General features: G+C 63.7%; 212 protein-coding genes (2 of these 212 only partly in view). 83 read left to right on the top strand and 129 right to left on the bottom strand.

Features of this window, described 5'->3' with window-relative positions; translation table 11 throughout:
• From glgX (F3H95_RS05965) to F3H95_RS27090, 3 genes are all read left to right on the top strand, one after another.
• On the top strand, window positions 1-14 hold the end of the coding sequence (gene glgX, locus F3H95_RS05965) for a glycogen debranching protein GlgX (RefSeq protein ID WP_149745266.1). It extends 1993 nt beyond the left edge of the window; only the last 14 of its 2007 coding nucleotides appear in the window; the start codon falls outside the window, past its left edge; it ends in the stop codon at window positions 12-14.
• Window positions 15-49: 35 nt separating this feature from the next.
• Window positions 50-538, top strand: coding sequence for a MaoC family dehydratase (locus F3H95_RS05960; RefSeq protein ID WP_143124708.1), 489 nt, complete (start codon window positions 50-52; stop codon window positions 536-538).
• Between the two features lie 307 nt (window positions 539-845).
• Window positions 846-3263 (top strand): methyl-accepting chemotaxis protein, encoded by a 2418-nt coding sequence (locus tag F3H95_RS27090; protein WP_188134303.1) that lies wholly within the window; start codon window positions 846-848, stop codon window positions 3261-3263.
• A 69-nt stretch (window positions 3264-3332) separates the two neighbouring features.
• Here F3H95_RS27090 and F3H95_RS05950 read toward each other — a convergent pair whose 3' ends face one another.
• The 5 genes from F3H95_RS05950 to F3H95_RS05930 form a co-directional block, all read right to left on the bottom strand.
• A complete protein-coding gene (locus F3H95_RS05950; protein WP_149745265.1) occupies window positions 3333-3881 on the bottom strand; it encodes a sarcosine oxidase subunit gamma in 549 nt (182 codons plus the stop codon).
• Window positions 3874-6831 (bottom strand): sarcosine oxidase subunit alpha, encoded by a 2958-nt coding sequence (locus F3H95_RS05945; protein ID WP_149745264.1) that lies wholly within the window; start codon window positions 6829-6831, stop codon window positions 3874-3876. Before F3H95_RS05945 ends, F3H95_RS05950 begins: the two co-directional genes overlap by 8 nt.
• Entirely contained in the window at window positions 6828-7154 is a 327-nt protein-coding gene (locus tag F3H95_RS05940) for a sarcosine oxidase subunit delta (protein ID WP_149745263.1), read from the bottom strand. The genes F3H95_RS05945 and F3H95_RS05940 overlap by 4 nt, the downstream gene beginning before the upstream one ends.
• A gap of 13 nt (window positions 7155-7167) precedes the next feature.
• Window positions 7168-8421, bottom strand: coding sequence for a sarcosine oxidase subunit beta family protein (locus F3H95_RS05935; protein WP_143124713.1), 1254 nt, complete (start codon window positions 8419-8421; stop codon window positions 7168-7170).
• Window positions 8422-8569: 148 nt separating this feature from the next.
• Window positions 8570-9550 (bottom strand): zinc-binding dehydrogenase, encoded by a 981-nt coding sequence (locus tag F3H95_RS05930; protein WP_149745262.1) that lies wholly within the window; start codon window positions 9548-9550, stop codon window positions 8570-8572.
• 308 nt (window positions 9551-9858) lie between these two features.
• Here F3H95_RS05930 and rpsU point away from each other — a divergent pair, with 308 nt between their 5' ends.
• From rpsU to F3H95_RS05915, 3 genes are all read left to right on the top strand, one after another.
• Window positions 9859-10086, top strand: coding sequence for a 30S ribosomal protein S21 (gene rpsU / locus F3H95_RS05925; RefSeq protein WP_003508541.1), 228 nt, complete (start codon window positions 9859-9861; stop codon window positions 10084-10086).
• A 192-nt stretch (window positions 10087-10278) separates the two neighbouring features.
• A complete protein-coding gene (locus F3H95_RS05920; RefSeq protein WP_244617930.1) occupies window positions 10279-11106 on the top strand; it encodes a tetratricopeptide repeat protein in 828 nt (275 codons plus the stop codon).
• A gap of 83 nt (window positions 11107-11189) precedes the next feature.
• Window positions 11190-11693: a DUF992 domain-containing protein gene (locus F3H95_RS05915; protein ID WP_188134302.1), complete on the top strand. Its 504-nt coding sequence runs from the start codon at window positions 11190-11192 to the stop codon at window positions 11691-11693.
• A 92-nt stretch (window positions 11694-11785) separates the two neighbouring features.
• On the opposite strand, the gene F3H95_RS05910 is transcribed toward F3H95_RS05915, so the two are convergent.
• Window positions 11786-12010, bottom strand: a complete 225-nt coding sequence (locus F3H95_RS05910; protein ID WP_143124717.1) for an aa3-type cytochrome c oxidase subunit IV — start codon at window positions 12008-12010, stop codon at window positions 11786-11788.
• 312 nt (window positions 12011-12322) lie between these two features.
• On the opposite strand from F3H95_RS05910, the gene F3H95_RS05905 reads away from it, so the two are divergent.
• Window positions 12323-12862, top strand: a complete 540-nt coding sequence (locus F3H95_RS05905) for a TRAP transporter small permease subunit (RefSeq protein ID WP_149745603.1) — start codon at window positions 12323-12325, stop codon at window positions 12860-12862.
• 21 nt (window positions 12863-12883) lie between these two features.
• A complete protein-coding gene (locus tag F3H95_RS05900; protein WP_143124718.1) occupies window positions 12884-14341 on the top strand; it encodes a TRAP transporter large permease subunit in 1458 nt (485 codons plus the stop codon).
• Between the two features lie 189 nt (window positions 14342-14530).
• On the opposite strand, the gene F3H95_RS05895 is transcribed toward F3H95_RS05900, so the two are convergent.
• Window positions 14531-15637, bottom strand: coding sequence for a TRAP transporter substrate-binding protein (locus tag F3H95_RS05895; protein ID WP_143124719.1), 1107 nt, complete (start codon window positions 15635-15637; stop codon window positions 14531-14533).
• A 305-nt stretch (window positions 15638-15942) separates the two neighbouring features.
• On the opposite strand from F3H95_RS05895, the gene F3H95_RS05890 reads away from it, so the two are divergent.
• On the top strand, window positions 15943-16695 hold the full coding sequence (locus tag F3H95_RS05890; RefSeq protein ID WP_149745260.1) for a gamma-glutamyl-gamma-aminobutyrate hydrolase family protein: 753 nt from the start codon (window positions 15943-15945) through the stop codon (window positions 16693-16695).
• A 3-nt stretch (window positions 16696-16698) separates the two neighbouring features.
• Here F3H95_RS05890 and F3H95_RS05885 read toward each other — a convergent pair whose 3' ends face one another.
• The 3 genes from F3H95_RS05885 to F3H95_RS05875 all read right to left on the bottom strand — a co-directional run bounded on the left by F3H95_RS05885 (window position 16699) and on the right by F3H95_RS05875 (window position 19328).
• Window positions 16699-17661: a 2-hydroxyacid dehydrogenase gene (locus F3H95_RS05885; protein WP_149745259.1), complete on the bottom strand. Its 963-nt coding sequence runs from the start codon at window positions 17659-17661 to the stop codon at window positions 16699-16701.
• 17 nt (window positions 17662-17678) lie between these two features.
• A complete protein-coding gene (locus F3H95_RS05880) occupies window positions 17679-18701 on the bottom strand; it encodes a LacI family DNA-binding transcriptional regulator (protein ID WP_143124722.1) in 1023 nt (340 codons plus the stop codon).
• A 114-nt stretch (window positions 18702-18815) separates the two neighbouring features.
• Window positions 18816-19328 carry a MarR family transcriptional regulator gene (locus F3H95_RS05875; RefSeq protein ID WP_149745258.1) on the bottom strand — a complete coding sequence of 171 codons (513 nt, stop codon included), beginning with the start codon at window positions 19326-19328 and terminating at the stop codon, window positions 18816-18818.
• 88 nt (window positions 19329-19416) lie between these two features.
• Here F3H95_RS05875 and F3H95_RS05870 point away from each other — a divergent pair, with 88 nt between their 5' ends.
• The 5 genes from F3H95_RS05870 to F3H95_RS05850 all read left to right on the top strand — a co-directional run bounded on the left by F3H95_RS05870 (window position 19417) and on the right by F3H95_RS05850 (window position 23150).
• Complete coding sequence (locus F3H95_RS05870) at window positions 19417-20208, top strand: creatininase family protein (RefSeq protein WP_149745257.1); 792 nt, start codon at window positions 19417-19419, stop codon at window positions 20206-20208.
• Window positions 20209-20341: 133 nt separating this feature from the next.
• Window positions 20342-20536, top strand: a complete 195-nt coding sequence (locus F3H95_RS05865; RefSeq protein WP_244617901.1) for a hypothetical protein — start codon at window positions 20342-20344, stop codon at window positions 20534-20536.
• Window positions 20533-20931 carry a type II toxin-antitoxin system VapC family toxin gene (locus F3H95_RS05860; protein WP_149745256.1) on the top strand — a complete coding sequence of 133 codons (399 nt, stop codon included), beginning with the start codon at window positions 20533-20535 and terminating at the stop codon, window positions 20929-20931. Before F3H95_RS05865 ends, F3H95_RS05860 begins: the two co-directional genes overlap by 4 nt.
• Before the next feature lie 105 nt (window positions 20932-21036).
• Complete coding sequence (locus F3H95_RS05855) at window positions 21037-22164, top strand: GTP-binding protein (protein WP_149745255.1); 1128 nt, start codon at window positions 21037-21039, stop codon at window positions 22162-22164.
• Window positions 22164-23150 carry a WD40 repeat domain-containing protein gene (locus tag F3H95_RS05850; protein WP_149745254.1) on the top strand — a complete coding sequence of 329 codons (987 nt, stop codon included), beginning with the start codon at window positions 22164-22166 and terminating at the stop codon, window positions 23148-23150. The genes F3H95_RS05855 and F3H95_RS05850 overlap by 1 nt, the downstream gene beginning before the upstream one ends.
• A gap of 327 nt (window positions 23151-23477) precedes the next feature.
• Here F3H95_RS05850 and F3H95_RS05845 read toward each other — a convergent pair whose 3' ends face one another.
• The 7 genes from F3H95_RS05845 to odc2 form a co-directional block, all read right to left on the bottom strand.
• Complete coding sequence (locus F3H95_RS05845) at window positions 23478-24170, bottom strand: SDR family oxidoreductase (RefSeq protein ID WP_149745253.1); 693 nt, start codon at window positions 24168-24170, stop codon at window positions 23478-23480.
• 168 nt (window positions 24171-24338) lie between these two features.
• Window positions 24339-24524 (bottom strand): type II toxin-antitoxin system RelE/ParE family toxin, encoded by a 186-nt coding sequence (locus tag F3H95_RS27695; protein ID WP_348530045.1) that lies wholly within the window; start codon window positions 24522-24524, stop codon window positions 24339-24341.
• 14 nt (window positions 24525-24538) lie between these two features.
• The gene (locus tag F3H95_RS05835; RefSeq protein ID WP_143125217.1) at window positions 24539-24775 is read right to left on the bottom strand and encodes a ribbon-helix-helix protein, CopG family; all 237 of its coding nucleotides are present in this window, start codon (window positions 24773-24775) and stop codon (window positions 24539-24541) included.
• Window positions 24776-24832: 57 nt separating this feature from the next.
• Window positions 24833-25864, bottom strand: coding sequence for a serine hydrolase (locus F3H95_RS05830; RefSeq protein ID WP_149745602.1), 1032 nt, complete (start codon window positions 25862-25864; stop codon window positions 24833-24835).
• Window positions 25865-26067: 203 nt separating this feature from the next.
• Window positions 26068-26757, bottom strand: a complete 690-nt coding sequence (locus F3H95_RS05825; RefSeq protein WP_149745252.1) for an OmpW family protein — start codon at window positions 26755-26757, stop codon at window positions 26068-26070.
• Between the two features lie 235 nt (window positions 26758-26992).
• Window positions 26993-27583 carry an N-acetyltransferase gene (locus F3H95_RS05820; protein WP_143125215.1) on the bottom strand — a complete coding sequence of 197 codons (591 nt, stop codon included), beginning with the start codon at window positions 27581-27583 and terminating at the stop codon, window positions 26993-26995.
• A gap of 89 nt (window positions 27584-27672) precedes the next feature.
• A complete protein-coding gene (odc2, locus tag F3H95_RS05815; RefSeq protein WP_143125214.1) occupies window positions 27673-28806 on the bottom strand; it encodes an ornithine/lysine decarboxylase in 1134 nt (377 codons plus the stop codon).
• Window positions 28807-29333: 527 nt separating this feature from the next.
• On the opposite strand from odc2, the gene F3H95_RS05810 reads away from it, so the two are divergent.
• The 3 genes from F3H95_RS05810 to F3H95_RS05800 all read left to right on the top strand — a co-directional run bounded on the left by F3H95_RS05810 (window position 29334) and on the right by F3H95_RS05800 (window position 31988).
• Complete coding sequence (locus tag F3H95_RS05810) at window positions 29334-30239, top strand: LysR family transcriptional regulator (RefSeq protein WP_143125213.1); 906 nt, start codon at window positions 29334-29336, stop codon at window positions 30237-30239.
• 64 nt (window positions 30240-30303) lie between these two features.
• Entirely contained in the window at window positions 30304-30945 is a 642-nt protein-coding gene (locus F3H95_RS05805) for a DUF1007 family protein (RefSeq protein WP_143125212.1), read from the top strand.
• On the top strand, window positions 30939-31988 hold the full coding sequence (locus F3H95_RS05800; RefSeq protein WP_143125211.1) for a nickel/cobalt transporter: 1050 nt from the start codon (window positions 30939-30941) through the stop codon (window positions 31986-31988). The genes F3H95_RS05805 and F3H95_RS05800 overlap by 7 nt, the downstream gene beginning before the upstream one ends.
• Before the next feature lie 6 nt (window positions 31989-31994).
• Here the strand turns inward: F3H95_RS05800 and F3H95_RS05795 are convergent, their stop codons facing one another.
• The 4 genes from F3H95_RS05795 to F3H95_RS05780 form a co-directional block, all read right to left on the bottom strand.
• Window positions 31995-32201, bottom strand: coding sequence for an intracellular growth attenuator family protein (locus F3H95_RS05795; RefSeq protein WP_143125210.1), 207 nt, complete (start codon window positions 32199-32201; stop codon window positions 31995-31997).
• Window positions 32198-32893 (bottom strand): GNAT family protein, encoded by a 696-nt coding sequence (locus tag F3H95_RS05790; RefSeq protein WP_149745251.1) that lies wholly within the window; start codon window positions 32891-32893, stop codon window positions 32198-32200. Before F3H95_RS05790 ends, F3H95_RS05795 begins: the two co-directional genes overlap by 4 nt.
• 82 nt (window positions 32894-32975) lie before the next feature.
• Window positions 32976-33677: a tellurite resistance TerB family protein gene (locus F3H95_RS05785; protein ID WP_143125208.1), complete on the bottom strand. Its 702-nt coding sequence runs from the start codon at window positions 33675-33677 to the stop codon at window positions 32976-32978.
• 63 nt (window positions 33678-33740) lie between these two features.
• Window positions 33741-34379 carry a 2-dehydro-3-deoxy-phosphogluconate aldolase gene (locus F3H95_RS05780; RefSeq protein ID WP_149745250.1) on the bottom strand — a complete coding sequence of 213 codons (639 nt, stop codon included), beginning with the start codon at window positions 34377-34379 and terminating at the stop codon, window positions 33741-33743.
• A gap of 169 nt (window positions 34380-34548) precedes the next feature.
• Here F3H95_RS05780 and F3H95_RS05775 point away from each other — a divergent pair, with 169 nt between their 5' ends.
• The 5 genes from F3H95_RS05775 (at window position 34549) to F3H95_RS05755 (ending at window position 39825) form a co-directional block, all read left to right on the top strand.
• The gene (locus tag F3H95_RS05775) at window positions 34549-35055 is read left to right on the top strand and encodes a CYTH domain-containing protein (RefSeq protein ID WP_149745249.1); all 507 of its coding nucleotides are present in this window, start codon (window positions 34549-34551) and stop codon (window positions 35053-35055) included.
• Window positions 35030-35950: a CHAD domain-containing protein gene (locus F3H95_RS05770; protein WP_149745248.1), complete on the top strand. Its 921-nt coding sequence runs from the start codon at window positions 35030-35032 to the stop codon at window positions 35948-35950. The genes F3H95_RS05775 and F3H95_RS05770 overlap by 26 nt, the downstream gene beginning before the upstream one ends.
• Before the next feature lie 91 nt (window positions 35951-36041).
• Window positions 36042-36911: a hypothetical protein gene (locus F3H95_RS05765; protein WP_149745247.1), complete on the top strand. Its 870-nt coding sequence runs from the start codon at window positions 36042-36044 to the stop codon at window positions 36909-36911.
• Between the two features lie 58 nt (window positions 36912-36969).
• Window positions 36970-38709, top strand: a complete 1740-nt coding sequence (locus F3H95_RS05760; protein ID WP_149745246.1) for a HAMP domain-containing methyl-accepting chemotaxis protein — start codon at window positions 36970-36972, stop codon at window positions 38707-38709.
• A gap of 171 nt (window positions 38710-38880) precedes the next feature.
• Entirely contained in the window at window positions 38881-39825 is a 945-nt protein-coding gene (locus tag F3H95_RS05755; protein WP_149745245.1) for a rhodanese-related sulfurtransferase, read from the top strand.
• A 40-nt stretch (window positions 39826-39865) separates the two neighbouring features.
• On the opposite strand, the gene F3H95_RS05750 is transcribed toward F3H95_RS05755, so the two are convergent.
• From F3H95_RS05750 to F3H95_RS05705, 10 genes are all read right to left on the bottom strand, one after another.
• Complete coding sequence (locus F3H95_RS05750) at window positions 39866-41998, bottom strand: EAL domain-containing protein (protein ID WP_244617900.1); 2133 nt, start codon at window positions 41996-41998, stop codon at window positions 39866-39868.
• 191 nt (window positions 41999-42189) lie between these two features.
• Entirely contained in the window at window positions 42190-42438 is a 249-nt protein-coding gene (locus F3H95_RS05745; RefSeq protein WP_244617899.1) for a MetQ/NlpA family ABC transporter substrate-binding protein, read from the bottom strand.
• Between the two features lie 50 nt (window positions 42439-42488).
• The gene (locus F3H95_RS05740) at window positions 42489-43121 is read right to left on the bottom strand and encodes an NAD(P)H-dependent oxidoreductase (protein ID WP_149745243.1); all 633 of its coding nucleotides are present in this window, start codon (window positions 43119-43121) and stop codon (window positions 42489-42491) included.
• A gap of 157 nt (window positions 43122-43278) precedes the next feature.
• Window positions 43279-43971, bottom strand: coding sequence for an EAL domain-containing protein (locus F3H95_RS05735; protein WP_244617898.1), 693 nt, complete (start codon window positions 43969-43971; stop codon window positions 43279-43281).
• 124 nt (window positions 43972-44095) lie between these two features.
• Window positions 44096-45469 carry a GH1 family beta-glucosidase gene (locus tag F3H95_RS05730; RefSeq protein WP_149745241.1) on the bottom strand — a complete coding sequence of 458 codons (1374 nt, stop codon included), beginning with the start codon at window positions 45467-45469 and terminating at the stop codon, window positions 44096-44098.
• Between the two features lie 281 nt (window positions 45470-45750).
• Window positions 45751-46923: a Gfo/Idh/MocA family oxidoreductase gene (locus tag F3H95_RS05725; RefSeq protein WP_149745240.1), complete on the bottom strand. Its 1173-nt coding sequence runs from the start codon at window positions 46921-46923 to the stop codon at window positions 45751-45753.
• A 171-nt stretch (window positions 46924-47094) separates the two neighbouring features.
• Window positions 47095-48147: a sugar phosphate isomerase/epimerase gene (locus F3H95_RS05720; RefSeq protein WP_149745239.1), complete on the bottom strand. Its 1053-nt coding sequence runs from the start codon at window positions 48145-48147 to the stop codon at window positions 47095-47097.
• A gap of 185 nt (window positions 48148-48332) precedes the next feature.
• Window positions 48333-49277 carry a substrate-binding domain-containing protein gene (locus F3H95_RS05715; protein WP_143125195.1) on the bottom strand — a complete coding sequence of 315 codons (945 nt, stop codon included), beginning with the start codon at window positions 49275-49277 and terminating at the stop codon, window positions 48333-48335.
• 72 nt (window positions 49278-49349) lie between these two features.
• Complete coding sequence (locus tag F3H95_RS05710) at window positions 49350-50360, bottom strand: ABC transporter permease (RefSeq protein WP_143125194.1); 1011 nt, start codon at window positions 50358-50360, stop codon at window positions 49350-49352.
• 24 nt (window positions 50361-50384) lie between these two features.
• A complete protein-coding gene (locus tag F3H95_RS05705; protein WP_149745238.1) occupies window positions 50385-51911 on the bottom strand; it encodes a sugar ABC transporter ATP-binding protein in 1527 nt (508 codons plus the stop codon).
• 182 nt (window positions 51912-52093) lie between these two features.
• Here F3H95_RS05705 and F3H95_RS05700 point away from each other — a divergent pair, with 182 nt between their 5' ends.
• Window positions 52094-53116 (top strand): LacI family DNA-binding transcriptional regulator, encoded by a 1023-nt coding sequence (locus F3H95_RS05700; protein WP_149745237.1) that lies wholly within the window; start codon window positions 52094-52096, stop codon window positions 53114-53116.
• A gap of 28 nt (window positions 53117-53144) precedes the next feature.
• Here F3H95_RS05700 and xylA read toward each other — a convergent pair whose 3' ends face one another.
• From xylA to F3H95_RS05675, 5 genes are all read right to left on the bottom strand, one after another.
• Window positions 53145-54455: a xylose isomerase gene (xylA, locus tag F3H95_RS05695; RefSeq protein WP_149745236.1), complete on the bottom strand. Its 1311-nt coding sequence runs from the start codon at window positions 54453-54455 to the stop codon at window positions 53145-53147.
• A gap of 159 nt (window positions 54456-54614) precedes the next feature.
• Window positions 54615-56063, bottom strand: coding sequence for a xylulokinase (xylB, locus tag F3H95_RS05690; protein WP_149745235.1), 1449 nt, complete (start codon window positions 56061-56063; stop codon window positions 54615-54617).
• Window positions 56064-56091: 28 nt separating this feature from the next.
• Window positions 56092-57117 (bottom strand): LacI family DNA-binding transcriptional regulator, encoded by a 1026-nt coding sequence (locus tag F3H95_RS05685; protein ID WP_149745234.1) that lies wholly within the window; start codon window positions 57115-57117, stop codon window positions 56092-56094.
• Window positions 57118-57261: 144 nt separating this feature from the next.
• Window positions 57262-58839, bottom strand: coding sequence for a DHA2 family efflux MFS transporter permease subunit (locus F3H95_RS05680; RefSeq protein WP_149745233.1), 1578 nt, complete (start codon window positions 58837-58839; stop codon window positions 57262-57264).
• Window positions 58840-58899: 60 nt separating this feature from the next.
• Window positions 58900-60117: an HlyD family secretion protein gene (locus tag F3H95_RS05675; protein WP_149745232.1), complete on the bottom strand. Its 1218-nt coding sequence runs from the start codon at window positions 60115-60117 to the stop codon at window positions 58900-58902.
• A gap of 140 nt (window positions 60118-60257) precedes the next feature.
• Between F3H95_RS05675 and F3H95_RS05670 the strand changes: the two genes are divergently transcribed.
• The 7 genes from F3H95_RS05670 to F3H95_RS05640 all read left to right on the top strand — a co-directional run bounded on the left by F3H95_RS05670 (window position 60258) and on the right by F3H95_RS05640 (window position 68286).
• Window positions 60258-60926, top strand: a complete 669-nt coding sequence (locus tag F3H95_RS05670; protein WP_143125186.1) for a TetR/AcrR family transcriptional regulator — start codon at window positions 60258-60260, stop codon at window positions 60924-60926.
• Window positions 60927-61070: 144 nt separating this feature from the next.
• Complete coding sequence (locus F3H95_RS05665; RefSeq protein WP_149745231.1) at window positions 61071-61838, top strand: TerC family protein; 768 nt, start codon at window positions 61071-61073, stop codon at window positions 61836-61838.
• Window positions 61839-61953: 115 nt separating this feature from the next.
• On the top strand, window positions 61954-63726 hold the full coding sequence (locus F3H95_RS05660) for an SLC13 family permease (protein ID WP_149745230.1): 1773 nt from the start codon (window positions 61954-61956) through the stop codon (window positions 63724-63726).
• A 129-nt stretch (window positions 63727-63855) separates the two neighbouring features.
• Entirely contained in the window at window positions 63856-65313 is a 1458-nt protein-coding gene (gltX, locus tag F3H95_RS05655; RefSeq protein WP_149745229.1) for a glutamate--tRNA ligase, read from the top strand.
• Between the two features lie 69 nt (window positions 65314-65382).
• The gene (gene lysS, locus F3H95_RS05650) at window positions 65383-66879 is read left to right on the top strand and encodes a lysine--tRNA ligase (protein WP_149745228.1); all 1497 of its coding nucleotides are present in this window, start codon (window positions 65383-65385) and stop codon (window positions 66877-66879) included.
• A 159-nt stretch (window positions 66880-67038) separates the two neighbouring features.
• Window positions 67039-67923, top strand: coding sequence for a bifunctional helix-turn-helix domain-containing protein/methylated-DNA--[protein]-cysteine S-methyltransferase (locus F3H95_RS05645; RefSeq protein ID WP_149745227.1), 885 nt, complete (start codon window positions 67039-67041; stop codon window positions 67921-67923).
• A gap of 72 nt (window positions 67924-67995) precedes the next feature.
• Window positions 67996-68286: a type II toxin-antitoxin system ParD family antitoxin gene (locus F3H95_RS05640; protein ID WP_143127835.1), complete on the top strand. Its 291-nt coding sequence runs from the start codon at window positions 67996-67998 to the stop codon at window positions 68284-68286.
• 374 nt (window positions 68287-68660) lie between these two features.
• Here F3H95_RS05640 and F3H95_RS05630 read toward each other — a convergent pair whose 3' ends face one another.
• Window positions 68661-69647 (bottom strand): sugar-binding transcriptional regulator, encoded by a 987-nt coding sequence (locus F3H95_RS05630; RefSeq protein WP_149745226.1) that lies wholly within the window; start codon window positions 69645-69647, stop codon window positions 68661-68663.
• Between the two features lie 168 nt (window positions 69648-69815).
• On the opposite strand from F3H95_RS05630, the gene tal reads away from it, so the two are divergent.
• Window positions 69816-70775, top strand: a complete 960-nt coding sequence (gene tal / locus F3H95_RS05625) for a transaldolase (protein ID WP_143127837.1) — start codon at window positions 69816-69818, stop codon at window positions 70773-70775.
• A gap of 59 nt (window positions 70776-70834) precedes the next feature.
• On the opposite strand, the gene F3H95_RS05620 is transcribed toward tal, so the two are convergent.
• The 4 genes from F3H95_RS05620 to F3H95_RS05605 are packed head-to-tail and all read right to left on the bottom strand — an operon-like array spanning window position 70835 to window position 74304.
• A complete protein-coding gene (locus tag F3H95_RS05620; protein ID WP_149745225.1) occupies window positions 70835-71677 on the bottom strand; it encodes a metal ABC transporter permease in 843 nt (280 codons plus the stop codon).
• On the bottom strand, window positions 71674-72534 hold the full coding sequence (locus tag F3H95_RS05615) for a metal ABC transporter permease (protein ID WP_149745224.1): 861 nt from the start codon (window positions 72532-72534) through the stop codon (window positions 71674-71676). The genes F3H95_RS05620 and F3H95_RS05615 overlap by 4 nt, the downstream gene beginning before the upstream one ends.
• Window positions 72515-73423: a manganese/iron ABC transporter ATP-binding protein gene (locus F3H95_RS05610; RefSeq protein WP_149745223.1), complete on the bottom strand. Its 909-nt coding sequence runs from the start codon at window positions 73421-73423 to the stop codon at window positions 72515-72517. Before F3H95_RS05610 ends, F3H95_RS05615 begins: the two co-directional genes overlap by 20 nt.
• Window positions 73420-74304 carry a metal ABC transporter substrate-binding protein gene (locus tag F3H95_RS05605; protein WP_149745601.1) on the bottom strand — a complete coding sequence of 295 codons (885 nt, stop codon included), beginning with the start codon at window positions 74302-74304 and terminating at the stop codon, window positions 73420-73422. The genes F3H95_RS05610 and F3H95_RS05605 overlap by 4 nt, the downstream gene beginning before the upstream one ends.
• A 259-nt stretch (window positions 74305-74563) precedes the next feature.
• Here F3H95_RS05605 and F3H95_RS05600 point away from each other — a divergent pair, with 259 nt between their 5' ends.
• Complete coding sequence (locus F3H95_RS05600; protein ID WP_188134301.1) at window positions 74564-75805, top strand: hypothetical protein; 1242 nt, start codon at window positions 74564-74566, stop codon at window positions 75803-75805.
• A gap of 38 nt (window positions 75806-75843) precedes the next feature.
• Here the strand turns inward: F3H95_RS05600 and F3H95_RS05595 are convergent, their stop codons facing one another.
• Window positions 75844-76338 (bottom strand): DUF2244 domain-containing protein, encoded by a 495-nt coding sequence (locus F3H95_RS05595; RefSeq protein ID WP_143127246.1) that lies wholly within the window; start codon window positions 76336-76338, stop codon window positions 75844-75846.
• A gap of 25 nt (window positions 76339-76363) precedes the next feature.
• On the opposite strand from F3H95_RS05595, the gene nth reads away from it, so the two are divergent.
• Window positions 76364-77155: an endonuclease III gene (nth, locus tag F3H95_RS05590; protein ID WP_149745222.1), complete on the top strand. Its 792-nt coding sequence runs from the start codon at window positions 76364-76366 to the stop codon at window positions 77153-77155.
• On the opposite strand, the gene F3H95_RS05585 is transcribed toward nth, so the two are convergent.
• The 12 genes from F3H95_RS05585 to F3H95_RS05530 all read right to left on the bottom strand — a co-directional run bounded on the left by F3H95_RS05585 (window position 77108) and on the right by F3H95_RS05530 (window position 91282).
• A complete protein-coding gene (locus F3H95_RS05585; RefSeq protein WP_149745221.1) occupies window positions 77108-77854 on the bottom strand; it encodes a sulfate transporter family protein in 747 nt (248 codons plus the stop codon). The genes nth and F3H95_RS05585 overlap by 48 nt on opposite strands.
• A 172-nt stretch (window positions 77855-78026) precedes the next feature.
• Complete coding sequence (locus F3H95_RS05580; protein WP_149745220.1) at window positions 78027-79607, bottom strand: FGGY-family carbohydrate kinase; 1581 nt, start codon at window positions 79605-79607, stop codon at window positions 78027-78029.
• Window positions 79608-79661: 54 nt separating this feature from the next.
• Window positions 79662-80372 carry an HAD family hydrolase gene (locus tag F3H95_RS05575; RefSeq protein ID WP_149745219.1) on the bottom strand — a complete coding sequence of 237 codons (711 nt, stop codon included), beginning with the start codon at window positions 80370-80372 and terminating at the stop codon, window positions 79662-79664.
• Between the two features lie 9 nt (window positions 80373-80381).
• Window positions 80382-81863, bottom strand: coding sequence for a mannitol dehydrogenase family protein (locus tag F3H95_RS05570; protein ID WP_149745218.1), 1482 nt, complete (start codon window positions 81861-81863; stop codon window positions 80382-80384).
• A 50-nt stretch (window positions 81864-81913) separates the two neighbouring features.
• Window positions 81914-82690, bottom strand: coding sequence for an L-iditol 2-dehydrogenase (locus tag F3H95_RS05565; protein ID WP_149745217.1), 777 nt, complete (start codon window positions 82688-82690; stop codon window positions 81914-81916).
• Window positions 82687-83685 carry an ABC transporter ATP-binding protein gene (locus F3H95_RS05560; protein WP_143127239.1) on the bottom strand — a complete coding sequence of 333 codons (999 nt, stop codon included), beginning with the start codon at window positions 83683-83685 and terminating at the stop codon, window positions 82687-82689. Before F3H95_RS05560 ends, F3H95_RS05565 begins: the two co-directional genes overlap by 4 nt.
• 26 nt (window positions 83686-83711) lie before the next feature.
• Window positions 83712-84542, bottom strand: a complete 831-nt coding sequence (locus F3H95_RS05555; RefSeq protein WP_149745216.1) for a carbohydrate ABC transporter permease — start codon at window positions 84540-84542, stop codon at window positions 83712-83714.
• 4 nt (window positions 84543-84546) lie between these two features.
• Window positions 84547-85419: a sugar ABC transporter permease gene (locus tag F3H95_RS05550; protein ID WP_143127237.1), complete on the bottom strand. Its 873-nt coding sequence runs from the start codon at window positions 85417-85419 to the stop codon at window positions 84547-84549.
• A gap of 265 nt (window positions 85420-85684) precedes the next feature.
• Window positions 85685-87004 carry a sugar ABC transporter substrate-binding protein gene (locus F3H95_RS05545; protein ID WP_149745215.1) on the bottom strand — a complete coding sequence of 440 codons (1320 nt, stop codon included), beginning with the start codon at window positions 87002-87004 and terminating at the stop codon, window positions 85685-85687.
• 146 nt (window positions 87005-87150) lie between these two features.
• A complete protein-coding gene (locus F3H95_RS05540) occupies window positions 87151-88104 on the bottom strand; it encodes a sugar-binding transcriptional regulator (protein ID WP_149745214.1) in 954 nt (317 codons plus the stop codon).
• Between the two features lie 135 nt (window positions 88105-88239).
• Window positions 88240-90090, bottom strand: a complete 1851-nt coding sequence (locus F3H95_RS05535; RefSeq protein WP_143127234.1) for an ABC transporter ATP-binding protein — start codon at window positions 90088-90090, stop codon at window positions 88240-88242.
• 28 nt (window positions 90091-90118) lie between these two features.
• A complete protein-coding gene (locus F3H95_RS05530; protein WP_143127233.1) occupies window positions 90119-91282 on the bottom strand; it encodes a M20 aminoacylase family protein in 1164 nt (387 codons plus the stop codon).
• 309 nt (window positions 91283-91591) lie between these two features.
• On the opposite strand from F3H95_RS05530, the gene F3H95_RS05525 reads away from it, so the two are divergent.
• From F3H95_RS05525 to F3H95_RS05510, 4 genes are all read left to right on the top strand, one after another.
• Window positions 91592-93298, top strand: coding sequence for a peptide ABC transporter substrate-binding protein (locus F3H95_RS05525; protein ID WP_149745213.1), 1707 nt, complete (start codon window positions 91592-91594; stop codon window positions 93296-93298).
• A gap of 341 nt (window positions 93299-93639) precedes the next feature.
• Window positions 93640-95343 carry a peptide ABC transporter substrate-binding protein gene (locus F3H95_RS05520; protein WP_149745212.1) on the top strand — a complete coding sequence of 568 codons (1704 nt, stop codon included), beginning with the start codon at window positions 93640-93642 and terminating at the stop codon, window positions 95341-95343.
• 76 nt (window positions 95344-95419) lie between these two features.
• On the top strand, window positions 95420-96430 hold the full coding sequence (locus tag F3H95_RS05515; RefSeq protein WP_143127230.1) for an ABC transporter permease: 1011 nt from the start codon (window positions 95420-95422) through the stop codon (window positions 96428-96430).
• Window positions 96423-97346, top strand: coding sequence for an ABC transporter permease (locus F3H95_RS05510; protein WP_149745211.1), 924 nt, complete (start codon window positions 96423-96425; stop codon window positions 97344-97346). Before F3H95_RS05515 ends, F3H95_RS05510 begins: the two co-directional genes overlap by 8 nt.
• A gap of 330 nt (window positions 97347-97676) precedes the next feature.
• Here F3H95_RS05510 and F3H95_RS05505 read toward each other — a convergent pair whose 3' ends face one another.
• Both F3H95_RS05505 and F3H95_RS05500 read right to left on the bottom strand, forming a co-directional pair.
• Entirely contained in the window at window positions 97677-98687 is a 1011-nt protein-coding gene (locus F3H95_RS05505; protein WP_244617897.1) for a sensor histidine kinase, read from the bottom strand.
• Window positions 98688-99019: 332 nt separating this feature from the next.
• On the bottom strand, window positions 99020-99814 hold the full coding sequence (locus F3H95_RS05500; RefSeq protein ID WP_149745210.1) for a response regulator: 795 nt from the start codon (window positions 99812-99814) through the stop codon (window positions 99020-99022).
• 167 nt (window positions 99815-99981) lie between these two features.
• Here F3H95_RS05500 and F3H95_RS05495 point away from each other — a divergent pair, with 167 nt between their 5' ends.
• Together F3H95_RS05495 and F3H95_RS05490 are read left to right on the top strand one after the other, a co-directional pair.
• Entirely contained in the window at window positions 99982-100164 is a 183-nt protein-coding gene (locus F3H95_RS05495) for a NepR family anti-sigma factor (protein ID WP_143127247.1), read from the top strand.
• The gene (locus F3H95_RS05490; protein WP_143127226.1) at window positions 100161-100727 is read left to right on the top strand and encodes an RNA polymerase sigma factor; all 567 of its coding nucleotides are present in this window, start codon (window positions 100161-100163) and stop codon (window positions 100725-100727) included. The genes F3H95_RS05495 and F3H95_RS05490 overlap by 4 nt, the downstream gene beginning before the upstream one ends.
• A gap of 15 nt (window positions 100728-100742) precedes the next feature.
• Here F3H95_RS05490 and F3H95_RS05485 read toward each other — a convergent pair whose 3' ends face one another.
• Complete coding sequence (locus F3H95_RS05485) at window positions 100743-101090, bottom strand: hypothetical protein (RefSeq protein WP_188134300.1); 348 nt, start codon at window positions 101088-101090, stop codon at window positions 100743-100745.
• A 133-nt stretch (window positions 101091-101223) separates the two neighbouring features.
• Between F3H95_RS05485 and F3H95_RS05480 the strand changes: the two genes are divergently transcribed.
• Window positions 101224-101982: a Crp/Fnr family transcriptional regulator gene (locus tag F3H95_RS05480; protein WP_143127224.1), complete on the top strand. Its 759-nt coding sequence runs from the start codon at window positions 101224-101226 to the stop codon at window positions 101980-101982.
• Between the two features lie 151 nt (window positions 101983-102133).
• Here F3H95_RS05480 and F3H95_RS05475 read toward each other — a convergent pair whose 3' ends face one another.
• The 16 genes from F3H95_RS05475 to F3H95_RS05400 all read right to left on the bottom strand — a co-directional run bounded on the left by F3H95_RS05475 (window position 102134) and on the right by F3H95_RS05400 (window position 117759).
• Window positions 102134-102646, bottom strand: coding sequence for a DNA starvation/stationary phase protection protein (locus F3H95_RS05475; RefSeq protein ID WP_149745208.1), 513 nt, complete (start codon window positions 102644-102646; stop codon window positions 102134-102136).
• Window positions 102647-102680: 34 nt separating this feature from the next.
• Window positions 102681-103127, bottom strand: a complete 447-nt coding sequence (locus tag F3H95_RS05470; RefSeq protein ID WP_149745207.1) for a hypothetical protein — start codon at window positions 103125-103127, stop codon at window positions 102681-102683.
• A gap of 1 nt (window position 103128) precedes the next feature.
• Entirely contained in the window at window positions 103129-103455 is a 327-nt protein-coding gene (locus F3H95_RS05465; protein ID WP_143127221.1) for a DUF883 family protein, read from the bottom strand.
• Window positions 103456-103602: 147 nt separating this feature from the next.
• A complete protein-coding gene (locus F3H95_RS05460; RefSeq protein WP_149745206.1) occupies window positions 103603-104997 on the bottom strand; it encodes an amidase in 1395 nt (464 codons plus the stop codon).
• A 27-nt stretch (window positions 104998-105024) separates the two neighbouring features.
• Complete coding sequence (locus tag F3H95_RS05455; protein WP_143127219.1) at window positions 105025-105843, bottom strand: ABC transporter permease; 819 nt, start codon at window positions 105841-105843, stop codon at window positions 105025-105027.
• Window positions 105843-106793, bottom strand: a complete 951-nt coding sequence (locus F3H95_RS05450) for an ABC transporter permease (protein ID WP_149745205.1) — start codon at window positions 106791-106793, stop codon at window positions 105843-105845. Before F3H95_RS05450 ends, F3H95_RS05455 begins: the two co-directional genes overlap by 1 nt.
• Window positions 106794-107024: 231 nt before the next feature.
• On the bottom strand, window positions 107025-108557 hold the full coding sequence (locus F3H95_RS05445) for an ABC transporter substrate-binding protein (protein ID WP_149745204.1): 1533 nt from the start codon (window positions 108555-108557) through the stop codon (window positions 107025-107027).
• A gap of 135 nt (window positions 108558-108692) precedes the next feature.
• A complete protein-coding gene (locus F3H95_RS05440) occupies window positions 108693-109622 on the bottom strand; it encodes a LysR family transcriptional regulator (protein WP_143127216.1) in 930 nt (309 codons plus the stop codon).
• A gap of 36 nt (window positions 109623-109658) precedes the next feature.
• Window positions 109659-110411 (bottom strand): ABC transporter ATP-binding protein, encoded by a 753-nt coding sequence (locus F3H95_RS05435; RefSeq protein WP_149745203.1) that lies wholly within the window; start codon window positions 110409-110411, stop codon window positions 109659-109661.
• Window positions 110408-111241, bottom strand: a complete 834-nt coding sequence (locus F3H95_RS05430; protein ID WP_143127214.1) for an ABC transporter ATP-binding protein — start codon at window positions 111239-111241, stop codon at window positions 110408-110410. The genes F3H95_RS05435 and F3H95_RS05430 overlap by 4 nt, the downstream gene beginning before the upstream one ends.
• The gene (locus F3H95_RS05425; protein WP_143127213.1) at window positions 111238-112167 is read right to left on the bottom strand and encodes an ABC transporter permease; all 930 of its coding nucleotides are present in this window, start codon (window positions 112165-112167) and stop codon (window positions 111238-111240) included. The genes F3H95_RS05430 and F3H95_RS05425 overlap by 4 nt, the downstream gene beginning before the upstream one ends.
• Window positions 112164-113231 carry an ABC transporter permease gene (locus F3H95_RS05420; protein WP_149745202.1) on the bottom strand — a complete coding sequence of 356 codons (1068 nt, stop codon included), beginning with the start codon at window positions 113229-113231 and terminating at the stop codon, window positions 112164-112166. The genes F3H95_RS05425 and F3H95_RS05420 overlap by 4 nt, the downstream gene beginning before the upstream one ends.
• A gap of 17 nt (window positions 113232-113248) precedes the next feature.
• A complete protein-coding gene (locus F3H95_RS05415) occupies window positions 113249-114889 on the bottom strand; it encodes an ABC transporter substrate-binding protein (RefSeq protein ID WP_149745201.1) in 1641 nt (546 codons plus the stop codon).
• 52 nt (window positions 114890-114941) lie between these two features.
• A complete protein-coding gene (locus F3H95_RS05410) occupies window positions 114942-115997 on the bottom strand; it encodes a dipeptidase (RefSeq protein WP_149745200.1) in 1056 nt (351 codons plus the stop codon).
• A 115-nt stretch (window positions 115998-116112) separates the two neighbouring features.
• Window positions 116113-116826 carry a phosphoribosyltransferase gene (locus F3H95_RS05405; RefSeq protein WP_149745199.1) on the bottom strand — a complete coding sequence of 238 codons (714 nt, stop codon included), beginning with the start codon at window positions 116824-116826 and terminating at the stop codon, window positions 116113-116115.
• 15 nt (window positions 116827-116841) lie between these two features.
• A complete protein-coding gene (locus F3H95_RS05400) occupies window positions 116842-117759 on the bottom strand; it encodes a LysR family transcriptional regulator (protein ID WP_143125314.1) in 918 nt (305 codons plus the stop codon).
• A gap of 101 nt (window positions 117760-117860) precedes the next feature.
• Between F3H95_RS05400 and F3H95_RS05395 the strand changes: the two genes are divergently transcribed.
• Together F3H95_RS05395 and F3H95_RS05390 are read left to right on the top strand one after the other, a co-directional pair.
• Window positions 117861-119048 carry an acyl-CoA dehydrogenase gene (locus F3H95_RS05395; RefSeq protein WP_143125315.1) on the top strand — a complete coding sequence of 396 codons (1188 nt, stop codon included), beginning with the start codon at window positions 117861-117863 and terminating at the stop codon, window positions 119046-119048.
• Between the two features lie 193 nt (window positions 119049-119241).
• Window positions 119242-120678 (top strand): NAD-dependent succinate-semialdehyde dehydrogenase, encoded by a 1437-nt coding sequence (locus F3H95_RS05390; protein ID WP_149745198.1) that lies wholly within the window; start codon window positions 119242-119244, stop codon window positions 120676-120678.
• A 281-nt stretch (window positions 120679-120959) separates the two neighbouring features.
• On the opposite strand, the gene F3H95_RS05385 is transcribed toward F3H95_RS05390, so the two are convergent.
• From F3H95_RS05385 to F3H95_RS05355, 7 genes are all read right to left on the bottom strand, one after another.
• Window positions 120960-121982, bottom strand: a complete 1023-nt coding sequence (locus tag F3H95_RS05385) for a sulfate/molybdate ABC transporter ATP-binding protein (RefSeq protein ID WP_149745197.1) — start codon at window positions 121980-121982, stop codon at window positions 120960-120962.
• Window positions 121979-122866, bottom strand: a complete 888-nt coding sequence (gene cysW / locus F3H95_RS05380) for a sulfate ABC transporter permease subunit CysW (protein WP_149745196.1) — start codon at window positions 122864-122866, stop codon at window positions 121979-121981. Before cysW ends, F3H95_RS05385 begins: the two co-directional genes overlap by 4 nt.
• A 3-nt stretch (window positions 122867-122869) precedes the next feature.
• On the bottom strand, window positions 122870-123691 hold the full coding sequence (cysT, locus tag F3H95_RS05375; protein WP_244617896.1) for a sulfate ABC transporter permease subunit CysT: 822 nt from the start codon (window positions 123689-123691) through the stop codon (window positions 122870-122872).
• Between the two features lie 79 nt (window positions 123692-123770).
• Entirely contained in the window at window positions 123771-124757 is a 987-nt protein-coding gene (cysP, locus tag F3H95_RS05370) for a thiosulfate ABC transporter substrate-binding protein CysP (RefSeq protein ID WP_149745195.1), read from the bottom strand.
• A gap of 200 nt (window positions 124758-124957) precedes the next feature.
• Complete coding sequence (locus tag F3H95_RS05365) at window positions 124958-128110, bottom strand: efflux RND transporter permease subunit (protein WP_149745194.1); 3153 nt, start codon at window positions 128108-128110, stop codon at window positions 124958-124960.
• 30 nt (window positions 128111-128140) lie between these two features.
• Complete coding sequence (locus F3H95_RS05360; protein ID WP_149745193.1) at window positions 128141-129277, bottom strand: efflux RND transporter periplasmic adaptor subunit; 1137 nt, start codon at window positions 129275-129277, stop codon at window positions 128141-128143.
• A gap of 147 nt (window positions 129278-129424) precedes the next feature.
• Window positions 129425-130030, bottom strand: a complete 606-nt coding sequence (locus tag F3H95_RS05355) for a TetR family transcriptional regulator (RefSeq protein WP_149745192.1) — start codon at window positions 130028-130030, stop codon at window positions 129425-129427.
• A 164-nt stretch (window positions 130031-130194) separates the two neighbouring features.
• Here F3H95_RS05355 and F3H95_RS05350 point away from each other — a divergent pair, with 164 nt between their 5' ends.
• Both F3H95_RS05350 and F3H95_RS05345 read left to right on the top strand, forming a co-directional pair.
• Complete coding sequence (locus F3H95_RS05350) at window positions 130195-131751, top strand: PAS domain-containing sensor histidine kinase (RefSeq protein WP_149745191.1); 1557 nt, start codon at window positions 130195-130197, stop codon at window positions 131749-131751.
• 65 nt (window positions 131752-131816) lie between these two features.
• Window positions 131817-132092 (top strand): BON domain-containing protein, encoded by a 276-nt coding sequence (locus tag F3H95_RS05345; protein ID WP_149745190.1) that lies wholly within the window; start codon window positions 131817-131819, stop codon window positions 132090-132092.
• Window positions 132093-132230: 138 nt separating this feature from the next.
• Here the strand turns inward: F3H95_RS05345 and F3H95_RS05340 are convergent, their stop codons facing one another.
• Window positions 132231-134576, bottom strand: coding sequence for a glucose/quinate/shikimate family membrane-bound PQQ-dependent dehydrogenase (locus tag F3H95_RS05340; protein ID WP_149745189.1), 2346 nt, complete (start codon window positions 134574-134576; stop codon window positions 132231-132233).
• Window positions 134577-134755: 179 nt separating this feature from the next.
• Window positions 134756-135241, bottom strand: a complete 486-nt coding sequence (locus F3H95_RS05335; RefSeq protein WP_244617895.1) for a sigma-70 family RNA polymerase sigma factor — start codon at window positions 135239-135241, stop codon at window positions 134756-134758.
• A gap of 208 nt (window positions 135242-135449) precedes the next feature.
• On the opposite strand from F3H95_RS05335, the gene F3H95_RS05330 reads away from it, so the two are divergent.
• The 4 genes from F3H95_RS05330 to F3H95_RS05320 all read left to right on the top strand — a co-directional run bounded on the left by F3H95_RS05330 (window position 135450) and on the right by F3H95_RS05320 (window position 137443).
• Complete coding sequence (locus F3H95_RS05330; RefSeq protein ID WP_143125328.1) at window positions 135450-135827, top strand: hypothetical protein; 378 nt, start codon at window positions 135450-135452, stop codon at window positions 135825-135827.
• A gap of 186 nt (window positions 135828-136013) precedes the next feature.
• A complete protein-coding gene (locus F3H95_RS05325) occupies window positions 136014-136202 on the top strand; it encodes a hypothetical protein (protein WP_149745187.1) in 189 nt (62 codons plus the stop codon).
• A 468-nt stretch (window positions 136203-136670) separates the two neighbouring features.
• Entirely contained in the window at window positions 136671-136841 is a 171-nt protein-coding gene (locus F3H95_RS27085) for a hypothetical protein (RefSeq protein WP_188134299.1), read from the top strand.
• A 104-nt stretch (window positions 136842-136945) separates the two neighbouring features.
• The gene (locus F3H95_RS05320) at window positions 136946-137443 is read left to right on the top strand and encodes a ferritin-like domain-containing protein (protein ID WP_149745186.1); all 498 of its coding nucleotides are present in this window, start codon (window positions 136946-136948) and stop codon (window positions 137441-137443) included.
• A gap of 136 nt (window positions 137444-137579) precedes the next feature.
• Here the strand turns inward: F3H95_RS05320 and F3H95_RS05315 are convergent, their stop codons facing one another.
• The gene (locus F3H95_RS05315; RefSeq protein WP_143125331.1) at window positions 137580-137801 is read right to left on the bottom strand and encodes a hypothetical protein; all 222 of its coding nucleotides are present in this window, start codon (window positions 137799-137801) and stop codon (window positions 137580-137582) included.
• Between the two features lie 176 nt (window positions 137802-137977).
• Between F3H95_RS05315 and F3H95_RS05310 the strand changes: the two genes are divergently transcribed.
• Both F3H95_RS05310 and glgA read left to right on the top strand, forming a co-directional pair.
• Window positions 137978-138337 (top strand): DUF2934 domain-containing protein, encoded by a 360-nt coding sequence (locus F3H95_RS05310; RefSeq protein WP_149745185.1) that lies wholly within the window; start codon window positions 137978-137980, stop codon window positions 138335-138337.
• 345 nt (window positions 138338-138682) lie between these two features.
• On the top strand, window positions 138683-140134 hold the full coding sequence (glgA, locus tag F3H95_RS05305) for a glycogen synthase GlgA (protein WP_188134335.1): 1452 nt from the start codon (window positions 138683-138685) through the stop codon (window positions 140132-140134).
• Between the two features lie 211 nt (window positions 140135-140345).
• On the opposite strand, the gene glgX (F3H95_RS05300) is transcribed toward glgA, so the two are convergent.
• Window positions 140346-142427 carry a glycogen debranching protein GlgX gene (gene glgX / locus F3H95_RS05300; protein WP_149745183.1) on the bottom strand — a complete coding sequence of 694 codons (2082 nt, stop codon included), beginning with the start codon at window positions 142425-142427 and terminating at the stop codon, window positions 140346-140348.
• Window positions 142428-142627: 200 nt separating this feature from the next.
• On the opposite strand from glgX (F3H95_RS05300), the gene F3H95_RS05295 reads away from it, so the two are divergent.
• The 3 genes from F3H95_RS05295 (at window position 142628) to F3H95_RS05285 (ending at window position 144423) form a co-directional block, all read left to right on the top strand.
• The gene (locus F3H95_RS05295; protein ID WP_149745182.1) at window positions 142628-142909 is read left to right on the top strand and encodes a hypothetical protein; all 282 of its coding nucleotides are present in this window, start codon (window positions 142628-142630) and stop codon (window positions 142907-142909) included.
• 695 nt (window positions 142910-143604) lie between these two features.
• Complete coding sequence (locus F3H95_RS05290) at window positions 143605-143802, top strand: hypothetical protein (protein WP_143125336.1); 198 nt, start codon at window positions 143605-143607, stop codon at window positions 143800-143802.
• Window positions 143803-143862: 60 nt separating this feature from the next.
• A complete protein-coding gene (locus F3H95_RS05285) occupies window positions 143863-144423 on the top strand; it encodes a type 1 glutamine amidotransferase domain-containing protein (RefSeq protein ID WP_143125337.1) in 561 nt (186 codons plus the stop codon).
• Between the two features lie 76 nt (window positions 144424-144499).
• Here the strand turns inward: F3H95_RS05285 and F3H95_RS05280 are convergent, their stop codons facing one another.
• The 3 genes from F3H95_RS05280 to F3H95_RS05270 all read right to left on the bottom strand — a co-directional run bounded on the left by F3H95_RS05280 (window position 144500) and on the right by F3H95_RS05270 (window position 147763).
• Entirely contained in the window at window positions 144500-145555 is a 1056-nt protein-coding gene (locus F3H95_RS05280; RefSeq protein ID WP_149745181.1) for a DNA topoisomerase IB, read from the bottom strand.
• 117 nt (window positions 145556-145672) lie between these two features.
• Window positions 145673-147361 (bottom strand): sensor histidine kinase, encoded by a 1689-nt coding sequence (locus tag F3H95_RS05275; protein WP_149745180.1) that lies wholly within the window; start codon window positions 147359-147361, stop codon window positions 145673-145675.
• Between the two features lie 168 nt (window positions 147362-147529).
• Window positions 147530-147763 carry a hypothetical protein gene (locus F3H95_RS05270; protein ID WP_244617894.1) on the bottom strand — a complete coding sequence of 78 codons (234 nt, stop codon included), beginning with the start codon at window positions 147761-147763 and terminating at the stop codon, window positions 147530-147532.
• 359 nt (window positions 147764-148122) lie between these two features.
• Between F3H95_RS05270 and F3H95_RS05265 the strand changes: the two genes are divergently transcribed.
• The gene (locus F3H95_RS05265; protein WP_149745179.1) at window positions 148123-149181 is read left to right on the top strand and encodes a LacI family transcriptional regulator; all 1059 of its coding nucleotides are present in this window, start codon (window positions 148123-148125) and stop codon (window positions 149179-149181) included.
• Window positions 149182-149210: 29 nt separating this feature from the next.
• Here F3H95_RS05265 and F3H95_RS05260 read toward each other — a convergent pair whose 3' ends face one another.
• The 5 genes from F3H95_RS05260 to F3H95_RS05240 form a co-directional block, all read right to left on the bottom strand.
• Entirely contained in the window at window positions 149211-150716 is a 1506-nt protein-coding gene (locus tag F3H95_RS05260; protein ID WP_143125341.1) for a tripartite tricarboxylate transporter permease, read from the bottom strand.
• 10 nt (window positions 150717-150726) lie between these two features.
• On the bottom strand, window positions 150727-151188 hold the full coding sequence (locus F3H95_RS05255) for a tripartite tricarboxylate transporter TctB family protein (RefSeq protein ID WP_143125342.1): 462 nt from the start codon (window positions 151186-151188) through the stop codon (window positions 150727-150729).
• A 157-nt stretch (window positions 151189-151345) separates the two neighbouring features.
• On the bottom strand, window positions 151346-152329 hold the full coding sequence (locus F3H95_RS05250) for a tripartite tricarboxylate transporter substrate-binding protein (protein WP_143125343.1): 984 nt from the start codon (window positions 152327-152329) through the stop codon (window positions 151346-151348).
• Window positions 152330-152538: 209 nt separating this feature from the next.
• On the bottom strand, window positions 152539-153900 hold the full coding sequence (locus F3H95_RS05245) for a sigma-54 dependent transcriptional regulator (protein ID WP_143125344.1): 1362 nt from the start codon (window positions 153898-153900) through the stop codon (window positions 152539-152541).
• Between the two features lie 2 nt (window positions 153901-153902).
• Window positions 153903-155729, bottom strand: a complete 1827-nt coding sequence (locus F3H95_RS05240; protein WP_348530043.1) for a sensor histidine kinase — start codon at window positions 155727-155729, stop codon at window positions 153903-153905.
• A 199-nt stretch (window positions 155730-155928) separates the two neighbouring features.
• On the opposite strand from F3H95_RS05240, the gene F3H95_RS05235 reads away from it, so the two are divergent.
• The gene (locus F3H95_RS05235) at window positions 155929-157515 is read left to right on the top strand and encodes a GumC family protein (RefSeq protein WP_244617893.1); all 1587 of its coding nucleotides are present in this window, start codon (window positions 155929-155931) and stop codon (window positions 157513-157515) included.
• 49 nt (window positions 157516-157564) lie between these two features.
• Here the strand turns inward: F3H95_RS05235 and F3H95_RS05230 are convergent, their stop codons facing one another.
• Entirely contained in the window at window positions 157565-158071 is a 507-nt protein-coding gene (locus F3H95_RS05230; protein ID WP_149745178.1) for a demethoxyubiquinone hydroxylase family protein, read from the bottom strand.
• Between the two features lie 215 nt (window positions 158072-158286).
• On the opposite strand from F3H95_RS05230, the gene F3H95_RS27080 reads away from it, so the two are divergent.
• Window positions 158287-158454, top strand: coding sequence for a hypothetical protein (locus F3H95_RS27080; RefSeq protein ID WP_185969814.1), 168 nt, complete (start codon window positions 158287-158289; stop codon window positions 158452-158454).
• 120 nt (window positions 158455-158574) lie between these two features.
• Window positions 158575-160056, top strand: coding sequence for a phospholipase D-like domain-containing protein (locus F3H95_RS05225; protein WP_149745177.1), 1482 nt, complete (start codon window positions 158575-158577; stop codon window positions 160054-160056).
• Here the strand turns inward: F3H95_RS05225 and F3H95_RS05220 are convergent.
• The gene (locus F3H95_RS05220; protein WP_143125347.1) at window positions 160030-160977 is read right to left on the bottom strand and encodes a lysylphosphatidylglycerol synthase domain-containing protein; all 948 of its coding nucleotides are present in this window, start codon (window positions 160975-160977) and stop codon (window positions 160030-160032) included. The genes F3H95_RS05225 and F3H95_RS05220 overlap by 27 nt on opposite strands.
• A 93-nt stretch (window positions 160978-161070) precedes the next feature.
• Here F3H95_RS05220 and F3H95_RS05215 point away from each other — a divergent pair, with 93 nt between their 5' ends.
• The 3 genes from F3H95_RS05215 (at window position 161071) to cydB (ending at window position 164546) form a co-directional block, all read left to right on the top strand.
• Window positions 161071-161826: an endonuclease/exonuclease/phosphatase family protein gene (locus F3H95_RS05215; protein ID WP_149745176.1), complete on the top strand. Its 756-nt coding sequence runs from the start codon at window positions 161071-161073 to the stop codon at window positions 161824-161826.
• A 277-nt stretch (window positions 161827-162103) separates the two neighbouring features.
• Entirely contained in the window at window positions 162104-163552 is a 1449-nt protein-coding gene (locus tag F3H95_RS05210; protein WP_149745175.1) for a cytochrome ubiquinol oxidase subunit I, read from the top strand.
• On the top strand, window positions 163542-164546 hold the full coding sequence (cydB, locus tag F3H95_RS05205; protein ID WP_149745174.1) for a cytochrome d ubiquinol oxidase subunit II: 1005 nt from the start codon (window positions 163542-163544) through the stop codon (window positions 164544-164546). The genes F3H95_RS05210 and cydB overlap by 11 nt, the downstream gene beginning before the upstream one ends.
• A 121-nt stretch (window positions 164547-164667) precedes the next feature.
• On the opposite strand, the gene F3H95_RS05200 is transcribed toward cydB, so the two are convergent.
• Complete coding sequence (locus F3H95_RS05200; protein ID WP_149745173.1) at window positions 164668-165222, bottom strand: XRE family transcriptional regulator; 555 nt, start codon at window positions 165220-165222, stop codon at window positions 164668-164670.
• A gap of 100 nt (window positions 165223-165322) precedes the next feature.
• On the opposite strand from F3H95_RS05200, the gene F3H95_RS05195 reads away from it, so the two are divergent.
• Both F3H95_RS05195 and F3H95_RS05190 read left to right on the top strand, forming a co-directional pair.
• The gene (locus tag F3H95_RS05195) at window positions 165323-166687 is read left to right on the top strand and encodes an LLM class flavin-dependent oxidoreductase (RefSeq protein WP_149745172.1); all 1365 of its coding nucleotides are present in this window, start codon (window positions 165323-165325) and stop codon (window positions 166685-166687) included.
• A gap of 1 nt (window position 166688) precedes the next feature.
• Entirely contained in the window at window positions 166689-167888 is a 1200-nt protein-coding gene (locus tag F3H95_RS05190; RefSeq protein WP_188134298.1) for an MFS transporter, read from the top strand.
• Window positions 167889-167912: 24 nt separating this feature from the next.
• On the opposite strand, the gene F3H95_RS05185 is transcribed toward F3H95_RS05190, so the two are convergent.
• The 4 genes from F3H95_RS05185 to F3H95_RS05170 form a co-directional block, all read right to left on the bottom strand.
• Complete coding sequence (locus tag F3H95_RS05185; RefSeq protein ID WP_143125353.1) at window positions 167913-168725, bottom strand: ABC transporter permease subunit; 813 nt, start codon at window positions 168723-168725, stop codon at window positions 167913-167915.
• The gene (locus F3H95_RS05180) at window positions 168722-169444 is read right to left on the bottom strand and encodes an ABC transporter permease subunit (RefSeq protein ID WP_149745171.1); all 723 of its coding nucleotides are present in this window, start codon (window positions 169442-169444) and stop codon (window positions 168722-168724) included. Before F3H95_RS05180 ends, F3H95_RS05185 begins: the two co-directional genes overlap by 4 nt.
• 86 nt (window positions 169445-169530) lie before the next feature.
• A complete protein-coding gene (locus F3H95_RS05175; RefSeq protein ID WP_149745170.1) occupies window positions 169531-170313 on the bottom strand; it encodes a transporter substrate-binding domain-containing protein in 783 nt (260 codons plus the stop codon).
• Between the two features lie 47 nt (window positions 170314-170360).
• Window positions 170361-171134, bottom strand: a complete 774-nt coding sequence (locus tag F3H95_RS05170; RefSeq protein WP_143125356.1) for an ATP-binding cassette domain-containing protein — start codon at window positions 171132-171134, stop codon at window positions 170361-170363.
• Between the two features lie 213 nt (window positions 171135-171347).
• Between F3H95_RS05170 and F3H95_RS05165 the strand changes: the two genes are divergently transcribed.
• Genes F3H95_RS05165 through F3H95_RS05155 form a run of 3 tightly spaced genes read left to right on the top strand, consistent with a single transcriptional unit; the run spans window position 171348 to window position 174073 of the window.
• A complete protein-coding gene (locus F3H95_RS05165) occupies window positions 171348-172202 on the top strand; it encodes an arginine deiminase family protein (protein ID WP_244617892.1) in 855 nt (284 codons plus the stop codon).
• A complete protein-coding gene (locus F3H95_RS05160; protein WP_143125358.1) occupies window positions 172199-172843 on the top strand; it encodes a TetR family transcriptional regulator C-terminal domain-containing protein in 645 nt (214 codons plus the stop codon). Before F3H95_RS05165 ends, F3H95_RS05160 begins: the two co-directional genes overlap by 4 nt.
• Before the next feature lie 15 nt (window positions 172844-172858).
• Window positions 172859-174073 carry a pyridoxal phosphate-dependent aminotransferase gene (locus tag F3H95_RS05155; RefSeq protein WP_149745169.1) on the top strand — a complete coding sequence of 405 codons (1215 nt, stop codon included), beginning with the start codon at window positions 172859-172861 and terminating at the stop codon, window positions 174071-174073.
• A gap of 68 nt (window positions 174074-174141) precedes the next feature.
• On the opposite strand, the gene F3H95_RS05150 is transcribed toward F3H95_RS05155, so the two are convergent.
• The 7 genes from F3H95_RS05150 to F3H95_RS05120 form a co-directional block, all read right to left on the bottom strand.
• The gene (locus F3H95_RS05150; RefSeq protein ID WP_149745168.1) at window positions 174142-175626 is read right to left on the bottom strand and encodes a PbsX family transcriptional regulator; all 1485 of its coding nucleotides are present in this window, start codon (window positions 175624-175626) and stop codon (window positions 174142-174144) included.
• Between the two features lie 165 nt (window positions 175627-175791).
• Window positions 175792-176478 carry an ABC transporter ATP-binding protein gene (locus tag F3H95_RS05145; protein WP_210248540.1) on the bottom strand — a complete coding sequence of 229 codons (687 nt, stop codon included), beginning with the start codon at window positions 176476-176478 and terminating at the stop codon, window positions 175792-175794.
• Window positions 176475-177224: an ABC transporter ATP-binding protein gene (locus F3H95_RS05140; protein WP_149745166.1), complete on the bottom strand. Its 750-nt coding sequence runs from the start codon at window positions 177222-177224 to the stop codon at window positions 176475-176477. The genes F3H95_RS05145 and F3H95_RS05140 overlap by 4 nt, the downstream gene beginning before the upstream one ends.
• A complete protein-coding gene (locus F3H95_RS05135; protein ID WP_149745165.1) occupies window positions 177217-178188 on the bottom strand; it encodes a branched-chain amino acid ABC transporter permease in 972 nt (323 codons plus the stop codon). Before F3H95_RS05135 ends, F3H95_RS05140 begins: the two co-directional genes overlap by 8 nt.
• Before the next feature lie 11 nt (window positions 178189-178199).
• Window positions 178200-179120, bottom strand: coding sequence for a branched-chain amino acid ABC transporter permease (locus F3H95_RS05130; RefSeq protein ID WP_149745164.1), 921 nt, complete (start codon window positions 179118-179120; stop codon window positions 178200-178202).
• Between the two features lie 9 nt (window positions 179121-179129).
• On the bottom strand, window positions 179130-180266 hold the full coding sequence (locus F3H95_RS05125) for an ABC transporter substrate-binding protein (RefSeq protein WP_149745163.1): 1137 nt from the start codon (window positions 180264-180266) through the stop codon (window positions 179130-179132).
• A gap of 150 nt (window positions 180267-180416) precedes the next feature.
• Window positions 180417-182045, bottom strand: coding sequence for an AMP-binding protein (locus F3H95_RS05120; protein ID WP_143125366.1), 1629 nt, complete (start codon window positions 182043-182045; stop codon window positions 180417-180419).
• A 309-nt stretch (window positions 182046-182354) separates the two neighbouring features.
• On the opposite strand from F3H95_RS05120, the gene F3H95_RS05115 reads away from it, so the two are divergent.
• Together F3H95_RS05115 and F3H95_RS05110 are read left to right on the top strand one after the other, a co-directional pair.
• Window positions 182355-184124 (top strand): ABC transporter ATP-binding protein/permease, encoded by a 1770-nt coding sequence (locus F3H95_RS05115; protein ID WP_149745162.1) that lies wholly within the window; start codon window positions 182355-182357, stop codon window positions 184122-184124.
• Window positions 184125-184226: 102 nt separating this feature from the next.
• Window positions 184227-185588, top strand: a complete 1362-nt coding sequence (locus tag F3H95_RS05110) for an EAL domain-containing protein (RefSeq protein WP_149745161.1) — start codon at window positions 184227-184229, stop codon at window positions 185586-185588.
• A gap of 88 nt (window positions 185589-185676) precedes the next feature.
• On the opposite strand, the gene F3H95_RS05105 is transcribed toward F3H95_RS05110, so the two are convergent.
• Window positions 185677-187584, bottom strand: a complete 1908-nt coding sequence (locus F3H95_RS05105) for a PAS domain-containing sensor histidine kinase (RefSeq protein ID WP_244617891.1) — start codon at window positions 187582-187584, stop codon at window positions 185677-185679.
• Window positions 187585-187617: 33 nt separating this feature from the next.
• Complete coding sequence (locus F3H95_RS05100; protein ID WP_143125368.1) at window positions 187618-188370, bottom strand: helix-turn-helix domain-containing protein; 753 nt, start codon at window positions 188368-188370, stop codon at window positions 187618-187620.
• 151 nt (window positions 188371-188521) lie between these two features.
• Here F3H95_RS05100 and F3H95_RS05095 point away from each other — a divergent pair, with 151 nt between their 5' ends.
• Window positions 188522-189268 (top strand): response regulator, encoded by a 747-nt coding sequence (locus F3H95_RS05095; RefSeq protein ID WP_143125369.1) that lies wholly within the window; start codon window positions 188522-188524, stop codon window positions 189266-189268.
• A 5-nt stretch (window positions 189269-189273) separates the two neighbouring features.
• Here the strand turns inward: F3H95_RS05095 and F3H95_RS05090 are convergent, their stop codons facing one another.
• From F3H95_RS05090 to F3H95_RS05070, 5 genes are all read right to left on the bottom strand, one after another.
• Complete coding sequence (locus tag F3H95_RS05090; protein WP_149745160.1) at window positions 189274-189639, bottom strand: hypothetical protein; 366 nt, start codon at window positions 189637-189639, stop codon at window positions 189274-189276.
• Between the two features lie 156 nt (window positions 189640-189795).
• The gene (locus F3H95_RS05085) at window positions 189796-191577 is read right to left on the bottom strand and encodes an adenine deaminase C-terminal domain-containing protein (protein ID WP_149745159.1); all 1782 of its coding nucleotides are present in this window, start codon (window positions 191575-191577) and stop codon (window positions 189796-189798) included.
• Entirely contained in the window at window positions 191574-192500 is a 927-nt protein-coding gene (locus tag F3H95_RS05080) for a nucleoside hydrolase (RefSeq protein WP_149745158.1), read from the bottom strand. Before F3H95_RS05080 ends, F3H95_RS05085 begins: the two co-directional genes overlap by 4 nt.
• Entirely contained in the window at window positions 192500-192823 is a 324-nt protein-coding gene (locus F3H95_RS05075) for a hypothetical protein (protein WP_143125373.1), read from the bottom strand. The genes F3H95_RS05080 and F3H95_RS05075 overlap by 1 nt, the downstream gene beginning before the upstream one ends.
• On the bottom strand, window positions 192820-193866 hold the full coding sequence (locus tag F3H95_RS05070) for a LacI family DNA-binding transcriptional regulator (protein ID WP_143125400.1): 1047 nt from the start codon (window positions 193864-193866) through the stop codon (window positions 192820-192822). The genes F3H95_RS05075 and F3H95_RS05070 overlap by 4 nt, the downstream gene beginning before the upstream one ends.
• 380 nt (window positions 193867-194246) lie before the next feature.
• On the opposite strand from F3H95_RS05070, the gene cysG reads away from it, so the two are divergent.
• A complete protein-coding gene (gene cysG / locus F3H95_RS05065; protein ID WP_149745595.1) occupies window positions 194247-195731 on the top strand; it encodes a siroheme synthase CysG in 1485 nt (494 codons plus the stop codon).
• 67 nt (window positions 195732-195798) lie between these two features.
• Here the strand turns inward: cysG and malQ are convergent, their stop codons facing one another.
• On the bottom strand, window positions 195799-197652 hold the full coding sequence (malQ, locus tag F3H95_RS05060) for a 4-alpha-glucanotransferase (RefSeq protein ID WP_149745157.1): 1854 nt from the start codon (window positions 197650-197652) through the stop codon (window positions 195799-195801).
• Window positions 197645-199417, bottom strand: a complete 1773-nt coding sequence (gene treZ / locus F3H95_RS05055) for a malto-oligosyltrehalose trehalohydrolase (RefSeq protein ID WP_244617890.1) — start codon at window positions 199415-199417, stop codon at window positions 197645-197647. Before treZ ends, malQ begins: the two co-directional genes overlap by 8 nt.
• 354 nt (window positions 199418-199771) lie before the next feature.
• On the opposite strand from treZ, the gene F3H95_RS05050 reads away from it, so the two are divergent.
• A complete protein-coding gene (locus F3H95_RS05050) occupies window positions 199772-200530 on the top strand; it encodes a ParA family protein (RefSeq protein ID WP_149745155.1) in 759 nt (252 codons plus the stop codon).
• Between the two features lie 56 nt (window positions 200531-200586).
• Here the strand turns inward: F3H95_RS05050 and F3H95_RS05045 are convergent, their stop codons facing one another.
• Window positions 200587-201339, bottom strand: coding sequence for a hypothetical protein (locus F3H95_RS05045; protein ID WP_149745154.1), 753 nt, complete (start codon window positions 201337-201339; stop codon window positions 200587-200589).
• Between the two features lie 205 nt (window positions 201340-201544).
• Entirely contained in the window at window positions 201545-202894 is a 1350-nt protein-coding gene (locus F3H95_RS05040; protein WP_143125378.1) for an MFS transporter, read from the bottom strand.
• Window positions 202895-203228: 334 nt separating this feature from the next.
• Between F3H95_RS05040 and cyoA the strand changes: the two genes are divergently transcribed.
• The 6 genes from cyoA (at window position 203229) to F3H95_RS27075 (ending at window position 208471) form a co-directional block, all read left to right on the top strand.
• Window positions 203229-204359 (top strand): ubiquinol oxidase subunit II, encoded by a 1131-nt coding sequence (gene cyoA / locus F3H95_RS05035; protein WP_143125379.1) that lies wholly within the window; start codon window positions 203229-203231, stop codon window positions 204357-204359.
• 27 nt (window positions 204360-204386) lie between these two features.
• Window positions 204387-206393 (top strand): cytochrome o ubiquinol oxidase subunit I, encoded by a 2007-nt coding sequence (cyoB, locus tag F3H95_RS05030; RefSeq protein WP_149745153.1) that lies wholly within the window; start codon window positions 204387-204389, stop codon window positions 206391-206393.
• Window positions 206394-206398: 5 nt separating this feature from the next.
• A complete protein-coding gene (cyoC, locus tag F3H95_RS05025) occupies window positions 206399-207019 on the top strand; it encodes a cytochrome o ubiquinol oxidase subunit III (RefSeq protein ID WP_143125381.1) in 621 nt (206 codons plus the stop codon).
• On the top strand, window positions 207016-207423 hold the full coding sequence (gene cyoD, locus F3H95_RS05020; RefSeq protein WP_143125382.1) for a cytochrome o ubiquinol oxidase subunit IV: 408 nt from the start codon (window positions 207016-207018) through the stop codon (window positions 207421-207423). The genes cyoC and cyoD overlap by 4 nt, the downstream gene beginning before the upstream one ends.
• A gap of 105 nt (window positions 207424-207528) precedes the next feature.
• The gene (locus F3H95_RS05015; protein WP_280177831.1) at window positions 207529-208203 is read left to right on the top strand and encodes an SURF1 family protein; all 675 of its coding nucleotides are present in this window, start codon (window positions 207529-207531) and stop codon (window positions 208201-208203) included.
• A 91-nt stretch (window positions 208204-208294) separates the two neighbouring features.
• Entirely contained in the window at window positions 208295-208471 is a 177-nt protein-coding gene (locus F3H95_RS27075; RefSeq protein ID WP_188134297.1) for a hypothetical protein, read from the top strand.
• A gap of 51 nt (window positions 208472-208522) precedes the next feature.
• On the opposite strand, the gene F3H95_RS05010 is transcribed toward F3H95_RS27075, so the two are convergent.
• From F3H95_RS05010 to F3H95_RS04985, 7 genes are read right to left on the bottom strand one after another with little or no spacing between them, the layout of a single operon-like run.
• Window positions 208523-210880 (bottom strand): Wzz/FepE/Etk N-terminal domain-containing protein, encoded by a 2358-nt coding sequence (locus F3H95_RS05010; RefSeq protein ID WP_348530041.1) that lies wholly within the window; start codon window positions 210878-210880, stop codon window positions 208523-208525.
• 36 nt (window positions 210881-210916) lie between these two features.
• On the bottom strand, window positions 210917-211885 hold the full coding sequence (locus tag F3H95_RS05005) for a glycosyltransferase family 2 protein (RefSeq protein WP_149745151.1): 969 nt from the start codon (window positions 211883-211885) through the stop codon (window positions 210917-210919).
• The gene (locus F3H95_RS05000) at window positions 211882-212814 is read right to left on the bottom strand and encodes a glycosyltransferase family 2 protein (RefSeq protein WP_149745593.1); all 933 of its coding nucleotides are present in this window, start codon (window positions 212812-212814) and stop codon (window positions 211882-211884) included. The genes F3H95_RS05005 and F3H95_RS05000 overlap by 4 nt, the downstream gene beginning before the upstream one ends.
• Window positions 212814-213812, bottom strand: coding sequence for a glycosyltransferase family 2 protein (locus F3H95_RS27070; RefSeq protein ID WP_188134296.1), 999 nt, complete (start codon window positions 213810-213812; stop codon window positions 212814-212816). Before F3H95_RS27070 ends, F3H95_RS05000 begins: the two co-directional genes overlap by 1 nt.
• Before the next feature lie 4 nt (window positions 213813-213816).
• Window positions 213817-215052, bottom strand: a complete 1236-nt coding sequence (locus tag F3H95_RS27065) for a glycosyltransferase (RefSeq protein WP_188134295.1) — start codon at window positions 215050-215052, stop codon at window positions 213817-213819.
• 36 nt (window positions 215053-215088) lie between these two features.
• Window positions 215089-215871 (bottom strand): glycoside hydrolase family 16 protein, encoded by a 783-nt coding sequence (locus F3H95_RS04990; protein WP_149745150.1) that lies wholly within the window; start codon window positions 215869-215871, stop codon window positions 215089-215091.
• 3 nt (window positions 215872-215874) lie between these two features.
• A complete protein-coding gene (locus tag F3H95_RS04985) occupies window positions 215875-217017 on the bottom strand; it encodes an acyltransferase (RefSeq protein WP_149745149.1) in 1143 nt (380 codons plus the stop codon).
• A 687-nt stretch (window positions 217018-217704) separates the two neighbouring features.
• Between F3H95_RS04985 and F3H95_RS04980 the strand changes: the two genes are divergently transcribed.
• Both F3H95_RS04980 and F3H95_RS04975 read left to right on the top strand, forming a co-directional pair.
• Window positions 217705-218670 (top strand): glycosyltransferase family A protein, encoded by a 966-nt coding sequence (locus tag F3H95_RS04980; RefSeq protein ID WP_143125387.1) that lies wholly within the window; start codon window positions 217705-217707, stop codon window positions 218668-218670.
• A 53-nt stretch (window positions 218671-218723) separates the two neighbouring features.
• Window positions 218724-219668 carry a polysaccharide pyruvyl transferase family protein gene (locus F3H95_RS04975; protein ID WP_149745148.1) on the top strand — a complete coding sequence of 315 codons (945 nt, stop codon included), beginning with the start codon at window positions 218724-218726 and terminating at the stop codon, window positions 219666-219668.
• A 24-nt stretch (window positions 219669-219692) separates the two neighbouring features.
• On the opposite strand, the gene F3H95_RS04970 is transcribed toward F3H95_RS04975, so the two are convergent.
• Both F3H95_RS04970 and F3H95_RS04965 read right to left on the bottom strand, forming a co-directional pair.
• Complete coding sequence (locus F3H95_RS04970; protein WP_149745147.1) at window positions 219693-220706, bottom strand: glycosyltransferase family 2 protein; 1014 nt, start codon at window positions 220704-220706, stop codon at window positions 219693-219695.
• A 101-nt stretch (window positions 220707-220807) separates the two neighbouring features.
• Entirely contained in the window at window positions 220808-221110 is a 303-nt protein-coding gene (locus F3H95_RS04965; RefSeq protein ID WP_143125390.1) for an exopolysaccharide production repressor protein, read from the bottom strand.
• A 687-nt stretch (window positions 221111-221797) separates the two neighbouring features.
• Between F3H95_RS04965 and F3H95_RS04960 the strand changes: the two genes are divergently transcribed.
• The 4 genes from F3H95_RS04960 (at window position 221798) to F3H95_RS04945 (ending at window position 226291) form a co-directional block, all read left to right on the top strand.
• A complete protein-coding gene (locus tag F3H95_RS04960) occupies window positions 221798-222478 on the top strand; it encodes a sugar transferase (RefSeq protein ID WP_149745146.1) in 681 nt (226 codons plus the stop codon).
• Between the two features lie 235 nt (window positions 222479-222713).
• Window positions 222714-223922 (top strand): polysaccharide biosynthesis/export family protein, encoded by a 1209-nt coding sequence (locus F3H95_RS04955; RefSeq protein WP_244617929.1) that lies wholly within the window; start codon window positions 222714-222716, stop codon window positions 223920-223922.
• 25 nt (window positions 223923-223947) lie between these two features.
• Window positions 223948-225219: an O-antigen ligase gene (locus tag F3H95_RS04950; protein ID WP_149745145.1), complete on the top strand. Its 1272-nt coding sequence runs from the start codon at window positions 223948-223950 to the stop codon at window positions 225217-225219.
• Between the two features lie 61 nt (window positions 225220-225280).
• Entirely contained in the window at window positions 225281-226291 is a 1011-nt protein-coding gene (locus F3H95_RS04945) for an acyltransferase (RefSeq protein ID WP_149745144.1), read from the top strand.
• A gap of 15 nt (window positions 226292-226306) precedes the next feature.
• Here the strand turns inward: F3H95_RS04945 and F3H95_RS04940 are convergent, their stop codons facing one another.
• The 3 genes from F3H95_RS04940 to F3H95_RS04930 all read right to left on the bottom strand — a co-directional run bounded on the left by F3H95_RS04940 (window position 226307) and on the right by F3H95_RS04930 (window position 229093).
• Window positions 226307-226657 carry a DUF4112 domain-containing protein gene (locus tag F3H95_RS04940; protein WP_244617928.1) on the bottom strand — a complete coding sequence of 117 codons (351 nt, stop codon included), beginning with the start codon at window positions 226655-226657 and terminating at the stop codon, window positions 226307-226309.
• A gap of 157 nt (window positions 226658-226814) precedes the next feature.
• Entirely contained in the window at window positions 226815-228347 is a 1533-nt protein-coding gene (locus F3H95_RS04935; protein WP_149745143.1) for an altronate dehydratase family protein, read from the bottom strand.
• A 50-nt stretch (window positions 228348-228397) separates the two neighbouring features.
• On the bottom strand, window positions 228398-229093 hold the full coding sequence (locus F3H95_RS04930; protein ID WP_143127067.1) for a FadR/GntR family transcriptional regulator: 696 nt from the start codon (window positions 229091-229093) through the stop codon (window positions 228398-228400).
• Window positions 229094-229293: 200 nt separating this feature from the next.
• Here F3H95_RS04930 and F3H95_RS04925 point away from each other — a divergent pair, with 200 nt between their 5' ends.
• Window positions 229294-230686: the 5' portion of a sugar ABC transporter ATP-binding protein gene (locus F3H95_RS04925; RefSeq protein WP_244617889.1), read on the top strand. It continues 215 nt past the right edge of the window; the window shows 1393 of its 1608 coding nt (coding positions 1-1393); the start codon lies at window positions 229294-229296; its stop codon lies off the right edge, out of view.

Genomic DNA, 230686 nt, shown 5'->3' with positions numbered 1-230686 from the left:
CGGGCGAGAGCTGACGAACCGGAAGCTCCGATCCAAGTCAGGGGTATTCATGCCGCACGAGATCTCTCTGAGGGACGTGAAGGATCTGGTCGGACAGGAAATCGGAGTATCGGACTGGATCACGGTGGATCAGACGATGATCAACCAGTTCGGGGATGCCACGCTCGATCATCAGTTCATCCATACCGACCCGGTGCGCGCTGCCGCGGAAAGCCCCTTCGGCGGCACCATTGCGCATGGTTTTCTCACGCTGTCGCTGCTGTCAGTGATGAACTTTGGCTCGCTGCCGCGCATTCGCGAACAGACCATGGGCCTGAACTACGGCTTCGACAAGCTGCGCTTCGGCTCGCCGGTGCGCACTGGCCGCCGCATTCGCGGGCGTTTCACGCTGACCGAAGCCCGCCTGCGCGGCGCCGGCATGCTGATGACCACCTATGACGTGACCGTCGACATCGAAAACGAGCGCAAGCCCGCCCTCACCGCCCAGTGGACGACCATCGTGCAGTTCGACCCGAAGGACCGGCCGGACGACTGGTGAGCTAAGGTTTTCCGCGATTCGCCGCGATGGACTGAGCGCTGCCGGATCAGTCGCAAACTGGTTCTTGTTGGCAAAACACCACCCTCGAGCTGTACTCCCGAGACCGCTGCACGCCGTTCTGAATTTTCTTTCTAGGACTTAAGTCTAAGGACGGACGTCGGGAATGCCGCACTGCAAAAATGTAAAACCGATCAAAAACAAGGGCTTTTATGATTCTCTCCGTGGAATTCCTGTTTTTTGTCAATTAACAATCACTAAAACATAGAGCCCTCAAATCCGCGTGCAAACAAGACGTGGGGCTAAGACAATGCAATTTCGTTCCATCAAGATGAAGATCGCCGTGCTGTCAGGGCTCAGCGTTCTTTCGGCTGTCGGCGGGCTTCTGGGCTATGGCATTCTGGCGACCTCAAACAGCCAGCGGTTCGTCAGCCAGAACATGTCCGAGCTGACACGGTCCATGACGACAAAGAGCCTGAAGAGCATCGCGTCCACACAGGCCGGCTCCATTCAGGGCACGCTCAACGAGGCATTCGATGCCGCCCGCAACATCGGCCGCAGCTTCGAGGCCATGGCCGGCAGCGGCGCCATTCCGGCCACGGAACGCCGCAAGCAGTTCAATGCCGTTCTGCTGAAGGTTCTTCAGGACAATCCGCAGTTCAACGGCACCTACAGCGCCTGGGAACCGAATGCGCTGGATGGCGATGACGAGGCCTACCGCAACAACAAGAAGACCGGCTCCGATGCCACGGGCCGCTTCCTGCCCTACTGGACGCGCGGCGCCAATGGCGGGATCGAGATCCAGCCGCTCGTGGAATACGACAGCCGTGAACTGCATCCGAATGGCGTGATGAAGGGCGGTTGGTATATCGGACCGCAAACGGGTCAGGGCGAAAGCATCCTCGACCCCCTTCCCTATATCGTACAGGGCAAAAGCGTCTATCTCGCCACCATGTCCGTGCCACTGACGATCAACGGCAAATTCGCCGGCGTCGCGGGTGCCGACTTCGATCTTTCCTTCGTGCAGAAACTGGCGGAAACGGTGAAGGGGGGCCTGTTCGGCGGCAAGGCGTCCGTCAGCATCATCAGCCACAAGGGACTGGTGGTCGCCTCCAGCGAAAAGCCGGATCTGGTCGGCGCCTCCATGGAGAAGCTCAATCCCGCCCTTGGCGAGCTTCTGCCGAAGATCCAGTCTGGCAATGAGGAAGCCATAGAGGATGGCAAGACCTTCCGCGTCCTCTCGCCGATCAAGCTCGGCCGCACCAAGACGCCATGGGCGGTGCTGATCGAGGTTCCGGCCGAGATCGCCCTTGCCCAGGCCACTGCGCTCGATCAGGCTCTGATCGCCCGCAACACGTCCGATGCCTGGACGCAGACCGGCGTCGGCCTCGGCGTGCTGATTGCCGGCGTTCTGGCCATGTGGCTTGTCTCGCGCTCGATCTCCCAGCCGATCGCCACCATGACCGGCACCATGCAGAAGCTGGCTGAAGGGGATCTTGGCGTGGACGTGCCGGGCACGGAGCGAGTGGATGAAATCGGCCAGATGGCAACGGCCGTGCAGATCTTCAAGGAAAATGGCCTTCGCGCACGTACCCTCGAGGAAGAAACGGAACGCAATCGCCATCTCGGCGAAGAAGAGCGCAACCGCGTAGCCGCCCTCGACCGCAAGCGGGCGGATGACATGCAGCACGCGACAACCAGCCTTGCCCATGGCCTGAAATGCATCTCCTCCGGTGACCTGACCTTCAGTTTCCATGAACCCTTTGCCGCAGATTTCGAAGGACTGCGCAGCGATTTCAACGCGGCCGTTCTTCAGCTTCGCAACGCCATGAACTCCGTCGCGACTACGACGTCGGCGATCGACAGCGGGTCGCGGGAGCTGAGCCAGGGCGCCAACGACCTCTCCAAGCGTACCGAGCAGCAGGCCGCCGCGCTGGAGGAGACAGCGGCCGCGCTGGACGAGATCACTGCCAACGTGTCGAACTCCACCCGGCGCACCGAGGAGGCCCGCAGCGTGGCACAGCGCGCCACCCGTGCCGCAACAGAATCGGCCGAGGTCGTCTCGCAGGCAGAGCTCGCCATGTCCAAGATCGAGGATTCCTCGCAGCAGATTTCCAACATCATCGGGGTGATCGACGAGATCGCCTTCCAGACCAATCTGCTGGCCCTGAATGCAGGCGTGGAAGCGGCACGTGCCGGAGATGCCGGCAAGGGCTTTGCCGTCGTCGCCCAGGAAGTGCGCGAGCTTGCCCAGCGTGCAGCGACCGCCGCGCGGGAGATCAAGGGCCTCATCCAGAATTCGTCCACGGAAGTGGAAAATGGCGTGGATCTGGTGCGCAATGCCGGCAGCGCGCTGAAGACCATCGGCGATTTCATTCTGGAGATCAACGGGCATATGGAAGCGATCGCCACCTCCTCGCGCGAGCAATCCACCGGCCTGATGGAGGTCAACCAGGCCGTCAATGCGATGGACCAGACGACGCAGCAGAATGCGGCCATGGTGGAAGAATCGACCGCCGCCTCCACGGCGCTTGCCGCCGAAGCCGCCCGGCTGCGCGGACTGGTGGAGCAATTCCGTATCGCCGAGACACGCCACGATGCGCAGGCCCTCAGAGAGGTCGCACGCGACATGGCGACCGCCCCGGGTGCTGCGCAGGGCCGCAGTCCACGCCGGCTGGCTGCCACAGGCACCGGAGGGGCGCGGACACAGGAATGGGGTGAGTTCTGATCAGAACAAGGGGCGCCGGCCGTTCCCGGCGGGCGCCCCTGATGGCATTGCGCAGACGAGGACCGCGCCTCAGATCTCCGCGTCCGTCGCCGCTTCGGCCAGAAGGCCGAAGGCATAGTCTGAAAACGAGCGCCAGCATTCCAGCCGGAAGGCATCCGGGCCTGTGCGCAGCAGAACCACCTCGATCTTGCCGAACAGGGTGCGGGCGCAGGCGCCGACCGGAAAGGCCTTCAGCGAGAGGTCAAGCGGGCAGCCGGCATTCAGCGCCTGGGAAGCCCCGGGACCCGACACCAGGATCGCCGTGTTGCGGTGGGAGACGTCGGTGGCCGAGTGCACGGCCCCGGAGGCGGCTGTCGCCTGCATCAGGCCGCCATCGCCGTCATCGATCACCAGCCATTCATCCGGGCCGAGCCAGAGAGCCGTGCGGCCGCCGCCCGTGGCCGAGGTTTTGGGCGCGGTCGGCAGAGACAACCCGAGCGCAGCGGACAAAGCCTCGACAGCATCGGGGCGGGCGCGCAGAGAAATGCGGGCCGCCGGACGAGCCGGCTGCAGCTGCACCGCAGGCGATCCGCCATAAGCGCCGGCAAGCGGCAAGGTGCGGGTGGCAAGCTCAGCCATGGATGCGGCCTCCTTCCTTGTCGAAGAACACCATGTCGGTCACTTCGACGGCAATCGTCTTGTCCTTCATCGGCACGTAGAGCGTCTCGCCCATCCGCGCCCGGCCATTGGCAACAAGGCCGATGGCAATCGAACGGCCGAGATTTTCCGACCAGTAGGCGGAGGTCACGTGACCGAGCATGGTCATCGGCTTCACCTGGTTGGGGTTCTCCACGATCTGGCCGCCCTCTTCCAGCACCTCGGCCGGATCCCTGGTGAGAAGGCCGACCAGTTGCTTGCGGCCCTCGCGCATCAGGTCCGGGCGTTTGAGGCCGCGAATGCCGACGAAATCCGGCTTCTTCTTCGAGACGGCCCAGCCATAGCCCGCATCATCAGGCGTCACCGTGCCGTCCGTATCCTGGCCGACGATGATGTAGCCCTTTTCCGCGCGCAGCACGTGCATGGTTTCCGTGCCATAGAGGCAGCCTCCCATGGCCTCGGTCCTGCTCCAGATCGCCTTCCAGACGACAGCACCGTAGTCGGCGGGCACGTTGACTTCGAAGCCGAGTTCGCCGGTAAAGGAGACGCGGAACAGACGGGCCGGAACGCCCATCACGGTGCATTCCGCCACGCTCATGTGCGGGAAGGCCTCGTTGGAAAGATCGAGCCCTTCCACCAGCGGTGCAATGATCTCACGCGCCTTGGGACCCTGTACGGCAATCACCGACCACTGTTCGGTGGTGGAGGTGAGCCAGACCTTGAGATCGGGGAATTCCGTCTGGAGATAATCCTCCATGTGGTGCAGCACGCGCGGTGCACCGCCCGTCGTCGTCGTCACATGGAAGCGGTCTTCCGAGAGCCGCCCGACGACGCCATCGTCATAGACGAAACCGTCCTCGCGGGTCATGATGCCGTAGCGGCATTTGCCGGGTTTCAGATTGTCCCAGGCATTGGTGTACATCAGGTTCAGGAATTTTGCCGCATCCGGACCGACCACCTCGATCTTGCCGAGCGTGGAGGCATCGAACACGCCGGCCACCGTGCGCGCCGTGCGGCACTCGCGATTGACGGCCTGATGCATGTCCTCGCCGCGCTTCGGAAAATACCAGGCACGCTTCCAGTTGCCGACATCCTCGAATTCGGCGCCGGCTTTGACCAGCTCGGCATGCAGCGGCGTCTTGCGGGCGGGGTCGAAAAGCGCCCCCCGCGAATGGGCGATCAGCGTGCCGTAGGTGACGGGCGTGTAGGGCGCGCGGAAGGTGGTGAGGCCGACCTTGGGGATCTCCTTGCCAAGCATTTCGGCGGCAATCGCCAGACCGTGCATGTTGGAGAGCTTGCCCTGGTCAGACGCCATGCCATTCGTCGTGAAGCGCTTGATGTGCTCGATCGAATGCATGCCTTCGCGCACGGCAAGGCGGATGTCCTTGGCCGTCACGTCGTGCTGGAAATCGACGAAGGCCTTGACGACCTTGTCCTTTCCGGCCCCTTCGGCGGCACCGATCATGCCGCCCGTCCAGGCAAAGGGAACCTCGCCCGAAAGGCTGAGCGCACCCCCGCCCGCTGCCGCGGCGTCGGAGAGCAGCGTGTTCAAATCATCCGTGCCGTTGCAGGCGCCGACAGAGACGCAATCCTGCACATGCACATCCGGCAGGAAGCGTTCGGTCGCCGCGTCGAACTTCAGCTTGCCGCGCGACTGCGAGAAGAGATGCACCGAGGGCGTCCAGCCGCCGGACATCAGCAGCGCATCCACCGGGATCTTGCGGTTGTTGCTGGAACCGTTGCGCGCCACCGTCATCGAGGAGATGCGCAAATGCCCCGCCGTATCGATGACCGAATAGCCGGTCAGCACCTCGATGCCGAGGCTGCGGGCGGCAGAGACCACCGCTTCGCCCGGCTTGGCGCGGCAATCGACGATGGTCACCACATCCACGCCGGCCCGCTTCAGGTCGATCGCTGCCTCGTAGGCGGAATCATGGGCGGTGTAGACACCGACCTTAGAGCCGACGGCAACGCCATAGTGATTGAGATAGAGCCGCGCGGCGGAGGCGAGCAGGATGCCGGGGCGATCATTGTTGGCAAATACCATGTGGCGCTCGATGGCGCCGGTGGCAAGCACCACCTTCCTGGCGCGCACCTGCCACAGCCGCTCGCGCGGCAGCGCCGCATCCGGGCTGGCGAGGTGATCCGTGACCCGCTCCACAAGACCGAGGAAATTATGGTTGTAATAGCCGAACACGGTGGTGCGGGTCAGCACCCGCACATTCGGCATGGCCGTCAACTGCCGGAGCACATCCTGCGCCCAGTCATAGCCCGGCTTGCCGTCGATCGTGACGGCGGTATCGAACAGCAGCGCGCCGCCGACCTCCGCCCGCTCGTCGACGAGGATGACGTCGGCGCCGGTTTGGGCAGCAGACAACGCGGCCGTGAGGCCGGCCGCCCCGCCACCCGCCACCAGCACGTCGCAATGGGCAAACCGGTTGGCGTAGTGATCGGGATCCGCTTCCTTCGGCGCAACACCGAGACCGGCGGCCCGACGAATGATCGGCTCGTAGAGTTTTGCCCAGGCCTCGCGCGGCCACATGAAGGTCTTGTAGTAGAAGCCGGCCGGGAAGAAGGCGGACAACAGGTTGTTGAAGCCGCCGATATCGAAGGACAGGAAGGGCCAGCGGTTCTGCGAGCGAATGATCGCACCGTCGAACACCTCCTGCACGCTGGCGCGCACGTTCGGCTGCCGGCGGGCGGCATCGCGGGAAACGTCGAGCAGCGCATTCGGCTCCTCCGGGCCAGCGGTCAGAATGCCACGGGGACGGTGATACTTGAACGAGCGGCCCATCAGGTGCACGCCATTGGCAAGCAGCGCGGAGGCAACCGTATCGCCTTCCAGCGCAGTGTAGATCTTGCCGTCGAAGGTGAAGCGGGCGGTGCGGGCCGGCGTCAGGCGTCCGGCACCCTTGATACGATGGGTGGTCATGCGACACCTCCTTCAACGGCCGGCGCGGCCGCAGGCTCGGAGCCGGGCACAGGTTGACGCGGCAGCCCGGCCTTGTAGCTCAGCAGGAACTTGTCGCTGACGGTATCGCGGATCGCGTTGAAGAAGCGGCCGCAGCCATGGATGTGACGCCAGCGCTCCCAGGCAATGCCCTTGGTGTTGTCACGCATGAAGAAATACTCGGCGAATTCCTCGTCGGAGATCGCCGAAATGGTGTCCGGGCGCGCAATATGCGCCTCGCCGGCCCAGCGGAACTCCAGTTCGGAGCGGTCCTCGCCACAATAGGGGCAGTGGATCAGAAGCATCGTGGTCCCCTCGTCAGTGCGCGACGGCGGCGGCGGCCGCTTCGTCGATCAGGCGGCCGGTGCGGAAGCGGTCGAGCGTCAGGCCGGCAGCCAGCGGATGCGGCTCGCCGCGGGCGATCAGGTGGGCGAACAGATTGGCCGAGCCGGGTGTCGCCTTGAAACCGCCGGTGCCCCAGCCGCAATTGACGAAGAGGTTCGGCACGGGTGTCACGCTCTGGATGGCGGAGCGATCCGGCGTGTTGTCGGTGATGCCGCCCCACTGGCGCATCATCTTGACGCGGCGGAAGATCGGGAACAGCTCGCAGATCGCATCCAGCGTGTGGGTGATGATCTGCAGGCCCCCGGTCTGGGAATAGGAGTGATACTGGTCGGTGCCGGCGCCGATGACAAGTTCGCCCTTGTCCGACTGCGAGATATAGGCATGCACCGTGTTGGACATCACCACGCAGGGAAAAATCGGCTTCAGCGGCTCGGAGACGAGCGCCTGCAGCGGATTGCTGGTCAGCGGCACGCGCACGCCGGCCATCTGCATGACGACGGAGGAGTGGCCTGCAGCGGAGACGCCGATCTTCTTCGCGCCAATGAAACCGCGACTGGTTTCGACGCCCGTGACTTCGCCACTCGGCCCGCGGCGGATGCCGGTCACCTCGCAATTCTGGATGATGTGCACACCGCGATCGGAGGCCGCGCGGGCATAGCCCCAGGCCACCGCATCGTGACGGGCCGTGCCGCCACGCTTCTGCAGCGCAGCACCGTTGATCGGGTAGCGGGCGGTCTTGGAAATGTCGAGCGGCGGACAGAAGGCCTTTGCCTGCTCCGGCGTCAACCATTCATTGTCGATGCCATAGAGCCGGTTGGCATTGATGTGCCGCTTGAAGCTCTGCATGTCATGGGTATTGTGCGACAGCATCATCACGCCGCGCGGCGAATACATGACGTTGTAGTTGAGATCCTGGCTGAGGCCTTCCCACAGCTTGAGGGAATGCTCGTAGATGTCCATGCTCTCTTCATAGAGATAGTTGGACCGGATGATCGTGGTGTTGCGGCCGGTATTGCCGCCGCCAAGCCAGCCGCGCTCGATCACCGCGATATTGGTGATGCCGTGCTCCTTGGCGAGATAATAGGCGGCGCCGAGACCATGTCCGCCCCCGCCGATGATGATCACATCGTAGGAGGAACGCGGTTCGGGGGAGACCCAGTGCGGCTCCCATCCCTTGTGGCTGCGCATGGCCTCTTTGACCAGCGCGAAGACCGAATATTTGCGCATATGTGCCTATAGCTCCGTCGAACCCAAGCCCGTGGGTAGAGCCATACTGATCGCAAATCAACCGGCGTCGCAATGGCTGCTTTGCGACGCATTCAAACCCTTGTTTCGACACGCGGCACCTTTCCACCGCGCGTCACGCAATCCTCCCTCAGCCGGCGAGGCGAACGAGGACCTTGCCCTTGCGGCCGCTCTCGGCGGCAGCCCGCATGGCCTGCGCCGCATCGGCGATCCCAAACACGGCATCGGTCTGCAGCCTCATCTGGCCGCTTGCCGCGCGGGCCACCAGTTCGCCCACCAGCCGGCGCATCTCCTCCGGCGGCATGGTCTCCATCATCTTGCCGAGCCAGAAACCCTTGACCACCGCCTGCTTGAAGATCATCTCGCCGGCGGAGATCTGCATCGGCTGACCGGACATGGCGCCGAACGCGACCAGTTGCCCATGCTCACCCAGCACGGAAAGCAGATCGCCGGACGCCGTGCCGCCGACGCCATCGACCGCCACCGCAATCGGTGCGCCGCCGGTCAGCGCCGAGACCTCCTTCTTCCAATCCCCCGCTGTGACCACGACATTGCCGATGCCAAGCGCCTCCAGTTCGGCCACCGCCTCCGCCCGCCGCACGAGATTGACGACATGCACGCCGCGCACCTTTGCAAGCTGTGCCAGCACCTTGGCTACCGCACCGGTTGCCGCGTTCTGGACCAGCCAGCTGCCCGGCTGGATTCCGGTGAATTCGAGAAGCGTCAATGCGCTCAGCGGCATGGCGATCAGTTGCGCCGCCGTTTCGTCATCGACCGTATCCGGCAGCGGCACCAGCGAGGCGGCACGCGCCACGACCTCTTGCGCCCAGGCGCCCTTCAGGCCGCTCACCGCCACGCGCTGGCCGGGCGCAATGCCGGAGACGCCCTCACCCAACTGGTCGATGACTCCGTATCCCTCGCTGCCGCCGACGGCGGGCAGCGGCGGCTTGTATCCGTAATTGCCGGCAATGGTGATGAGATCGTGATTGTGGATCGGCGACAGATGCATGCGCAGCCTGACCTCGCCGGGTCCGGGCTCCGGGCGCTGAGACTCGGCAAGTGTCAGCACCTCCTCCGGCTTGCCGAAACGGGAATAGGACAGGACACGCATGACAGGCTCCTTGAGACTCGGGGTTTCCGTGTGCCTGAAACATGGGGAAGACTGCGCAAAAAGCCAATGGAAAAGCGGCACTACCGGGGGTCGGCGACAACGCAGAAAGCCCGGTTTGCAAGGCTTCCGGCGGTTTTCGAAGAATTTCGACAGCCCCGCTTTCAGCCCGCTGGACTTCACCAAAACCTTCTGTTATGTGCCTTCTCCAATTGCACGGCTGTTGGCCGCGCTTAACCCCCTATTGTTTCGTTCTGGACTGGACAGTTCCGGGGCGGTCAACTCGAAAAAACCAAAGGATCGGGATTCACGTGCAGGTACTTGTCCGCGACAATAACGTCGATCAGGCTCTCCGCGCTCTCAAGAAGAAGATGCAGCGCGAAGGCATTTTCCGTGAAATGAAGATGCGCGACTACTACGAGAAGCCGTCTCAGAAGCGCGCCCGCGAAAAGGCTGAAGCCGTTCGTCGCGTTCGCAAGCTGGCCCGCAAGCGCGCACAGCGCGAAGGCCTGGTTGCAGGTCCCCGCGCCGGTCGCTAATTGGCCGTCTTTTCGACGTTTTTTCGTGCTTTCAAGGCGGGGGCGAAACATTTCGCCACCGCTTTTTTGATTTCCCGGATCTGACATTCCGCTGATTGACACGAGGATCTGCGCCTGATGGCCGTCAAGACCACAGCCCTTTCGCCTGCCGCCCGCTTTTCGTCCATGCCCGTCGGCCGCACCAGGCAGATCATGTCCCTGCGATCGGGTGTCGCACTCCTGCTGGCCGGCCTGGCACTGACCGGCTGCCAGACGCAGAGCACCGACGTCATCCGGCTTGATCGCGCGCAGGGCTCCGAGCAGAATATCGCCTCGCTGTCGTCGGTCATCAATTCCAATCCGCAGGATCCGGAAGGTTACAACGTGCGCGGCACCGCCTATGGCCGTGCCGGCGAATTCCGCAAGGCCGTGGACGATTTCAACCGGGCCCTCCAGCTGAACCCGCGTCTCTATCAGGCCTATGCCAACCGCGCTCTGGTCTATCGCAACATGGGCAAGCCGGCGGATGCGGTGAACGACTACAATGCGGCGCTGCAGATCAACCCGAACTATGACGTGGCGCTGATCGGGCGCGGCAACATCTATCGCCAGGCCGGTCGCATCAACGAGGCCTTCAGCGACTTCAACCGGGCGATCCAGCTGGAAACCACCGATGGTCGCGCCTGGCATAATCGCGGCCTGATCTACCAGATCCGCGGACAGCACAATCAGGCGATCGAGGACTTCTCCAAGGCGATCTCGCTGTCCCCCTCCTCGCCGGAACCGTATAACGGCCGCGGCGTTTCCTACCTCGCGCTGAACGACGACGAGAATGCGTTCGCGGACTTCAACCACGCCATCGACCTCGACGAAAAGCGGGCGGAATCCTGGGCCAACCAGGCGCTCGTCTATGAACGTCGCGGTGATATGGTGAAGGCCTTCAAGTCCTATAACCACGCCGCCCGCCTCGATCCCAACTACAAGCCCGCACAGGATGGCGTGGCCCGCACCCGTTCTGCATCCGGCAACAGCGGCGCCTGACCCGGCAAAACAGGCTCGATCGGAACTCGCAGGCCTCTGCTGCGTTCGCTCTCCAACCAAGGGAGAGATCGATGCCGGGTTGCATGACGCCGAGACTTCTCACTGTTGCCGCCCTCTGCGGCGGCCTGTCGGCTCTCGTCGCGCAGGCTCAGACCGAGGCACAGACGGAGGACGAGAGCCGCATCGCGGTCGGAACGCTTGTCTGCACCTCGCCGGATCCGGAGGCGCAGGCCTTCGACGCGAAGACACCGCTGATGTGCAATTACAGCCCGACCGGCAGCAATGACCGACAGAGCTATACCGCAAGGCTGAGCCGCAGCAGCATGAAGGGCACGGCGCCGGATCATTCCGTGATGAGCTGGTCGGTTCTGGCAAGAAGCGGCACCGGCGTTGCCGGCCTGTCGCTGGCCGGCACCTATCGCAAGCCAAGCGCGGAGATGCTGCCACAAATGCCTGATGCCAGGGGAACCGGCCTGATCGGCGGCGCACAGGGCGCTTTCATCCTGCAGCCGCTCAATGCACAGGGAACAGCCGGCACCGATCTCGAACCCGCCGTCGATCAATTGATTCTCGAACCGGCCCTCTGATGGCTACAGGCTGTGCGACAGACAACGCCTCGGCAGGGCAGAAGCCCTCGCCATCATCGGCGCGTGGACGCGGAACGCCGGAGTCCGCGCAATCAGCGCAGCAGATAGAAGCCGGCGGCGTTCAGGATGATGAAGAGAAGCAGGCCGCCCAGCAGGCCACCGCCCGCAAAGAAGCCGGCGGCCATGGCTACCATCAGCACGACGACCATCATGGTGCCCCACTTGGCCCCGGCCAGAAACAGGGAATAGGTCTTTTCGTGCTCCCGGTAATCCATGGGTGCACCCGTTTCGACCGGTCCGCTGTGATGATGGTCCATCAATAACTCTCCCCTGAGGGTCGCTGGCCGGCGTGGCGCCGCCTGTGACCGTATTCCTGCCTCTCTACTAGATCTACACAAACTGGCCGAAAAGCGCAATGCAGCCGGCTGTTGCAGGGCCGCGGAGAAGAGCGCGGCATCCTGCCGCTCGTCGTTCCAAAAACGGTAAGCCGGGTTCCATTGCTGCGCGCGAGCCGGCAAGGCGCGCAACGAATGACAAAAGCTTCGGGCCACGACGTTCGTAGCGTTGCGTGAGAGGGCATTTTCGCCTTAGAGAAGATACAAGAACAAGAAAGCGTGGGGGAGTGCATGTTGAGCAGTCTGCTTGCGGTCAGCCGTGGGATCGACCGTGTCAGTGAAGCCGTCGGCAAATTTTCGGGATATCTGGTTCTGGCCTGCTGCCTTGTCAGCGCCGGCAATGCCATGATCCGCTATGCGTTCAACTACAGTTCGAACGCATGGCTTGAAATCCAGTGGTACATGTTCGGTTTCGTGGTGCTGATGGGTGCCTCGCATACCCTGCGCTGCAACGAGCATGTGCGCGTGGACCTTGTCTACGGCGCCTTGTCGGAGCGCAAGCGGCTGTGGGTGGATGTCATCGGCATCCTCGTCTTCCTTCTGCCGGCCTGCCTCTATCTCGCCTGGCTGTCCTGGCCCGTCTTCGTGCTTTCCGTGAGGGAAATGGAAATCTCCTCGAATGCGGGCGGCCTGATCCGCTGGCCGATCAAGCTGGTGATCTTTGCGGGTTTCGCGCTGCTCGCCCTGCAGGGCATCTCCGAACTCATCAAGCGCATTGCCGGCCTGATGGGCATCATCGATATCGACACGAAATACGAAAAGCCGCTGCAGTAAAGCGATCCGGGGGGATACGGCATGTTTGATTTTGGCATCATCCCGCCGGCGATGTTCGTCGGCATGATTATTTTCATGCTCTACGGCTTTCCGGTGGCGTTTTCGCTGGCGGCCGTTGGCCTGTTCTTCGGTCTGATCGGCGTGGTCACCGGTCATTTCGAGCAGGCCTTCCTGCAGGCGCTGCCGCTGCGCATCTTCGGCATCGTCTCGAACGATCTGCTTCTGGCGATTCCCTTCTTCACCTTCATGGGCGCGATCCTCGAACGCTGCGGCCTTGCGGAAGATCTGCTTGAGGGCACCGGAAAACTGTTCGGCTCGATCCCGGGCGGCCTTGCCTATGCGGTCATCCTCGTCGGTGCCGTGCTGGGCGCCATCACCGGAACGGTGGCAGCCTCGGTCATCACCATGGGCGTGATCTCCCTGCCGATCATGCTGAAATACGGCTACAATCCGCGCCTTGCCACGGGCGTCATCGCCGCCTCCGGTACCATCACGCAGGTCATTCCGCCTTCGCTCGTGCTGATCGTGCTGGCTGACCAGCTCGGCCGCTCCGTCGGCGACATGTATCTCGGGGCAATCGGCCCCTCGATCCTGCAGATCGCGATCTTCCTGCTGTTCATCCTGGCCATGTCGATCATCCGGCCGAAGGATCTGCCCGCCCTGCCGCCGGAAGCGCGCGGCGAGCTGAACATGGCCCTCGTCTGGCGCGTGCTTGCCGGCATGGTGCCGTCCATCGTGCTGATCTTTCTGGTGCTCGGCACGATCTTCATGGGCCTTGCCACACCGACGGAAGCCGGTGCGCTCGGCGTCGTCGGTGCCATGGCGCTCGCGGCCATGCACCGGCGCCTCAGCTGGGATCTGGTGAAGCAGGGCATGCATTCCACCATGCACATCACCGCCATGGTGGTGTTCATCCTGGTCGGCGCCACCTGCTTCAGCCTCGTCTTCCAGGGCATGAACGGCGGCCTGTGGATCGAGCACATGCTCTCCCACGTGCCGGGCGGCGCCGTCGGCTTCCTGATCTTCGTCAACTGCTTCATCTTCGTGCTGGCCTTCTTCCTCGATTTCTTCGAGATCGCCTTCATCGTCATCCCGATGCTGGCGCCGGTCGCCCAATCGCTCGGTATCGACCTGATCTGGTTCGGCGTGCTGATCTGCATCAACATGCAGACAAGCTTCATGCACCCGCCCTTCGGTTTCGCGCTGTTCTACCTGCGCTCGATTGCGCCCCGCAGCGTCAAGACGACGGATATCTACATGGGCGCGATCCCATGGCTGTGCATGCAGCTGATCCTCGTTGCCATCGTCATCTTCTGGCCGGAGACGGTCACCTACTGGCTGGACCATACGCCGAAGGTCGATCCCAGCACGGTCAAGATCGAAGTGCCGCTGTTCGGCGCACCGGGCGGCGGAAACCAGATGCCCAATTTCGGCCTGCCACCGATGAATCTCGGCGAGCCACCGAAGATCAATCCCTGAGGTTGAACGGAAAACGCGCAACCTGCTTTTCCGGAGAGATCCAAAGGTTGATGCTTCACTCTTTCGGCCGAAGGCGTTGACCGCCTTCGGCCGAAACGCATTCTGTCGTTCTCAAGCACAGCTCGGACGAAAAAGCCTCCGGAACCCGAGGGCTCCGGAGGCTTTCGTTTGGTCCAGGGCTGCGGACGCTCAGAGTTTGCCGCTGCGCTGCTGAATCATCATGAAGGTATCGTAGGTATATTCCGACAGCTGGTTCCAGAGATAGCCTTCGCGCTTGTAGGCCACCTGATCCTCATAGATCTTCTTGAACCACTCGTTCTTGGCGCTGATATCGGCATAGACCTCCATCGCTGCCTTGAAGCAGGCTTCGAGGATTTCCTGGCTGAACGGGCGAAGCACGGTGCCCTGGCCGACCAGTTCCTTGATGGCGATCGGGTTCTTGGTGTCGTATTTCGCCATCATGTTGGTGTTGGCGTAGGCGCAGGCATCCTCGATGATCGTCTGGTAGGCCTTCGGCAGGGCCTCGAACTTCTGCTTGTTGACGAAAGCATGGATGACCGGGCCGCCTTCCCAGAAGGCCGGATAGTAATAATACTTGGCAACCTTGTAGAAGCCGAGCTTCTGGTCGTCATAGGGACCGACCCATTCGGCCGCATCGATGGTGCCCTTCTCGAGCGAGGGATAGATGTCGCCGCCGGCGATCTGCTGCGGCACGACGCCGAGCTTTTCCACCACGCGGCCGGCAAGGCCGGCAATGCGCATCTTGACGCCCTTGAAGTCATCGACCGTGTTGATTTCCTTGCGGAACCAGCCGCCCATCTGCACGCCGGTATTGCCGGCGATGAAGCCCTGCAGGCCATGGGTCGCGTAGAATTCGTTGAGCAGCTTGTTGCCATTGCCCTGATAGAACCAGCCATTGGTCAGGCGGGCGTTCGGGCCGAAGGGAATGGCGGTGCCGATTGCGAAGGTCGGATCCTTGCCAACATAGTAGTAGGAGCAGGTGTGGCACATTTCCACCGTGCCGGCCGAAACGGCGTCAGCCGCCTGCAGGCCGGGAATGATTTCGCCGGCGGCGAAGGTCTGGATGGTGAAGTTGCCGTCCGTTGCGGCCGCAACCCGCTTGGCGATGTCCTCCGCGCCGCCGAAGATCGTGTCCAGCGATTTCGGGAAAGACGAGGTCAGACGCCAGCTGATCTTCGGCATGGACTGGGCAATGGCCGGAGCCGCGAGCGTGGTGGCAGCAGCGGCGCCCGCACCCGTAACAGCCGCCTTCTTGAAAAATGAACGACGATCCATGAATAAAACCCTCCCGTTGTTTCAAGCCGCAGCAGTCCCGTTCCCCTATGCGCGGCCATGTCTGAAGTAACCATGCCGCCAGACGCCACGCAAGAAGCGCGCTAATATTCCTGCGTCGCAAATCCGGCGTTTGGCCGATACTTTCGTCTAATAAGCCTTTGACGACCGAAAGATGCGGCCCTGATCTGCACACTCGTCCGACCCGTGCATCCGGCGCGACCGCCGAGCCGCCCGCCGCCATGCCGGGTCTTGACTTGACCCCGGCCTCGGATCAAGAACGCGGCGCTCAATGTGGAGACGCCCGCATGCCTGCCCCCATCATCGCCATCCCCGCCGACATTCGCCATCTCGACAAGGCCGACTGGCACGCCGCGCAGACGCAATATGTCAATGCCGCGGTGAAGGTGGCGAAGGTCATCCCCCTGATCGTGCCCGCCCTTGAGGACGGGCATGATCTCGACGCGGTTCTCGACCGGGTGGACGGGGTGCTCATCTCCGGTTCGGCCAGCAATGTGCATCCCTCGCTCTATGGCAAGGTCGCGACCGAGGCGGACGGGCCCTTCGATCCGGCCCGCGATGCGACCAGCCTGCCGCTGATCCGCAAGGCGATCGAGCGCGGCATTCCGCTGCTGGCCATCTGCCGTGGCCTGCAGGAACTGAACGTTGCGCTGGGCGGCACGCTGGCCAGCGAAATCCAGGAACAACCCGGCATCTGGGATCATCGCAAGCCGCCGGTGGACAGCCGCGACGAGATGTATGCGATCCGACAGCCGGTCTTCGTGCAGGAGGGCTCCTGCATTGCCCGCCATCTCGGCCTTGCCGGCGAAGTGCAGGTGAATTCGCTGCACCGGCAGGCGATTGCCGGGACGGCGCCCCGCCTGCAGGTGGAGGCAACCGCCGCGGACGGCACCATCGAGGCCGTGTCCGTCATCGATGCAAAAGGCTTTGCGGTCGGCGTGCAATGGCATCCCGAATACTGGGCGGAGACGGATTCACCGTCCCGCGCCCTGTTCGAAGCCTTCGGCGAGGCTGTGCGGGCCTATGCGGCCCGCCGCTGAGGCTCAGCCCTTCACCGGCGTTTCGGCAACCGGCGTCACCACCTTGCCGTCCCTGAACCAGCCGATCAGATTGTCCACCACCAGATCGGCCATGTCGTTGCGCGTCGGCACCGAGGCCGAGGCGACATGCGGCAGCAGCGAGGCATTCGGCAGATCGAGCAGGCCGGCCGGCACCTTCGGCTCGTGATAGAAGACATCGAGGCCGGCGGCGGCAATCGTGCCGGCCTTCAGCGCCGCCTCCAGGTCCGCCTCGTCCACGCTCGTGCCGCGGCCGACATTGATGAAGACGCCGTTCGGCCCAAGCGCCTGCAGGACGTCCGCATTGATGATCTTGTGCGTTTCGGGCGTCGCCGGAACGATGGAGATCAGCGTATCGACCGAGCGCGCCAGGTCCAGCAGCGAGGCCGCATAGGTGTACGGCACGCCCTCGCGCGGGGTGCGGGTGTGATAGCTGATCTTCACCTTGAACGGCTCCAGCCGCCTGGCGATCTCCAGCCCGATGCGGCCAAGCCCGAGCAGGCCGACATGGCGATTCTTCAGCGACAAGGGCGTCAGCGGGAAAGGACCTTCCTTTTCCCAGCGCCCCTCGCGCAGCCAGGTTTCGGCCACGGGAAGCCGGCGCACGGTGTTCAGCAGCAGGCCGATCGTTGTATCCGCCACCTCGTCGTTCAGGACATCAGGCGTGTTGGTAACGAGGACGCCCTTCGACCCGGCATAGGCCGCGTCAACCCCATCGTAGCCGACGCCGAAATTCGAGATCACCTCGAGGGCCGGCAACTGGTCGATCCAGGCGGCCGGCATGCGGTTCAGCGTAGCGGCGCCACGGATACGGCTCTTCTGCTCGTCGGACAGGTCCATTTCCGCACCGGCGCTGGTCTGGATGACGTCGAAGGCGGCCTGAAGGCGCTCCAGCGCGCGCGGATGCATGCGGCCCGGAACGAGCACGGTGATCTTGGTATCGGTCATCTGTCTATCCTGTCGTGTCAGGCGCGGGGATGGCAGGGTCCGGTGGACTGCCGGATGCGCATTTCGGGCTTGATGAGGTGCATGCCATCGGGCTCGTGGCTGCCTGCCAATCTATCCAGAAGTGCGCGCGCGGCAAGACGTCCGACCTCCGTCTGGCCGTTCCAGACGGTGGTGAGCGCCGGAGTGGCGATGGAGGCCTCCTCCAGATCGTCATAGCCCGTCACCGAAATGTCGCGGCCCGGCTGCAGGCCGGCGCGCGCAATGCCGTTCATCAGGCCGATGGCGACCAGATCGTTCCAGCAGACGGCGGCCGTCGGCTTTTGCGGCAGGGAGAGGAAGTTGACCGCCGCCTCGAAGCCGCCCTGCTTGGAGCGCGGCCCGGGAATGCGCAGGTTCGGATCCACCTCGATGCCGGCCTTGCGCAGCGCGTTGACATAGCCCTGGTAGCGGTCACGGCCGGTCGATGTCTGGTCCGTGCCGCCGATCATGGCAATCGTGCGATGGCCGAGCCCGATCAGATGGTTGGTGGCAAGCGATATGCCGTAGGAATCATCGCCGCGATAGGTCGGCAGATCGACGCCATCCATGGAGCGGGCCACCAGGATGGCCGGCATGCCATTGGCTTCCGCAAGCTTCACATCCTCCATCGGCGTGCCGATGGCCGGCGACATGATCACGCCATCGCCGCCCAGTTGCAGCAGCGTCTCGATGAAGGTGCGCTGCTTCTCCACCGAGTCATAGTGATTGGACAGGATGAAGGTGTGGCGGCTGCGGTCCAGCTCGCTTTCGATCGCCTTCAGGATTTCGCCGTAGAAGGGGTTCATGATGTCATGCACGACAACGCCAATGATGCCCGAACGCGAGGTTCTGAGACTGGCGGCGCGGCGGTTGTAGATATAGCCGAGCGTACGCGCCTGTTCCTTGATCTTTTCGCGCGTATCGACCGCCACCAGGGGGCTGTCACGCAGGGCGAGCGAAATGGTTGCCGTCGAAAGCCCGAGACTTTCGGCGATCGTGGAAAGCTTGACCTTTTGAGCCACGTCCCCTCCCTGGTGGATCCGTCCTGCCGTTCTTAAATTTTATTTAAACAGTTTAATCGAGGGAGGCAATCCCGCGTCACAATTGCGTCACGATTTAAAGAACGCACGATTGACTCACTCCTCCTCCGGCTCCGGCGCCTCCACGCCGTGCAGATTGCGATCGAGCGCCTTCAGGAGCTTCAGCAGCGTGCGCACCTCTTTCTCGGAAAAGCCCTGCAGAGCCAGCTGGCTGCTGTCATCGATCGCCCGGTGAATGCGCTCCACGCTCTGGCGGCCCGTCTCCGTCAGATGCACCTTGATCAGCCGTCCGTCGCCGCCATCCGGCTTTCGCTCCACAAAGCCCTGCGCCTCCATGCGACCGACGGTGCGCGTCATGGTCGGGGCCTTCACGCCAAGGCGCTGGGCGAGTTGCCCCGGTGTCAGCCCCGGATCCTGCGACAGCTGAAGAATGACGCCGTCCTGCCCGGCATAGAGCCCGCCATCGGCGAGATTGCGCGACAGTGCCGTGCGCAGCGAACGGGCCGCCTGCGTCAGCGCGGGTGCGAGGTCGCCAACGGAAACGCTACCCTTTTTCTTGGCGCCCTTTTCCTTCTTCTCGTCCTTCTTGTCGCCCTTCTTCTTGCTCATTCGCTCCGCCCGGGTTTTCCGCCATGCCCGGGACCGCTATATGCAATCCCGATGCCCATCCATAGCGAATGCAGGACATGACCGCCAGATGCCGTTGCCCCAGCCCCGCTTCGACGACAATGACCGCCGGCTGACGCCGAACGACCGCGCCGACTGGATCGCGGTTCTGCCGCTTGGCGCGCATGAGCAGCATGGGCCACACCTGCCCTTCGAAACCGACAGCCTGATCGCCGCCGGGTTGGTCAACCGGCTGATCGCGGCCAAGCCGCAGGACCTGCCGGCGACCTTCCTGCCGGTGGAGCGGATCGGCTATTCCATCGAGCACATGGATGTGGCGGGCACCCGCACGCTCACCTTCGCGCAGGCCGTCAACCGCTGGCTGGCGATTGCCGAAGGGCTTTCGGAGCTTGGCATCCGCAAGCTGGTGATGCTGAACGCCCATGGCGGCAATGCGCCGCTGATGACGATCGTGGCAACCGAGGCGCGGGTGCGCTTCGACATGCTGGCGGTTGCCACCAGCTGGACCCGCTTCGGACAGCCGGAAGGCTGGATCGCGCCGCAAGACAAGGCAATCGACATTCATGGCGGCGACATCGAGACGTCGGTGATGCTGGCGCTCTGGCCGGAGCGGGTGGATATGTCGAAAGCCGCCGCCTTCTCGTCGCGCCAGTCGGACTTTGCTCAAAACTTCAAGCATCTGCGCGCCTATGGCCCGCATGCCTTCGGCTGGAAGATGGCCGATCTCAACCCGCTCGGCGTCGCCGGCAACGCATCCGCCGCCACCGCCGAACGCGGCGAGATGCTGGTCGCGCATGCGGTGACCGGCATTCTGGAACTGCTGGACGACGTGCATCGGTTCGATGTTGCAACACTGACGTGAGATTGCGAAGATCGGCAGAACAGCCTATCTTTCGCTTGGAACGGAGGATTGCGACATGCAGATATCCGTGAAAGATGCGCAGTAAAACCTAGCCGAACTGCTTGACCGCGCAGAAAACGGCGAGGACGTGTTGTTGACGCGCGAGGGCCGCGTTGTCGCGCGGATCGTCGCGACAGATATGGCCTCGCGGCCAATGCTGGCGCCGGAGGCACAGCCCACGCTCCGGGACATTCAGGCACGCGTACGCCAAAAACTCGATCCGTTCCCGGAGACATCCGCTGCGCGCAGCCAGGATTTTCTCTACGATGAAAACGGCCTTCCCCGGTGATCGTCGTCGATACGTCCGCACTCATCGCCATCCTGAAAACAGAGGATCAAGCAGCGGCTTGCGAGGCGGCCTTGAACCGGGCCACCACATGTCTCATCTCGGCGGCAACGCTGACGGAGGCCTTGATCGTGTCTGCACGACGGAGGTTTGACGCAGAAATGAAGGAGCTTCTGTCTCTGTTCAGCCCTGAGGTCATCGACGTTACGACGGCGCGCGCCGAACAGGCCGCAGACGCCTATCGCCGGTTCGGCAAAAACTTTCATCCCGCCAGCCTCAACTTCGGCGATTGCTTCGCCTATGCGACCGCCAGGGAATTCGGCTGCCCGCTCCTCCATATCGGCGAGGACTTTGCCAAGACCGATCTCGTCTCCGCCCTGTCAGTCGCCCAGCCGTGATCTTATAACATACAATTGCCCTTTGAACTGCTGCGGCGTTGGCCTTATATGATCGCCAACCGCTGCCGCTCCATTCGTCGAGCGCACCCACTCCCGGAGGTTCAAATGGCCGATACCGCCCCCCAGAAGCCCATTCCCGTGACCGTTCTGACCGGCTATCTCGGCGCCGGCAAGACGACGCTGCTGAACCGGATTCTCTCCGAAAGCCACGGCAAGAAATACGCCGTCATCGTCAACGAATTCGGCGAGATCGGCATCGACAACGATCTGATCGTCGAGGCGGACGAGGAAATCTACGAGATGAACAATGGTTGCGTGTGCTGCACGGTGCGCGGCGACCTGATCCGCGTCGTCGAAGGCCTGATGCGCCGCCCCGGCCGTTTCGACGGCATCATCGTGGAGACCACCGGCCTTGCCGATCCGGTGCCGGTCGCCCAGACCTTCTTCATGGACGATGACGTCCGCTCCAAGACCGAACTCGATGCGGTCGTGGCGCTCGTCGATGCCAAGCACCTGCCGCTGCGCCTGAAGGACAGCCGCGAGGCCGAGGACCAGATCGCGTTTGCCGATGTGGTCGTGGTCAACAAGACCGATCTCGTGACGCCGCAGGAACTGGCGACGATCGAGGAGATCGTCCGCGCCATCAACCCGACCGCCCGCATCTACAAGACCACCCGCTCGGGCGTGGATCTGGCCCGCGTTCTGGATCAGGGCGCCTTCAACCTGGAGCGTGCGCTGGAAAACGATCCGCATTTCCTCGAGCACGGCCATGAGGATCATGTCTGCGGCCCGGATTGCGACCATCACCACCACGATCACGACCACCATCATCATGATCATGATCACCACCATCACGACCATGATGATCATCATGACCATGGGCACGATCACGACCATCATCACCACGCAGCGCCCTCCGCGATCCATGACGTGACGGTAAAGTCCATCTCGCTGCGCGGCGGCGAGATGAACCCGGACCGCTTCTTCCCCTGGATCCAGAAGGTGACCCAGACGGACGGCCCGAACATCCTGCGCCTCAAGGGCATCATCGCCTTCAAGGGCGATGAGGAACGCTATGTGGTGCAGGGCGTGCACATGATCATCGAAGGCGATCACCAGCGCCCGTGGAAGGACGGCGAGAAGCGCGAAAGCCGCCTCGTCTTCATCGGCCGCGACCTCGACCGCGAGAAGATCGAAAAGAGCTTCCTCGCCTGCCAGGCAGACCAGACCTGATGCCGACGGTTGCGCCCCTGGATCTGGAAGGTCACGTCGTCGCGGCGCACTTCCTCGGCGACACGCCCTTTTTCGCCACAGCCGCCGGAGAGATCCGCCGGCTGGATGGCGGCGAGAAGGTGACCGAAGCCCATAACGGCCTGCTGACCTGCGTGAAGGACCCCTTCAGCGCAGCTTTGCTGACCGGCGGCGAGGATGGAAAGGTGATGCGCATTGCCGGCGACGGCACTGCAACGCAGATCGCCGAAGCGCCGCGCAAGTGGATCAATGTCGTGGCCGGCGGCCCGCAGGGTGCGGTCGCCTATGCGCATGGCAAGTCGAGCGTCGTGGTTCTCGCCGACGGTAGCGTGAAGGAGTTTGCCGAGGAGCGCACGGTCGAGGCACTGGCCTTTGCGCCGAAGGGCCTGCGGATCGCAGCCGCCCGCTACAACGGCGTCTCGCTGCACTGGGTCAACACCCAGCTGCCGGCCGCCGATCTCGACTGGAAGGGGGCCCATACCGGCGTCACCTTCTCGCCCGATGGCCGTTTCCTCGTCACCACCATGCAGGAAAATGCGCTGCACGGCTGGAAGCTGGACGGCAAGGCGGGTGAGGCGCGCCATATGCGCATGACCGGCTATCCGTCCAAGGTGAAATCCTATTCCTGGTCGCCGAAGGGCAAGTGGCTCGCCACCTCCGGGGCGCCGGCTGCCATCGTCTGGCCCTTCTCGGCCAAGGACGGGCCGATGGGCAAGGCACCGCTGGAGCTTGGTACCCGCGCCAATATTCTCGCCACCTGCGTTGCCTTCCATCCGGTGGAAGAGGTGCTCGCCATCGGCTTCATCGACGGCATGATCCTCGGCGTGCGGGTGGGCGACGGCAAGGAAGCCCTGCTGCGCCGCCCCGGCAAGGGCGCCATCACCTCGATGAGCTGGAGTAGCAACGGCAAGCTGATCGCCTTCGGCTCCGAAGCCGGCGATTGCGGCGTCATCGATATTTCGGCTTGATAACATTTCGGCTGCTTGGCGGATAAAAGTCCGCCTCTGGCTGCCGCCATCTCCCCGCGCGGGCGGGGGATGGCATATGGGGAAACCCCCTCTGCCCTGCCGGGCATCTCCCCCACGAGGGGGAGACCCCTGGAGCCTGCGCCTTGCCCCATTTCCACGGTGGCGAGACGGGTACCTTCGAAGCGGGGGACGATGACCGGAGACCGGCCAAGTGCCATTGGCCAAACCGCGCTTGTTCGGCGAAGGTCTTCCCGTTCTGCGGTCTCCCCCCTTGTGGGGGAGATGGCGGCAGCCAGAGGGGGCAAAAGCCGCCCGCGCAAGGCGCCCTTATGCCACGTAGATCATCTTCTTCGTCATGCCGCCGTCCAGAACCAGCACCTGCCCGGTCATGAAGCCGGCGCCGACCAGATAAACCACAGCATCGGCCACATCCTCCGGCCGCCCGACGCGGCCGGCGGGGTGCTGCGCATGGTCTTCGGGCAGAAGCTCGGCATCACCCGAAATCCAGCCGGGCGCGATCGCATTTACCCGGATATCAGGACCCAGACTGACCGAGAGCGCATGGGTGAGCGCCACGAGACCGCCCTTGGACGCGGCATAGGCTTCCGTCTGCGGTTCGGACATGAAGGCGCGGGTGGAGGCCATGTTGACGATGCTGGCCCCCTCGCCCATCAGCGGCACCGCCGAACGGGTCATCAGGAAGGCAGCCGTCAAGTGACTGTCGGTCACCCGCCGCCAGTCGGCGAGCGACAGATCCTGGATCGGCCCGTTCACCGGCCCGGCAATGCCGGCATTGTTGACGAGAAGGTCGAGGTGTTGCCAGCCGAGTTCGGCAAAGGCACCGGCAACGGAGGCCTCATCCCCGACATCGCAGAAGACAGACCGCAGGCCCGCCTCCTGCAGATCCTGTGCGCCATCCTTCATGTCGAAGGATGCCACCCTCCAGCCGGCATCGAGCAGACGCCGGCAGATCCCTGTGCCGATCAGGCCGGCACCCCCTGTAACAATCGCGTGCTTCATGCGAGGGGAGATAGGTGCTCCGCCCGCCATTTCCAGAGCGACGGCGAGCATCCGGCACCGTCAAAAGTCAATCGAATCGTTCCGGCCACGCCCGTGCGCCATGCACGACGGCCAGAACTTCAACCGTATGCATCACACGATAGACGACGATGTAGGAGGTCTTGCTGATCACCAGTCGCGGGTTCGGGCAACGCGTCCCCGACGCCCAGCCTCCGGATTGTCGGAAAGAAGGCGCTGCGTCCTGTCCAGAATATTTCCAACGAGTTCATGTGCCGCCGCCGGATTGTGTTCGGCAACAAAGTCACCGATCGCTTCGAGATCACGCAGAGCCGGCAGCGTCCATGAGACAAGCATTCAGGGACACCGCCTCATGAGGACCGGTATTTGCCTCTCAACCTGTCAATCTCGGCAGGCGTCGCAAATGCGCCGTCCTCGGCCGCGGCAATCCCGCGGGAAACCTGCTCCACGAACCGCTCCTGCCAATCCAGCGAATGCCCGTTCTGAAGGGCATCCTCGATGACGGCAGAGACGGACCGCCCGGATCGAGCGGCAATACGCTCGACCCGCAGCTTCACATCCGGCGAGAGTTCAAAGGTCGGATCCATGCTTAGACTATGCCATGCCCATTTCCGCGCGGGAAGAGGCATCGTCCGGCATGGGGCTCACCCCCGGCGCGTCGTCGCGATGATATCGGAGAGAAGGGCGTGCAGCTGGTCGCGGTAGCCGTTGGCGGCGGAGGGTGAGGCTTCCTGCGATGTCATGGCGACCGTCAGCGCCAGCGACGGGACGATGTAGAGCATCTGGCCGCCATAGCCCCAGGCAAAGCGCACCGGCGCGCCGCCGATCTCCCTGAGAAACCAGCCGTAGCCATAACCGTCGCCGGAATGGCGGGAGAAGGTGCGGGGTTCCCAGGAGGTTTGTACCCAGTGCTCCGGCACCACCTGCACGCCGTCTGCCGTGCGGCCACCGCGACGATAGAGTTCGCCGAAGGCATGCAGGGAACGCGTTGTCATGGCCATCTGGTTGCCACCGATCGGGATGCGCTGCGGATCGCGCGACCAGGAACCGATGCGGAAGCCCTCCACCGGCGCGAACCAGTCTTCCGCAAGCCTCTCCGTCGAGGCGGCGCCGACCCGCATCAGGATCGCCGAGAGGAGATGCGTGGAGGCGGTCGCATAGACCATGGGGCCGCCCGGATCTTCCGTGAAGGGTTCGGAGAGCGTGAAGCGCACCCAGTTGCGGCTGGCCGCCAGCCGGGCATAGCTTGGAGCAAGGCCTGATTGCATCGACAGGAGGTGGCCGATGGTGACCCGCGACAGGCGCGGATCGGGATTTTCCGGCAGTTCCCCCCTCAGCAGCGGCGCAATCGGCTGATCGACACCCTCCAACAGACCGCGCGCGATCGCGATGCCGACCAGGGCGGAGACGATGGATTTCGACGCAGATTTTATGTTGGTGGAATCGCGCGGCGAATGGCCGTGGTAGCCGCGTTCGGCAAGACGTTCGCCATCCCGCGAGATGACGATGGCCTTCAACGCAGCCAACCCCTCCGCCCGCGTCAGAATGGCCTGAAGCGTGTCGGTCTCCGGAGCCGGCGCGACAGGCGCATCGGCGGCAGGCGGATCCTCCGCAAAGCCAGGGCGTACGACCGCCAGGGCGGGCGCGGCGAGGAGGAGATGGCGGCGTGTCAGCATGCCCCTCAGATAGAGCGGCACACCGAAGCTGCGAGACAAGCGACAGCCCCCTCACGACCATGTGAGAACACCGTTCATGCAAACGGGGACCAGCGCGGTCGAAGCACTGATCCCCGTCTGTTGCCCTCATCCGAAGAAACCTGCCACGGTGCCGGATGCCCCCATCCGGACGATCCTTCGAAGAGGTATCGCTGTAGCGTCGATCAGAAGCGGTAGGTCACACCGGCGCCGATCAGCCACGGATCGAGCTTGGCCTTGCCGGACAGCGAACCGCCAGCCGTATCGGCGCTCCAGTTGGTTTCCAGGAACAGCTTCTTGACGTCGAAGTTCACACCCCAGTGCTGGTCAATCATATAGTCGAAGCCGACCTGCAGGGCCGCACCGATGTGGTTGTCGACCTTCAGGTTGCTGAAGCCCGCCTTTTCCGATTCGTTGTAGAAGAAGGTGTAGTTGATGCCGGCGCCGACATAAGGCTTGAACGCGCCGAAATCGGTGAAGTGATACTGCAGCGTCAGCGTCGGCGGCAGAAGCCAGGTCTTTCCGACCGGCGTGCCGGCCAGCGAACCACCACCGGAAATCTTCGAACTGGTCGTGCCGAGGATCAGTTCGGCGGCGATGTTGTCCGTGAAGAAGTAGGAGATGTCGAGTTCCGGCGTGATGGAATTCGAATAGTTGAGGTCCGAGCCGGCCACGCCGTTGACGGAACCCTTGTCGTTCGGCACGACGCCGAGGGCGCGCAAGCGCACCTGCCACGGGCTCTTGGCGGATACCACATCCTGGGCAACCGGGGCCTGCGGGGCGGCAGTCGTCACGTCGGCGGCGTGGGCAGCACCCGAAAGAAGGACCGATGCTGCACCCATCAGGGCGGCGAAAACGGGTCCGTTCTTGATCATGTCACTCTCCTTGAAGATCATCTGCATTGGATGATCAAGGGGTAGCAACCGGCGTCCGCCTTTCCGTTGATCTCGATCAAATCCGGTTGACGCTGATCAGCTCGACGCGTGGCCTGGCTCGCGATTGGCGACATCCCATGCACAAATGTCACATTTCAGACAATGCTCACATGAAAAACCCTTCCCCGCGTGGATGCGGAGAAGGGTCGCGACTGGAGACGTCGATGGGAGGGGCTCAGGCGGCGCGGCGCAGCACCGGGCGCGAAAGCTTGCGGCCGCTTGCGACAAGCATGCCGGCGGCACCGGAAAGCCAGCCGGGTACGAGTTCAAGCGCCAGGAAGCGATCGCGCGCAAACGGACCCGGCATCATCAGATGCTGCGTCTTGTCGGCGAAGAAACCGAAGCGTTCGTAATAGGGTGCGTCGCCCACCAGCAGGATCGCGCCGTGGCCGCGGGCCTGCGCCTCGGCAATCGCCGCCCGCATCAGCGCACCGCCGATGCCCTTGCCTTCATGCGCCGAATCGACGGCGAGCGGGCCGAGCAGCAGCGCATCGACCGGGCAGCCGGAGGCGGACACGCCGGCTTCGACATTCCACAGGCGCACCGTGCCGATCACATGGCCATGCGAATCGCGCGCGACAAGCGCCAGGCCTTCGGCCGGCACGCGGCCGCGACGGATCTTTTCCGACGACTTCTTGCGGCGATCGGCGCCCATGGCGCGATCGAGCAGCGCCTCGCGGGCAACGACATCGGCCGGGGTTTCCTCGGTGATGGTGAAGGTATTTTGCGCAAACAGAGCGCGCACAGCGTCAAGAACAGCGGCCATCTTGGCCTCCGAAGCTCAAAACCGTTCAAGCGGCACGAGAAAAAAGGGCGAGGTGCGGCTCCGGTGAAAAGACCGGAGCCGGCTGAACGTCAGATGACGTAGGCCTTCAGCGGGTCGAAACCGTTGAAGGCGACGGCCGAATAGGTCGTCGTATAGGCGCCGGTGCCTTCGATCAGAACCTCGTCGCCCACCGTCAGCGTGATCGGCAGCGGGTACATGTTCTTCTCATAAAGCACATCGGCCGAATCGCAGGTCGGGCCGGCGATCACGCAGGGCTCCATGTCGTCGCCGTCGCGCTCGGTGCGGATCGGGTAGCGGATGGCCTCGTCCATGGTTTCGGCCAGACCGCCGAACTTGCCGATGTCGAGGAACACCCAGCGATGCTCGTCATTGTCCGACTTCTTCGACACCAGCACGACTTCCGCCTTGATGACGCCGGCATTGCCGACCATGCCGCGACCCGGCTCGATGATCGTCTTCGGCAGGTTGTTGCCGAAGTGCTTGCGCAGCGAGGCGAAAATGGCCTTGCCATATTCTTCCGCCGACGGGATGTCGCGCAGGTAACGGGTCGGGAAGCCACCGCCCATGTTCACCATCTGCAGGAAGATGCCCTGCTTGGCGAGCTGTGCGAAGACGCGCTTGGCATCGGCCAGAGCGGAATCCCAGGCATCGACCTTGGTCATCTGCGAGCCGACGTGGAAGGACACGCCATAGCTTTCAAGGCCCAGCTGATGGGCGTAAACGAGAACGTCGACGGCCATCTGCGGCACGCAGCCGAACTTGCGCGACAGCGGCCATTCGGCGCCTTCGCCATCGGTCAGAACGCGGCAGAATACGCGGGCGCCGGGGGCTGCGCGGGCAACCTTCTCGACTTCCTCGTGGCTGTCAACGGCGAAGAGACCGACGCCCAGCTCGAAGGCACGCGCAATGTCGCGCTCCTTCTTGATGGTGTTGCCAAAGGAGATGCGCTCAGCCGTTGCGCCGGCAGCCAGCGCCATCTGGATTTCGGCCACGGAGGCGCAGTCGAAGTTGGAGCCGAGCGACGCCAGAAGCTTCAGGATTTCCGGCTCGGGATTGGCCTTCACCGCATAGTAGATCGCGCTGTCCGGCAGAGCGTGACGGAAGGCGGTGTAATTGTTGCGCACGACATCGAGGTCCACGACAAGGCACGGGCCTTCCGGGCGTCGGGTGCGGAGGAAATCGCGGATACGAGCGGTGGTCATTGGTCTAATCCCTATGGAGCTTCTCCGGCAAGCCGAAGGACAAAGACGCGCAGACAGGTGAGCGAGGCCCGGCCGGTGGAAATCCCGGAGCATCGTTCGCGCCTGATAGCGCAAGGGTTTGGCTCAACGCCCTGCCAGGAGCATTGAACCGGCTTTGTCTGCCATGGATTGGAGGGGATTATCCCAACCGCACTTCCGGCAATGATGGTGTGCCTCTTCAGTATTGCAAGCTGATGGAAAGCCTGCAGAGACCAGAAAGGCCCGCACCGTCGTTGCTTCAAGATGTCCTCGCATTTCCCGGTTGGCCGGAATAGCGACTGGAGGGGTTAGTTCCAGGTACCTTACCGATGACCTCACCTAATCGAGGGTCGGCGGACACCCACAGGCACGTGCGACTTTGGGCAAGCCGGGAAATAAGATCATCGCCCTTCATAATCAAGCGGTTTTTTTGGCTGAACGCAAATTTTGCATTGCAGAAGACGCCGCCCCGTTCCACCTAGGACGGGCAACTGGAAAAGGGGCCCGACATGGATACTCTGACGCGCATGCGTGCCTTCATCGACGTGGTCGAAGCGGAGGGTTTTTCGGCCGCCGCACGCCGCACCGGCCGCTCCAAGGCGCTGCTTTCCAAGTATGTCCGCGAGCTGGAGGATGATCTCGGGGCGCTGCTTCTCAACCGCACCACGCGGCAGTTTTCGCTGACGGAAGCCGGCCATACCTATTTCCGCACCGCCTCCGATATCCTCAAGGAGATCGACAACCTGGCCGATCTCGTCCGAGAGAACAATGCGGACCTGAAGGGCAAGCTCCGCGTATCCGTACCGCGCACCTTCATCGATGCCGATGTCGGCCAGTCGCTGATCGATTTTGCAAAAGCGCATCCGGATGTCTCGCTGGACATTGTGGCCGAAGACCGATTCGTCGATCTCATCGAGGAAGGTTTTGATCTGGCGATCCGCATCACCAAGCTCGAAGATTCGGCCATGATTGCCCGCAAGCTCTGCGATTTCAGGGTCTATGCCTGCGCCACCCCGGATTACGTTGCCCGCTACGGGCCGCTCTCCCATCCACAGGATCTCTCCGGAAAGCCCGTCATCATCGACACCAATCTGCGCTCGCACAACAATATCCGCTTCCAGGAGCCGGGTGGCGGCATGATGAGCGTGGCGGTCAGCGGCCCGCTGGAAGTCAACACGCCACATGCGACGCTGAAGGCGGCACGGGCCGGACTCGGCGTCGCCATGGTACCGGATTTCATCGCCCTGCCCTATATTCGCTCCGGCGAACTCGTCACACTGTTTGATGACTACATCCTGAAGGACCGCGGCATCTATGCGGTCTATCCGCACCGCCGCTATCTGCCGGCCAAGGTGCGCGTCTTCGTGGACTTCCTGTCCGGCTGGTTCCGGCGCACACCACTTCAGTCGGATTGACGCAAGGTCGAATTTCCGTCCCATTTGCACGCCAGACCGAACCAAACGGGATCAGGATTCGCCGATGCGCTTCAAAACATGGCTGCTGACAGCCCTTCTGGGCCTTGCGCCACTGCCAGCCCTGGCCCACCCGCACATTTTCGTCGATGCGCGGCTCGAGGTGCTGTCCGATGATCAGGGCAACCTGCTCGAATTGCGCCATGTCTGGCGATTTGACGAGATGTTCTCCTCCAGCGTGCTCCTGGACTTCGACAAGAACGGTGACCTGAAGCTCGATGAACACGAACTAGCGGAACTCGGCGAGACCATGCGTACCTCGCTTGCCGACTTCCATTACTTCACGAGCATCACCCAGGACGGCAAGACGATCCCGATCGCCAAGCCCGATGTCATCCACGTTACCTATCAGGACCAGCAGGTGCTGGCCTTCTTCGCGGTGAAGCCGGAGAAGCCGCTGCGCCTGAAAGGCAAGCTCACCTTCGGCGTCTATGATCCCTCGCTCTATACGGCGATCGATTTCCCGAAGGACACGGATCTGGTGCCGGAAGGCAAGGGCTTTGCCGCCTGCAAGCACAGGGTCGTCCGACCGGATGCGGATCAGGTGATTGCCGAGAACAAGGATTCGCTGACGGCGGCCTTCTTCAACGACCCGACGGGAACCGACATGACCAAGCTGTTCGCCACGAAGCTTGAAGTGACATGCTGAGACGCCAGGCACCCCTTCTTATTCTTCTCGCGCTGCTCGGCACGGCCTTTGCCGCGCATGCACAATCGCCGCTCGGCGTCGGTGCCGCCGAACCCTCCTTCGATACCAGCGGTCTTTTCGGCCCGCTGCTTGCCTGGGTGAACGTCTACCAGCAATCCTTCTATCGCGCGCTCACCGCCTCCCTGCGGGCGATGCGCGAAGACCCCTCGGCGATCAAGGGACTGGTCGGCCTCTCCTTTGCCTATGGCGTGTTCCATGCCGCAGGCCCCGGCCACGGCAAGGCGGTGATCTCGTCCTACATGATCGCCAACGAGACGGCGCTGAAGCGCGGCATCGTGATTTCGCTGCTTTCGGCGCTGGTGCAGGGGCTGGTGGCCATCCTGCTGGTGGCAGCCGCCTTCTTCATCCTGCGCGGCACCGGCATCACCATGACGAAGGCCACCTGGGCGATGGAAATCGCCAGCTTCGCGCTGGTGGCGCTGTTCGGTGTCTGGCTTCTCGGGCGCAAGCTCTACGAAATCCGGCCGCGCTTCTCCTCGCTGCCGATCTTTGCCGGGGCGACCAGCGGGTCCGCCTCGACGGGCCTGCGCTTCGAGGCCGTCGAGGTCGGACACGACCACAACGACCTGTCGCCCGGCAGCTACTGCGCCGACTGCGGAGAGCTGCACATTCCCGACCCCACGACGCTGAAGGCCAAGGATTTCAGCGTACGGGAGGCATGGTCTGCCATCATTGCGGTCGGGCTTCGCCCCTGCTCCGGCGCCATTCTGGTGATGAGCTTCGCCATTCTGAACGGGCTCTATCTGGCCGGCGGGCTGTCCGTGCTCGCCATGTCGCTCGGTACCGCGATCACCGTGTCGATCCTTGCCATCATCGCGGTCACGGCCAAGGATCTCGCCGTCAGGCTGTCAGGCCCGCGCACCCGCCTTGCCCGACACATCTCGACCGCGATCGAAATCCTCGGCGCGCTGTTCATCATCGTGGTCGGGCTGGTGCTTCTCGGCGCCTCCCTCCAGAGCGGCAATCTGCAGACCCTCTGGTAAAGGTGCTCATTGCCTGCCGCGCTGGTGGCGGGCACGCAGCCAGAACACCAGGAAAAAGGACAGCACCGCCACAAGGCCGAAGGCGCCGGCCAGCCAAGGCGAAAATTCGCCCAGCCAGATCATGATCCGCGGCATCACGAAGAACAGCAGCATGAAGCCGAACATGATGATGGCGGCGGCAATGGCCGGTGAACGCCCGGATGGCTCGCTCATGCCGCCTCGCTGACAAGTGCGGCGCGAATCTCTTCCAGCCGGCGCTTCTGGTGGCCGTGATCGTCGAAATTCTCCGGTGACAGCCAGGCCTCGAAGGATTTGGCGATCAGCGGCCATTCGCCATCGATCATCGAGAACCAGGCGGTATCCCGGTTGGCACCCTTGGAGATCATGTGCTGCCGGAACACGCCTTCGAAAGTAAAGCCGAGCCGCCGAGCCGCGATCTTGCTCGGCGCGTTCTCGTTATGGCACTTCCATTCGTAGCGGCGATAGCCGAGGGTTTCGAACACATGGCGCGCCATCAGGTAATGCGCCTCGGTGGAGAGCGGCGAACGCTTCATGCCAAGACCATGGGCAACCGAGCCCACTTCGACAACACCGTTGGCCGGGTCCGGCCGCATGTAGCTTGCCATGCCCACCACTTCGCCATCCTCCTTGTCGCGAAAGACGAGCGTGACGAGGCGGCCATCGCGGTTCATGCCCTCCAGCCAGTCGGCAAACTGATCGGGTGCGGTGTAGAGCGGATTGGGGAAATAATGAATGAGGTCGTTGATCCCCTCTTCGCCCCCCAGCGCCTCCCACAGCGTCTGGATGTGGACCGCCCGTTCATAGGGCTCGAGAATGACATACTGCCCTTCCAGCCGCACCGGTTGCGGCGGCGGGCAGGCCTTGAAGCTTGCAAGATCACGCATGGTTTCCCCCTCTTTGTGACGAGGATTACGAGAGGCGGCGGGCAAAGGCAATCGTCGCCTTGTCGCACCGCCGCCGATTCTCTCAGAGGGAAATCTTTGCGGACGATACGGTCGCCTCGATATGGTCGACCAGCGCATCGGGAAGCCGCAACCGACCGGCCAGCATGTCCAGATAGCCGCGCTCGGCCCGCGTATCGGGATCGATGGCAAGCCGCGAGGCCGTGTAGATCTCCACCCGCTGCTCTTCCGTGCGGCCGGCCGCCACCAGCGCGTCGAGATCGACCGGATCGGCAAGCTCGCGCGCCAAAAAGGCTTCCGCCTCGGCGCCGAGGTCCACCGCATGCACCTTCTGCATGATGGCCTGCCGCTCGAAGGCGTCGATATGGCCATCGGCCTTGGCAGCCGCAATCATGGCGCGCAGCAGCGTCAGGGCGAAATCATTGCTGAGGGTGGCCGATTGCGGATGAAAGGGCGACTCGGCCGGCGGCTGCAGCGAGGCCGGATCCTGCGGCAGGCCCTGCGGCTTCGCACCCGACTGATAGTTCCGGTAGGCGAGATAGCCGAGGCCGGCAATGGCGGCGATGCCGCCGAGTGTGGCCACATTGCCCGCCAGCTTGCGGCCAGTCTTGGTGCCGAGGATGGCGGCGGCGAGCGCACCCGTCTTCAGAGGATTGTTGCGGGCCAGATCACCCATCTGCCCGGCGCGATCCTTGACCGATCCTCCGGACAGGCCGGGGATCTGCGATCCCAGGAACTGGTCAAGAAGCTTCTTGGCGTCGAACATGCACTGTCTCCCTGTTGTGGTCAGGGAGACAGATAGGGAGGCCAAGGCGAATTACAAAGCCGGTCAGGCCTTCAGCGCTGCGGCTTCCGATGCCAGTTTCGTGATGCCGGCCCAGTCGCCGGCGGCCACCAGATCCTTCGGGGCCACCCAGGACCCGCCCACGCAGACGACGTTCGGCAGCGAGAGATAGTCGTTCGCATTCTTCAGCGAAATGCCGCCCGTCGGGCAGAAGACGGTGCCGGCGAGCGGCGAGGAGAGCGCCTTGAGATAGGCCGCACCGCCGGCCTGCTCGGCCGGGAAGAACTTCAGCACGTCATAGCCGGCTTCGCGCAGCGTCATCACTTCGCTGGCGGTGGCGGCACCCGGCAGAAGCGGAACAGCGGAATCCCTGGCGGCAGCGAGAACGCCCGGCGCGACGCCCGGACTGACGATGAAGGTGGACCCCGCCTTGACAGCGGCTTCAAAGTCGCGGGCGTTGAGAATGGTGCCGGCACCGACATGGGCGCCTTCCACCTCGGCGGCAACCGCCTTGACGGCATCGAGGGCGGCCGGCGTGCGCAGCGTGATCTCGATCGCCTTCAGACCGCCCGCCACCAGCGCGCGCGCCAGCGGCACGGCAGAGGCCACGTCCTCGACGATCAGCACCGGCACGACCGGTTGCAGCTTCAGGATGGACAGCAGGGTCTCGGTCTTGGCACTCATCATCAAACTCCCGCTCAGAACGGATTGAACCGATTGAAAACTCCTTGGCTGACATAACGCGCACGGGAATGAGTGTCGAGTGAAAACCAGCCGACATCGCATGATGGCCTCTGGTCCTTTGTAAGCCTTTGACATAGTTTACAGTCCACAACACGCATGCGGGATGCGGATGGCCAAGGAAATCGAGCGCAAGTTTCTGGTGAGATCGGAGGACTGGCGACGCATGGCAACCTCACGCCTGCGCTTCCGGCAGGGCTACGTGGCGATCGGCGAGGATCGCAGCGTCCGTGTCCGGCTGATGGAAGGGCCGGGCGTCTCCAAGGCCAGACTCACCATCAAGGTTGGCCGCCACCTTCTGGCGCGCGACGAGTACGAATACGAGATCTCGGTTGGCGATGCCGAGGAACTGATCGTCTCGGCCATCGGCATCGTGATCGAGAAGACCCGCCATTTCATTCCCCATGCTGGTTTCACCTGGGAGGTGGACGAGTTTAGCGGCGCCTATCAGGGACTGATCCTGGCCGAGGTGGAGCTTGAGAGTCCGGATCAAAGCCCGCCGCTTCCCGTCTGGATCGGTCGGGAGGTGACGGGCGACCGGCGCTTCTCCAACATGGTCATGGCGACCGAGACCATCAGCGTGGAGCAGATGCATGGCCTTTCGCATCAGACCGTCTGAGCCCTTTCTCGATGAGTTTCGACGGGTGGCGGGGGAGCAACTGCTGAAGACGATCAACGTGCTGGAAGAACAGCCGGATGGTCCGCATGCGGCGGTGCACGCTGCCCGCAAGCGCTTCAAGCGGCTGCGGGCCCTCTATCGGCTGATCGAACCCGATGCAAAATCCTTCCGGCAGGCAGAAAATGCGCGAATCCGCGACATGGCCCGCAGCCTTTCGGCGGTGCGCGATGCCACAGCGCTGGTGGAGACAGTGGATTATCTTGCAGGCCTTGCCGTTTCGGCGGAAGAATTTGTTGCCCTCGGATTTGCCTCGCGGGCTCTCGTTGAGCGGCGCGACCGCATCGCCGCCTCCGAAATGGATTTGCCGGCCCGGATCGAGGCGGCCATCACCACCTGCAATGCCGCCATCGCAGCGCTTGACACGCTCGATCTGCCAGAGGGCAATGCACGCGCTGCAAAGCGCGTCGCCAGAGCATGGCGCAAGCAGGGCATCAAGGCACGACGCGCGCTTGACGTCTGCCGCGAGGAACCGGCTGCGGAAGCTTTTCACGACCTGCGCAAATGCGGACAGGTTGCGTGGATGCATCTGACGCTTTTGGAAGACCTCTGGCCGACCGCGCTGCAGGCGCGCCGGCGCGAGACCAAGCGGCTGGTGGACGCACTCGGGCACGAACATGACCTGAGCGTACTGACGCAGGCGGTCAATGAAAGACCCGACCTGTTCGGCGACAGCAATACGCTCGCCCTGCTGATCGGCGCGATCATCACCCGGCAGCAGGCGGTGCGTGCGGAAGCGCTCGCGCTTTCGGAGAGCGTGTTTGCGGACGACGCCGAGCGCGAGGCGGACATCGTGCGCCTGCTGTGGCGCAAGGCTGCCCGACAGCTGGGCAGCTAAGAGGCCTCACACAGAATCTGACACTCTGTCCTTCAACCAATGTTAAGCAGGCTGGGTGAGCTTTGCCCCATCGTTTCAGGGGAGAGTACCAGTGTTGAAGCACAGCCTTCTTTGCGCAATCGCGCTGGCCGCCAGCTGCCTTGTCAACAGCGCTCAAGCCGCCGACACGCTGGACATCTACTACAATTCGGCTGGCGGCAAGGAAAAGACCCTGGGTTACCAGGTCCTTCAGCTCGCCATCGAGAAATCCGGCAAGCCCTACGTGCTCAAACCCTCGCCGACCGGCTACAGCTCCAATGCCGGCATGGTGGATGCGATCGCCAATGGCGCGCAGATCGACATAGCCTGGGTCAATGCGGCCAAGGCCGTCTCCGCCAAGCTTCTCTCCGTGCCCTTTCCCATCGATCGCGGCCTCGGCGGCTACCGCCTGTTTCTGATCGATGGCGCACGGCAGGCCGAATTCAGCCGCGTCAAGACGCTGGAAAACCTGAAGGCCTTCATCGCGCTGCAGGGCACCGGCTGGGCGGATGTGGACGTGATGCGCAAATCGGGCCTCACCGTGCGCACCGGCCCTCAGAAAAACCTCTACCGCATGACGATGGGTCGCCGCGGCGACTATTTTGCCCGCGGCGTCAACGAGGCGCTGAACGAACAGGCCAAGCAGGTGGCCGACGTGCCGGGGCTGGCGGTCGAAAAGACGCTGGTGCTGCAATATCCCTCCGCCTCGATCTTCTATGTGTCCAAGTCCCGCCCGGACCTGCGCGACGACCTGATGCGCGGCCTGGAGCAGGCCTGGAAGGACGGCTCCTTCGACAAGGTTTTTCAGGCCAATCCGGACATTCGGCTCGCCTTCGACAAGGGGGACCTGAAGACGCGCACCATCCTCAAGATCCCGAACCCGAACCTGCCGGAGGACATCCTCGCGATGGACGCCCGTTACTGGTTCGATCCGCAGAAATGATCCGCGGCCGCTCCTTTCCGCTCACGACAGCCCCTTTCCCGATTTCAGGACTTTGATCATGTTCAAGAGCAAATCCATTCGCATGCAGGTGATGCTGCCGTCGCTTGCCCTCATCCTGGCCGGTTCCGTTGCCCTCAGCCTCTATTCCGGCTGGTCGCAGGCCCAGTCGACCCAGGAGATGTTCGACCACAAGGTGAGCCTCACCACGTCCATGACCACGTCCGGCGCCTCCACCGCCATGTGGCAGTTCGACAAGGGGCTGGCGCGCGATACCTTCGATCCGGCCGGCGCCGATCCGGATTTCCGCGCCGCAATCGTCCTCGATGGCACCGGCAAGCCCTTCTACACCTCCGGCGAAGCGTCCGCCGTGACCGCCGGCACAACGGCCGGTGCGACCGGGAAAGCGAAGGATGACGGCAGCAACCTGCGCTTCTCCGTGGTGCCGCTGATGCACACCGAAGAGGGCAAGGAGATGAACATCGGCACCATGGTGCTGGTCTTCGATACGCAGTCGATCCTGCGCAACACCTGGCAGTCGCTGACCGGGCTTGGCGCGATCGCGGGCCTCACGCTTCTCGCCTCGGCGCTCGCGCTGTTCTTCCTGATGCGGTCAATCACCCAGCCGCTGGTGTCGCTGTCCGGCGTGATGAACCGCCTCTCGTCCGGCGCGCTTGACACGCCGGTTCCCAATCAGGACCGCGAGGACGAGATCGGCGAGATGTCGCGCGCGGTGCAGTATTTCAAGGACAGCGTAGCGCAAGCGGCAAGCCTGCAGAAGGATGCCGATGCCAATCGCGACCTTCTGGAAGCGGAACGCCGCGCCAAGCAGGACGCCGACCGGGTGCGCGTCGAAGCGATGATGCAGGCGAATGGTGCACTCGCCGCGGGTCTGAAGGCGCTGTCACTCGGCGACCTCACGGTACAGATCAACGACCGGTTTGCCGCCGAATACGAGGAACTGCGCGACAACTTCAACGCTGCCGTGCGCCAGCTGCGCCAGACGCTGACGGTGGTGGTGGACGCCGCCATGAACATCGACGGCGGCACCCGTGACATCGCGGAAAACACCAACGACCTGTCGCGTCGCACCGAACAGCAGGCCGCATCGCTGGAGGAAACCGCAGCCGCCCTCGATCAGATCACTACCAATGTGACCGCCTCGCTGCGCCTGACGGAAGAAGCACGCCGCGTCGCGACCCAGGCCAATGACAGCGCCGTTAAATCCGGGCAGGTTGTGGCCGAGGCCGTCGAAGCGATGAGCCGCATTGAAAGCAGCGCCTCGCAGATCTCCAACATCATCGGCGTGATCGATGACATTGCCTTCCAGACCAATCTTCTGGCGCTGAACGCCGGCGTGGAAGCGGCGCGCGCCGGCGATGCCGGCAAGGGCTTTGCCGTCGTCGCACAGGAAGTGCGCGAACTGGCCCAGCGCTCCGCCAATGCGGCGCGCGAGATCAAGGCGCTGATCCAGAACTCGACCAACGAGGTGGAAGCGGGCGTTGAGCTCGTCTCCAACACCGGCACGGCGCTGACCGGCATCGGCCAGCTGATCGTCGCGATCAACCAGCACATCACCTCGATTGCGACGGCGGCCCGCGAACAGTCGACCGGCCTTTCCGAGATCAACACCGCCGTCAACCACATGGACCAGAGCACGCAGAAGAACGCCGCCATGGTGGAAGAGACGAGTGCCGCCTCGGCAGCGCTTGCCGCCGAAGCCGCCCGCCTGCGCGACCTGATGGTGCAGTTCACCCTCGACGGTCAGGCGACCTCCTATCGCACCGCTCGTGCCACCTGACACAAGTACGCTGCCATTCGACATCGGCCCTTCCGCTTGCGCGCGGAGGGGCCTTTCCTTGGCGGGTGCAGCCAATCCACAGGGATGCTGCCGGATTTGACAAAGGTCAAAGTGCGGTGAAAGCGCCGAAATCCGTTGCGTCCGGCCGGCGGAGGCAGTATTTCGCGGGGTATGACCGACAGATCCGAAAACGCCGCCGGCCCCGCATCCGGCTCCTTCCTCGTGGCCGCGCTCTATCATTTTGCCCGGTTCGACCGCTATCAGTCCGTGCGCGCGCCGCTGCAGGCGCTGTGCGAGGAAAACGGTGTGAAGGGCACCCTGCTGCTGGCCCGCGAAGGCATCAACGGCACGATTGCCGGGCCCGATGAGGGCATTGCCAAAGTGCTCGCCTTTCTGCGCGCGCAGCCGGAATTCACGCATCTGGAGCACAAGGAAAGCCGAGCCTCCAGGATGCCCTTCCTGCGCATGAAGGTGCGCCTTAAGAAGGAAATCGTCACGATGGGCGTCGAGGATATCGATCCGAACCGCATCGTCGGCACCTATGTCGATCCGAAGGACTGGAACGCGCTGATTACCGATCCGGATACCATCGTCATCGACACGCGCAACGATTACGAGACGGCGATCGGCATCTTCAAGGGCGCCGTCGATCCCAAGACCAAGACCTTCCGCGAGTTTCCGGACTGGGTGAAGAACAACAGCGGCCTGCACAACAAGCCGAAGATCGCCATGTACTGCACCGGCGGCATCCGCTGCGAGAAGGCAACCGCCTTCATGAAGGAGCAGGGTTTTGACGAGGTCTATCACCTGAAAGGCGGCATTCTGAAATATCTGGAAGAGGTGCCGCAGGAGGAAAGCCTCTGGGAAGGCGCCTGCTTCGTGTTCGATGAGCGCGTCTCCGTCACCCATGGTCTGAAGGAAGGCGATCACAAGCTCTGCCATGCCTGCCGCGAGCCTCTGACGGTGGAAGATCGCGCCTCACCTGAGTTCGAGGAGGGCGTGTCCTGCCCGCACTGCTTCGACAAGCGAAGCGAGGAAGACCGCGAACGTTACCGCCAGCGTCAGCGGCAGATCGAACTTGCCCGCAAGCGCGGCGAAACACACCTCGGCAGCTGACCCCGCGCCCCGGCATGCCACTGGAAGCGGTACTTGAGCCTCAGGCCATGCTGGAAAGCCGCGCCAGCGGCTCTTCGCCGTTCAGGATGTCGATCTCGCAGGCCGGCATGGGCTTGCCGAACAGGTAGCCCTGCAACTGGTCGCATCCGGCGATCCTGAGAGCCGTGGCCTGATCGGCGGATTCGATCCCTTCGGCGGTCACGGGGATGTCGAGCGAACGGGCAAGTGCGACGGTCGCCTGCAGCATGTCGACCGCCCGACCGCCCGCGTCAGCGGCAGACACCAGCGAACGATCGATCTTCATGCGGTCGAAGCCGAACTGGCGCAGATAGCCGACGCTCGAAAAACCCGCTCCGAAATCATCCAGTGCAATCTTCACCCCGATCGCCTTCAGCCGGTCGAGCGTTTCCCGGGCACGGGCGGGGTTCTGGATGAAATAGGTCTCCGTCATCTCGAGCGTGACACGCGAAGGCTCGGTGCCCGTGTCCCGCAACAGGTCGGCCACACGCCCGACAAAGGAGGGATCGCGGAACTGGCCGGGCGAGATATTGACCGACAGCGTCAGATGCGGCCAACGAACGAGCGCCTCGCAGGCGGTGCGCAGCACGCACAGGCCGAGCTGGTCGATCAGTCCGCTGCGCTCCGCCACGGGAATGAAAATGTCCGGCCTCACGGGCCCATGGCCCGCCCGGGTCCAGCGCGCCAGCGCCTCCACGCCACGCAGTTTCAGGTGCTGCGCATCGACCACCGGCTGGAAGGCAACCATGATCTCGTTCTGCTCGATGGCACGGCGCAGATCGATTTCCAGCTGGTTGCGCTCCTCGCGCTCGGCATCCATGGCAGGATCGTAGACACAGCAGCGTCCGCGCCCTTCTTCCTTGGCGCGGTACATGGCCATGTCCGCCCGGCGCAGAATTTCCTCGCCGGAGGCTGTGCCCCGTTCGGAAAAGGCAATGCCGATGCTACAACCGATAATGGCGACGCGCTCACCGATCGACAGGGGTTCTCCAAGGAACACCTGAATGCGCCGGGCCAGAATGTTAGCGCTGTCGGCCGCCTCGCGCCCGATGAAACCGATGGCAAATTCATCGCCGCCAAGACGTGCAAGGGCGGCTTCCTTGCCCACCAGCACCGAAAGACCGGCCGATACACTGCGGATCAGCTGGTCGCCCGTCGCATGGCCATAGGCATCATTGACCTCCTTGAAGCCATCAAGGTCAAGATAGAGAAGCGCTACATCTTCCCCGCTTTGCCGAGCGGTTTCCACCATGTCGGACAGCCGGAGGAACAGGCCGGCGCGGTTGATGAGCCCGCTCAGCCGGTCGGTGAGCGACAAACGGATAGCAGCGGCCTCATCCGCGGCAAGGCGCGCCAGCGCCTGGCTGCCGCTGACAAAGAGCAACAGGAAATAGATGGCGACCATGGCGACCGCACACCAGACGAGCGGGCGCACCTGGGCCAAGCTGATATCTCCCGGCTGGCGCGGCATCCAGGCGAGTTCCGCAACACCGCGTCCGGTGGGAGAGGTGATCTCCAGGCGATGGGTCTTGCCCTCCTCCGGCGCCTCGAGCCGAAGGCCCGGCAGAACATAGGCGCTGGAGAGACGCTGCAGCGTGCTCTCCTTCAGATGCCGCATCAGCAGCACATAGCGCCGCTCATCACCCGCGACGATCCGCTCCTCGGAGCGCATCCGCACCAGCGCCACCCCAAAGGCGGCCGTACCGCTGCCTGTCTGGGTGAAGCCGGACAGTTCCGGATAGAAATCGGCTTCGCCATTGCGGATCCGGTTCAGAAGGTACCAGACATCCTGGGTAACGTATCCTTCGACGCCGGAGGAAATCGGCTCTCCCTCCGCATGCGCGGTGATGATCCGGCCCGACGGATCCATGATGATGGCAACGTCGAAAAGTTCGCTCTTGCGCGTCATGTTGCCGAAGTTGCGAACGACCCAGTCGATATCCTTCTGGCGGTAGAGGCGTTCGGCGGCATCATCCCAGGCGGCATAATCATGCAGGGTTGCGGCCAGCTGGTCCTCGAAGGTGCGAACCGCACCGCTGACGGCCTCGCGCGAGCGCTCCTCGTCGAGGTGATTGGCATATTGCCCCACCCGGTCCAGCGCGGTGAAGACCATGCCGGTGACCGCGATCACCACGGCTGCGAAGATCAGCAGCATGGAGCGGACCGCTGAACGGCGATCGACCTTTGCAGCGGAATGTTTCAAGTTGGTCGGCACGAACCGCATGTGTCAGCCCTGGCAAGAGTCCGCACACTGCCGGTCAACTGTTTACTTTTGATTAAGAACGCAGAAAAAATCCGAGCATGTAAAAGAAAAAGGCTCCTCTCCCGCAGGAGAAGAGCCAGACTTTACAGTCGAGAAACGCATTTTACCATGCGGCGATAACGGCGCCGTTGAACTTGGTGGCAACGAAATCCTTCACAGACACGCTGTGACAGGCTTCCACGAGCGTCTTGCCCCAGGGTGACCCAGGGCGCCTCCTTGTCGGCGGCGCGAACGGCGATGACATCGATATAGCACGACTTCTCGCCTTCGCGGGCCATCGGATCCCTGGAGGGATCAAGGCCCGCTTCCAGCGCATAGTTGGCGTTGATCACCGAGGCACCGACGTCATCCAGGGCCGGCTGCCGCGCAGCACCTCAGACCATCACTTGACGGTGGTCACGAAGTCTTCGGTCGGGCGGCGGACCTTCTTCAGGTTGACCAGCCAGTCACCATCCGGCTGGCGATAGCCGAGCGGCAGCAGCGTGACGGAGCGCAGGCCGCGCTCGCGAAGGCCGAGGATCTCGTCCACCTTGGCCGGATCGAAACCTTCCATCGGGGTCGCATCGACGCCTTCGAAGGCCGCCTGGGCAATGGACATGCCAAAGCCGATGTAAGCCTGGCGGGCGGCATGGTCGTAATTCACCTGGGCATCGCGGGCCGGATAGGTGTTGAGCAGCATCTGGCGGTAGTTTTCCCAGCCTTCATTGGTGAAGTTGCGCTCCTGGTTGACGAGGTCGAACATCGTGTTGATGCGCTCGGCCGTGTAGTTGTCCCAGGCGGCGAAGACGAGCAGGTGCGAGCCGTCGGTGATCTGCGCCTGGTTCCAGGCAACCTCGCGGATCTTCGCCAGCACGTCCTTGTTGGTGACGACGATGACTTCGAACGGCTGCAGGCCGCTGGAGGTGGGCGCCAGACGCGCGGCCTCGACGATGCGTTCGACCTTGTCTTCGGACACGGTCTTGGACGGATCCATCTTCTTGGTGGCGTAACGCCAGTTGAGCTTTTCGAGAAGCATGATCTCTTCACTTTCAGACTAGTCGTGGAGGGCGCGTCCGAAGGGAGGATCAGGACGCTGGAACCCGGTTGGCCGCGTCTAGATAAAGAGCCTGAGATCCCGTACAAGAGGGCACGGAAAAGTAACCACCGGCCGGCCCCGGAAATGGCAACCGCGGTTAACGGTCCGCAAGGACCGGCACGGCCAAGGCTTCGAAGGCCGGTCGGGCAAGCGCATAGCCCTGGACCAGCGTCACGCCGAGATCCCGCAGCACCGCCAGTTCGCCCGCAGTTTCGACACCCTCGCAGACTGCCTTGATGCCGAAATCATCAAGCATGGCCAGCGTATGGCGCACCACCACCCGCTTGGCGGGTTCCCGGTCGATCTCGCGGATCAGATCCATGTCGAGCTTGACGATATCCGGCTGGAAGCGGGCAAGAAGGTTGAGCCCCGCATGGCCGGCCCCGAAATCGTCGATGGCAGTGCGAAAGCCGATGGCGCGATAGGTGCCGAGGATGTTCAGCAGATGATCGGTATCGATGCGTTCGCTTTCGGTGAATTCGAAGATGATGCGATCGGCGGGAAAACCGACTTTTTCCGCCGTCTCCAGGGTAAGGCGAATGCAGGCGCGCGGCTCGTAGACGGCATTCGGCATGAAGTTGATGGAGAGGCTTTCCGCGCTGCCCGGGGCAAACAGCCGCGCCGCCATCTCGATGGCGCGCACGCGGCATTGCTGGTCGAAGGCATAGCGGTTGGCATCGGTGACCTGCGAGAGAATGCTGCCGGCCCCCTCGCCGCTGGGGCCGCGCACCAGCGCTTCCTGCGCAAAGACCCGCCGGGCATTCACATCGACAATCGGCTGGAAGGCCATCGAAAAGGGAATATCAAATGCCTGGCCGTCCCGACACCCTGCACAAACCATTGCGCTCGCTCCTTTCGCCTTCGCAACAGACCTATCGCAGGATTGCTAACATTCCATAGCGTCGCTGCCGTCTTTACGTGGGTTTATGGTTGCCCCTCGGAAACTGCCCCGCCAGCGCGCGATACCAGAGGCCGCTCTTCTTGATGGTGCGCACCTGGGTGTCATAATCCACATGCACGAGGCCGAAGCGCATGCGATAACCTTCCGCCCATTCGAAATTGTCCATCAGGCTCCAGGCGAAATAGCCCTTGAGCGGATAGCCGTCGCGCACCAGATCGGCTGAAACGGACAGGTGTTGCGCATAGTAATCGAGGCGCGGCTGGTCATCGACGGCGCCATCCACCACGTCCATGTTGTAGCAGGCGCCGTTTTCGGTGATGTACATGTCCGGCAGGTCGAAGCGACGATAGAGATCGGCGACCAGATCGCCCATGGCGGCAGGATAGATTTCCCAGCCGATATCGGTCTTTTCCGGATTGACGAAGGGCGCGGGCAGCGTTGCCGGAAACTCGGCCTCCTCGGCCGGATCGTCGCAGACGCGCATCGGCGTGTAGTAATTGAGGCCCCACCAGTCGAGCTTCTGGCTGATCACAGCCAGATCGCCCTCTTCCACCGCCGGCATCCGGTCGCCGAGCGCCGCAAGCAGGCTTTCCGGATACTGGCCCCTGAAGACAGGCTCGAAGAAGGCGCCGTTATGGAAATCAAAGGCCCGCTCGGCCGCGGCCCGGTCGGCGACACTGTCGGAACCGGGAATGACGGCATGCGCATTCAGCACCAGGCCGACCGGCACCGTGGGCGCCGCATCGCGGATCGCCTCGACGGCCAGACCATGCGCCAGGTTGGTGTAATGCATGGCATGCAGGGCGGCCTCCATGTTGCGCTCGCCCGGCGCATGCACGCCGTAAAGGTGGCTGAGCCAGACCGAGCACCAGGGCTCGTTGAAGGTGGCAACCGCATCCAGCCGATCGCCCAGCCGCTCCATCACCACCTTGGCATAGCGCTGGAAGGCATGGGCGGTGGACCGTGCCGTCCAGCCGCCATCGCCCATCAGCGAAAGCGGCAGATCCCAATGGTAGAGGGTGGCAAAGGTCTTGATGCCACGCGCCTTGCAGCCATCGACCAGACGGTCGTAGAAATCGAGCCCCGGCTCGTTGATACGACCCACCCCTTCCGGAATGATGCGCGGCCAGGCGATGGAGAAGCGATAGCCTTCGACGCCCATCTCCTTGATGAGATCGAGATCCTCATCCAGCCGGTTGTAGTGATCGCAGGCGACATCGCCATTGTGCCGCCCGAAGACGCGGCCCGGCATGTTGGAAAAGGCATCCCAGATCGAGGGCTTGCGCCCATCGGCCTTGGAAGCGCCCTCGATCTGGAACGCGGCGGTCGCGACACCGAACAGGAAATCGCCCGGAAAGCGGTCGGCAAGGGTTTTGGGGTCGATCATCTGGCGTCCCTTCGATCATGCGCTGCGACGCCAGGCGCCGCCCACTTAAAAAATTCAACGCAGGATTTAGAACAATCGCAGATAAGCGGAAAGACAGAGCCGCCATAAAACCTGCAACGTTGCAGGAAGGGAACATTTTTCGGAGGTCGGGCGCTGTGAACGGGCCTCGCTTCGGCCCGCTCTTTGAGCCTCTCCCCGCATTCGGGGAGAGGGAAGAATGTCAACAGACCACAGTCGGAACCTGATACGATGGCCTGCAAACGATGCGCCGCCGGATGCGGTTACACCTTCACCCAGGCACCATTCGCCTTGCCGCTTTCAATGATGGCGCTGACGAAGGCGACACCTTTCACTCCGTCATCGACCGTCGGATAGGTGACGGCAGGATCGACGGATGCGCCGGAGCGGGCAGCGATGATGGCGGCGGCGGCTTCCGAATAGATCGTCGCAAAGGCTTCGAGATAGCCTTCCGGATGGCCGCTCGGAATGCGGGTGACGCGGGCTGCGGCCGCCCCTGCCCCGGCGCCAGCGCGGGTGATCAGCTGCTTCGGCTCACCGAGCCGCGTGAACCACAGATAGTTCGGATCGGCCTGCGTCCACTCGATGCCGGCCTTGGTGCCGTAGATGCGCACCTTCAGGCCATTCTCGTTGCCGGTCGCCACCTGGCTGCACCAGAGCAGACCCTTCGCACCGCCTTTAAACCGCAGCATCACATGCGCATTGTCATCCAGCCGGCGGCCTTCCACGAAGGTGTGGACGTCGGCGGCCAGTTCATCCAGTTCAAGACCCGAGATGAACGAGCCGAGATTATAGGCATGCGTGCCGATGTCGCCCGTCGAGCCGCCGGCACCGGATTGCGCGGGGTCCGTACGCCAGACCGCCTGCTTGGCTCCGGTCTGCTCCACCGGCTCGGCCAGCCAGTCCTGCGGATATTCCATCTGCACCAGCCGGATCTCGCCCAGCTCGCCCGCCTGCACCAGTTCGCGGGCGTGGCGCACCATCGGATAGCCGGTGTAATTGTGGGTGAGGATGAACAGCGCATCCGCCCTGTCCGCCACGGCCTTCAGCGCCCTGGCATCCTCCAGGTTGGACGTCAGCGGCTTGTCGCAGATCACGTGGATGCCGCGTTCCAGAAACGCCTTGGCGGCGGCAAAATGCACATGGTTCGGCGTGACGATGGAGACGGCCTCGATGCCATCAGGACGTGCCGCTTCCTTTTCCGCCATTTCCGCGAAGGAGCCGTAGGAGCGGGAGGGATCAAGCCCCAGATCGCGTGCCGATGCGAGCGCCTTTTCCGGCGTGGATGACAGGGCGCCCGCCACCAGATCGTAATGGTCGTCCAGCCGGGCCGCCATGCGATGCACAGCCCCGATAAAGGCGCCCTGCCCGCCGCCCACCATGCCGAGACGGATTTTGGGCGCACGCTGTTCGGATTTGCTTGCTTCAATGGTCATGAAATGTCTCCTCCTCGATATATGTGCGCAAATTCCCCCTCTGGCTGCCGCCATCTCCCCCACAAGGGGGGAGAGATCAGGCGGCACCGTCTCCGCCAATCGCACTGACAGCGGCCGGGTTAAGCCCCTCCCCCTTGTGGGGAGGGGTTGGGGGCGGGGTCTTTGTCGTCGTTACAATCCCAGCATCCGCCGGTTGGCAGCCTCATCCGTGCCGCCGGCGGCGAAATCGTCAAAAGCCTTTTCCGTCACCCGGATGATGTGCGCCTTGACGAATTCGGCGCCTTCGGCCGCGCCATCCTCGGAATTCTTCAGCGCGCATTCCCATTCGACCACAGCCCAGCCGTCGAAATCATTGGCCGTGAGCTTCGAAAAGACGGCGCCGAAATCCACCTGGCCGTCGCCCAGAGAGCGGAAGCGGCCGGCGCGGTTGACCCAGCCCTGATAGCCGCCATAGACGCCCTGCCGTCCGGTCGGGTTGAACTCCGCATCCTTGACGTGGAACATCTTGATGCGGTCCTTGTAGATGTCGATGTTATCGAGATAGTCGAGGCACTGCAGTACGTAGTGGGAAGGGTCGTAGAGCATGTTGGCGCGCGGGTGGTTCTTCACCCGTTCCAGGAACATCTCGAAGGTCACGCCGTCATGCAGGTCCTCGCCCGGATGGATCTCGTAGCATACATCCACGCCCTGCTCCTCTGCGAAATCGAGGATCGGCTGCCAGCGCTTTGCCAGCTCATCGAAAGCGGTTTCGACAAGGCCCGCCGGGCGCTGCGGCCAGGGATAGATATAGGGCCAGGCGAGTGCGCCGGAAAAAGTGGCATGCGCCTTGATGCCGAGATGGCGCGAGGCCTTCAGCGCCATCTTCACCTGCTCCACCGCCCAGGCCTGACGTGCCTTGGGATTGCCGCGCACTTCCGGTGCCGCAAAACCGTCAAAGGCTTCGTCATAGGCCGGATGCACCGCCACCAGCTGACCCTGCAGATGGGTGGAAAGCTCTGTCACCGCCACACCGTTTTCACGCGCGACGCCGGCGAACTCCTCGCAGTAATCCTTGGATTCGGACGCCTTCTTCAGATCGAACAGCTGTCCGGCCCAGGTCGGCACCTGCACGCCGACATAGCCCTTATCCGCCGCCCATCTGGTGATCGCGTCCCAGGAATTGAACGGCGCGGCATCGCCCGCGAACTGGCCGAGAAAGATGGCGGGACCCTTGATCGTCTTCATGAATGTCTCCTCCCTGAGAATTCCTGTAACGTTGCAGTCAGGGCTACCCGACTTTGTGTCGGGAAACAACTGCACATTGCTGTGTCATTTCGCCATCCGCAGCCAGGAGCAGACGCAAGGCGGCATCGGGACGCCCCGCCCGGCAGGATCCGGGCGAGGCGTCGTCGTCGAGATAGAGCGTCGGATCAGAAGGGCGAATCCGGGAAGTAGTAGTTCTTCGCATTGTCCTTGGTCACCAGCGTCGCATCCAGCGTGTAGGTGCCGTGGACCGGGATCTGGTCGTAGATGGCAGCCGCCGTCAGTTCCATGGCGGTGCCCACCATCGACGGCGGATAGAGCACGTCGACCGGGATCATCTTGTCGCCATCCATGACCTTCTTGATCATGTCCTTGGAGCCGGCGCCGCCGATGACATACTTGATATCGGTGCGCTTGGCCTGTTCGATGGCCTGCAGCACGCCAACTGCCATGTCGTCATCCTGGCACCAGACCACGTCGATCTTCGGATACTTGGTGAGGAAATCCTGCATCACCTTGAAGGCATCGTCGCGATTCCAGTTGCCGAACTGGCGGTCGAGGACCTTCACCTTGGAGCCGGCAATCGCCTTGTCGAACCCGTCCTGACGCTGCTGGTCGATCGGGATCGGCAGACCGCGGATGACGACGACCTGCGCTTCCGGCGAGTTCTTCCTGATGTATTCGCCGGCCACCTGACCCAGCGCCGGATTGTTGCCGGCAACGTAGAGATCGCGCACGGACGTGTCGTTCGAGGACGGGGCACGATCGACGATCGAGACGAACTTGCCCTTGCCCTTCACCTCCTTGATGGCGTTGACCAGCGGGTCCGGATCGGTCGGCAGGATGACAAGCGCATCAATGCCCTGAATCTCCAGATCCTGCAGCGCGTTCGCCTGGGTTGCCGGATCCGGCGAGGTCTTGACGATGACCTTGAGGCCCGGATGCTCCTTCATCAGAAGCTGCGCCACGCGGTTGGCATGGTAGACGACGCCCGCCGTCCAGCCGTGATCGGCCGCCGGAATGGAGACGCCGATGGTCTTCGTATCGGCCGCCTGCGCCGCGCCGGCGATGGCCGCGACAGCAAGCGCCAGGCCGAGAATTGTCTTGTGCATGTTCTTCCTCCCAGAAGACGGGGACTTGAGGCAGACGGAACCGGGCGCCCCCATGACACGCCCGAACCCCGATCAGGCCTTGCGCGTGAGCGAGCGCTGCACGAGCATGGCGATGATGATGATCGAGCCCTGGATCGCGCCGATCAGATATTCGCTGATGAAGTTGGAGAGCAGCATGATGTTGCCGACCAGTTCGAGGATGAAGGCGCCGCAGATGGTGCCCCACACACGCCCCGCGCCGCCTTTCAGCGCCGTGCCGCCAACCACCACGGCGGTGATCGCCTGCAACTCCCACAGAATGCCGGTGGTGGCGGAGGTGGAGCCGAGACGCGGCACGTAGAGCAGCACGGCAATCGCCACGCAGAGCCCCTGGATGATGAAGGCGATGGTGCGCACGCGGTTGACGGCGATGCCCGAATAGCGCGCCACGTCGCGGCTGGAGCCGACCGCCGTGACATGCCGGCCATAGCGGGTGCGGTAGAGGATGAAGGCGGCGATCGCGGTGACGATCAGGATGACGAGGATCGGTACCGGCAGGCCGAACACCGAGCCGAAATAGGCCGGGCGATAGAGCCCCTGCAGTTCGGAGGAGCGCAGCGTGATGGCGCCGCCCTGCGAAAGCCAGGTCGTCAGGCCGCGATAGATGCCCATGGTGCCGAGCGTCGCGATGAAGGGTTCGATGCGCCCGACCGTGGTGATCAGGCCGTTCGCAAGGCCGCAGAGCGAGCCGATCACCACCGTCAGAACCATGGCGGCGGCCAGCATCAGGCCCGGATCGGCGATCACGCCCGAATTCATGAACAGGATCATCAGGCTGGCGACGAAGGCGACCATCGAGCCGACGGATAGATCGAGATCGCCGGACGAAATGACGAAGGTGGCACCGACGGCAATGATCGCGATGAAGGCCGAGCGGGTCGCCACATTGGCGAGATTGGTGATGCTGATGAAATTGGGATTGACCAGCGCGCCGATCACAATCAGCAGCGCCAGCGCCGCAAAGGGTGCAACCGCGCGCAGATCCACATCGCGCCAGCTGCGCCGGCGGATGGTGGCCCCTTCACTGCCCGAATTGATGCTCATGGCCAAATCTGTCCTCCCGCGGCCTCAGCCGGCGACCTGCCTCTTCAGGCCGGCCGCATAGCGCATGATGGTCTGTTCGTTGATGTCGTCGCCTTCCAGCATGCCGACGAGATGGCCCTCGCGCATCACAGCCACGCGGGTGCACAGGCCGATCACTTCCGGCATTTCCGAGGAGACGACGATGACGGAGCAGCCATCGCGGGCAAGCGCCGCGATGAAATGATAGATCTGCTGCTTGGTGCCGACATCGATGCCGCGCGTCGGCTCGTCGATGATGATGATCTTCGGGCCCGTCTCCATCACCTTGGCCAGCATCAGCTTCTGCTGGTTGCCGCCGGACATGCGCCCCACCCGCACCCGGTCATCGCGCACGCGGATATCGAAGCGGCGCTTGGCGCGCGCCATCGCCTCGCGCTCGCTTGCCGGATCGAGATAGCCGTAGCGCATATGCCGCTCCAGCGACTGCAGCGTCAGGTTGGCCGTCATGCCCTCGTCGAGCAAAAGGCCGCGCCCCTTGCGGTCCTTGGTCATGTAGGCGAGGCCGCGGCGCACCGCCTCGCGGAAACCCTCTGCGGCAAGTGGCTCACCATACACCACCACCTCGCCGGCAAGACGCGGCCGCAGGCCGGTGATCGCCTCCATGATCTCCGTGCGGCCGGAGCCAATGAGACCGGAAAAGCCCAGCACCTCGCCCTTGCGCAACTCGAAGCTCACATCCTTCACATAGGCGGTGGAAAGTGCGCGCACGGACAGCACGACATCCTCATCCACGTCCGGTTCGTGCTTGGCGGGGTAGAGGCTGGAGAGTTCGCGTCCGACCATCAGCTGCGCGATGGAATCGCTGTCGAGCAGCCGCGTCGGCGCCGTCTTGATCCACTGCCCGTCGCGCAGCACGGTCACGCGGTCGCTGAGCTCCATCACCTCGTTCAGCTTGTGGGTCACGAAGACGAAGCTGGTGCCGGCGGCGCGCAGCTTGCGCACCTGATCGAACAGGATGTCCGTCTCTTCACGCGAGAGAACGGCGGTCGGCTCGTCCATGAAGATCACCCGCGCGTCGCGGCTGATCGCCTTGGCGATTTCCACCATCTGCTTGTCGGCGACCGCGAGCGTGCTGATCAGCGCATTCTCGTCCACATGCGAACCCAGCATGTCGAGGATGCGGCGGGTTTCCGCCCGCATGAAACGGCGGTCCAGAATGCCGAAGCGGGTGACCTCACGGCCGAGAAAAAGGCTTTCGGCAACCGTCAGATGTTCGGCAAGATTGAATTCCTGGTGAATGAGGATAATGCCGAGGGCTTCCGCATCGCCATTGGCCGGCAGCGAGACAGGTTCGCCATCCAGCAACAGCCGCCCGGAACTCGGGTTTTCGAAGCCGGACAGGATCTTGACCAGCGTCGACTTGCCAGCACCGTTTTCGCCGACCAGCGCATGCACCTCGCCGGGCATCACGTCGAAATCGACGCTGAACAGAACCTGGACCTCGCCAAAGCTCTTCGACACGCGCTCCGCCGAAAGCACCGGCGTCTGCGCCCCCTCCCCAGTGGTCGTCATGCATTCCTCCCAGCGGCTCCTCAACCGCATGGCAGCAGTATGTAAACCTTTACATGACCGATGTAAAGGTTTACATGATCCGATCATTGGGGATTATGCGGCCCGTCCCGCACTTGCCTGTTGCGACGCGGGCCGGATCGCTTCAAGCCATTCGCAGAGATGCCGAAACCGGATTGCGACCCTTGTCCACAGCAACGCCCGCCACGATCGAAGACGTTGCCCGCCTGGCGGAAGTTTCGATCGCGACCGTCAGCCGCGCCATCCACACGCCGGACAAGGTGGCGAAATCGACGCGACAGCGCGTGAACCAGGCGATCGCCATTACCGGCTACACCACCAATGCCATGGCCCGCTCGCTGCGCATGGGCCGTTCCAACATGATCCTGGTTCTGGCGCCTGATATCGGCGACCCCAATTTTTCCCCGATCCTGATCGGCATCGAGAACGAGGCGCGCGCCCATGGCTATGGCGTGCTGATCGGCCATACCCAGAACGATCCCGAACGGGGGCTCGACTATCTGAAGTTTCTCAACTCCAACCAGGCGGCAGGCCTCGTGCTGTTTACCGGCCACGAGCCGTTCGGCCACCAGGAACTCACCCAGCGGCTGCCGCCGACCGTCGCGGTGTTCGAGCCGGTTTTTGGCGCGCGCGTGTCCTATGTCGGCGTGGACGATACGGCAGGTGCGCGCAAGGCGGCGGAATATCTGCTCGCCTCCGGGCACCGTTCCATCGCCTTCATCGGCGATTCCCGCACGAAACTCGGTCATGTGCGCCGCCGCAAGGGCTATGATCTGGCGCTCGATGCCGCCCGGATCGCTCCGGACCGGCGGATCGTGATCGAGGGCGAAGGCTCCGTCGAAAGCGGCCGGCTTGCCGTCGAGCAGTTGTTCATGCGCGATACGCTGCCGAGCGCCTTCATGTGCGTCAACGACGCGACCGCCATCGGCGTGATCAACGGACTTGCAGCGCGCGGCTACGATCTGCCCCGCGACTTTTCCGTGATCGGCTTCGACGATGTGGCGCAGGCCACCTATCTCCACCCGCCGCTGACGACGGTGCGCCAGCCGCGCTCGGCGATCGGCCGGCAGGCCATGGCGCTTCTCCTGAAACAGCTGACGGAACCCGGCGAGGGCACGCAGGAAATCCTCATCATGCCGGATCTGATCGTGCGCGGTTCGGTCACCTCGGCGATGCGGTCGAGGTGAGGCAGGCCCCACCCCGACCGGCCTTTCATCAGACGTAGCGGTTGACCACGTTCTCCAGCAGTTCCTGCTTGCCGGACTTCGGCTGCGGGTTGACATTCTGGGCTTCGACGCGGGCGGCAATCGCATCGAGGCTTTCCTCGCCGCGCAGCATGGCCTGGTTCTCGGCCTTGTCCCAGCCGGCATAGCGGGCAGACAGCGGGCCGGACAGCGCCTTGTCCTCGATCATCTTCGCCGCCGCCTTCAGACCGCGTGCGCAGCAATCCATGCCGCCGATATGGCCGATCAGCAGGTCTTCCGGATCAAGCGACTGGCGGCGCAGCTTGGCATCGAAATTGGTGCCACCCGTGGTGAAGCCGCCGCCGGCGAGAACCTGATAATAGGCGAGCGCCATTTCCGGCACGTTGTTCGGGAACTGGTCGGTATCCCAACCGGACTGGTAGTCGTTGCGGTTCATGTCGATCGAGCCGAAGATGCCAAGCGTGTTGGCAAGCGCCAGTTCGTGCTCGAAGGAATGGCCGGCCAGGATCGCATGGCCCTGCTCGATATTGACCTTCACTTCCTTCTCGAGGCCGTAGTTCTTCAGGAAGCCGTAGACGGTCGCGACATCATAGTCATACTGGTGCTTCGAGGGTTCCTGCGGCTTCGGCTCGATCAGGATCGCGCCCTTGAAACCGATCTTGTGCTTGTATTCGACGACAAGGTTCAGGAAGCGGCCCATCTGGTCCAGTTCCTTCTTGAGATCGGTGTTGAGCAGGGTCTCGTAGCCCTCGCGGCCGCCCCACAGCACGTAGTTCTCGCCGCCCAGACGCTGCGTCGCATCGATGCAGGTCTTCACGGTCGCCGCGGCAAAGGCAAACACATCCGGATCCGGATTGGTCGCGGCACCCGACATGTAGCGGCGATGCGAGAACATGTTCGCCGTGCCCCACAGGAGCTTGACACCGGTGGCCGCCTGCTTTTCGGCGAAGTAATCGACGATCTCGTTGAGGTTCTTCGTGTTTTCCGCGAAGGTCGCGCCTTCCGGGCGCACGTCGGCATCATGGAAGCAGTAATAGGGCGTGCCGAGCAGCTGGAAGAATTCGAAGGCCACGTCGGCCTTCAGCTTGGCGGCCTCCATCGTGTCCTTGAACCACGGACGCTCGAAGGTATTGCCGCCGAACGGATCGGTGCCCGGCCAGACGAAGGTGTGCCAGTAGGCAATCGCAAAGCGCAAATGGTCTTCCATCCGCTTGCCGAGCACCACTTCATCCGGGTTGTAATGGCGGAAGGCGAGCGGATTGGTGCTGCCTTCGCCCTCATACTTGATCTTCTGGATATCACCGAAAAAGCCGGTCGACATGGGTTGTCCTCCTTGGTTGATGTCTTCGAACAGTGTGCGGATGAGGCCCCCTCACCCTGCCCTCTCCCCGAGGGGAGAGGGGAAGGCCAGCGCGTGCCGCTTGTCCCTTCTCCCCTCGGGGAGAAGGTGCCGGCAGGCGGATGAGGGGGGCTGCCTCCCTCAAATCCCCCGGATCGCCGGATAGAGCGCCCGGTAGCGGTGATAGGCCTCGTCGTATGCCGAGGTCAGCGCCAAGACCGGCTCCACCGTCTCCGCCGTTTTCGGCGCGGTGCAGACGGCAAGCGGATCGGCGCCGGTCGCCGCGATCAGGCCGAGACGGGCGGCGCCGAAGGCTGCGCCGAAATCGCCATCGGCCGGAATGTCGACGGGAAGACCGAGCGCGGTCGCAATCGAGGCCAGCCAGTAGCGCGAGCGCGAGCCGCCGCCGATCGCGGTAACGCGGCCGATGCTGGTGCCGGCCGATTTCAGGGCCTCCAGACTGTCGCGGATCGCAAAGGTCACGCCTTCCATCACCGCCTGCGTCAGCTCCGCCCGGCCGGTTTCATGACCGAGCCCGATGAAGGCGCCACGGATCTTTGCATCATTGTGCGGCGTGCGCTCGCCGGAAAGATAAGGCAGGAAGGTGACGCCGGTCGGCGCTTTCAGGTGATCGCCCACTTCGGCGGCAAGGTCGCCAGCCGAACGGCCCGTCACCCGCGCATGCCAGTTCAGCGCATCGGTGGCGGACAGGATCACACCCATCTGGTGCCAGGTGTCGGGCAGCGCGTGGCAGAAGGCGTGCACCGCGCTTTCCGGCTTCGGCAGATAGGAGCCGTTGGCAGCAAACAGCACGCCCGACGTGCCGAGCGATACGAAGGCCTGGCCTTCCGCCACCGTGCCCATGCCGCAGGCGGAGGCCGCATTGTCGCCGGCGCCGCCGGCAATCACGACGCCCGGCTGCATGCCCCAGGCTGCCGCCAGTTCCGCCCGTAGCGTGCCGGCCTGCTCGGTGCCTTCCACCAGACGCGGCATCTGGCCTTCCTGAAGGTCGGTCGCGGCAAGAAGTTCGGACGACCAGGCACGCTTGCCGGTGTCGAGCCAGCTGGTGCCGGCCGAATCCGACATTTCGGAGATGTGTTCGCCGGACAGCCAGAGCCGGAGATAATCCTTGGGCAGCAGCACCTTGGCAACCCGGGCAAAGATGTCAGGCTCGTTGTTCTTCACCCAGACGAGTTTCGGCGCGGTGAAGCCGGGGAAAACGATATTGCCGGTCAGCGCCCGGAAGCGGGGATCGGCATCGAGACTTGCAGCTTCCGCGAAGGAACGTGTGTCGTTCCACAGGATGCAGGGACGCAGAACCTTGTCGTCCGCGTCGATGAGGGTGGCGCCATGCATGTGGCCGGAAAGGCCGATGCCGCGCACGGCGGCGAGTGCTGCGGGATGCGCCGCTTTCAGCGCCGCCACGGCCTCCTTCGTCGCCGCGATCCAGTGGGCCGGATCCTGTTCGGACCAGCCGGGATGAGGACGCGAGACATCGAGACTGCCGGTGGCCGAGCCGATGACGTGCTGGTCGCCGTCGATCAGCATGGCTTTGACGCCGGACGTGCCGAGATCGAGACCGAGATACATCAGGTTTCCTCCTTTACGACCCTGTGGTTCAGGGCAGATTGTCCTTCAAGAAGATGTCGATCCGAATGCGTTCCTGCGCCGCCACTACGGCGGAGCGGTCCGTCTCGGCCTTCAAGACGCGGATGGCGCTACGCACCTCATGGCCCGCATCCTGGTTCAGAACCCCGTCGATCAGATCCTGCGCGAGCGCATCCCGCGTCGCGCCGGTCAGTTCGTGCACAATGACAACGGGACGCACACCGCTGCCACCGGCCTGAAGGGCGCGAATGAGGCCACGATTGCCGGCGCCGGCGCTGTAGATGCCAGCGAGATCCGGATGCGCGAGCAGCGCCTCCTGCACCAGCCGTCCCGTCTCTACAGGATCATCACGCCCTTCCAGCACGGGCAGGATGGCACGTGCTGCAAAACGCTCCGCCATCACCGAACCAAAGCCCTCCAGACGCTCCCGGTGGTCACGGACCATCAGCGATCCGGCCAGCGGCAGCACCGGCCCCGGGCGACCACCGAGAAAGCGACCGAGCAGCGTGCCCGCCGTGCGGCCGGCAGCGATGTTGTCAATGCCGGCAAAATGGACCCGCCGCGAGCCGCTGAGATCGGAGACGAGCGTCACCACCGCAATCCCCTGCTCGACCAGGCGATCTGCCGCCGCACGCACCTCCGGTGCGTCGATGGCCACAAAGGCGACACCGTCCGGCCGGTCGCGGCCTGCATCATCGAGGGCCAAGACAAGGGCGGCGATGTCGAAGGCCGGAACGTCGCGCATGACAAGCGACATTCGCTCGCGACGCCCCCGCTCCGCTGCCGCCTGAACCTCGGCCCGCAGCGCCTGCATGAAGGAATTGTCGTTGGCCGGCAGGATGAAGACGAAACTGTAGACACGCCCCTTGGCGAGGTTTGCGGCCGCCACGTCGCGGACGAAACCAAGCGCTTCGATCGCCGCCTCCACCTTCTTCCGTGTCGCGGGGCGCACGCCGGCGCGCCCGTTCAACACCCGGTCGACGGTTGCAAGGCTGACGCCTGCATGCGCGGCAATATCATGGACCGTGGGCTTCATGTCTCCTCCGCCGGGAGACATAGCGCGAGTTCTGAGGTACGTAAATCAGAAATTCACGACACGCCGGAAATAAAAGTGGGCCGCCGCTTGCGCGACGGCCCAAACCCTTCTCGGCGGTGGATTGGCGGGGGATGCGAGAAGGGGTTAGTGACCACCTCCGGCCGGAGCTGCGGCGCGTGGCTTGGAAATCAGCATGACGAGCAGAATCAGCGAGGAGAACAGCACGGTCAGCGCCATGAAGACATCGATGAAGGACATGATCGTCGCCTGCTGGTTGACCATGCCGGAGAGCTTGCTCAGCGCGGCACTTGTCCCGTCGATACCATAGGAATTGTAGTTCGCCGCGACGTTGTTCAGCCAGTCGAGCGCTGCCGGATTGCCGTAGTTCACATGTTCCGACAGCCGCGCATAATGCTCGTCGGCACGCTGCGTCAGCATGGTGTTGATGATTGCAAGGCCAACGGCGCCGCCGAGGTTACGGGTCAGGTTGTAAAGGCCGGACGCGTTCTGGATTCGCTGCGGCGGCAGGGTGCCGAGCGCCACATTGTTGATCGGCACCATGCACAGCATCAGCGAGCAGCCACGCAGGATCTGCGGCACGAAGAGCTCGTAGAAATCCCAGTCCGCGGTCATGCCCGTCACCAGATAGGTGCCGAGTGCGAAGCCGAAGAAGCCGATGGCCATCATCACACGGGGATCGAGCTTGTTCGACAGGAAGCCCGCCACAGGCGCGGTGAAGAACATCGCCAGACCGGACACGAACATCGTCTCGCCGATCATCAGCGCATCATAGCCGCGAATGCGGGCCAGATAGAGCGGATAGATATAGGTGAGGCCGTAGAGGCCGACGCCCATGATGAAGGAGAACAGCGAGCCGAAGGCGAAATTGCGATTGGTGAAGGCCTTGAGATCGACCACGGGGAAATCGACCCGGAAGGCGCGCCAGAAAAACACCAGGGCACCGATCGTCATGGCGACGGCACCGATGACGATGCGCTCGTCGCTGAACCAGTCCTTGCTGTTGCCCTCTTCCAGCACGTATTCGAGAGAACCGAGGAAAACAGCCATGGAGGCAAGTCCCGCCCAGTCGAAACGCTTCATCAGTTCATGCTGCGGCTTGTCGAAATCGACGAAGGTCCAGACCATCAGGGTCACGAAAATGCCGGGCCCGATGTTGACCAGGAACAGCCAGTGCCAGGAGAAGGCATTGCTGAGATAGCCGCCGACCGTCGGGCCGATGGTTGGCGCCAGCGTCGCGATCAGGCCGATGATCGGCGAGACGACCGATCGCTTGGACGGCGGGAAAATCGTGAAGGCCGCGGCAAACACCGAGGGGATCATGCCGCCGCCGATAAAACCCTGCAGCGCGCGGTAGATGATCATCTGCTCGATGTTCGTCGCGGTCGCGCAGAGCGCCGACGACAGGGTGAAACCCGCCGCACAGATGGTGAACAGCACACGCGTCGACAGGATGCGGGCCAGGGTGCCCGACAGCGGGATCATGATGACCTCCGCGATCAGGTAGGAGGTCTGCACCCAGGCCACCTCATCGGAACCGGCAGAAAGACCGGCCTGGATTTCCGACAGCGAAGCCGAGACGATCTGGATATCGAGGATGGACATGAACATGCCGAGCACCATCGCAAAGAAGGCGATCAGCTTGCGCTTGTCCATCGGGGGATCTGCGGGTATGGCGCCCGCCGAAGCAGTCGTGGCAGCCATGGTCTTTCTCCTTCGCGAGGCTGGGGCGCCGCCCGTCGCGGGCGGCAGCCGTCGCGGACCTTAGTTGCTCGGCGCCGTGCGGGTGTCGACGTCGGCCACCACGCTGAGACCGGCACGCAGATGGCCCTTTTCCAGTTCTTCCTTCGGGATCGCGATGCGAACCGGCACGCGCTGCACAACCTTGGTGAAGTTGCCGGTGGCATTTTCCGGCGGCAGCAGCGAGAAGACGGCACCGGACGCCGGGGCAATCGACTGGACCGTGCCGATCACGGTCTGGTCGTCGAAGGCATCCACATGGATGCGCACCTTGGAACCCGGCGCGATATGGCCGATCTGCGTTTCCTTGAAGTTCGCCTCGATGTACAGCTGGCTGACAGGCACGAGAGAGGCCAGCCGCTTGCCGTTCGAGACCAGATCACCGGTGTGAACCGAGAGGTTGCCGATGGTGCCGTCATAGGGCGCCTTCAGGATCGTGAAGTCCAGATCGCGCTGGGCCTGCTGGACGGCGAGTTCCTGCAGCCGCACCGTGTTGATCGCCTCGTTGCGCTGGGCCTTGAGGAGATCGATGTTGGCCTGGGCCGAGACAACCGCCGCCTGGCCTGCTTTCAGGTTGGCCTGCGCCTGTTCGAGCGCGATCTGGGCATTGTCGAGTTCGGCGGTCGTGCCGACATTCTTGGCAGCCAGCTCAGTCTGGCGACGCTGGGTGATCTCCGCCCCCCGAACCGTGGCCTGCAGCGCGCCAAGCTGGGCCTGCGACTGGGCAAGGCTCGCCTCGCCGCCAGCGATCTGCGTACCGATACGGGTGACCGCAAGCCGGGCGCTTTCCAGATTGGCCTTCGCCTGATCGAGCGCGATCTGGTAATCGCCCTGGTCGAGCGTCACCAGCGGATCGCCGGCCTTGACCGCCTGGTTCTCGACGACATTCACCTTTTCCACATAGCCGGAAACCTTCGGCGAGATGACGGAAATGTCGCCGGTCACATAGGCATCGTCCGTCGACACGAGAAAACGACCGTCCGTCCACCAGTTGTAGCCATACCAGCCGCCGGCCGCGATCACGCCGATCAGGATGATCGGCAGCACCGGGTTGCGCTTTTTCTTCGTCGGCTGCGAGCCACCGCCCTTGGCATCGATGCCGGCCGCCTGCGGAGACGACGGCTTCTCCGCCACCGGCGTCTCGGTGCGGGCTTCCACCCGCTCCGCATTCGCTGCCTGGTCCGAAGATGCATCTTCGGCCTGAACGAGGCGCAGGGAGCCTGTGTTTGAAGGAGATGTCATGACAATCACCGGTCTGGTAAGGAAAGCAGGTCCGATCGAACCGATCGGTTCAGTTGACGATTGACATAATCCCATCCTTCCCACATATCAAGAGGTGATCGAACCGACCGGTTCGAAAAGATTAACAAACAGGTTCACGAATGCAGGAGAAGAATTGCCCCCCTGCCGAGGCAGGCTGTACGCCCGGGCGTTTTGCCGCCGGCGCCGACCCGGCCAAGCGGGAGCAGATCCTTGAAGGCGCCAAGGCGGTCTTCATGCGTCTGGGCTTTGACGCTGCCAGCATGAACGACATCACGCGCGAGGCGGGCGTCTCCAAGGGCACCATCTACGTCTATTTCGACAGCAAGGACGACCTGTTCGCCGCCATCATGGAGCAGGAGCGGACGCGCCTTGCCGAATCCATGCGCGACATCCTGGATGGCAGCGAGGCGGTGGAGGAAGGCCTCTATCGCTTCGGTGTGGCTTTTGCCGTGAAGATCACCAGCGAAAGCACGATTTCGGCAATGCGCACGATGATCAGCGTGGCGCCGCGCATGCGCATGCTCTCCCAGCGTTTCTTCCAGGACGATTCGATGAACATCCGCTTCTTCCTGGAGCGGTTCCTGATCCGCCAGGTGGCCAAGGGCGCACTTGTGGTGGACGATGTCAGCCTTGCCGCCCGCCACTTCATCGAGCTTTCCACCGGCACATTCCTGAAGATGCGCCTGTTCGGCCACATGGAAGGACCGCCGCCAATTGACGAGATCGAGAAGCAGATCGCAAGCGCCGTACGCATTTTCATAGCGGGATACGGCAATCACGGCGCGTGAAGCGGAAGCTGGCCGACCTCGCTGGCAGGGGACGGCCAGGCCCCGACGCGGCCTGCGGGTTTGACGGGGCAAGCTTGATTCCTGCGACCAATGTTCTAGTTTTCGGATGCCGGAAATCGTCCGGCGTGTGGGGACCAAGACAACATGCAGGATATCCTTCAGCTCGTGCAGGACCCGGCGGCCTGGGTGGCACTCGTCACGCTCGTCGTCATGGAAGTCGTGCTCGGCATCGACAACCTGATCTTCATTTCCATCCTCACCAACAAGCTTCCGCCTGAAAACCGCGAAAAGGCCCGCAAAATCGGCATCGGCCTCGCGCTGGTCATGCGCCTCGGCCTGCTCGGCACCGTGGCCTGGATCGTGCAACTGACGGAACCGGTCTTCGAGGCCTTTGGTCACGGCTTCTCCTGGAAGGACCTGATCCTGATCGCCGGTGGCCTCTTCCTCGTCTGGAAGGCGACCAAGGAAATTCATCACACCGTCGACCCGGAAGACCACAAGGAAGACATGGTGGGCCATACCGCCACCACAACCTTTGCCGCGGCGATCGGCCAGATCCTGCTGCTCGATCTCGTCTTCTCCGTCGACAGCATCATCACCGCCGTTGGGATGACCCCGCATCTGCCGATCATGGTGATCGCCGTTCTGGCTGCCGTGACCGTGATGCTGGTGGCCGCCAATCCGCTTGCCAACTTCATCGAGAAGAACCCGACCATCGTCATGCTGGCGCTGGCCTTCCTGCTGATGATCGGCACCACGCTGATTGCCGAAGGCATGGGTTTCCATGTGCCCAAGGGTTACGTCTATGCCGCCATGGCCTTTTCGGCGCTGGTGGAACTGCTCAACATGCTGGCGCGCAATGCCCGCCAGCGCAAACGGCAGGCGGGCCAGACGGACAGGACACTGCACTGAGCGCGAGCCCCTTTGTCGGCAGCCACTGGAACCTGGTGGCTCCGATGATCATTAGGAGCATCGCAACATCCGTACTCGGGTGGCCACGCCGGCCACCCCTCCCTGCCGGAGCCTCATGACCACCCAGCAAATCCTCGCCTTCTGCGTGATCGCCGGCATGATGGCCGTCTTCATCTGGGATCGCTTCCGCTATGATGTCGTTGCCTGCTGTGCGCTGGTCGTTGCCGTGGCGCTCGGCGTGGTTCCCGTGGAGCATGCCTTTTCCGGATTTTCCGACGACATCGTCATCATCGTCGGCAGCGCACTGGTGGTGAGTGCCGGCGTCGCCCGCTCCGGCATCGTCGATACCGTGATCAAACGGATGTTCCCGCATCTCACCTCCATGCGGGCGCAGCTTGCGCTGCTGATGATCTCGGTGGCGCTTCTCTCGGCCTTCATCAAGAATATCGGGGCGCTGGCGATCATGATGCCGGTCGCCTTCCAGTTCGCGCGACGCGCCGGGGTCTCGCCCTCGCGCTACCTGATGCCCATGGCCTTTTCCGCCCTTCTCGGCGGACTGATGACGCAGATCGGCACCTCGCCGAACATCGTCGTCTCAAGGCTCAGGGCCGAGATGACCGGCACGCCGTTTTCCATGTTCGATTTCACCCCCGTCGGCGGCGTGCTGGCACTGGTGGGCCTCACCTTCCTGCTGTTCTTCTACTGGCTGGTGCCCGAACGGCGCAAGCAGACGGGCAGCATCGAGGAGGCCGTGGAAATCTCCAACTACGCCTCGGAAGCCACCGTCACCGGCCAGTCCGCGGTGATGGGCAAGCCGCTCGGCGAACTGCTGAAGCTCGGTGATGGCGAGGTGGTCGCAACCGCCGTGCTGCGCGGGCCGACACGGATGTCGCCCTTCCCTGATCTTATCCTGCGCGAGGATGATTCCGTCGTGCTGGAGGGCCGCTCCGCAGTTCTTGACCGGGTGATTTCCGGCGGCAAGCTGAAACTGTCCGGCAAGGCGCTGAAGGATGGCAGCCGCGCCCAGCAGGACCTGATTTCCATCGAGGCGGTCATTTCCCGGCATTCGGTGCTCGCAGGGCTCTCAGCCGGCGAACTGGCGCTCTCTTATACCCGCGGCGTCAACCTCCTGGCGGTCAGCCGCCGCGGTGAGCGCCTGCGGGAACGGCTTCGCGACCTCGTGCTGCAGGAGGGCGACGTGATCGTGCTGCAGGGCGGGCGCAAGACGCTGCCGATCGTGCTGCAGGATCTGGCGCTCCTGCCTCTTGCCCAGCAGGAAGTGCTGCTCGGCACACAACGGCAGGCGCTGATCCCGATCGGCATCCTGGCACTGGCGATGCTGGCGACGGCGCTCGGCTATGCGCCGGTGGCCGTTGCCTTCTTCGCGGCAGCCCTCGGCATGGCGATCTTCGGCGCCGTGCCGCTCAACGATCTCTACAAGGCCGTCGACGGACCGATCCTGGTCATGCTCGGCGCGCTGATCCCGGTTTCGGATTCACTGCGCACCAGCGGCGGCAGCGAGTTGATCGCCCACTGGCTCGGCGAGATCGCCCACAACCTGCCGCCCTATGGCGCACTCGGCCTCATCATGCTGGCGGCGATGGCCGTGACGCCCTTCCTCAACAATGCCGCCACCGTGCTGGTGATGGGGCCGATCGCTGCGAGCTTTGCCGCCACCCTCAACTTCCGACCGGAAGCGTTCCTGATGGCGGTGGCGATCGGTGCCGGTTCCGATTTCCTGACGCCCGTCGGCCATCAGTGCAACACGCTGGTCATGGGCCCGGGCGGCTATCGCTTCTCCGATTATTCCCGGCTCGGCCTGCCGCTCTCCATCCTCATCCTGGTGGTGAGCGTGCCGACGCTGATGGTGTTCTGGCCCGTGAACTGACCGGCAAGCGGGGGCCTTGGCCGCATAAATCTTGACGCTTCCCGCAGAATATGCGCTAAGGCCTGCAATCCAAGCACGGCAGTCTGCGCCCGTTTTGCGGCGCGTTTTTCCAAGTTCGAGCAGGCACTCATGACCACTTCCGGCGTCCGCGTCCGTATCGCACCCTCCCCCACCGGCGAGCCGCATGTCGGCACCGCCTATATCGCGCTGTTCAACTATCTCTTCGCGAAGAAACACGGCGGCGAGTTCATTCTGCGCATCGAGGATACCGATGCCACCCGCTCCACCCGCGAGTTCGAGGACAAGGTGCTGGAAGCGCTGCGCTGGTGCGGTCTCGAATGGAAGGAAGGCCCCGATGTCGGCGGCCCCTACGGCCCCTACCGCCAGTCCGACCGCAAGGACATGTACCAGCCCTACGCGCAGGACCTGCTGGACAAGGGCCATGCCTTCCGCTGTTTCTGCACGCCGGAGCGCCTGGACAAGATGCGCGAGGAGCAGCGCGCCGCCGGCAAGGCGCCCGGCTATGACGGGCTGTGCCTGCGTTACTCCGCCGAGGAAGTGACGGCAAAGATGGAGGCGGGCGAAACCTCCGTCATCCGCATGAAGATCCCGACCGAGGGCTCCTGCGAGTTCAACGACGGCGTCTATGGCGACGTGTCGATTCCGTGGTCCTCCGTCGACATGCAGGTGCTGATCAAGGCCGATGGCATGCCGACCTATCACATGGCCAACGTCATCGACGACCATCTGATGAAGATCACCCATGTGGCGCGCGGCGAGGAATGGCTGGCCTCGGTGCCGAAGCACATCCTGCTTTACCGCTATTTCGGCTGGCAGGAACCCAAGTTCATGCACCTGTCGCTGATGCGCAATGCCGACAAGTCGAAGCTGTCGAAGCGCAAGAACCCGACCTCGATCTCCTATTACTCGGCGCTCGGCTATCTGCCGGAAGCGCTGATGAACTTCCTCGGCCTGTTCTTCATCCAGATCGCCGAAGGCGAGGAATTGCTGTCGATGGACGAACTGGCGGAAAAGTTCGACCCCGAGGCCCTGTCCAAGGCCGGCGCCATCTTCGACATCCAGAAGCTCGACTGGCTGAACGGCCGCTGGCTGCGCGAAAAACTCTCGCCGGACGATTTTCTGGCCCGCACCTTCGAATGGGCCTCTGAAAACCAGCGCCTGACGGAAGGGCTGAAGCTTGCCCAGAGCCGCATTTCCAAGCTCGGTGAACTGCCGAACCTCGCGGGCTTCCTGCTTGCCAACGATGTCGGCCTGACGCCCGCCTCCTTCGGCGGCCTCAAGACTTCCCCCGCCGAGACGCTGGAGATCATCAACACCGTTCAGGCAGATTTCGAAAAAATGCCGGAATGGACGGTGGAAAGCATCGACCAGGAGCTGCGCGCCGTGGCCGACAAGCTCGGCAAGAAGCTGCGCGTCGTCACCCCGCCGCTGTTCATCGCCATGTCCGGCAGCCAGCGCTCGCTGCCTCTGTTTGACTCGATGGCGCTGCTCGGCCGCTCCGTGGTGCGCCAGCGCCTGAAGATTGCCGCAACCGTGGTGGCATCCCTGGTGGGTGCAGAGAAGTAAAGGCGGATGCTGCCTTGCGTGGCAGCATTCCTCACCCGAAAAGAACATGGCCCCAAAAGGCGATAACCGATGACCGAACAGAAGACCGAAACCGCCCTCTCCTCCGACGCAACCGAAGTGCGCCGCCAGAAACTGGCGCTGCTGCGCGACAAGATCGGCGACGTCTATCCGGCCCATTTCCACCGCACGATGACCAATGCGGAACTGGCCGAGAAATATGAGGGGCTGGAACCGGATGTGGAAACGCAGGACATCGTGACGGTTGCCGGCCGCGTCTATTCCTCGCGCAATTCCGGCATGTTCATGGACATCCGCGACGCCTCGGGCAAGGTGCAGATCTTCTCGCACAAGGACACGACGCCGGACGCCGCCCGCGACATGCTGGCGATGATCGATATCGGCGACATCATCGGCGTCACCGGCCTTGTCCGTCGTACCAAGCGCGGCGAGCTGACGATCAACGCGCATGAGATCACCATGCTGACGAAATCGCTGCTGCCGATGCCGGAAAAGTGGCATGGCGTCTCCGACATCGAACTGCGCTACCGCAAGCGCCACCTCGACATCATGTCGAACGACGAAAGCAAGCTGCGCTTCCAGCAGCGTTCGAAGATCGTCTCCGGCTTCCGCCGCTTCCTGGAGAGCGAAGGGTTCCTCGAAGTGGAAACCCCGATGCTGCAGACGGTCTATGGCGGGGCGACCGCCGATCCGTTCAAGACCTTCCACAACACGCTGAAGATGGACATGTACCTGCGCATCGCGCCGGAACTGTTTTTGAAGCGCACGCTGGTGTCGGGCCTTTCCGACAAGGTGTTCGAGATCAACCGCAACTTCCGCAACGAAGGCGTTTCCACCCGGCACAATCCTGAATTCACCATGATGGAGTGCTACTGGGCCTATGCCGATTACGAGGACATGATGGCGCTGGTCGAGCGCCTGTTTGAAAACCTCGCCACCACCATTCACGGCACCACCGATGTGGTGTTCGGCGACAAAACCCTTTCCTTCAAGGGTCCGTTCAAGCGGGTACCGATGCCCGAGGCCGTCAAGGATGCGACCGGCATCGACTTCCTGGCGATCAAGACGGACGAGGAAGCACGCACCGCCGCCAAGGCCGCCGGCTTCGAGGTGGAGAAGGACTGGACCTGGGGCGAATGCCTTGCCTTCATCTTCGAGGAGAAGGTCGAGGGCACGCTGATCCAGCCGTCTCACGTCACGCATTTCCCGAAGGACATTTCGCCCTTCGCCAAGGAAGTGCCGGGCGAGCCGCGCCTCGTGGAGCGTTTCGAGACCTATTGCAACGCCTGGGAAGTGGGCAATGCGTTTTCGGAACTCAACGATCCGGAAGAGCAGCGCCGCCGCATGGAAGAGCAGCTGGAACAGGCGCATGCCCGCGGCGAGAAGGACAAGCAGCTGGATGACGAATTCCTCGATGCCATCGACCAGGGCATGCCGCCCGCCGGCGGCCTCGGCATCGGCGTCGACCGCCTGATCATGCTGCTCACCAATGCCCCCTCGATCCGCGACGTGATCCTGTTCCCGGCCCGCCGCAACAAGGCGGACTGAGCCCGGCAGCATTCCGGCAATCGTTCACGGCCCGCCCCCCGGCGGGCCGTTTGCGTTCCGGCAAGGCATGGTCGCGCGGATCGAAATCGTGCGGCAAGTTTCGGGTGGCATCCGGCAGCGGCGCGTGGTGAACTGATCGTCATCGAGAGGATCTGCCCCATGAATGCCTTTGCCCCCACGCCCGCCTGCGCCACCGACATCACCCCTGATGGCGAGGACTATGCCATCGTCAAGCAGGTGATCGAGCGGATCACCATCGACTATCGCGACCAGCCTTCGCTGGAGCGGCTGGCGGCGGAGCTTGGCCAGTCGCCAACGCAGTTGCAAAAGGTGTTCACCCGCTGGGCCGGGCTCTCGCCGAAAGCCTTCCTGCAGGCGGTGACGCTGGATCACGCCAAGCGGCTGCTCGGCGAGGAACAGCTGCCGCTCTTGGAGACTTCCTACGAAGTCGGGCTTTCGGGCCCGGGGCGGCTGCACGATCTCTTCGTCACGCATGAGGCGATGAGCCCCGGCGAATGGAAAGCGAAGGGCGGCGGGCTCATCATCCGCTACGGCTTCCACCCCTCCCCCTTCGGCCTTGCGCTGGTGATGGCGACCGAGCGCGGTCTCGCCGGCCTCGCCTTTGCCGATGACGAAGGCGGTCGCGAGGCCTGCTTTGCCGACATGGCGACACGCTGGCCGAATGCGGACTATGTGGCGGATCAGCAGGCGACCGCCCCCTATATCACCCGCATCTTCGATCCCGCCCGCTGGCGGTCGGAGGAGCCCCTGCGGGTGGTGCTGATCGGCTCCGATTTCCAGGTGCGCGTCTGGCAGAGCCTGTTGAAGATACCCTTCGGCAGGGCCGTCACCTATTCCGACGTTGCCCGCGACATCGGCCAGCCGACCGCCAGCCGCGCCGTCGGCGCAGCCATCGGCCGCAACCCGATCTCCTTCGTCGTTCCCTGCCACCGGGCGCTCGGCAAGAGCGGCGCGCTGACCGGCTACCACTGGGGCCTCACCCGCAAGCGCGCCATTCTCGGCTGGGAGGCTGGGCGGGTTTAGGCTAAAGATGAAGGAAGGCTTGGCAGATGATGCCACCGACCTTTATGATAGGGGTCTATGGAGGCCTTGGCGATGCCCACCCGCAACGTTGTACTGACCGAGCATCAGCAGGACATGATCGATCGACTGGTACAGTCGGGCCGGTATCAGGACGCCAGTGACGTGTTGCGCGACGGCCTGCGGCTGATCGAGAAGCGGGAAGAGCGCGAGATGGCAAAACTTAAAGCGCTGCGAGAGGCGGCAGCGATGGGTTTCTCCGACATCGACGAAGGACGCTTCGTCGATGTGCCGATGGGCGAAGTCGACACCTACATCGCAGGGCTCAGTCGAGAGGCTGGCAACAAGCGGAATGACTTGGCATAGCAGGACATGGCCGCTATCCGCCTCTCCCTTGCAGCAACAGGCGACATCAGCAACATACTGACGAAAGCCGCGAGGATTTCGGTCCGGAAGCGACCCTGCGCTACGAGCGCCTGATCGTCACGGCCCTGCAGGATCTGGCAGCGGACAGCCGCAGAACTGGAACAATCCTTCGTCCGGATATCGCGGCTGATGTACTGAGTTACCATTTACGATACAGCCGTGAACGCGCGCGCATGGCAAGCGGCATCGTTCGCCGACCACGGCACCTGATCCTGTTTCGATCCATCCGGCCGGACCTCGTTGGCATTGGTCGCGTCCTGCATGATAGCATGGAACTCAGCCGGCACCTGCCGCCGAATTTCGGCGATATCTGATCAGGCAGACGCTTCCGCCAGCCGCAAAAGCTCCCGCGCCGCGCTCTCGTCGGTGATCAGCGTGTTGCAGCCGATGCGGCGGATGGTGGCGCGGATGGCGCCGGCGCGGTGCGCGCCGCCGGAGGAAAGCACGATGTGCCTGGCCTTTTTCAGCGTATCGAGATCGATCGACATCACCCGTTCGTTGATCGGATGATCGATGGTGTTGCCGTCCGCATCGAGGAAATTGAACATGGTGTCGCAGACGCAGCCGCGCCCCACCAGTTCCTGCAGCGTCTCGCGCGTGATGAAGCCTTCCGACAGCGAGGTCGAATGCGGACCGATATCGCCGCAGGAGACGATGGCGAGATCGAGGTTTTCGGCAAGATCGTACAGCGTCTTCAGGCCGCACTGCTCGATCAGCGCGCGCTTGGTTGCCACCGAATCCACCAGAAGCGGGGCGAGGAACATGTAGCATTCGGCGCCGAGCTGGCTTGCCAGCCGCCACGTGTAATCAATGGGGTTGGTCTGGTGCACGGCAACGATGCCGCCGAGCAGCGAGACGACCTTGCAGTTCTGCCTCCGAGGCGGGCGGAAGCCGGCCAGCGAGGCGGTCATCGTGCGCCCCCAGCCGACGCCGATCGTCATGTCGTCCGTCACCACTTCCGTCAGGAACTGGCCGAGCGCCAGACCCACGGCCTTTGCGATGGAGCCGGCATCCGATTTGTCCGGAGAGGGCACCACCACGGCCTCGTCCAGCCCATAGGCCTTTTCCAGCTTCACCGCGAGATCGACGCAGTCATCGATCCCCTCGCTGATCCAGATCTGCACCTCGGCCCGCTTCACGGCCTCGTCCAGCATGCGGATCACGGTGGAGCGGCTGATGCCGAGCTTTTCCGCCACATCCTTCTGTGTCAGGCCCTGATTGTAATAGAGCCAGGCCGCCCGCAGGCGCAGCGAGGCGGCCTCGGAATAGGCGACATGAGTTTCGCGTCTGAGCTTTGGCAAGGCGGCCGCCACCTCCGTTTGATCGGCCTCCACTATCGGCAGAGTTGGAACAAATGTCAAATGTGATGGGCAAATGTCCTTGACATTCGCGTGTGCGAGCGCAGATAGTGAGGATGACGGGAGACGATTGCCGTCTTCCCACGAGATCGAAAACCCTGAGGAATTCCGATGGCCTCCAAGCTTGAACAACTGCGTTCCATGACCACGGTGGTGGCCGATACCGGCGACATCGAGGCTGTTGCACGCCTGAAGCCGGTGGATTGCACCACCAACCCGACGATCGTGCTGAAGGCGCTCGGCACCCCCGTCTTTGCCGATCGCGTCAAGGAAGCCGTTACATGGGGCAAGAGCCAGAACGGCTCTTCCGAGGCCGTGATTGCAGCGGTTGCCGATCGCCTCGCCATCTCCGTCGGCGCGGCCCTTGCCGAACTGGTTCCCGGCCGCGTCTCCACCGAAGTGGATGCCGACCTTTCCTTCGACACCGAGGCCTCGATCACCAAGGCGCGCGGCATCATCGCCGCCTACAAGGAGCGCGGCATCGAGCGTGACCGCATCCTGATCAAGCTTGCCTCCACCTGGGAAGGCATCAAGGCGGCGGAAGTGCTGCAGACCGAAGGTATCGACTGCAACCTGACGCTGCTGTTCTCCAAGGCCCAGGCGATCGCCTGCGCCGATGCCAAGGCCTTCCTGATCTCGCCCTTCGTCGGTCGCATTCTCGACTGGTACAAGAAGTCCACAGGCCAGGATTACACGTCTGAGACCGATCCGGGCGTCATCTCGGTGCGCCAGATCTACAACTACTACAAGGCGAACGGCATCAGCACGATCGTGATGGGCGCCTCGTTCCGCAATGCCGGTGAAATCGAAGCGCTGGCCGGCTGCGACCGCCTGACGATCAGCCCGGCCCTGCTGGACGAGCTGGACAAGGCCGAAGGCACGCTGGAGCGCAAGCTTTCGCCCGACAACATCACCGAGGATCCCTTCCAGCCGATCGACGAAAAGACCTTCCGCTGGATGCTGAACGAGGATGCGATGGCAACCGAAAAGCTGTCGGAAGGCATCCGCGCCTTCGGCAAGGATCTCGTTGCCCTGCGCGACATGGTCAAGAAGGAACTGGCTGCCGCCTGATCTCCGCGACAGCCCCGTTTCCGGAAAACGGCTCGCCTCCCTGCGGCGGGCCGTTTTTTTTATGGGATGGAAACGGACATCTTCGCCTGTCGCACGGTCTTCAGGAACGCCACCAGAAACACACCCGTCATCAGCAGCACGATGGTCGGCGCGGGCGCGCTGTCGATGAAGAAGCTGAGAAGGATACCGAAGACGGTGCAGCCGGTGGCGATGGCGACAGAGGCGACCAGCATGGCGCCGAACCGCCGCGTCAGCAGGAAAGCGATGGCGCCGGGGGCGACGAGGAAGGCGACGGAAAGGATGATGCCGATGGCGCTCAATGCGCCGACCACCGTGAGCGAGAGGACCGCCAGCAGCCCATAATGTAGGAGCCCAACCGGCAGTCCGATGGCGCGGGCATGTTGCGCATCGAAGGCGTGCAGCAGCAGGTCCTTGCGCAGGATGCCGAGAAAGAGGGTGCTGGCCAGCTCGATCAGTCCGGTCTCGACCAGATCGTGGGGTGCGATCCCCAGCATGTCGCCGAACAGGATATGGTCAAGATGGACATCGCTGCGGACCGCGACGAACATCACGAGGCCGAGGCCGAACATGCCGGAAAAGACGATGCCGAGCACCGTGTCCTCCTTGATGCGGCTGTTGTCCTTGAGAAAGCCGGTGGCCAGCGCACAGGCAAGGCCGGCAACAAACGCGCCGAGGCTGAGCGGCAGCGCGAGCATGTAGGCGAGCACCACGCCCGGCAGCACGGCATGCGAGACGGCATCCCCCATCAGCGACCAGCCCTTCAGGACCAGAAGGCAGGAGAGCATGGCCATCGGCACCGCTATCATCAGCGTCACCATAAAGGCGTACTGCATGAAGGGAAGCTGGAAGGGCAGAAGGATCGTTGCAGCGAGATCGCTCATGCGGCCTCCTCCAGCGCCAGAGCCCGCTTGCGGCGGGCGGCGAGCAGACCATGCTTCGGCGCAAGGACGAAAGCCGCCAGGAAGATCAGCGTCTGCAGCACGACGATGATGCCGCCGGTTGCGCCGTTGAGGAAATAGCTGGCATAGGCACCGACAAAGCTGGTCGCGGCACCGATGGCGGCGGAAAGCAGGATCAGCCGCTCGAAACGGTCCGTCAGCAGATAGGCGGTGGCCCCCGGCGTCACGACCATCGCCACCACCAGAAAGGCGCCGACCGTCTGAAGGGCGGCGACCGTGGAGGCAGCAAGCAGCGTGAAGAACATCGCCTTCAAGAGGTCGGGCCTGAGGCCGATGGTGCGGGCATGGTTTTCGTCGAAGAAGGCCACCATCAGGTCCTTCCATTTCAGCGCCAGCACGACAAGACTGACGCCGCCGATCAGCACCAGTTGCAGCGTATCCTCCGGGGTGATCGCCAGAATGTTGCCGAGTACGATGGTCTGGATGTTCACCGAGGTCGGCGAGAGCGACACCATGAACAGGCCAAGCCCGAAAAACGAGGTGAAGATCAGCCCGATGATGGCATCCTCCTTCAGCCGCGTGCGCTGGTTGAGGAACAGCATGGCGGCCGCTGCCAGTCCGCCGGAGAGAAAGGCGCCGAGAGCAAAGGGAAGCCCCAGCATATAGGCGCCGGCAACGCCCGGCACGATGGCATGGGAGAGCGCGTCCCCGATCAGCGACCAGCCCTTCAGAATCAGATAGGCGGACAGAAAGCCGCAGACGCAGCCGACGAGCGTGCTGACCCAGATCGCATTCAGCATGTAGCCATAGGTGAACGGCTCAAGAAGCGTCTGGAGCATCGGCCCTTTCCCGCGGCTTTGCCCTGACGGTGCCGGTCGTGCCATCGCCATAGGTCACGAAGGGCCGCTCGTCATCGGTCATGACCCGCACCTGGCGGGCGTCGTCATCCGCATGCAGATCGGCACCGCCGAGAATGAAGTGACGCAACACGCCGCCAAAGGCCTTTTCCAGATTGGCCTCGGTGAAGGTGTCTTCCGTGCGGCCATGGGCAATCACGGTGCCCTTGACGATCACGGTGCGGTCGCAGAATGCCGGCACGCTGCCGAGATTGTGGGTGGAGACCAGCATCACCCGCCCCTCGTCGCGCAGAGATTTCAGCAGCGCAACGATCTGCTCCTCCGTCGTCACATCCACGCCGGTGAAAGGCTCATCCAGCAGGATCACCTGCCCTTCCTGCGCCAGCGCCCGGGCCAGAAACACGCGCTTGCGCTGGCCGCCGGACAACTCGCCGATCTGGCGCTCGCGGAAGGCCTCCATGTTCACCCGGCGCAGCGCCTCCGTCACCATCTGCCGGTCGCGGCGAGACGGCATGCGCAGAAAATTCATGTGGCCGTAGCGGCCCATCATCACCACGTCTTCCACCAGAACCGGAAAGCTCCAGTCCACCTCTTCGGCCTGCGGCACATAGGCCACGAGGTTCTTGCGCAGCGCCTCGCGGGCCGGCATGCCGAGGATCTCGACCGAACCGCCGGAGAGCGGGACGAAGCCCATGATCGCCTTGAACAGTGTGGACTTGCCCGCACCGTTGACGCCGACCAGCGCGGTTATGGTGCCCTTCGGCACAGAAAAGCTGGCATGTCGCAGGGCGGTGTGGCCATTGCGATAGGAGACGGTCACATCCGTGACAACGAGCCCCTGTGGCGATCGCTTCACCCTGCCCATTCTCATGACGACAGCCCCCTTGCGATGGTCTGCGTGGTGACCTTCAGCAGATCGAGATACGTGGGAACCGGGCCATCCGGATTGCTGAGACTGTCGACATAGAGCACGCCGCCATAGGTGGCACCCGTTTCGCGCGCCACCTGTTTTGCCGGATCGGCGGAGACGGTGCTTTCGGAGAAGATGACCGCGATGCGGTTGTCGCGCATGGCATCGATCACGGCCTTCACCTGCTGCGGCGTCCCCTGACTGTCGGCGTTCACCGGCCAGAGATAAAGCTCTTTCAGGCCGAAATCGCGGGCGAGATAGGAAAAGGCACCTTCGCTCGTGACAAGCCAGCGCTTGTCCTCGGGCAGGGCGGCCAGCCGTTCGCGGATCGGCTGCACGGTGGCGCGGATCTGGTCGGAATAGGCCTTCGCATTGGCGGCGTAGACATCGGCATGGGCGGGATCGATGCGGCTCAGCGCGGCGCGGATATTCTCCACATAGATCAGACCGTTGGCGGGTGACATCCAGGCATGCGGATTGGGCTTGCCCTGATAGGCGCCGCCGGCAATCGCCATGGGGTCGATGCCGTCGGACACCGTGACACTCGGCACCTTGCCGAGATTGGCAAGAAACTTCTCGAACCACTGCTCAAGGTTCAGGCCGTTGCGCAGCACCAGATCCGCATCGCGAGCACGCAAGATGTCGCGTGGGGTGGGCTGGTAGTTATGGATCTCCGCGCCAGGCTTTGTGATGCTTTCCACCTCCGCGGCATCGCCTGCCACGTTCTTCGCCATGTCGGCGATGATGGTGAAGGTGGTGACCACCTTCGGCTTATCGGCTGCCCAGACCGGCGCGGCCAGAAGGCCGGCAACCGTCAGCGACAGGGCAGCAAGCAGGCGCATTCGCACGGCATTAACCCTCTCTTGCAACTCATTTGCAATACAAGCTAACGCCTTTGTCAGCGTTGTCAACGCTATTGCAAATCATTCGCAGCAACGTGAGCGCTTCGTCATCAACGGCCGGGGGACGCAGGCAGACGGGGGGCGCGGCAAGCAGCCATGCGGGCTTAAAGCTTCTTCAACGCTCATGACGGAGGATGATGGGCACTACCATGGTTTCAGTTTTGCGTTGAGTGGAGTTCAGCATGCCGGAGTTCCGGGCGTGAAAGGCCTCAAGATCAGGCTGTCACGAAAGCTCGTGATCGTGCTGGGCGGCATTGTCGTGCTGGGCGGCGGCAGCGGCGCCGTGGCGCTCTACATCGGTCCGGACAAGATTCTTGGACCGTCCTACGAGGAAGTGAACGGCCTGAAATGCACGACGGCGCAGCTCGTGAAGATCAAGCGCGAGCAGAGATCCTGGGTCCGCAAATACGTCTTCACCGAAGGTGGCGATGGACCGGCGCGGCTGAAGACGGCGCTGCGCGTTGCCAAATCCCTGCAGGAAAGCGAGAAGGCCGACCTCATCCAGGTGACCGTTCTCGACAAGGCCGGCCCCACCCAGCGTTCGCAGATGCGCGGCCGGGCGATTGGCGCGCAGGTTGTCTACATTCCCGATCTTGCGCGGTCGCCGGTGCCCTCCGAAACCTCATTCTCTGCCTTCTACGTGGACGGCAAGGCCAACAGCAGCGGCGAATTCTTCGGCATGCGGATCGATCCCCCCGAGGAAGACATGGAAAAGCTGGCCGCATCTTTGACCGACAAGGCCGATTGCGTGATGCCGGTGACCGAACCGGCCGCAGACCCGCATGGCAGCAGCGGCGGCAAGAAGGGCAAGAAGAGCAGCGACCATGGTGGCGGCGGGCATGGCGAGGCCGCGGGCCACGGCTCTGCGAGCGACAAGAAGGCCGATGACGGCCATGGCGGCGGCGACAAACCCGCACCGGCCGCCGGCGATCATGGCGGCGAACCCGCAGCAAAGGCACCGGACGGCGAAAGCGGCAGCGGCGGCCTTCTCGGCTCGATCACCAGCATGATCTTCGGCAGCGGCAAGAAGGACGCACCGGCGGCCAGCGAACAGCCGGGCGAAACAGCGGCTGCGACGGACCATGCCGCGACAGACAAGCCGGCGGCGGAACCGGTCGAACAGCCCGGTATCGTGGCACGAATGAAGGGGATGATCTTCGGCGGCGGCGAAGAGAAGGCCGTGGTGGCGGAACCGGTGGCCAGGCCAGTGGCGACAGAAGCCGCTGGCGAAACCGCCAAGGCTCCGGCCGACGGCATCGACCCGATGAAGGTTGCAGCTCCCGCATCCGCGGCGCCGGTAGCCCAGGCGCCGGCCCAGGCCGATCCCCCGCATGGGCAGGCGGCGGGACCAGACGATGCCACACCGGACACTCTCCCGACACCTCAGCCGACGGCCCCGGCCAGGAGCGCCTCACCCAAGCCTGCCCGTGTCGTTCACTGACCCTGCCACAGGCGATGGCGGACAAATGAGGACGGGTCTCAGATCCGCTGCTTCACCGTGGCCAGCGCACCGCGAAAGGCCTTGGCGAAACTTTCCCGGTCATCGGGGTTGAGGAAGGCGCCTATATCGGTGCGTCTCCCCTCGCCTGTCACATGCATGGATGTGATGCCGAACTCGTGGTGTCGGCGCACGCGAAAACGTGCCCAGAACGGGTTGAAGTGATGTTCCACCATCCGGCCCGCGGGTGAGAATTTCCGGATCGCCACATCGGTACGCGACACCGTCACCTCCTCACGGGCGCGGCCGGCGCGGTAGTTCAGCCAGAAGGCCCCCCACAGGAGCATGAAATCGAGACCGAAGAAGAAGACGATCGGCCAGGCGCCGGTCGTCAGGAAGAAAAGGCCGTGCAACAGGCAGATGGCGCCGGTGAGGCCAAGCAGCACGCGATAGCCCTGTCGCCCCAGCGATCGATAGGGCGTCAGTTCGGCTGCGAAAACCGGTGGCTCGTCGTCTCTCTCCACGTTGCCTTCCATCCCGTGGCTTGTCATAGAAGTGCATATGGCAACTGATAGACTGCAATCCCACATGCAAACTTCGCAAAAGTCAAATGGCGCGGCGAGAGGCCGCAGCCGCCATGCCCGCAGTGCCTATACGAAGGCGGAGATGCAGGAGATCTTCCGCCGCTTTTCCGTGCAGCGTCCGGAGCCGAAGGGCGAGTTGGAGCATGTGAACCCGTTCACGCTGGTGGTGGCCGTGGCGCTTTCGGCGCAGGCAACGGATGTCGGCGTCAACCGCGCCACCCGAAAGCTGTTCCAGATCGCCGACACGCCGGAAAAGATGCTGGCGCTCGGTGAAGAGGGCGTGATCGCACATATCAAGACGATCGGGCTTTACCGCAACAAGGCAAAGAACGTCATCGCCCTGTCGAAGATGCTGATCGAGGACTTCGGCGGCGAGGTGCCGAAGACGCGGGACGAGCTGACCAGGCTGCCGGGCGTGGGGCGCAAGACGGCCAATGTGGTGATGTCGATGGCCTTCGGCATACCGACGCTCGCCGTCGATACCCATGTGTTCCGCATTGCCAACCGGCTGAAGATGGCGCCGGGCAGCACACCGGATGCGGTGGAGGAGAACCTGCTGCGGGTCATCCCGAAGGAATACCTGTTCCACGCGCATCACTGGCTGATCCTGCACGGGCGCTACACCTGCAAGGCCCGCAAGCCGGAATGCGAACGCTGCGTGATCGCCGATCTCTGTCGCTCTCCGGAGAAGACCTGCGACGTGCCGGCGCCACTTGTCGAACTACCCACGCAGACGATCGGGACGGAGGCGCTCGCCGAGGGCGAATGAGGGATCGCGCCTGCTGATCGCCTTGTGCAGGTGCACCATCAGGCCGGCGGCAAACAGCGGCGTCAGCAGGTTGAGGATCGGAATGGCGAGGAAGCCGGCAATCAGCAGGCCGGCGAGAAACACCGTTCCCCTGTGCTTCTGGCGAAAGGCCTTGGCCTCTTCCGGCGGGCGAAAGCGCATGGCGGCGAACTCGAAGAATTCGCGCCCCAGCAGATAGCCGTTGACGAGGAAGAAGGCGACGAGATTGACGCCCGGCACCAGCAGCAGGAACAGCGCCACCAGGTTGCCGAGAATGACGACGCCGAGAAACTGCACGGATTCGATGAGCGCGCGCCCCATAGGCATGGCCGTGCCCGGCGGATCGGCCGGGTAATCGCGCTGTTCCACCACTTCGGCCACGTCATCAAGGAACAGGCCGGCGATCAGCGCCGTGACCGGTGCAATCAGCAGCGCAAGACCAAGCGCCAGCCCGATGCCAGCGACGATGGCAAAGACGAAGGTCAGCCAGCCGGCCCAGTCCGGCACCGTCGGCAGAAGGTCCGCGAAATAGGGCCAGACATAGCCGATGAAGACGCCGCGCAGGGCAAGCCAGAGGCCGATCAGCACCAGGATCGTCAGGCCCAGAACCTTCCAGAACACCCGGCGCGTTTCCGGCGCGAAGAGATTGAGAAGCGAAAGGCGTGCGGCGTCAAGGATCATCAGACGGTCGGCTCCGGTGGTCCAGAACGCTTCAGGCAACAGCGGAGATGCCCGAAACACCCTGTCTGTTTGGTGTGGCGCAGTTTCGCCGGCGAAATCGGTTTCCGCGTTCGCCGGACCTGCTTTCGGCTGGATGTAGGTGCACGCAGCCCGCCGCACAAGGCGGCGGATCTCAGCGGATTGCTTCCAGTTCCGTCCGGTGGCGCTGCATGGCGAGGAAGCGGCGGTAATCACGCTCGTAATGCGGATGCGCGCGGCCTTCCGGCAGGCGCACCGTGCCGCCCTGATCCATGGCGGCGGCGGCGGAGGTGAGATCCGCATGCAGGGCACCGGCCACCGAGGCGGCCATCGCGGTTCCGAGCAGCACCGCATCCGGCGCCGAGGGCAGCCGCACCGGATAGCCGGTGACATCCGCATAGAGTTCCACCAGATGCGGATTGAGCGCATGTCCGCCCGCCACATGCAGCATCTCCACCGCATGCCCGGCGGTCTTCATGGTCTCCAGAATGTGGCGGATGCCGAGCGCCAGCGCCACGCAACTGCGCCAGTAGAGCTGGCAGAGACCGTCGAAGGAGGTATCGAGCGTCAGACCCGAAATCGTGCCGGTGGCGCGCGGATCGGCGAGCGGGGCGCGGTTACCGTGGAAATCCGGCAGGATGTTCAGCCGCTCGCCGAGCCGATAGGGCTCGCCTTCGCGCAGCACGGCGATGCGGTCGATGATGCGCTGGTGGGTGGCAGGGGTCGGCTCGCCACCCGCCGCATGCATGCGCACCACATGATCGAGCAGCGCTCCGGCCGCCGACTGGCTGCCCTCGACCAGCCAGAGATCCGGCAACAGCGCGCCGCGGAAGGGGCCCCACAGGCTGTCGGTGAAGATCGGCGTGGCAGACAGCGCAACGAGACAGCTGGATGTGCCGCCGACCAGCGCCAGATCGCCGCCCTCCCCCGCCCGGCCGATGGCGGTGCCAAGTGCGCCGAGCGCCCCGGCATAGGCATCGATGATGCCGGGCGTCACGAGGCAGCCGGTGGTGAGGCCAAGCTCTGCGGCGGCCCCGTCGCTCAACCGGTCCACCAGACCGCCGACCGGCAGCGTCGTCTGCGGCAGGGCCCCACGCCCCACCATGTCGTCCAGCCCGGCAAGTGCCAGGAAATCCCGCTGCCAGCCTGCCTGCTCGTGTGCCAGGAAATTCCACTTGGCCGTGAGTGTGGAGCGGGACCGTGCCGTCGAGCCCGTGGCCCGCCAGGTGAGGAAGTCGGCGAGATCGAAGAAATAGCCGGCCTTCTGCCAGCTGCGCGGCATGTGCCGCTTGATCCAGGCAAGCTTCGGCAGCTGCATTTCCGGCGACAGGGCGCCGCCGCAGAAATCCAGCACCGGGTGGCGGCTGGCATTCAGCCGCTCGGCCTCCTCCACGGCGCGATGATCGAGCCAGACGATGGTGTCCAGCCGGTCGTCGCAGGTAGCGGACACGCTGAGCGGCTTGCCGTCCCGGTCGCGCAGCACCAGGGAACAGGTCGCGTCGAAGCCGAGGCTTGCAACCTGTTCCGGCCTTGCCCCGGCCTCCGCCATCGCGGCCCTTACCGCCTGACAGGTGGCCCGCCAGATATCCTCGGAATCATGCTCGGCAATGTGATCGCCATCGCGCCGCATCAGGATCGGATGACGGCTGCGCGCCAGAAGCCTGCCGTGACGGTTGAACACGCCCGCGCGTGCGCTGGTCGTTCCCACATCGACCGCCACCACCAGTTCCCGCATCAGGTCCTGTTTCCCATCCTTGGTGGATCGCCGTTCAGGCCGTGCAATCGACGCTCAGGGCGCCGCGACCGTCGGCCGGCCTGCGGGATCCGATATGTAGTTGGCAATAAGGTGGAGCAAATCCGGCATGGCGTCAAACACCACATCGGGCGAAAGTGCCGCAATTTCGGTGCGGTATTCCTCCCGGTCCGCATGCGATCCGCCGGTGAAGGCAAACACCGCCATGCCGGCACGCTGCGCCGCCAGAATGCCGGCGGGGCTATCCTCGATAACGATGCAATCGGCCGGATCCGCCCCCATTTCACGGGCGGCATGCAGGAAGAGATCCGGCGCCGGCTTGCCGTTTGCCACCATGGTGGCGCTGTAGACATGCGGTTCGAGGAAGCCGAGAAGCCCGGTGAGGCCGAGCGACAGACGGATGCGCTCCGGCTGGCTGGACGAGGCCACGCAGCGACGCCAGGGCATGGCGGAGAGCGCATCCGCAATGCCGGCAATCGGCTGGAGATCCGCCTCGAAACTGCGATAGAGATCCTGGCGCATGCGTTCCAGGAAGGCGGCATCCGCATGGATGCCGAAATCCGCATCCAGCACCGACACCATATGCGCCATACTGCGGCCGAGGAAGCGCTGGTAGGCCTGCTGCTCGCCAAGCTCCCCGCCATTCGCCTTCACCGCATCGATGAGAACGCGGATGGACAAGGGCTCGCTGTCCACCAGCACACCGTCGCAGTCGAAGATCACCAGGGGTTGCCGCATCTGTTCCATGGCATGACTCTAGCCCGCCAGACGGTCATCAAGATAGAGCTGCAGCGTGCGGGCAGTGCCCTCCGTCCACAGGGTTTCGAGCGCATGTGCGAAGCGGGTGCGGAAATGTTGCGAACCGGACACGGCGCCGAAGATCTCGTCGAAGGCGAGGAAGGCCATCGGATCCTGACGCGCCTGAAGCGCCGCCGCCTGAAGTTTTTCAGCACTCGCATCGTTGAAGACGATTGCCTTGCCGCTGTCGCTGGTGCCGGCAAAGTAGCGGCACCACAGCGCCGAGACGAGCGACAGGCCGACGATATCCTCGCCGCGCGCCAGCCGGTCGGCGGTGGAGGGCAGGATGAATTTCGGCTGGCGGTTCGAACCGTCCTGCGCCAGACGCGGAATGGTGTCGCCGATCTTCGGATTGAGGAAGCGCCGCTCGATCAGTTCGAAATAGGCGTTGAGATCGGTGTCCGGCACCGGCGGCACGATGGGGATGATCTCTTCCCTCTCGAGCTTGGCGAGGAAGGCGCGGATCAGCGGATGCTCCATGGCCTCGTGCACGAAATGGATGTCGAGCAGCGCCGCCGGATAGGCGATCGCGGCATGGCCGCCGTTCAGGATGCGGATCTTCATCAGCTCGTACGGCGCGACATCCGGCACAAACTGCACGCCGGCCCGTTCGAGAAGCGGGCGGCCGGCCGGGAAGCGGTCTTCCATCACCCACTGCTTGAACTCCTCGCAGAACACCGGCCAGTTGTCCTCGACCCCGAAATCCTGCGCCAGAATGTCGATCTCGCGGCTGCCGGTCGCGGGCGTGATGCGGTCGACCATGGAATTCGGAAAGCTCACATTCTCGTGGATCCACTCGGCAAAGGCGGGATCGGAGAGACGGGCGAGCCCGCAGACCGTGTTTTCCGTCACATGGCCATTGCCCGGAATGTTGTCGCAGGACATCACGGTGAAGGGCGCGACGCCCTTGTCGCGCCGCGCCTTCAGACCGGCGATGATCAGCCCGAACACCGTTTTCGGCTGGTCAGGCGTTGCGGCATCGGCCTGGATGGCGGGATGGGCCGGGTTGAAATGCCCTTCCGCATCGATGAAATAGCCGCCTTCGGTGATGGTCATCGAGACGATGCGGATCTTCGGATCGCTGAGCGCCGCGATGATCGCGCCCGCATCGCCGACCGGCAGGATGTCGATCATCGGCGCGGTGACGCGGGCGGCGGTGCGGTTGTTGTCCTGCTCCACCACCGTCGTCAGGAAATCCTGCGCCGCAAGCTTGTCGCGCATGGCCTGGTCGGAGGGCAAAACGCCGGCGCCGACGATGCCCCAGTCGTGGTCGAGCCCCTCGTTGAAGAGATCGTCCAGATAGACCGCCTGATGGGCGCGGTGAAAATTGCCGACGCCGAAATGCAGGATGCCGGGCGACAGCGTCTTCTGGTCGTAGGCCGGCACGGCCGCCGTGGCGGCGATCTCGGACAGGGTGGCGCGGGAAAGCTTGATGGTCATGGGGTCACGTCCTGAAAAGTGAACGGCAGAAACGGGTCGGAGGCTCCAACTCAGCTCATCCAGTTGCCGCCATCGACATTGTAGGTCTGGGCGACGATGTAGTCGGCCTCGGCGGAGGCGAGGAACACGGCCATGCCGGTGAGATCCGCAGCCGTGCCCATGCGGCCGAAGGGAACGGCCTCGCCGACGAGCCGCTTCTTTTCGCCGAGCGGGCGGTTCTCGTAGCGGGCAAACAGCGCATCCACGCCATCCCAGTGCTCGCCGTCCACCACGCCGGGCGCAATCGCGTTGACATTGATGCCGTGCCGGATGAGGTCGAGCCCGGCCGACTGGGTGAGCGAAATGATTGCCGCCTTGGTGGCGCAGTAGATGGCAACCAGCGCTTCGCCGCGCCGGCCCGCCTGGCTTGCCATATTGATGATCTTGCCACCCTTACCGCGCGCGATCATGGAGCGGGCGGCCGCCTGCAGCATGAACAGGGAGCCTGCGACATTGATCGAGAACAGCCGCTCGTAGCTGTCACGGGAAATCTCGACGATCGGCGCCATGTCGAAGAGCGCGGCATTGTTGATCAGAATGTCGATGCCACCGGCCCTTTCCTCGACGGCGCGGATCGCCGCATCGATGGACGCCTGCTGCGTCACGTCGAGTTCCACCGCATAGGCTCTGGGCCCGATCTCGTCCGCCGTCTGGCGCGCGCGCGCGAGGTTGATGTCGGCGATGGCGACGGTGGCGCCCTCCCGCACATAGGCTTCCGCGAAGGCGCGGCCGATGCCGCGGGCAGCACCGGTGATGATGGCGGATTTGTCCTGCAGTCTGCCGGTCATAGCGCCAGTCCCTTGTCGTCAAAGCGGTGCAGCTTGCTTTCATCGGGCGTCAGGAACACACGGTCGCCATGCCGGCAGCCGAATTCGCCGCCGGCGCGCACGGTGAGCGTGCCGATGCCGGAGACTTCCACATGCATGAAGGTGTCGGAGCCCAGATGCTCGGCGATGGTGACCACGCCGTCCCAGGTACCGGCCTCGCGCGACAGGCCGATATGTTCCGGCCGGATACCGGCCGTCTTTGCCCCCTTCGCGCGGGCATAATCGCCCTCGATCAGGTTCATGCGCGGCGAGCCGATGAAGCCGGCGACGAAGAGATTGGCGGGTTTGCGGTAGAGATCGAGCGGCGAGCCGACCTGTTCGATACGGCCGCGGTTCAGCACCACGATCTTGTCGGCCATGGTCATGGCCTCCACCTGGTCGTGGGTCACATAGATCATCGTCGTCTTCAGCGTCTGGTGCAGCTCGCTGATTTCAAGGCGCATGTTGACGCGCAGCGCCGCATCGAGGTTCGACAGCGGCTCGTCGAACAGAAAGGCCTTTGGCTGGCGCACGATGGCGCGGCCGATCGCCACGCGCTGGCGCTGGCCGCCGGAGAGCTGGCGCGGCTTGCGGTCGAGATAGTCGGTGAGGTTCAGCACGCGGGCGGCATCGTTCACCTTGCGGTCGATTTCCGCCTTGTCGATATTGGCCATCTTGAGCGGAAAGGCGATGTTGGAGCGCACGCTCATATGCGGGTAGAGCGCATAGGACTGGAAGACCATGGCAAGCCCGCGTTTGGCGGGCGCCGCCTCCGTCGCGTCCTGCCCGTCGATGACGATCTGGCCGCCGGACACATCCTCCAGGCCGGCAATCAATCGCAGGAGCGTGGACTTGCCGCAGCCGGACGGGCCGACGAAGACGACGAATTCGCCGTCATTGATGTCGAGATCGATCGAGGGGATGACCTTCGCTTCGCCGAAGACCTTGGAGACATTGCGCAGGGTGATACTGCCCATCTTCGTTTTCCTTTTGTATCCGCTGCCTATTTCACCGCGCCGAAGGTCAGGCCGCGCACGAGCTGCTTCTGGCTGAACCAGCCGAGGATCAGGATCGGGGCGATCGCCATGGTCGAGGCGGCCGAGAGCTTGGCGTAGAAGAGACCTTCCGGGCTGGAATAGGAGGCGATGAAGGTTGTCAGGGGTGCGGCCTTCGACGTGGTGAGGTTGAGCGTCCAGAAGGCCTCGTTCCAGGCGAGAATGATGTTGAGGAGCAGCGTCGAGGCGATGCCGGGGATCGCCATCGGCGTCAGCACATAGACGATCTCCTTGGCAAGGGAGGCGCCATCCATGCGGGCGGCCTCAAGAATCTCGCCGGGGATTTCCTTGAAGTAGGTGTAGAGCATCCACACGATGATCGGCAGGTTGATCAGCGTCAGCACCACGACCAGGCCGATGCGCGTGTCGAGCAGGCCGACGTCGCGGAAGATCAGGTAGATCGGAATCAGCGCACCGACCGGCGGCATCATCTTTGTGGAGAGCATCCACATCAGCACGTCCTTGGTGCGCCTGGTCGGCGAAAAGGCCATGGCCCAGGCGGCGGGAATGGCGATGACGAGGCCGAGCAGCGTGGAGCCGAGCGACATGACAACCGAGTTCCAGAAGTGCAGAAAATAATCCGAGCGGCTCTGCACCTCGGCATAGTTTTCCGTCGTCCAGTGGAAGAACAGGAAGACCGGCGGCGAGGCGATCGCATCGCCTTCCGACTTGAAGCTGGTCAGCACCGTCCAGAGGATCGGGAAGAAGATCAGGATGCCGAGCGTCCAGGCGATGGCGCTCATGACAAGCTTGCGGCGGGTGGAAACCTTGCGTGCCATGGTCTCAGGCCTCCAGATTCTTGCCGATGAGGCGCACGAGGAAGATCGCGACGATGTTGGCGAGGATGACCGCCACGATGCCGCCGGCGGATGCCCCGCCGATATCGAACTGCAGCAGCGCCTGGGCATAGACGAGATAGGTGAGGTTCGTGCTCTGCGTGCCCGGCCCGCCATTGGTGGTGACGAGGATTTCCGCGAAGACGGAGAGCAGGAAGATGGTTTCGATCAGGATGACGACGGTGATGGCGCGCGCCATGTGCGGCAGCACGATATAGATGAAGCGGGAGACGAAGCCGGCGCCATCCATCTCGGCCGCCTCCTTCTGCTCCTCGTCAAGCGATTGCAGGGCGGTCAGCATGATCAGCGTCGCAAAGGGCAGCCACTGCCAGGCGACGATGATGATGACCGACAGCAGCGGCACGCTGGCAAGAAAATCGACCGGCTGAAAGCCGAGGCTGCGGGCAATCCAGGCGAGCAGCCCGTTCACCGGATTCATGAACATGTTCTTCCAGACGAGCGCCGACACGGTCGGCATCACGAAGAAGGGCGCAATCACCAGGATGCGCACGATGCCCTGCCCGAAGATCGGCTGGTCGAGCAGCAGCGCAAAGGCGATGCCGCCGATGATGGTGATGGCAAGCACGCCCCCGACCAGCAGCAGCGTGTTGGTCAGCGCATCGAAGAAAGCGGGATCGCTCAGGAAGAAGGAATAGTTCAGGAAGCCCGTGAACTCCTCCATGCCCGGCATCAGAAGATTGTAGCGCAGGAAGGAAAAATAGATGGTCATGCCGAGCGGCACGATCATCCAGGCAAACAGCAGGATGACGGAAGGAGCCATCATCAGGCGTGCTGCCGAACGGGTGTGGGTCGTCGCCATGAGAGCCCGCCTCTTGTTCTGTTCAACTTTGTTGAGAACCTCCCCCTCTGGCTGCCGCCATCTCCCCCACAAGGGGGGAGAAACCGTGCGGCATCCTCCTGCCCCAAATGAAGAGCGCGGTGAGTGCTGCGGGTTAAGCCCCTCCCCCTTGTGGGGAGGGGTTGGGGAGGGGTTTTATCTGCAAGACCAGGATCTTGCCGGTTCCCTCTCCCCGTTCACGGAGAGAGGGCTAGGGTGAGGAGCAAGCTCCCCCAAGCCGGCAGCCTTACTTCTTGGGATAACCGGCCTTCTTCATCTCGCGCTCGGTCAGCTGCTGGGCGCTCTGCAGGGCCTGATCGACGGTCACCTGACCGGCGAGCGCTGCGGAGAACTGCTGGCCGACCGCCGTGCCGATGCCCTGGAATTCCGGGATCGCCACATACTGCACGCCTTCATACGGAACCGGCTTGACCGAGGGCTTCTTCGGATCGGCCGAGTTGATGGAGTCGAGTGTCATCTTGGCGAAGGACGCTGCCTTCTGGTACTCGGCGTTCTGGTAAAGCGAGGTGCGCGTGCCCGGAGGAACGTTGGCCCAGCCTTCCTTTTCCGCAACGAGGTTCAGGTAGTCCTTGCTGGTGGCCCAGGCGATGAACTTTTCGGCCGCCTCGACCTTCTTGGAGCCGGCCGGGATGGCGAGGTTCCACGACCACAGCCAGTTGCCGCGCTTGCCAAGACCGTTGTCCGGGGCGAGCGCGAAGCCGACCTTGTCGGCCACCTTCGATTCCTTCGGATTGGTCACGAAGGAGGCCGCCACGGTTGCATCGATCCACATGCCGCACTTGCCGGTCTGGAACAGCGCGAGGTTTTCGTTGAAGCCGTTGGAGGAAGCGCCCGGAGGGCCGGCGTCCTTCATCAGCTTGACGTAGAAGTCGAGCGTGTTCTTCCATTCCGGCTGGTCGAATTGCGGCTTCCAGTTCTCGTCGAACCAGCGGGCACCGAAGGAATTGGCCGTTGCCGTCAGGAAGGCCATGTTCTCGCCCCAGCCGGCCTTGCCGCGCAGGCAGATGCCGTAGGTCTCGGTCGACTTGTCGGTGATCTTGCGGGCCGCGTCCGCGATGAAGGTCCAGGTCGGGGCATCCGGCATTTTCAGACCGGCCTTGTCGAACAGGTCCTTGCGGTACATCACCATCGAGCTTTCGCCGTAGAAGGGCGCGGCATAGAGCTTGCCGTTGACGGTGAGGCCGGAGCGGATCGGCGGCAGCAGATCGTTGGCATCATATTTGGCATCGGCGGAAAGCTTGTCGAGCGGGGCCAGCCAGCCCTGCTTGCCCCAGATCGGCGCTTCGTAGATGCCGATGGTCATGATGTCGTACTGACCGCTCTTGGTCGCCACATCCGTCGTCACGCGCTGGCGCAGCACGTTTTCTTCAAGCGTCACCCACTGCACGTCGATGCCGGGGTTCTTCGCCTTGAAGTCATCCGTCAGCTTCTGCATGCGGATCATGTCGCCATTGTTGACGGTCGCAATGGTCAGCGTCTCGGCCGAGGCAATACCGGACAGGGCCAGCGCAGAGACTGCGCCGAGCAAAATGGTCTTCAATGTCATCTCTTCCTCCCAGAAGAACGGAAACGAGCATTCGCTTTGCTCGCGGGCAATTACTCGTTTATTGGCAAAAAATGTCAAGCAGCATTCGTCGCTGCAGCGCAGCGACACGGCATCAAGCAATTGATTTCAAAATAAAATTATTTTGCTCAGACGGAGAGCATATGCTCAGCGGTGCGTTCGTCGGTGATCAGACCATTGATCATTCGACCGCGCAGAGCCGCCGCCAGCGCTGTTTCCTTGCGCCGCCCGAGCGCCACGCCGATCACGACGCCACGGTCGCGGGGCGGGATCGGCACGCTGGCGACCCGGTCGTTGACCGGGTTGTCGAGCAGCTTTCCGTCATGCCCGTACATCCAGCCGCAGATCTCGCCGGCGGCACCCGCCTGCATCAGCGCCGTCATTTCGTCCGGCGCCAGGAATCCGTCCAGGCAAAGCGGCGCATCCACACCAAGCTCGCCGACGCCGACGAAGGTGACGTTCGCGGTGGCGCCAAGCGTCAGCGTCGACTGGACGATCGGCTGGCCATGCAGCAGGTCACGTTCCTCCGCAGACGAACACAGGACGGGCAGCGGCATGGGGAAGTGGCGGGCCTTGATGGCATCGGCCATCGAGAAGATGACGTTGTAATAGGCCGCCGAGCCGTCGGGGGCGATGTTGCCGGTCAGCGAAACGATGCGATGCTGCGGGCATTCCATCGGCGGCAACTGGTCCACGGCCGCCTTCAGCGTGCGGCCGGTGCCGATGGCGAGAACGATCGGCTCCGGGTTCTTAAGCCAGCGCTCGATCTCGGCAGCAGCCGCCTCGGCAATGCCGACCGTCGAGGAGGTGCCGGCGGGATCGGAGGGCACCACCTCGGCATGGTTCAGATCGAATTTTTCGCGCAGGGCCAGGGACAGTTCGAGGCAGGCGGAGATCGGATGGTCGAGCCGGACCTTGATCAGGCGCTCGGCAACGGCAAGCGAGACGAGGCGCTGGGCCGACTGGCGCGAAATGCCCATGGCCGCGGCAATCTCATCCTGCGTGCGCCCGGCCACATAATAGAGCCAGCCGGCGCGCGCGGCATCATCCAGCCGCCCCTGCGTATCATTGCGTCGTGCCATCAACAGATCCTGAAGCCGTTCCTGCTGCGGTTGCTGCCATGATTGGACGGGACCTGTCAAATCACAGGCCGACGACAAGAGGCCCGGCGGCCGCAAACCTGCCACCGGGCCTCATTGTTCTCGTTGCCGAAAGCCTCAGGCCTCGACCTGCACCAGATGACCGGGCGAGACCTCGCGATACTGGCGCTCAGGCGGCACATAGCCTGCCGCCCGCACCGGGCTCTTGATCTCGTCGGTGGCGAGGTTCCGCTTGATGCTGCGACGGGAGGGATCCGGCACGGGCACCGCCGCCATCAGCTTTTTCGTGTAGGAATGCTGCGGATTGTCGAAGACGGCGGCGCGGGGACCGATCTCGACGATCTCGCCAAGATACATCACCGCCACGCGGTGGCTGACACGCTCCACCACCGCCATGTCATGGCTGATGAAGAGATAGGCGAGCTTCAGGCTCTGCTGCAGATCGAGCAGCAGGTTGCAGACCTGCGCCTTGATCGACACGTCAAGCGCCGAAACCGCCTCATCCGCCACGATCACCTTCGGATCGAGCATCAGGGCGCGGGCAATGGCGATGCGCTGGCGCTGGCCGCCGGAGAATTCGTGCGGATAGCGCCGCATCATGTCCGGCGACAGGCCCACCTTGGCCAGCAGGTCGGCCGCCTTGTCGCGCGCATCCCTCTTGGAGCCGAGCCGGTGTTCGATGAAGGGTTCCATCACCGCCGAACCGACGCTCATGCGCGGGTTGAGGCTGGCGAAGGGATCCTGGAAGACCATCTGGATCGACCGGCGCATGGTGCGCAACGTCGAACGGTCGAGGGTCATCACGTCATACCCGTCGAGCGTGACCTGGCCGCTGTCCGGCTGCACCAGGCGGGTGACGGACCGGCCGGTGGTGGACTTGCCGCAGCCGGATTCGCCGACCAGCGACAGGGTCTCGCCCTCGAACAGCTGGAAGGAGACCTTTTCCACCGCATGCACGGCACCCGTCTGGCGGCCGAGAATGCCGGAGCGGATGGCAAAGCGCGTCGTCAGGTCCTTGACGTCGAGGATCGGCGTCTTGCCCTTGGCAACCGTATCGGTCACCGTTTCCAGAGGCTGCGCCTCTCCGGACTGCACGTCTATGATGGGAAAGCGCAGCGGAAGCGCACTATCCTTCATCGACCCCAGCCGGGGCACCGCCGCAAGAAGGGCGCGCGTGTAAGGGTGCTGGCCGCGGTGGAAGATATCGCCGGTGCCGCCGGTTTCCACCTGCTCGCCACGGAACATCACGATGGTGCGGTCGGCAATTTCGGCCACGACGCCCATGTCGTGGGTGATGAAGAGAACGGACATGCCCTCCTCATCCTGCAGTTCCTTGATGAGATCGAGGATCTGGCCCTGGATCGTCACGTCGAGCGCGGTCGTCGGCTCATCGGCGATCAGGAGCTTCGGCTTGGAGGCGAGCGCCATGGCGATCATCACGCGCTGGCGCATGCCGCCGGAGAACTGGTGCGGATATTCGTCGAAACGGCCCTTGGCGTTCGGAATGCGCACCTTGTCGAGAAGCCTGAGCACCTCGGCCTTGGCCTCGGCCGCCGAGATGTTCTGGTGCACCGTCAGCGCCTCGGCGATCTGCCGGCCGATCGGGAAGATCGGGTTGAGCGAGGTCATCGGCTCCTGGAAGATCATCGAGATCTCGTTGCCGCGCACCTGGCGCATCTGCTCTTCTGGCAGGGACACGAGATCGCGGCCGCCGAGCATGACCTTGCCCTCGATGCGGCTGGAATTCTTCGGCAGAAGCCGCATGATGGAGAGCGAGGTGACGCTCTTGCCCGAGCCGGATTCGCCGACGATTGCCACCGTTTCGCGCGGCGCGATCGAGAAGTTCATGTTGCGGACCACCGACTTCCATTCGTCATTGACGCGGAAGGAGGTGGTGAGGTTTTCGACGGAGAGGACCGGGGTCACCGCTCCCCCCGTCTGTTCCGAAAGCGTTGCGGACAGAAGCACGGGATTCTCCTTGGTCTTTGCCGACGGCTCAGGCCGCAAGCGCGGTTTCGGCCAGCGTCACCCAGTAGCTGATCCCGTAGGGAATGGCCTCGTCGTTGAAGTCGTAAGCCGGGTGATGAAGGTTTGCCGTGTCACCCACGCCGAGGAAGATGAAGGCGCCCGGCCGGGCCTCCAGCATGTAGGAGAAATCTTCCGCGCCCATCTTCGGGGCCGCATTGGTCTCCACGCGGGTATTGCCCACCACTTGGGCGGCAACGGAAGCGGCGAAATCGGTCTGCGCCGGATGGTTCACCGTGACGGGATAGCCGCGATGGTAATGCACCTCCGCCACCGCGCCATGCGCCATGGCCGTGCCCTGCGCTACCTCAACCAGCCGCTTCGCGGTGAAGTCACGCACCTCCGGATCGAGTGTGCGGACCGTGCCGGTGAGCTTCACCTCCATCGGGATGACGTTGTAGGCATCGCCGCCATGGGTGGTGGTGACGGATACGACGACGGACTTCAGCGGGTCGATTTCGCGCGATGCGATCGACTGCAGCGCGATGATCACATAGGCCGAGGTCAGGACCGGATCCACCGAGACATGCGGCTGGGCGGCATGGCTGCCCTTGCCCTTGATCACGATGTCGAAGCTGTCAGCCGCCGCCATCAGGCCGCCCTTGCGCAGCGAAAAGTCGCCAAGCGCCAGCCCCGGCGAATTGTGCATGCCATAGACTTCCTTGATGGAATATTTTTCCATCATGCCGTCCTCGACCATGGCAAGGCCACCGCCGCCGCCCTCTTCCGCCGGCTGGAAGATCACCGCAACAGAGCCTGCGAAACGGCGCGTCTCGCACAGATACTGCGCAGCCCCCAGCAGCATGGCGGTGTGCCCGTCATGGCCGCAGGAATGTGCCTTGCCCGGGTTCTTCGACGCCCAGGCCTTGCCGGTATCTTCCAGGATCGGCAGTGCATCCATGTCGGCCCGCATGCCGATGACCGGTCCCTCGCCGAGCGATCCCTTGATCAGCCCCACGACGCCCGTCTTGCCGATGCCGGTTTCCACGACGTCGCAGCCGAAGGCCTTCAGCTTTTCGGCGACGAAGGCTGCCGTGTGATGCACATCAAACAGAAGCTCCGGATTTTCATGCAGATGGCGCCTCCACGCCGCCACTTCATCCTGCATTTCGGCGGCGCGATTGAGAACTGGCATTGATGCGACCTCGTTGGTTTCTTCAGCTGTTTCCCTTGTGGTTGGTCGGGATATTGCGCTGTCCCGCTTCGCATTTGCAAGCTTCAATTTTCACTTCTGAACGCAAAATAGGCCCACACGCACGCGGCTTAAATTTTAGACAGACCGCCGGCCGGTGAGGGAGCGAGACAGCTAAACTGCTGTCAAGATTGAAAGAATTTCATCTCGAGGCATCCGGGAAAAACTTGACCTGCACCGCAACCTGGAAAACAGATAGAAGGCATCAGCGGCACGGCCGCGTTCGAGTTTCCCGTGAGGAAGGCAATGCACATGGACGGAAAGATGTTTCTGCTGGCGGCCACGGTGGCCGGTTTCAGCCTGGCAACCACGCCATCCCAGGCCGCGCGCGGCAGCGACGGCGAGGTGAAGATTCTGTTCTGGCAGGCGGTGTCCAGCATGAACCCCTACCTCTCCGGGGGCAGCAAGGAAGTCTACGCCGCCTCCATCGTCATAGAACCGCTCGCCGGCTTTGACGAGAAGGGCACCATGTTCCCGCGGCTTGCCGCCGACATTCCGACCAAGGCGAATGGCGGCGTTTCCGCCGACAACCTCTCCATCACCTGGAAGCTGAAGGATGGACTGAAATGGTCTGACGGCAGCGACGTGACGGCAGAAGATATCGCCTTCACCTGGCAGTATTGCACGGCGCCCGGCGGCGGCTGCGCCCAGAAGGCAAAGTTCGACGGCGTTTCCAAGGTGGAGGCCATCGACCGGCTGACCGCCAAGGTGACGTTCGAGAAGCCGGCCTCCTATCCTTACGGCCCCTTCGTCGGCGCACTGTCGCCGATCATCCAGAAGGCGCAGTTCAAGGATTGCCTGGGTGACAAGGCGCCGCAATGCACGGCCGCCAATTTCGGCCCGATCGGCACCGGTCCCTATGTGGTGAAGGATTTCAAGGCGAATGACGTCATCACCTTTGCGGCAAACCCGAACTATCGCGACCCGCAAAAGCCCGCCTTCGCTTCCGTGACCCTGAAGGGCGGCGGCGACGCAGCCTCGGCGGCGCGCGCGGTGCTGGAAACCGGCGAATATGACTTTGCCTGGAACACGGTGATCGAACCGGAAGTGATGGAGGCCATGCTGAAGGCTGGCAAGGGCCAGATCGCCAGCGCCTTCAGCACCACGGTGGAGCGCATCCACCTCAACCCGTTTGCGGTGGATTCCGCGCTCGGCGCCAAGCGCTCCACCAAGGAGGCCGGCCCGCATCCGGCCCTTTCCGATCCGGCCGTGCGCCGCGCGCTGTCGCTTGCCATCGACCGCGACATCCTGGTCGAGGCCGGCTATGGCGCCGGCGGCAAGGCCACCTGCAACGTGATCCCGAGCCCGGAGGCCTTTGCCTCGACCGGCGTCGACTGGTGCCTGAAGCAGGATCTCGCCGCCGCCAACAAGCTGCTGGACGACGCCGGCTGGAAGAAGGGCTCCGACGGCATCCGCGCCAAGAACGGGGTCAAACTCTCCTTCCTCTACCAGACCTCCACCAATTCCGTGCGCCAGGGCACGCAGCAGCTGGTGAAGGAATGGTGGAAGGAGATCGGCGTCGAAACCGAACTGCGCAACATTCCCGCCTCGGTCTATTTCGGCAGCGATCCGGCAAGCCCGGATACCTACAAGAAATTCTATGCCGACGTGGAAATGTTTGCCTCCGGCTTCGAGACGACGGATCCCGCCAAGTTCCTCGCGGACTTCCGCTGCGACAAGATCCCCTCGCCCGCCGATGGCTGGCAGGGCGGCAATGTGGCGCGCTTCTGCGACCCGGCCTATGACGCTCTGGTTGCAGAGCTTGGCAGCGCCGAAGGCCAGGAGAAGCGCGGCGCCATCATCAGGAGGCTGAACGACATGCTGGTCAACAGCGGCTACATCCTGCCTCTGGTGGTGCGCGGGGAACCCTCGGCCATCGCCAAGACGCTGGTGGACGCGAAGATCAATCCGTGGGACACTCAGTTGTGGAACATCGAGAGCTGGAAACGCGGCAAGTGAGGCTGCGCCTGCAGCCACCATCACGGGCGACTTTGCGGATTATACTGTGATTTCAAGGCTCTGACGACCGAGAGGGCCGCCGGTAAAAGGCCCTCTCACACGCCCGTCGAAGCGTGAAACTTCCGACTTGAACGCAAAATAGGCTTATGCTTAGATAGCACAAATTTTGTTCACGCCCAGACCGGAACCGTCGAAAAAGAACGGTCAGGCCCTTGGGCTTTTCAAGGAGCATTCGACAGAATTCACCACCGAACTGGGAGGAAAACAGTGAGGGTGGCGATGTGGTCTGGCGACCATGGCCGTGTGGGCCGAAACGCAAAAACATCTTTAAGGGGAAAAGAATGACGCGATTCAAGATCCTGCTCGCCGGAACGGTGGCTGCTTTGGCGGCAGCGACCTCCGCCCATGCCGGGCGAGGCACCGATGGCGATGCGAAAATCCTGTTCTGGCAGGCCGTCTCCACGCTCAATCCATACCTGTCGGGCGGCACCAAGGAAGTCTACAGCTCGTCGATGATCATCGAGCCGCTGGCGCGCTACGACGAGACCGGTTCGCTGGTTCCGTGGCTGGTGACGGAAATTCCGACCGTACAGAACGGCGGCGTCGCTGCCGACATGAAGAGCATCACCTGGAAGCTGAAACCCGGCGTCAAATGGTCCGACGGCACCGATTTCACCGCTGACGACGTGGTCTTCACCTGGCAGTATTGCACGGCACCGGATGGCGGCTGCGCCCAGAAGGCGCAGTTCGAAGGCATCACCAAGGTGGAAGCCGTCGACAAGCAGACGGTGAAGGTGAGCTTCTCCGAACCGAAATACTATCCCTACGGCGCCTTCGTCGGCGCGCAGCAGCCGATCATCCAGAAGGCACAGTTCAAGGATTGCGTTGGCGCCAAGGCACCGGGTTGCACCTCGGCCAATTTCGGCCCGATCGGCACCGGTCCCTTCGTCGTCAAGGAATTCAAGCCGAACGACGTCATCACCCTGACGGCCAACACGAACTTCCGCGATGCCAGCAAGCCGGCCTTCGCCTCCGTGACGCTGAAGGGCGGCGGTGACGCCGCGTCTGCCGCGCGCGCCGTTCTCGAAACCGGCGAATACGACTATGCCTGGAACATGCAGGTCGAACCGGAAGTGCTGGAAACCATGCTGAAGGCCGGCAAGGGCAAGCTGGTCAACGCTTTCGGCACCCAGGTCGAGCGCATCAACATCAACTGGACCAATCCCGACCCGAAGCTCGGCGACAAGCGTTCGACCGTTGAAGGCGGCAAGCATCCGGCGCTTTCCGATCCGGCCGTGCGCAAGGCGCTGTCGATGGCGATCGACCGCGACATCATCAACGAGGCCGGCTATGGCGCGGCCGGCAAGCCGACCTGCAACATCGTTCCGGCTCCGGATGTCTATATCTCCACCGCCAATGACTGGTGCCTGAAGCAGGACATCGCCGGCGCCAACAAGCTTCTGGACGATGCCGGCTGGAAAAAGGGTCCGGATGGCATCCGCGCCAAGGACGGCGTGAAGCTTTCCTTCCTCTACCAGACCTCGACCAACTCGGTGCGCCAGGGCACGCAGGCGCTGGTGAAGGACTGGTGGAACCAGATCGGTGTGGCGAGCGAACTGCGCAACATCGCGGCCTCCGTCTTCTTCGGCGGCGACCCGGCCAGCCCCGACACCTTCCAGAAGTTCTACGCGGACCTGGAAATGTACACCAACAACTTCGACGGCACCGATCCGGAAAAGTATCTGACCGAGTGGCTGTGCAACAAGATCCCCTCCCCGGCCAATGGCTGGCAGGGCCAGAACATGCCGCGTTACTGCAACCCGGACTACGACAAGATCGTCGCCGAGCTGTCCAAGACCGGCGATCTCGCCAAGCGTGCCGAACTGGTCAAGAAGGCCAACGACATGCTGACTGCCGAAGGCGCCCATATCCCGCTCATCCATCGCGGCCAGGTCTCGGCGATCTCGGCCAAGCTGGAAGGGGTGCGGATGAACGCCTGGGACTCCGAACTGTGGAACATTGCGGACTGGTCGCGCAAGAAGTAACGAAGTGACCGCCGGCTCCGCACCTTCTGGCGCGGGGCCGGCATGTGCTTCTCCACGACCGTCTGGAGACCGTTGAATGTTCACCTACACGATCCGGCGTCTCATGTTCGCCGTGCCGACGTTGCTCGTCATCAGCTTCGTCATCTTCGCCCTTCTCGATCTTGCCCCGAACGATCCGCTGGGCGACCTGCCGTTGACGATTCCGCCGGAAGTGCGCGAGCAGATTCGCGCCGCCATGGGCCTCGATCAGCCCTTCTTCATTCGCTACCTGCACTGGATGCACCAGTTCTTCGTCAACGAGCCGCTCAACATTCTCGAGCAGCTGACAGGCCTGACCTTCGGCAGTGGCGAGCGCATGCGCGTGCTCTCCTGGGCCACCCGCAGCCCCGTGGTCGATCTCATCGTGCAGCGCCTGCCGCAGACCCTTTGGGTGGTCGGCATGGCCTATGTCTTCGGCATCCTGATCGCCATTCCGGTGGGCGTGATCTCCGCCTATCGCCAGTACTCGATCTTCGACCAGATCGGCACCTTCATCACAATGGTCGGCTATTCGGTACCGACCTTCTTCACCGGCGTGCTGCTGATCGTCATCTTCTCCTCCTGGCTGCAATGGTTCCCGTCGATCTACGACACGAACCTCGTCGTCAACGACTGGTCGAGCTTCGTCGCGCAGGTCAAGCAGATGGTGCTGCCGGTCACCGTGCTCGCCCTCTACAACGCCTCGCAGATCGCCCGTTTCGTGCGCGCCTCCATGCTGGACAATCTCAGCCAGGATTACGTGCGCACCGCCCGCGCCAAGGGGGTGAAAGAAAAGGCCGTGCTGCTGGTCCACGTGCTGCGCAACAGCCTCATCCCTGTGGTTACCGTGATTGCGCTCGGCGTGCCCACCATCTTTTCCGGTGCCATCATCACCGAGCAGATCTTCCGCGTGAACGGCCTTGGCCAGCTTCTGATCACCGCCGTACAGGGCGCCGACATTCCGCTCGTCCAGACACTCACCTTCATCTTTGCCGTGCTGATCGTGCTCTTCAACCTGATCGCCGACGTCCTTTACGGCATCCTTGACCCGAGGATCCGCTATGACTGATGCCACCGCGACCCTTGCCGCACCCCCGAAGGCTGCGGAGACGGAGACGCCGCTTGCCCTGTTCTGGCGCCGCTTTCGCCGCCACAAGGGCGGCGTGGCGGGCCTGGTGATCTTCGTCGCCATCCTCGCCATCGTCTATATCGGACCCTTCATCCACACGATCGATCCGAACAAGATCGATATCCGCGCCAAGAACAAGGGGCCATCGCTGCTGCATCCGTTCGGAACGGACAATCTCGGCCACGACATGCTGGCCCAGGTGATGGCCGGCGGGCAGATTTCGCTCGCCGTCGGCATGACGGCCATGCTGCTGGCGCTGTTCCTCGGCACGCTGGTCGGCGTGATGGCCGGCTATTTCCGCCGGCTGGACGGACCGCTGATGCGCCTGACCGACCTGTTTCTGGCGCTGCCGCTGCTGCCGCTGCTGCTGGTGATCATCATGCTGTTCCGCGACACGCTGCGGGCCGCCTTCGGTCCGGAAACCGGGATCTTCATCCTGATCGTCTTCGTCATCGGCATCACCAGCTGGATGCACACGGCGCGCATCGTGCGCGGCGACGTGCTGGCGGTCAAAAGCCTGGAATTCATCACGGCGGCGCAGAGCAGCGGCATGCGGGAATACCGTATCGTGCTGAAGCATATCCTGCCCAACGTGCTTTCCTCGATCATGGTCTCGGCCACGCTCGGCATCGCATCGGCCATCATCACGGAATCGGCGCTGAGCTTCCTCGGCCTCGGCTTCCCCTCGGATTTTCCGACCTGGGGCCGCCTGCTGTTTGATGGCGCGAATTTCCTGCAGATCACGCCGTCGCGCGTGCTCTGGCCGGGGCTCGCCATCTCGCTGACGGTTCTCAGCGTCAACTACATGGGGGATGCGGTGCGCGACGCGCTCGATCCACGTTCCATGTCACGCTGATCCACGCCAGCCAACCGCTTCGTCATGCCCCGCAGACCCGTCTGTGGGGCATTTCGTTAGGCAGCTCGCAGCGTCACACAAAAAAATCGAGGATCTGCAAAAAATCTGTGACGGCCATGGAACCAAGCCGGGGGCGGCACGTTATCACGACATCTGGAAGCGCCCCCGTCCCCCGCCCTTCAAGCTTCCAGATACCTCTTCATCCCCCTCGAAGAGACCAACGGTCTCGATTTCTCCGGAAATCGAGACCGTTTTTTTATGCCCGAAGTTCCGGAATGCAGCTGAAAAAAATGCAAGGCTCTGCCCAGGCGACAGCCCGTCGCAGGCGCTTTATTCGCTGGTGTGCTCGATGGGGAAGACGAGGCTGTAGCTGATGCGATCCGGGCTGATCACGTAATGCGCCTTGCCATTGACGGAGGCCGGCACCACGCGCTCCAGCACGGTGCTGCCGAAATGCGCCTTCAGTGTATCATCCTCGCGCGCTTCCAGCCGGCTTGCCTGCATGGCCAGCCCCTCGTCCCAGCGCACCTCCAGTGAGTCCTGGCCATTGGCCAGCACGCGGTTGCAACTGACGCTGATCGAGCGACCGGTCTTGATCAGCGAGCCATGGCTGACGGCATTGACGATAAGTTCATGCAGGGCAAGACCAAGATGCAGCGAGGCATTGGGTGAGAGCAGCACGTCGTCACCCGTCACCCGTACCAGTTTCTGGTTCTCAGGCAGGTATTTCTCGGTCTGCTGGCGCACGAGTTCGAAGAAATAGGCGCCGCGCCAGCTGGAATCGGTGATCAGATCCTGCGACTGCGACAGCGAATAAAGACGGCCGCGGAACTTGTTGAGGAACATGTCGAGCGTCACCGAATAGCGCGCGGTCTGCAGCGCAATGCTCTGGATGATCGCCAGCAGGTTCTTGGAGCGATGGCTGACTTCGCGCAGCAGCGCGCGCAAAAGACGCTCCCGGTGGCGTTCCTCGGAGCGGTCAACAATGGTGGTGACAAGATGAATACCACTCGCGCCCATGGCAACCGCCTGAACGCGAAACTCGTAGATCTCATCGGAATTCACGGAGATTTCAATATGCTTCTTCTGCCCATGTTCCGTCAGGCCGTCCTTCAGCAGGCGCAGCCTCTCGGAAATTTCGGGACCAAACAGGGAAAGATCGCTCGGTGATTCGCCTAACCCGCCGGACCAGACGGTGGGGAGATTCGTGACGAACAGATAGTTGCGGTCGAGGTTCTGAATGATCACGCTGGCCCCCAGATCGACCAGGGCCGGCATGAAGAACTCACGCAACTTGTCATCACTCTCACCAGCCTGTTGCCATGTCAGCTGATGCGACAAGAATTCCACTCCGCCTTGCTCTTGGCCTGAGAACAATCCGCAAAAGATGCAGACCCGCCAATGACACGCCCGTTATAGGGCCTAACCCAGAAGGGAACAACCCGACTGGCCACGAAATTACCGCAATTCACCCGGACCGCCGGAACGGCCACGAGACAAGGGGCTGTGTCCCGAAGGCAGGTCCGTCCCTGCGGCCGCAAGCACCGGTCTTCAGGCTTGATGCGCCATTCGCAAAATCCGACCCCGGCAGATCGCAGCGCCGACGGAACGCGCCGGCGCTGTGAATGTTCCTTGCAACGGAGAGGATGCGTGGCCACCCTCTCCTGGCCGCATCAGGCGGCGGCCTTCACCGCATCGTTGAAGAAGAGAGCCTGACTGATAAGAGCCTTGACCATGTCGGGGTTGAACGGCTTGGTCACCAGGAATGCAGGCTCGGGCCGCTCGCCGGTCAGCAGGCGCTCCGGGAAGGCGGTGATGAAGATCACCGGCACGCTGGAGGACTTCAGGATTTCGTTGACGGCATCAATGCCGGAACTGCCATCGGCCAACTGGATGTCGGCCAGCACCATTTTCGGGCCGGAACTCTGGAACAGGGCAACGGCTTCCTTGTGGGTACGGGCAATGCCGGTGACATTGTGGCCGAGATCCTGGACCATCTGCTCGATGTCGAGCGCGATCAGCGGCTCATCCTCGATGATCATGATGTCGGTTGCAACCTGACGGGAAATTTCGCGCGAGGCCTCGTCCAGCAGGCGGGTCGCCTCATCCACCTCGACATCGAGAATCTCGGCCGTCTCTTCCAGCGTGAAGCCTTCGACAGAAATCAGCAGGAAGGCGTGGCGGGCCTGGGAGGGCAGATTGGCCAGATTGGCAACCGCCCGCTGTTCCCATGCAAAGGGGGAATCGATCGGGCGGATCTCGATCGAGGTGGAACCAAAAATCTGGACGAAGAGTTTGTAGAGCGAAACACGGTCCTTGGAGGTTTCCGGAAAGATGGAAACATCTGCAATCAGTGCCTCCAGGACCGCCGCGACATATGCGTCCCCAGAAGTCTGCGAGCCGGTAACAGCGCGAGCGTAGCGGCGCAGATAAGGAAGGTGGGACGCAACGCGTGTGGTGAGTGACATTCAGAATCTCCCCTGATGCCCTGCGGGCAATGAACGTGATATCAACGTCAGACAGAAAAAAAAGTTCCGAATGCAGGGAACTTTTTTTTCAGCTGTGCATTTCCTTCCACGATATCGCAATGGGCGCCTGCGTGATGAGTGACGACGAAACAAGAAAACAAGAAACAATGACAACAGCACAATCGAACAACTTCCGGCCAGGCGCAATGCTGCCGAACGCTTCGATTTCCCGCAAGCTGCGGGAGTTCTACGATGCTGTCCAGGAAGAAGGGATACCGGACCGGTTCCTTGAACTTCTGGAACGCCTGGAAGAAGCGGAAAAGAACGCCAAATCGGTGAAAGCGAAATGACAACCACGGACAGGGACGTCGATCGCGCCTTCAAGCGCGACCTGCTGGCCTCTTTGCCCAATCTTCGCGCCTTCGCCGTGTCACTGACCGGCCGCCACGACAAGGCGGACGATCTGGTGCAGGACACGATCATGAAGGCCTGGGCGAACCAGGGCAGTTTTACCGCCGGCACGAACATGCGCGCCTGGCTGTTCACCATCCTTCGCAATGAATTCTACAGCCAGATGCGCAAGCGTGGCCGGGAAGTGCAGGACAGCGACGGCCTGTTCAGCGAACGCTTCTCGGTTCATCCGGAACAGTACGGACGACTGGATCTGCAGGATTTCCGCAAGGCACTCGACACACTGCCGGACGACCAGCGCGAGGCGATCATTCTGGTCGGTGCCGCAGGCTTTGCCTATGAGGAGGCTGCCTCCATCTGCGGCTGCGCGGTCGGCACGATCAAGAGCCGCGTATCGCGGGCCCGCACGCGGCTTCAGGAAATGCTGGGCGTTTCCGGCGAAGGGGATTATGGCCCCGATCCGGGCGATGCCGCCATCACCGCCCGCGCCTTCGGCAGCTGAGCCGTCCAGGCGGGCTCATCCGGATATCGCCGCGCGGCGAACGATCCTCACAAGCTCCTCATCATCGAATGGACGTGACATGACGGGAATGCCGAAAAACCCCGGCAATCCACGACGGTGCTCGCTGTCGACGGAGGAAAACACAATGCCGGTGCCTGCTTCGCGCAGGCGCCGGACATGCGGTTCGACGGCCGCAGACATCAGGGCGGCATCAAGAAGCAGAATGTCGAAACGCCGGGACTGGAGCGTCTGAATCATATCGCGGGGAACGGCGATTTCCACCGTACAGGCCAAGTGTTCAGTCAGTATCTGTTCGGCTTCCAGGGCCACGAGAAATTCGACGTCGATAACAAGGACGTGCACAAAAGCGGCTCCTGGTGGATGACGTGAACCATGCCGTAGATCACCGCCGTTCTGTCCCGTCATTTAAAAAAGACACACCTGCCCCACATTCCTGTATCGAACCGTGCCAATTGCGAGGCTCTGCCAGACGATCATGACCCAGGCGAGACCACTCACACCGCCGCGCGTTCCTTGCGACCTGTGCCCGCTGAGACGGCGGGAAGGCTTTCGGGACTTTACCGGCGAGGAACTGTCTTTCGTGTCCAGCTTCAAGTTCGGGGAACTGGCGGCTGATCCGGGTGCCACCATCATCAGCGAGGGTGAGCGGCACCCCCAGCTTTACACCGTGCTGGCCGGATGGGGCTTTCGTTACAAGATCCTGGAGGACGGACGCCGGCAGATCCTCAATTACGTGCTGCCCGGCGATCTCGTCGGCCTGCAGGGCAATCTGATGACGGAAATGCTGCATTCGGTGGAATCGCTCACGCGCATGACGCTGTGCATCTTCGAACGCGACCGGCTGACGACGCTGTTTCGGCATCACCCGTCACTTGCCTATGACCTGACCTGGATCGCCTCACGCGAAGAATCCATGCTGGACGAACACCTGCTCAGCATCGGCCGCCGCACGGCGCTGGAACGGGCGGCCTATCTTCTGGCCTTCCTCGATCACCGGGCGCGTGTCACCGGAGCCTTCGGCGAGGAGGGTCCGTTCATCCTGCCCCTGACGCAGCAACATGTGGCGGATACACTCGGCCTTTCCCTGGTGCATACCAACAAGACGCTGCGCAAGCTGTCCGATGCAGGCGTGTTGCGCTGGCTCGATCGTGGCTCCGAGGTTCTGGAGCGCGCGCGCCTTCTGGAGATTGCCGGCTGGCAGCCGACAAAGGAAGGACAGCGCCCCTTCATCTGAAGGCGCGCTGTCGCAGGATGCAGTCTGGAGCAATTCCGGTGAAAACCGGATCACCTGAAATGCTCTATCTCTTTGTTTTCACGCCGTCCGGACGCAAGATCGCTGACACGGCTTTTGGCTCGGACGTGCGCTAGTGCTGGATCGGACCGGATCATTCGGCAATGATTGCCCGCAGCATCCAGAGCGCCTTTTCGTGAAAGGTCAGCCGATCCGTCAGCATGTCCGCGGTCACCATGTCGCCGGCATCATCAGCATCCTCCGCAGCCTTGCGCATGGTCTGGACGGCATGTTCGTGATCCTCCACCAGATCGTTGACCATGGAGATGGCCGTAAACTTGCCGACATCTGCAGCCTTCGGCGCAAAGCCTGCCGCTTCGCCGAGCGTTGCCGGTGCCAGATGGCCGAGCGCGCGGATACGTTCCGCAATGATGTCCGCAGCTTCGAAGAGCGCGCCATAATGCTCCTCGGTCAGTTCGTGCAGCGGCTTGAAGAGCGGACCGACGACATTCCAGTGATAGACATGGCTCTTGATGGTGAGGCGGTAGGTCGCGGCCAGAATCTGCGAGAGGCTTTCGGCCATCGTCTCGCGATAGGCCTTGTCGAGGCCGATATTGATGGTCTCATCGTGGGACTTCGGCTTCAGGACAGCAGAGGCTTGAGCCATGGTCGGTCTCCTTCTTGGATTATCTCAGCAAAGTTCAGGTCTCTGGCGACCCATCCTCCGGACTGGAGCCGCCCATCATGCGCAGGGCAAACAGGGCAAGTCCGCCGGTAACAGCCGCCGCCATCAGCGGCCGCGATTTCATCATGACCGGCAGCAGAGAAACCGCCGTCGTCATCAGCAGGGCACGGTTGTTGGCTGCGGCTTCGCGCCTGCGACGCTCGTCCACCCGATTCTGGATGAGAACAATAACCAGGACGATCAGAGCTACCGACAGCGAAAGGGCCGCAACGATGCCAAGCGCCGCAACAGGGCTCATGGAGGATGCCAGCCACACGGCAAGCGCTGCGACACCGGCGCCATAGGCGGTCAGCAGGAACAGGGCCATGATGGCGAAGAGCAGCACGTTGCGCCGCGTCCGCTGAACGAACATGCCGACGTCGAGCGAGAGGATCGACGTCAACAGGGGCAGAAGCCGCGCCATCTCAGCGGCGCGACAGAAGCGCGAACAGGAAGCCGAGGCCGGCGGCAATCGCCACCGACTGCAGCGGCTTGGTGCGGATCTGGCGTTCCAGATCCTGCTCGATGGAGGCAGCCTGTGCGCGGGCGGCATCCATGACATGGGCCGAGGCATCGATCGCCTCGCTGGAGGCACGCCGGGCCTTTGCCTTCAGATCCTCCGCCTTGTTGGTGCCGGCCGCGGCGACCGCCTTGGCAAGCGCGGCAATGTCTTCCCGCAGTTGCTGCAACTGAAGCTCGATATCGGCCTGCGAACCGGATCGCGGGAAATCATTCGGCGAATTCATCGACATCGCGTTCTCCTTGAGGAACAGGGTGGGCCCGGAGGCGGGCACGACAAACCTTTGCGGGCGCTGACCCACCGGCTCATTCACGGTGTCAACGGAGACTGCGCCCTTTTGTTCCATAGCCCCGGAGAGGGCGCTGTGCGTTGCGGAAGATCAAGCCGACGGCGGTTCCGGCCAGCGGGTCACGCCGCCGCTCCAGGTCTCGAAGGCCTGCGACAACTTCAGCACGAACTGGTCGGCAAAACGGGGGCCGACGATCTGCAATCCGATCGGCATGCCGCTTTTCGAAAAGCCGCAATTGATCGACGAGGCCGGTTGTTCCGACATGTTCCACGGCACGGTGAAGGCGATGTGCTCGAAAGGCGCCCTGGGATCATTGGTCGGCGAGGCCCACTCGGCCGGGTAGCACACAACCGGATTGGTGGGCGAGATCACCGCATCGACGGTGGTGAACAGCTTTCCGCAGGTCTTGCGCATCTCGATCGTCTGGTTGAAGCCGCGCACCGCATCGACGCCGGAGACACCCGCGCCCCCTTTCGCCCAATCGAAGATGTAGGGCAGGATCAGGCTCTGGCGTTCCTCGCTCATGCCCTCGATATCGCCCCAGAAGCGGGCGCGCCAGAAATTGTCGAGCCCGTCCAGCATGGCGCGGCTGATCACCGGCCCGACCGGCACGATCTCCGCCCCCGCCTGCTCGAACAGGTGTGCTGCGGCGATCACCGCGTCCTTCACCTCGTCTTCCGCCGCCAGCCCGCAGCCGGCATCGAGGATCAGGCCGATCTTCAGGCCCCTCACGTCGATGTCGAGATCCAGCCAGTCGAAGGCGTTGGGCGGCAGCGAGGTGCCGTCACGCCAGTCGGTGCGCGACAGGGGTTCCATCGAGAGGGCTGCATCCTCCACGAAACGCGTCATCGGACCGGCGCAGCGGCCGACATAATAGGGATCGACCGGAATGCGGCCATGGCTCGGCTTGAAGCCGAAAATGCCGGTCCAGCCGGCCGGCAGGCGCACGGAACCGCCGATATCCGTGCCGATATGCAGGGGACCGAAACCGGCGGCCGCCGCCGCGGAGGCGCCGGCGCTCGATCCGCCGGGATTCTGGCTCAGATCCCAGGGATTGCGGCTGAGCTTGTGAAAGCTGGAGAGGCCGGAAGAGAGCATGCCGTAATCCGGGCAGGTCGTCTTCGCGAAGATCACGGCGCCATCCTCGCGGCAGCGCGCGGCAATCGGCGCATCCTCGGCGGCCGGCACTAGTTCAACCGCCTTCGTACCGAGCGGCACCGGATCGCCCTTGGTAGCGATCAGTTCCTTCAGCGTCACCGGAATGCCATCGAGGATGCCGAGGGTTTCGCCGCTTCGCCAGCGCTCCGTCGAAGCCTTCGCCTGGGCGCGGGCGCTTTCGGGATCGTAGAGGTAAAGCGCCTGCACATGCGGTTCGAAGGCGGCGATCCGCTCCTCCACCGCCTGCCAGTATTCGAGCGGCGACAGGTCCTTGCGGGCAAAGAGATCCCGGACCTGCCGGATGGTCAGCATCAGCAATTCATTCATGGCGATGTCTTCGTTCTGGTCAAAAATTCAGGAGGGGTCGCGGGGATCGAGCAGGTCGCGCAAGCCGTCGCCCAGCATGTTGAGGCCCATGACGGCGAGCGCGATGGCAAGCCCGGGCAGCAGCGCCAGCCAGGGCGCCTGGCCGAGAAAGGTCTGCGCATCAGACAACATACGACCCCAGGTGGGGGCCGGCGGCGGCATGCCGAGCCCGAGAAAGCTGAGGCCCGCTTCGGTGAGGATGGCAAGGCCGAGCTGGATGGTCACCTGCACGATGATCTGGTTGGCGATGTTCGGCAGCACGTGCACGACGGTGATCTTCGCCCGGTTTCGCCCCATACCGATAGCGGCCATCACATAGTCGCGGGTCCAGATCTGCGAGGCGGCACTCAGCGTCAGGCGGGCGAACACGGGCACCATGAAGACGGCGATGGCAATGATCGCGGTAAAACGCCCCGAGCCGATGAAGGCGCCGAGCAGCATGGCCGACAGGATGGGCGGCACAGCGAAGATGATGTCGCAGAAGCGCATCACCACGGTTTCCGTCACCCCCCGGATCGCGGCCACCAGCACGCCGACGCCGGTGCCGAGCGTTGCCCCCAGCGCCACGGCGAGCAGCGAGGTGGAGAGCGAATTCCAGGCCCCCACCATCAGCATGGAGGCGACGTCACGGCCGAACTGGTCGGTGCCGAGAAGGCCATGCGCCATAGGCGGCTTCAGCTTGTGGATGATCTGCATCCTGGTCGGCGGCATCGGCGTCCAGACGAGAGAGAGGAGCGCCAGAGCAACCAGGGCGAGCGTGATCACAAGGCCGACGAGAAAGGTGGGATGGCGTCGCAGGAAGGACATCAGCGCACTCCCGCCCGCAGCCTGGGATCGATGAGGAGGTAGGCGAGGTCCACGAGAAAATTCATAAGGATCACGAGAGCGGAAAAGAAAAGGACGACATCCTGCATCACCACCACGTCCCGCTGGGACAGCGCCTGATAGGCGAGCCGCCCGAGGCCCGGCAGGTTGAAGACGTTTTCCACCAGCACGGCGCCGGCAATCAGGAAGGTGAACTGCAGGCCAAGCATGGTGACAACCGGGATCAGCGCATTCGGCACCGCATGCCGCCAGAGGGCCGTCTGTTCCGACAAGCCCTTGGAACGGGCAGTGCGGACGAAATCCTCGTTCATCACCTCCAGCACGGCCGAGCGCGTGACCCGCATCAGAACCCCTGCCTGCGGCAGGGCAAGCGCCACGGCCGGCAGCAGCAGCGCCATCAGCGCCGCGCCAACACCGCCCGCCCAGCCCGGAAAACCGCCGGCCGGCAGCCAGCCGAGCGTGGTGGAAAAGAGGATGATCAGAAGCAGCCCCACCCAGAAGGCCGGCACGGCAATACTGACATGCGAGAAGAGGCCGGAGAACACGTCCCAGCCACCATTCTGGTGGCGCGCCGCCTGCACGCCGAGCGGAATGGCAAGCACGACCGAGATCAGGATGGCGATGAGCGCCAGCGGCACCGTCACGGACAGGCGCTCGGCAATCAGCCCCGCCACCGGCACGCCATAGGTATAGGAGCGCCCGAAATCGCCCTGCAGCACGCCGGCAAGCCAGGCGACATAACGCACCGCCAGCGGCCGGTCGAGGCCCATCTCCTTCTGCAGCGCCGCCAGCGTATCCGGGCTTGCGGACGTACCGAGAATGACCGAGGCCGGATCGCCCGGCAGAAGATCCATCACCGCGAAGATGACGGCGGAGACCAGAAGCAGGGTGACGATGAGACCGGCAAGCCGGCGGACGATGAGCGCAATCATGACCTGTCCCTTCCGGCTCTCCCGAGCGAAGGATGAAGTGCCGGAGACCGGCATGCAATGACATTCGAGGATGGGGGGTCAGACCCCCTCTGGCCTGCCGGCCATCTCCCCCACAAGGGGGGGAGACCACCAGAGGCAACGGCTCGCCCAGCATATCGGGCTCGCTCGGGGCAAGGTAAGCCCCTCCCCCTTGTGGGGAGGGGTTGGGGAGGGGTTTGGCGTACAAGCGCCTCATTCCGTCCAGTGCACTTCGGACAGCACGTTCGACGGGATGGGCTCGTTTTCCCACAGACCTGCCACCTTCTTGTCCCAGACCCCGAGCTTCGGCATCACGAAGAGATAGAGCGCCGGCACGTCGGTCGCGAGGATGGTCTGCGCCTCGGCATAGAGCTTTTCCTGTGCGGCGGGGTCGGCGGTTGCCTCCACCTTTTTCAGGATCTCGTTGAAGGTCGGGTTCTTGTAGTTGAAGTAGTAGGGATCGCGGGCATAGATGTCGATGTCCATCGGCTCGGCATGCGCCACGATGGTCATGTCGTAATTGCCGCCCTTGAACACGTCGGCCACCCATTTGGCGGGAAATTCGGTGGTCTCGATGGTCATCGTCACGCCGATCTCCGCAAGCATCGCCTGCAGGATCTGCGAGGCGCGCTGGGCATAGGCCATCTGCGGCGCCTTCATGGTGAAGGAAAAGCCGTCGGGATAGCCGGCCTCGGCGAGAAGCGCCTTCGCCTTTTGCGGATCGTAAGGATAGGTCTTCGTCAGATCCACATAGCCGCGGTCGTTCGGCGTGTAATGGCTGCCGATCGGCGTGCCGAAACCGGACCAGGCGCCATCGATCACCGCCTGCCGGTCCACTGCCATCATCAGCGCCTGGCGCACGCGCTTATCGTCGAACGGCTTCTTGGCATTGTTCATGCCGGCCACGACCTTGAGTTCCGTATTGCCGATCACGGTGGCAAGGCGCGCGTCGCCCTTGAGGCTGTCGATCAGTTCCGGCGCGCCGAATTCGGGGAAGGCATCCACATCGCCGGCCTTCAGCGCCGCCGCCTGAGCCTGTGCATCGGCGATGAAGCGGAAGGTGGCCTTGTCCAGCCTGGCGGCACCTGCCTTGTTCCAGTAATCGGCATTGCGCGCCAGCTCGACGGAGGCGCCCTTGGTCCAGCTGACGAACTTGAACGGCCCGGTGCCGATCGGCGTCGTCTTGTTGTCGGCGGCCGATTTCGGCGCGACGATGGAGGACGACGGCCAGCCCAGCCAGTAGAGCAGGCTGCCGGCCGGCTGCTTCAGCTTCAGCACCAGCGTTGCGGCATCCGGCGTCTCGACCGTGTCGATCGCTGCGAAATAGCGTTTCTGCGGGTTGACGGAATCGGCGCCGCGGGCGCGGTCGATGGAGAATTTGGCGACAGCAGAATCGAAGGCTTCGCCATTGTGGAAGGTCACGCCCTGGCGCAGCTTGAAGGTATAGATCAGGCCATCCGGCGAAATGGTCCAGCTTTCGGCAAGCTGCGGCTGCACCTTACCATTGCGATCGATGGTGGTGAGGCCTTCGAACACGTTCTGCCATGTCACCTGGCCGATGGCGACGGGGGCGGCAATCGTCGGATCAAGACCCGTCGGCTCGACGGACATGCCGAGCGTCAGGCTCGTCTTCGGCGCGGCTTCGGCCGGCATGCCGGCGGCAAGCACCAGGCTAGCGGCCATGGCAAGGCCCATCACGGCCCGGCGCGTCAGCGCGGTGGATGCGGAAAGAAACTGGCTTCCCATGTATGGCATTCCCCTTGTTCTCGCTCTGCCGCAGGACCCGGAAAGCCCTGCGGGAACGTGGTTATGCGAAGAGAGTGGCACTTCGCAGGCGCACACACAATTACCATTTTTGTGTTCCCTGTGTAGCCGAAATCGCTACACGGAATTCTTCGGCCTGCGTGGCTTGACCCGGTCCGCACCGCGCATGAACCCCTCGATGAAATCGACCAGCTTGCCGGCCGCGAAGGAAAGCTGCCGGTCGGGCGCGACGCAGAGGTCGATCGCGGTGCGCACGCCCTTGCCGGCGGCAATCGGTATCGCCGCCATCAGGCCGGACTGCACCTCGCGCTGCACCGCGAGCGCCGGCAGAAGCGTGACCGCTGCCTGCTGCAGAACCAGTTCCTTCAGCATTTCCAGCGAACCGGTGACGAAAACCGGATCAAGCTCCACACCGATCCTGCCGAACTGCTCCTCGAAGGCCTGCCGCGCGCCAAAACTCTTGTCCGGCAGGGCAAGCGGCAGGGCGGCAATCTCCTTCAGGGTGATCTCTGTCCTTTCCGCCGCCGGATGAGTGGCCCAGGTGACGAGATCATAGGTGATCTCCGAGCGCAGCCGGACCTTTACCCCCGGCATCTTCGGAGCAAACAGCGTGACGACCAGATCCGCCTCGGCCGCCGCCAGTGCTTCGATCGCCTGGCGGGCGCTGGTGATCATCACCTCGAAGCGCAGCTTCGGATAGCGAAGCGAAAACTGCGCGAGCACCGGCGCCAGCAGATTGGCGACGGTCGCACCATTGGCATAGATCACCACCCGTCCGCGCTGCAGCCCCTGCAGGTCGTCGATCAGCTGGTGTACATGCTCCAGCTCGCGAAACGTGCGGCCGGCCCGCGCTGCCAGAAGTTCGCCTGCCGCCGTCAGCTTGATGCCGCGGTTCGAACGCTCCACCAGCGGCGTGCCGAAATAGTGCTCGAGATTCTCAATCTGGCGACTGACGGCAGTCGGTGCCACGTTGAGATTTTCCGCCGCCGCGCGCATCGAATTGGTGCGCACGAGTTCGTCGAAATACATGAGCGCACGAAGCTGCATCTGGGTTCCTGCGGGGTGAAGCGGCGGCGGCTGCGGTCAGGTCCGGCGAAAGCCTTCGCTGGCCACCAGCAAGTCGCGGGTATAATCCTCGGAAAAGGCCCGCTTTTCCAGCGCCGCGACGGAGACCGTCTCCACCATCTGCCCCTTGCGCATCACCGCCAGCCGGTCGCACATATGCGAGACGACGCCGAGATCATGGCTGACCATCAGGAAGGTCAGGCCGCGATCCTTGCGGGCCTGTTCGAGCAGGTTGAGGATTTCCGCCTGGATGGAGGCATCGAGCGCCGAGGTCGGCTCGTCGAGCAGCAGGATCTTTGGTTCGAGGATCAGCGCGCGGGCAATGGCGATGCGCTGGCGCTGGCCGCCGGACAGCTGGTGCGAATAGCGGAAGCGGAAGCCCGATCCCAGTCCCACTTCGTCGAGCGCGCGGGCAATGCGGGTATCGACATCGGTAAAGCCATGGATCGCCAAGGGCTCCAGCAGCAGCCGGTCGACCGTCTGGCGCGGATGCAGAGAGCCATAGGGGTCCTGAAACACCATCTGGACGGTGCGGTAGAAATCCCGGTCCCGCCGATGGCCTTCATAGCGCTTGCCGGAGACGGTCAGCGTGCCGCTCTCGAAGCTGTTGAGACCGGCAATCGCCCGCAGCAGCGTCGATTTGCCCGAACCGGACTCGCCGACGAGGCCGAAGGATTCCCCCTGGGCGACGCTGAGGCTGACGCCATTCAGCGCCACGAATTCATCGAAGACCACGACCATGTCGCGGACGGACAGAGCCTCGCCGGTCATTGCGTCCACTCCGGCTTGCGCTCCAGCACGGGCAGCGGATGGCGGTCGGACCCGATCGTCGGCAGGCAATTCAGCAATCCTTGCGTATAGGGATGTTTGGCTGCGGCGAGATTGGCGGAGGGCAGTTCCTCCACCACCCGGCCGGCATACATCACGAGAACGCGGTCGCAGAAGGAAGAGACGAGGCGCAGGTCATGGCTGATGAAGATCAGGCCCATGCCGCGCTCGGCCACCAGCCGGTCGAGGATCGCCAGCACTTCCAGCTGCACGGTCACGTCCAGCGCCGACGTGGGTTCGTCGGCAATCAGCAGTTCCGGGCCGCAGACCAGCATCATGGCAATCATGACGCGCTGGCCCATGCCGCCGGACACTTCGTGCGGATAAAGATCGAAGACGCGCTCGGGATCGCGGATCTGCACCGCCTCCAGCATGGCAAGCGCCCGCTGCCGCGCTTCGCGGTTCGACACCTTTTCATGGGTCTGCAGCGTCTCGATGATCTGCCGGCCGATCGGCATCACCGGGTTCAGCGAATATTTCGGATCCTGCAGGATCATCGCCACCCGCTTGCCGCGCAGGTCGCGCCGGGTGCGCGGCGAGGCGGACAGGAGATCGATGCCGTCAAAGCTCAGCGTTTTTGCGGTAATCTTCGCATGGCCGGGGGTAAGCCCCATGATCGCGCGACCGGTCTGCGACTTGCCGGAACCGGATTCGCCGACAATGCCGAGCCGCTCGCGGCCGAGCGTGAAGGAGACGCCGCGCACGGCATTCACTTCGCCGGTGCGGGTGGGAAAGGAGACCCGGAGGTCGTCCACGGTCAGAAGCGGCGTCATTGGCCGGCCTCCTTGGGATCGAGCGCATCGCGCAGGCCATCGCCCAGCAGGTTGAAGCCGAGGCTGACGATCAGGATGGCAAACCCGGGCATGGCGGCGACCCACCACTGGTCGAGAATGAAGCGGCGGCCGGAGGCGATCATCGCGCCCCATTCGGGCAGCGGCGGCTGCGCGCCAAGGCCGAGAAAACCGAGGCCGGCGGCGGTCAGGATGATGCCGGCCATGTCCAGTGTCACGCGCACGATCAGTGACGAGGTGCAGAGCGGCATCACATGGCGCAGCACGATGCGGAAAGGCGAGGCGCCCATCAGCTTCACCGCCGCGATGAATTCCGAATTGCGGAAGGTCAGCGTTTCGGCGCGCGCGATGCGCGCATAGGGCGGCCAGGAGGTGACGGCAATCGCCAGAATGGCGTTCTCGATGCCGGGACCGAGAGCCGCCACCAGCGCCAGGGCCAGCACCAGCTTCGGAAAGGCAAGGAAGATATCGGTGATGCGCATCAGCACGGCATCCACCCAGCCACCGGCATAGCCGGAGACAGTGCCGACGACGAGGCCGATGGGCGCGGCAATGATTGCCACCAGCACCACCACCATCAGCGTCAGGCGCGAGCCGTGGATGAGGCGCGAGAGGATGTCGCGGCCCTGGTCATCGGTGCCGAGCCAGTAGCCGGCGGTTCCGGGCGGCAGCAGGCGCGCATTGCGCAGGTCGCCCTGCACCGGATTGTGGGGGGCAAGCAGAGGCGCCAGCAGCGCCACGACGATGAGCGCCAGAATGATGCCGAGGCCGAGCAGCGCCAGCCGGTTTTCCGAAAAGCGCCGCCAGATCACATAGGCGCGGCCCGCCCGGGCCTGCCGGCGCGAGGTCGGCCGGTCGGACAAAAGCCAGGCGCGGCTATAGGGTTTGGGTTCGGTCAGCGCACTCATCGGCGGCGAGTCCTTGGATCGAGCGTGCGGTAGAGCAGATCGGAGAACAGATTGATCCCGATGAACACGGCTCCGATGACGATGGTGCCGCCCAGCACGGCATTCATGTCGGCATTCTGCAGCGAATTGGTGATGTAGAGACCAAGCCCCGGCCAGGAAAAGATGGTTTCCGTCAGGACCGAGCCCTCGAGCAGGCCCGCATAGGACAGCGCGATCACGGTGACGAGCGGCACGGCGGCATTGCGCAGCGCATGAAACCAGATGATGCGGGTTTCCGACAGGCCCTTGGCGCGGGCGGCGACGATATATTCCTGGCTGAGTTCGTTCAGCATGAAGGAACGCGTCATGCGGCTGATATAGGCGAGCGAGAAATAGCCGAGCAGCGCTGCCGGCAGGATGATGTGGCGGAACAGATCCCACAGCACGTCCCAGGCGCCCTGCCAGATCGCATCGATCAGGTAGAAACCGGTTACCGGCGTGAAGGTGAATTCGAAGGCGATGTCCATCCGGCCCGGATAGGCGACCCAGTTCAGCCGCGCGTAAAACACCACGAGCGTCAGCAGTCCCAGCCAGAAGATCGGCACGGAATAGCCAATCAGGCCGATGACGCGCACGATCTGGTCGGCGATGCTGCCGCGCCGGACGGCGGCGAGAACGCCGAGCGGAACGCCGAACAGGGCACCGATCAGCGTGCCGAGCGTTGCCAGCTCGATGGTGGCCGGAAACACCCGCCTGATGTCGTCCATCACAGGATTGGTGGTCAGCACGGAGGTGCCGAATTCACCCGAAAGCGCCTGTTTCAGATAGAGGAAGAACTGCTGCCAGAGCGGCAGGTTGAGGCCAAGCTCCTCGCGCACACGCTCCACGACATGCGCGGGCGCGCGGTCGCCGACGATGGCAAGCGCCGGATCGATCGGGATCACGCGGCCGATGAAGAAGGTAACCGCCATCAACCCCAGAAAGGTGGTGAGGACGGTCACGACGAAACCGAGGGTCGCGCGCAGGCGCGCATGGGCGCGACGTTTGCCGCGCCCTGCCCTCATCTGTGTCTCAAGGGTGCTCACCGGGATACCTGACCCGATCAGTCCTTGGAGATCGTGGAGACGAAGTTGGTGTCGAAGCTCGGACCGAGCTTCAGACCCTTCAGCTTCTTCGAATAGCCGGCCACTTCCGTCTGCTGGAAGATGATCACGAAGGGACCACTCGACAGAACCTTCTTCTGCAGGTCCTGATAGATCTCGGCGCGCTTGGCGCTATCCTTTTCGAGGAGCGCCGCCTGCGTTTCCTTCGTCAGCTCCGGCACGTCCCAGGCATTGCGCCAGGCCAGCGTCTTGTTCTTGCCGGCATCGGAATTGTCGTAGTTGATGGTGAAGGTCTCGGCATTCGAGTTCGGGTCGAAATAGTCCGAACCCCACTGGCCGATATAGATGTCATGGGTGCGGGCGCGGTACTTGGTCAGCGTCTGCTTGCCGTCACCCGGAATGATCTGCAGCTTGATGCCGGCCTGCGCCAGCGTCTGCTGCACGCTTTCGGCAATGCCCGTCACAGGCTGCGTGTTGCGCACGTCCATGGTCACGGTGAAGCCGTCCTTCAGGCCGGCCTTGGCCAGCAGTTCCTTGGCCTTGGCAACATCCAGCTTGTAGGGGTTGGAATCGAGCGCACCGAGCTGGCCCTTGGGCAGGAAGGTCTGGTGAATGTCGCCGATACCCTTGATCAGCGTTGCGCCGATCGCATCGTAATCCACGAGATATTTGAAGGCTTCCACCACTTCCGGCTTGGCGAGGTTCGGGTTCTTCTGGTTGAGGCTGAAGTAATAGACGGTGCCCTTCGGCGCCGAGGTGATGGCAAAGCCATCCTTCTTAGAGACGGCGTCCATATCGCCGGGCTCGAGGTTGCGGGCGATGTCGATATCGCCGTTTTCAAGCGCCAGACGCTGGCCGGAGCTTTCCTTCATGTGGCGGTAGACCACGCGCTTCAGCTTCGGCTTTTCGCCGTAATAGTTGGGGTTGGCTTCGAGGATGACCGCCTCGTTGGCCTTCCAGCCGAGGATCTTGTAGGGGCCGGAGCCGGCATAGCCGGTCTTCAGGAACTCGTTGCCGAAATCGGTGTCGTACTTGTAGTCCGCCGTCGGCGTCACCGCCTTGGCCTTGGCCATGACCGCCTTCTTCTCGACCACGGAGGCAACGGTGGCGGTCAGCACGTTGAGCACGAAGCTCGGCGCATAGGGCTTGTCAACCGTCAGCGAGAAGGTCTGGGCATCGACCGCCTTCGCCTTGTCGGCCACGTTGTCACCCTTCAGGCCGAACTGGGTCAGCAGGAAGGCCGGCGACTTGTCGAGCTTGACGGCGCGCTCGAAGGAGAAGGCAACATCCTCGGCGGTGACCGGGCTGCCGGAGGCAAACTTCACACCCGGCTTCAGCTTGAAGGTGTAGGTCAGGCCGTCGGCGGAGGTCGTCCAGCTCTCGGCGAGGTCACCAACCACCTTGGAGGTGTCGTTGATATCGATGGAGACCAGCTTGCTGTAGGTGTTGCCGGTCACTTCCGCCGTCGACAGCTCGAAGGCTTCGCCCGGGTCCAGCGAAATGATGTCGTCGATGGCAAAACCTTCCACCAGCGTGTCGGCCGGCGTCGCGGCAAAGGCGTGCGGTGCCGAAATCATCACCAGCGAAAGGGCGGCGCTGGTGGCCAGGATACGAAGGCTGCGATTGAACGCGTTGATCATGATGGTCCCCTGATTATTATCTGTCTGAGAGCAGTTCGGTCGGAAGGATTCGTCAGCTTGCTTCGTGCCAGGTCTGAGAAAGCACTCTCAGCCAGTTTTCCCGGCACAGCTTGGCGAGATCGTCGGGAGCGTATCCCGCGTTTTTGAGGGCCGCAACCAGTTTCTGGTTGCCGGCGGCATCGGCGATATCCTGCGGCACGGTGGCGCCATCGAAGTCGGAGCCGAGCGCCACGCAGTCGATGCCCATACGCTCCACCATATAGTCGATGTGCTTCACCATCAGGTCGAGGCTGGTATTGGCATCGTCGCGCGCATCCGGCCGCAGCATGGTGACGGCATAGTTCAGGCCGACAAGACCCTGCCGCTCGCGGATCGCATCCATCTGCCGGTCGGTGAGGTTGCGGGCAACGGCGGTCAGCGCATGCGCGTTGGAATGACTGGCGATCAGCGGCTTGTCGGAGGTCTTCGCCACGTCCCAGAAGCCCTTTTCGGTGATGTGGGCGAGATCGATGGCAATCCCCATCTGGTCGCAGAGCTTCACCAGCTCGAAGCCGAGATCGGTAAGGCCTGGCCCCGTATCGGGCGAAACGGGATAGGCGAAGGGCACGCCGTGGCCAAAACTGTTGTGGCGGCTCCAGACCGGTCCGAGCGAGCGCAGGCCGGCCGCATAAAACACTTCGAGCGCCGAAAAATCGGGATCGATTGCCTCGCAGCCCTCCATGTGCAGCACGGCGGCGAAATCGCCATCCGCAACCGACTCGCGAATGGCCTCGGTGGAGCGGCAGATGCGCCAGGCACCGGCCGCGTCGAGCCTGAGCGCCAGCGCGAGTTTTTCCATCGCGATGTCGAGCGAGGGCGAACGCTCCAGGGGGGCGGCAAGCGGCGTGTAGTAATGGCCGCTGGCATCCGGTTCCTTCAGGATCAGATCGCCGGAGGGAATGTAGATGGCGCAGAGCCCGCCGACGAGGCCGCCGGCCCGTGCACGCGGCCCGTCGATATGGCCCTCATGCGTCCCCTTGACGAATTCGGTGACGGGATCGGCACCGTTGCGCATGTTGCGCCACAGCCGCAGGAGAACGTCGTTATGGCCGTCGAAGATGGGTTCCATCAGCAATTTCCGAACTTGCGAATACACATGATCGCGATCCTAGGCCGATCCGGAAAGCGCGGGCAAGACGGAAAGTGCCGCAGCGCACAAGATCCGTGCAGACTACGCAACGGCGCTAGATCCGCCAGCCTTCCTCCCCTGCACGACTGAGCAGAGGGGTTGCGAAAACACCATGGGTGCGACCTGGCCACGGCGCGCCAAACGTTTCCAGCGCGGCGCGCCAGCGATCCGATTGCAGCATGGCCGCACCGATCGCCACCGGCTCCACCCCGACGGCCTGCAAGAGCCTCAGCCCCGCCACGATGGAGGTGCCGCTCGAGATCACGTCATCGATCAGCACGACACGTCGTCCGTCGAGCAGCGGCAGCATGCGCGGATCGACATAGAGGCGTTTCACCTGTTCAGGCGTGGTGATCGAGGACATCGGCACCGAAAGCGCCTCGTCGTACCAGAACTTGCGCGAGGTGCCGCAGGGCACATAGCGCGCATGGCCGAGATGGCGGGCAACGGCAGCGGCCAATGTCAGGCCGAGCGTCGGCAGACCGACCACCACATCCGGTTCAAGGGCGCAGAGCCGGGCCGCGAGATCCGCGGCGAGCGCTTCCACGACGGAGAAACTCGCCTGGTTGATGATCAGCGACGCCAGCGCATGCTGCCCGTCCGAAAGCGGCCGGATGGGAAGGCACAGCTGCCGTCCATCGCCAAGCTCTGCCGGATAAAAGCCGGAAAACGGGCCGGTCGTCGAAAAGCTGCCTGGCGGGTGAAGCGCCTGCCAGAACTCATGGGGGCTCAGCTCATGGGAGGGCAGCTCATGCGGGGAAAAGGTCACGCGAAAACTCCGGCCTCAGGCATAGAAGGGCTCGTCCCGCCAGCGGCCGACTTCCTCGATCAGCCAGTTGCGGAACAGGGCAACGGGGCGAAACGCCATGCGGGTGATGGGCGCCACGACATAATAGGAGCTGGGGCTTCTCACCTGCATCGGCAGTGCCTGCACCAGATCGCCCGCCTGCAACTCCGCCTCGATGAGGAAGAGCGGCATCAGCGCCACGCCGAGGCCGGCACTGCAGGCCTGCCCGACACTTGCGAACTGTTCGAAGCGCATGCCGGGGGACGGCGTGCCGGCCACGCCCTGTGTCTCGAAGAAATGGTCCCAGGCCCCGGGACGCGAGGCCATGTGCAGCAGGGGCAGCGACAGGAGATCCTGCGGCGCCGCAACCGGGTTCTGCCGCAGGAAGGCGGGGCTCGCCACGGGGGCCACCATCTCGTCCATCAGGAAGGTGCAGTCGGCGCCCGGCCAGTTCGGCTGGCCGATATGGATTGCCACATCCAGCCCGTCCTGCTCGAAATCGAAGATGCCGATGCGGGTGGCGAAGTTCAGTGTGATGTCGGGATGGGCGGCCACGAAGCGCGGGATGCGCGGCAGAAGCCAGCGGGTGCCGAAGGTGGGCAGCATGGCGAGATTGAGCGTATCGCCATGCCGTTTGGTCATGGCCTTCAGCGAGGCGTCGCGGATCTGCGACAGCGCGGCGCCGATCGCCTTGGCATAGGCACGGCCCGGTTCCGTCAGCGAAACACCCCGGCTGCTGCGATCGAAGAGCAACAGGCCAAGCTGTTCTTCCAGCCCTGAAATCTGGCGGCTGATCGCTCCTTGCGTCAGTGACAGCTCGTCGGCCGCAGCCGAAAAACTGCCCAGCCGCGCCACGGATTCGAAGGCGGCCAGCGCACTGGTGGAGGGAAGAAGTCGGCGGCTCAGATTGCTCATGGCGCATTCCTATAGCTCATATCGCCGTGAGTAAACGGCGCTTTACGCGGGGACCTGGCTGCCCGATAGTCCGCTCCACAGTTCCGATGGAGGATTTCGACGTGAGCGACCGTGCCGCCTTTTCCTGGGAAGACCCTTTCCTGCTCGACGACCAGCTGACCGAGGACGAGAGGATGATCCGCGAGGCGGCGGCCGCCTTCGCCAAGGCCGAGCTTCTGCCGCGCATCAACGAGGCCTATCTGTCGGAAACCAGCGCGCCGGAACTGTTTCCGCTGATGGGCCAGGCCGGCCTTCTCGGCGTGACCCTGCCGGAAGAGTATGGCGCGGCCAACGCTTCCTACGTCGCCTACGGTCTGGTGGCACGCGAGGTGGAGCGTATCGACAGCGGTTATCGCTCGATGATGAGCGTGCAGTCCTCGCTCGTTATCTACCCCATCTTCGCCTATGGCTCCGATGCGCAGAAGCAGAAATACCTGCCGGGCCTCGTTTCGGGCGAACTCATCGGCTGCTTCGGCCTGACCGAGCCGGATGCCGGCTCCGATCCGGGCGGCATGAAGACGCGCGCCGAAAAGATCGAAGGCGGCTATCGCCTGCGCGGCTCGAAGATGTGGATTTCCAATGCACCGATCGCCGATGTCTTCGTCGTCTGGGCGAAATCGGAAGCGCACAACAACGAGATCCGCGGCTTCGTGCTGGAAAAGGGTATGAAGGGTCTTTCCGCCCCGAAGATCGGCGGCAAGCTGTCGCTGCGCGCCTCGATCACCGGCGAAATCGTCATGGATGGCGTGGAGGTCTCAGAAGACGCGCTGCTGCCGAACGTCTCGGGTCTCAAGGGGCCGTTCGGCTGCCTCAACCGGGCCCGCTACGGCATTTCCTGGGGCGTGATGGGGGCGGCGGAAGATTGCTGGCTGCGCGCCCGACAGTATGGCCTCGACCGCAAGCAGTTCGGCAAGCCGCTCGCCGGCACGCAGCTCTACCAGAAGAAGCTTGCCGACATGCAGACCGAGATCGCGCTCGGGCTTCAGGGCTCGCTTCGCGTCGGCCGGCTGATGGACGAGCACAGGATGGCGCCGGAAATGATCTCCATCGTCAAGCGCAACAATTGCGGCAAGGCGCTCGACATCGCGCGTCAGGCCCGCGACATGCATGGCGGCAACGGCATCCAGATCGAATATCACGTGATGCGCCACGCCCAGAACCTGGAAACGGTCAACACCTACGAGGGCACGCATGATGTGCATGCGCTGATCCTCGGCCGCGCCCAGACCGGCATCCAGGCTTTCTTCTGAGGGCACAGCGAGACTCGCGCCATCTGTGACGGCAGCTCACCCTGCCGTCATATTTATTTAATCATACTTTTTCCGGCTGCCGTTGATTGTCGGTTCCAATTGTCCTACGTCAGGGGCCGAACCATCCGTCGCGGCGCTGCCTCTCCCAGGCCATCCTCCCGGTCCGCGACTTACCGAGCCTAACGAGGTCATCATGCACAGCTATCCCGACGTCCAACTTTTCATCGCAGGCGAATGGCGCGACGCCATCGGCGGCAAGACCATTCCCGTGGAAGATCCCGCGACGCAGGAGATCATCGGCAAGATCGCCCATGCGGAAAAGGCTGACCTCGACCTCGCGCTGGAAGCCGCCGACAAGGGCTTCAAGATCTGGCGTGATACCTCTGCCTTCGAACGCTCGAAGATCATGCGCAAGGCGGCGGACCTGCTGCGCGAGCGCATCGACTACATCGCCTGGCTGATGACCCGCGAACAGGGCAAGCCGATCGCCCAGTCGAAGGGCGAAATCAACAATGCGGCCGACACCATCGACTGGTTCGCCGAAGAAGCTCGCCGCACCTATGGCCAGATCATTCCGGCCCGCTTCGGCGGTGTCTCCAACATGGCGATCAAGCTGCCGGTCGGCCCGGTTGCCGCGTTTACGCCGTGGAACTTCCCGATCAACCAGATCGTGCGCAAGCTTTCGGCTGCCGTCTCCGTCGGCTGCTCCATCATCATCAAGGCGCCTGAAGAAACCCCGGCTTCGCCGGCCGAACTCATCCGCGTCTTCGCCGATGCCGGCATCCCGGCCGGCGTCGTCAACCTGGTCTATGGTGTTCCGGCCGAAATTTCCGAGTACCTGATCCCGCATCCGGTCATCCGCAAGATCTCGTTCACCGGCTCGACCCCGGTCGGCAAGCATCTGGCAGCGCTTGCCGGCAAGCACATGAAGCGCGCCACGATGGAACTCGGTGGCCATGCCCCGGTCGTCGTCTTCAACGATGCCGATCTGGACAAGGCGATCGAAGTGTCGGCGGCAGCCAAGTTCCGCAATGCCGGCCAGGTCTGCGTCGCTCCGACCCGCTTCCTGATCCAGGACGGCGTTGCCGACCAGTTCATCGAAGGCATCGTGAAGTATGCCGAGAACATCAAGGTCGGCAACGGCCTCGAGGCTGACGTGACCATGGGCCCGCTCGCCAACGAGCGCCGCATCCCGGCCATGGAAGACATGATCAACGACGCCGTCTCGAAGGGCGCTGTTCTCCGGACCGGCGGCAAGCGCATCGGCAACAAGGGCCATTTCTTCGAGCCGACCGTGCTGACCGACGTTCCGACCTCGGCCAAGATGATGAACGAAGAGCCGTTTGGCCCGATCGCGATCGTCAACCGGTTCTCGACGCTGGACGAGGCGATGGACGAATCGAACCGCCTGCCCTTCGGCCTCGCATCCTATGCCTTCACCTCGTCAGTGAAGACCGCGCATGCGCTCGGCCAGCGTCTGGAAGCCGGCATGCTGACCATCAACCACAATGGCTTCGCCATTCCGGAAGTGCCGTTCGGCGGCGTGAAGGATTCGGGCTACGGCACCGAAGGCGGCTCGGAAGCCGTCGATGCCTACCTCGAAACCCGCTTCGTCAGCCAGATGAGCTAAGCTTTCTGCCTGTCACGGCAGGGAAAGGCGTCGGGAAGCCGGCGCCTTTTTTGTTGGTCGCGTATTGAGAAGAAAGCCCCTTCTGGCTGCCGCCATCTCCCCCACAAGGGGGGAGAGCGCAGGTGGCTGGGGCCTGCACCAATCATTGAGCTACAGTCAATTCTGTCCCCCATCTGCTGTCACGGCCAGGAGCGCGTTGGCGGAAGGGCAGGGCTTTGCCACATGGTGTCTCCCCCTTGTGGGGGAGATGGCGGCAGCCAGAGGGGGACTTTTGCCAGATATCACGCCAGCGAAAACACCTTGGCCCGCCGCAGCGTGACGAAGCCAGCCTCGCCGGCGACAATCGCACGCTCCGGCTCCACGTCGAATTCCAGCGGTTCGCCAGTCGCGGCAAGCGCGATAACGCGGCGCTCGCCGGGACGATCGAGAACGCGGGTCACGGTTGCGGCCACACCCGGTCCATGGGTCGACCAGTCGAGATCGCGCGGCCGGGCAAAGATTTCAGCCGGACCATCGGCCACGCCGGGCGCCTCGATCTCGGTGCCACCGGCAATGGCCCGCCCCGCCCTCACCTCGCCCGCCAGACGGTTGGCATCGCCCAGGAATTTCAGCACGAAGGGATCGCGGGGATCGCGGCACACTTCCTGCGGCGTACCCTGCTGCACGATGCGGCCTTCCTTCAGGATCACCACGCGATCGGCGAGATCCAGCGCCTCTTCCTGATCGTGGGTGACGAAGATGGTGGTGATGCCGAGTTCCTGATGGATCTCGCGCAGCCATCGGCGCAGATCGTGGCGCACATTGGCATCGAGCGCGCCGAAGGGTTCGTCGAGCAGCAGCACCTTCGGATCGACGGCCAGTGCACGGGCAAGCGCCACGCGCTGGCGCTGGCCGCCGGAGATCTGGCCGGGAAAGCGGTCACCGAGCCCGTCCAGCCGGACCAGCGCCAGAAGCTGTCGAACGCGGGCAGCGATCTCCGCCTTGCTGCGCTTCACCTTCGACACGCTCATGCCGAAGCCGATGTTTTCCGCCACCGTCATGTGCGGGAACAGCGCGTAATGCTGGAAGACGAAGCCGACACCCCTGTCGCGCACCGGGATGTCGGTTGCATCCTGATCGCCGAAATGGATGTGGCCGCCATCGGCATATTCGAGGCCGGCCACCATGCGCAGGATCGTCGTCTTGCCGGAACCGGAGGGACCAAGCAGCGCGACCAGTTCGCCGCTTTCGATCTCCAGCGAAACGCCGTGCACGGCGCGAAACGTGTCGAAGGTCTTGATGACGTTGTCGAGGCGGATCTTCATGGACGGGTTCCTTCGGAGGCCGGCGGGCTAGCCAGCGCCTTGCGGCGACCGGCACCGCGGCGTTCGAGCGAGACCTTGGCAATGATGGTGAAGACGGCAATGACCGCCAGAATGGAGGCGGAGGCGAAGGCGCCGGCCGCCTGATAATCGTGATAGAGCAGCTCGATATGCAGCGGCAGCGTGTTGGTCTGGCCGCGAATATTGCCGGAGACGATGGAGACCGCGCCAAACTCGCCCATCACGCGGGCGTTGCAGAGCACGACGCCGTAGAGCAGCGCCCACTTGATGTTGGGCAGCGTCACGGCCAGGAAGGTGCGCCAGCCGGAAGCCCCGAGCGAGGTTGCAGCCTCCTCAAGGTCGCGGCCCTGCGCCTGCATCAGCGGGATCAGCTCGCGCGCCACGAAGGGTGCGGTCACGAACATGGAGGCGAGCACGATGCCGGGCAAGGCAAACAGGATCTTGATGTCATGCTGGTCGAGCCAGGGGCCGAACAGGCCCTGCAGGCCGTAGACGAAGAGATAGGCCACACCCGCCACAATGGGCGAGACGGAAAAGGGGATCTCGATCACCACCAGCAGCAGGCGCTTGCCGGGGAAATCGAACTTGGTGATCGACCAGGCGGCGGCGATCCCGAAGGCGGTGTTGACCGGCACGGCGATCAGCGCGGTGACCACCGTCATCATGATGGCGTGGCGGGTGTCGGGATGGGCAAGCGTGGCGATATAGGCCTGCCAGCCCTGCCGGAAGGCCTCGACACCGATGACGATCAGCGGCGCCAGGATCAGCAGCGCGCCAAGCACCAGCACGATGCCGATCAGGCTGCGGCGAAACAGCGGATGATCGCCGATGCGCGGCGGCTTGCGGCCATGACGGGTGTGGCTCATGGTCTATCCCTTCACCGTATAGCGCAGCGCCCGCGCCTGCAGCGCATTCGTCACCGCCAGCATCAGGAAGGCCGCGATCAGCAGCACGGAAGCAATCGCCGCGGCCGCCTGATAGTCATATTCCTCCAGCCGGATGAAGATCAGCAGCGCGGTGATTTCCGTCTTCATCGGCTGGTTGCCGGCAATGAAGATGATCGCACCGAATTCACCGAGCGAGCGGGCAAAGGACAGCGAGGTGCCGGCAAGCAGCGCGGGGCTCAGCAGCGGCAGGATGACCTTGCGGAAGATCGTAAAATCGGAACCGCCGAGCGACTGGGCCGCCTCCTCCAGCGCCGGATCGAGATCCTCCAGCACCGGCTGGACCGTGCGCACGATGAAGGGCAGGCTGGTGAAGGTCATGGCGACCAGGATGCCGAGCGGCGTATAGGCAACGGAAATGCCGAGCGGCGCAAGGGCGGCGCCGAACCAGCCATGGACGGAAAACAGCGCCGTCAGCGAAATGCCGGCGACCGCCGTCGGCAGCGCAAAGGGCAGATCCACCATGGCATCGACGATGCGCCGGCCGGGAAAACGGTAGCGGGTCAGCACCCAGGCGAGCGCCAGCCCGAAGAATAGGTTGAAGACGGTGGCCCCCAGCGCCGCCAGAACGGTGACACGGTAGCTCGCCACCGCGCGCGGCGACGAGACGATCGACCAGTAATCGGCCGGACCGAGGCTGGCCGCCTTCACCGCCAGCGCCGCCAGCGGCAGCACCACGATCAGGCCGACATAAAAGAGAGTGAGCCCGAGCGACAGGCGCAGCCCGGGCAGGACATGGCGTTTCACGTTCCGCTTCCCGTATTCTCGCAGGAAACCCGGCAGGTTTCCCTGCCGGGTTTCGACCCTTGGGAGGTGATGATTATGCTCAACGGTTGCCGTACAGCTGGTCGAGCACCGCGCCGGAAGCGAAGTGATCCTTCTGGACCTTGTCCCAGCCGCCGAAGACATCCTCGACCTTCACGAGGCGGACGGCGGGGAAATCGGCGGCGAATTCGGCCTTGACCTTCGGATCCTGCACGCGGTGGCCAAACTGGGCCGCCACCCGCTGGCCCTCCTCGCTGTAGAGGAAGGAGAGGTACTTTTTCGCCAGTTCCTCGGTCCCGTGCTTCTTGGCAACCTTGTCCACCACGGCGACGGGGAATTCGGCGAGCAGCGAAACGGACGGGATGACGCTTTCCACCTTGTCGGTGCCATACTGCTTGGCGATGCCGCGCGTTTCCGCCTCGAAGGTGATCAGCACGTCGCCGATCTGGCGCTCCACAAAGGTGGTGGTGGCGGCGCGTCCGCCGGTATCGAAGACCGGAACGTTGTCGAAGATCTTCTTCACGAAGGCTTCCACCTTCTTCTCGTCGCCGCCGAAGGCTTCCTTCGCATAGGCGGTGGCGGCCAGATAGGTGTAACGGGCATTGCCCGAGGTCTTCGGGTTGGGGAAGACAACCTTCACGTCATCGCGTGCGAGATCGTTCCAGTCCTTGATCTTCTTCGGATTGCCGGCGCGCACCAGGAAGGAGGGGAAGGAGTAGAAGGGCGAGGCCGCATTGGGGAAGTTCTTCTGCCAGTCCTTCGAGACAAAGCCCTGCTTCACCAGAAAATCGATGTCGGTCACCTGATTGAAGGTGACGACGTCGGCTTCCAGACCCTCCACGATGGCACGGGCCTGCTTGGAGGTGCCGGCATGCGACTGGTCGATGGTCACGCCCGGATTCTGCTTGATGAAAGCTTCGTTTTCGGCAGCAAACAGTTCGCGGGCCACATCGTAGGAGGCATTCAGCAGCTTGTTCGGCTGTTCAGCCAGCGCCGGCGCGGCAAGAAGGGCGGCGAGCGCGGTGCCGAGGATCAGAAGGCGGTTCATGCAGGTCTCCGGTCATGTTCAGTGACCCGGACTCTAGCCGTTCGCCTCTGCTGAAACGAGAAACCGCCAACCTGCCGTTGACCGCGGAAGAGGAAATTTCCACTCATTCGGCAACCAAACGGCGATGCCCGTTCCAGCGGGTCGGAACGGGCATCGCCGATATCTCCGGGCGGCAGGGGTGCGCCGCCCGGAAGATCGCGTCACTCGGCAGCAGGGTTCAGGCCGAGCGAGAGCTGATCCTCCCGCCGGTCATCATTGTCGCCGCGGGCGTGTCCCGACGAAGAAGGCTCGCGGCCGAAGAACAGGGCATAGCCGGCGGGCAGCACGAGGATGGTGAGCAGCGTCGCGACCAGGATGCCGCCCATCATCGCATAGGCGAGCGGACCCCAGAACAGGCCGCGCGAGATCGGGATCAGCGCCAGCACCGCAACCAGCGCCGTCAGCATGATCGGCCGGAAGCGCCGCACGGCGGAGCCGACGATCGCCTCGCGCCGCGGCATGCCGCTCGCAATATCCTGGTCGATCTGGTCGACGAGGATGATCGAGTTGCGGATAATGATGCCGAGCAGCGCGATGACGCCGAGGATCGCCACGAAGCCGAACGGCGCGCCGGTGATCAACAGGGCGGCAGCCGCCCCGATGATGCCGAGCGGCCCGGTCGCCAGCACCAGCATGGCCTTGCCGAAATGCTGCAGCTGGATCATCAGCAGGACCAGGATGACGAACAGCATCACCGGCGCCTTGGCGGCAATCGACATCTGGCTTTCGGCGGCATCTTCCGCCCCGCCCTGGATCTCGATCTTGTAGCCGGCCGGCAGCTTTTCGCGCAGATCCGCCATGCCCTGATACATCTTCATCGAGAGGTCGTTGGGCTCGATCCCGTCCGGCACGGTCGCCTTGACGGTGATCGTCGGCAGGCGATCGCGCCGCCATTCGATGCCGTTTTCCTGCACGGGCACCACATGGGCGATCTGCGAGACGGGCACGAAGGCGCCGCTGTCGGTCGGAATGTAGACGCTCTCCACGGCATCCAGCAGGCTGCGGGTGGCGGCCGGTTCGCGGGCCACGATGGAGACGGTTTCCTCGCCATCGCGGAACTGGCCAAGCTCGGCGCCGGTCACGGAGGCATACAGCATCTGGCGGACGCGCTGCGAGGAGACGCCGAGCGCCCGGGCACGGTCCTGATCGATGACAAGCTTCATCGTCGTTACCGGCTCCAGCCAGTCGTCGTGGATGGTGCCGAGCAGCGGGTTGTCGTGGAAGCGCTGCTTCACCTGATCGGCGATCTTCTGCACCTCGGCACGGTCCGGACCGGTGACGCGCATCTGCACGGCCCAGCCGACCGGCGGCCCGAGGAAAAGACGGTCCACCTTGCCGCGCACCGTCGGGAAATCCTCCGCCAGGATCTTGCGCAGCTTCAGGATCAGCCGCTCCCGCTGTTCCAGCCCGTTCGACATCACGAGCAACTGGGCGAAGTTCGGGTTGCGCAGCTGCTGGTCGAGCGGCAGGAAGAAGCGCGGCGCGCCTTCGCCGATGAAGGTGGCGACGAACTTCTTGTCGGGATCGTCCATGATCTTCTCTTCGAGCGCCTTGGCCTGACGCTCCACCTCACCGATCGCAGTTCCTTCCGGCAGCCACATGTCGACCAGGATTTCCGGGCGCGAGGACTGCGGGAAGAAGCTCTGCGGAATGAACTGGAAGGCCCAGAGGCTGGTGCCGAAGGTGAGGAAGGTCGCCATCAGCACGATCAGCCGGTGGCGCACGCACCAGGCCACCGTGGCGCGCAGGCCGCGATAGAAGCGCGTGTCGTAGACATCGTGATGCGTGCCGGCATGCGCCCGTTGCTTCAGGATCATGTAGCCGAGCCAGGGCGTGAAATAGACCGCGACGAACCACGAGGTGACGAGCGCGATGCCGACCACGTAGAACAGGGAGCGGACATATTCGCCGGCGGTGGAATCCGCGAAGCCGACCGGGATGAAGCCCGCGGTGGTGATCAGCGTGCCGGTCAGCATGGGAAAGGCCGTGGAGGAATAGGCGAAGGTCGCCGCATCGAGCTTTTCCAGCCCCTCCTCCAGCTTGCGCTCCATCATCTCGACCACGATCATCGCATCATCGACCAGAAGGCCGAGCGCGATGATGAGCGCACCAAGCGAGATGCGCTGCAACTCGATGCCCAGTTCGTACATGATGGCAAGCGTGGCGGCGAGCACCAGCGGAATGGAGATGGCGATCACGATGCCGGAGCGCCAGCCGATCGACAGCAGTGAGACGACGAGAACGATCACCAGCGCTTCCAGGAGCGCCTGCGTGAATTCGCCGATCGCCTCATGCACGACCTCCGGCTGGTTGGCGATCTGCTCGACAGACACGCCGACCGGCAGTGCGGCCTCGAAGCGCTTGTAGGTCTCGTCCACCCAGGTGCCGACATCGGTCACCTTGTAGCCGTTCTGCATGACGACGCCGACTTCCACCGCATCCTTGCCGTTGAAGCGGAACTTGCGATCGTAAGGATCGACGAGGCCACGGGAAACGGTGGCGATATCACCCAGACGGAACACCTGCGCGCCGCTGCGGATGCGCAGTTCCCGCACGTCTTCCGGCGTGCGCACGCCGCCTTCGACGGTGATGCGCACAGAGCGGCTCGCGGTCTGCACCGTCCCGGCCGGATCCATGTCGTTCTGGCCGGCCAGCGCGCTCTTGACGTCGTTCAGCGTCAGCTGACGCTCGGCGAGCGCTTTCGACGAGATATCGATATAGATTCGCTCCGGCTGGTCGCCGAGGATCGAGACCTTCTCGACGCCCCTGGTGGCGAGCAGCATGTCGCGCGCCTGGATGGCGAACTGCTTCAGCTCCGGATAGGAATAGCCGTCGCCGGTGATGGCATGCAGCGTCACATAGGTATCGCCGAACTCATCGTTGAAATAGGGGCCGAGAAGGCCGCTCGGAAGATCCTGCTCGATGTCGCCGATCTTCTTGCGCACCTGATAGAAGGCATCCTTCACCTGGGCCGCATTGGTATTGCCCTTGATCTGGATGGTGGTGATGGAGAAGCCGGCGCGGGTATAGGATTTCACCCAGTCGAGATGCGGGGTTTCCTGCAGCTTGCGCTCGATCTTGTTGACCACCTGATCCTGCATTTCCTCAATGGAGGCGCCCGGCCAGACGGCCTGCACCACCATGACGCGGAAGGTGAAATCGGGATCTTCCTTCTGGCCCATGTTCATGATGCCAAGACCACCGATGATGATGATCAGGCCGAACAGGAAGCGGCCGATACTCGGATGGGCAATCGCCCAGCGAGACAGGTTGAAGGGCTTCTTGCCGGAAGCCGTCGTGCGAGAGGCGCTCATGGTGTGCGTTTCCTGGTGTGGACGGCGGGATCAGGATTGCTGCGGCTGGCCGGCGGCGGCCGGCTCCTGCGCGTTCTCGACCTCTCCTTCGGAAAGGCGCACCTTCATGTCCTCACGCATGAACTGCGTGCCGGCGGCCACTACCAGATCGCCAGCGGCAATGCCTTCGGTGACGCGGATGCCATCTCCGGCAAAGCCAGCCACGGTGACGGGACGTGGATGCACCGTCTGCGTCTTGCGGTCCACCAGCCAGACGACCGGTCGATCGGACTGGCGCGACAGGGCGGCAAGCGGCAGCACATAGGCGGGCTTGGCATCATCCGCCCTGACGCTGACCGTCGCCGTCATCCCGAGGCGGACGTTCGGGTCGTCCGGCAGGCTGACCCGCACGGCAAAGGTGCGCGACTGGCTGTCGGCACTGCCGGCAACCTCGCGGACCTTGCCCTCCAGCGACAGCCCGCTGTTCGACCAGAAACCGGCCTTTACCACCTTGCCCGGCCGGAATTCGGCAATGTCGTTTTCCGGCACGGCAATCGCCACTTCCTTGGCGCCGTCGCGGGCGAGCGTGATAACCGGCGAACCGGCGGCCAGCACCTGCCCGGCCTCGGCGCTGGTGGCCGTCACGATACCATCCACGTCGGCGGTAAGCGTCGTGTAGGCCACGCGGTTCTGGGCCTGTTCCAGCGCGGATTTCGCCGCATCGCGGGAGGCGACCGCCTGTTCGTGCGACAGCTGGCTCTGCTCCAGCGTCGATTGCGAGGTGATGCTCTTTTCCTGCAGCACCTGGGCGCGGTTCAGCGCCAGGCGGGAAATTTCCACCTGCTTTTCGGCCGAGGCGAGCTGGGCCTCGGCCTGGCGGACGGAAAGCTCGTAATCGACAGGATCGAGGCGGGCGAGCACATCGCCCGGCTTGACGCGCTGTCCGACATCGACCAGCCGCTGGGTGACCTTGCCATCGACGCGGAAGCCCATGGCGATCTCGGTGCGGGCACGCACGGCGCCGGAATACTGCATCTGGCGGCCTTCGTCGGGCTTTGCCACCTCGACCACCTTGACCGGGCGGATGATCGTTTCCGTCTCCGCCTTCTGCTGATTGCAGCCTGCCAGTCCGACAAGGACGAGGCCAAGCCCGATATTCTTCCAGTTCGCCAGTCCCCTGATCGACATGTTCGGCTCCTACCGACGAAATGACCCCCCTGCGGGTCGAGATGACCTGAGCCGGACCGACAGAGGGGCATCATGCCCGCCTCCGGAACGGCGTGAAACACATGCAACAATCCCATCGGGCGGGTCTGGTACGGACCCGCCACGGCATCACTTCAATGCACGGATCATGTATTCGGCGAGCACCAGAGGTTCGACCTCATCCTCACCCCTGCCTTTCTTGGCCACCAGTTGCGGATGGCACAGGGTGACGCCGAAACAGATGAAACATTCGGCGGCAACCATGGGGTCCTGTGCGCGAAACTCACCGGCATCGATCCCCTCGCGAATAAGCCCGGCCAGAAGATGCCGGATACGCGTCAGATGCTCCTCGATGACCGGCCATTGCTGGTCGAGCGCGACCAGCACCATTTCATGGACCCGTTCCTCTTCCAGCATCGTCTCGACGGTGATGCGATGCATCAGGATCAAGTGACTCTTCAACCGCTCCTCGACCGAGCCGGGGCCTGCGGCATTGGCCTTCAGCGCCTCGTACTGCACGCTCAGCATGCGCCTTGCGAGCGCCTGATGGATCTCGGCCTTGGACGAGAAGAAGCGATAGATATTGGCCGGCGACATCGACAGGTCGCGCGCAATGTCAGCCACATTGGTCTTCGAGTAGCCGTAATGCTTGAAGAGGCGCTCCGCCGTATCGAGGATCTTCTCGACATTCTCCTGGCGGGACGCGTCAACGACCTGACTGGAAAGATCACTCATGATAGACACCGAATGATGAATGACGAATTTTGAATTTCGTCAGTCATAACATTTTATACCTTTCTGTCAATCATCCGGATTTTTTCGATCTGTGATGGAACCTTCCGCACTGCCGGCAGTTCGCAAGAGCCGCGGGGTGGGTGATATGCGGAGGGGACCTGATCATGGCCGATGGCCAAACGCTGCGACTGGAGACAGACGACCACTACCGGCTTCTCATCAATGCCTTGACCGACCATGCGATCTACATGGTGGACCCGCTGGGCTATGTCGCGAGCTGGAACCCGGGGGCTGAGCGCGTGAAGGGCTATAGCGCGCACGAAATCATCGGGCAGCATTTCTCCACCTTTTACACTCCTGAGGACCGTGCAGCGGGAGAACCACAGCGCGGGCTTCAAGCCGCCCGGCGGGATGGGCGCTTCGAGAAGGAAGGCTGGCGGGTACGCAAGAATGGTGAACGTTTCTGGGCCAATGTCGTTATCGACGCCATTCACGACGATCAGGGCATGCTTCTCGGCTTTGCCAAGATCACCCGTGACATCAGCGACAAGCACGCCGCCCAGATCCAGCTGTCGCAGGCGCGCGAAGAGCTGTTCCAGGCGCAGAAGATGGAGGCCATCGGCCAGTTGACCGGCGGCATCGCCCACGACTTCAACAATCTCCTGACCGCTATTCTCGGCAGCCTGCAGATGCTGCAGAAGCGCCTGCCACCGGACCCGCAGACCACGCCGCTGGTCACCAATGCGATCCGTGGCGCGGAGCGCGGCGCAGCGCTGACTCAACGCCTGCTCGCCTTTGCCCGCCGGCAGGAACTGGACGTGCGCCCCGTCGATGTGCGCGACCTTGTGGAGGGCATGGTGGAGCTTGCCCGCCGCTCGCTGCCGCCGAATGTGATGATCGACATCGACTGCGACGCAGGGCTGCCGGCCGTCATGACCGATGTCAACCAGCTGGAAACGGCCCTTCTCAACCTCATCGTCAACGCACGCGACGCCATGCCGGGTGGCGGCCTCATCCGCGTGACCGCCCGCGCTCAAGAGATCACCAGACGCACGGGAAAGCTTACGCCCGGCCTTTATGTGGCCCTCTGCGTCATCGATGATGGCGAAGGCATGGATGCCGAGACACTGGCGCGGGCGTCCACGCCGTTTTTTACCACGAAAGGCGTCGGCAAGGGCACCGGGCTCGGCCTTTCCATGGTACAAGGCCTGACGGAGCAATCCGGCGGAGAGCTCAGGCTGACCAGCCTGCCGGGCGCCGGCACGACAGTCACGCTGATGATGCCCGGGCTGGAGAGAGCCGCGGAAGCGACCATGAGGACGGAAGACGCAAGGACGATGATGCAGGATACGCCGGACGCCGGACGCGCACTGACCGTGCTGGCCGTGGATGATGACGCCCTGGTGCTGATGAATACGGGGCTGATGCTGGAGGATCTCGGCCATACGGTGATCGAGGCCTATAATGGCGCCGATGCGCTGGCTGTCGTGGAAAGCGGGCGGGAGATCGACGTTGTCATCACCGACCATTCCATGCCGCGCATGACGGGCGCCGAACTGGCCGGTCGCATCCGGCAGCTGCGTCCGCACCTGCCGATCGTACTGGCAACCGGCTATGCGGAGCTTCCCTCCGGCGAGGGAACCCATCTGCCGCGGCTGCCGAAGCCCTTCACGCAACAGCAGCTGCGCGAACTTCTGGCAAACCTGGCAGCACCCGGCTGAGCGAGCCTGTGCGAACATTTGCGCCTCCCGGCTGTTGGGTCTTCCTACAGCCAGGAGGACAGACAATGGTGTTCAAACCCCAGACCTTTCACGCGGAACAACCGGTGGTGACGGCGGAAAATCCGCCGGATGCCCAACTTGAAACGCGGGTGGCCGAGGCGCTGGCGAGCGCAGGCGGCCTCGACTCGACCAATCTTGCTGTAACGGTTGAGGGAACGACCGTGATCCTGACGGGCAGCGTTCTGCTGCCGGGCGAGAGCGATCGTGCGGCAGAGGTTGCACTCTCGGTGGCTGGCGTCACCTCGGTGACCAACCATCTGCGGGCAAGCGGCACATTCTGACGACCGCAACCGCGAACATGGAAAAGCCCGGAGCGTGACCGTCACGTTCCGGGCTTCCTTCTGCGTTTCCGTCTTTATGCCCGGGACCGCCCGCGGATCCCGTCGGGCGGGCGAAGGTCGCCCGCCCCGCAGGACACCTTATCGCGGCAGGGCGTAGGCGATCACATAGTCGCCGGCTTTGGTGCCGACCGAGCCGTGGCCGCCCGCCACCATCACCACGAACTGGCGCCCGTCCTCCACCGAATAGGTCATCGGGGTGGCCTGTCCGCCAGCCGGAAGGCGTGCCTCCCACAGCTGCTTGCCGGTGGTCAGTTCATAGGCCCGCAGGTAGTTGTCGACGGCCGCACCGAGGAAGGCAACGCCGCCCTTGGTGATCATCGGGCCGCCGATGCCGGGGACACCGAGCTTGAAGGGCAAGGGCAGCGGCGTCATGTCGTAGACTGTGCCGTTCTTCAGCTTGTAGGCGGTCTCGCCGGTGCGCAGATTGGCGCCGGCCACATAACCCCATGGCGGAGCCTGGCAGGGAATCTGCAGCGGGCCGAGGAAGGGCCCCATCTTGACGGCATAGGGTGCGCCGTCATTGCGGTTCAGCCCCTGTTCCGATCCCTTTTCGTCAGACCCCTTCGGCGGCACATCGGCGCGCGGCACAAGCTGCGAGGTGAAGGCGAGATAGGTCGGCATGCCGAACATCACCATGCGTTCCGGATCGACCGCGACCGAACCCCAGTTGAAGGTGCCGAAATTGCCGGGATAGACCAGCGTGCCCTGCAGCGAGGGCGGCGTGTACTGCCCCTCGTATTTCAGCTGCTTCAGCCGGATGCGGCAGACCATTTGGTCGAACATGGTGACACCCCACATGTCGCGCCCTTCGAGTGTGCGCGGCCGGAAGGTGAGCGCGGTGACCGGCTGGGTCGGCGCGCTGTGATCCTCGGGGATCGCTCCGCCCGGCGCCGGGATCTCGCGGATCGGCTGCAGCGGCTCGCCGGTGCGCCGGTCGAGCACATAGATATCCCCCTGCTTGGTGGGACCGACCAGCGCCGGCACCGGCGTGCCATCCGGCTTGGTGATGTCCACCAGCACCGGCTGGGCGGGCACGTCCATGTCCCAGAGATCGTGATGCACGGTCTGGCGCACCCAGCGGTCCTGCCCGGTATTGATGTCGAGGGCGACGATGGAGGAGGAGTATTTTTCCACGCTGTCTGAGCGGTTCATGCCGAGCTGGTCGGGCACCTGGTTGCCGAGCGGAATATAGACGAGGCCCAGCTTTTCATCGACGCTGAACACCGACCAGCTGTTGGGTGAATTGGCCGTATAGGTCTGGCCCTGCGGGAGGGGCTGCGTCTGCGTCGGATTGCCGGAATCCCAGTTCCAGACGAGCTGGCCGGACTTCACGTCGAAGGCGCGGATGACGCCGGACTGTTCCTGCGTCGAATAGTTGTCGTTGACGGCACCGCCGATGATGATCTTGCCTGCCGCAATCACCGGCGGCGAGGTGGAGTAATAATAGCCGGCCGGATTGTAGGGCATGCCCTGTTCCAGATGCAGGACGCCGTTATCGGCAAAGGTTGTGCAGACTTGGCCGTTCGTCGCATCGAGCGCGATCAGGCGCGCATCGGAGGTGGGCAGATAGACGCGGGTGGCGCAAGCGGTGCCGGGCTGAGCGGCCGGATCGGCGAAATAGGTCACGCCGCGGCAGGTCTGGTGCTGGCGGTCGGGGTTCAGCCCGACATTCGGATCATATTTCCACTGCTGCTTGCCGGTTGTCGCGTCGATGGCGATCGCCCAGTTGTGCGGTGTGCAGAGATAGAGGGAATTGCCGACCTTCAGCGGCGTCACCTGATAGGTCGTCTCGCCAACATCGTCCGGCAGCTTCACATCGCCGGTCTGGTAGCGCCAGACTTCCTTGAGGTTTGCCACGTTCTGGACATTGACCTGGTCGAGCGGCGAGTAGCGCTGGCCATAGGGCGTGCGTCCGTACTGGTGCCATTCGCCGGGCGGAACATTGCCCCCGAGATCGGGCGCAGCAGCAATCTTGTCTTCCGGCAGCCGGCCTTCCATGTCGGTGGAATTGGCGAGCATCGAAAAGATCGCGACGGCGATCGCCAGAACCACGGCAATGGCAAGCGGACCGGCACCGGCGCCATAGCGCGCGCCGGTGTTGGGGCTTGTAAAGCCGAGCGGGCGGCGGATCCACGGCGTCAGCAGCCAGAGGCCGAGTACGATGACCACGCCACCGCGCGGCCCGAGCTGCCACCAGTCGAAGCCGACCTCCCAGATGGCCCAGATCAGCGAGCCGATGACGATGAGGGAATAAAGAAGAAGCGCTGCGGAACGGCGCAGGAAAAGCAGGATGGCCGTCACCAGAAAGGCGATGCCGGTGATGAGGTAATAGGCGCTGCCGCCCAGCATCAGAAGCTGAGCGCCACCGCCTGCCAAGGCAATCCCTATCAAGGCGAACAGGATCGCAGTGATCGTAACAGACATATGAGAAATCCCGAAAGTGCGAAGGGCGAACAAGGCTTTTTTGGGGCCCTACCCGGCCAGTCAACTTCCGGAGGCGCGGAAGGTTCCATCCAACAACGAGGCTTCGCCCTGCCGTATGCGGCAGACGATCGGCCCGCTCGTCTTTGCATGAATCCGGCCCGTTGCGGCGACGGACGGGATCAGTCCTCGCCCAGTTCCTGCAGGATCTGGTGGCGCGCGCGGTTCAGCCGGCTCTTGACCGTGCCGATGGCACACTCGCAGATCTCGGCGGCCGACTCGTAGCTCTCGCCCAGAATGGCCACCAAGGTGAGGACCTCCCGATAATGGGGCGGAAGCTTGGCGAGTGCGCGCTGCACCTCCCGGACGCGCGCCTGCACCTCCTGCGTTGCCTCCATCGGCGTATCGCCGGAGACGGCCTCCTCCAGGCCCGGCGCCTCGCGGCCAAGCACCTTGGCGCGGGTATAGAAGGTGTTGCGCATGATGGTGAAGAGCCAGGATTTCAGCTTGGTTCCCGGCTCGAACTTGTCGAGGTTGGCCAGCGCCTTCATCAGGGTCTCCTGCACCAGATCGTCCGCATCCGAGGGATTGCGGCAGAAGGTACGGGCAAAGGCACGCAGGGCGGGGATGAGTCTGACAATGTCTGCGCGTGCAGGATCGCGACTCAACTGTGATTCGGACACCGTTGCAAACCTCTCCAATAAGGGGGGTGGGATCGAGGTGGCAAACGTCGCGCATGCGCATTTAGTTCCGCCCGCCTCCACCATTCGCGGTTGTCGACCGCACCAGTCCGGGACACGCCTGACTGCAGGAACAAAGACCTTGCCTCTTCCGTTTGCACGAGGACCCAGACAGCAAACCGGAAAGGGAGACTCCATGAGCATTGTTGGCACACAGGTGATCACCGAAGGCAGCGGCAATGACGGCTTTACGGTGGAATTCATCGAGCAGAGCGGCGACGTCATCTCCGTCAGCCTGCGCTCGCAGGGTGAGGCGGTGAATCGTACCAATGCAGTGGCAAGGGCAAAGGCATTGCTTGCACGCGTCATCCATGACGACGACCTGCCCGAGGAAATGATGGAAGGCAAGGACCAGGACGGACGCACCGCGACCCTTGCCGGAGACAGCGGTCGGCAGGGCAAGGCGCAGAAACTGGAGGAGCAATTGCAGGAAGGGCTGGAAGATACATTCCCCGCAAGCGACCCGGTTTCGGCTTCGATCACCTCCATTCCCGGCCGTCATGGTCGTGGGTGACGGCGACCGGGATACAACGCCCGGGCGACAAGCGATCGGCCGGGCTTCCTCCCTCGCTCCAATACCATTGACAAACGGGACCTTTCCGCGCTTTCCAATAGTTTGACATGAATGCTTCTTTCAACCGGCGGCGATGCGTCGCCAGAGGAGGCAGTCTTCAGACACAGGTTTCGCCGAGGGGTCGCAATGAACGAGACTACCGACAAGACTGCGACCGGCCTGAAGTCCGGGCCGTCCGAGCTTGGCGCCAGCGTCAGTCGCAAGGTTGCCGGTCTGCTTGCCGAAATCGAAAAGGAAACGGTTCCCGACAGGCTGATGGAACTGGCGCTGGAACTGCAGAAGGCGCTGAACGACAAGCAAAACCTCAAGGCGTAAACCGGCCGGTCATCGCCTTTCATGGCGCGTCTCTCCGTGGCACGTGATCTCAGGCCATGCTGATCCGGCCGTGTCCCGATCACGTCACCGGATAGAAGGCGGACGTCTTTCCGGCGGTCATATCCTTCGGAAGGCTTTCGGACCGGGCCTCCTTCGTCGCCACCGCGCTCCCTGCCATGGCCGTTTCATCTCCTCGTCCGCGAGCGTGGATGGCTCCCCTCCTTTCATGACACCGTCAGCCCGCCCAAACGGCTGCGGTATAGAGGCAGAAGCGCGCAACCAGCCAGCCTCTGCCGGCACGGAACAATCTGCCCCTTCATCGGTTGGTCACGCTGAACGCGATGCAAGCAAGAGGAGGCAGGTCATGTATGATGACCCCAAATCCCGCAATATCCCGCGCGAACAGTCTGCCCGGGCACGCCCGGGCGGCCCGGGCGACCCGAGTGGAACGACGGCCGGAGAGCCGGCATGATCAGCAATTTCTGGTTTGCAGCCGTCGCCATCGGCCCCGTGCTGATCGGCAGCGTCATCGTGTCGGCCATGGTCCGGCAGCGTCGCATGCGATCTCTCACCAGGACGCCAAGCCGCACCACCGCCTCCGATCGGTGGGACGAGGACGCCTCGCAGCAAAACCGTTGAGATTTCGCAGGAACATTCGCAGCGCGCCCCGGTTAGACCCGTGCAATCTGCGGCCATCACAACGGTCGGCAGAGAGACACCCCACCACCGAGGAGAGACGCATCATGGCCGACAAGACCCTTGAGGATCTGTTCTACGAAACGCTGAAGGACATCTACTACGCGGAGCGCAAGATTTCGAAGGCGCTGCCGAAGATGGCGCGCGGTGCCACCGACCCGAAGCTGAAGCAGGCCTTCCTGAAGCACAAGGAGGAAACCGACGGGCAGATCGAGCGCCTGCAGCAGGTCTTCGAGCTGATCGGCAAGCGCGCCCGCGGCAAGACCTGCCCCGCCATTGACGGCATCATCGAGGAAGGAGAGGAAATCCTCGACGAATTCAAGGGTACGCCCGCCCTTGATGCCGGCCTGCTGGCAGCGGCCCAGGCTGTCGAGCATTACGAGATCAGCCGTTATGGCACCCTGCGCTCCTGGGCGATGCAGCTTGGCCTCAAGGACGCCGTCGCCCTGCTCGAGGCAACACTCGCCGAAGAGAGCAAGACCGACGAAACGCTGACGCAGCTTGCCGAAAGCGCCGTCAACAGCGCCGCCCGCAAGGCGGCCTGAACCGGATCGTCGAAGCAGTCCGCCGTCTCCGGAAACGGGGGCGGCGCATGTCTTCCGGCATGCCGCCCCGCATGAAAAACCCGCGAAGAGTCGATGTCTCCGCGGGCCGGACCGGCAAAATGGCGGCGTGACCGCCTCAGTGCGGCAGATGCTGCGTATGGTGCACGATGCTGCTGAATTCGCCGCTGACTTCCTGCCTGCGAAAGACGGTGCGGCGCAGTGTCTGCACATCGCGTGCGGCATGCGCACGGGCCGCCTTCAAGGCAAGCGCATAGCTCGGAAAGGATGCAGAGGGCTGGCCGTCGAAGACGTAGATCCAGCCCGTGGCATGTGGCACGATATCAAGGCATTTTTCCATCAGATGGCTCCTCCTTGCCCGCGCACCGAACCCGCGAGAGACGAAGAAGTTCCGCTCATCCCGCATTTTGCCGATTTAGAGGATTGCCAGCAGCCGCTGCAGCGCACAAAATTCGACGGACGCGGGAACTTTAGTCAGTTTCGCGTGTTCTGACGGTTGGGCGAATGGAGAGGAAGATGGCGGACTCACACGAGTGGATCAGAAACCGGGCCTACGCGCTCTGGGAAGAAGAGGGGCGTCCGCACGGCAAGGATGCCGAGCACTGGACGCGCGCCTGCGAGGAATTTGAAACGCAGGCCAGCACCACAGCGAAACCGGCAGTCACGCGTGCCAAGAAGGTGGGAAGTCCGGCACAATCTGCCCCCACCACGGAAGCCACACCGAAGTCGGTAAAGGCAACCTCGGCAAAGACAAAGGTCCCGACCGCGAAAGCGGCAGCCAAGACGCCTGCCGCCAAGCCCGGCACGGAAGCCAAATCTATCGAGCCGGTTGCGGCACCGGCCAGGAAACGCAGCGCCAAGACACCCGTCGCCTGAGATCGTCCTCCCCTCATTGCCAAGCTTTACACCGTCGCGGATCACTTCGCGGCGCTGGAACATCGTTGTCCTTATCGTCGAGTGCGGCATGCAGGTCCAGTTTTGCGAACCCTCCGTTTTCGGGGCTCACCCCTTTTGCACAAAGCGAGGGAACGCCCAGGGTGGGCGCAGCGTTCATCAGGACGCGACAACGGCACGTCCCCATCCGGGGGCGCGTCACGGGTATGGCGCGCGGAGAATTGTTCCATGATGAATGCGCCCTTCACTCTGGATGACCGCCGTGAGCGACGAGGGGGCCGTGACCGGCTTCCCGAGCCGCCACGCATCGGAAGGGCAATGCCGACGATGAAGATCCTCTCGGTGACGTCAGAACTCTTTCCCGTTATCAAGACTGGCGGCCTTGCCGATGTGACGGGCTCATTACCCAAGGCACTGGCCACTCTTGGAATCGCCACCACGACACTGCTTCCGGGTTATCCGGTGGTGCTGCGCCAGATCGGCCAGAGCGGCGTTCCGCTGATGACCTTCGATGACCTGCTTGGAGAGCGCGCGACCCTGCTGCATGCAAGCGTCGAGGATCTCGATCTTCTGGTGCTCGACGCGCCCGCGCTGTTTGACCGACCGGGCGGCCCCTATGTGGATGAAGCAGGCAACGATCATCCCGACAACTGGCTGCGCTTTGCAGCCCTGTCGCGCGCGGCGGCGGAAATTGCTGGCGGAGCGCTGCCCGGCTGGCAGCCGGATCTCGTACATACCCATGACTGGCAGTCGGCCCTGACCTCGGTCTACATGCGCGACATGGGCTGCCGGGTGCCTGTCGTGCTGACCATTCACAACATCGCCTTCCAGGGCCAGTTCGGCGCCGACCGGTTGGCCGCGATCGGCCTTCCGGACCGTCTCAACACCACCGACTGCCTCGAATATTTCGGCGATATCAGCTATCTGAAAGGCGGGCTGCAGACGGCCGACATCATCACCACGGTCAGCCCCACCTATGCCCGCGAAATCCTCACACCGCGCTTCGGCATGGGGCTCGATGGCGTGCTGAACGAGCGGGTGATGGCGCTGCGCGGCATCGTCAACGGCATCGATCTCGACATCTGGAATCCGGCCACCGATCCGCATCTGCCGCGCAATTACGATGCCACGAGCCTGAGACGCAAGCGGGAGAACCGCGAGGTGCTGCTGGAGCGCTTCGGACTCGATCAGGACGAGGGACCGGTGTTTTCAGCCGTCACTCGCCTCACCTGGCAGAAGGGCATGGACATGTTCGCCGATGCCGCCGACGAGGTTCTGCGCCAGGGCGGCAAGGTGATCGTGTTCGGCAAGGGCGATCACGCGATCGAACAGGCGCTGCGCGTGACCGCCGCCCGCTTCCCCGGCCGCATGGCCGTGCATATCGGCTATGACGAGCCGACCGCGCATCTGATCCACGGCGGATCGGACGCGATCGTCCAGCCGTCGCGCTTCGAACCCTGCGGCCTGACGCAGCTTTATGCGCTGCGCTATGGCTGCGTGCCGGTGGTGTCACGCACCGGCGGGCTTTCGGAAACCATCATCGACGCCAATGATGCGGCCATGTCGGCGCGCGTTGCCACCGGCTTCCAGTTCCATCCGGTCAACACGGACGGGTTGCGGCTCGCGCTCCGCCGTGCGCTCGACACCTATGCCGACCCCCGCCAATGGGCAAGGCTGCAGAACCAGGGCATGAAGACCCGCTTTTCCTGGGAGCGCAGCGCGGAGAAATATGCGGCGATCTACACCAATCTGGTCAGTCGGCGCGCCGCTGCCTCCTGATGTCAGGCCTGGATCAGCCAACGAAACTTCCTGCCATGGAATACCAAAAGCGCCCGCCTTCCGATGAGAAGGCGGGCGCTTTGCAATGTGGCGAACACGATCGGTTCCGCGCCTGCGGCGATGCACGCAGAAGAAAGTGACACCGCACACGAAAACGCGCCCCCTGCCGGTGATGGCAGAGAGCGCGCGCCCGGGGAAACGGGTGGGGCGATCAGCCGCGGCGGAACACGGCGAGGCTGCGGCCTTCCAGTTCGAAATCCTCGTCCTGATCGATCTCCTGGCCGCGAATGGTGACATCCGCCGTCGTCAGTTCGAGGATCCACTTGCCCTTGTTGAGCGGCGGGATCTTGAACGGCACCTGCCCTTCGAACGGGTTGAACAGCATCAGCACATCCGACCAGATGCCCTTCTGTCCCTCGAGATCGCGCCGGCCGAGATGCAGGCCTAGCGTCGTGCCTTCCAGCCACTGCTCCGGCTGCTGGTAGCCGCCACCGGCATTGAACCAGTTGACTTCCATGCCGTCGCGCCAGCTCTCGCGGCGGAAGATCGGCTGGGTGTGACGCAGCGTGATCAGGTGACGCGTGAAATTGCGCAGCGCCTCGTTGGTCTCCGGCAGGTCCTCCCACTGGACCCACGAAATCTCGCTGTCCTGGCAGTAGCCGTTGTTGTTGCCCATCTGGCTGCGACCGAATTCGTCGCCGGCCAGCAGCATCGGCGTGCCATGCGAGAGAAACAGCGTGGCGAGGAAATTGCGCTTCTGGCGCTCGCGCACCGCATTGATGCCCTCGTCCTCGGTCGGGCCTTCCGCACCGTAATTATAGCTGCGGTTGTCGTTGTGGCCGTCGTTGTTGTCCTCGCCATTATCCGCATTGTGCTTCTCGTTGTAGGAAACGAGGTCATTCAGCGTAAAACCGTCATGGGCGGCGAGGAAGTTGACGCTTGCCCAGGGACGGCGTCCGCGCAAATCGTAAATGTCGCCGGAGCCGAGGAGGCGCGCGGCAAAGTCCGGCGCGGTGTTCTGGTCGCCCTTCCAGTATTCGCGCGTGGTATCGCGATACTTGTCGTTCCATTCGGCCCAGCCGGGGGGAAAGCCACCGACCTGATAGCCGCCCGGGCCGATGTCCCAGGGCTCGCCGATCAGCTTGACGCGCGACAGGATCGGGCATTGCGTGATGGCGTCGAAGAAGCCGCCGCGCTGGTCGAAGCCTTCCGGCTCACGGCCGAGAATGGTGCCGAGGTCGAAGCGGAAGCCGTCGACATGCATGTGCTCCACCCAGTAGCGCAGCGAATCCATCACCATCTGCAGCACGCGCGGATGCGAGGTGTTCACCGTGTTTCCGGTGCCGGTATCGTTGATGTAGTAGCGGTGATTGTCCGGCAGGGTGCGGTAGTAGGAAAAGTTGTCGATACCCTTGAAGGAGAGCGTCGGCCCCAGCTCATTGCCCTCGGCGGTGTGGTTATAGACCACGTCGAGAATGACTTCGATGCCGGCATCGTGGTAGGCGCGCACCATGTCGCGAAAGCCTTGGATGCCACGCGGGCCATAATAGCGCGAGGCCGGCGCGAAAAAGCCGATGGTGTTGTAGCCCCAGAAATTGTGCAGGCCCCTGTCCAGCAGATGCTGGTCATCGGGAAACTCGTGCACCGGCATCAGTTCCACCGAGGTGATGCCGAGGCTCTTGATGTAATCCACCGAAGCCTTGTGCCCCATGCCGTCGAAGGTGCCGCGCAGATCCTGCGGGATGGCCGGGTTGAGCTTGGTGAACCCCTTCACATGCGTCTCGTAGACGATGGTGGAGGGCCAGGGCACGTTCGGACGGTTGTCCGGCGTCCAGTCGAAATCCTTCGGGTCGATCACGCGGCACTTCGGGGTGAACGGCGCGCTGTCGCGCTCGTCGAAGGTGAGATCCTTGTCGTCGTGATAGATGTCATAGGCGAAATGCGCGTCGTTCCAGTCGAAGGTTCCGACCAGTTCGCGGGCATAAGGATCGATCAGCAGCTTGTTCGGGTTGAAGCGGTGGCCGTTTTCCGGATCGAAGGGGCCGTGCACGCGGTAGCCGTACAACTGCCCCGGCTTCACGCCCGGCAGATAGCCGTGCCAGATCTCGTGGGTGTATTCCGGCAGCGTGACGCGGGCGATCTCCCGCTTGCCGCTCTCATCGAAGAGGCAAAGCTCCACGCGCTCCGCATGGGCCGAAAAAATGGCGAAGTTCGTGCCTTCGCCATCGAAGTTCGCACCAAGCTCCAGCCAGGAACCGGGTTCAACGCTGACCGTTCGAAGATTGCTGTCCATGCCGCACCTTGTTGTGAGTGTGCGCCAACAAAGCGCGACCGGGGGAATCGTTCCCTTGCGTGTCGAAGATGCCGCAGGATCACGCTGCACCGCAGCAGAAGCCCGGTTTTTGCCGGTCGCGCGTAACTTTTCGCCCCCCTTGCGCGTTGGACAGGCATCGGCCGCAGAGACGGCGGCAACGGAACACCGGGAGATGAATCATGAACCACCTGACGCATGAGGAACTGGAGGGGCGCCTCAACGCCCACCGCGAACTGATGATCGATTTCATTGCTGCCCTGCTCTGCGGCGAGGAACGGGTCCAGGACTTCGCCCGCCGTCTGACGGAAGAGGCAAGCTTTCAGGACCATCAGGAGGATCCCGGCGTCCTTTCCGAAGACGATGCGGGACTGGCTGCCGCAACGACGGCCGCCGATGAGGTTCGCTCCATTCTAGAGGCGGCACGCGCCCGGGCAGACGCTTCGCAGAATCGCCACGGGTGATGCCGTTGCCTCCCGCATTGCAGCAACGAAAGAGGCGTCGCCTGCCATGTTTCGGCCAGACTCATGTCGCGATATTAAGAAGTGTGGCGGTTCTGTGGAACCGGAACAAGGGCATAGTCGTTCTGGTGGCACAGACCGCAAGGAGGGATCCGATGTCTCGCGAATGGCTTGAAGCTGCCACTGTGATGATGGTTATTGCCACCTGCTACATGATGGTGGTCCCCGTCTGACCTGCCGCCGGGCAGAGAAAAAGACGGCACTCCGTCCACCGGCGGCGTAAACGGCCTCCGGAGAGTTTCTTGTGGTGTTCGCCAGCCAGTGGGATGAACCGGACAAGACAGTCGCGAGATTACTGGCGAACATCCACGGCCTCACCCGCCTGTGCAGCCAATGAGGCGATGTAGCCTTTGGCAAGCCCATGCATAACGCACAACGTCTCCTCATATCTTTGCCATGTGACTTCGGAAACGTGCATACCGGCGCTGCATGCGTCTGCCGCACATAAACGCAAGTCACCTGCGCGACGGATTTGCGCACATTACGGCCATCTCTCATCCACCTCGACGCCGCGATCGGCGCAAATCCCGTCTCGGATGGAACTTGCACGCCCCGCACGGGTTAGAACATCAGGTCCGGCACGCCGCCGGACAGTGCCTCTCGCCGTCACTCGGGAGACCAAGGACAGGAGGAGTGAGATGCGCAAGGTCGAAGAGGTGATCCTCAGCCTGATCAGCCGGTTTCAACGCCGCGCCATCAGGCATGGGTCAGCCCCGCAGGGGCGTCAGGTTATGGTGCCGGCGAAAGTGGAACTGCCGCTACCCCGCACCCCACAGGAGGAAATGCTCGTGCCCGCCTCCATCAACGGGCGCGACCTTTCGAGCGGCCGCCTCTGACGAAGGTCAGATAACACGCGGCCAGCCGGTTTCGGCACGAACAGAAAAAGGAGACCAAGCATGACAGACATCACATCCGCACGCATTCTGATCCTCGCCACGGATGGCTATGAGCGTTCCGAACTGCACGTGCCGCTGGAAGAGCTGCGCAAGCGTGGCGCCACCGTCAAGATCGCCTCGCTGAAGCCCGGCGAGATCAGGAGCTGGGACGACAAGGACTGGGGCGACAGCGTCACCGTCGATCTGACGGTCGGCGAAGCCAAGCTGGATGACTACCACGCGCTGGTCATTCCGGGCGGCCAGATCAATCCGGACATCCTGCGCACCAGCGAGGATGCGGTGCGTCTGGTGCGCGCCTTCGTCGACAGCGGCAAGCCCGTAGCGGCAGTCTGCCACGGCCCCTGGCTGCTGGTGGAAGCCGATGCCCTGCGCGGCCGAAAGGCCACCTCCTATCACTCGATCCGCACCGACGTGAAGAATGCCGGCGCGATCTGGGAGGACAAGGAGGTCGTGGTGGACCAGGGCATCATCACCTCGCGCTCCCCGCAGGATCTGCAGGCCTTCGTCAGCAAGATCGTCGAGGAAGTGCAGGAGGGCAAGCACGCCCGCCGTGCCGCCTGACGCCGGTTCCTCTTGAGCAACACGAAGAACAACATCGAAAGGTCGCCCCGCAGGCGGCCTTTTTTCTGTGGCAGGATCACGCCGTGGTTTTGGCTGCCTGCATCAGGAAGGAAAGCAGCCGCCGTTCCTCCGCCCGCAGGCCGGCGAGATCGGCCCCGGCCTTGAGCGGCATTGCGCTTGCTGCATCGAGCGGTGCCACATCCTCCGCCAGCGACAGGATCGCCGGATGGATATAGCTGCTGCGGCAGACTGCCGGGGTATTCTGCAATTCTTCCGAGGCGGCCCTGGTCAGAAGCTTCACCCGGATTGTCTCGCCATCGAGGCGTGCCCGACGCGCCGCCCCGAAGGCCGCGAGGCTGCCGCCCCAGGTGCGGAAGGTTTTCGCCGAAATGGCAAGGCCCGCCGCCTCCGCCAGATAGGCGTTGAGCCGGCCGGAATCGACGGGATGCGGCACGCCCTCCTCGTCCGGCCAGGAGAACAGCTGGCGACCGGGCAGGTCGGCGATCTCCTCGAAGATGCGTTGCAGACGCGGGTGACGGATGGTGTGACGCACGCGCTTGCCGCCCTTGGCGGTGAAGCGGAGCTGTACGCCGTCCTTGCCGAGCCGCATGTGGCGCTTCAGCAGGGTGGTGGCGCCATAGGTCCTGTTTTCCTTTGCATAGGCGCGGTTGCCGACACGCAGATGTGTGGCGTCGAGCAGCGCCACCAGTGCAGCGATCACCGCTTCCGGCTGGTCGAGGCCGAGCGACAGATCCCGCTGGACGCGCCGGCGGATGCGGGGCAGCGCCTCGCCGAAGCGGATCATCTGGTCGTATTTGAGCTCGCTGCGAAAGCTCTGCCAGTCGGCGTGATAGCGGTACTGCTTGCGGCCGCGCGCATCATAGCCGGTGGCCTGCAGATGGCCGCGCGGATCGAGACAGATCCAGACATTCTGATAGGCCGGCGGCAGGCCGAGCGAGAGGATGCGGGACTTGTCTGCCCCTTCGCACAGAAGCGTGCCATCCGGCATGCGAAAACAGAAACCGCGGCCGCGGCGCTCGCGGCGAATGCCGGGTTCCGTGTCGTTGACATAGGTGAGCCCGACCTTGGAGAGGGCAAGCGCATCGGGCGCGGCGGTTTGCGTGATATCCATGGCCGCCAAACGCTGCGGCTCGTTCCTTCGTTCCCTGCCGCCTGCCCGTTCAAACCTGTGCCGTAGAGCAGCATGACCGCCTGCATCCCTGATTCGGAACACACGCCAAAGGCAATGTCAGCGGTGATGGATATCGCGGCCAACCTCCGCCAGCGGGCGTTCGAAGTGCCGCAGCGGCGCAGTCAGGCGCCAGACAAACCCCTCGATCGCATAGTCCACCTCGACCTGGCCGCTGAAGGAGGCTGCCGCATGCCGCTTGATGATCGTGGTGCCGAAGCCTGTTGCGGACGGCGCGGCGACCGACGGACCATTCCGCTCCTGCCACGAAATGATCAGTTCCGGCTCCTCGCCCTCGGTTTTCGACCAGACGAGATCGACACGACCCTCCGGCGCGGATAGAGCACCGTATTTGACGGAATTCGTCGCGAGTTCATGCAGAACAAGGCCGAGATTCTGCACCGCCTCAGCCCGCAGCACGAAATCCGGCCCCTGCACACGCACACGATTGCGGGTTTCGAGGAAGGTTTCGAGGTGCATGGCGACAACACGGGTGATCGGCACACCCGCCCATTGTTCCTGCGCCAGCATCTCTATGGACTTGCCGAGCCCTTGCAGCCGCTCGCCGATGGCCTGCTGAAAAGCCTCGATCGAGGTTTCCCGCCGGGCCAGCTGTCGCATCATGGCCTGCACCAGCGTCATGATGTTCTTCGTCCGATGCACCAGCTCATGCATGATGAGATGAACGCGGTCCTCCGCCTCGCTGCGGTCGAAGGAAGCGTTCGACAGGGCAACCGCAATATGGTTCGCCTCGGTGATGCGCGTCTCCACCGGCGAGACGATCTCGCCGCGACCGATCCGGTCGGCCATGGCGGCGATCTCGCGGATAGGACCACGCATCTGACGCGCCACAAGATAGGCCACCATCAGCCCCGCCGCGAGAATGAGAAGGCTGCCGATGATCAGGTAACGGGAGGTCCGCAGGATATCCATCTGCGCCTCGGCGATCGGCCCCCACACGACCACCCGCCAGGGCCAGTCCGGCAGGGTGGCATAGCCATACATCTGGCCCTGTCCACGTCCGACGTCCTCGATCGTGCCGCTGACGCCGGACATCAGGGCGAGCGTTTCCGGCGCGATCGGCGCCGGTTCACCCGGTGCCGCCCTGGTGGAGGCCACCACGAGGTTCGTCTGGTCAAGCACGGCCATGGACCAGCCTTTCGGAAGACTGGTGGCCCCCATCAGCCGATGCAGGTCCTCCGCATTCTGCGTGATGATCAGGGCAGCACCGGCCGGGGCAAGCTCCGGCGGAAGCGGCATCAGCACATTGAACACCCAGCGCTTGCTGGTAACACCGAAGAAGATGCTGGACACCTCGATCCTGCGGCTTTGCAGCACGGAGCGAAGACCGTCGAGATTGGCCATGCGCTGCAGCGGCTCGCCATAGGGCACGCGGGTATTCAGCTTCTGATTGCCGTCTCTATCGACCAGCAGCACGTAGCGCTGACTGTCCATCAGGCTGGCCTGGGTGCGGTGATGGAAGGCAGCGAGATCACCCGTACGCAGTTCCGGAGAGGTCGCGATCAGGCGCAGGGTGGTTGCGGCATCGCGCAGCTCGCGCTCGATGGTGCCGGCCATCATCATCGCATCTTCCTGCGTATCCTCGTTGAGGCTGTCGCGCTGCTGAGCCTCGAGTTGCAGCATCAGGAAGATCACGAAGGCGATCAGGGGCAAGGCAATGACGGCGGCCAGCGCCACGAGATAGACGCTGATCGAGGCCGTTGGAAAGATCCGCGTCGGGAATTTCATGTCAGCCGGTCCGTGCGGGCAGGAATGCCCCGAAATCGGGCAAGGCCGATGCCTTCATGACGTTCCGCCCCTTCTCCACACGTCGATGCATGCACGCTTCTATCTGATTTCCGATATGGAACCAAGCGGTGATCTGACGGCAGTCCGTCACGCCGACACGGCACCGTGTCAGTCGGAGCGTTCCGATCGGCTCCAGCGGCGCTCACCGGGCTCCGGCTGCGAGGGATTGTCCGCGCCAGGGGGCACAGTGTGGGCCGTGCTGTCCTCGGAATGCGTGATGACGGTCGGTTTGGCGGCCGCAACGCCGCTTGCCCGGCGGTCCGCCTGGCTTTCGGCAAACTGTCCGGCCGCGTCCCTTTTCGGCTGCCCGGCTTCGGGCCCCTTCGGCATATCCTTGCGCATGATTGCCTCCCTGGTTTGTGGCGCGGCCCGGAGGGTCCGTATCCCGACAACAGGCCGGATACGGGAATGTTCCCGCCCGCGGCGCGAGACATCGTCCCGCCGCGCGAGGGTCGATAGAGCGAATGTTCGTTGAGAAACCTCCTGAAGATCAGGGCGTTTCTCCGGAGATGGAATTTATAACGATACAAATCGACACGACGCCAACGCGGCCATGGAATATTTTTCATGCGCCACACCGTCAGGTAGAGTGCTGAAATAATTATGGAAAATCCTCTGAAAGGGATTCCGCCGGACGCGAAAATGTGGTGTGTATCGATTTATGTCGCAAGGTGGGGAGACCTCGCGGGGAGGCATGATCGATGACGCGTGAGGAGAGCGGGCCCGGCAAGGGCACGTCCGGGCATGAGGCCATGATGGGACCGCCCGGCAGGGCCAAGCCAACACTGAGAACGATTGCCGGGCTGACGGGCCTTGCCGTCACCACCGTGTCGCGCGCCCTGTCAGGCGACGTGCAGATCGCGCTGGAGACCCGCATGCGGGTGTCGCAGGTGGCACGCGAGATCGGCTATATGCCGGACCGCGCCGCCCAGCGCCTGCGCACCGGGCGCACCAATGTGATCAGTCTCATTCTCGATCCGCACGAAGAAATCCTCGGCTATGCCACCTCGATGATCAATGGGGTGACGGAGGCGCTGCGCGACACGCCCTACCATCTGGTCATCACGCCGCATTTCTCCGATCGGCCGCAGGTCGAGCCCGTGGCGCACATCCTGCGCAATCGCACCGCCGACGGGGTGATCTTCACCCGCACCGAGCCACTGGACGAACGGGTGAAGATGCTGCTGGAAAGCGATTTTCCCTTCATCTGCCATGGCCGCACGGAGCTTGCGACGCCGCATCCCTACGTGGATTACGACAACTATGCCTTCGCCTATCATGCCGCGCGCCGGCTGACGGCGAATGGATGCCGCAAGCTCGCGATCATCCTGCCGCCGCCCGTCTTCACCTTTGCTCATCACATGCGCCACGGCTTCATGACTGCGATCCGCGAGGAGGGCCTGGCCTACGCGATCCCGCAGGACGTGACGCTGGACAGCAAGTCGGATGCAATCCGCGACCGCTTCTTCGATCTGTTTTCCCGACCGGACCGGCCGGACGGCGTCGTCTGCGGTGGCGAGGTGATCGCCATGGCCGTGATGGCCGCCGCCTATGACCACGGCCTTCAACTTGGGCAGGATGTTCATATCGTGACCAAGCAGACGTCCGGCCTGTTCGATCAGGTAAGGCCGCGCATCCCGACCATCAGCGAGAATCTGACCGAGGCTGGCCGCCTGCTGGGCGAACTCCTGCTGAAGCGCATTGCGGAAAAAAAGCCGGTCACGGAACTGCAATATCTGCAGACCGTGACCGGCTTCTGAGACGTCCCCCAACGTCTCCGCGACGAGGATTACTCCTCGTCCTGGAACACTTCCTCGCGCTTGGCGCGGATGCTGGGCAAAAGCACCACAACGAGCACGACGAGGGCAATCGCCAGAAGAGTGGCGCTGATCGGGCGCGTCACAAAGGTGGACGGATCGCCGCGTGACAGGATCATGGCGCGGCGCAGGTTTTCCTCCAGCAGCGGCCCGAGCACAAAGCCGAGCAGAAGCGGCGCCGGCTCACAGCGCAACTTCACCAGCGCGTAGCCGAGGAAGCCGAAGAAGGCGACCGCATAGAGATCATAGACGTTGGAATTGACGCTGTAGACCCCGATCGAGCAGAAGGCCATGATGATCGGGAAGAGAACGTAGTAGGGGATCGTCAGCAGCTTCACCCACAGCCCGATCAGCGGCAGGTTGAGAACGACCAGCATCAGATTGCCGATCCACATCGAGGCGATGATGCCCCAGAACAGCGCCGGCTGCTCGGTCGCGACGTTCGGCCCCGGCACGATGCCCTGAATGATCATCGCGCCGACCATCAGCGCCATGACGGGATTGGCGGGAATGCCGAGCGTCAGAAGCGGGATGAACGAGGTCTGCGCGCCGGCATTGTTGGCCGATTCAGGCCCCGCAACACCGGCGATCGCCCCATGGCCGAATTCCTGCGGGGTCTTGGAGACGCGCTTCTCCACCGTGTAGGAGGCGAAGGCCGCCAGAATGGCGCCGCCACCCGGCAGGATACCGAGCGCCGAACCGATGATGGTGCCGCGGACCACAGGCGCAAACATCTTGCGGAAGTCGTCGCGGGTCGGAAGAAGGCCGGTGACCTTGGTGATGAGAACGGTACGGTTCTTCTCGCCCTCGAGGTTGCGCAGGATTTCGGCGATACCGAAAACGCCGACGGCGACTGCCACGAAGTTCAAGCCGTCGGCATATTCACGGATGCCGAGCGTGAAGCGCGGTGCACCGGAATAGATATCGGTACCGACAAGACCAAGCAGCAGGCCGAGCACCACCATGGCAAGCGCTTTCACGATGGAACCGGAGGCGAGTGCAATGGAAGAGACGAGGCCGACCACCATCAGCGAGAAATATTCGGCAGCCCCGAATTCCAGCGCGATCTTGGTGAGCGGCGGCGCGAAAACGGCAACCAGGAAGGTCGAGACCGTGCCGGCAAAGAAGGAGCCGAGTGCGGCAATGGCAAGGGCTGCTCCTGCCCTGCCCTTGCGGGCCATCTGGTATCCGTCGATGGCGGTGACGGCGGACGAGCTTTCACCGGGCATGTTGATGAGGATGGCCGTGGTCGAACCACCATACTGGGCGCCGTAATAGATCCCGGCCAGCATGATGAGCGAGGAGACCGGCTCCAGCTGGAAGGTGATCGGCAGCAGCATGGCAATGGTGGCCGTTGCGCCGATACCGGGCAGAACGCCGATCAGCGTGCCGAGCAGCACCCCGATCAGGCAGAAGAAGAGGTTGGCGAGTGACGAAGCCGTGGAAAAGCCGAGCGCGAGATTGTGAAAAAGTTCCATGATCGACCTCCTAGAAACCGAGCCAGGGGCCAAAACTGCGGAAGGGCAGGCCGAGACCGTAGCTGAACACTGCGACGGAGAAGACCGTCAGACCGGCAGACAACAGGGCCGCCATCAGCGGCGTCATGCGCGAGGAGGCGAAGGAGGCGATGAAAGCCGTCGCAAACAGCGCCGGCACAAAACCCAGACCGCGCACCGTCATGCCGAAGAAGATGGCAGAAGGCAGGATGAAGAGGAGGCCGCGCCAGGCGATCGGCCCCACGCCTTCATGCAGGCTGCGGAACGCCTGCACGATGATGATCACCCCAAGCAGGATCAGAACGCCCGCCAGCACCAGCGGAAAATAGCCCGGCCCCATGCGGAAGGCAGTGCCGATCGTCAGATCGAGCGACTGGAGCGCAAAGAATATGCCGAACAGAACAAAGATCGCGCCGCAGAGCGCATTGGTCTTGTCGATTGTGATCGATTTCATGGTTCCCCTCGAAAATGTCTGAGGTGCGGCCCCTCGCCGCCTGCGCCGTGACCAAGGCTTGGTGCACGGTTTCCGCCGCAATCCGCTGTTTGCCGCAGGGTGCGGCAGCAGATACGGAAAGGGCCCGCATCCCGTGATGCAGGCCCTGAGGCATGGCTCAGTCGGCGTACTGGCCAGCGGACTGGATCACCGGCTTCCAGCGGGCGATCTCGCTTTCCAGCTTGGCCTTCAGCGCAGCCGGGGTGGCATCGGCTTCCGGCGAGGGTGCGGTGCCAAGTTCGGCAAAGCGGGCAGCGACATTCGGATCCTTCAGTGCCACCTTCAGCGCCTTGGAGAGGCGTTCGGTCACGGCCGCCGGCGTGCCCTTCGGCGCGTAGATGCCATGCCAGATGCCGACCTCGAAGCCGGCCAAGCCGGCCTCGACGGCCGTCGGCACATCCTTCAGCACATCGAGGCGCTTCGGCGAGGTGACCGCATAGGCCTTGATCGTGCCGCCCTGGATCTGCTTGGTGGTGTTGGTGGTCTGGTCGCACATGATGTCCACCTGCCCGCCGAGAAGATCGGTCATGGCAGGCCCCGTACCCTTGTAGGGAACGGTGACGAGCGCGGTCTGGATGGCGCTCATGAACAGCATGCCGCACAGATGCGAGGCCGCACCGATGCCGGCATTGGCCACCGTCACCGTGTCCTTGTGGGTCTTGGCATAGTCGATCAGACCCTTGAGGTCCTTGGCTTCCATGTCCTTGCGTGCCACGATCGTCATCGGCACGTCGGTAACGAGACCGACATATTCGAAGGACTTCAGCGTGTCATAGGCAAGCTTGCGATAGAGCGTGGCGCTGGTGGCCATGCCGATATGGTGCAGCAGCACCGTGTAGCCATCCGGTTCCGCATTGGCGACGCGACCGGCCCCCAGCGTGCCGCCGGCACCGCCGACATTTTCAATGATGATCTGCTGGCCGAGATCCTTCGACATGGCTTCGGCCACGAGGCGGGACACCGTATCTGTGGGGCCACCCGCCGAGAAGGGAACGATCATGGTGATCGAACGCTCGGGATAGCCGGCGGCGGACGCCACCGTGGACGAAAGGGCAACGGCTGCGACGGCGGTCGCGCAGGCAAGAGCCTTGAAGAATTTCATCGACATCCTCCTCAGATGAAACCAAGCCGGTCGCCGCGGCTCCTCCCGGGCAACCTGGTGGGTTCATCTGTCTCGGGCGCCCGCGTTTTCGCAATCATGCCGGAACCATGACGAGGCGAGACCTGCGGCTTTTGCGGTGCACATGGGTGGATTTCGAAACATCGCGCAGCCGGAGCGGGTGGAATTCCACCCATTTCAAAATCCGATACTTACTCCTCCAGCTCCCGCAGGCTTTCCGGCGACAGGAGCTTCTTGTCGAGACCGTATTTCTGCATCTTTTCGTAGAGCGTCTTGCGGCTGATTCCCAACTGTTCGTAGACGGGCTTCAGGGCACCACCATGGGCGGCGATGGCACTCGCGATGATGTTGCGCTCGAAGGCCGCAACGCGGTCCGCCAGGCGGCCGCTTTCGGGCTTGACCAGCGCGCCGCCATCGCCCGGGCGCATGTCGAGGCCGAGCACCAGGCGGTCGGCAGCATTGCGCAGCTCGCGCACATTGCCCGGCCAGTCCTTCTGGGCCACCGAAGCCACCACCTCCTGCGGCACCTCGATATCGTCGCGGCCATAGCGCGCGCAGGCTTCCCTGACCAGCTGCAGGAAGAGCAGCGGAATATCCGCCCGCCTTTGGGCAAGCGAAGGCACGCGCAGTGTCGCGACGTTCAGACGGTAGAGCAGGTCGGCGCGGAACCGGCCGGCCTGAACCTCGGCCTCGAGATCCACCTTGCTGGTGGCGATGAAGCGCACGTCGAGACCGACCGTCTCGTTGGAGCCGAGCCGCGTGATCACCCGCTCCTGCAGCACGCGCAGGAACTTTGCCTGCAGGTCGAACGGCAGCGAGCCGATCTCGTCGAGCAGGATGGTGCCGCCACGGCCGTGCTCGAACTTGCCGTAGCGCGGCCGCAGCGCGCCGGGAAAGGCGCCGGCCTCGTGACCGAACAGCTCGCTTTCGATCAGGTTTTCCGGCAGCGCCGCGCAGTTGATGGCGATGAAGGGCCGGTTGGCACGCGGGCTCACATCATGCAGCGCACGCGCCACCACCTCCTTGCCGACGCCGGTTTCGCCGATGACAAGCGTATCGGCGTCCGCCGCGCCAATCGCACGGATCTGGTAGCGCAGGTCGACCATCAGCTGGGTGCGGCCGGGCAGCCGGCTTTCCACGTCGTCGCGCTTGCCGGCGACGGCTCTCAGGCGCCGGTTTTCCAGCACCAGCCCGCGCCGGTCGAGCGCGCGGCGGATGACCCCGGCCAGATGCGGCATGGTGAAGGGTTTTTCGATGAAGTCATAGGCGCCCTCGCGCATGGCCTTGACGGCCAGCTGCACATCGCCATGACCGGTGACGAGAATGACGGGGATCTCCGCATCCAGCTCGCGGATGCGCTGCATCAGAGTCATGCCATCGATGCCGGGCATGCGGATATCGCTGACCACGACGCCATCGAAAGCATAACCGATCAGTTCCAGCACATGGTCGGCGCTGGCCAGCGTCTGCACCGACAGGCCGGACAGCTCCAGCGCCTGCGCCGTGGAGCGCCGCAGCTCCTCCTCGTCATCCACCAAAAGAACCCGCTGCATGCCTACTCCGCCGCCTGCCCCACCTCGGCTGCAACCTCTTCCAGTTCGATCCGGAACAGGGCGCCCCCCTCCGGATGCTCATCGACACTGAGGCTGCCGCCGAAATCCTTGACGATGTTATAGGAGATGGAGAGGCCGAGACCCAAGCCCTTGCCGATACCTTTGGTGGTGAAGAAGGGATCGAAGATGCGTTCCCGGATGGCAGCCGGCACGCCGGGGCCGCGATCGCGGACCAGAAGCACGACGCGCCCCGCTTCGCGACGCACGGCAAGATCGATGCGGCGCTCCGGCAGCCCCTCGACGGCATCGGCGGCATTGGTGATAATATTGACCAGCACCTGCTGCAGTCGCACGGAACCGGCCTTCACCAAAGGCGGCGGCTCCTCCATCGCGATGACCAGAGCGGCATCAGCCGTCTTGAGGCGCGCCGCGACGATCTCCAGCGTATCGCGGATCACCTCGTCCAGCGCCACCGGCCCCAGTTTTTCGTTGGGCTTGCGGGCGAAATTGCGCAGGTGGCGGGAGATCGAGGCCATGCGATCGATCAGCGCGGAAATGCGCCGCACATTGTCACTCGCCTCCTCCAGCCGGCCACGCTCCATCAGCACGGCGGCACTGTCGGCATAGGTCTTGGCGGCAGCGAGCGGCTGGTTGAACTCGTGCGACAGTGCCGCCGACATCTGGCCGAGACCGGCAAGCTTGCCAGCCTGGATGAGGTCGGCCTGGGTCTGGCGCAGTTGCTGCTCCGTCAGGCGCCGCTCGGCGATCTCCTCCTCGATGCGATGGTTGACGCGGGCAAGGTCGGCAGTACGCTCCTCCACGCGTCGCTCCAGCTCCTCGCGCGCCTCCGCCTGCAGGTGCAGCCGCTCGGCGAGACGCGCGCGCCGCTGCATCAGGATTGCAAGACCAAGGCCGGCAAGGCAGAGCGAAAGGAGCGCAACAACGACGGCCGTCTGGGCCTGGGCGCGGGCGGAGGCCGTGTCCGTCAGCACCGTCACCGTCCAGCCTGCCTGCGGCATCGGCTGCGACGTCGCCAGATATTCGCGCGCGCCGCCCGGATCCGTCACCGTCAGCAGGCGGTGGCCGTCATCCTGCCGCTCGGCCACCGGCAGCTCGCGCAGAATGGCATCGGAATAGCGGCGCGAGGCGCGGGTGCGCGCCAGCCTCTCCGGCGTCAGCGGCAGGATGGCGCTGTAGAGCCATTCCGGCGTGCCGGTCATGAAGATGATGCCTTCCGGATCGGAGACGAAGATGCGGGAATCGCCGCCGACCCAGGAAGCCTCGATCGTGTCGATATCCACCTTGAAGACGATCACCCCGAGGATGCGACCGCCGATCTCGATGGGCGAGGAGAAATAGTAGCCGCGTCGGGCCGAAGTTGTTCCGAGTGCATAGAACCGCGCCTGCGCGCCGGCCGCCGCCTCCTGGAAATAGGGGCGGTAGCTGAAATTCTGGCCGATGAAACTGGTCGGCAGATCGTAATTGCTGGCGGCGATCGTCTCGCCATCCATCGTCATCATGTAGATGTCGGAGGATTTCAAAAGCGCGTTGATGCCGCTCAGATAGAGGTTGGTCGCATGACGTAGCACCGGATCATCGGGGGACTGGATCAGTGCCTCGATGGCCGGCTGGTCGGCAATCAGTGCCGGCAGCGGTTCGAAACGCCGCAGATGGCCGTCGAGAGCGGCGACTGCAAGGCGCAGCGTGGTGGCACCCTGCACCTCTGCTTCCTTCAGGTAGCGCCGCTCGATAATGGGGCTGCCATAGACGGCAAACAGGATGCCGATGACGACCAGACTGCCCAAAGCTGTGAGAAACTGCTTTTTCACCCGCGGCGCTCCTCCCCCGAGGCCGCCGCCAGTTGATCCGATCTCGCCGCACAACTCAAGAGCCAGCGAAGGATCCCCCAAGCTCTCTCAGGCATCGATTAACCGAACCTTCATGCGCAAGACCTAATGCTGCGGGACCTGGTGCGCATGGCCTGCCCTGCGGGTGGTGTGAGGGCAGCGGACTGCCAAGGAGGAACGGATGTATCGGCCCGTGGAGCCTGCAAGACTGGCGGATGCCCCGGCTTCCGGTGGCGTCCGTGCGATGCGTTCGCTGCTCGACCACACGCTTGAACCGCCCGAAGCGACAGCGCGCAGCCAAGCCCCCGGTGTATCGGGCGCAGCTGCCACGTCGTCGCCCTCAGGCCTGCATGCCGCACGTCCTGCCGCCGATCCGCTGGAGGTCCGGCTTGCCGGGGCCTTTCAGCGCCTCTCCTCCATCGGCGCTGCCGATCTCCTCAGCATGCTGCATCGCGGCCAGCGCCTGATTGCCATCTGTGCCGTGCTTGGTCTGGTCACGGCCCTTGCCTATGCCCTGACGACGCCGGCCCGCTTCACGGCCTCCACCGAGATCGTCATCAACCCCTCGAACCTCAACCTGGTGGCCGACGACGTGTTTGCCGCCAGCCCGCAACGCGACACCCAGCAGATGGAGGTGGAGAGCAAGCTGCGCATGCTGACCTCCGGCAAGGTGCTGCAGCAGGTGATCCAGGATCTTAACCTCACGCAGGATCCGGACTTCTTCAGGCCAGGCATCCTGTCTGGCCTGCTCTCGTCGCAGCCCACGGCAGAAGACCGGGAGCTTGCGGTGCTCAGGACGCTGGAGCGGCGCGTGACGGCAACGCGCGATGCGACCTCCTTCGTGGTGACGGTGTCCGTCTGGAGCGGCAATCCGGAAAAATCCGTCGAACTCGCGAAGGCCGTCGTCCGGGCCTTCGAGGCAAAACTGTTCGAAAGTGCGGCCGACAGCGCGGGGCGGCTGGCATCCACCATCAATGGCCGGCTGGAGGAACTGCGCCGCTCCGTCACGCAAGCAGAAGAGCGTGTCGAAAGCTTCAAGCGCCAGAAGGGCCTTCAGGAGGCGCAGGGCGAACTGACCTCTACCCGCAAGGCGAGCACGCTGGATGCGCAGGTGCTGGACGCCCAGCAGCGCCTGATCCAGGCGGAGGCACGGGCTGACCAGATGCGGGCGGCTCTGGCCGCGCGTCGTCTTGCCAGCGACGCCCTCTTCGATTCCGCGACCATGACGGCGCTGCGGGCGAGCTATACGGGGCTCGACCAGCAGGTCAGTGCGCTGTCGCTCATCTATGGCGCGCGCCATCCCCGGCTGGTCAGCCTTCAGACCGAACGCGCCACCGTGGAACGGGCGATGACCGAAGAAGCGCAGCGCATTCTTGCCGCCGCCACGGCCGAGGCCGATCAGGCTCGCAGCAGCCTGAATGGGCTCAAGGACAAGGCGAATGACGAGCGCGCGACCGTCTTCACCGACAATGATGCGCAGGTGACCCTGCGGGAACTGGAACGCGACGCCCGCGCCCGCGCCTCCGTCTACGAAACCTATCTGGCCCGCACCCACCAGATCGCCGAGCGTCAGCAGATCGATACCAGCAATGTGCAGGTTATCTCAGAGGCCGTGCCGCCGCAGACGAAGAGCTGGCCACCGGGGGCGGCAATCCTCGCTCCGGCCGGCCTCGTGATCGGGGCACTGCTCGGTCTGATGCTGGCACTCACGCTCGGTCTCTGGCGCCACGCGCTGCCGGCCCCGCCGATGGCCGCAAACCGGCAGTGAACAAGCGCAGGCCCGCGCCTTTCGACCAACTGGATCCGGACCTTCGTTTTCAGCGCTTGGACAGAAGGTCCCGCTCATCCCGCACCAGATAGAGCCGGGTCACCACGTCGAGATGCAGGGCAAGCCAGTCCGCCATGACCTGTTCTTCCGCCAGAATCCTCCGGAAGACGTCGACCGCCTCCGTGTCACCCAATTCGTCGGCTGCGGCAATCAGGACGAGATAACGCGCGATTTCGGCGTGTTCGAAGCCATAGGCGGCGATGGTTGCCTTCACCACCTCGTCGGAGGCCATGATGCCGCTCATGCCCTGGGCCGCAGCCGTGACCCGTCCTGCGACGTCGCGAAGCATCGAGGGGGAGTCCTGCGCACGCTCCAAAAGGGACTGCAATGCCGATGCATGCCCTTCCGTTTGCGCAAGATGCAGCTCCAGTCGCTCCCGAAGCTCGGGATAGTTCTCGATGCGTGCGATCTGTGCGCTCAGAAGTGCGATGGCTTGAACCTCCATGGCATGCGCATCACGCAGCCAATCCCGGAAATGAACGATCGCATGGGTCATGGTGATGGCTCCTTCCGTCAGCGGTTCGGCCTGTCCTGCGACACCGGCCGTAAGTGACTGAAAACGGACCGGTCGGCCCCACGGTTCCCTGTCGCGCAGGATCCTGCGCTGCTCGCACGAACCTGCCTTGACCTGGCTCATCATCCGCATCGGGCGGGAACGTTTCCTGCCTGTACCGGTTGGATCGTTACCGGCAGAGACCACAGGAGCCCCCGATGTCCGATCCCCGCGATCCGAGCGAACAGCCGCCCATGCCCTCTCCCGTCTGGCGACCCGAGCCGCCGGTCGAGGAACCGGAACCGGACCTTTTGCCGGACGAGATGCCGGTGCCGAACCCCGACGAGACGCGCGAGCCGCCAGCGCATTTCCTCCCCGATGCCTGACAGCGATCCCTGACCCTCGATGAGACCACGTGGGCGGGTGGGAACCCGACGCACGCTTTGGCGTTTTCCGGGCTCAACCGACACGGAAAGGCGACAGGCGTGGACGCATACGGGGCAGCAATGGCAACGAGCACGACGGCTGGTATCGGCGCGAGCATCATCCAGCCGGGCCGCAATGCCTGGCGCGAGGCAGTTGCAGACAAGGCCGCCTTCCTGATCGATGGCGCTGCATATTATCGAAGACTGGAGCAGGTGCTGCTTGAGGCGAGAAGCTCCATTTTCATCGTCGGCTGGGATTTCAACCCGGACATCCGCCTGCGGCCGGACGATGGCGATGGCCCGACACTCGGCGAGATCCTGCGCGCGCGCGTGGAGGCCGAGCCGGCGCTGACGGTACGCATCCTCGTCTGGGGCATGGGACCGGTCTATTCCGGCAAAAGCCTGCGCCTGTTCCGCAAGAGCGGCTGGAACGATCATCCGCGCATCCATCTCCACTTCGATTTCGAACATCCGGTGCGGGCAAGCCACCATCAGAAGATGGTCGCGGTCGATGATGCCGTCGCCTTTCTCGGCGGGATCGATCTTACCGCACGCCGCTGGGACGACCGGCGTCATGCAGTGTCCAATCCCCTGCGCTGCTCGCCGGATGGCACCTGCTACGGTCCGGTGCATGACGTGCAGTCGATCGTATCCGGCGATGCCGCCCTGCTGGTCGGCGATGCCTGCCGCAAGCGCTGGAAGCGTGCCACGAAGCAGGAACTTTTCGCGACGACCGGCGATCCGGAGCGCCTGTGGCCGCAGGATCTGGCGCCGCAGCTGACCTGCTGCCCCGTCGCCCTCGCCCTGACAGAGCCCCTGTTGTGGAACGGCAAGCGCGGACGGCGCGAAGCGGTGCAGCTGACCCATGATGCGCTGCGCGCCGCCCACCGCCATATCTATCTGGAATCGCAATATCTTGCCTCCTTCTCCGTGGCACGCACGCTGATCGAGCGTCTGCAGCAGCGGGACGGGCCGGAAATCGTCATTCTGGTCACGCAGGAATCGCACGGCTTTCTCGAAAAGCTGATGATGGGGCACAACCGCGATCGCCTGATCCGTCGGCTGAAACGGCATGACCGCTATGGCCGGCTGCGCGTCTTCTATGCCGTGACGGAGGATGAAAACGGCGCGGAGCGGGAGATCATCGTGCATGCCAAGCTTGCGATCATCGACAGCCGCTTCATTCGCATCGGCTCCTCCAACCTGAACAACCGGTCGGAGGGACTGGATACCGAATCCGATCTGGCTTTCGAACCCGGAACCGAGGAGGGCTATGCCGCAATCGCTGCCCTGCGCGACGACCTGCTGGCCGAGCATCTCGATGCCGAACCGGCGCAGATTGCCCGCTCGATGGCCGAAACGGGGTCGCTGATCCGCACCATCGAGCGTTTCAACCACAGGCCGCGGGGCCTGCGTCCCTTCCGCATCAGGCTGACGGAAGGAGAGACAAATTCACTTCCGGGCACGGCACTTGCCGATCCCCGCCGGCCCTTCTGGCCGTTCCGCCAGTTGAAGGTCGGCACCCGTTGGGCAATGTCACGCCTGATGCGCACGCTTTCCTGAGATGAGTGGCTCCGGTACCCGCCGGCGCCACCACACCTCCACGGCAATCAGCAGCGGCACGCCGATGCAGAGCGGCAGGAAATAGTAGAGCACGCGGAAGGCCACGAGCGCGCCGATCGAGGCGCTGGCCGGCAAGAGCAGCAGCATGGTGGCCTCCAGCACGCCGAGCCCGCCCGGCACGTGGCTCAGCATCGCGGCAATCGTTGCCGTGACATAGGAGGCCGCGACCTGCAGATAGCCGGCATCCGTGAAGGTTGCCAGCAGCTGGTGCAGGGCCGCCGCCACGCAGCCGAAATTCACCGTGCCGACCACCACCTGGGCCACGCACATCGGCATGGTCGGCATCTCCATGCGAAACGAGCGGATCTTCAGCGGCGGCCGGCCCCAGACCGAGCAGACGACATAGGCCACCGGATAGGAGAGGAAAGCAAGCCCCAGCCAGAAGCGCGCCTGCGGCCCGAGCTGCAACAGAGTCTCGCCCGTCTGCGGCATGAAGAGAAGGGTGATCGCCGCCAGCATCGAAAGCCCCAGCAGCACGGTTGCGCCGCAGAACAGGATGACCTTGGCCACCTCGTCCGCCGTCAGCCCCCAGCGCGTGTAGAAGCGATAGCGCACGGCACCGCTGGAAAGCGCCGCACCGCCGACATTGTGGCCGATGGAGAGCGCCGTGAAGGAGGCAAGTGCTGCCTTCGGATAGGCCTGCGGCTTGCCGACATAGCGCAGCGCCAGATAATCGAACAGCGACAGGCAGACATAGGAGGCGGCGACGAAACCCGCTGCCGCCAGAAGCCGAATGGGCGGGATGAGCGAGAGCGAAGACCGGATGTCGTCAAGACTGTAACGGCTGAGGCTGCGATAGACCAGCACGGCCGCGATACAGATGATGGCCGCCACGGCAAGCCGGATGATGATGCGCCTCACTTTAGCCCCCAGATGTTCAGGCCGGCACGACGCCGGCAATGGTCAGGTCAGGGTGAAGGGAACGAAACGCGGGAGGTAGGGGTTCCCTGCGTCATGACCGAACCCGCTTCTTATACGCTCTCACGCTCGCCGCGGATCCTCCGCATTCTCAGCTACAATGTTCACGGTTGCGTGGGCACCGACCGCCGGCTGGACCCCGGCCGCATCGCCGACGTGATCGCCGAGATCGGCCCCGACATCATCGGCCTGCAGGAACTGGATGTGGGGCGACGGCGCAGTGGTGGTATCGACCAGGCGGAAGAGATCGCACGGCGGCTGAAGATGGATTTCCAGTTCCATCCGGCACTGCGCGTGGAAGACGAGCATTATGGGGATGCTCTCCTGACGAGCCTGCCGATGCGGCTTCGCAAGGCCGAGGCGCTGCCCTCCATCGGCGAACCACGCGGCGCACTCTGGGCCGAGATCGCGGTGGGGGAAAAAAGCATCCATATGCTGAACACCCATCTGGGGCTTTTGAGCCGCGACCGCCGCCAGCAGGTGGAGCATCTCTGCGGTCCCGGCTGGCTGGGCCACCCGGACCTCGCGGACCAGCCGGTGATCCTCATTGGGGATTTCAACTCCATCCCCTCCTCGAGGCCCTATCGTCTGCTCGCCAACCGTCTTCGCGACACGAAAGAAGAGACCGGGCAGATGCCGCCGGCAACCTTCCCCTCCCGCTGGCCGCTGCTGCGGCTCGACCACATCTTCGTGGCCGGCGGCCCGACGATCCTGAAGACGGCGAGCGTGACCTTTCCGCAGGCCCGTCGCGCCTCCGACCATCTGCCGCTGCTCTCCCTCGTGGAGATCTGAGCCGCAGAAGGCTGGAACCTTTTGCCGCGCCATGCGTTGGGGGATGGTCGCTCCCGGAGCGACAGCGTCATAGAACCTCCCCCTTTTAGGGCGCTTCCCCGTTCAGGAAGCGCCCTTTTCTTGTGCGACCCCGTGAATTCGCCTGTGACAATTCGCCGGCCCGAATGAGCCGGCCTGCGGCAAAGGCGCTCATTGTGCACTGCAAGAGGGGCAGCCAAATTGCGTTTCATCAAGGCTGCGCGGCTTCGCGGGGTCTGACACGAAAAGCGAGTGCGCCATGTTCGACCAATTCGACGCCCTTCTTCTGGCCCGCATCCAGTTTGCCTTTACCGTTTCCTTCCACATCATCTTTCCGGCCTTTTCGATCGGGCTCGCCAGCTATCTGGCGGTCCTAGAGGGCCTTCATCTGTGGACGAAGAGGCCGGTCTACATCGAGCTTTTCGATTTCTGGAAGACGATCTTCGCGCTCGCCTTCGGCATGGGTGTCGTCTCCGGCATCGTGATGTCCTACCAGTTCGGCACCAACTGGAGCGTGTTTTCCGACAAGGCCGGGCCGATCGTCGGGCCGTTGATGGGCTATGAGGTTCTCTCCGCCTTCTTCCTGGAGGCGGGCTTCCTCGGCGTGATGCTGTTCGGCCGCAAGCGCGTCGGCCCAGGTCTGCACTTCTTCGCCACCCTGATGGTCGCCTTCGGCACGCTGATGTCGGCCACCTGGATTCTTGCGGTCAATTCCTGGATGCAGACGCCCGCCGGCTTTGCCATGAACGCGGCCGGCCAGTTCGTGCCGACGGACTGGTGGGCGGTGATCTTCAACCCCTCCTTCCCCTATCGCTTCACGCATATGGTGCTGGCCGCCTATCTGACGACGGCGCTGGTGGTGGGAGCGGTCGGCGCCTTTCACCTGCTGCGCCGTACCGCGCCTCTGAGGGCCGGCACCATGTTTTCGATGGCGATGGGCATGATCTCCGTCGTTGCCCCGTTGCAGATCCTGGCGGGAGACGCGCACGGCCTCAACACGTTGGAGCACCAGCCGGTGAAGGTGATGGCGATGGAGGGCCATTTCGAAAGCCACCCGGACGGCGCGCCGCTGATCCTGTTCGGGCTGCCGAACCAGGCCGAGAAGCGCGTGGATTACGCGATCGAGGTGCCGAAGCTGTCGAGCCTCATCCTGAAGCACGACCTCAATGCGCCCCTGAACGGTCTGGACACCGTGCCGGACGAACTGGAGCCGCCGGTGGAAATCCTCTTCTTTTCCTTCCGCGTAATGGTGGCGCTCGGCTTTGCCATGCTGGGGCTTGGCCTGTGGAGCCTCATCTGTCGCTGGAAGGGAACGCTTTACAGCAGCGAATGGCTGCACCGGCTGGCCGTTCTCATGGGGCCTGCCGGCTTCGTGGCGGTGCTGGCCGGCTGGATCACCACCGAAGTCGGTCGTCAGCCCTACACGGTCTACGGCCACTTGCTGACGGCGCAATCGCTGTCGCCGATCGCCGCCCCGGCCGTCGCCGGCTCGTTGATCGCCTTCATCATCGTCTATTTCCTCGTCTTCGGCGCCGGCACCTTCTACATCCTGCGCCTGATGGGCCGGCTGCCGCGCGATCCGCAGGGGCATCTGGGGCTCGGCCCGATCCGCAGCGCCGGCATCACGCCGGCCGCCGGCATGCCGGAGGGCGCCGGCCATTCCCATCCGCAACACGGCAATTCCGGAGGTATCCGTCATGGCGCTTGACCTTCCCTTCATCTGGGCGGCGCTGATCGCCTTTGCCGTTCTCGCCTATGTGGTTCTCGATGGTTTCGACCTCGGCGTCGGCATCCTGTTTCCCTTCTTCCGCCACAAGCACGAGCGCGACGTGATGATGAACTCAGTGGCCCCCGTGTGGGACGGTAACGAGACCTGGCTGGTGCTGGGCGGCGGCGGGCTGATGGCGGTCTTTCCGCTCGCCTATGCCACCATCCTGCCGGCCCTTTATGCGCCAATCATCGCCATGCTGCTGGCGCTGATCTTCCGCGGCGTCGCCTTCGAATATCGCTGGCGCACGAAGCGCGCCGAACATCTGTGGGACTGGGCCTTTGCCGGCGGCTCCGCCGTCGCCGCCCTCATGCAGGGCATTGCGCTCGGTGCGCTGGTGCAGGGCATCGATGTTGCCAACCGCGCCTATGCCGGCGGCTGGTGGGACTGGCTGACGCCCTTCTCGCTGCTGACAGGCGTTGCGGTGCTGGTGGGCTATGCTCTGCTGGGGGCCACCTGGCTGGTGATGCGCACGAGCGGAGAGCTGGCCGAACGCGCCCGCCACATCGCGCTCCTCACCGCCGTGGCGACGGTCGCGGCCATGGGCATCGTCAGCCTGTGGACGCCGTTCCTGAAGGCGGATTATCTCGACCGCTGGTTCCGCTATCCGACCGCTCTCTTCACCGTGCTTGTCCCGCTGCTGGTGATCGGCTGTTTCATCCTTTTGCTGAACGGTCTGCAGAAGAAGCACGATACCAGCCCCTTCCTCGCCGCACTCGGACTGTTCGTGCTCGCCTATGCCGGCATCGGCATCAGCTTCTATCCCTATATCGTACCGACATCGGTGACGATCTGGGAAGCGGCGGCACCGGAGGAGAGCCTGCGCTTCCTGCTGATCGGCGCGGCGGTGCTGATCCCGGCGATCCTTGCCTATACCAGCTATGCCTACTGGGTGTTCCGCGGCAAGGTGAACCCGGAAGAGGGCTATCACTGATGGCGGGAGCAAGGCTGCGGCAGATCGGCTGGTTCCTGCTGCTCTGGCTGGCCGGCGTCGGCGCCGTGGGCTTCGTCGGATTGGTGATCAAGCTCTGGCTCGGAGCTTAAGGGCAAAATCCTTACCGGCGAGCCAGCGCCACCAGATAGCGCGCCGGCTCCGGGCCGGGATTGAAGAAGACGCAAGGCTGCGGCGCACCGAGTTCCAGACAGTCGCCGGGCCTGAGCGCATGCACGACCTCGCCCTCCGTGAAATCGAGCCACCCCGAGAAAAGCAGGATCTGCTGGCGCTGGAAGGCGAAGGCCGATGCCGGATAGGGCACGCGCACGCCGGTAGGCAGCGTGACCTCGATCAGTTCCAGCCCGCTGCCATTGGCCGGCGAGACGGCGCGGCGGGTATAGCCGGTTTCCGGATCGGTCCAGACCGGCTGGTCGGCGGCGCGCGCCAGCCGCTCCTCCGCCCGCTCCGCCAACGCCAGCAGCACCGACAGCGGCAGGCCGAAAGCGCCGGACAGACGGCCGAGAACGGTGGCGGTGGGGCTGGCCTCGCAGCGTTCGATCTTGCTGATCATCGCCTTGGAAACGCCGGAGCGGTCGGCAAGCTCGGAGAGCGACCAGCCGCGGTTCTCCCGCTCGATCCGGATCCGCCCCGCAATCGCATCCGCAATGATGTCCATTCTTGCAATTCCCGTTGATCGTCTCCTATAGTAGACGAAAAGACGCCTATAGGAAACATGTCCGTGGCGGCACCATAACCGGCGAAACCGGAGGGGAACAATGCGTCCGATTCACTTCAACGCCTTCGACATGAACTGCGTGGGGCATATCCAGCACGGGCTCTGGGCGCATCCGCGCGACCAGTCGCATCGATACCATGCGATCGATTACTGGACGGACTATGCGAAGCGGCTGGAGGCGGGCCTGTTCGACGGCATCTTCCTGGCCGATGTGGTGGGCATCAACGATGTCTATGGCGGAACGGCCGATGCGGCGATCCGCGGCGCGGTGCAGGTGCCGGTCAACGATCCGATGCTGCTGGTCCCGGCCATGGCCGCAGTGACGACCCATCTCGGCTTCGGGGTCACCGCCAACCTGACCTACGAGACGCCCTTCCTGTTTGCCCGACGGATGTCGACCCTCGACCACCTGACCGGCGGCCGGATCGGCTGGAACATCGTCACCGGCTATCTCGACAGTGCCGCGCGCGCCATCGGCCTTGATGCGCAGGCCGCCCATGACGACCGCTACGATCTGGCGGACGAATATATGGAGGTGGTCTACCGGCTCTGGGAGGAAAGCTGGGCGGACGATGCCGTCATCTTCGACCGCGACCGCCACCGCTATGCCGATCCCGCCCGCGTGCGGCCGATCCATCATGCGGGAAAGCAGTACCGGATCGATGCCATGCATCTCTCCGCACCCTCGCCGCAGCGCACGCCGGTGCTCTATCAGGCCGGCTCCTCGCCGCGCGGGCGCCAGTTTGCCGCCACCCATGCCGAATGCGTCTTCGTCAACGGCCAGAAGATCGAGGGCGTGAAAGCCATCGTCGATGACATCAGGGCAAGGGCCGTGGCCGGCGGACGCGCGGCCGACGACATCAAGGTCTTCATGGGCGCCACCATCGTCACCGCGCGAACGGAGGCCGAAGCGCGCGAAAAATTCGAGGACTATCGGCGCTATGTCAGCTCCGAGGCGGCGCTCGTGCATGCCGCCGCCTCGCTCGGCATCGATTTCTCCCGATATGATCTCGATCAGCCGATCGAGACCGGCAAGAGCAATGCCATTGTCTCCAATGTCGAGGCCGTCACCCGCAGCGCCGGACCGCAATGGACGACGCGCAAGCTGCTGGAACAGATGGTGCTCGGCAGCCGCCAGGCGCCGATGATCGGTTCGGCGGAGCAGATCGCCGACCAGCTGATCGCCTGGAGCCGCGACGCCGGCATCGACGGTTTCAACCTGTCGCGCACCGTGGTGCCGGAATGTTTCGACGACATCATTTCGCTTGTCGTGCCAATCCTGCAGGAGCGCGGCCTCTACAAAACGCACTATGCCGAGGGGCCGCTGCGGCAGAAACTGTTTGGCCAGCCGCGCCTGCCGGCCCGACATATCGCCGCCGGTTTCCGCCAGCAACCGGGCGCGTGACATGCACCGTTATCCGAACCGAGATGCCGGCCGCTGGCCGATGCTCGGCTGGCTTTGTCTTGCCGTGGTCCTCTCGCTGTCACCCTGGTTTTCCGCGACCGCCGTGGCGCCCGAGCTGATCCGCGATCTGGCGCTCGGCAGCGCGGCCGGCGCCTGGCTGACCAATGGCGTGCAGCTTGGCTTCGTCACCGGCGCGCTCGCCGCCAGCCTGTTCAACCTGCCGGATATCGTGCGGATGAACCGGCTGACCGCCCTCTCCGCCGGCGTGGCAGGACTTGCGAATGCCGCGCTGCTGCTGGAGCCCGGTTTTGCCGGGGCCGTCGCCTGCCGCGTGTTCACCGGCTTCGCGCTGGCGGGCGTCTATCCGCCGGCGATGAAGCTTGCCGCCACCTGGTTCGAGCGGGGCCGAGGGCTGGCACTCGGCTTCGTCATCGGGGCGCTCACCGCAGGATCCTCCCTGCCGCATCTGTTTCGCGGTCTCACGAGCGGGCTCGACTGGCGGGTGGTGGTCAGCCTTGCCTCCCTTTCGGCCCTGGCTGGTGCGGCGCTTTTCCTGATGGTGGTGCGGGAAGGGCCCTTCCCGTTTTCGCGCGCCGTTTTCGATCCGCGCCAGATCGGCGCCGTGCTGCGAAACCGCAGCCTGATGCTGGTCAATATCGGCTATCTCGGCCACATGTGGGAGCTTTACGCGCTCTGGGCCTGGCTGCTCGCCTATCTGACGGCATCGCCGGTGGCCTTCGGCGGGGCCGCCGCCGGCTCGCTTGCCACCTTCGCGGCGCTGATGGCCGGTGTCCTCGGCTGCATCGCGGGCGGGCTTCTCTCGGACAGGTTCGGCCGGGCGCTGACCACCGCCGGCATGATGATCGTATCGGGCACCTCAGCCCTGCTGGTCGGCTTCGTCTTCGATGGCCCCCTGGTGCTTCTGATGGCAGTCGTGCTCGTGTGGGGGGCGAGCGTGATCGGCGATTCCGCGCAGTTCTCCGCCGCAGCTACCGAACTCTCGGAGCGCCATCTGGTCGGTACGGCACTGTCGCTGCAGATGGGTCTCGGCTTTGCGCTGACCACCGTCAGCATCTGGCTGATGCCGCAACTGGCCGGGCTGATGGGCAGCTGGCGCTGGTGCTTTCTCTTCCTCGCGCCCGGCCCCTTTCTCGGGGCCGCGGCCATGCTTCACCTGCGGCGCAGCGGGCAGCTGGCCTGAGGCGCTCTTCCCCGGTCGCTTGCCTTAAACGCCCTTGGTCGGGATGCGGTTTTCCAGCAGGCGGAAGGCATAGACGAGAATGCCGGTGAGGCAGAGATAGATCAGCGCCAGCAGCAGCAGCGGCTCATAGGTCAGGTAGGTTTCCTGCCGCACGCGGGAAATGATCGCATAGACATCCACCACCGTGACAGTCGCCACCAGCGGCGTCGATTTCAGTTGCAGCACCGTTTCGCCGGTCAGCGTCGGCAGCGCCCGATGGATGGCGCGTGGCAGCCAGATGCGGCGAAACAGCGTGAAGCGGCCCATGCCGAAGGCGCGCGCCGCCTCCAGTTCGCCGCGCGGCACGCCGGCAAAGGCACCGCGCATCACCTCGCCCTCATAGGCGGCAAACGAAATCATCAGCGCCGTAAAGCCATAGGGCCAGGCTTGCCGCAGATAGGGCCAGAGGAAGGAGGACCGGATTTCCGGGAATTGCGCGAATAGCGAGCCGACGCCGTAATAGAGCAGCCAGAGCTGCAGGAGAAGCGGCGTGCCGCGGATCAGCGTGCAGAAGCCGCGCGCCAGAAGCGCCAGCGGCTTCGGCCCCGTGACCTGCACGAGCCCGAGCGGCACCGCGAGCAGGAAGCCGACGATCGCGGTGGAAAACAGCATCAGCAGCGTCTGGCCGATGCCGTAGATCAGCCGGTCCTGGTAGCGCGGCAGCCAGTCCCAGCGCATGAACCAGGCAACGCAGAAGATCAGCCCGGCAAACACCAGCATCAGGAAGATGCGGTGCGGCTCGAACAGGCTGCGGCCCTTCGGGGCCACATAGGCGGAGGGGATCTGGACCTCGCTCATGCCGCACCTCCCGGCCGGGTCATGCCGCGCAGGGCCCGCTTCTCGATTGCGCGAATGACAATGTTCGAGACGAGCGTGATGCCGAGATAGAGCACGCCGGCGGCGAGGAAGAAGGTCATGTAGGCCTTGGTGGTGCCGGCGGCCTGCCGGGTCACCAGCGTCAGTTCGGCAAAGCCGACGACAGCAAGCAGCGCCGTATCCTTGGTGGCGATCAGCCAGAGATTGGAAAGGCCGGGCAGCGCAAAGGGCAGCATGGCCGGCAGCGTGACGCGGCGCAGCGCCAGAAGCGGCGACATGCCGTAGGCGCGGGCCGCCTCGATCTGCCCCGGCGGGATCGACAGGATCGCACCGCGCAGCACCTCGGTGGAGTAGGCGCCCTGCACCACGCCGATGACGAAGATGCCGGCAGCCAGTCCGCTGATATCGACGGACGGCAACCCGGCCAGCGCCATCAGCTGGTTCACCGCATCGGTGCCCGCGTAATAGAGAATGAGGATCAGCACCAGTTCCGGCACGCCGCGAACCACGGTGGTATAGACTTCCAGCAGATCACGCAGGATAGGCCCGCCCCACAGCTTGCCGGCAGCCCCCCCGGTGCCGATCAGAAGCCCCAGTAGATAGCCACCGAAGGCCACCTGCAGCGAGGCCACGAGGCCGCCCAGGAGAACGCCGCCCCAGCCGGGCGAAGTGAGGGAAAGAAGGTGAAGTGTGGCGTCCATCGACCAACGCTTTCAAGGCCGCACAGGACCGCCGGCCGGCCGCCGCAAGGACAGGCGACCGGCAGTCCCGCAATGTCAGGCGGGGCTTACTTGCCGTAGATGTCGAAGGTGAAATAGTTCTTCGAGATCTTGTCGTAGGTGCCGTTGGTGCGGATGGCCTTGATGGCGGCGTTGAACTTGTCCTTCAGTGCCGTGTCTTCCTTGCGAAGCCCGATGCCGACGCCGGCGCCGAGGATTTCCGGATCGTCCTTCACATTGCCCTTCACTTCGCAGCAGGCCTTGCCCTGGTCGCTGTCGAGGAAGGCCTGCAGCGTGATCAGGTCAGCCTGAACGGCGTCAAGGCGGCCGGAGGCCAGATCCTGGTTGGCTTCATCCTGGGTCTGGTATTCCTTGATTTCGGACACGACCGGGCCGAAATACTTCTTTGCGTAATCGGCATGGATGGTGGACACCTGCACGCCGAGCACCTTGCCCTTGAGCCCTTCGGGCGTGGCGTCGAACTTCACGCCCTTCGGGCCGATGACGGCGGTCGGCGTGTTGTAATACTTGTCGGAGAAGGCAATCGTCTTGGAACGCTCCGGCGTGATCGACATGGAGCCCATGATGGCATCGATCTTCTTGGAGGTCAGCGCGGGAATGATGCCATCCCAGGCAACCGGGGTCAGAACGCACTTCACCTTGGCTTCGGCGCAGACGGCATTCATGAAATCGACTTCCCAGCCCACCCACTTGCCGCTGGCATCCGGCGAGGAGAAGGGCGGATAGGGTTCGGCAGCCACACCGACCTTGAGTTCCTGGGCAGCGGCGGCGCCGGCGGCGGCAACGCCCATCAGCAGCGCGACGGCTGCGGATTTGAGGAGGTTCTTCATGGTTTTCCCCTTTCGGATGTCTCGTGGTTTTCGATTGTCTTTTGATTTCAGTGGATGGAACTGATGAACTTCTTCAGCCGCTCCGATTGCGGATTCTCGAAGATGGCCTCTGGCGGGCCCTGCTCCTCGATCACCCCGCCATGCAGATAAACGACATGGCTCGCCACCTGACGGGCGAATTTCATTTCATGCGTCACCAGGATCATCGTGCGCTTTTCGCGCGCGAGATCGCCGATGACGGAGAGCACTTCGCCGACGAGTTCCGGATCGAGCGCGGAGGTCGGTTCGTCGAACAGCATCACCAGCGGCTGGATGGCCAGCGCGCGAGCGATCGCTGCGCGCTGCTGCTGGCCACCGGAGAGGAAGGACGGATAGGCATCGCGCTTCTCGTAGAGGCCGACGCGTCGCAGCAGGGCTTCGGCCACTTCGATCGCTTTGTCGCGCGGCTGGCCCAGCACATGCACCGGCACTTCGATGACATTCTGCAGCACCGTCATGTGCTGCCAGAGGTTGAAGCTCTGGAACACCATGCCAAGCTTCGTGCGGATGCGCTGGATCTGCTTGCGGTTGGACGGCATCAGACCGCCGTGACCATCGGACTTCATCTCGATGCTCTCGCCGTGGATGGTCACTTGCCCTGCGGTCGGCAGTTCCAGCATGTTGATGCATCTGAGGAAGGTGGACTTGCCCGATCCGCTGCCGCCGATGAGCGCGATGACATCGCCCTGCTTTGCCGTCAGCGATACACCCTTCAGGACCTCCAGCGGACCAAAACGCTTGTAGAGATCGCGAACTTCAATGGCTTGCGCCGTTTCCGCCATGTTACCTTCACTGCCGGACCAACGCCCTGGTCCGATCTGCTAAACCGACTGTTCCCCCAGCATTTGTTGTTATCATACGGTGCTGGCGCCGCAAGCTTGTGATGAAGTTTTGCACTTGTCCAAAAATTACTCAAGCGTATAATAAGCACCTCATCACATTTTTCGCTCTCTTTCCCCCCGAGGTTTCACATGCATGCATACGGCTCACAGGCCATGTCGACTTCCCTTCTTCGCGTTCTCATGCGTCGTCCGGGAGCAAGTCTGAAGGCCGCGAAGGCGGCCGAATGGCACTATGGCCCAACCTTCGATGCCGAACGGGCGATTGCCCAGCATGCGCATTTTGCCGATCTGGTGGCGCAGTCGGGCGCGGAAATCCTGTGGCTGGAAGATGAAGGCGATGGCATGGCCGATGCCATGTTCACCCACGACCCCTCGTTGATGACCGACCAGGGGGCAGTCATCCTGCGCATGGGCAAGCGGCTGCGTCTGGGCGAGCCGGACCTGCACGCCAAGGTCTATGAGGACGCCGGCATCCCGATCCTCGGCCGCATCACGGCTCCCGGCAGTGTCGAAGGCGGCGACTGCGTGTGGGTGGACGACAAGACGCTGGCCGTCGGTCGCGGCGTGCGCACCAACCAGGCCGGCATCGAGCAGCTGTCCGCCATCCTCGCACCGCTCGGCGTCACCGTTCTCGGCTATGATCTGCCGCTGTGGCTGGGCGAGGAAGCCTGCCTGCACCTGATGTCCGTCATCAGCCCGCTGACCGAAACCATGGCGCTGGTCCACGCGCCGCTGATGCCTGCCGCCTTCTATCTGCTGCTGAAGGAGCGCGGTTACACGCTGATCCACGCGCCGGAAGCCGATTTCGCCGCCAGCAACGGCCTGAACCTCAACGTGCTGCCGACCGCGCCGGGCAAGGTGCTGATGGTTGATGGTTTCCCGGCAACCAAGGCGGCCATGGAAGCGCATGGCTGCACGGTGACGACCTTCGAGGCGGATGCGCTGTGCATTGCCTGCGAGGGTGGCCCGACCTGCCTCACCCGCCCCGTCCTCAGGCGGGCTCTGTGAGCCGGCGCACCTTTCACAGGGCGAGCGAAGCCGAGCGCCGCGAGGATCTGATCGCCGCGACGCTCGACTGCATTGCCGAATTCGGCATTCAGGGCGCCACCGTGCGCCAGATCGCCACGCGCGCCGGCGTGACCGGCGGCCTCATCCGTCATTACTTCGCGAGCAAGGACCTGATGATGCAGGCCGCCTATCGCGAGGTGATGCGGATGATGAGCGAACCTGCCCATGCCGCAGCCGCAAGCCACGGCACGGCGCGGGAAAAACTGGTGCGCTTCATTGCCGGCAACCTGACACCGCCGGTCACCGATCCGCGCATGCTCTCGCTGTGGGCCGCCTTCATCGGCCATATCCGCGTGGAACCGGAATTTGCCGCCATCCACCGGGAAAACTACATCGGCTTCCTCGCCGTGCTGGAAGGGCTGCTCACCGCCTTCTTCGCCGAACAGGGCAGGCCGATCGACACGGACACCTGCCGGCGCCACGCAATCGCCCTCAACGGCCTGATCGACGGGCTGTGGCTGGAGGGCACACTGGTGGCCGACATGTTTGCCGAGAACCAGCTTGCCGACACGGCCCTCACCTCTGTAGAGCGGCTGCTCGGCCTTCGCGCCGGCGAACTTTCCGCCGCCAACCGTACCTGAACGGGAGATCTTCCAGTGCGTTACGCTTCCATCACCGACCGCCTTGCCGATCTCGGCTCCGGCCGCTGGGCCCTGCATCTGGCCGCCCGCCGCATGATCGCCGCCGGCGAGCCGATCATCGAACTGACCATCGGCGAGCCGGACCTGCCACCCGACCCTGCTCTTTTGGAGGAATGCAGTCGCGCCATGTATGCCGGCCGCACCCGCTATTCCAATGGCCGCGGCGAACCGGCGGTGTTGAAGGCGCTGGTCGCGAAATATGCAAAGCGCCGGCCGGGCGTCACGGAGAAGAATTTCCTCTGCTTCCCCGGCACCCAGACGGCACTCTATGCGGTGATGACCGGGCTGGTGGAGGCCGGCGACGGCGTGCTGGTCGGCGATCCGCTCTATGCGACCTATGAGGGCGTGATTGCCTCGACGGGCGCGCATCTGATCCCCGTACCGCTGCGGCCGGAAAACCGCTTCCACCTGCAGGCCGCGGATCTGGAGCGGGCGATCACGCCGGAAGCGCGCGTGCTGCTGCTCAACACGCCGCACAATCCGACCGGCGCCGTGCTGACCGAGGCGGAAATCGCTGCCATCGGCAAGATCTGCCGCAAGCACGATCTCTGGATCGTCTGCGACGAAGTCTACGAGCAGCTGCTGTTCGGGGACGACTTCGCCTCGCCCTTCGACATGCCGGACCTGGCGGAGCGCACCATCGTCGTCTCGTCCATCTCCAAGTCGCATGCCGCGCCGGGCTTCAGAAGCGGCTGGGCTGCCGGGCCGGAGGAGTTCTGCAGCCGCCTGCTGCCGGTCTCGGAAACCATGCTGTTCGGTGTACAGCCCTTCATCTCCGACATGACGGCGCTTGCCCTCTCCCGGGATTTCCCGACGGCCGGCATCATGCGGAAAAATTATAAGCGCCGCGCCGGCGTGGTGGAAGCGACACTTGCCGGCAGCAACCTCTTGAAGCCGATGATGCCGGAGGGCGGCATGTTCGTGGTGGTGGATGTGACCGCGACGGGCCTCGACGGCGCCGATTTCGCCCACGAACTGCTGCACACCGAAAAGGTGGCGGTCATGCCCGGCTCCTCCTTCGGCCATCAGGCGGCGGGCTTCATCCGCATCTCGCTGACGGTGCCGGACGAGGTGCTGGAAGAAGCGGTGCGCCGCATGGCAACCCTTGCCGGACGCCTGGCCGCCCTGCCAGCCGAACAGAAGTCGGTCGGCGGACGCCTCGGCGCCTGATCATCGGCATGTCATCCGACCCGACCTTCCCGCCTTCCGGGCGGGAAGGTTTTCTGCATCGAGATGCCCTATAACTTGCCGGCACCGGCATGGGCCCGGACATAGGCAGGAACCTCGGCAGCCGGAATCGGAGGGGTACCGTAAAGCGTCGGCGTCCAGCCGAGATCAGACGAGATCGGCGTCTTCGGATCGCTGTTCAGCGCTGCGGCAAAATCGGCCGGCTGGCCATTCACCAGCGAGCCGCGGTCGAAGAAGCGGGTGCCCCCCTGGACGATCGCCGCCTCGCCGATGCTGCCATTGCGGATCTCGAAATAATTGTTCTCCGAATAGATCGCCGACTCCTTGCCGATGCCGAAGCCACTGCGGAAGACCGGGAATTCGCCCTTCATCTTCAGAGCCAGAGCATGCTTTTCCTGCAGACTCGCAGCGCCCTTGATCGGCTGGGCGGCGGTTCCGGAAAAATAGTTGTTGTAGCTGTGCACCTTGCCGAAGCGCACCCGCGGCAGGCGCTGGCCGGCATTATCGAACCAGTTGGCCCGATAGGTGACGTTCAGCTTCCCCGCATCCGAATTCCGACTGTCGCTGCCGCCGATCAGCGAGGTCTTGTCGTGTCCGGAAAAGTGGTTGTGGGTCAGCGTCACGCGATCGGCGCCGTTGGTGATATCCACCTGCCCGTCATGATGCTGCACCTTCTGCTCGACCATGTTGTTGGGGAAGGGAAAGACCGGCGGAAACAGATGGTCCGGTCGCTCGCCGTCGGTAAACGTGCAGTGGTCGAGCCACACGCGCGTTCCGCCATTGATCGAGATGTTGTCGTATTCGGAGTTCCAGCGGCCGCCCGGGCATTGCTGCGGACCGGTTGCCGCATTCACATAGGCCTCCTGGCATCCCGGATAGCTGGTATCGAGCTTCCAGGAATCGCCGGGGTCCCAGGCAGGGAAATAATCGAAGGCATCCTCGAAGGTGATGTTGCGGATGATGACGTTTTCGGTGCCCTCGCCAATCACGAGATTGCCCTTGACGATCTTCGCATCGCTTCCGAGCCCGATCAGCGTGGTATTGGATGTGAGCTTGACGACAACCCGCGCCTTCTGGCGCTCAACCGATCGCTTGCGCGCCTCCTCCAGCGGCCCCGTCAGGTCCCGTAACGGTCGCTTCTTGTCATCGAGCCGCACGTTCCAGACCTGCGGCGCATAGGCGGCCTTGTAGGCTTCGACGTCATAGGCGGGATCGGCATAGTCCTTTTCGAACAGTTCACGGTTATCATCATCGACCGAGAGATTGATCGTGCCCTTGACCTGAATGATCTTCGGACGATCCTGCTTGCCGCCGGGCCGCAGCGCGTCAAGCAATTGCGCGCGATTGGTTACCACAAAGACGTCGGATGGTGCCGCCTTTGAACCGCCATCCGTTCCGGCACCCCACCCATCCTCTGCAGCGATCGCCTGCCGCAGCAGATCAGGCTCAGCCTTGGCAACTGGCCCAGAGAGAGATACCAGCACCGCCGCGAGCGCGCCGGCAAGAGGATGGCGGAATGGACGGGCAAGGATCATGAACACTCTCCGGTCAGCATGCCGTACGTCACGGCTATCGAGAGAGAGTTATAGGATGAATCGCGACACAGTCATCATATAAGTTTCAGGACTGATAGAGTTGCCTTGTCCCTCCCCGTTGCCCAGGTGAAAGACTGACACCATCCAGCGGGCAACAGATCGCGCTCAGACGCCGAGATAGCGGTCCTGAAGCTCGGCCGTCAGCGCGTCGGGTCGTCCTTCCCAGGCGTTGCGGCCGTTTTCCAGCACCACGCAGCGATCTGCGACCGGCAGAAGCTCCGACAGCGTCTTGTCCACCACGAGGATGGAAAGACCATCGGCCTTCAACGCCCGGATGGCCCGCCAGATATCGAGGCGGATCACCGGCGCCAATCCTTCGGTCGCCTCGTCGAGAATCAGCAGGCGCGGATTGGTCATCAGCGCGCGGCCGACCGCCAGCATCTGCTGCTCGCCGCCCGAAAGGGAGCGCGCCAGTTGGTCGCGCCGCTCGGCAAGACGCGGGAAGAGGTCGTTGACCCGTTCCAGCGTCCAGCGACCGGGGCGCGCCGCCGCGACGAGGTTTTCATAGACCGTCAGATTGGGGAAGCAGCGCCGCCCTTCGGGCACGAGACCGATGCCGAGGCGCGCCACCTTGTGCGGCGGCTGACGATCGGTCGGCTGGCCGCCGAAGGTGATCCGCCCCGCCTTTGGCGGCGTGAGGTTGCAGATCGACTTGATGGTGGTGGACTTGCCCATGCCGTTGCGGCCCATCAGCGCCACCACCTCGCCCTCGTCCATCTTAAGATGCACGCCGAACAGCGCCTGGCTGCCGCCATAAAACGTCTGGATATCGTGTACGTCGAGCAGCATCAGACGTGGTCTCCGAGATAGGCGGTGCGCACGGTCGGGTCGCGGCGGATCTCCTCCACGGTTCCCGTGGCGATCACCCGGCCGTAGACCAGCACCGAAATACGGTCGGCGAGCGCGAAGACGGCATCCATGTCGTGCTCCACCAGCAGGATCGGCGCTTCATGACGCAAGCTGTCGAGAAAGCCGGTCAGCACCTTGGAGCCTTCCGGCCCCATGCCCGCCATCGGCTCGTCCAGCAGAAAGGCCTTCGCATCGAGCGCAAGCGCAATGGCGATCTCCAGCTGCCGCTTTTCCCCATGCGAGAGGTCCGAGGCCGGCACATGCGCACGCGCCGCAAGGCCGACGCGCTCCAGCCGGGCCATGGCCTGATCGCGCAGGCCCCGGTCCCACATCACGGGGCGGAAGAAGCGGAAGCTCGACCCTGCTCCGGCCTGCACCGCCAGCATCACGTTGCGCAGGGCCGAAAAGGCGCCGATCAGCGAGGAGATCTGGAAGGTACGCCCCAGCCCCAGCCGCGCCCGCTCGGCAACCGACAGGGCACCAATCTCCTGTCCCGCCAGCCGGATCGCACCGGAATCCTGCCGCAGCGTGCCGCAGATCTGGTGGATCAGCGTGGACTTGCCGGCACCGTTCGGGCCGATCAGCGCATGGATCTCGCCGGGCCTCAGGTCAAGCGACACGCCATCGGTCGCCTTCAGCGCGCCGAAGCGCTTGTGGAGATCGCGGATCTCGAGAACCGGCTCAGCCATGACGTTCCTTTCCGGCGAAAAGGCCGATCACGCCGCCGCGGGCAAAGAGCACGGTGACGAGCAGGATCAGGCCGAGGAAGAACTGCCAGCGCTCGGTGATGCCACCCAGCCAGAACTCCAGCAGCACGAACAGCGCGGCCCCCGCCACCGGACCCATCAGCCGTCCGGTGCCTCCAAGGATGACGAGGACAATCAGTTCGCCCGACATGTGCCAGGACAGCATGGAAGGGCTGACGAAGCGGTTGAGATCGGCATAGAGCGCGCCTGCCACCGCCGTGATCATGGCCGACAGCACGAAGGCGGTCAGCCGGATCGGCATCGGCGCAATCCCGATCGAGGCAAGGCGTACCTCGTTCTGCCGTGCCGCCTGCAGTGCCGCGCCGAAGCGGGAGGCGGACAACAGGGCCGAAAGGACAAGCGCCACCGCCAGAACCCCGAAGCAGACCAGGAAGAATTCCGTCGGCCGCATGGTGTTCAAGCCCGGAAAACTGTTGCGCAGCGTGATGGACAAGCCGTCCTCCCCGCCATAGGCCGGCCAGGAGATCGCGAAATAATAGACCATCTGCGCAAAGGCGAGCGTGATCATGATGAAGTAGACGCCGGAGGTGCGCAGGCTGATCACCCCTATTGCAAGGCTGACCAGACCGGCCGCAAGCATGGCGACGGCCCAGATCACCGGCATCTGGGCGGAGCCCTCGAAGCCGAACAGCATCGGCTCGCCGGACATGGCATGCGAGGCGAGAATACCTGCCGCATAGCCGCCAATACCGAAGAAGGCCGCATGCCCAAAGGAGACCAGCCCGCCAAGCCCGAGCGCAATGTTGAGCCCGACCGCCGCCAGAGCCAGGATCGCGATACGGGTAACAAGGGTCACCGTGAAAGTCTGACCAAGAGCATCGGCAACAAAGGGCACCGCCAGCAGCAGAACAAGGAGGAGAAGATTGACGCGTGTTTCCCGGTTCATGGTCTTCATCCTCATGCCTGCGCCGGAAACAGCCCGCGCGGTTTGACCGCCAGGATGATTGCCATCAGGATATAGATCAGCATCGAGGCGAGCGCGCCGCCGATCAGGCCGGCCTGATCCGGCGGCACCACCAGCGCCAGAAGCTGGGGCAGCAGGAACCGGCCGAGCGTATCGACGGAGCCGACCAGAAGCGCGCCGATCAGCGCCCCCTTGATCGAGCCGATGCCGCCGATGACGATCACCACGAAGGCGAGGATCAGCACCGGTTCGCCCATGCCGACCTGCACCGATTGCAGTGCACCGACCATGGCACCCGCAAGGCCCGCAAGGGCTGCGCCCAGCGCAAAGACCAGCGTGTAGAGCGTGCGGATATCGACACCGAGCGCTGCGATCATCTCGCGGTCGCTTTCGCCGGCGCGGATGCGCATGCCGAGCCGCGTTCTGGAAATCAGGGCATAGAGGCCGAAGGCCACCAGCGCGCCGGCAAGGATGATCGCCAGACGGTAGAGCGGATACTGCGCGCCGCCCGGCAGGCCGACGGCCCCCTGCAGCACCGGCGGAATGTCGAGATAGAGCGGAAAGGAGCCGAACAGCCAGCGGGTCCCTTCCGAAAAGATCAGGATCAGTGCAAAGGTGGCCAGCACCTGGTCGAGGTGATCGCGCTGGTAGAGGCGGCGGATGACGGTGATTTCGATCAGCGCACCGGCGGCGGCCGCCGCCGCAAGACTTGCGACAAGGCCGAGCCAGAAGGAGCCGGTGAGCGCGGCGACGGAGGCGCAGGCAAAGGCGCCGACCATGTAGAGCGAGCCATGGGCCAGATTGATCAGGCCCATGACGCCGAAGATCAGCGTCAGCCCGGCGGCCATGAGAAACAGCATGACGCCGAGCTGAACCCCGTTCAGCACCTGCTCGATGACGAGAGCCAGGGTCACGAACGGGCCTTACTTCTTGCAGTCTTTGGCATAGGCATCGCCGTGATCGGTAAAGATCGTCTCGACGATCTTGTTGGTCAGCGCGCCGTTCTCCTTCACCACTTCCGTCAGGTAGATGTCCTGGATCGGATGGCGGTTGGTGTTGAACTTGAATTTTCCACGGGGCGACTGGATGTCGGCCTTGTTCAGTTCCGCGGTGAAGGTCTTCACATCCTTGACGCTCGCCTTGGAAGCGGCCGACAGGATCAACTGCGCCGCATCATAGGCCTGCACGGCGTAGATGGAGGGCAGACGGCCATATTCGGCCTGGAAGGCCGGCACGAATTTCTTGTTCGCGGCGTTATCCAGATCCTTCGCCCACTGGCCGGAGGCCTTGGCGCCCAGCGCCGCATCGCCGATGGCCGGCAGCACGTCCTGGCTGAATGAGAAGCCGGGGCCGATGACCGGGATCTTCACGCCTGACTGGGCATACTGCTTCATGAAGGCGATGCCCATGCCACCCGGCAGGAAGACGAAGGCCGCATCGGCGCCGGAGGCGCGGATCTGCGCGATTTCGGCGGCGTAATCCGTCTGGCCGACCTTGGTATAGACCTCGCTTGCGAGTTCGCCCTTGTAATAGCGCTTGAAGCCCGTCAGCGAATCCTTGCCGGCCGGATAGTTGGGCGCCATGATGAACGTCTTCTTGTAGACCTTGCTGGCATATTCGCCCATGGCCTCGTGAAGATTGTCGTTCTGGTAGGCGGCGTTGAAATAGAGCGGATCGCACTTTTCGCCGGCAAGCGCTGCCGGGGCTGCATTGGTCGACACGTAGATCTTGCCCTGCGCCACGGCGCCCGGCACGACCGCCATCAAAAGGTTCGACCAGACGATGCCGGTCAGGATATCGACCTTGTCGCTCTGGATCATCTTGTCGGCGATCTGTACGGCGAGTTCCGGCTTCTGTGCGTCATCCTCGGTGACGACGGTGATGTCCTTGTTGCCGGACTGCTTGATCGCCAGCATGAAGCCGTCGCGCGTATCGACGCCAAGGCCCGCACCGCCGCCGGAGAGCGTGGTGATCAGGCCGATCTTCACCGGCTCCGCCATGGCCAGCGACGAGGCGCCAAGCGTCAACGCCAGCGTTGCGGCCTTCAGAAAAGTCTTCATGTGATGCACTCCCGTTTTCTTTGACGTCCCACTCTGTGATGCGCGACCTTTTGCGGTCGTTCTGTCATCCCCGGCACAACCATAGACGCAGGCCGGGATATTTTCCTAGTCGAAAGCAGTGATCCCCACAGGGCGTGTGACCCGACACGATCAGGCCGCACGGTCTTCCTTCAGGCGGAAGCGCTGGATCTTGCCGGATTCGGTTTTCGGCAGCGCCTCGGCAAAGATGATCGAGCGGGGATATTTGTAAGGTGCGATCAGGGACTTCACATGGTCCTGCAACAGCTTGGCGAGAGCGTCGCACGCCGCGGCCTTGTCTGTCAGCACCACATGCGCCTGTACGATATGGCCACGCTCTTCGTCCGGCACCCCGATCACCGCGCATTCCAGCACCGCTTCGTGCTTCAGAAGGGCAGCTTCCACCTCGGGTCCGGCAATGTTGTAGCCGGCCGAGATGATCATGTCGTCGGAACGGGCAGCGAAATGGAAATAGCCATCCTCGTCCTGGGTAAAGCTGTCACCCGTCAGGTTCCAGCCGTCGCGCACATATTCCATCTGGCGCTCGTCTGCCATGTAGCGGCAGCCGATCGGTCCCTTGACCGCCAGCCGGCCGATTTCACCGCGCGGCAACTCGTTCATCTGCTCGTCGACGATCTTCGCACGATAGCCCGTCAACGGCAGGCCGGTGCAATAGGGTTTTGCCTCACCGAGCCGGTTGGAGATGAAGATGTGCAGCATTTCGGTGGCGCCGATGCCATCGAGAATGGGCTTGCCGGTCTTTGCCGTCCATTCCTCGAACACCGGCCCGGGCAGCGTTTCCCCGGCGGAGACGGCAATCCGCAGCGAGGAGAGGTCAACCTTGCCCTGATCCATCGCCGCCAGCATGGCGCGATAGGCCGTCGGTGCGGTAAAGCAGATCGTTGCCCGGTAGGTCTCGATGATCTCCATCATCTTCGGCGGCGAGGCGTGTTCGAGCAGCGTGGCGGCGGCACCGAAACGCAAGGGGAAGATCGCAAGCCCGCCAAGGCCGAAGGTGAAGGCGAGCGGCGGCGAGCCGACGAAGACATCCTCCGGCGTCACCGCCAGCACTTCCTTGGCATAGGCATCCGCGATGATCAGCAGATCGCGGTGGAAATGCATGGTAGCCTTCGGCACGCCCGTGGAACCGGAGGTGAAGCCCAGCAGTGCAACGTCGTCACGGCCGGTCAGGACGGCATCAAAGCGGACCGGCTTGTTCAGGGCGGCGCGATCGAGCTCGGCATCATGGTTGGCGGTGCCGTCAAAGCCGATCACCTGGGAGAGGAAACGGCTTTCCTTGGCGACGGCGACCAGTTCATCCATCAGGCGCGTGTCGCACAGCGCCATGGAAATTTCCGCCTTGTCGATGATTTTTGCCAGTTCGCCGGCCCGCAGCATCGGCATGGTATTGACCACCACGGCGCCCGCCTTGGTGGCCGCCAGCCAGCAGGCCACCATGGCCGGGTTGTTGGCGGAACGGATCAGCACACGGTTCCCCGGCTTCAGCCCGTAATCCTCGACCAGCGCCCTTGCGATGCGGTTCGTCCAGTCCGCCAGTTCCTTGTAGGTGCGCCGGCGGCCATTGCCGATGAGGGCCGTATGATCGCCAAAGCCCCTTTCAACCATCCGGTCGGTCAGTTCGACGGCGGCATTGAGATAATCGGGATAATCGAAACCGTCGAGCAGCAACTCCGGCCACTGTTCGAAGGGCGGAAGATTATCGCGCGCAAAGGTATCCACGTGACTGGTCGGTCCCAGCATGGCTCTGTTCCCTTCTGTATCTGAGGCGTCATCGGACGGGTTTCCTCTCCCGGACGCGCACCTTGCGAGGCTGTTTCCGCCTCTTGATGGGGAAAGAATTGCACCGGACCGCCGCGCATGCAAGAGAGAAATTTTAAGTTTATAATATTTTTTTGACGACCGTCATGTCGCGGATCACGCGCCGTCCCCGTCCTCACCACCGCAAGGGGCTGGCGCAAAGCCACGCCATGGGCTTTAGGTAAAATGTAGCGATACGGGACTAGAATGGCCGGAACCGTCCGGCGACGGCGATATAACGCGGACTGCGACATGGCTGAGACCAACCAAGACGGCGGCAAGGCGACGGAATTCGACATCGATAGCGCGGACTTCCGCTTCGATGCCCAGCTGCGCCTGATGATGGGCGCCTTCTGGCAATCGGCGGTGCGCAATCGCGTGCTGCTGCTGACGGTGGCGCTGCTGGCCGTGATCCTGACCACCGTCTATGCGCAGTATCGGCTGAACTACTGGAACACGCCCTTCTACAACTCGCTGGAACGGCGCGATCTGCCGGCCTTCCTGTCGGAGCTGAAGGTCTTCTTCGTGATTGCCGGCTCGCTGCTGATCCTCAACGTCGTGCAGGCCTGGCTGAACCAGATGACGGCGCTCTACATGCGCGAAGGCCTGGCGCGCGATCTGGTGGACCAGTGGATGGCGCCGCGCCGGGCCCTGAAGCTCGCCAATCTCGGCACCATCGGCATCAATCCGGACCAGCGCCTGCACGAGGATGCGCGCAACCTGGCGGAACTGTCGACCTCGCTTGCCATCGGCCTCGTCAATTCCACGATCCTGCTCCTCAGCTTCATCGGCGTGCTTTGGTCGATCTCGTCCGATTTCAGCTTCACGATCGACGGACGCCAGATCGCCATTCCAGGCTACATGGTCTGGGCTGCGCTTCTTTATGCAGCAAGCGCCTCTCTGCTCAGCAACATGGTCGGACGGCGGCTGCCGGGCCTCAATACGCTGCGCTATTCGAAGGAAGCCGAGCTGCGCTTTGCCCTGATGCGCACAAACGAGAACCTGATGGCCATCACGGTGACGCATGGCGAAGACAGCGAGAGGCGGCGCATGCAGGCGGCCGTCACCGAAGTTCTCGCCGTCATCCGCCGGCTGGCGCTTGGCTACACCAATCTCACCTGGGTCTCCTCCGGCTTCGGCTGGCTGACAACGATCGCCCCCATTCTCATCGCAGCCCCGGTCTATTTCAGCGGCAGCATCTCCTTCGGCGGCCTGATGATGGCGATCGGCGCCTTCAACCAGGTCAATACGGCACTGCGCTGGTACATCGACAATTTCCGCCCGATTGCAGACTGGAAGGCCGCCCTCTATCGCGTCTCGGTCTTCCGCCGGGCGCTGTGCCAAATCGGCCAGGAAGAAGCGGAGGATAAAGCCCCCGCCCTGCTGACAGCCTCACCGGAAAGCCGGATCGTGCTCGGCGATCTGGTGCTGCTGCCCGGACCCGGAGGACGCGACAGCGACAAGGGCATGGAGCTTGCCGGCGAGGTGACCATCTCGCCCGGCGACCGGGTGATGTTCAACGGCGACCCGCGCGCAAACCGGCATCTGCTCTTTCTGGCCATGGCCGGCCTGTGGCCCTGGGGGACAGGCGAGATCCGCATGCCCTCCGCCGATACCGTGCTGTTCATGCCGCAAAAGGGCTATTTTCCCGATGCGAGCCTGCGCGAGGTGATGGCCTACCCCAACAAGGCAAGCGAGTTTTCCGACGAACAGTTGAGGGCGGCTCTTTCGGCCGCCGGTCTCGACCGGCTCGCCGGTCACCTCGATGCCCGCGAACGCTGGGACCGGACCCTGGAGGAAGAGGAGCGCACGCGGCTTCGTCTCGCCAGCGCCCTGCTGATCCAGCCGGACTGGCTGATCATCGATGACGCGCTGGAATCCCTGGATACGGAAGCGCAGCAGGACTGCGTCGAGGTTCTCGGCACATTGCGCAATACAGCAATCGTGTATATTGGACGGTCCGATGTATTTACCCGCCTGCAACCGCGAATCGTGCATCTGACACCACTGCACACCAGCTGAGCCGAAATATTGTGATAGATGATCGGCGTTTATCCTTGCCTTTTCAGGGGGAATAATTCAATAAGATTGAGCTATGCATGATTGACATGCTTTGAGGCCGCAATGCAGCAGAAAATGGGTGCGGATACCGAGTTTGGCCAAAAGAGCCGCACATTTGATGAGCACGCGGCAGCCCGGGCGGATATGACAGCCTGCCTGCATCATGTCTCCAGCTTCGCCAGCCAGTTGTTCGGTGTCGATGGCACCTTCATAACCCTCGACGACCGTCAGATAGCCGTTAACGACATCCTTGCAGCTCAAGACGCAAGCGGCAACATTGCCCTGATCCGGATGGCAGCGTCAGACGATGTGGTCGTCGTCCTCGACCGCGCAAGCCTGTCGGCTGACGCGTCAGTGACGCAGACACTGCCTGCCGCTGCTTCTGCGGATACGGGGTTTCTCGCCGGCGCCCCCCTGAGGGGCGCAGACGGCGTCTCCTTCGGCATGTTCTGGATCGTCGGCAAACATCCCCGCGATGGCTTTTCGCCGGGCGAGCAGCAGAATCTACGCGCGATTGCGAGCATTGCGGCCAATCATCTCCTCGCCCGTCAGGCGCGGCATCCAGATGCCCTGTGTGCCGGCTTTGCCGATGAGGCAGCGATGCACCGCCCTGACCATCTGCAGGCAGCGAAACGATCGGCCCAGAGCGACATCGCACGCGCCTTGCGCCGGGCTGAATTCGTGCTGCAGTACCAGCCACAGGTCAGCCTGGAAGATGACAGCCTGTGCGGCATGGAGGCGCTCATCCGCTGGCAGCATCCGGTGCGGGGGCTTTTGCCACCCGCCGAGTTCCTGCCGCTGCTGGAGCACAGCCCTCTCAGCCTGGATGTGGGCTGGTGGGTCTTGAGCGAAGCCGTGCGGCAGATGGGCGAGTGGCAGGCCAAGGGGCTGACGCGCGTCAAGATGAGCGTCAACCTGTTTCCGCTGCAACTGCGCAGCCCGGGCTTCATCGAGGCCGTGGCGGACCTTTTGACGCATCACGGCGTCGAGCCGCGCTTTCTCGAACTGGAAATCACCGAGACAGCCGCCCTGACGGATGGCGACGAGTCCCTTCGCGTGATCAACGGCCTGCGCGACATCGGTGTCGGCATTGCTTTCGATGATTTCGGCACCGGCTATGCCTCGCTTGGGACGCTTCAGCATTATCCGATCACGACGCTGAAGATCGATCGCGGTTTTGTGCGGGATCTGCTCACCCGGCAGCGCGATGCCGCCATCACCCGGGCGCTGATCATGCTGAGCCGCGACATCGGCGTTACCACGATTGCCGAGGGCATCGAAACCATCGAGCAGGAACTGACGCTGAAGATGATGGGATGCGATTGCGGCCAGGGCTATCTGTTCGGCCGCTCGATGCCTGCATCAGACATTGCCGGCCTGCTGGCAAGGCAACCTGTGCCTGCGGCTGTCGCACGCGCCGGCTGACGTCGCCTTCTCCTCTCCGAGGGTTGTCGAGGACACGGTTGGGCCATCGCCAGGCCACGCCGGCTGCCACAGGGATCTGACTGTTTGCTCAGTCGAGCAGCAGCCGCAACTGCACGGCCAGTTCGCGTGCCGTATAGGGCTTCTTCAGCCAGCTTCCGTCGGCCGCCAGCTGCCTGCCGGCGATCTCCGGTTCGGCATAGCCCGACGTGAACAGGATCTTGATATCGGGACGCCGCTCGCGCACCACCTTGGCCAGCTGGTCGCCCGACATGCCGGGCATGGCGATGTCGGTAAAGAGAAGCGCCACTTCGGGGTGCCGGTCCAGCACATCGAGCGCCTCCAGCCCGTTGCCAGCCTGGTGAACGATGTAGCCCGTGTTCTCCAGACGGGCCACCGCGACCCTGCGGACACGCGGATCATCCTCCACGACGAGAATAGTCTCGGTGCCACCCGGCAGCTGCTGTTCCGGCATCGTGGTTTCCGATAGGGCATGTGCGGCAGAGGTCCTGCTGGCCGTGGGTAAAAAAAGCCGGATGCTGGTGCCCTGCCCCGGCTCGCTGTAGATCTGGATATGGCCGCCCGACTGGCGCACGAAACCATAGACCATGCTGAGGCCAAGGCCTGTGCCGGCCCCCATGCTCTTGGTGGTGAAGAAGGGCTCGAAGGCCCGCTGCTTGACCTCCTCTGTCATGCCCGTGCCGGTATCGCTGACGGCGACAAGCACGTAATCGCCGGCCCGCAGTTGCGGATACATCTGCGCATAGTCGAAATCGAGATGGACGCGGCTCACCTCCAGCGTCAGCTGGCCACCGTCCGGCATGGCATCGCGCGCGTTGAGCGTCAGGTTCAGCAGGGCATTCTGCAACTGCGGCCCATCCACCAGTGCCTCGTTGCCGCCGCCGCGCACCGTGGTGCGCAGTTCGATGCGGTCGCCAATGGTGCGGCGGATCAGCTCGGAAAAGCTTGAGATCATGTGGCCGAGATCGGTGACGCGCGGGTTGAGAGGCTGGCGGCGGCCGAAGGCCAGCAACTGGCCTGTCAGCTTCGCACCGTCATTCGTCGCCCCCTGCGCCTCGCGCAGCAGGACCTGCGCCTTCGGCTCGGTCACCCGCATCTCCAGCATTTCCAGATTGCCGCTGATGATGGTGAGCAGGTTGTTGAAGTCATGCGCCAGACCGCCGGTCAGCTGGCCGATGGCCTCCATCTTCTGGGCCTGGCGCAGTTCCTCCTCGATCTTGTGACGGCTGGTCAGGTCGCGGATGAAGCCGGTAAAGATGCGCTTGCCGTTCGAGATCGCCTCGCCAACGGCAAGTTCCATCGGAAAGGTCGAGCCGTCCTTGCGCAGCCCTTTCACCACCCGGCCAAGACCGATGATGCGGCGCTGGCCGCTGGTCAGATAATTGACGATATAGCGGTCGTGGTTCTCGCGGTCAGGAGACGGCATCAGGATCGCCACATTGCGTCCCTCCACCTCCTCGGCATCGTAACCGAACAGGTCCTCCGCCGTGGAGGAGAAGGAGGTGATGGTGCCAACCTCATCGATGACCACCATCGCTTCCGGCACCGTCTGCAGGATCGAGCGGAAATGCGCCTCGCGCGCCGCAAGATTTTCCTGAATGGTGGCGGCGGCGCGGAAATCCTCGTTGATCTGCACGATCAGGGGGCCATCACCGGTATCCTTCAGGACCCAGCGGCTCAGCACCGAGATCGTGTGACCGTCCTTGTGGCGGTATTCGAGATTGCTCTTGAAGGCGCCTTCCTTGCGAATGGTCGCGATGACATCGTCCAGGACAAGGGGCGGCTCGGGCGACAGCAGCGTCAGCACGTCGAGCCCTGTCACCTCATCGGCTTGCCAGCCGAAAAGGCCGACACTGCCGCGGCTCCAGTGGCGGATGAAGCCTTCCACATCATGCGCGATGACATTCATGGGGTCGAGCAGCGACAGCAGGTTCGAGACCTCCGACGACGGCGGGCCGGAACTGATCATCTCTGCCATGCAAACCCCTTGGCTTTCGAAAAAGGCGACCCGTCAATGCGGCCAGACAGCCTGACGCGTCTTGACGGCATTGTCGCCGATGTCGTCATAACTATCGCCATCGCCGCACAGCGCAAGGAGTTTTCCGGGCTTTGCGAGGTCGAAAGCGTGGCGGCCGTTCGGCGAAATCACGCCCCGCGCGATCAGCTTGGTGATGGTTCGCGATACGGTTTCAATCGTCAGGCCCAGATAGTCGGCCATGTCCTGCCGGCTCATCGGCAACTGAACGGTGCGGGCCATCGGACGGCCACCCTGCATGCGCCGGGCAATCAGCATCAGGAAGCTGCAAACGCGCTCTTCCGCGCTCTTGCGTGACAGAAGCACCATCTGGTCCTGGGCGGCGGCCATTTCGTCGCACATCAGCGCGAAAAGCTGCGGGCGAAGCTCCGGCGAATGCTCGACCGCTTCAATGAAGGCGCGTTTGGTGAGACGGCGCACCTTGACGGGCGTGACGGCTTCAGCGCTGTAGAGATAGACATCCTTGAGCGAGAGACCCACCATGTCGCCGGCGTAGAGGAAGCCGGTGATCACCCGACGGCCATCACCTATGATCTTGAAAATCCTCAGGACTCCTTCGGTGACCTCGAAGATGTGCTGGGCGGCGTCACCCTGCCAGAACAGGCCTTCGCCGACATCAAGCGTCTCGCGCGGGACCGAGGCGAAGAGTTCATCCAGCGTGGCCAGTTGCGGCTTCATCGTCGCCATGGCGGCGAAAGCGGAGTGTGCGTTGGTGGCTGTCGAAAGCATGTCCGTCCCTCTGTCTTGATGGCCAAACTATGGCGGTCGGCGGTGACAGAAGGATGCCGGGCATGTTACGGTCCGGTTGAATCGTGTAACAGCGTGTAACAGCCAATCCGGTGGTTCGGCCGGTGGTCTGGCAGGTGGTCTGGTCAGTGGCATGACGAAATTCGAGAAGCGGGCCGAGCGCATCCTCATCGTTGATGACGATCCTCGTATCCGTCAGATGGTAACGCGTTATTTCGAGGACGAGGGTTTCCTCGTCACAGGCGCCCAAGACGGCGCCTCCATGCGCAAGGCGATGGCCGACTTTACCATCGATCTGATCCTTCTCGACCTCGTGCTGCCCAACAGCGAGGACGGGCTGGCCCTGGCCCGCGAAATCAGGGCCACCTCCGATGTTCCGATCGTGATGCTGACCGGTCGCGACGACGTGGTGGACCGCATCATCGGCCTGGAAGTGGGCGCCGACGATTACATTCCGAAACCCTTCCATCTGCGGGAGGTGCTCGCCCGCGTGCGCAGCATCCTGCGCCGCCGCAAGCCGGCCGAAGCCCCGGTCCAGGATCAGGGCCAGATCTACGAGTTTGACGGCTGGCGGCTGGAAATCAATCGCCGCCGCCTGATGAACCCGCAGGACGAAGAGGTGGAACTGACCACCGGCGAGTTCGACATGCTGGCCGTGATGATCCGCAATGCCGGCCGCGTGCTGACCCGCGAAATGCTGATGGACCAGACGCGCGGCCGCCAGCTCGAGGCCTTCGACCGGGCGATCGATGCGCAGATTGCACGCCTGCGCAAGAAGATCGAACCCAATCCGGCCCATCCGGTCTTCATCCGCTCCGTGCGCGGCGTGGGGTATATCTTTGCGGCCGAGGCGAGCAGCGCAGAAGCGCGCGGGACCTGAGGCTGTCAGGCCGGCAATTGCAGGCGCGCCCCGCCAGCGCTGGCGGCCAGCCCCTGCAAGCGCACCCGCAGCGCGGAGCGGACACCGTCCTCATCGAGGACTGTCGCCACCACATGAAGCGGTACGTCCATGACAGCGCCCTCGTCCGTGTCGCGCAGTGTCGCGAGACAAAGCCCCTTCAGGTAACCAAGCCCGTTTTCGCAGACCAGCAGGTGCTCGCGCGCGCCACCTTCGTCCCGCGCCGCGATGATGCGTTCGCAGAACTGGCGCCAGTCGCCGAGATCGGCCGCCGCATCGGCCGCACTGGCCAGCGGAAAGGCCCGGTCCACCTGCGCGACCGTGATGTCGGCTACGTTGTAAGCGCTGTTCATAGGACTTCCTTCGAAGGGGCTTGCCCTTCTTGTCTCTGCGCACCATCCGGCGACGCATCCCATATCTGAAGCCCATAATTAGCGACAAGGAATGACGCACGCTTTGAGCAGAATCAACTGCGACAAATTCGTCACAAATGCGTCATCCTGTCAGCTTCACCAGCTGGCGAGCACCGGCGTTTCGAGAAGCCGCCCCGTGGTGACATCGGCAATACCAAGATCGGTCTGGTGCGGACCGGCATTGCAGGCAAGCGTCGCTCCGAAGCAGGCCTTGAACACCAGATAGGGTGGTTGCCAATCGACAATGCGATCCATCGCTTCCCGAATGGCGGCAAAGCCGGCCGAGGCTTCCGCCACGCTCCCATCCGCGACAAGCCCGGCCAGCGGCAGTGGCAGGAGGGCTTGCACGGCGCCGCCCGAGGCAACCGCAAGGCCGCCACCGGCCGCAATCACCGCATTGGCGGCTGCAGCCATGTCGACTGGATCCTGCCCGAACACGGTCAGGTTATGGCTGTCATGCGAGACGGTGGTGGCAAAGGCGCCGCGCCAGTTGCCCCAGCCGGTGAGGAAGCCGACGCGCGGCCTTGCGGCGATGAGACCGTGGCGATGCACGACGGCAATCAGCGTGGCACCGTCGGGCGGCACGACGAAACCATCGCGCACAGCGGTCTCGGCCTCGCCCCAGCGGGTGAAGCGGGGCTGGTCGATCGTTGCAACGCGCGCCGCATGTCCCGTCGATGCGACACGAAAATCGTCCGGCGAGAGCGGCGAGAGCTTCATCGTGCCGGTCAGCGTCACGGTTTCTGTGGCGGCCGGCGGAGCCAGCAGCGCGCCGCCGGCGGCAACCTCGCGGCCGGAGACGAGAACGCGACGGGCCTCGAAGCGGGAGAGATCCTCGAACAGCACGAGATCGGCCCGGCGGCCGGGCGCGACAAGCCCGAGATCGGGGCGGCCAAGACGGCGTGAGCCGTTCAGCGTGGCCGCCTGCAGCGCCCATTCGGGTCGCATGCCATAGCCCACCAGCCGCCGCACCACGTCATCGAGCCCGCCGCCATTCTGCAGGTCGTCGGGAAACACGTCGTCGGTGCAGAGCGTCACCGTCTGCGGCAGATGGCCGAGCCGTTCCAGCGCGGCGACGAAATCCGGCAGCAGGTGGTCGTGGCTGCCGCGCAGCTCGATCGCCAGACCGGCGCGAAGCTTCTCCATGAGATCATCGCCGGACACCAGTTCATGGTCAGAGCTGACGCCTGCCGTGACGAAGGCCTGCAGGTCGGAGCCGGTCAGGCTACGCGCATGGCCGCAGACCAGCTTGCCCGTTTCAAGCCCCGCCTGGATGATGTCCGCCATGCGCGGATCACCCTCGATGATGCCGCGCATGTTCATCATTTCGGCGATGCCGGCGATATCCGGCCGCGCCAGCAGATCGGCCAGCACATCGGGACCGAATTCGGCGCCGGCACGCTCCAGCCCCGGCGCCGAAGGCACCGAGGACGGGGCGAGCAGAATGACGCGCAGCGGCAGGTCGATCACCGCATCGGCTGCCCAGTTCACGCCGGCAAGGCCCAGCACATTGCCGAATTCGTGCGGATCCCACACCACCGTCGTCACGCCCCGCGGCACCACGGCCTGCGCATAGGCGGCCGGCGTCACCATGGAGCTTTCGATATGCATGTGCGTGTCGATGAGGCCGGGCGCGATGAAGGCGCCGGCGGCATTGATGGTGGAGGCGCTGTCGAGACGCGAACCCGGCGCGTGGACGCTGGCAATCAGCGGCCCGACGATGCCGACATCGGCGGCCCGCAATTCGCCCGTCACCACATCGACCACGACGCCGCCCCGCAGCAGCAGATCGAAGGGCACCTCGCCGCGGGCCGCCTGCACGGCGCGCAGGCGCAGTTCCGGCAGGTTGAGGTCGAAGAGTTCGAAGGGGCGGGTCATCGGGCAGCTTCGCTTTTGAGAACGTCGAGAATGATGTCGCGCGCCTGCTCGACGGCAATGTCGATGGCGCAGGCGGCATTGAAGGGTGCGCGGCCGGGGCGGGTTTCCACCACGGTGCGGCCACGCGTATGGGTGCCGGTCAGTTCCGCATCAAGCCGCACATCGCGCCAGGTCACCAGATCCTTACGCAGGAAGGCGACGGCGGCCACGGCATCATAAAGCGACATGGCGCTGCGGCCGCGGCTGACGGCGATATCGATGAAGCCGGAGAGCAGATCGGCGAGCAGCGCGCTGTTGCGACCGCCTGCCCCGCGCACCGGCTGCACGTCGGCGGGTGCTGCGAGCACCTTGCGGCAGAGATCGAGATCGACCATGCGCAGCGGCAGACCATGCGCCAGCACGATGGCGAGTGCCTCCGGATCGGCAAAGGCGTTGAATTCCGCGGACGCCGTGTGATTTCCGCTCGTCACGCCGCCGCCCATCCAGACGAGATCGGTGATGCGGGCAGCAAGGTCCGGCCGGGCAAGCGCCAGGGCGGCCAGATTGGTCAGCGGGCCGAGCGCCAGGATGCGGTGCTCCGCATCGCCATTCTCCAGCCAGGCGCAGAGGGAAGAGAAAGCATCCCCGGCGTGCAGGACCACGGGCACCTCCGGCAGGCGGGCGCCGGCCGAGGGCATTCCATGATCACCGAGGATGCCTGTTGCCGTCTCCAGACGGCCAAGGACCGGGGACGCGCGTCCCCGATGGAGCGGGAACGTCCAGCCGAACGCGTCCTGCGCGCCGGCCGCATTGCGTTCCACCTGTTGCAGACCGGCATTGCCGAACACCAGCGAGACACCGGCGATGGGCGGCCCGCGATGGGCAACCACCAGGATCGCCGCGATATCATCGAAACCCATGTCGGTATCGATCCAGACACTCATCACGCTGCCTCCACCAAAGATGCGGGGCTATACGTGACACCAAAGGCGAATTTGCCGCGCGCAATGTCCTGGAAAGGACCTGGGACCAGGGTCACCACGCGCGGCCGCCGGACCCGTTCCGCCGCTTTCGGAACATGGCCGGTGATGGCAATTCGCATGTCTGGGGCTTCCGGATGGCACACTGATTGGAACGGCCATCCATCTTGGCCATCAAAGGCTGCAAGGAAGGCAGAAATAGGGCCGGCGCACAGCTTTGCAAAATTCCAGCGTCGGCGGGCCGCGATCCGCGGCGCGATCACGCGCCCCGCAACGGAAAGCCTCATGCTTCATCTCCCTCAACGTTTCGGTTATCAACCGCACGCGGGCCGGAGGATTGCCGCAACATCAGCATCATCGGAACACTGTTGCTATCGGCCACAACCGTGCCCAGCGCCGTCACCCGCCCCTGCGGCAGACCTGCGATCACAGCCACCAGCGCCTGCACCGCCTGGCGGGCGATTTCCGCCATGTCCATGCGCAGCGTCGTCAGCGACGGCGTGATGACCGAGGACCATATGAGGTCATCAAAGCCGGTGACGCTGGCAGCCTCAGGTACGGCAATGCCGGCCGCTTGCAGTTCCGTCAGCGCGCGCACGGCGGTCAGATCCGAGAGCCCGGCAAAGGCCGTCACCCCGTCCTTCACCATCGCCGCAAGGCCGAGCGGTGCATCCGCGCCGTGCGTCTCGGCATGCTGTTCCAGCCACAGCACCTCTGCCCGCACGCTTGAGCCAAGGCCGGCGCGCAACCCGCCGATCCGGTCCGACTGGACATTGGACAGGGGGCTGCCGCCGAGAATGAGAACGCGCTCGTGCCCGAGTTCCCGAAGATGCCGGCCCATTTCTTCGCCGCCGCCCCAGTGATCGGAGGCCACCGTATTGCCGGGGGTCGCGGGCGTATCGATGACGGCCACGGGACAGCCAATATCCGAAATGCGGGTGCCCCGGCGCGGGATGACGATGATGCCATCCACACCGCGATCGATGAGGCGCAGGATTGCCTGCGTCTGCTGCTCCACGGCACCCCGCGAATCCCCGATCAGCACGCCATAGCCGGCAGAGGATGCCGCTTGCTCGATGGCCTGGGCGATCTGCGGAAACAGCGGATTGGCGATATCCGGCAGGACGAGACCCAGAACGCCGGTGCGGCCGGTACGCAGGGCGCGCCCCGCCACGCTCGGCACATAGCCAAGGCTGCGGGCGGTGTCGCGGATGCGTTCGGCAAGCTCCGTCGAGACACGCCCCTTGCCGGACAGCGCGTTGGAGACGGTCGCCACCGATACGCCGAGCGTATGGGCAATCGCGGACAGGTTGGGCTTCTCGCTCTTCATCATGGTGGATGCGTTGATTAATCGTTTAATCGATACTCTGAAGCGAATTGCCTGTCGAGAGCCTTTCGTTCCATGGCACAGTCCGACCGGAGCCCGTAGCGTATCACCCCAGCGTCAGCGCGACCGAAACCGCACAAGCGGAAGTGATTTTCCAAGAGTTACAGGGTTTTCGCAGCATTATTTCTTGCGAGGAAAGGCCAGCCGATGGCACTTTCGAGTTATGTTGCGCAGCCGGCAGACCCGTATGGCCGCGAGCGAGGGACCAGGGGCGCCGCGCAAAGCCCTTCAAACAGACCGAACCGGAGCCACCGATGAACGCCGAGCAGACCGCACCCCGTGACAGCCGCCGCACAGCGTCCGGCCGCACAGCGCCGGCGCGCATGGAGCCGCTGGCGAAGCTGCCGGTATTCTTCGGCCTCGACGGCAAGCGGGTGGTGCTGGCCGGCGGTTCGGACGGCGCGGCCTGGAAGGCGGAACTGCTCATTGCCTGCGGCGCGACCGTGCATGTCTTCTGTCCCGCCGATCACCTCGGCGAGGTGATGCGCGGCCTGATCGAAACCCATGCTGCAGAACGGGCCGCACGTCCGGCCGAAGAGGCTGCGGTCCGCCCCGGCATCGTTCACCATGACCATCCCTGGCATGTCGGCATCTTCGGCACGGCGGCGCTGGCGCTCGGCGATTGCGAGACCGACGAGGAGGCCAAGGCCTTTTATTGCGCGGCCCGGGCAGCGGGCGTGCCGGTCAATGTCATCGACAAGCCGGCCTTCTGCCAGTTCCAGTTCGGCTCCATCGTCAACCGTTCGCCGGTGGTGATTGCCATTTCCACCGATGGCGCTGCCCCCATTCTGGCACAGGCGATCCGCCGGCGCATCGAAACCCTGCTGCCGCCGGCGCTGAAACCCTGGGCCGAAATTGCCCAGAGCATCCGCGAGGCGATCAATGCGCGCCTGAATCCCGGCACCGAGCGGCGCAGCTTCTGGGAACGCTTCGTCGACCGCGTCTTCCGCGAGGCGCCGGCGGACGGCATTGCCGAGCAGCTGGTGAAGGATGCCGAATCGATCGCGCAGGCGGTGGAAGCGAGCGGCGAAGGACGCGTCACGCTGGTCGGCGCCGGCCCCGGCGATGCCGAGCTTCTGACGCTGAAGGCCGTGCGGGCATTGCAGGCGGCCGATGTCATCCTGTTCGACGATCTGGTTTCCGCCGATGTGCTGGAGCTGGCCCGCCGCGAAGCCAAGCGCATGCTGGTCGGCAAACGCGGCGGCCGCGAGAGCTGCAAGCAGGAAGATATCAACGCCACGATGATCGCGCTCGCCAGGAGCGGCAAACGCGTGGTGCGCCTCAAATCCGGCGACCCGATGATCTTCGGCCGTGCGGGCGAGGAGATCGAAAGCCTGGAGCGCGAGGGCATCCCGGTGGAAATCGTACCGGGCGTTACGGCGGCAACGGCCATGGCAGCGCGGCTCGGCGTATCGCTCACCCATCGCGACCATGCGCAATCGGTGCGCTTCGTCACCGGCCATTCGCGCAAGGGCGAACTACCCGCCGATCTCGACTGGGCAAAACTTGCCGATGCCAGCGTGACCACCGTGTTCTACATGGGCGGACGAACCGCTGGCGCCATTGCCGTCAAGCTGACCGGTCACGGCATGAGCCCCTCCACCCCCGCCGTCATCGTAAGCTCGATTGCCCGCGCGGAGGAACGCCGCTGGGCCGGCCCCCTCTCCGCCATGCCTGATGCCATGGCCGAGATCGGCTATGACAATCCCGTGCTGCTCGGGATCGGCGATGCGTTCATCAAGGCGAAGGTCGAGACGGAGACGTCCAACCTGCCGGACACGGAGAGTGCTGTCGCCCGCGCCGGATAAGGGCTCGGGCAAGGCGGGTCGCCGCGGTCGAAGAAAGAGCTTCCACCTCCAGCCCTAACCAGTGGCCCTACCCCCGCGGCCGCTCCGCCCGCAGCGCCGCCGTGACCTCGGCCACCAGCGACAACTCCTCGAGATCTTCCAGCGCGACCGAAAGCCTGCGCCGCCAATTGGGGTGGCTGTCGCTGGTGCCGGGAATATTGGTGGGCTCGGGCTCCTTGGTCAGATCTGCCAGCCTGACACCAAGAAGCATGGAGGGGGTACGCGCCATCAGGCGATGCAGCGAAAGGATCAGGCCGTCGAGATCGGAACCGGCAAGAGACGACGTGTCCGGCGCTGGCGCCGTCAGCTTCTCCGACCCGAGCAGACGCACCAGGTCGGCGCGCTCCGTTTCCCTCTGGATAAGATCCCGATCGGCCACAGCCTGTGGCACAAGTCCATGGTCGGCGCGGGCGGTGATGTCTGCACCAGCCCACCAGCCGCCCAGCGTCTGGTGATCATGGGTGGAAATGCAGGCAAGCGATAGCGCCGGATAGGTGTGCGCTGGTGTAAAACCTGTATCGTCCCGCTCATAGGAGAAGATCCGATAGGAGAGCAGGTTGGCGCGGGCGAGATCCTCCCTCAGGCCCGGCGGCAGGTTGCCGAGATCCTCGCCAATCACCAGGCACTGATGATCGTGCGAGGCCTCGGAAAGCACCTGCAGCAGCGCCTCCTTCGGATAATCGACATAGGCACCCTCGGCGGGCGTGCTGTCGAAGGGCACGAGAAAGAGGCGCCCAAGCGCCGCGGCATGATCGATACGCACGGCGCCGGCATAGCGCATGGCAGCCTCCAGCATGCGGCGATAGGGCGGCTCATCGCCCGCCGCGATGGCAGAGGGCAGGAAGGCTGCCAGCCGCCAGTCCTGGCCGTCGACGGCCCAGGGGTCCGGGGGGCCGCCGATACTGGCGGAAGACAGATAGATCTGCGGCTCGCTCCAGGTTGCCGAACCATCCAACGCCTCGCCCACGGCAAGGTCAAGATAGAGGCCTATGCGCAGGCCCGCCCGTTCGGCCGCCCCCACGACATCCGACAGCTGCACATGCACGAGCCATTGCAGGAACATGTGAAACTCGATCTCGTCCTGTCGGGACTGGGCAAAGGCCTGCACGGCCGGGCCTTTCGCATCCTGCATGTCCTGCGGCCAGCCGCGCCAGCCGGCGGAATATCCGCGTGCCACCATATCGAGCGAGATCGTCTCGAACAGGGCATGCAGCCTCAGGCTCTCGCCACCCTGCCGGCAGAAGGCATCGAAGCAGGCCGGCGTATAGACGCTGCCGCCACCGTCACGCCATTCGCGCCAGAAGCGGCGCAGTTCACGCAATTTCAGGGCAGCGACGGCCGGATACTCCACCAGCGCGCTCGCGCGCAGCACTTCCAGATCCGCCAGCAGGTCAAGCGACACTGTGTAGCCAGGCAACTGATCGATAGCGATATAGAGCGGATTGAACCAGCGTCGGCTGGACGGTTCATAGGGGCTGCAACGGGCGGGATCCGCGAGAAAGGGGGCGTGCAGCGGGTTCAGGCCGATGAAATCCGCCCCCCATTTGCCCGCCAGATGACAGATTTCGACAAGATCCGCGAAATCTCCGATGCCCCAGTTGCGGCCGGAGCGGAGTTCGTACAGCTGCAGCGTCAGGCCCCAGACCCGCTCACCGGACAGAAGCGGAGGCAGGTAGCATGCAGACATGGCAGGGGCGGACGTATCGTCAAGCCTCACGTTCAGCGCCGACAGGATCTTGCGCTTGGTATCGCTCGAAATCGGCACCTCCGTGCCATCGGGTTCGGGCCGGGTGAAGGCAATGCCGTGCTGGCGTGCCAGGCCATCCAGCGGCACGCCAGCGCGCTGTCGATTGTGGGGGTCAAAACGGCCAGGCTCAACCATCGGCAAGACTCCAGATCAGGGACCAGGGGGCGGCATCCCCGGCGTCAATGTGACCAACGCGGAAAAGCACCTCCCCCGTGGCCACCAAGGGTACACGGGTTGTAGAATCGCCGAGGTTCGCCTGCAATTGCAAGCGGCAACCCGAAAGGCTCCACTCGACCAGAAGGCCTTGTCCATCCACCTCGAAGCGGCCAGACTGCGGGCCGGCACCCGCCAGCAGCGGCACGATCCGCCGGTGGCGCAGCGCAAGCAGCGTTCGGTAAAAGTCCAGCATCTCCTGTCCCGCCTCGTCCGCCAGGCAGGTCCAGTCAAGCTTCGCGCTGCGGAAGGTTGCCTCGGCGGTCGGATCGGGCAGATCATCGCTATCGAAGCCCGGCAGGCGGGACAGTTCTTCGCGCCGGCCCTGGCGCACCTTTTCGTTCAGCTCCTCGTTGAAATCGCAGAAGAAGGGAAAGGGCTCGCGCGCACCCCATTCCTCACCCATGAACAGCATCGGCAGTTGCGGCGCCAGCAGATAGACGGCGGTGACCGCCCTGATGGCCTGCAGGGAAGCGGACGCGATCATCCGGTCGCCCAGCGCCCGGTTGCCGATCTGGTCGTGGTTCTGGATGAAGGAGATGAAAGCGCTCGGCGGCAGGAGCGCGCTCGGCTGGCCGCGTGCTTCGCCGCGATAGGCCATGTGCTCGCCCTGGAAGACAAACCCTTCCGCCAGGGCCCGCCCGATGCTGGCTACTCCCTCGGCGAAATCGGCGTAATAGCCGAAGGTCTCGCCCGTTGCCGCCACATGCAGCACATGATGGATGTCGTCGTTCCACTGGGCGGAGAACAAAACCGGGCACCCATCCCCGCCGCGCGCCAGCAGGTCGCTGCTATTGTCCTCGTTCTCGACGATCAGATGCACGGGACGATCGCCAGCTGCCGCCCGCACCCGTCGCGCCAGTTCGTGCAGCAGATGCTCCCCGCTGTCGTCCCTGATGGCATGAACCGCATCGAGCCGCAGGCCATCCAAGCGGAAATCCCGGATCCACGACATGGCGTTCTCGATGACGAAGTCGCGCACCGGCCGGGAGCCGGCATCGTCGTAGTTGACGCCATTGCCCCAGGGGGTGCGATGCCGGTCGGTGAAGATCGGCGCATAGGCCGGCAGGTAGTTTCCGTCCGGTCCAAAGTGGTTGTAGACGACATCGAGCAGAACGCAGAGCCCGCGTTCATGGGCAGCATCGATCAACGCCATCAGGTCTTCCGGCCGGCCATAACGGCTTTCCGGCGCATAGGGCAGCACGCCGTCATACCCCCACCCCCAGCGACCGGGAAAATCGGCAATCGGCATGATCTGCAGGGCGGTGACGCCGAGATCGCGGAGATGGTCCAGCCGGTCGATCGCCGCACGGAACGTGCCCTGCGGCGTGAAGGTGCCGACATGCAGCTCGTAGAACACCAGTTCTTCCAGCGGGCGCCCGCACCAGCCTGCCTGCGGGCGGGGAATGGCGGCCAGATCCACCACTTCGCTCGGGCCATGCACATCACGCGGCTGATGGCGGGACGCGGGGTCCGGCACCAGAAGCCCATCCGGCAGGCGGAAGGCATAAAGGGTCCCCGAACCGGCCTCTGCAACGTGCAGACGGTGCCAGCCATCATCGGTGCGCTCCATCGGCAGGGGTGCGCGTCCCTCGATCTCAAGATCGATACGCGCCTGGAGGGGAGCCCAGAGCCGAAACAGGGTGCCGGACGGGCCGGGAACCGGACCAAACTGGAAGTCGCTCACGCAGGAAAGCCTTCTGACGGAGGAAAGTCCGGTTAGAACGGTCATCCATCGGAAAAGTTTCGCAGGCGACCCAATGCACCCATGCAACAGCCAAATGCAGCCTTTCGTTACAGTCAAAAAACCGCAACGACCATAAGACGATAGCGCACCCGCCCCGCCGGCGCGCAGTCTGCCGTTTCGCTAAAAAGCCCGGAAATGCGGGCTTTTGGGCGCCGACACCAGCGTCACGCAAGCTTCGTGAACAATGATTGCGCATCATCTCTGAGCAAAGCCTGTCACCCACAAAAGAACGAGCAAAGACGAGAGCGCCCTCGCGCAGGATGATTCCCAATATTGTCATCTCGAGGTCAAGCTATGCCCACAATTACGTTTGCAAATACAAAGGGAGGAGCCGGTAAAACCACGGTTGCTCTCGTTCTGGCAGCAGAACTTGCGCAGCGCGGCCTGCGCGTTGCGCTTCTCGACACCGATCCGCAGCAGTGGATCACCCGCTGGCACCGCCTGTCGGAAAAGCCGGCCAATTTCACCGTCGTCTCGAATGTGTCGGAAAAGACCATCGAGCAGGAGGTGAAGACACTCGGCAAGAAGATGGACTATGTCATCATCGACGTTGCCGGCGGTGTGACGCCACTTCTTGCCAAGTCCATCGGCCTGTCAGAACGGGTCATGATCCCCGTTCAGGGATGCGCCATGGATGCCGCCGGCGCCGCGCAGGTGCTGGAGATCCTCCGGGAACTGGCCGCCCAGTGTGACATCCGGATTGCCCATTCCGTCGTACTGACCCGCATCAACTCGATCATCACCACGCGCGCGCTGATGGCCGTCAAGGCGCTGCTCGCCGAACAGCAGGTGCATGTGCTGGAAACCGCCCTCATCGAACGCGCCGCCTATCGCGACATGTTCGTCACAGGCGGCACGCTGCACACCATGGAAGCCGAGCGCGTCAGCAATCTCGACAAGGCCCAGGAAAATGCCCGCCTGTTTGCCGAGGAAGTCATGTCGCTGGTTCCCATGAAGCTTGCAAAGGCGAAGACGGCCAAGGCGGATGGCGCCAAGGCCAAGGCGACAAAGGCCCCGAAAACAGAATCCGCCAAGCAGCGCAAGGCTGCCTGATCCACCGCCCGGCGGACCTCCCAGGCGCCCGTAGCGATGCGGGCGCCTTCCACGTGTCAGGCCGAGAGCGTGACCGTCAACACCTGCCCGCCGAGTTCCACGGTGAAGCGGGAGGGCGCGGGAATGACCGGTGCGCCGGACAGCGTGCCCGTCGTCACAACCTGCCCCTTGCGCAGATATCCGCCCATGGGCAGGCCGGCATTGGCCGCCACCAGCACGGCAGCCAGCGGATCGCCATCGGGATGCCGGGCGGCATCCTCAAACAGCACGGTGCCTTCATTGGTCAGCAGCAACGGGCCAAGGTCGGCGCCCGGCGCCAGAAGGTCGCGGTCGAGCATCGGACCGACCAGATAGCCGACATTGCTCATGCCATCGGCGAGAAGATGTGCAAGGCTGTCGCGCGGACCATCGACATAACGGCTGCGCACCAGTTCCACGCCGATCGCGACGCTGCCGATGGCGTCGAGCACATCCTCGCGACGATAGGCTTCGTCCCGTGGCGGCAGATCCTCGGACAGCGTCAGCGCCAGTTCGATCTCGACCTTGATACCGGGTTCATGCTCAGCCTGCGGGGCTTCGCGCACGAAAAGCAACGGGGCGGCGAGGATGACATCCGTACGCAGCGAAAGCTTGTAGCCAGGCGGCGTCACGAGCCCGAGCGCCCCGGCCAGGGCCGACTGCACGGCGTAGCCTTCAGCCTCGCCGGAGACGGCCACCGTGTCGCGCCCGACGGTCGTCCGATTGCGGATGGCCGCGAGCAAGACGGCCGCAGCGTTTGAAATCTCTGTGTCGTGCCAATGGTCGCTCACGCGGACGAATCTCCCCTGTTGATCCTCTCAGCCGTGCCATGCCCGAGGGGGATCTTCAACTGCCGCCGCAGAATCGCGAAGAGCAAAGAAAAACCCGGCCAGCAGGGCGCCGGCCGGGGGTTCTATGGCTATCGGTTGCCTCGGTCCGCCCGGGGAGACGGCAGACCGGACAGGCAAGCGGTTCGCGGAGCCGGATCAGCGTTCCTCAGCGCTGCGACGGCGCCTGGTGTTCGGCGGCATCCAGAATGCGGCTCAGCGTCAATGCGGCGAGCGTACAGATCGCGCCCGAGATCAGATAGCCGCCGATGAAGACGATGCCGAACTTGCTGGCAAGACCGAGCGCCACCAGCGGTGCAAAGCCCGCGCCCACAAGCCAGGCGAGATCCGAGGTGAGCGCCGAACCTGTATAGCGATACTGCTGGCCAAAACGCGAGGAAACCGCGCCGGAGGCCTGACCGAAGGAAAGGCCGAGAATGCCGAAGCCGATGATGATGTAGGCATCCTGACCGCGACCGCCAGCGTCGAGCAGGAAGGGGGCGGAGAAGCTGAAGATCGCGATGATGACGGCTCCGACCATCAGCTGCTTGCGCCGACCGATGCGATCCGCCAGTGCACCGGACACCACGACCGCGCAGAGGCCGACCATGGCGCCGATGATCTGAACGAACAGGAATTCACCCGGCGACTGGCCACCATGCAGCGTGACCCAGCTCAGCGGAAAGATCGTGACGAGGTGGAACATCGCAAAGCTTGCCAGCGGCACGAAGGCGCCGAGCAGGATGTCGCGACCATGGACGCTGATCGTTTCGGAAACGGTGCGGGGACGCAGTTCATGGCTTTCGAACAGCTCGCCGAATTCGCGGCTGCCGACGATGCGCAGGCGGGCAAACAGCGCCACGACATTGATCGCGAAGGCCACGAAGAAGGGATAGCGCCAGCCCCAGGTGAGAAAATCCTGCGGGGTCAGGCTGGAATAGAAATAACCGAACAGGGCGCTTGCCAGCGCAAAGCCGAAGGGGGCGCCCAGCTGCGGCATCATGGCATACCAGCCGCGATGCTGCTTCGGGGCGTTGAGCGCAAGAAGCGAGGCCATGCCATCCCAGGCGCCGCCCAGCGCAAAGCCCTGGCCCAGGCGAAACAGCGCCAGAAGCGCCACCGACCACACGCCGATGGTTTCATAGCCCGGAAGGAAGGCGAGCGACGCCGTCGAACCGCCGAGCAGGAACAGTGCGATGGTCAGCTTGGTGCCGCGCCCGTAGGTGCGATCGATCCACATAAAGAACAGCGACCCCACAGGTCGCGCCAGAAAGGCCAGGGAAAACACGGCGAAAGACATCAGCGTTGCCGTTACCGGGTCTCCGGCAAAGGTGAAGACCAGATAGGGGAAGACCAGCACCGATGCGATGCCATAGACGAAAAAGTCGAAGAATTCCGACATGCGGCCGATGATGACGCCAATGGCAATGCTGCCGGGCGACAGCGGCTTGTCGTCATGCATGCGCTGGGCATCGCGCTCGAAGTCGGATGATGTCGGATTGCCTGCTGCTGTAGTCATGAATGCACTCCTCCTATGCGGCGAATAGTCGCCTCCCCACAAAAGAGGATGATGCATATTTGGCCGTTATCAAGTACCAAATGCGGTAGGTTCCAAATTCTGCCGCAATCCCGGCGTGTTAACGCCGTGTAATGGTCCTCGTTTACCATCTCGTAACGAGCCGGCTTGCTCGTTAGGCGATTGTTCAGTGCGCGGCCCCTAAAACAGCCTCTCGCCCTGTGAGTTCCGCGTGCACTGCACGAAAATGTTTTGCACTGCGACGAAAGACCTCATAGGGAGCACGCAGCTAGTGCTTTAGTCGCAAGTAGACAAAACGCAAATTTCGAACTGAAAGATGCCACGGTTGATGACGCTCATTCGCCGGCTTAGTGCCCTGACCCTACCCCTGGCCCTGTCGGGCTGTAATCTCGTCGTGATGTCGCCGTCCGGCGACATTGCCATGCAGCAGCGCGACCTGATCCTCGTCTCGGTCGCCCTGATGCTCCTGATCATCGTGCCGGTGATCTGCCTCACGCTGTATTTCGCGTGGCACTACCGGCGCTCCAACACGACGGCCAAGTACGATCCGGAATGGCATCATTCCACCCGGCTCGAAGTGGTGATCTGGTCGGCGCCGCTGGCGATCATTATCGCGCTCGGCGCCGTGACCTGGGTCAGCACCCACCAGCTCGATCCTTACCGGCCGCTCGACCGGATCGATTCCAAGCGTCCCGTGACCGCCGAGACCAAGCCGATCACCATCGAAGTGGTGGCGCTCGACTGGAAGTGGCTGTTCCTCTATCCGGAACAGGGCATCGCGACGGTCAACGAGATCGCAGCCCCGATCGATACCCCGATCGAGTTCAAGATCACCGGCTCGACCGTGATGAATTCCTTCTACATTCCCGCCCTTGCCGGTCAGATCTACGCCATGCCCGGCATGCAGACCAAGCTGCACGCGGTCATGAACAAGGAAGGCGTCTACGAAGGCTTTTCCGCAAACTACAGCGGCGACGGCTTCTCCGGCATGCGCTTCAAGTTCCACGGGCTGAGCAACGCTGCGTTCGGCGACTGGGTCAGCCGCGTGAAGAGCCAGGGATCCGCTCTCAACCGCGATGCGTATCTGAAGCTGGAGCGCCCGAGCAGTCGCGTACCGGTCACCTACTACGCCACTGTCGAGAACGGTCTCTATGACGCCATCCTGAACCTGTGTGTCCAGCCGGGTCAGATGTGCGCCAACGAGATGATGCACATCGACAAGATGGGGGGTGCCGGCGTCGACAGCGAGGAGAACCGCAAGCGTCTCGAATACGATACTCGCTGGGCCGCGGAAGCGGGCCCCGGCGCAACGTACCCGGCCACAGGCCACGGTGCCAAGCAGGGTCAGGAAGCCGAAGGCGTGAATGCGCCCGCGGCCGCAGGCGACGCAGGCCATGACGGCCACGGCGCGGCGCCCGACCAGCTGAACACAAACCCCAAGCCGTAACGCGGCTGATACGGACTGGAAACAACCATGTTCACGAATACAAACCTGATGGAATTCATCTTCGGACGGTTATCCTGGGATTCGCTGGCTTTCACCCATGAGCCGATCATCCTGGTCACCTTCCTCGGCGTGTGCGTCGGCGGTATCGCCGTGCTGGGCGCCCTCACCTACTTCCGCCTCTGGGGTTATCTCTGGAAGGAGTGGTTCACGAGCGTCGATCACAAGAAGATCGGCATCATGTACGTGATCCTGTCGCTCATCATGCTGCTGCGCGGCTTTGCCGACGCCCTGATGATGCGCACGCAGCAGGCGATCGCCTTCGGCGCCAACGAAGGCTATCTTCCGCCGCACCACTACGATCAGGTCTTCACCGCCCACGGCGTGATCATGATCTTCTTCTTCGCCATGCCGATCGTCACCGGCGTGATGAACTTCGTGGTGCCGCTGCAGATCGGTGCGCGCGACGTCTCCTTCCCCTTCCTGAACAACTTCTCGTTCTGGATGACCGCGGCCGGCGCCGTCATCATCATGCTGTCGCTGTTCGTCGGCGAATTCGCCCGCACGGGCTGGCTCGCCTACCCGCCGCTGTCGGGCGCGGACTACTCGCCGGGGGTCGGGGTCGATTACTACATCTGGGGCCTGCAGGTGGCCGGTGTCGGCACGACGCTGTCGGGCATCAACCTGATCGCCACCATCGTGAAGATGCGCGCACCGGGCATGACCATGATGAAGATGCCGATCTTCACCTGGACCTCGCTCTGCACCAACGTGCTGATCGTCGCCTCCTTCCCGATCCTGACGGCAACCCTCGTCCTGCTCACCCTTGACCGCTACGTTGGCACGAACTTCTTCACCAACGACCTCGGCGGCAACCCGATGATGTATGTCAACCTCATCTGGATCTGGGGCCACCCGGAAGTCTACATCCTCATCCTGCCGGCCTTCGGCATCTTCTCGGAAATCGTGTCGACCTTCTCCGGCAAGCGCCTGTTCGGCTACGCCTCGATGGTCTATGCCACCGTCGTCATCACCATCCTGTCCTACCTGGTGTGGCTGCACCACTTCTTCACCATGGGTTCGGGCGCCAGCGTCAACGCCTTCTTCGGCATCACCACGATGATCATCTCGATCCCGACGGGTGCCAAGATGTTCAACTGGCTGTTCACCATGTATCGCGGCCGCATCCGCTATGAAGTGCCGATGTACTGGACGATCGGCTTCATGGTGACCTTCGTCATCGGCGGCATGACCGGCGTGATGCTCGCCGTTCCGCCGGCCGACTTCGTGCTGCACAACTCGCTGTTCCTGATCGCCCACTTCCACAACGTGATCATCGGCGGCGTGGTGTTCGGCCTGCTCGCCGGCGTCAACTTCTGGTTCCCGAAGGCCTTCGGCTACAAGCTCGATCCGTTCTGGGGCAAGATGTCCTTCTGGTTCTGGCTCGTCGGCTTCTACTTCGCCTTCATGCCGCTCTACGTGCTCGGCCTGATGGGCGTGACCCGCCGCGTCAACCATTTCGAGGATCCCTCGCTGCAGATCTGGTTCGTGATTGCCGCCTTTGGCGCAGTCCTGATCGCGCTCGGCATCGGCTCCTTCATCATCCAGCTGGTCGTCAGCTTCTTCAAGCGCGAAGAGCTGCGCGACACGACAGGCGATCCGTGGAATGCCCGCACGCTGGAATGGTCGACGTCTTCGCCGCCGCCGGAATACAACTTCGCCTTCACGCCCGTCGTGCATGACCATGACAGCTGGTACGACATGAAGAAGCGCGGTTACGTGCGTCCGCTGGAAGGCTTCAAGCCGATCCACATGCCGAAGAACACCGGCACCGGCGTAATCCTGTCGGCTCTGAGCGTGGGGTTTGCCTTCGGCATGATCTGGTACATGTGGTGGCTGGCTGCCCTGTCGTTCATCGCGATCCTGGTCGTCTCCATCGCACACACCTTCAACTACAAGCGCGATTACTATATCCCGGCAGAAACCGTCGTTGCGACGGAGGCCGCCCGGACCAAGCAGCTTGCGGAACAGGCCTGATCAACATGAGTGACACCCAAGCCGTTTCGGCCGAAAAGCCGACCTTCTACCTGACGGAAGAACACCATCCGGAAAACAGCACCATGCTGGGCTTCTGGATCTACCTGATGAGCGACTGCCTGATGTTTGCAGTCCTCTTTGCAACCTACGCCGTGCTCGGCCGCAGCTATGCGGCCGGCCCCTCCCCCGCCGACCTGTTCGACCTCCAGCTTGTGGCGATCAACACCGCCATGCTGCTGTTCTCCTCCATCACCTATGGCTTCGCCATGCTGCGGATGGAAAAGGGCGACAAGGGCGGCACGCTGGGCTGGCTGGTGCTGACCCTGCTGTTCGGCCTCGCCTTCCTCGGGATCGAACTCTACGAATTCCACCACCTGATCCATGAAGGTGCCGGCCCGCAGCGGTCCGCCTTCCTCTCGGCCTTCTTCACCCTGGTCGGCACGCACGGTCTGCACGTCACCTTCGGCAGCATCTGGCTCGTGACGCTGATGGTGCAGGTGTCGAAGTACGGCCTCATCGAAGCCAACCGCCGTCGCCTGATGTGCCTCTCCATGTTCTGGCACTTCCTCGACGTGGTCTGGATCGGCGTCTTCTCCCTCGTTTACCTGATCGGAGTGCTCGGATGAGTTCGCAACCGCACGCGCCGGCGCATGAAAGCGCCCATAACACGCATCACGGGCACAGCCACGGCCACGAGGCCGCCCACGGCACCTTCGGGAGCTACGTGACCGGCTTCATCCTGTCGGTCATCCTCACCGCCATTCCGTTCTGGCTGGTGATGGGCAATGTGCTGGACAGCAAGGCCCTGACGGCCACGATCATCATGGCGCTCGCCGTCGTGCAGATCGTGGTGCACATGATCTACTTCCTGCACATGAACTCCAAGTCGGAAGGCGGCTGGACGATGCTGGCGCTGATCTTCACGATCATCATCGTCGTCATCGCGCTCTCCGGCTCGCTCTGGGTCATGCATCATCTGAACACCAACATGATGCCGATGAACCCCGAAATGATGAAGAACATGCCCTGACGGCAGGACGGGCGGCCTCTGCGGCCGCCCCTTCGAGGATTGCACGACATGACGAACGAGGTCCGCCCCACAGCCGCAAAGCGCCCTACGGCCTTTGCCCTCGTGATGGCGGGCCTCGTTCTCGTTTTTCTGTCGCTCGGCACCTGGCAGGTGCAGCGCCTGTTCTGGAAGCTCGACCTGATTGCCCGCGTCGATGCAAGGGTTCACGCCGAACCGGTCATCGTGCCGACCCCCGCAGACTGGCCGCGCATCACCGTCGAGAGCGACGAATACCGCCACGTCACCGCAACCGGCACCTTTCTCAACGACCGGGAAACCCTCGTCCAGGCCGTAACGGACCTTGGTCCCGGCTTCTGGGTGCTGACGCCGCTTCAGACCGCCGATCGCGGCACGATCCTGATCAATCGCGGCTTCGTGCCGGCGGAAAAGCGCGAGGCGGCCAGCCGCGCGGCGGGCGAGATCAACGGCGAGACGAAGGTCACGGGCCTGCTTCGCCTTACCGAACCCGGCGGCGGCTTCCTGCGCGCCAACGATCCCGCCGGCAATCGCTGGTATTCCCGCGATGTCGCGGCGATTGCCGCAGCGCGCGGCGTCGCGAACATTGCCCCCTATTTCATCGATGCCGACAAGACGCCGAACGCCGGCGGCTATCCGGTCGGCGGGCTGACCGTGGTGACCTTCCGCAACAGCCATCTGGTCTATGCGCTGACCTGGTACGCGCTGGCGGCCATGTCGGCCGGCGCTTTCGTCTATCTGCTGCGCCAGCGCCGCAGCGCCTGACGGCCGTCCATCCCCTGCGTTTTCCGGCGCATCGCCTGGCGGAACTCCCGGTGTCCTCTGCCGTTAGGCACAGACAGGAAAGGCAGGCATCATGATCAAGGACCCCGCAAACGATCCCATTACCACGCCGGGCGACAGCCCTACGCACCGCCGCCGCAAGCAGCGCGGCGGACGCGGCATCGTGACCTTCTTCATCCTTTTTGCGCTGGGCGCCTTCGCCATGTATCTGTTCGTGGTGATCTACGGCTCGGTCGCCTCGACGCCGTAACGCCGCTCGCAGCAGCGGGGCCGGTCGCATCGACCAGCCCCGGCTGGCGCATCACAGGGTCACCGGCTCATCCGTATGGTAGGCGAGGCTGCGGTTGCGGAAGCGTTCGGCCGCGCCGGGATCGGAATAGCGCGGCAGAAGGTCCATGTCCGTCTTGTTGAGGATCACGCCGACGGTCTTGGCCGCGAGCACCGGCTCCGCCTCCATAAGCCCCTGCACCAGCTTGACTGGCGTCGCCCCCCATTCCGCCACAAAGACATAGGCATCCACGAAGGGCGCGAAGGCCTTGGCATCGATGGTCGGCACCAGCGGCGCCAGATCCACGACGATATAGTCGAAGCGGCTGCTGACCGTCTCCATCAGGCGCCCCATTTCCGGCGAAGCCAGAAGCTCGCTGGCATGCGGCTGGGTCTCGCCGCGCGCAAAGAAGGGCATCACCGCCAGCTTGGCCTTGGTATCGACCGTGATGGCGCTCGTCCACGGCACCTCGCCGCGCAGCACATCCATCAGTCCATGGGTGGCATCGGTTCCCAGCACGATGCTGGAGCCGCCCTGCGTCGGATCGGCATCGAGCAGCAGCGTGCGCTTGTTGAGCGCGCCGAGCAGGATGGCGAGATTGGCGGCCACCGTCGACTTGCCCTCACCCGACAGCGCCGAAACCACGGCGATGACACGGCATTCGCGGTTCGGCAGTGCCACGTCGCAGGCAAGCTTGGCATTGCGCAGCGTCTCGGCAAAGGCGGAGCGCGGATGCTCCGCAGCCACACGCGTCAGGCGACGGGCAAAGCGCTTGGCATCCCCCGCCGCGTCATAACCGGGATCGGCGCCATCCGGCTCGCCCGTCCCCTTCTTCTTCTTGCCGCGCGCGGCCGCCGCTTCCGCCGCAGCGGAGCGCACCCGCGGCAGATAGCCGAGAAAACGCATGCCGAGGCGTGCGCGCACGTCGTGCCCCAGCCGGAAGGCGCGCTCCTTCAGCTCCAGCACGGTCGCGATGCCGCCGCCGATGAAGAGTCCCAGCACAACGGAGAGCGCCATGGTCAGGGTCTTCTTCGGGCTGGAGGGCGCGGTGGGCACCCCTGCCTCCGAGATCACGCGCGCCTTGGCAATCGGGAAGGACTGCTGCTGCGTCGCCTGTTCGAAACGGTCGAGGTAGGTCTGGTAGGTGGCCTTCAGCGAATTGGCCTTCTGCTCCAGCTCCCGCAGTTCCACCAGCGAGACATTGGCCTGCGAATTGTTGCCGGCCACATGGTCGATGCTGTCGCGCAGCGATTTTTCACGCGAGCTTGCCACCTCGTAATCGTTGCGGAAGCCGGAGGTCATCTGCTGCAACTCGCGAAAGATCTGCTGGGCGAGATCGTTCTTCTGGCCCTCCAGCAGCTTGGCCTGCGGATGATCGGCACCGAACTGTTCCACCACGGCACGCTCGCGCTCCTGCGCGGCCTGATAGCGGCGGCGCAGATCCTTGATGACGGAATTGTCGGTCTCCGTGGAGGAGACGAGCGCATTGTTGACGGCAGCCTGCGGCCCCTGATCGAGGATCGCCTTGTACTGATTGTAGCGGGCCGAGGCGGTTGCCGTATCGGCCTGCGCCACGATCAGCTGGCTGGTCAGGTCGGAGAGCTGCTGAGAGGACAGAAGTTCGCCGCGCGGCGAGATCAGCCCATGCTTGATCTTGTACTGTTCGACGGCAAGGGCTGCCTCCTGGGAGCGCTGGTTGAGGTCGTTCAACCGCTCCTGCAGCCAGTTCGAGGCCCGTTCGGTCGCGTCAAAATTGGCACTCAGCTGTTCGGACAGATAGGCCGCGGCATAGGACTTGGCGAGCCGGGCCGAGAGCAGCGGATCGGGCGACTGCACGGCAATGGCGATGACGGAGCTACGGCCGACACGGTTGACGTCGAGGGATTCCTGCAGGATGGCGGCGGCCTTTTCGCGCCGGCCATTGCGCGCATCCGTCTCGGACACGGGCGCTTCTGCCGGCTTGACCAGGCTCACCAGGCTTTTCACGCTACCCTTCAGGAGACCGATCGGCGACTGTGGCGGATCGAGAAACAGCTGATTGTCCTGCAGCTTCAGATCATCCACCACCCGCAGCGCCAGCGCCTTCGACTTCAGGATTTCAACGGCACTCGACAGCCGGTTGTCCGTCTGCTGTGCCGACTGGCTGTTGTCCTCCTGCTCGCCATAGCGCGACAGGTTCTCGTCGATCAGCATCTGCGTCAGCGCCGTATAGGTGGGCGGCGTGAAGACGAGATAGGTGCCGCCCAGCAGCACGGCCACCGCCACACAGAGGCCGATCAGCCGCAGGTGGCGCATCAGCGCGCTTGTCAGCCGGTCCAGATCGATGAAGGAATCCTGGTCCCGATTGGCCGCCGGGAACGTCGCCGTGCGCAGATTGACATGATCCATCATGAAGATCCCTTAACGTCCCTCGATCCGAGGGGATGATCAGAACGACGCCCGGGCGGGACGACGTGAATTGGAAACGAAGAAACGGCGCAGACGCGCCGCGATCGGCATTTTCAAATGGCGCAGCGCGGCCGGATGGCGCACCGCAACCCCGAGACATCCCGAAAGCGACCGCTGCTTGATATGCTCGACCAGCATCAGGAAGGCGCCGGCCTCGATGAGGCTGCGGGTGCGGCGCGCCTGGGCGCGACGGGCCTCGCCCTCCAGCGGGAAACGCGCGACAAAGCCGCGATCGGCGGCGATCATCGCCTCGACATGCCGGGGCTCCAGCACGCGCGAGATCGATCCTTCGCGAATGTGATAGATGTAGCCGACGCCCGGTTCGACGGCGCAGCGACCGCCCGAAGCGAGCGCCGAGGCCAGCAGCAGATAATCTTCGCCGATCCGCAAGGACGGATCGAAACGCAGCCCCTGTTCGTTCAGGAACGCGCGCGAAAACATCGGCTTCATGTAGCCGAAGTTGAAGGTGGAGCGGAAAATCACGTTGGAGCCGATGAAGTCCGCCAGCGTCAGCAGGGGGCGCTGCTGAAGATCCTCACGCGCAAACATGGTGACCACGGGCTCGCCGGGCTTTGCGACATCGAGATTGTCCACCACAATCTCGGCCCCGAGACGCGCCGCCGCCGCGATCATCGCGGCGGAACGCTCCGGGCGCACCTCGTCATCGGAATCCAGCACGGCGATCCAGCGGCCGAGTGCGGCATCGATGCCGGCATTGCGGGCGGCACCCGGCCCGCCATTCTGCGCCATCTCGACCAGCCGCACGCGCGGATCGCCGAAATAGCGCACCAGTTCTGCCGTGCCGTCGCTCGAGCAATCGTCGACGACGACCACTTCCAGCGTGATGCCGGTCTGGGCCAGCGCGCTGTCGATGGCGCGGCCGATCGTCTCGCGCGCATTGTAGGCGGCAATCACGAAGCTCACATCCGGCACGGGCGCCTCGCTCATGCAGCCTCCATCTGTCCATACTGGCGGATTTCCCGCAGTCCCAACACGCCGCTGACGGCCCCGACATGCAGGGCGCCGCGCAGGGCATAGCGGTTGCGAGCAACCGGGGAAAACAGGGAGCCGATCGCGCCGAGGCCGCAGACGCCAGCCTTGGCCGCAGCAATGGATGCATGCATCAGCCGCCCGGGGGCGGAGCGGCGCGCGCCGAGAATGCGGCCATGCGTCTGGCCAGAGCGGAAGCGCCGCTTCAAAAGCCAGCCGAAGCGCGCACGTTTTTCCGGCACCGGCTCCCGCAGCAGCGCGCGTTCGGCAAAGGCGATGGTGCCACCCTCGGCGGTCAGCGCGGAGAAGAACTGCGTATCCTCGCCGCCGCTCTGGCCGAGCGACAGGTCAAAGCGCCGGCTTTCGAGACGCGGGCTTCTGAGATCAAGCAGCACGTTGCAGGTATAGCCGGTGCGGATGACCTTATCGACCCAGACGGGACGGGTGGAATGGAAATCGCCGGTCTTCATCCAGGCGGGCGCCGTCTCGTCATAGACGGCATCGACCGGGCCCAGCACCGCATCGGCCCCGGTGGAAAAGGCGGTCGCCAGCAGTTCGGACAGCCATTCCGGCGAGGCCGTCTCGTCATCGTCGATGAAGGCGAGATAGTCCGCGTCGCTTGCCGCAAGGCAGGCATTGCGGGCAATAGAGATGTTCGCCTTCGGGCAATGCACATAGAAGATCGTGAAGGGAGAACGCGCGCGCAGCGCCTCGACCCGCGCCTTCGCGCTTGGCACCGCATCGTTGTCGGCAACGATCAGGCGCAGCCGCGTGCCGGCCGGCACCACCTGCGCAAAAAGCGACAGCAGCGTGTCCTCCAGTTCCGGCCGGCGGAAGGTGCAGATGCCGATATCGACATAGACGAGAGACGGATCGGGCCCGGCCATCATGCGGCGGCCCTCCGGAAGCGGGAGCCGATCACTTCCTGCCAGAAGCCGGCCGACCAGGCGAAATGCATGATCATGGCCGAGACGGCGGCAAGCGGCCCGTGCGGATTGCGCTCGGCAAGGGCCAGCCAGAAACCGTAGGCGAGACAAAGGCCGGCCCAGACCAGAAGCGGAACGGCGGCCGCCCAATGAACGACGGCCAGCAGGGCACCGATGGCCACCGGCACCACCGCAAGCGGCAGTGCCTGACGCAGTTTCGGCCGCATGCCGTGCTTCAGGAGATTGCGGGCGCGGCCGCGGCCATAGCCCATGTACTGCCGGAACAAAGCGAGCGGCCTGGAGCGCGGATAATAGGTCATGAAGGTGCGGCCGGTCATCCAGATGCGGAAGCCGGCGCGGCGCAGGCGCACGTCAAGCTCCGCATCCTCGTTGTGGGTGAAGCCCTCGTCATAGCCACCGATGGCGCGGAATGCCGCAAGCCGCATCAGCGCGTGATGGCCGTGGTCGATCCAGTGGCCGTCCGCGCCGGCCCGGTGCTTGGCGCCGCCATTGCCGAGTTTCGAATTCTGTGCCACCGCCGTTGCCTTCTGAAAGGCGCCGAAGCCGACGGTCTTCATGCCGACCACGACGGAATCGGCGCCGGTATCGACCGCCTCCTGCAACAGCACCTGGCAATAGTCCGGTGGGTAGTCGCCATGCGCATCCACACGGATCAGATAATCGCGCCCCTCGCCGTAGCGCAGGGCGGCAAGATTGACGGCCGCGCTCTGGATGCGGCGCGGATTGTCGAGAAGCACGAGCCCGTCGATCTCCTCTGCAAGGCGCTGGACGATCGCCCGCGTGCCATCCGTGCTGCCGCCATCGGCCACCACGATCAGCATGTCGTGATTGCCGCGACCGGCGCTCAGCTGCCGCACCAGCGTCTCGATATGGGCAGCCTCGTTGAGGCAGGGGATGACCAGAAGAACCTTCATTTCGGCGGGTGTTTCCATCGTCATGCGATCAACCTTCCGCTGGCAGGGGGTGAGAAAGGGCATGATCGGCGGCGCGGCGCGCCCGCGGCGAGAGCACCGTCAACTGGCGCACCAGCGCCTCGCAGTCGGCCCGCGTGGTGATCCACTGGCGGCGCTCCACGCCGGCCAGGGTCTGCTGCAGCGTGGCATAGGTTTCGGCGGGAAGCGCCGTCAGCAGGGCGCCAAGTGTTTGCGGATCGGCATCAGTGAGCAACAGGCCGAGACCGCGGGCGGCGAGGAAACGCCCCGTCTCGGTGCGGGCGAGCGCGATCGGCACCGCCCCGTGCAGCGAGGCCTCGTATAGCCGGTTCGGCAGAAGCCATTCGGAATTCAAACCTTCCTCGAAGAAATCGATCGCCCAGGCGAAATGCACATCGCGATAGATGGCGGCGAGATCCTCCGGATTGCGATAGGTACCGTGAAAGGTCACATGCGGCGCCTTTTCGACCATGGCCGCAAAATCGGGAAACTCCTTCGGCGAGACGCGCCCGCGGATGACGATCTCGACGCATCCTCGCATCTCTTCGGCAAGCCGGCTCAGAATCTCCCAGGTCTTGCGGCAGCGGATGGCGCCGAACCAGCCGATCCGCCAAGCTTCGCCGGGCGCCGGCCGCTTCGGTTCCGGCGCTGCCTCCGCCATGTGACCATCGAGATCGAGCACCTTGTTTTCCAGAAGCAGGACCGGCAGGTGGAGATGCGACAGCGGCCGGAAGTAGTTTTCGACGAAGGCCGGCGAACTGGTGACGAGCATCGCCGCCTCCCGGCCGAAGCGGCCTTCGGCGGCCCGCAGCACCCGCCCCTTCACACCGCGGTCAAGCAGCAGACGGTGAATGTCGAGGCATTCGTAGACGACCGGCACATCGCCGCCGAACAGGCGGGCGGCCGTGCCCGACAAAGCCAGTGTTTCGAGATTGCGGGCAAGGATGACATCCGGCGGCGCGATATTCTTCAGCACCTGCGACAGGGAAAATTTCGCCTTCGCCACCGCTGCGATGCGCTGGCCAAGCCGCCCGTCGGCGGTGCGGCCCAGCACGCGAAGATCGATCCCGGTCTCACCGGCCAGCCGGTTCTCGTCACGCACAAAACCCGCCACCGTCAGCTGCGCGCCTCCGGCCTTCAGCATGGTCACCCGTCGGCGGATGGCCGGATCGGAGAGATCATGGGCGAGATAAAGGATCTGCAACGTCACGTCGTCGAACTCCTGTTGCCGCGCGATTGCGGACATGCCGGCATGCTGTCTGACGAAGCCGCGAGATGCGGCTCAGTCTTGCGCGCAGAGCACGGAGCCCTGAAAACGGCAGCCCTCGCCGAGCGCGGTGAAGGCGATGCGTTCCACCTGCATCGTCACCGGGCCGGAATAGGCGAAGGTGCCCATCCAGTCCTTCAGCGTGTCGCTGCCCCAGAGGCTGGCGAAGATCTTCTGCGGATGACTGGGGATCTTTGCCGGGTCCGTCACCTCATGCACCAGCCGGCCATTGACGAAATAGCGCAGCCGGTTGCGCTCCCAGATGAAGGCATAATCGTTGAAACCCTTGTCGGCTCCGCCGGCGACCGGCACCAGCTTCTCATTGCCGCCCTTGGCGGAAATATACTGGTTGAGCTGCACCTCGCCGGTGTTCTTACCGAGCACCTCGAAGTCGATCTCGTCATGCGGCTGCTTGTCGGTCGGACCGATATAGGAGAAGAAGGCGGAGTTCAGCCCGGTTCCGGTACCGGCCTTCATGCGGATCTCATAGGTGCCGTAACCATAGCGCTGGCGGGTCTGGATCTCGCCGCAGACATAGGCGCGGTCGCCCACCTGCTGGCGCTCCAGCCCGAGCGTCAGCAGGCCGCCCTCGACCTTCACCTGTCCCTTGGACCAGGTGCAGTTCTGGTGCGGGCCATTGTTCCAGCCGTCGGACACATACCAGAAGGACGTATCCAGCCGGTCGAACTTTTCCACGAAGGAGGGGCCGAGGGACTGCGCCGAAGCCGGTGCTGCGGCCAGCACCGCTGCACCGATGGCGGCAAGGACGAACGGGCGGATCAGGATCTTGCCGGTCATGGTCTACCTCTGCTGATGGATCAGGCGGGCGGAATGGCCGGGGCCGGACGCGGCCCCTTTCGGCGCACCGTGTGGAGGAAAGGATCTGCGATTGCGGCTGCCGGTCAGAACCTCGTAGAGCGCGGGCGCCTTTGCGCACACCAGCCGATTGCTAAGGATCATGACCGCAAAGGTGAGAAGCACGGCGCCGATATAGAACACCGGATAGTAGTCGGCGCTGATATAGCGGTTCCACACCATCCACATCAGCATCAGCAGCGGATAGTGCGCGCAGAAGGTCCAGAAACTGAGGCTGCCGGAGGCGGCCAGACGCTGGCCAAGGCGGGTGCGCACCAGCGGCGCAGACAGAAGCCAGAAGCCGAGCGCGCCGAGAATGGCCAGAAGATTGCGCAGGATGTCGAGCATCAACGGATAATCAGGCCCGTTCGACAAAAGCGGATCGGCCAGGACCAGGGCGGCGAGCAGCACGAGCCCGATGCCGAGCGGCGCATGGCGATCCAGCATCTTGAGATCGACCCGCTGCAGCGCGAGAAAAATGCCGAGCGTGAAGCTGAACAGGATCGACTGCTTGAGAACGATGCCGGAGGTCAACTGCGGGATGACCGCGATGGCAAAGAGCACACCCAGCACCGGCGCCGGCGCCTTGCGCACGAGGAAAGCAAGCAGCGGCGACAGGACGATGCAGACCATCAGATCACGCAGGAAATACAATGGCAGGTTGACCGGAAAGTCGCCGGCGGCCAGAGCATGATCGGCCCAGTCGGCAGGCTTTGCGGCCCACAGATCCGGAAAATAACCGATCCCGACGCCAAAGTGCTGCATGAAGAGCACACAGAGCAGCACTGACAGGTTCCAGATCAGGAAGGGCATCAGCAGCGTGCGCGCCTTTTGCCGGAGCGTGCGGCGATAGTCGAATCCGTCGAGGCCCTTGCGAAACAGCAGATAACCCGAAAGGGCGCTGAGGCAGGGCACACCAATGCGAAACAGGCTTTCGCCCAGAAACACACGAAGCCAGTCGAATTCGTCATTGTTCTGCAGAAAAGGGCTCGCATCGTGGTCGTAAGGGACATGCACGAAGACGATGCCGGCAATCAGCAGCATGCGCATCAGGTTGATGCGGGAGGATATGTTCTGATCAACAGTCACACGGTTCACCCCTCTCTGGTCGCGATCCCCCCTTCGCCACCGGTTCCGATGAAGCGGACTTATGCCCACGGGAAAAAGTCTGCTGCCCAGTTTCGGGAATAATGTGGCACTGCAGCAAAATCTCAAGATGCGAATAGCCTCCGGAGCCATCCGAAAGCGGCTGCAGGAGAGCCCGAACGCTACAGAGGCAAGGCTAGTCACTTGAATTCAGGGGGCTTTCCGCGATCACGCCGCCCCAAAAAATGTTCCAAAAATTTACACATCCCTCTTCAAAAAACTTTTCCGAGGCGCAGATCTCCTACCTCAGACGGGTTTAGCCGGCGCCAAATACGGCAAAAATGAGGCAAACATCACGATCGCACCTCGAAGCCATGAGGACCGACAACAGAAGTGAACCATTTTAGAACACATGAGCCGAAACAAAACATTGGCCATCCCGCCGTTTTTCCGGCAGTTTGGGCACTGGCATGACAGGGTCTTGCCGCAATGCAATATGCGAACAAATTTCAGCCGGATTGAGAGGGTTCTCATCGGTCATGCTGACGGCCTGAGGCAAGGCTTGCGGCGCGAAAACACAGATTCACCATCGCTTTGCGGCCCGCCGGGCCGCCGGGCACAGACTGCCGTTTCATCCAGGTTTCCGGGCAGCGCCAGGGAACCGCGACATTGACAGGCTGGGGGCGACCTATGGCGACGTTCACCGTGATCATTCCGTTCTATCAACGCGAGCCGGGCATCCTCACCCGTGCCCTAGACTCGATTTTCGCGCAGACATATTCGGATTTCGATATCATCATCGTCGATGATGAATCCCCCCTGCCGGCCGCAAGGGAGCTGGAAGGGATGGATGCAGGCGAGCGGGACCGCATCCGCGTCATCCGCCAGCCGAATGCGGGACCGGGCGGCGCGCGCAATACGGGACTGGACAACATTCTCCCCGGCACCACGTTTGCGGCCTTTCTCGATTCCGACGACATCTGGCTGCCGACCCATCTGGAGAATGCCCACAAGGCGCTGACCACGCTTGAGGGCGACTGCTACTGGGCCTCGATGCAGGCGGACGAGGATTTCTACTACCATTTCGGCATGGCCAAGCTGGAAGAGGAGGCCGGCGCACGCCGCGTGATGGACGAACCACTGGTGCTTGAAGTGGCCGATCTCGCCAGCGTCATGCTGCGCAATTGGAGCTTCCTGCACCTCTCCTGCATGGTGATTGCCCGGCCGATCTTCGAGACGATCCGCTTCGAACCGACGTTGAGGCTGGCGGCAGAGGATGTGCTGTTCTTCTGCGACTGCATTCTGGCCGCGAAACGGCCAATCCTGTGCGATGCCGCCGGTGCCGGGCGCGGGCGCGGCATCAACATCTTCCACAGCATCGACAACCAGTCGCCGCAGTTCCTGCGCCAGCAGTTCAACACTTGGGTGGCGCTCGACAGGCTGGAGAAGCGTTTCTCGCGCCGCCCGCAGGATGTGGCCTCGATTGCCGCCTACAAGAACACCGCGCGCCGGCAAGCACTCTGGAGCCAGGCCGGCCTTGTGCGCCGCCGCAAGGTGCCGGACCTGCAGATGCTGGCGCGCTGGATGATGCGCGATCCCGCCCTGATCCGCACCGTCTTCGAACTCGGCACCGGCAAGATCCGCAGCGCGCGCTAGATCATGCGCATCAGGCCGGCCCTCCCCCATCAACGGAACCGAAGGACCACACGATGAAGCCCTATTACTGGGAATCCCACCATGGCAATTTCGGCGACGACCTGAACCTCTGGCTCTGGGACTATCTGCTGCCCGGCCTCAGAGAGGTGCATCCGCAGACGCTGCTCGTCGGAGTCGGCACGGTGCTGAACCCGGTGCTGCTGCCGAAGGGCAAGCCGAAACTGGTGATCGGCAGCGGCTATGGCTATGGCACGCCGCCCGATATCTCCGACCGAAGCGAATGGGACGTGCGCGCCGTGCGCGGCCCGCTGACCGCCGAAAAACTGGGTCTCACCCCCGAGATGGGCATCGTCGATCCCGCCGTGATGGTGACCGAGATGCCGGAATTCCGGAACCAGCCGAAGCGCTTCAAGCGCACCTTCGTGCCGCACTGGGAATCGGCCGAGTTCGGCATCTGGGAAGCCGTCTGCGAACCGGCCGGGCTCACCTATCTCGACCCCCGCGGCGAGGCTCGCGACGTGATTGCCCGCATCGCCCAGTCGGAGCTGATCGTGGCGGAATCCATGCATGCCGCCATCCTGGCGGATGCCTTCCGTGTGCCGTGGGTCGCGGTCAGCACCTCGCGCGCCATCAACAGCTTCAAGTGGAGCGACTGGGCGGCAACCGTCGGCGTTACCTACCGGCCGCGCTACGTGCCGGTCTCCACCCGGGCGGAAGCCATTCACAAGCAGTCTCGCTTCTGGGGTGTGAAGTTCGAAGGGACTGGCGCCTCGCATGCGCCACCTGCCGGGCCCGGCAATGTCGGCACGCTGCCGCCCCGCACAGGCATTCATGCGCCCTGGCGCAAGGCCGCCAAGCAGCTGCTGGCCGCCCCTTCCGCGCTTGCGCTGTGGCAGGCAAGCCGCGCCGAGCCGCAGCTGTCGCCGGATGGTCGCCTGGAGGAACGCAAGGACCGGCTGTGCGCGGTGCTGGAAGGCGTGCGGCGGGATTACTTCTGACGCCACCCGCCGCGATGCCCAGCCTTACTGCCGGGCCACCGGCACGGCGGGCAGCAGATAGCGCAGCTTGCCGGCAGGCACCGGTGGCTGCGTCTGCTTGGCGCCGGCAAAGGCCTCCAGCTTGTCGCCCAGAACGCCGGCGAGGACGCCCGGCGCCGTCAGCGGGTGCGTCAGCAGATGACGAACCGCCGCTGGCGCGCCCCCCTTGGCCTTGATGTCGAGCGCATGGCGCAGGTCATGCCGCGCCCTGATATGGCGTTCGTGCCGCGCCACCGCCTTCGCCTGCTCCGCCGTCAGGAGGCCGGGTGTCAGCCGGATGCGACGCTCGGCCTCGTAAAGCCGGCGCAGGTCTTCCGTCCGGTGCCGGCCGCTCAGCGAATTGGCCCTGACCACCGCACCATAACCGCAGTGATCGATGACCTTGTAGCGGGCGCCACGCGCAAGGGCGCGCAGATAGAGATCATAATCCTCGCCGAGCCGCAGGCTCTCGTCATACCGCAAGTCATGCGCGATCAGGAAGCTTCGCCGCATGATCGGCTTCAGGAAGCCGATCTCGCCGCGTGGGCGGCCGCGCCGGGAAATGTTGCCCTCCACGAAATCGACGAGCGACAGCTGGCGGCTGCGGGCCTCGAAGCGCTCCGGCTCGACGGCTTGCGCGGGATCGTGATGGATGAAGCCGATATTGTCGGCAATCAAATCCCAGTCCGCCTCGGCCTGCATGGGGCCGAAGCGGCCGGGAAAGAAGAAATCATCCGCATCAAGAATGCCGATCAGCGGTGCGGTGGAAATGTCGATGGCATGGTTGCGGGCCGCCGAGGGGCCGCGGTTCTTGTCAAACCTTGCAACCACAAGCCGGCCGGTTCCATCATCCGCCCGATGCGCCGCACCGGCCGTGTCGTCGCCCGACCCGTCATCCACCACCACGACTTCCTGCACCGCCGCCTCCGCAAGCGCCGAGCGGATTGCCTTGCCGATGGTCTCGGCGGCATCCTTGGCCGCGATGATGACGCATACCTGTTTCCCGATATCCTCGGTCATGCCTGCCTCCGTTGCGGTCGATCGGTGGGATAGGAACTAGGATGATCGCCAGCATAGGAAAGCACCTGCAGCAAAATTGCGGCAGAGCAACATGAGAAAGATCAGCGGTCTCCGATCTTGAGCCGTGTGGGGGAGCGGGAAGCAATCTCACCCTTCACGGTCGCGCTGCCGCGCTCGTCAGTCCGCCCGGCGGCACGCGCCGCCTGCTCCTGCCGCTTCAGACGCTCGGTCCGTTCCCGATGCACCAGCACGAGGACACCGATGAAATAGCCGACCTGCAGGATCAGAGCACAGAGAAGTGTCTGCCAGACGGTGGCAAAGGCTGAACCGTTGAGCGCATAGGTCGCCACAGCAAAGACAACGAGAACGGTCGACATGCTGACGATGACGCGCGGCCCGTACATGGTGTCAGCCTCCCGATCTCGAGGTTTCGTTAGCGCCGTCCCGCTCTCCCTGTCCCGGTTGCACTCGGGCTTTACAGGAACGACCTATTCAGAGTTAGCACATTTGCGTTCACACGTACCATGACTATTTGGTAATGTCGCTTCAGCAGTGCGTGTTCCGAAAACGGACAGATCCTGCCATCTTTCCGCCGCCATCCGGGCGCGATGAACGGTTTCGGCAGCGTGTGGCACGCCCATCCACACCCCCGCGATCAAAAATTGTTACACAGAAACGGCTCTTCGCGATCTCCGAGTTTGCAGTGCAATATATGCACCGCACCGCAACAAGCAGAGCCTCTGACAGATCTTTCGGTCAGCTTGATGCGGCTGGAAAGAAATCGATCCCCCGGCTGGGGCAAGTGCAAGGCGGCCTTCACTTGACGAAGGTTAAGGCTTTCGCACCGGGTTACGCTCCTTTTTTCGAAAATACACAACAACCTGTCAGCATCGACTGAAGCGACACTGATGTGTCCCAAATAGGATCAACACCAGGATGCGTGTCAGGTGTGCCAAACAGGGAGTCCCGCCCCAACCTGATACAAAAAATAACTGGAAACAAATTCCGGTCGCACAATTATTATCTCATCCGCCGGCACATGATGCGCCGCAATGGCACCGACCACTCGCACCACCAATGGAGTCCTCTCTATGAAGTCCGCGACACGATCGGCAGGTTCGCCGCTTCCCGCAACCGAAGAGATGCACTTCGCCTTTCCCACAGGCGGCGTCGCCAAACGCGCGTTCGATATCGTCACGGCCCTTTCGGCCCTGATCGTCTTCAGCCCGCTTTTTCTGATGATCATGGCGCTCGTCAAATTTTCCGACGGCGGCAAGGTCTTTTACGGTCACAAGCGCGTCGGCCACAATGGCCGCTCGTTCCGATGCCTCAAGTTCCGGACCATGGTGATGAACGGCGACGAGGTTCTGCGCCGCCACCTGCACGCCAATCCGGAAGCCGCGGAAGAGTGGCAGGCCACCCGCAAGCTGAAGGATGATCCGCGCGTCACGACCGTTGGCACCGTGCTGCGCAAGCTCAGCCTTGATGAACTGCCGCAGCTGATCAACGTGCTTCGCGGCGAAATGAGCATTGTCGGCCCGCGCCCGGTCGTCGACGAGGAACTGTCGCTCTACGACAGCTTCGCGGTCTACTATCTGCGCACTCGCCCGGGTCTCACCGGCCTTTGGCAGATCAGCGGTCGCAACGACGTCTCCTACGAGCGACGCATCGCCTTCGACACGCACTATGTCCAGAACTGGTCCCTGATGCAGGACGTCTCGATCATCCTGAAGACCATACCGGCAGTGTGCATGTCACGCGGCAGCTACTGACGGGATTGCGGGAGGACCGCAGCCGGATGCTGCGGATGACGTATCCGTATTCGACCCGCCGCCGGCCAAGGCATGGCGGTTTTTGCCCGGATGACCGAGGGGAAGAGCGGCAGCCGGGCGCCAGAGACAAGGATCATTCATGCGCGTTGCACCCCATCGTGTTCAGCACTTTGCACGCCCCCGTCGTGCCCTGCGGCGACAGGGCCTTCTGGCACTGGTGATGGCCGGAACGCTGATGTCGCTGTCGCCCCTGCCCGGAGGCCAGATCGCGCATGCGGCCGAAGACCAGGGCTACCGGCTGGGCGTCATGGACAAGCTGCGCGTACGCGTGGCGGAATGGCAGGCGGCGGAAGGCGAGATCCGCAACTGGGATGCGATTGCCGGCGACTACAGTATCGGCCCCGGCGGCCAGTTGTCCCTGCCCTTCATCGGCAGTCTGGATGCCCAGGGCAAGACGACCTCCGAGATCGCCGAGGAAATCGGCCAACGCCTGCAGCAGAAGCTTGCCCTGCGCAACCTGCCCTCCGCCTCCGTCGAGGTGGCGGAGTTTCGTCCCGTCTTCCTGACCGGCGACGTACAGACACCCGGCCAGTACGCCTATGGCGTCGGCATGACGGTGCTGAAGGCCGTCAGTCTGGCGGGCGGCCTGCGCCGCTCCGAGGCCGGCCAGCGTTTCGCCCGGGATTTCATCAATGCGCGCGGCCAGACGGACGTGTTCGATTCCCAGCGCGCACGCCTTGTTGCCCGCCATGCCCGACTGGAGGCGGAACGCGCCGACAGCGCCGAGATCGCCATGCCGAAGGAACTGGAAAAAGTGCCGAATGCGCAGGAGCTGATCCGCAGCGAAACCGCGCTCATGAAGCAGCGGCGCGACCGCTATGACCTGCAGTTGAAGGCACTCGCCGAACTCAAATCGCTGCTGCAGAGCGAAGTGGAATCCCTGAAGCGCAAGAGCGAGACGCAATCGCGCCAGCTGGAAATTGCCGAGCAGGATCGCGACAAGATCAGCAAGCTCAGCGAACAGGGCCTCGCCCTCAATTCCCGCCTGCTTTCGATCGAGGAGCGTACGGCAGAAGTGCAGTCGAGCCTGCTCGACATTGACACGAACATCCTGCGCGCCAAGCAGCAGCTGAGTCAGGCCGATCAGGACGAGATCAACCTGAAGAACGACTGGGAGGCCCAGCGCGCCAAGGATATGCAGGATACGGAGGCAGAACTGGAAAAGCTCAACCTGCAGATCGGCACCAACCAGCAACTGATGGCCGAAGCGCTGGCGCAGTCAGCCGAGGCGATCAAGTTCGATCCCAGCGGCCGCGCAACCTCGATCCGCTACTCCGTGGTGCGCGACGACGGCAAGGGTCCCAAGGAAATCCCAGCCGACGAGATGACAAAGCTGCAGCCGGGTGACGTGATCCGCGTCACATCCGAGCTTCTGATGCAGTAAAGCCGCGCATCATGGGGACCGAGCGATGAGAATTGCAAAGGCCGTCTTCATCCGTCCGGACGATAACACGGTATATGGAACACTGGCGGTCGCGCTGTCGCTGTTCGTCTTTGCCTATTCCGCACGGCTCGGCCCCCTGTCGATCCTCGTCTACTATGGGCTGTGGCTTCCGCTCGTGCTCATGGATTACCGCCGCGTCCTCGGCAACTATCTGCGCTTCGTCTGGATCTTCGGCTTTGCGGCCTTCTGCTTCCTCTCGGTGTTCTGGTCTCCGGCACCGGGCGTATCCATGCGCACGGCGATCCAGTATCTCACCCATATCGTCTGCGCGCTGATTGCCATGCGCACGCTCTCGACCGCGACCCTGACGCGGGGCGCCGTGGTCGGATGCGGCATCGTGCTCGTCTATTCCCTGCTGTTCGGCGTCTATCACTACGACCCGCTGGATGGCACCTACAGCTTCGTCGGCGCCTTTGCCTCGAAGAACCAGCTTGGCTTCTTTGCCTCGCTCGGCCTGCTGTTCACCTATGCCGGCGTGATGATCACCGGTTTTCGCCGGCTGTGGCTTGGGGCGGCCGCCGGCACGGCCGCACTGTCGGCCTACAGCCTGCTTGCCTCGCAATCCGCCACCTCGGTGCTGACCACGCTGGCCGTCATTGCGCTCTGTATCGGGCTGCAGGTGCTGGGCAAGCTTGCGCCGCGCCAGCGCAAGATCGTGTTTGCGGCGGGCCTGGTGCTGGTGGCAATCGGGGCCAATGCGGCTCTCGCGTTTGGTGCGATGGATGCCGTTCTCGGCGCCTTCGGCAAGGATTCGACGCTCACAGGCCGCACCTATCTGTGGCAGCAGGGCATCGAGGCAGCCCGACAGTCACCGATCGCCGGCATCGGCTACCAGGGCTACTGGGTGCAGGGCTTTCCGGAGGCGGAACGGCTGTGGGAAGAATTCTACATCGCCTCCCGCAGCGGCTTCCATTTCCATGACACCTATATCGAGACCATGGTGGAAACCGGCGTGATCGGCACGGTTCTCCTCAGCCTCATCCTGCTGACCGGCCTGTTCGGGCATCTGAAGCGCGTGCTGCATGACGACGACAACCCGGAAGCGCTTGTGATGTTTGCAATCCTGGCGCTGCTCTTGGTGCGCTCCTTCGTGGAAATCGACATCATGCACCCCTACCATGTGGGGTCCTTCCTCTTTTATTTCGCCGCCGGCAAGCTGACGCTGAAACCGCACCGCGCCGTCGATCCCGGCCAGCAGGTGCTGGCCTGGCCGGTGCCGAGACCGCATCTGGCCTGACACCCGGGCCGGCTCGCACAAGCCCATCATCTTCGACGACAGCACAAGTGGAACAGCGGCAATGAAGACGCTCTACGGCATTCAGTATCTTCGCGCGATCGCAGCCCTTGCGGTCGTTCTTTTTCACGCCGCCGAACGGTCCGGCGAGAACTTCGCCATCGGTGCCGCCGGCGTCGATGTGTTCTTCGTCGTCAGCGGCTTCATCATGATGGTGATCAGCCACAACCGGCAGCAGACACCGGCGAGCTTCCTACGCGAACGCATTCTTCGCATCGTGCCGAGCTACTGGATCGTCACCAGCATCATGGTTTTCGGCGGTGCGCTCGGTCTCTTTCCCAATCTCGTGCTGGACCTGCCGCATCTGATCGGTTCCTATTTCTTCCTGCCCGTGCCCTCGCCCAATGGCGGTGCGCTCTGGCCTGTCCTGGTGCAGGGCTGGACACTGAATTACGAGATGTTCTTCTATCTGGCCTTTGCCGCAACGCTGCTTCTGCCGGAGGGACGACGGCTTGCAGCGCTCGCCCTCCTGTTTGGCCTGCTCGTTGCAACCGGGCTCATGATCGATGCGCCGGGCGAACCCCTGCTGTTCTACACCCAGCCGATCCTGCTGGAATTCCTGGCGGGCGCGGTGATCGGCCGGCTGTGGCTTGGAGGCCAGGTGCCGCGCACGGAAACAGGCCTGATGCTGATTGCCGGCGCGGTGCTTGCCTTTGCGGCGATCTATCTCACCAACATGGATTTCAGCACGGCAATCTGCGCGCCGCTGGCCATCGCACTCGTCCTCGGCGTGCTGGCGCTGGAAAAGGGCGAGGCACTGCCGCCACTGCCGGGGCTCGCCTATCTCGGCGATGCCTCCTATTCCATCTATCTCTGGCATACGCTTGCCATTTCCGTGGTGCTGAAGATCGGTCTGGCGCTTTCGCTTCCGGCCCCTCTGATCGCCTGGATCGGCGCGCTTGCCGGCACCTTGCTCGGCATTCTCTGCTATGAGGGACTGGAACGGCCTCTGCAGCACTTCATCAAGCACCGGCGTCTCGTGATCCGTCGCCCACGCCGGCAGCCGGCGGAATAACCTTCAACCATTTCCTCAGCGACGTGGAACGCCCTCTGCGGTCAGGTCGAAGTGATCGAGAATGATCTGAAGATTGCGGCGGTGGGATTTGAAATAGAGGTCGAACAGATCGCCCGCCAGCGGCACGCTGCCGAACACCGCATCGGTACCGATATTGGCCAGCATCTCCATCTGCTTGCGGGCAGGAAGTCCGAGCCGGCGCGCCTCGTTGAGGATGACGAGACCGACGAGCGCCCCGCCGGCATCTCCCACCACAGGCACGAGGCCGAGAACGAAATCGGCGCCGAAACGGATGTTCGTCCCCGGAATCCGGACGGCGGTATCCATCAGCCGCGCCACCCGGGCAAGCCGCGCAAGCCGGCGCATGGCGCCGTCATCGAGGATCGTCCGCCGCGCGGCGGCTGCACCCATGTCCGTCGTTCTGGCCATGCGTCACCTCCCCTGAGGGCCATGCCGACCCCGGGGCACCAACGCAGACGACAGATGGCGGTTCCCCCTTGAGCGCGAAGAACGGCGGATGCGATCAGGTCACCGCACCGACCTGCCAGGGCACGAACTCGTTGTCACCGTAATCATAGATCTCGCTCAGCGTCTTCTGGCCGGACGCCACCGCAATCACATGCTCGAAGATGCGCTCGCCGGACTGCTCGATCGTCTCGTCACCGGTGACGATGCCGCCGCAGTTCAGATCCATGTCCTCCTTCATGTGCTCGTACATGTCGGAATTGGTGGCGATCTTGATGCAGGGGGCGGGCTTGAAGCCGGAGACGGAGCCGCGCCCGGTGGTGAAGCAGATCACGTTGCAGCCACCGGCGACCTGTCCGGTGACGGCGACCGGATCATAACCCGGCGTATCCATGAACACGAAACCCTGCTCGGTCACCGTCTCGGCAAACTCGTAGACCGCCTTCAACGGCATGGAGCCTCCCTTGGCGACGGCACCGAGCGACTTTTCGAGAATGGTGGTGAGGCCGCCGAGCTTGTTGCCATGCGAGGGGTTGTTGTTCAGTTCGTCGCCATTGCGGGCGGTATAATCGCGCCACCAGTCAATGCGGTCGAGCAGCTTCTGGGCCACCGCCGGCGTCACGGCACGGCGGGTGAGCAGATGTTCGGCGCCATAGATTTCCGGCGTCTCCGAAAGCACGGTCGTGCCGCCATGGCGCACGATGAGATCGGAGGCATGGCCGAGCGCCGGATTGGCGGAAATGCCGGAATAGCCGTCCGACCCGCCGCATTCCAGCGCAAGCTTCAGCCGGGAGAGCGGCTGCGGCGTGCGGCGTGCGGTATTTACCGCCGGCAGCATGTCCTTGATGGCAGCGATTGCGGCATCGATCGTCTTCTTCGTGCCGCCATGCTGCTGGATGGTCATGGTGCGCAGCCGGTCGCCCTCTTCCATCTTGTAGTGCTCGAGGATGGGCGCGATCTGGTTCGTCTCGCAGCCGAGGCCGATCATCAGGATGCCGCCGAAATTCGGATGGCGGGCATAGCCCTGGATGGTGCGGATCAGCAGCCGGTAGCCTTCGGAACGGTTGTTGAGCGCGCAACCGCCGCCATGCGTCAGCGCCACCACGCCGTCGATGTTTTCGAAACCGTCGAGCCCGCCCAGGCGGTTGAAATAGTCGGCGATGTAGCGGGAGACGGTGGCGGAACAGTTCACCGAGGAAATGATGCCGATATAGTTGCGGGTGCCGGCGCCGCCGATGCCGCGATCATAGCCGAGGAAGGTGCGCCGCTCCGCCTCCGGCACCATGCCGTGTTCCTCGATGTCCACACAGAACTGGTGTTCGTGCTCGGAGGGGAGCATGGCGAGGTTGTGCAGGTGGACATGCTCGCCGGCTGCGATGTCCCTGGTGGCAAGGCCGATGATCTGACCGTATTTCTTCACCTCACGCCCGGATGCGATGGGCCGGAGCGCCACCTTGTGGCCGCGGCCGATCAGATCGCGCGCCACGAGGTCGCCATAGCCGGTCGGGCTGCCGGCGGGAATGGAGCGGCGGGCCACCGCCACGTCATCGGCCACGTTCAGCACGATCACCGGGGAAATTGTCTCGTTCATCTGTTCCTCCTCCCTGGAGGGTCTTTCGCGTTCAAGGGAAAACCCCGCTCCTATCGGGGCTCGCTGTCCAGCCAGCGGCGCTTGGATTCCTCCAGATGCGCGCGCATCATCGCCTGGGCCAGAAGCGCATCGCGCGCCTCCAGAGCCTCCAGGATGGCCTCGTGTTCGGCAAGCGCCAGGCTCCAGGTGTCCGGCGTCTCGAAATGCTCGCGCAACTGGGTGGACAGCGGGCTGTGCCGGTCGTCGAACAGTTCGCCAACCAGCCGCTGCAGCACGCCGTTGCCGGACTGGGCGGCGATTGTCAGGTGAAATTGCCGGTCCTGCTCCACCGGCTTGCGGCCTTCGGCAATCTCGGTGCGCATCGCATCCAGCACCTGCCGCAGCGCGCGCAGCGTGTCCGGCTGCATGCGGGCGGCCGCCATCAGGATGACGGTGCCTTCCACTGCCGCGCGGGCCTGCATCAGCTCGACCGGGCTTTCGCCGATCGACACCGGGCTCTGCGGCCGACGCTCGGACGTCGCCACCACATAGATGCCGGAGCCCATGCGGATCTCGACGGTGCCGTCGATCTCAAGCGCGATCAGCGCCTCGCGCAGCGACGGGCGCGACACCCCCAGCTGCTGGGCAAGCTCGCGCTCCGCCGGCAGCCGCTGGCCGAGCCGGAAATGACCACTCTGGATGAGGCTGCGGATCTGGTCCGCCACCTGCTGATAGAGCCGCCGCTCCGTTGTCCTGATCCCGCTCATCACCTGCGCCATATTCTCCATTGGCCTTACCATAGGGGCTCGGCAGGAAACTGGCAAGACCAATGATTTTTTATTGATATCATGGCTTTATGTAATTGACTGACGAAATATGATCGGAACTCGCCGAAATTGGCTTGACCAGTTTGGCCAGACCGCCTACCACTAATGCCCATCGGCCGCCAGGTGGAGCTGGAGCGGCCATGCGCAAACTTGCGCAGGGAGGAAACTTCATGCAGACCGGTCAGGCCACGCATGGCGGGACAGGCGCGCCCACTGCCGAAAGGCGACGCGCAACGGAGCAAGGCAGCGAGACGCTGCTGAGCCTCACCGACATCCGCAAGGAATTCCCGAGCGTCGTGGCGCTTGCCGATGTCAGCTTCGACCTCAAGCGCGGCGAAGTCCATGCGGTCTGCGGCGAAAACGGCGCCGGCAAATCCACGCTGATGAAGATCATCAGCGGTGTCTATACCCCAACCTCCGGCCGCATCACCTACAAGGGTGTCGAGCGGCAGTTCGCCTCACCGCTTGAGGCCGAGCAACTCGGCATCGCCATCATTCACCAGGAACTCAATCTGGTGCCGCACCTGACGGTGGCGGAAAACATCTATCTGGCCCGCGAACCGCGCCGCGGCTTCCTGGTCGACCGCCGGAAACTGAAGGCGGATGCCAAGGCCTGCCTCGACCGGCTGGGCGTTGCGATCTCTCCGGACCGGCTGGTGCGCGAGCTTTCGGTCGCCCAGTGCCAGATGGTGGAAATCGCCAAGGCGCTGTCGCTCAACGCCGAAGTGCTGATCATGGACGAACCCACCTCCTCGCTGACCGAGCAGGAAACGCGCCTGCTGTTCAAGGTCATGCACGATCTGAAGCGGGAGGGCGTCGGCATCGTCTATATCTCGCATCGCCTCGATGAGATGGCGGAGATCGTCGACCGCGTCACCGTGCTGCGCGACGGTCGCTATGTGGCAACCGATGCCTTTGCCGACACCAGCATCGACCAGATCGTCGCCCGCATGGTCGGCCGCTCGCTGGAGGAAAAATTTCCCGAGCGCACGGCGCAGCCGACCGATGAGGTGATCTTCAGCGCCGAGAACCTGACGCGACGCGGCGTGTTCAGCAATGTCAGCTTCAGCCTCAGGCGCGGCGAAATCCTCGGCTTTGCCGGGCTGATGGGCGCCGGACGCACGGAGGTGGCGCGCGCCATCTTTGGCGCCGATCCGCTGGATGCCGGACGGGTCACCCTGGAAGGCCGGGGGCTTTCGATCCGCAATCCGCGCGATGCGATCGATGCGGGGCTTGCCTATCTGTCGGAAGACCGCAAGGCGCAGGGGCTCGCCATCAAGATGCCCGTCGATGCCAACATGACGCTGGCGAACCTCAAGGCGCTGTCGAGCCGCCTCGGCCTCATCGATTTCGACCGCCACGCTCGCGTCACGCAGGACTATGTGGACCTGCTCAGCATCAAGACGCCGTCGATCCGCCAGCCGGTGCGGCTTTTGTCCGGCGGCAACCAGCAGAAGATCATCATCGGCAAATGGCTGTTCCGCAAATCGAAGGTGATGTTCTTCGACGAACCGACGCGCGGCATCGATGTCG

This window comes from Rhizobium sp. RU35A (assembly GCF_900156005.1).
Taxonomy (GTDB): domain Bacteria; phylum Pseudomonadota; class Alphaproteobacteria; order Rhizobiales; family Rhizobiaceae; genus Neorhizobium; species Neorhizobium straminoryzae.
Note: the sequence above shows the minus strand (reverse complement) of the source record. Positions and strands in the feature narration are given on the sequence as shown.

Bases quoted from the DNA above. Each gene is read 5' to 3' on its own strand.
- F3H95_RS05960 (WP_143124708.1), top strand. From the start codon at position 50: ATGCCGCACGAGATCTCTCTGAGGGACGTGAAGGATCTGGTCGGACAG.
- F3H95_RS27090 (WP_188134303.1), top strand. From the start codon at position 846: ATGCAATTTCGTTCCATCAAGATGAAGATCGCCGTGCTGTCAGGGCTC.
- F3H95_RS05950 (WP_149745265.1), bottom strand. From the start codon at position 3,881: ATGGCTGAGCTTGCCACCCGCACCTTGCCGCTTGCCGGCGCTTATGGC.
- F3H95_RS05945 (WP_149745264.1), bottom strand. From the start codon at position 6,831: ATGACCACCCATCGTATCAAGGGTGCCGGACGCCTGACGCCGGCCCGC.
- F3H95_RS05940 (WP_149745263.1), bottom strand. From the start codon at position 7,154: ATGCTTCTGATCCACTGCCCCTATTGTGGCGAGGACCGCTCCGAACTG.
- F3H95_RS05935 (WP_143124713.1), bottom strand. From the start codon at position 8,421: ATGCGCAAATATTCGGTCTTCGCGCTGGTCAAAGAGGCCATGCGCAGC.
- F3H95_RS05930 (WP_149745262.1), bottom strand. From the start codon at position 9,550: ATGCGTGTCCTGTCCTATTCCCGTTTCGGCAAGCCGGAGGAGGTGCTG.
- F3H95_RS05920 (WP_244617930.1), top strand. From the start codon at position 10,279: ATGTCCCTGCGATCGGGTGTCGCACTCCTGCTGGCCGGCCTGGCACTG.
- F3H95_RS05915 (WP_188134302.1), top strand. From the start codon at position 11,190: ATGACGCCGAGACTTCTCACTGTTGCCGCCCTCTGCGGCGGCCTGTCG.
- F3H95_RS05910 (WP_143124717.1), bottom strand. From the start codon at position 12,010: ATGGACCATCATCACAGCGGACCGGTCGAAACGGGTGCACCCATGGAT.
- F3H95_RS05900 (WP_143124718.1), top strand. From the start codon at position 12,884: ATGTTTGATTTTGGCATCATCCCGCCGGCGATGTTCGTCGGCATGATT.
- F3H95_RS05895 (WP_143124719.1), bottom strand. From the start codon at position 15,637: ATGGATCGTCGTTCATTTTTCAAGAAGGCGGCTGTTACGGGTGCGGGC.
- F3H95_RS05890 (WP_149745260.1), top strand. From the start codon at position 15,943: ATGCCTGCCCCCATCATCGCCATCCCCGCCGACATTCGCCATCTCGAC.
- F3H95_RS05885 (WP_149745259.1), bottom strand. From the start codon at position 17,661: ATGACCGATACCAAGATCACCGTGCTCGTTCCGGGCCGCATGCATCCG.
- F3H95_RS05875 (WP_149745258.1), bottom strand. From the start codon at position 19,328: ATGAGCAAGAAGAAGGGCGACAAGAAGGACGAGAAGAAGGAAAAGGGC.
- F3H95_RS05870 (WP_149745257.1), top strand. From the start codon at position 19,417: ATGCCGTTGCCCCAGCCCCGCTTCGACGACAATGACCGCCGGCTGACG.
- F3H95_RS05855 (WP_149745255.1), top strand. From the start codon at position 21,037: ATGGCCGATACCGCCCCCCAGAAGCCCATTCCCGTGACCGTTCTGACC.
- F3H95_RS05850 (WP_149745254.1), top strand. From the start codon at position 22,164: ATGCCGACGGTTGCGCCCCTGGATCTGGAAGGTCACGTCGTCGCGGCG.
- F3H95_RS05845 (WP_149745253.1), bottom strand. From the start codon at position 24,170: ATGAAGCACGCGATTGTTACAGGGGGTGCCGGCCTGATCGGCACAGGG.
- F3H95_RS27695 (WP_348530045.1), bottom strand. From the start codon at position 24,524: ATGCTTGTCTCATGGACGCTGCCGGCTCTGCGTGATCTCGAAGCGATC.
- F3H95_RS05835 (WP_143125217.1), bottom strand. From the start codon at position 24,775: ATGGATCCGACCTTTGAACTCTCGCCGGATGTGAAGCTGCGGGTCGAG.
- F3H95_RS05830 (WP_149745602.1), bottom strand. From the start codon at position 25,864: ATGCTGACACGCCGCCATCTCCTCCTCGCCGCGCCCGCCCTGGCGGTC.
- F3H95_RS05825 (WP_149745252.1), bottom strand. From the start codon at position 26,757: ATGATCAAGAACGGACCCGTTTTCGCCGCCCTGATGGGTGCAGCATCG.
- F3H95_RS05820 (WP_143125215.1), bottom strand. From the start codon at position 27,583: ATGGCCGCTGTTCTTGACGCTGTGCGCGCTCTGTTTGCGCAAAATACC.
- odc2 (WP_143125214.1), bottom strand. From the start codon at position 28,806: ATGACCACCGCTCGTATCCGCGATTTCCTCCGCACCCGACGCCCGGAA.
- F3H95_RS05810 (WP_143125213.1), top strand. From the start codon at position 29,334: ATGGATACTCTGACGCGCATGCGTGCCTTCATCGACGTGGTCGAAGCG.
- F3H95_RS05805 (WP_143125212.1), top strand. From the start codon at position 30,304: ATGCGCTTCAAAACATGGCTGCTGACAGCCCTTCTGGGCCTTGCGCCA.
- F3H95_RS05800 (WP_143125211.1), top strand. From the start codon at position 30,939: ATGCTGAGACGCCAGGCACCCCTTCTTATTCTTCTCGCGCTGCTCGGC.
- F3H95_RS05795 (WP_143125210.1), bottom strand. From the start codon at position 32,201: ATGAGCGAGCCATCCGGGCGTTCACCGGCCATTGCCGCCGCCATCATC.
- F3H95_RS05790 (WP_149745251.1), bottom strand. From the start codon at position 32,893: ATGCGTGATCTTGCAAGCTTCAAGGCCTGCCCGCCGCCGCAACCGGTG.
- F3H95_RS05785 (WP_143125208.1), bottom strand. From the start codon at position 33,677: ATGTTCGACGCCAAGAAGCTTCTTGACCAGTTCCTGGGATCGCAGATC.
- F3H95_RS05780 (WP_149745250.1), bottom strand. From the start codon at position 34,379: ATGAGTGCCAAGACCGAGACCCTGCTGTCCATCCTGAAGCTGCAACCG.
- F3H95_RS05775 (WP_149745249.1), top strand. From the start codon at position 34,549: ATGGCCAAGGAAATCGAGCGCAAGTTTCTGGTGAGATCGGAGGACTGG.
- F3H95_RS05770 (WP_149745248.1), top strand. From the start codon at position 35,030: ATGGCCTTTCGCATCAGACCGTCTGAGCCCTTTCTCGATGAGTTTCGA.
- F3H95_RS05760 (WP_149745246.1), top strand. From the start codon at position 36,970: ATGTTCAAGAGCAAATCCATTCGCATGCAGGTGATGCTGCCGTCGCTT.
- F3H95_RS05755 (WP_149745245.1), top strand. From the start codon at position 38,881: ATGACCGACAGATCCGAAAACGCCGCCGGCCCCGCATCCGGCTCCTTC.
- F3H95_RS05750 (WP_244617900.1), bottom strand. From the start codon at position 41,998: ATGCTGCTGATCTTCGCAGCCGTGGTGATCGCGGTCACCGGCATGGTC.
- F3H95_RS05740 (WP_149745243.1), bottom strand. From the start codon at position 43,121: ATGCTTCTCGAAAAGCTCAACTGGCGTTACGCCACCAAGAAGATGGAT.
- F3H95_RS05735 (WP_244617898.1), bottom strand. From the start codon at position 43,971: ATGGCCTTCCAGCCGATTGTCGATGTGAATGCCCGGCGGGTCTTTGCG.
- F3H95_RS05730 (WP_149745241.1), bottom strand. From the start codon at position 45,469: ATGATCGACCCCAAAACCCTTGCCGACCGCTTTCCGGGCGATTTCCTG.
- F3H95_RS05725 (WP_149745240.1), bottom strand. From the start codon at position 46,923: ATGACCATTGAAGCAAGCAAATCCGAACAGCGTGCGCCCAAAATCCGT.
- F3H95_RS05720 (WP_149745239.1), bottom strand. From the start codon at position 48,147: ATGAAGACGATCAAGGGTCCCGCCATCTTTCTCGGCCAGTTCGCGGGC.
- F3H95_RS05715 (WP_143125195.1), bottom strand. From the start codon at position 49,277: ATGCACAAGACAATTCTCGGCCTGGCGCTTGCTGTCGCGGCCATCGCC.
- F3H95_RS05710 (WP_143125194.1), bottom strand. From the start codon at position 50,360: ATGAGCATCAATTCGGGCAGTGAAGGGGCCACCATCCGCCGGCGCAGC.
- F3H95_RS05705 (WP_149745238.1), bottom strand. From the start codon at position 51,911: ATGACGACCACTGGGGAGGGGGCGCAGACGCCGGTGCTTTCGGCGGAG.
- xylA (WP_149745236.1), bottom strand. From the start codon at position 54,455: ATGTCGACCGGCTTTTTCGGTGATATCCAGAAGATCAAGTATGAGGGC.
- xylB (WP_149745235.1), bottom strand. From the start codon at position 56,063: ATGTATCTCGGTCTCGATCTCGGCACGTCCGGCGTCAAAGCCATGCTG.
- F3H95_RS05685 (WP_149745234.1), bottom strand. From the start codon at position 57,117: ATGAAGCCCACGGTCCATGATATTGCCGCGCATGCAGGCGTCAGCCTT.
- F3H95_RS05680 (WP_149745233.1), bottom strand. From the start codon at position 58,839: ATGGCTGCCACGACTGCTTCGGCGGGCGCCATACCCGCAGATCCCCCG.
- F3H95_RS05675 (WP_149745232.1), bottom strand. From the start codon at position 60,117: ATGACATCTCCTTCAAACACAGGCTCCCTGCGCCTCGTTCAGGCCGAA.
- F3H95_RS05670 (WP_143125186.1), top strand. From the start codon at position 60,258: ATGCAGGAGAAGAATTGCCCCCCTGCCGAGGCAGGCTGTACGCCCGGG.
- F3H95_RS05665 (WP_149745231.1), top strand. From the start codon at position 61,071: ATGCAGGATATCCTTCAGCTCGTGCAGGACCCGGCGGCCTGGGTGGCA.
- F3H95_RS05660 (WP_149745230.1), top strand. From the start codon at position 61,954: ATGACCACCCAGCAAATCCTCGCCTTCTGCGTGATCGCCGGCATGATG.
- gltX (WP_149745229.1), top strand. From the start codon at position 63,856: ATGACCACTTCCGGCGTCCGCGTCCGTATCGCACCCTCCCCCACCGGC.
- lysS (WP_149745228.1), top strand. From the start codon at position 65,383: ATGACCGAACAGAAGACCGAAACCGCCCTCTCCTCCGACGCAACCGAA.
- F3H95_RS05645 (WP_149745227.1), top strand. From the start codon at position 67,039: ATGAATGCCTTTGCCCCCACGCCCGCCTGCGCCACCGACATCACCCCT.
- F3H95_RS05640 (WP_143127835.1), top strand. From the start codon at position 67,996: ATGCCCACCCGCAACGTTGTACTGACCGAGCATCAGCAGGACATGATC.
- tal (WP_143127837.1), top strand. From the start codon at position 69,816: ATGGCCTCCAAGCTTGAACAACTGCGTTCCATGACCACGGTGGTGGCC.
- F3H95_RS05620 (WP_149745225.1), bottom strand. From the start codon at position 71,677: ATGAGCGATCTCGCTGCAACGATCCTTCTGCCCTTCCAGCTTCCCTTC.
- F3H95_RS05615 (WP_149745224.1), bottom strand. From the start codon at position 72,534: ATGCTCCAGACGCTTCTTGAGCCGTTCACCTATGGCTACATGCTGAAT.
- F3H95_RS05610 (WP_149745223.1), bottom strand. From the start codon at position 73,423: ATGAGAATGGGCAGGGTGAAGCGATCGCCACAGGGGCTCGTTGTCACG.
- F3H95_RS05605 (WP_149745601.1), bottom strand. From the start codon at position 74,304: ATGCGCCTGCTTGCTGCCCTGTCGCTGACGGTTGCCGGCCTTCTGGCC.
- F3H95_RS05595 (WP_143127246.1), bottom strand. From the start codon at position 76,338: ATGGAAGGCAACGTGGAGAGAGACGACGAGCCACCGGTTTTCGCAGCC.
- nth (WP_149745222.1), top strand. From the start codon at position 76,364: ATGGCAACTGATAGACTGCAATCCCACATGCAAACTTCGCAAAAGTCA.
- F3H95_RS05585 (WP_149745221.1), bottom strand. From the start codon at position 77,854: ATGATCCTTGACGCCGCACGCCTTTCGCTTCTCAATCTCTTCGCGCCG.
- F3H95_RS05580 (WP_149745220.1), bottom strand. From the start codon at position 79,607: ATGCGGGAACTGGTGGTGGCGGTCGATGTGGGAACGACCAGCGCACGC.
- F3H95_RS05575 (WP_149745219.1), bottom strand. From the start codon at position 80,372: ATGGAACAGATGCGGCAACCCCTGGTGATCTTCGACTGCGACGGTGTG.
- F3H95_RS05570 (WP_149745218.1), bottom strand. From the start codon at position 81,863: ATGACCATCAAGCTTTCCCGCGCCACCCTGTCCGAGATCGCCGCCACG.
- F3H95_RS05565 (WP_149745217.1), bottom strand. From the start codon at position 82,690: ATGACCGGCAGACTGCAGGACAAATCCGCCATCATCACCGGTGCTGCC.
- F3H95_RS05560 (WP_143127239.1), bottom strand. From the start codon at position 83,685: ATGGGCAGTATCACCCTGCGCAATGTCTCCAAGGTCTTCGGCGAAGCG.
- F3H95_RS05555 (WP_149745216.1), bottom strand. From the start codon at position 84,542: ATGGCACGCAAGGTTTCCACCCGCCGCAAGCTTGTCATGAGCGCCATC.
- F3H95_RS05550 (WP_143127237.1), bottom strand. From the start codon at position 85,419: ATGGCGACGACCCACACCCGTTCGGCAGCACGCCTGATGATGGCTCCT.
- F3H95_RS05545 (WP_149745215.1), bottom strand. From the start codon at position 87,004: ATGACATTGAAGACCATTTTGCTCGGCGCAGTCTCTGCGCTGGCCCTG.
- F3H95_RS05540 (WP_149745214.1), bottom strand. From the start codon at position 88,104: ATGGCACGACGCAATGATACGCAGGGGCGGCTGGATGATGCCGCGCGC.
- F3H95_RS05530 (WP_143127233.1), bottom strand. From the start codon at position 91,282: ATGCCAGTTCTCAATCGCGCCGCCGAAATGCAGGATGAAGTGGCGGCG.
- F3H95_RS05525 (WP_149745213.1), top strand. From the start codon at position 91,592: ATGGACGGAAAGATGTTTCTGCTGGCGGCCACGGTGGCCGGTTTCAGC.
- F3H95_RS05520 (WP_149745212.1), top strand. From the start codon at position 93,640: ATGACGCGATTCAAGATCCTGCTCGCCGGAACGGTGGCTGCTTTGGCG.
- F3H95_RS05515 (WP_143127230.1), top strand. From the start codon at position 95,420: ATGTTCACCTACACGATCCGGCGTCTCATGTTCGCCGTGCCGACGTTG.
- F3H95_RS05510 (WP_149745211.1), top strand. From the start codon at position 96,423: ATGACTGATGCCACCGCGACCCTTGCCGCACCCCCGAAGGCTGCGGAG.
- F3H95_RS05500 (WP_149745210.1), bottom strand. From the start codon at position 99,814: ATGTCACTCACCACACGCGTTGCGTCCCACCTTCCTTATCTGCGCCGC.
- F3H95_RS05495 (WP_143127247.1), top strand. From the start codon at position 99,982: ATGACAACAGCACAATCGAACAACTTCCGGCCAGGCGCAATGCTGCCG.
- F3H95_RS05490 (WP_143127226.1), top strand. From the start codon at position 100,161: ATGACAACCACGGACAGGGACGTCGATCGCGCCTTCAAGCGCGACCTG.
- F3H95_RS05480 (WP_143127224.1), top strand. From the start codon at position 101,224: ATGACCCAGGCGAGACCACTCACACCGCCGCGCGTTCCTTGCGACCTG.
- F3H95_RS05475 (WP_149745208.1), bottom strand. From the start codon at position 102,646: ATGGCTCAAGCCTCTGCTGTCCTGAAGCCGAAGTCCCACGATGAGACC.
- F3H95_RS05470 (WP_149745207.1), bottom strand. From the start codon at position 103,127: ATGGCGCGGCTTCTGCCCCTGTTGACGTCGATCCTCTCGCTCGACGTC.
- F3H95_RS05465 (WP_143127221.1), bottom strand. From the start codon at position 103,455: ATGTCGATGAATTCGCCGAATGATTTCCCGCGATCCGGTTCGCAGGCC.
- F3H95_RS05460 (WP_149745206.1), bottom strand. From the start codon at position 104,997: ATGAATGAATTGCTGATGCTGACCATCCGGCAGGTCCGGGATCTCTTT.
- F3H95_RS05455 (WP_143127219.1), bottom strand. From the start codon at position 105,843: ATGTCCTTCCTGCGACGCCATCCCACCTTTCTCGTCGGCCTTGTGATC.
- F3H95_RS05450 (WP_149745205.1), bottom strand. From the start codon at position 106,793: ATGATTGCGCTCATCGTCCGCCGGCTTGCCGGTCTCATCGTCACCCTG.
- F3H95_RS05445 (WP_149745204.1), bottom strand. From the start codon at position 108,557: ATGGGAAGCCAGTTTCTTTCCGCATCCACCGCGCTGACGCGCCGGGCC.
- F3H95_RS05440 (WP_143127216.1), bottom strand. From the start codon at position 109,622: ATGCAGCTTCGTGCGCTCATGTATTTCGACGAACTCGTGCGCACCAAT.
- F3H95_RS05435 (WP_149745203.1), bottom strand. From the start codon at position 110,411: ATGACCGGCGAGGCTCTGTCCGTCCGCGACATGGTCGTGGTCTTCGAT.
- F3H95_RS05430 (WP_143127214.1), bottom strand. From the start codon at position 111,241: ATGACGCCGCTTCTGACCGTGGACGACCTCCGGGTCTCCTTTCCCACC.
- F3H95_RS05425 (WP_143127213.1), bottom strand. From the start codon at position 112,167: ATGAGTGCGCTGACCGAACCCAAACCCTATAGCCGCGCCTGGCTTTTG.
- F3H95_RS05415 (WP_149745201.1), bottom strand. From the start codon at position 114,889: ATGATCAACGCGTTCAATCGCAGCCTTCGTATCCTGGCCACCAGCGCC.
- F3H95_RS05410 (WP_149745200.1), bottom strand. From the start codon at position 115,997: ATGGAACCCATCTTCGACGGCCATAACGACGTTCTCCTGCGGCTGTGG.
- F3H95_RS05400 (WP_143125314.1), bottom strand. From the start codon at position 117,759: ATGAGCAATCTGAGCCGCCGACTTCTTCCCTCCACCAGTGCGCTGGCC.
- F3H95_RS05390 (WP_149745198.1), top strand. From the start codon at position 119,242: ATGCACAGCTATCCCGACGTCCAACTTTTCATCGCAGGCGAATGGCGC.
- F3H95_RS05385 (WP_149745197.1), bottom strand. From the start codon at position 121,982: ATGAAGATCCGCCTCGACAACGTCATCAAGACCTTCGACACGTTTCGC.
- cysW (WP_149745196.1), bottom strand. From the start codon at position 122,866: ATGAGCCACACCCGTCATGGCCGCAAGCCGCCGCGCATCGGCGATCAT.
- cysP (WP_149745195.1), bottom strand. From the start codon at position 124,757: ATGAACCGCCTTCTGATCCTCGGCACCGCGCTCGCCGCCCTTCTTGCC.
- F3H95_RS05365 (WP_149745194.1), bottom strand. From the start codon at position 128,110: ATGAGCGCCTCTCGCACGACGGCTTCCGGCAAGAAGCCCTTCAACCTG.
- F3H95_RS05360 (WP_149745193.1), bottom strand. From the start codon at position 129,277: ATGTCGATCAGGGGACTGGCGAACTGGAAGAATATCGGGCTTGGCCTC.
- F3H95_RS05355 (WP_149745192.1), bottom strand. From the start codon at position 130,030: ATGAGTGATCTTTCCAGTCAGGTCGTTGACGCGTCCCGCCAGGAGAAT.
- F3H95_RS05350 (WP_149745191.1), top strand. From the start codon at position 130,195: ATGGCCGATGGCCAAACGCTGCGACTGGAGACAGACGACCACTACCGG.
- F3H95_RS05345 (WP_149745190.1), top strand. From the start codon at position 131,817: ATGGTGTTCAAACCCCAGACCTTTCACGCGGAACAACCGGTGGTGACG.
- F3H95_RS05340 (WP_149745189.1), bottom strand. From the start codon at position 134,576: ATGTCTGTTACGATCACTGCGATCCTGTTCGCCTTGATAGGGATTGCC.
- F3H95_RS05330 (WP_143125328.1), top strand. From the start codon at position 135,450: ATGAGCATTGTTGGCACACAGGTGATCACCGAAGGCAGCGGCAATGAC.
- F3H95_RS05325 (WP_149745187.1), top strand. From the start codon at position 136,014: ATGAACGAGACTACCGACAAGACTGCGACCGGCCTGAAGTCCGGGCCG.
- F3H95_RS27085 (WP_188134299.1), top strand. From the start codon at position 136,671: ATGATCAGCAATTTCTGGTTTGCAGCCGTCGCCATCGGCCCCGTGCTG.
- F3H95_RS05320 (WP_149745186.1), top strand. From the start codon at position 136,946: ATGGCCGACAAGACCCTTGAGGATCTGTTCTACGAAACGCTGAAGGAC.
- F3H95_RS05315 (WP_143125331.1), bottom strand. From the start codon at position 137,801: ATGGAAAAATGCCTTGATATCGTGCCACATGCCACGGGCTGGATCTAC.
- F3H95_RS05310 (WP_149745185.1), top strand. From the start codon at position 137,978: ATGGCGGACTCACACGAGTGGATCAGAAACCGGGCCTACGCGCTCTGG.
- glgA (WP_188134335.1), top strand. From the start codon at position 138,683: ATGAAGATCCTCTCGGTGACGTCAGAACTCTTTCCCGTTATCAAGACT.
- glgX (WP_149745183.1), bottom strand. From the start codon at position 142,427: ATGGACAGCAATCTTCGAACGGTCAGCGTTGAACCCGGTTCCTGGCTG.
- F3H95_RS05295 (WP_149745182.1), top strand. From the start codon at position 142,628: ATGAACCACCTGACGCATGAGGAACTGGAGGGGCGCCTCAACGCCCAC.
- F3H95_RS05290 (WP_143125336.1), top strand. From the start codon at position 143,605: ATGCGCAAGGTCGAAGAGGTGATCCTCAGCCTGATCAGCCGGTTTCAA.
- F3H95_RS05285 (WP_143125337.1), top strand. From the start codon at position 143,863: ATGACAGACATCACATCCGCACGCATTCTGATCCTCGCCACGGATGGC.
- F3H95_RS05280 (WP_149745181.1), bottom strand. From the start codon at position 145,555: ATGGATATCACGCAAACCGCCGCGCCCGATGCGCTTGCCCTCTCCAAG.
- F3H95_RS05275 (WP_149745180.1), bottom strand. From the start codon at position 147,361: ATGAAATTCCCGACGCGGATCTTTCCAACGGCCTCGATCAGCGTCTAT.
- F3H95_RS05270 (WP_244617894.1), bottom strand. From the start codon at position 147,763: ATGCGCAAGGATATGCCGAAGGGGCCCGAAGCCGGGCAGCCGAAAAGG.
- F3H95_RS05265 (WP_149745179.1), top strand. From the start codon at position 148,123: ATGACGCGTGAGGAGAGCGGGCCCGGCAAGGGCACGTCCGGGCATGAG.
- F3H95_RS05260 (WP_143125341.1), bottom strand. From the start codon at position 150,716: ATGGAACTTTTTCACAATCTCGCGCTCGGCTTTTCCACGGCTTCGTCA.
- F3H95_RS05255 (WP_143125342.1), bottom strand. From the start codon at position 151,188: ATGAAATCGATCACAATCGACAAGACCAATGCGCTCTGCGGCGCGATC.
- F3H95_RS05250 (WP_143125343.1), bottom strand. From the start codon at position 152,329: ATGAAATTCTTCAAGGCTCTTGCCTGCGCGACCGCCGTCGCAGCCGTT.
- F3H95_RS05245 (WP_143125344.1), bottom strand. From the start codon at position 153,900: ATGCAGCGGGTTCTTTTGGTGGATGACGAGGAGGAGCTGCGGCGCTCC.
- F3H95_RS05235 (WP_244617893.1), top strand. From the start codon at position 155,929: ATGTATCGGCCCGTGGAGCCTGCAAGACTGGCGGATGCCCCGGCTTCC.
- F3H95_RS05230 (WP_149745178.1), bottom strand. From the start codon at position 158,071: ATGACCCATGCGATCGTTCATTTCCGGGATTGGCTGCGTGATGCGCAT.
- F3H95_RS27080 (WP_185969814.1), top strand. From the start codon at position 158,287: ATGTCCGATCCCCGCGATCCGAGCGAACAGCCGCCCATGCCCTCTCCC.
- F3H95_RS05225 (WP_149745177.1), top strand. From the start codon at position 158,575: ATGGCAACGAGCACGACGGCTGGTATCGGCGCGAGCATCATCCAGCCG.
- F3H95_RS05215 (WP_149745176.1), top strand. From the start codon at position 161,071: ATGACCGAACCCGCTTCTTATACGCTCTCACGCTCGCCGCGGATCCTC.
- F3H95_RS05210 (WP_149745175.1), top strand. From the start codon at position 162,104: ATGTTCGACCAATTCGACGCCCTTCTTCTGGCCCGCATCCAGTTTGCC.
- cydB (WP_149745174.1), top strand. From the start codon at position 163,542: ATGGCGCTTGACCTTCCCTTCATCTGGGCGGCGCTGATCGCCTTTGCC.
- F3H95_RS05200 (WP_149745173.1), bottom strand. From the start codon at position 165,222: ATGGACATCATTGCGGATGCGATTGCGGGGCGGATCCGGATCGAGCGG.
- F3H95_RS05195 (WP_149745172.1), top strand. From the start codon at position 165,323: ATGCGTCCGATTCACTTCAACGCCTTCGACATGAACTGCGTGGGGCAT.
- F3H95_RS05190 (WP_188134298.1), top strand. From the start codon at position 166,689: ATGCACCGTTATCCGAACCGAGATGCCGGCCGCTGGCCGATGCTCGGC.
- F3H95_RS05185 (WP_143125353.1), bottom strand. From the start codon at position 168,725: ATGAGCGAGGTCCAGATCCCCTCCGCCTATGTGGCCCCGAAGGGCCGC.
- F3H95_RS05180 (WP_149745171.1), bottom strand. From the start codon at position 169,444: ATGGACGCCACACTTCACCTTCTTTCCCTCACTTCGCCCGGCTGGGGC.
- F3H95_RS05175 (WP_149745170.1), bottom strand. From the start codon at position 170,313: ATGAAGAACCTCCTCAAATCCGCAGCCGTCGCGCTGCTGATGGGCGTT.
- F3H95_RS05170 (WP_143125356.1), bottom strand. From the start codon at position 171,134: ATGGCGGAAACGGCGCAAGCCATTGAAGTTCGCGATCTCTACAAGCGT.
- F3H95_RS05165 (WP_244617892.1), top strand. From the start codon at position 171,348: ATGTCGACTTCCCTTCTTCGCGTTCTCATGCGTCGTCCGGGAGCAAGT.
- F3H95_RS05150 (WP_149745168.1), bottom strand. From the start codon at position 175,626: ATGATCCTTGCCCGTCCATTCCGCCATCCTCTTGCCGGCGCGCTCGCG.
- F3H95_RS05140 (WP_149745166.1), bottom strand. From the start codon at position 177,224: ATGGCTGAGCCGGTTCTCGAGATCCGCGATCTCCACAAGCGCTTCGGC.
- F3H95_RS05135 (WP_149745165.1), bottom strand. From the start codon at position 178,188: ATGAACCGGGAAACACGCGTCAATCTTCTCCTCCTTGTTCTGCTGCTG.
- F3H95_RS05125 (WP_149745163.1), bottom strand. From the start codon at position 180,266: ATGAAGACTTTTCTGAAGGCCGCAACGCTGGCGTTGACGCTTGGCGCC.
- F3H95_RS05120 (WP_143125366.1), bottom strand. From the start codon at position 182,045: ATGCTGGGACCGACCAGTCACGTGGATACCTTTGCGCGCGATAATCTT.
- F3H95_RS05115 (WP_149745162.1), top strand. From the start codon at position 182,355: ATGGCTGAGACCAACCAAGACGGCGGCAAGGCGACGGAATTCGACATC.
- F3H95_RS05110 (WP_149745161.1), top strand. From the start codon at position 184,227: ATGCAGCAGAAAATGGGTGCGGATACCGAGTTTGGCCAAAAGAGCCGC.
- F3H95_RS05105 (WP_244617891.1), bottom strand. From the start codon at position 187,584: ATGGCAGAGATGATCAGTTCCGGCCCGCCGTCGTCGGAGGTCTCGAAC.
- F3H95_RS05100 (WP_143125368.1), bottom strand. From the start codon at position 188,370: ATGCTTTCGACAGCCACCAACGCACACTCCGCTTTCGCCGCCATGGCG.
- F3H95_RS05095 (WP_143125369.1), top strand. From the start codon at position 188,522: ATGACGAAATTCGAGAAGCGGGCCGAGCGCATCCTCATCGTTGATGAC.
- F3H95_RS05090 (WP_149745160.1), bottom strand. From the start codon at position 189,639: ATGAACAGCGCTTACAACGTAGCCGACATCACGGTCGCGCAGGTGGAC.
- F3H95_RS05085 (WP_149745159.1), bottom strand. From the start codon at position 191,577: ATGACCCGCCCCTTCGAACTCTTCGACCTCAACCTGCCGGAACTGCGC.
- F3H95_RS05080 (WP_149745158.1), bottom strand. From the start codon at position 192,500: ATGAGTGTCTGGATCGATACCGACATGGGTTTCGATGATATCGCGGCG.
- F3H95_RS05075 (WP_143125373.1), bottom strand. From the start codon at position 192,823: ATGAGGCTTTCCGTTGCGGGGCGCGTGATCGCGCCGCGGATCGCGGCC.
- F3H95_RS05070 (WP_143125400.1), bottom strand. From the start codon at position 193,866: ATGAAGAGCGAGAAGCCCAACCTGTCCGCGATTGCCCATACGCTCGGC.
- cysG (WP_149745595.1), top strand. From the start codon at position 194,247: ATGGAGCCGCTGGCGAAGCTGCCGGTATTCTTCGGCCTCGACGGCAAG.
- malQ (WP_149745157.1), bottom strand. From the start codon at position 197,652: ATGGTTGAGCCTGGCCGTTTTGACCCCCACAATCGACAGCGCGCTGGC.
- F3H95_RS05050 (WP_149745155.1), top strand. From the start codon at position 199,772: ATGCCCACAATTACGTTTGCAAATACAAAGGGAGGAGCCGGTAAAACC.
- F3H95_RS05040 (WP_143125378.1), bottom strand. From the start codon at position 202,894: ATGACTACAGCAGCAGGCAATCCGACATCATCCGACTTCGAGCGCGAT.
- cyoA (WP_143125379.1), top strand. From the start codon at position 203,229: ATGCCACGGTTGATGACGCTCATTCGCCGGCTTAGTGCCCTGACCCTA.
- cyoB (WP_149745153.1), top strand. From the start codon at position 204,387: ATGTTCACGAATACAAACCTGATGGAATTCATCTTCGGACGGTTATCC.
- cyoC (WP_143125381.1), top strand. From the start codon at position 206,399: ATGAGTGACACCCAAGCCGTTTCGGCCGAAAAGCCGACCTTCTACCTG.
- cyoD (WP_143125382.1), top strand. From the start codon at position 207,016: ATGAGTTCGCAACCGCACGCGCCGGCGCATGAAAGCGCCCATAACACG.
- F3H95_RS05015 (WP_280177831.1), top strand. From the start codon at position 207,529: ATGGCGGGCCTCGTTCTCGTTTTTCTGTCGCTCGGCACCTGGCAGGTG.
- F3H95_RS27075 (WP_188134297.1), top strand. From the start codon at position 208,295: ATGATCAAGGACCCCGCAAACGATCCCATTACCACGCCGGGCGACAGC.
- F3H95_RS05010 (WP_348530041.1), bottom strand. From the start codon at position 210,880: ATGATGGATCATGTCAATCTGCGCACGGCGACGTTCCCGGCGGCCAAT.
- F3H95_RS05005 (WP_149745151.1), bottom strand. From the start codon at position 211,885: ATGAGCGAGGCGCCCGTGCCGGATGTGAGCTTCGTGATTGCCGCCTAC.
- F3H95_RS05000 (WP_149745593.1), bottom strand. From the start codon at position 212,814: ATGGCCGGGCCCGATCCGTCTCTCGTCTATGTCGATATCGGCATCTGC.
- F3H95_RS27070 (WP_188134296.1), bottom strand. From the start codon at position 213,812: ATGACGATGGAAACACCCGCCGAAATGAAGGTTCTTCTGGTCATCCCC.
- F3H95_RS27065 (WP_188134295.1), bottom strand. From the start codon at position 215,052: ATGTCCGCAATCGCGCGGCAACAGGAGTTCGACGACGTGACGTTGCAG.
- F3H95_RS04990 (WP_149745150.1), bottom strand. From the start codon at position 215,871: ATGACCGGCAAGATCCTGATCCGCCCGTTCGTCCTTGCCGCCATCGGT.
- F3H95_RS04980 (WP_143125387.1), top strand. From the start codon at position 217,705: ATGGCGACGTTCACCGTGATCATTCCGTTCTATCAACGCGAGCCGGGC.
- F3H95_RS04975 (WP_149745148.1), top strand. From the start codon at position 218,724: ATGAAGCCCTATTACTGGGAATCCCACCATGGCAATTTCGGCGACGAC.
- F3H95_RS04970 (WP_149745147.1), bottom strand. From the start codon at position 220,706: ATGACCGAGGATATCGGGAAACAGGTATGCGTCATCATCGCGGCCAAG.
- F3H95_RS04965 (WP_143125390.1), bottom strand. From the start codon at position 221,110: ATGTACGGGCCGCGCGTCATCGTCAGCATGTCGACCGTTCTCGTTGTC.
- F3H95_RS04960 (WP_149745146.1), top strand. From the start codon at position 221,798: ATGAAGTCCGCGACACGATCGGCAGGTTCGCCGCTTCCCGCAACCGAA.
- F3H95_RS04955 (WP_244617929.1), top strand. From the start codon at position 222,714: ATGTCGCTGTCGCCCCTGCCCGGAGGCCAGATCGCGCATGCGGCCGAA.
- F3H95_RS04950 (WP_149745145.1), top strand. From the start codon at position 223,948: ATGAGAATTGCAAAGGCCGTCTTCATCCGTCCGGACGATAACACGGTA.
- F3H95_RS04945 (WP_149745144.1), top strand. From the start codon at position 225,281: ATGAAGACGCTCTACGGCATTCAGTATCTTCGCGCGATCGCAGCCCTT.
- F3H95_RS04940 (WP_244617928.1), bottom strand. From the start codon at position 226,657: ATGCGCCGGCTTGCGCGGCTTGCCCGGGTGGCGCGGCTGATGGATACC.
- F3H95_RS04935 (WP_149745143.1), bottom strand. From the start codon at position 228,347: ATGAACGAGACAATTTCCCCGGTGATCGTGCTGAACGTGGCCGATGAC.
- F3H95_RS04930 (WP_143127067.1), bottom strand. From the start codon at position 229,093: ATGAGCGGGATCAGGACAACGGAGCGGCGGCTCTATCAGCAGGTGGCG.